Annotated in this window: 225 protein-coding genes, 2 tRNA genes and 2 pseudogenes (1 of these 229 cut by a window edge); 133 read left to right on the top strand and 96 right to left on the bottom strand. The window is 63.2% G+C overall.

What is annotated here, in order from left to right:
* From LB559_RS16680 to LB559_RS16615, 14 genes are all read left to right on the top strand, one after another.
* Positions 1-33 carry the final stretch of a hypothetical protein gene (locus tag LB559_RS16680; RefSeq protein ID WP_024501678.1) on the top strand. Its footprint begins 174 nt before the window's first position, so the window shows 33 of its 207 coding nt (coding positions 175-207); its start codon lies beyond the left edge, outside the window; it ends in the stop codon at positions 31-33.
* 245 nt (positions 34-278) lie between these two features.
* Entirely contained in the window at positions 279-1,550 is a 1,272-nt protein-coding gene (locus LB559_RS16675) for an efflux RND transporter periplasmic adaptor subunit (RefSeq protein ID WP_063168601.1), read from the top strand.
* 3 nt (positions 1,551-1,553) lie between these two features.
* Complete coding sequence (locus LB559_RS16670; protein WP_224674528.1) at positions 1,554-4,697, top strand: efflux RND transporter permease subunit; 3,144 nt, start codon at positions 1,554-1,556, stop codon at positions 4,695-4,697.
* A gap of 11 nt (positions 4,698-4,708) precedes the next feature.
* Positions 4,709-6,199: an efflux transporter outer membrane subunit gene (locus tag LB559_RS16665; protein ID WP_127369601.1), complete on the top strand. Its 1,491-nt coding sequence runs from the start codon at positions 4,709-4,711 to the stop codon at positions 6,197-6,199.
* A gap of 143 nt (positions 6,200-6,342) precedes the next feature.
* A complete protein-coding gene (locus tag LB559_RS16660; RefSeq protein ID WP_127366291.1) occupies positions 6,343-7,428 on the top strand; it encodes a sensor histidine kinase in 1,086 nt (361 codons plus the stop codon).
* 226 nt (positions 7,429-7,654) lie between these two features.
* Positions 7,655-8,785 (top strand): ROK family transcriptional regulator, encoded by a 1,131-nt coding sequence (locus LB559_RS16655; RefSeq protein ID WP_027160785.1) that lies wholly within the window; start codon positions 7,655-7,657, stop codon positions 8,783-8,785.
* Positions 8,782-9,585 carry an ABC transporter permease gene (locus LB559_RS16650; protein WP_224674527.1) on the top strand — a complete coding sequence of 268 codons (804 nt, stop codon included), beginning with the start codon at positions 8,782-8,784 and terminating at the stop codon, positions 9,583-9,585. Before LB559_RS16655 ends, LB559_RS16650 begins: the two co-directional genes overlap by 4 nt.
* Positions 9,585-10,343, top strand: coding sequence for an ABC transporter ATP-binding protein (locus LB559_RS16645; protein WP_064994068.1), 759 nt, complete (start codon positions 9,585-9,587; stop codon positions 10,341-10,343). The genes LB559_RS16650 and LB559_RS16645 overlap by 1 nt, the downstream gene beginning before the upstream one ends.
* Positions 10,344-10,370: 27 nt before the next feature.
* Entirely contained in the window at positions 10,371-11,339 is a 969-nt protein-coding gene (locus LB559_RS16640) for an aliphatic sulfonate ABC transporter substrate-binding protein (protein WP_411970062.1), read from the top strand.
* Positions 11,340-11,430: 91 nt separating this feature from the next.
* Positions 11,431-12,927, top strand: a complete 1,497-nt coding sequence (locus LB559_RS16635; RefSeq protein WP_224674525.1) for a sulfatase — start codon at positions 11,431-11,433, stop codon at positions 12,925-12,927.
* A 126-nt stretch (positions 12,928-13,053) separates the two neighbouring features.
* Positions 13,054-13,935, top strand: a complete 882-nt coding sequence (locus LB559_RS16630) for an EamA family transporter (RefSeq protein WP_127370727.1) — start codon at positions 13,054-13,056, stop codon at positions 13,933-13,935.
* A 205-nt stretch (positions 13,936-14,140) separates the two neighbouring features.
* Entirely contained in the window at positions 14,141-15,100 is a 960-nt protein-coding gene (locus tag LB559_RS16625) for an AraC family transcriptional regulator (RefSeq protein WP_224674524.1), read from the top strand.
* Positions 15,101-15,316: 216 nt separating this feature from the next.
* Positions 15,317-16,012, top strand: coding sequence for an outer membrane protein (locus LB559_RS16620; protein ID WP_224674523.1), 696 nt, complete (start codon positions 15,317-15,319; stop codon positions 16,010-16,012).
* A 71-nt stretch (positions 16,013-16,083) separates the two neighbouring features.
* Complete coding sequence (locus LB559_RS16615) at positions 16,084-16,800, top strand: outer membrane protein (protein WP_224674522.1); 717 nt, start codon at positions 16,084-16,086, stop codon at positions 16,798-16,800.
* A gap of 69 nt (positions 16,801-16,869) precedes the next feature.
* On the opposite strand, the gene LB559_RS16610 is transcribed toward LB559_RS16615, so the two are convergent.
* The 6 genes from LB559_RS16610 to LB559_RS16585 all read right to left on the bottom strand — a co-directional run bounded on the left by LB559_RS16610 (position 16,870) and on the right by LB559_RS16585 (position 24,654).
* On the bottom strand, positions 16,870-19,167 hold the full coding sequence (locus LB559_RS16610) for a xanthine dehydrogenase family protein molybdopterin-binding subunit (protein ID WP_224674521.1): 2,298 nt from the start codon (positions 19,165-19,167) through the stop codon (positions 16,870-16,872).
* The gene (locus LB559_RS16605; protein WP_063168587.1) at positions 19,164-20,147 is read right to left on the bottom strand and encodes an FAD binding domain-containing protein; all 984 of its coding nucleotides are present in this window, start codon (positions 20,145-20,147) and stop codon (positions 19,164-19,166) included. Before LB559_RS16605 ends, LB559_RS16610 begins: the two co-directional genes overlap by 4 nt.
* Positions 20,144-20,623 (bottom strand): (2Fe-2S)-binding protein, encoded by a 480-nt coding sequence (locus LB559_RS16600; RefSeq protein ID WP_013530702.1) that lies wholly within the window; start codon positions 20,621-20,623, stop codon positions 20,144-20,146. The genes LB559_RS16605 and LB559_RS16600 overlap by 4 nt, the downstream gene beginning before the upstream one ends.
* 230 nt (positions 20,624-20,853) lie before the next feature.
* Positions 20,854-23,112, bottom strand: coding sequence for a xanthine dehydrogenase family protein molybdopterin-binding subunit (locus LB559_RS16595; RefSeq protein WP_224674520.1), 2,259 nt, complete (start codon positions 23,110-23,112; stop codon positions 20,854-20,856).
* Positions 23,102-24,160 (bottom strand): FAD binding domain-containing protein, encoded by a 1,059-nt coding sequence (locus LB559_RS16590; RefSeq protein ID WP_224674519.1) that lies wholly within the window; start codon positions 24,158-24,160, stop codon positions 23,102-23,104. Before LB559_RS16590 ends, LB559_RS16595 begins: the two co-directional genes overlap by 11 nt.
* Positions 24,157-24,654 carry a (2Fe-2S)-binding protein gene (locus LB559_RS16585; protein ID WP_224674518.1) on the bottom strand — a complete coding sequence of 166 codons (498 nt, stop codon included), beginning with the start codon at positions 24,652-24,654 and terminating at the stop codon, positions 24,157-24,159. The genes LB559_RS16590 and LB559_RS16585 overlap by 4 nt, the downstream gene beginning before the upstream one ends.
* 287 nt (positions 24,655-24,941) lie before the next feature.
* Here LB559_RS16585 and LB559_RS16580 point away from each other — a divergent pair, with 287 nt between their 5' ends.
* Positions 24,942-25,562: a TetR/AcrR family transcriptional regulator gene (locus LB559_RS16580; protein WP_024501664.1), complete on the top strand. Its 621-nt coding sequence runs from the start codon at positions 24,942-24,944 to the stop codon at positions 25,560-25,562.
* A gap of 56 nt (positions 25,563-25,618) precedes the next feature.
* Complete coding sequence (locus LB559_RS16575; protein WP_063168584.1) at positions 25,619-26,617, top strand: bestrophin family protein; 999 nt, start codon at positions 25,619-25,621, stop codon at positions 26,615-26,617.
* Positions 26,618-26,679: 62 nt separating this feature from the next.
* Here LB559_RS16575 and LB559_RS33170 read toward each other — a convergent pair.
* From LB559_RS33170 to LB559_RS16560, 3 genes and pseudogenes are all read right to left on the bottom strand, one after another.
* Positions 26,680-27,682: pseudogene (locus LB559_RS33170) on the bottom strand (zinc-dependent alcohol dehydrogenase family protein).
* A 40-nt stretch (positions 27,683-27,722) separates the two neighbouring features.
* Positions 27,723-27,983, bottom strand: a complete 261-nt coding sequence (locus tag LB559_RS16565; RefSeq protein WP_024501661.1) for a hypothetical protein — start codon at positions 27,981-27,983, stop codon at positions 27,723-27,725.
* 83 nt (positions 27,984-28,066) lie between these two features.
* Positions 28,067-28,819, bottom strand: coding sequence for a DUF899 domain-containing protein (locus LB559_RS16560; protein ID WP_013530710.1), 753 nt, complete (start codon positions 28,817-28,819; stop codon positions 28,067-28,069).
* Between the two features lie 300 nt (positions 28,820-29,119).
* On the opposite strand from LB559_RS16560, the gene LB559_RS16555 reads away from it, so the two are divergent.
* The 3 genes from LB559_RS16555 (at position 29,120) to LB559_RS16545 (ending at position 31,998) form a co-directional block, all read left to right on the top strand.
* Entirely contained in the window at positions 29,120-30,340 is a 1,221-nt protein-coding gene (locus LB559_RS16555) for a helix-turn-helix domain-containing protein (RefSeq protein ID WP_224674517.1), read from the top strand.
* A gap of 33 nt (positions 30,341-30,373) precedes the next feature.
* Positions 30,374-31,006, top strand: a complete 633-nt coding sequence (locus tag LB559_RS16550) for a PQQ-binding-like beta-propeller repeat protein (protein ID WP_024501659.1) — start codon at positions 30,374-30,376, stop codon at positions 31,004-31,006.
* A 143-nt stretch (positions 31,007-31,149) separates the two neighbouring features.
* The gene (locus LB559_RS16545; RefSeq protein ID WP_013530713.1) at positions 31,150-31,998 is read left to right on the top strand and encodes an aldo/keto reductase; all 849 of its coding nucleotides are present in this window, start codon (positions 31,150-31,152) and stop codon (positions 31,996-31,998) included.
* Positions 31,999-32,094: 96 nt separating this feature from the next.
* Here the strand turns inward: LB559_RS16545 and LB559_RS16540 are convergent, their stop codons facing one another.
* Positions 32,095-32,400 (bottom strand): hypothetical protein, encoded by a 306-nt coding sequence (locus LB559_RS16540; RefSeq protein WP_013530714.1) that lies wholly within the window; start codon positions 32,398-32,400, stop codon positions 32,095-32,097.
* Positions 32,401-32,607: 207 nt separating this feature from the next.
* On the opposite strand from LB559_RS16540, the gene LB559_RS16535 reads away from it, so the two are divergent.
* Positions 32,608-34,110 carry an ATP-binding protein gene (locus LB559_RS16535; protein ID WP_013530715.1) on the top strand — a complete coding sequence of 501 codons (1,503 nt, stop codon included), beginning with the start codon at positions 32,608-32,610 and terminating at the stop codon, positions 34,108-34,110.
* Positions 34,111-34,243: 133 nt separating this feature from the next.
* Here LB559_RS16535 and LB559_RS16530 read toward each other — a convergent pair whose 3' ends face one another.
* Positions 34,244-35,026 carry an SDR family oxidoreductase gene (locus tag LB559_RS16530; protein WP_224674516.1) on the bottom strand — a complete coding sequence of 261 codons (783 nt, stop codon included), beginning with the start codon at positions 35,024-35,026 and terminating at the stop codon, positions 34,244-34,246.
* Between the two features lie 170 nt (positions 35,027-35,196).
* On the bottom strand, positions 35,197-35,475 hold the full coding sequence (locus LB559_RS16525) for an usg protein (protein WP_084015824.1): 279 nt from the start codon (positions 35,473-35,475) through the stop codon (positions 35,197-35,199).
* Positions 35,476-35,807: 332 nt separating this feature from the next.
* Here LB559_RS16525 and groES point away from each other — a divergent pair, with 332 nt between their 5' ends.
* The 9 genes from groES (at position 35,808) to LB559_RS16480 (ending at position 43,979) form a co-directional block, all read left to right on the top strand.
* Positions 35,808-36,122, top strand: a complete 315-nt coding sequence (gene groES / locus LB559_RS16520; protein WP_013530718.1) for a co-chaperone GroES — start codon at positions 35,808-35,810, stop codon at positions 36,120-36,122.
* Positions 36,123-36,177: 55 nt separating this feature from the next.
* Positions 36,178-37,809, top strand: a complete 1,632-nt coding sequence (groL, locus tag LB559_RS16515; RefSeq protein WP_224674515.1) for a chaperonin GroEL — start codon at positions 36,178-36,180, stop codon at positions 37,807-37,809.
* A 70-nt stretch (positions 37,810-37,879) separates the two neighbouring features.
* The gene (locus LB559_RS16510; RefSeq protein WP_013530720.1) at positions 37,880-38,107 is read left to right on the top strand and encodes a hypothetical protein; all 228 of its coding nucleotides are present in this window, start codon (positions 37,880-37,882) and stop codon (positions 38,105-38,107) included.
* A 98-nt stretch (positions 38,108-38,205) separates the two neighbouring features.
* Positions 38,206-38,499 carry a DUF982 domain-containing protein gene (locus LB559_RS16505; RefSeq protein WP_013530721.1) on the top strand — a complete coding sequence of 98 codons (294 nt, stop codon included), beginning with the start codon at positions 38,206-38,208 and terminating at the stop codon, positions 38,497-38,499.
* Between the two features lie 336 nt (positions 38,500-38,835).
* Positions 38,836-39,720, top strand: a complete 885-nt coding sequence (locus LB559_RS16500) for an AraC family transcriptional regulator (protein WP_013530722.1) — start codon at positions 38,836-38,838, stop codon at positions 39,718-39,720.
* 248 nt (positions 39,721-39,968) lie between these two features.
* Positions 39,969-41,057 carry a sugar ABC transporter substrate-binding protein gene (locus tag LB559_RS16495; RefSeq protein ID WP_013530723.1) on the top strand — a complete coding sequence of 363 codons (1,089 nt, stop codon included), beginning with the start codon at positions 39,969-39,971 and terminating at the stop codon, positions 41,055-41,057.
* A gap of 96 nt (positions 41,058-41,153) precedes the next feature.
* A complete protein-coding gene (locus tag LB559_RS16490) occupies positions 41,154-41,975 on the top strand; it encodes an ATP-binding cassette domain-containing protein (RefSeq protein WP_013530724.1) in 822 nt (273 codons plus the stop codon).
* Positions 41,972-43,228 carry a sugar ABC transporter permease gene (locus LB559_RS16485; RefSeq protein ID WP_224674514.1) on the top strand — a complete coding sequence of 419 codons (1,257 nt, stop codon included), beginning with the start codon at positions 41,972-41,974 and terminating at the stop codon, positions 43,226-43,228. The genes LB559_RS16490 and LB559_RS16485 overlap by 4 nt, the downstream gene beginning before the upstream one ends.
* 22 nt (positions 43,229-43,250) lie before the next feature.
* Positions 43,251-43,979 (top strand): SDR family oxidoreductase, encoded by a 729-nt coding sequence (locus LB559_RS16480; RefSeq protein ID WP_224674513.1) that lies wholly within the window; start codon positions 43,251-43,253, stop codon positions 43,977-43,979.
* A 101-nt stretch (positions 43,980-44,080) separates the two neighbouring features.
* Here LB559_RS16480 and LB559_RS16475 read toward each other — a convergent pair whose 3' ends face one another.
* Both LB559_RS16475 and ykgO read right to left on the bottom strand, forming a co-directional pair.
* A complete protein-coding gene (locus LB559_RS16475; protein ID WP_224674512.1) occupies positions 44,081-44,686 on the bottom strand; it encodes a tetratricopeptide repeat protein in 606 nt (201 codons plus the stop codon).
* A 112-nt stretch (positions 44,687-44,798) separates the two neighbouring features.
* Positions 44,799-44,924, bottom strand: a complete 126-nt coding sequence (gene ykgO, locus LB559_RS16470; protein WP_006203764.1) for a type B 50S ribosomal protein L36 — start codon at positions 44,922-44,924, stop codon at positions 44,799-44,801.
* A 240-nt stretch (positions 44,925-45,164) separates the two neighbouring features.
* Here ykgO and LB559_RS16465 point away from each other — a divergent pair, with 240 nt between their 5' ends.
* On the top strand, positions 45,165-45,587 hold the full coding sequence (locus tag LB559_RS16465) for a lysozyme inhibitor LprI family protein (RefSeq protein WP_224674511.1): 423 nt from the start codon (positions 45,165-45,167) through the stop codon (positions 45,585-45,587).
* Between the two features lie 6 nt (positions 45,588-45,593).
* On the opposite strand, the gene LB559_RS16460 is transcribed toward LB559_RS16465, so the two are convergent.
* From LB559_RS16460 to LB559_RS16420, 9 genes are all read right to left on the bottom strand, one after another.
* Positions 45,594-46,673, bottom strand: coding sequence for a 5-(carboxyamino)imidazole ribonucleotide synthase (locus tag LB559_RS16460; protein ID WP_224674510.1), 1,080 nt, complete (start codon positions 46,671-46,673; stop codon positions 45,594-45,596).
* Positions 46,670-47,167, bottom strand: a complete 498-nt coding sequence (gene purE, locus LB559_RS16455; protein ID WP_063169171.1) for a 5-(carboxyamino)imidazole ribonucleotide mutase — start codon at positions 47,165-47,167, stop codon at positions 46,670-46,672. The genes LB559_RS16460 and purE overlap by 4 nt, the downstream gene beginning before the upstream one ends.
* 102 nt (positions 47,168-47,269) lie before the next feature.
* On the bottom strand, positions 47,270-48,163 hold the full coding sequence (locus tag LB559_RS16450; RefSeq protein WP_224674509.1) for a ribokinase: 894 nt from the start codon (positions 48,161-48,163) through the stop codon (positions 47,270-47,272).
* On the bottom strand, positions 48,160-49,035 hold the full coding sequence (locus LB559_RS16445) for a MurR/RpiR family transcriptional regulator (RefSeq protein WP_013529211.1): 876 nt from the start codon (positions 49,033-49,035) through the stop codon (positions 48,160-48,162). Before LB559_RS16445 ends, LB559_RS16450 begins: the two co-directional genes overlap by 4 nt.
* Positions 49,032-50,000, bottom strand: a complete 969-nt coding sequence (locus LB559_RS16440; protein ID WP_032899090.1) for an ABC transporter permease — start codon at positions 49,998-50,000, stop codon at positions 49,032-49,034. The genes LB559_RS16445 and LB559_RS16440 overlap by 4 nt, the downstream gene beginning before the upstream one ends.
* Before the next feature lie 9 nt (positions 50,001-50,009).
* Positions 50,010-51,524, bottom strand: coding sequence for a sugar ABC transporter ATP-binding protein (locus LB559_RS16435; RefSeq protein ID WP_224674508.1), 1,515 nt, complete (start codon positions 51,522-51,524; stop codon positions 50,010-50,012).
* A 68-nt stretch (positions 51,525-51,592) separates the two neighbouring features.
* A complete protein-coding gene (locus tag LB559_RS16430) occupies positions 51,593-52,645 on the bottom strand; it encodes a substrate-binding domain-containing protein (RefSeq protein WP_024502965.1) in 1,053 nt (350 codons plus the stop codon).
* 41 nt (positions 52,646-52,686) lie between these two features.
* Positions 52,687-53,676 (bottom strand): TIM barrel protein, encoded by a 990-nt coding sequence (locus tag LB559_RS16425; protein ID WP_064993281.1) that lies wholly within the window; start codon positions 53,674-53,676, stop codon positions 52,687-52,689.
* A 392-nt stretch (positions 53,677-54,068) separates the two neighbouring features.
* Positions 54,069-54,272, bottom strand: a complete 204-nt coding sequence (locus LB559_RS16420) for a YdcH family protein (protein WP_013529216.1) — start codon at positions 54,270-54,272, stop codon at positions 54,069-54,071.
* Between the two features lie 239 nt (positions 54,273-54,511).
* Between LB559_RS16420 and LB559_RS16415 the strand changes: the two genes are divergently transcribed.
* The 5 genes from LB559_RS16415 (at position 54,512) to LB559_RS16395 (ending at position 58,829) form a co-directional block, all read left to right on the top strand.
* On the top strand, positions 54,512-54,691 hold the full coding sequence (locus LB559_RS16415; RefSeq protein WP_224674507.1) for a YdcH family protein: 180 nt from the start codon (positions 54,512-54,514) through the stop codon (positions 54,689-54,691).
* Positions 54,692-55,025: 334 nt separating this feature from the next.
* Positions 55,026-56,279 carry a flavodoxin-dependent (E)-4-hydroxy-3-methylbut-2-enyl-diphosphate synthase gene (gene ispG / locus LB559_RS16410; protein ID WP_024502967.1) on the top strand — a complete coding sequence of 418 codons (1,254 nt, stop codon included), beginning with the start codon at positions 55,026-55,028 and terminating at the stop codon, positions 56,277-56,279.
* Between the two features lie 5 nt (positions 56,280-56,284).
* On the top strand, positions 56,285-57,139 hold the full coding sequence (locus LB559_RS16405) for a lytic transglycosylase domain-containing protein (RefSeq protein ID WP_013529219.1): 855 nt from the start codon (positions 56,285-56,287) through the stop codon (positions 57,137-57,139).
* Positions 57,140-57,226: 87 nt separating this feature from the next.
* The gene (locus LB559_RS16400; protein ID WP_224674506.1) at positions 57,227-58,042 is read left to right on the top strand and encodes a Stf0 family sulfotransferase; all 816 of its coding nucleotides are present in this window, start codon (positions 57,227-57,229) and stop codon (positions 58,040-58,042) included.
* Positions 58,043-58,088: 46 nt separating this feature from the next.
* Positions 58,089-58,829, top strand: a complete 741-nt coding sequence (locus LB559_RS16395) for a class I SAM-dependent methyltransferase (protein WP_224620078.1) — start codon at positions 58,089-58,091, stop codon at positions 58,827-58,829.
* 26 nt (positions 58,830-58,855) lie between these two features.
* Here the strand turns inward: LB559_RS16395 and LB559_RS16390 are convergent, their stop codons facing one another.
* The 3 genes from LB559_RS16390 to LB559_RS16380 all read right to left on the bottom strand — a co-directional run bounded on the left by LB559_RS16390 (position 58,856) and on the right by LB559_RS16380 (position 63,180).
* Positions 58,856-61,195 (bottom strand): response regulator, encoded by a 2,340-nt coding sequence (locus LB559_RS16390; RefSeq protein WP_127368894.1) that lies wholly within the window; start codon positions 61,193-61,195, stop codon positions 58,856-58,858.
* Between the two features lie 114 nt (positions 61,196-61,309).
* A complete protein-coding gene (locus LB559_RS16385; protein ID WP_024502972.1) occupies positions 61,310-62,116 on the bottom strand; it encodes a class I SAM-dependent methyltransferase in 807 nt (268 codons plus the stop codon).
* Positions 62,117-62,262: 146 nt separating this feature from the next.
* On the bottom strand, positions 62,263-63,180 hold the full coding sequence (locus LB559_RS16380) for a polyprenyl synthetase family protein (RefSeq protein WP_027162476.1): 918 nt from the start codon (positions 63,178-63,180) through the stop codon (positions 62,263-62,265).
* 222 nt (positions 63,181-63,402) lie between these two features.
* On the opposite strand from LB559_RS16380, the gene LB559_RS16375 reads away from it, so the two are divergent.
* From LB559_RS16375 to LB559_RS16365, 3 genes are all read left to right on the top strand, one after another.
* Positions 63,403-64,164, top strand: coding sequence for a transglycosylase domain-containing protein (locus LB559_RS16375; RefSeq protein WP_224674505.1), 762 nt, complete (start codon positions 63,403-63,405; stop codon positions 64,162-64,164).
* 140 nt (positions 64,165-64,304) lie between these two features.
* Entirely contained in the window at positions 64,305-64,487 is a 183-nt protein-coding gene (gene rpmF / locus LB559_RS16370; RefSeq protein WP_008834724.1) for a 50S ribosomal protein L32, read from the top strand.
* A gap of 233 nt (positions 64,488-64,720) precedes the next feature.
* Positions 64,721-65,122: a hypothetical protein gene (locus LB559_RS16365; protein ID WP_013529226.1), complete on the top strand. Its 402-nt coding sequence runs from the start codon at positions 64,721-64,723 to the stop codon at positions 65,120-65,122.
* A gap of 128 nt (positions 65,123-65,250) precedes the next feature.
* Here LB559_RS16365 and LB559_RS16360 read toward each other — a convergent pair whose 3' ends face one another.
* The 3 genes from LB559_RS16360 to LB559_RS16350 all read right to left on the bottom strand — a co-directional run bounded on the left by LB559_RS16360 (position 65,251) and on the right by LB559_RS16350 (position 66,679).
* Complete coding sequence (locus LB559_RS16360; RefSeq protein WP_024502974.1) at positions 65,251-65,682, bottom strand: GlcG/HbpS family heme-binding protein; 432 nt, start codon at positions 65,680-65,682, stop codon at positions 65,251-65,253.
* A 164-nt stretch (positions 65,683-65,846) separates the two neighbouring features.
* Positions 65,847-66,080, bottom strand: a complete 234-nt coding sequence (locus LB559_RS16355; protein ID WP_013529228.1) for a hypothetical protein — start codon at positions 66,078-66,080, stop codon at positions 65,847-65,849.
* 77 nt (positions 66,081-66,157) lie between these two features.
* Positions 66,158-66,679, bottom strand: a complete 522-nt coding sequence (locus tag LB559_RS16350; protein WP_224674504.1) for a winged helix-turn-helix transcriptional regulator — start codon at positions 66,677-66,679, stop codon at positions 66,158-66,160.
* A 98-nt stretch (positions 66,680-66,777) separates the two neighbouring features.
* Between LB559_RS16350 and LB559_RS16345 the strand changes: the two genes are divergently transcribed.
* Together LB559_RS16345 and LB559_RS16340 are read left to right on the top strand one after the other, a co-directional pair.
* A complete protein-coding gene (locus LB559_RS16345; RefSeq protein WP_224674503.1) occupies positions 66,778-67,614 on the top strand; it encodes an alpha/beta fold hydrolase in 837 nt (278 codons plus the stop codon).
* A 94-nt stretch (positions 67,615-67,708) separates the two neighbouring features.
* Positions 67,709-68,365, top strand: coding sequence for a glutathione S-transferase family protein (locus LB559_RS16340; protein ID WP_064993262.1), 657 nt, complete (start codon positions 67,709-67,711; stop codon positions 68,363-68,365).
* 5 nt (positions 68,366-68,370) lie between these two features.
* Here LB559_RS16340 and LB559_RS16335 read toward each other — a convergent pair whose 3' ends face one another.
* The 3 genes from LB559_RS16335 to LB559_RS16325 all read right to left on the bottom strand — a co-directional run bounded on the left by LB559_RS16335 (position 68,371) and on the right by LB559_RS16325 (position 70,198).
* The gene (locus LB559_RS16335) at positions 68,371-68,634 is read right to left on the bottom strand and encodes an ArsR/SmtB family transcription factor (RefSeq protein ID WP_013529232.1); all 264 of its coding nucleotides are present in this window, start codon (positions 68,632-68,634) and stop codon (positions 68,371-68,373) included.
* 32 nt (positions 68,635-68,666) lie between these two features.
* Positions 68,667-69,914 (bottom strand): MFS transporter, encoded by a 1,248-nt coding sequence (locus LB559_RS16330; RefSeq protein WP_224674502.1) that lies wholly within the window; start codon positions 69,912-69,914, stop codon positions 68,667-68,669.
* An 89-nt stretch (positions 69,915-70,003) separates the two neighbouring features.
* Complete coding sequence (locus LB559_RS16325; RefSeq protein WP_023810953.1) at positions 70,004-70,198, bottom strand: DUF1192 domain-containing protein; 195 nt, start codon at positions 70,196-70,198, stop codon at positions 70,004-70,006.
* 123 nt (positions 70,199-70,321) lie between these two features.
* On the opposite strand from LB559_RS16325, the gene LB559_RS16320 reads away from it, so the two are divergent.
* The 3 genes from LB559_RS16320 (at position 70,322) to LB559_RS16310 (ending at position 72,814) form a co-directional block, all read left to right on the top strand.
* Positions 70,322-71,332, top strand: a complete 1,011-nt coding sequence (locus LB559_RS16320; RefSeq protein WP_224674501.1) for an NAD(P)H-quinone oxidoreductase — start codon at positions 70,322-70,324, stop codon at positions 71,330-71,332.
* A gap of 161 nt (positions 71,333-71,493) precedes the next feature.
* A complete protein-coding gene (locus tag LB559_RS16315; RefSeq protein ID WP_013529236.1) occupies positions 71,494-71,634 on the top strand; it encodes a DUF1127 domain-containing protein in 141 nt (46 codons plus the stop codon).
* Between the two features lie 484 nt (positions 71,635-72,118).
* Positions 72,119-72,814, top strand: a complete 696-nt coding sequence (locus tag LB559_RS16310; protein WP_013529237.1) for a DUF1013 domain-containing protein — start codon at positions 72,119-72,121, stop codon at positions 72,812-72,814.
* Between the two features lie 63 nt (positions 72,815-72,877).
* Here LB559_RS16310 and LB559_RS16305 read toward each other — a convergent pair whose 3' ends face one another.
* From LB559_RS16305 to LB559_RS16290, 4 genes are all read right to left on the bottom strand, one after another.
* The gene (locus tag LB559_RS16305; RefSeq protein WP_013529238.1) at positions 72,878-73,597 is read right to left on the bottom strand and encodes a helix-turn-helix transcriptional regulator; all 720 of its coding nucleotides are present in this window, start codon (positions 73,595-73,597) and stop codon (positions 72,878-72,880) included.
* Between the two features lie 125 nt (positions 73,598-73,722).
* Entirely contained in the window at positions 73,723-74,130 is a 408-nt protein-coding gene (locus tag LB559_RS16300) for a hypothetical protein (protein ID WP_032809267.1), read from the bottom strand.
* A 75-nt stretch (positions 74,131-74,205) separates the two neighbouring features.
* Complete coding sequence (locus LB559_RS16295; protein ID WP_224674500.1) at positions 74,206-74,796, bottom strand: DJ-1/PfpI family protein; 591 nt, start codon at positions 74,794-74,796, stop codon at positions 74,206-74,208.
* 85 nt (positions 74,797-74,881) lie between these two features.
* Complete coding sequence (locus tag LB559_RS16290) at positions 74,882-75,049, bottom strand: hypothetical protein (RefSeq protein WP_013529241.1); 168 nt, start codon at positions 75,047-75,049, stop codon at positions 74,882-74,884.
* A gap of 309 nt (positions 75,050-75,358) precedes the next feature.
* Here LB559_RS16290 and LB559_RS16285 point away from each other — a divergent pair, with 309 nt between their 5' ends.
* Both LB559_RS16285 and LB559_RS16280 read left to right on the top strand, forming a co-directional pair.
* On the top strand, positions 75,359-76,306 hold the full coding sequence (locus LB559_RS16285) for a ring-cleaving dioxygenase (protein ID WP_224674499.1): 948 nt from the start codon (positions 75,359-75,361) through the stop codon (positions 76,304-76,306).
* A gap of 114 nt (positions 76,307-76,420) precedes the next feature.
* A complete protein-coding gene (locus LB559_RS16280) occupies positions 76,421-76,582 on the top strand; it encodes a hypothetical protein (RefSeq protein WP_023810961.1) in 162 nt (53 codons plus the stop codon).
* Positions 76,583-76,603: 21 nt separating this feature from the next.
* On the opposite strand, the gene LB559_RS16275 is transcribed toward LB559_RS16280, so the two are convergent.
* From LB559_RS16275 to tkt, 7 genes are all read right to left on the bottom strand, one after another.
* Positions 76,604-77,317, bottom strand: coding sequence for an SGNH/GDSL hydrolase family protein (locus tag LB559_RS16275; protein ID WP_224674498.1), 714 nt, complete (start codon positions 77,315-77,317; stop codon positions 76,604-76,606).
* Between the two features lie 62 nt (positions 77,318-77,379).
* Positions 77,380-78,123, bottom strand: coding sequence for a DUF899 domain-containing protein (locus LB559_RS16270; protein WP_224674497.1), 744 nt, complete (start codon positions 78,121-78,123; stop codon positions 77,380-77,382).
* A 164-nt stretch (positions 78,124-78,287) separates the two neighbouring features.
* Positions 78,288-79,313 (bottom strand): class I fructose-bisphosphate aldolase, encoded by a 1,026-nt coding sequence (locus LB559_RS16265; protein ID WP_224674496.1) that lies wholly within the window; start codon positions 79,311-79,313, stop codon positions 78,288-78,290.
* Positions 79,314-79,446: 133 nt separating this feature from the next.
* Positions 79,447-80,643, bottom strand: a complete 1,197-nt coding sequence (locus tag LB559_RS16260; protein WP_224674495.1) for a phosphoglycerate kinase — start codon at positions 80,641-80,643, stop codon at positions 79,447-79,449.
* A 145-nt stretch (positions 80,644-80,788) separates the two neighbouring features.
* The gene (locus LB559_RS16255) at positions 80,789-82,678 is read right to left on the bottom strand and encodes a potassium/proton antiporter (RefSeq protein WP_224674494.1); all 1,890 of its coding nucleotides are present in this window, start codon (positions 82,676-82,678) and stop codon (positions 80,789-80,791) included.
* Positions 82,679-82,896: 218 nt separating this feature from the next.
* On the bottom strand, positions 82,897-83,907 hold the full coding sequence (gap, locus tag LB559_RS16250) for a type I glyceraldehyde-3-phosphate dehydrogenase (protein ID WP_013529249.1): 1,011 nt from the start codon (positions 83,905-83,907) through the stop codon (positions 82,897-82,899).
* A 158-nt stretch (positions 83,908-84,065) separates the two neighbouring features.
* Positions 84,066-86,057 (bottom strand): transketolase, encoded by a 1,992-nt coding sequence (tkt, locus tag LB559_RS16245; protein WP_224674493.1) that lies wholly within the window; start codon positions 86,055-86,057, stop codon positions 84,066-84,068.
* Between the two features lie 263 nt (positions 86,058-86,320).
* Between tkt and LB559_RS16240 the strand changes: the two genes are divergently transcribed.
* The 4 genes from LB559_RS16240 to LB559_RS16225 all read left to right on the top strand — a co-directional run bounded on the left by LB559_RS16240 (position 86,321) and on the right by LB559_RS16225 (position 88,870).
* Positions 86,321-86,593, top strand: coding sequence for a DUF4164 domain-containing protein (locus LB559_RS16240; protein WP_013529251.1), 273 nt, complete (start codon positions 86,321-86,323; stop codon positions 86,591-86,593).
* An 11-nt stretch (positions 86,594-86,604) separates the two neighbouring features.
* Positions 86,605-86,970 carry a cell division protein ZapA gene (locus LB559_RS16235; RefSeq protein WP_013529252.1) on the top strand — a complete coding sequence of 122 codons (366 nt, stop codon included), beginning with the start codon at positions 86,605-86,607 and terminating at the stop codon, positions 86,968-86,970.
* A 224-nt stretch (positions 86,971-87,194) separates the two neighbouring features.
* A complete protein-coding gene (locus LB559_RS16230) occupies positions 87,195-87,854 on the top strand; it encodes a peroxiredoxin (RefSeq protein WP_013529253.1) in 660 nt (219 codons plus the stop codon).
* Between the two features lie 143 nt (positions 87,855-87,997).
* Positions 87,998-88,870, top strand: coding sequence for an MBL fold metallo-hydrolase (locus LB559_RS16225; RefSeq protein ID WP_063169154.1), 873 nt, complete (start codon positions 87,998-88,000; stop codon positions 88,868-88,870).
* 139 nt (positions 88,871-89,009) lie between these two features.
* On the opposite strand, the gene rpoH is transcribed toward LB559_RS16225, so the two are convergent.
* Together rpoH and LB559_RS16215 are read right to left on the bottom strand one after the other, a co-directional pair.
* Positions 89,010-89,921, bottom strand: coding sequence for an RNA polymerase sigma factor RpoH (gene rpoH / locus LB559_RS16220; protein WP_013529255.1), 912 nt, complete (start codon positions 89,919-89,921; stop codon positions 89,010-89,012).
* Positions 89,922-90,122: 201 nt separating this feature from the next.
* On the bottom strand, positions 90,123-91,163 hold the full coding sequence (locus LB559_RS16215; protein ID WP_224674492.1) for an RluA family pseudouridine synthase: 1,041 nt from the start codon (positions 91,161-91,163) through the stop codon (positions 90,123-90,125).
* Between the two features lie 27 nt (positions 91,164-91,190).
* Here LB559_RS16215 and LB559_RS16210 point away from each other — a divergent pair, with 27 nt between their 5' ends.
* The 8 genes from LB559_RS16210 (at position 91,191) to LB559_RS16175 (ending at position 97,010) form a co-directional block, all read left to right on the top strand.
* The gene (locus LB559_RS16210) at positions 91,191-91,574 is read left to right on the top strand and encodes a fimbrial protein (protein ID WP_013529257.1); all 384 of its coding nucleotides are present in this window, start codon (positions 91,191-91,193) and stop codon (positions 91,572-91,574) included.
* A gap of 48 nt (positions 91,575-91,622) precedes the next feature.
* On the top strand, positions 91,623-92,030 hold the full coding sequence (locus LB559_RS16205) for a VOC family protein (protein ID WP_063169153.1): 408 nt from the start codon (positions 91,623-91,625) through the stop codon (positions 92,028-92,030).
* Between the two features lie 90 nt (positions 92,031-92,120).
* Positions 92,121-92,195 (top strand) — tRNA-Glu (locus tag LB559_RS16200).
* 360 nt (positions 92,196-92,555) lie between these two features.
* Positions 92,556-92,726 (top strand): helix-turn-helix domain-containing protein, encoded by a 171-nt coding sequence (locus tag LB559_RS16195; RefSeq protein WP_224674569.1) that lies wholly within the window; start codon positions 92,556-92,558, stop codon positions 92,724-92,726.
* A 131-nt stretch (positions 92,727-92,857) separates the two neighbouring features.
* Entirely contained in the window at positions 92,858-93,112 is a 255-nt protein-coding gene (locus LB559_RS16190) for a hypothetical protein (RefSeq protein WP_224674491.1), read from the top strand.
* A gap of 155 nt (positions 93,113-93,267) precedes the next feature.
* Positions 93,268-95,868: an AAA family ATPase gene (locus LB559_RS16185; RefSeq protein ID WP_224674490.1), complete on the top strand. Its 2,601-nt coding sequence runs from the start codon at positions 93,268-93,270 to the stop codon at positions 95,866-95,868.
* A 258-nt stretch (positions 95,869-96,126) separates the two neighbouring features.
* On the top strand, positions 96,127-96,696 hold the full coding sequence (locus LB559_RS16180; RefSeq protein WP_224674489.1) for a hypothetical protein: 570 nt from the start codon (positions 96,127-96,129) through the stop codon (positions 96,694-96,696).
* On the top strand, positions 96,693-97,010 hold the full coding sequence (locus LB559_RS16175; RefSeq protein WP_224674488.1) for a hypothetical protein: 318 nt from the start codon (positions 96,693-96,695) through the stop codon (positions 97,008-97,010). Before LB559_RS16180 ends, LB559_RS16175 begins: the two co-directional genes overlap by 4 nt.
* A 4-nt stretch (positions 97,011-97,014) precedes the next feature.
* On the opposite strand, the gene LB559_RS16170 is transcribed toward LB559_RS16175, so the two are convergent.
* Positions 97,015-98,004, bottom strand: coding sequence for a tyrosine-type recombinase/integrase (locus LB559_RS16170; protein ID WP_224674487.1), 990 nt, complete (start codon positions 98,002-98,004; stop codon positions 97,015-97,017).
* Positions 98,005-98,333: 329 nt separating this feature from the next.
* Here LB559_RS16170 and LB559_RS16165 point away from each other — a divergent pair, with 329 nt between their 5' ends.
* Both LB559_RS16165 and LB559_RS16160 read left to right on the top strand, forming a co-directional pair.
* The gene (locus LB559_RS16165; protein ID WP_224674486.1) at positions 98,334-98,540 is read left to right on the top strand and encodes a hypothetical protein; all 207 of its coding nucleotides are present in this window, start codon (positions 98,334-98,336) and stop codon (positions 98,538-98,540) included.
* Between the two features lie 1,097 nt (positions 98,541-99,637).
* Positions 99,638-101,740: a hypothetical protein gene (locus tag LB559_RS16160; protein WP_224674485.1), complete on the top strand. Its 2,103-nt coding sequence runs from the start codon at positions 99,638-99,640 to the stop codon at positions 101,738-101,740.
* On the opposite strand, the gene LB559_RS16155 is transcribed toward LB559_RS16160, so the two are convergent.
* Positions 101,716-101,880 carry a hypothetical protein gene (locus tag LB559_RS16155; protein ID WP_224674484.1) on the bottom strand — a complete coding sequence of 55 codons (165 nt, stop codon included), beginning with the start codon at positions 101,878-101,880 and terminating at the stop codon, positions 101,716-101,718. The two genes, LB559_RS16160 and LB559_RS16155, sit on opposite strands and share 25 nt — an antisense overlap.
* Before the next feature lie 23 nt (positions 101,881-101,903).
* Positions 101,904-102,305: a hypothetical protein gene (locus LB559_RS16150; RefSeq protein ID WP_224674483.1), complete on the bottom strand. Its 402-nt coding sequence runs from the start codon at positions 102,303-102,305 to the stop codon at positions 101,904-101,906.
* Positions 102,306-102,611: 306 nt separating this feature from the next.
* Here LB559_RS16150 and LB559_RS16145 point away from each other — a divergent pair, with 306 nt between their 5' ends.
* Complete coding sequence (locus LB559_RS16145) at positions 102,612-104,747, top strand: NosD domain-containing protein (RefSeq protein ID WP_224674482.1); 2,136 nt, start codon at positions 102,612-102,614, stop codon at positions 104,745-104,747.
* A 34-nt stretch (positions 104,748-104,781) separates the two neighbouring features.
* Here the strand turns inward: LB559_RS16145 and LB559_RS16140 are convergent, their stop codons facing one another.
* A complete protein-coding gene (locus LB559_RS16140; protein WP_224674481.1) occupies positions 104,782-105,243 on the bottom strand; it encodes a hypothetical protein in 462 nt (153 codons plus the stop codon).
* Positions 105,243-105,452 (bottom strand): hypothetical protein, encoded by a 210-nt coding sequence (locus LB559_RS16135; protein ID WP_224674480.1) that lies wholly within the window; start codon positions 105,450-105,452, stop codon positions 105,243-105,245. The genes LB559_RS16140 and LB559_RS16135 overlap by 1 nt, the downstream gene beginning before the upstream one ends.
* A 113-nt stretch (positions 105,453-105,565) precedes the next feature.
* Here LB559_RS16135 and LB559_RS16130 point away from each other — a divergent pair, with 113 nt between their 5' ends.
* From LB559_RS16130 to LB559_RS32895, 3 genes are read left to right on the top strand one after another with little or no spacing between them, the layout of a single operon-like run.
* Positions 105,566-106,153, top strand: a complete 588-nt coding sequence (locus tag LB559_RS16130) for a hypothetical protein (RefSeq protein ID WP_224674479.1) — start codon at positions 105,566-105,568, stop codon at positions 106,151-106,153.
* A gap of 18 nt (positions 106,154-106,171) precedes the next feature.
* Positions 106,172-106,696, top strand: a complete 525-nt coding sequence (locus LB559_RS16125) for an SOS response-associated peptidase (RefSeq protein ID WP_263499073.1) — start codon at positions 106,172-106,174, stop codon at positions 106,694-106,696.
* Entirely contained in the window at positions 106,644-106,865 is a 222-nt protein-coding gene (locus tag LB559_RS32895) for an SOS response-associated peptidase family protein (RefSeq protein ID WP_263499072.1), read from the top strand. The genes LB559_RS16125 and LB559_RS32895 overlap by 53 nt, the downstream gene beginning before the upstream one ends.
* On the opposite strand, the gene LB559_RS16120 is transcribed toward LB559_RS32895, so the two are convergent.
* Both LB559_RS16120 and LB559_RS16115 read right to left on the bottom strand, forming a co-directional pair.
* Complete coding sequence (locus LB559_RS16120; protein ID WP_224674478.1) at positions 106,866-107,690, bottom strand: Ku protein; 825 nt, start codon at positions 107,688-107,690, stop codon at positions 106,866-106,868. It lies immediately after the preceding gene.
* Between the two features lie 85 nt (positions 107,691-107,775).
* Complete coding sequence (locus tag LB559_RS16115; RefSeq protein ID WP_224674477.1) at positions 107,776-108,636, bottom strand: ATP-dependent DNA ligase; 861 nt, start codon at positions 108,634-108,636, stop codon at positions 107,776-107,778.
* A gap of 84 nt (positions 108,637-108,720) precedes the next feature.
* Between LB559_RS16115 and LB559_RS16110 the strand changes: the two genes are divergently transcribed.
* Positions 108,721-108,945 (top strand): hypothetical protein, encoded by a 225-nt coding sequence (locus LB559_RS16110; protein WP_224674476.1) that lies wholly within the window; start codon positions 108,721-108,723, stop codon positions 108,943-108,945.
* A gap of 34 nt (positions 108,946-108,979) precedes the next feature.
* On the opposite strand, the pseudogene LB559_RS16105 reads toward LB559_RS16110, so the two are convergent.
* Positions 108,980-109,099 (bottom strand): annotated as a pseudogene (locus tag LB559_RS16105) (KTSC domain-containing protein); the annotation flags it as partial.
* Between the two features lie 298 nt (positions 109,100-109,397).
* On the opposite strand from LB559_RS16105, the gene LB559_RS16100 reads away from it, so the two are divergent.
* The 4 genes from LB559_RS16100 (at position 109,398) to LB559_RS16085 (ending at position 111,364) form a co-directional block, all read left to right on the top strand.
* On the top strand, positions 109,398-109,784 hold the full coding sequence (locus LB559_RS16100; RefSeq protein WP_224674475.1) for a hypothetical protein: 387 nt from the start codon (positions 109,398-109,400) through the stop codon (positions 109,782-109,784).
* Between the two features lie 2 nt (positions 109,785-109,786).
* Positions 109,787-110,569 (top strand): thermonuclease family protein, encoded by a 783-nt coding sequence (locus LB559_RS16095; RefSeq protein WP_224674474.1) that lies wholly within the window; start codon positions 109,787-109,789, stop codon positions 110,567-110,569.
* Positions 110,563-110,880 (top strand): hypothetical protein, encoded by a 318-nt coding sequence (locus tag LB559_RS16090; RefSeq protein ID WP_224674473.1) that lies wholly within the window; start codon positions 110,563-110,565, stop codon positions 110,878-110,880. Before LB559_RS16095 ends, LB559_RS16090 begins: the two co-directional genes overlap by 7 nt.
* A gap of 175 nt (positions 110,881-111,055) precedes the next feature.
* Positions 111,056-111,364, top strand: coding sequence for a hypothetical protein (locus tag LB559_RS16085; RefSeq protein WP_224674472.1), 309 nt, complete (start codon positions 111,056-111,058; stop codon positions 111,362-111,364).
* Here LB559_RS16085 and LB559_RS16080 read toward each other — a convergent pair.
* The 4 genes from LB559_RS16080 to LB559_RS16065 form a co-directional block, all read right to left on the bottom strand.
* A complete protein-coding gene (locus tag LB559_RS16080; RefSeq protein ID WP_224674471.1) occupies positions 111,355-111,972 on the bottom strand; it encodes an SAM-dependent methyltransferase in 618 nt (205 codons plus the stop codon). The two genes, LB559_RS16085 and LB559_RS16080, sit on opposite strands and share 10 nt — an antisense overlap.
* 89 nt (positions 111,973-112,061) lie before the next feature.
* Positions 112,062-112,967, bottom strand: a complete 906-nt coding sequence (locus LB559_RS16075) for an Abi family protein (protein WP_224674470.1) — start codon at positions 112,965-112,967, stop codon at positions 112,062-112,064.
* Positions 112,968-113,276: 309 nt separating this feature from the next.
* Positions 113,277-113,465 carry a hypothetical protein gene (locus tag LB559_RS16070; RefSeq protein ID WP_224674469.1) on the bottom strand — a complete coding sequence of 63 codons (189 nt, stop codon included), beginning with the start codon at positions 113,463-113,465 and terminating at the stop codon, positions 113,277-113,279.
* A complete protein-coding gene (locus tag LB559_RS16065) occupies positions 113,465-114,706 on the bottom strand; it encodes a tyrosine-type recombinase/integrase (RefSeq protein ID WP_224674468.1) in 1,242 nt (413 codons plus the stop codon). The genes LB559_RS16070 and LB559_RS16065 overlap by 1 nt, the downstream gene beginning before the upstream one ends.
* Positions 114,707-115,143: 437 nt before the next feature.
* Between LB559_RS16065 and LB559_RS16060 the strand changes: the two genes are divergently transcribed.
* From LB559_RS16060 to LB559_RS16045, 4 genes are all read left to right on the top strand, one after another.
* Complete coding sequence (locus LB559_RS16060; protein WP_013529259.1) at positions 115,144-115,320, top strand: Flp family type IVb pilin; 177 nt, start codon at positions 115,144-115,146, stop codon at positions 115,318-115,320.
* Between the two features lie 274 nt (positions 115,321-115,594).
* On the top strand, positions 115,595-116,176 hold the full coding sequence (locus LB559_RS16055; RefSeq protein WP_013529260.1) for a VOC family protein: 582 nt from the start codon (positions 115,595-115,597) through the stop codon (positions 116,174-116,176).
* A gap of 22 nt (positions 116,177-116,198) precedes the next feature.
* Complete coding sequence (locus LB559_RS16050; protein ID WP_224674467.1) at positions 116,199-117,056, top strand: glutathione S-transferase family protein; 858 nt, start codon at positions 116,199-116,201, stop codon at positions 117,054-117,056.
* A 374-nt stretch (positions 117,057-117,430) separates the two neighbouring features.
* Positions 117,431-117,799: a hypothetical protein gene (locus LB559_RS16045; RefSeq protein WP_013529262.1), complete on the top strand. Its 369-nt coding sequence runs from the start codon at positions 117,431-117,433 to the stop codon at positions 117,797-117,799.
* 15 nt (positions 117,800-117,814) lie between these two features.
* On the opposite strand, the gene LB559_RS16040 is transcribed toward LB559_RS16045, so the two are convergent.
* The gene (locus tag LB559_RS16040) at positions 117,815-118,027 is read right to left on the bottom strand and encodes a hypothetical protein (protein ID WP_013529263.1); all 213 of its coding nucleotides are present in this window, start codon (positions 118,025-118,027) and stop codon (positions 117,815-117,817) included.
* Positions 118,028-118,333: 306 nt separating this feature from the next.
* Between LB559_RS16040 and LB559_RS16035 the strand changes: the two genes are divergently transcribed.
* Positions 118,334-119,248, top strand: coding sequence for a DUF2865 domain-containing protein (locus tag LB559_RS16035; protein WP_224674466.1), 915 nt, complete (start codon positions 118,334-118,336; stop codon positions 119,246-119,248).
* A gap of 122 nt (positions 119,249-119,370) precedes the next feature.
* The gene (locus tag LB559_RS16030; RefSeq protein WP_013529265.1) at positions 119,371-119,607 is read left to right on the top strand and encodes a hypothetical protein; all 237 of its coding nucleotides are present in this window, start codon (positions 119,371-119,373) and stop codon (positions 119,605-119,607) included.
* Between the two features lie 87 nt (positions 119,608-119,694).
* Here LB559_RS16030 and LB559_RS16025 read toward each other — a convergent pair whose 3' ends face one another.
* A complete protein-coding gene (locus LB559_RS16025; RefSeq protein ID WP_013529266.1) occupies positions 119,695-120,045 on the bottom strand; it encodes a hypothetical protein in 351 nt (116 codons plus the stop codon).
* Positions 120,046-120,236: 191 nt separating this feature from the next.
* On the opposite strand from LB559_RS16025, the gene LB559_RS16020 reads away from it, so the two are divergent.
* The 7 genes from LB559_RS16020 to phoB all read left to right on the top strand — a co-directional run bounded on the left by LB559_RS16020 (position 120,237) and on the right by phoB (position 131,497).
* Positions 120,237-124,802 carry a PAS domain-containing protein gene (locus LB559_RS16020; protein ID WP_224674465.1) on the top strand — a complete coding sequence of 1,522 codons (4,566 nt, stop codon included), beginning with the start codon at positions 120,237-120,239 and terminating at the stop codon, positions 124,800-124,802.
* Positions 124,803-125,316: 514 nt separating this feature from the next.
* Positions 125,317-126,345 carry a PstS family phosphate ABC transporter substrate-binding protein gene (locus LB559_RS16015; RefSeq protein ID WP_027163159.1) on the top strand — a complete coding sequence of 343 codons (1,029 nt, stop codon included), beginning with the start codon at positions 125,317-125,319 and terminating at the stop codon, positions 126,343-126,345.
* Between the two features lie 96 nt (positions 126,346-126,441).
* Positions 126,442-127,908 carry a phosphate ABC transporter permease subunit PstC gene (pstC, locus tag LB559_RS16010; protein WP_063173198.1) on the top strand — a complete coding sequence of 489 codons (1,467 nt, stop codon included), beginning with the start codon at positions 126,442-126,444 and terminating at the stop codon, positions 127,906-127,908.
* Positions 127,905-129,221, top strand: coding sequence for a phosphate ABC transporter permease PstA (gene pstA, locus LB559_RS16005; protein ID WP_224674464.1), 1,317 nt, complete (start codon positions 127,905-127,907; stop codon positions 129,219-129,221). The genes pstC and pstA overlap by 4 nt, the downstream gene beginning before the upstream one ends.
* A gap of 17 nt (positions 129,222-129,238) precedes the next feature.
* A complete protein-coding gene (gene pstB / locus LB559_RS16000) occupies positions 129,239-130,057 on the top strand; it encodes a phosphate ABC transporter ATP-binding protein PstB (RefSeq protein ID WP_013529271.1) in 819 nt (272 codons plus the stop codon).
* Positions 130,058-130,083: 26 nt separating this feature from the next.
* The gene (gene phoU / locus LB559_RS15995; protein ID WP_013529272.1) at positions 130,084-130,791 is read left to right on the top strand and encodes a phosphate signaling complex protein PhoU; all 708 of its coding nucleotides are present in this window, start codon (positions 130,084-130,086) and stop codon (positions 130,789-130,791) included.
* 16 nt (positions 130,792-130,807) lie between these two features.
* The gene (gene phoB / locus LB559_RS15990; RefSeq protein WP_010911896.1) at positions 130,808-131,497 is read left to right on the top strand and encodes a phosphate regulon transcriptional regulator PhoB; all 690 of its coding nucleotides are present in this window, start codon (positions 130,808-130,810) and stop codon (positions 131,495-131,497) included.
* A gap of 16 nt (positions 131,498-131,513) precedes the next feature.
* Here phoB and LB559_RS15985 read toward each other — a convergent pair whose 3' ends face one another.
* Positions 131,514-132,761: an ROK family protein gene (locus LB559_RS15985; RefSeq protein WP_224674463.1), complete on the bottom strand. Its 1,248-nt coding sequence runs from the start codon at positions 132,759-132,761 to the stop codon at positions 131,514-131,516.
* A 269-nt stretch (positions 132,762-133,030) separates the two neighbouring features.
* Between LB559_RS15985 and xylF the strand changes: the two genes are divergently transcribed.
* The 4 genes from xylF to LB559_RS15965 all read left to right on the top strand — a co-directional run bounded on the left by xylF (position 133,031) and on the right by LB559_RS15965 (position 138,134).
* Positions 133,031-134,071: a D-xylose ABC transporter substrate-binding protein gene (xylF, locus tag LB559_RS15980; RefSeq protein WP_224674462.1), complete on the top strand. Its 1,041-nt coding sequence runs from the start codon at positions 133,031-133,033 to the stop codon at positions 134,069-134,071.
* Between the two features lie 142 nt (positions 134,072-134,213).
* Positions 134,214-135,566, top strand: a complete 1,353-nt coding sequence (locus tag LB559_RS15975) for a sugar ABC transporter permease (RefSeq protein ID WP_013529275.1) — start codon at positions 134,214-134,216, stop codon at positions 135,564-135,566.
* Between the two features lie 11 nt (positions 135,567-135,577).
* Entirely contained in the window at positions 135,578-136,378 is an 801-nt protein-coding gene (locus LB559_RS15970; RefSeq protein ID WP_224674461.1) for an ATP-binding cassette domain-containing protein, read from the top strand.
* A 127-nt stretch (positions 136,379-136,505) separates the two neighbouring features.
* Positions 136,506-138,134, top strand: coding sequence for a CHASE domain-containing protein (locus LB559_RS15965; RefSeq protein ID WP_224674460.1), 1,629 nt, complete (start codon positions 136,506-136,508; stop codon positions 138,132-138,134).
* Positions 138,135-138,229: 95 nt separating this feature from the next.
* Here LB559_RS15965 and LB559_RS15960 read toward each other — a convergent pair whose 3' ends face one another.
* From LB559_RS15960 to LB559_RS15935, 6 genes are all read right to left on the bottom strand, one after another.
* Complete coding sequence (locus LB559_RS15960) at positions 138,230-138,475, bottom strand: YMGG-like glycine zipper-containing protein (protein ID WP_013529278.1); 246 nt, start codon at positions 138,473-138,475, stop codon at positions 138,230-138,232.
* An 83-nt stretch (positions 138,476-138,558) separates the two neighbouring features.
* On the bottom strand, positions 138,559-138,885 hold the full coding sequence (locus LB559_RS15955; protein WP_013529279.1) for a hypothetical protein: 327 nt from the start codon (positions 138,883-138,885) through the stop codon (positions 138,559-138,561).
* Positions 138,886-139,006: 121 nt separating this feature from the next.
* Entirely contained in the window at positions 139,007-139,186 is a 180-nt protein-coding gene (locus tag LB559_RS15950; RefSeq protein WP_013529280.1) for a hypothetical protein, read from the bottom strand.
* A 123-nt stretch (positions 139,187-139,309) separates the two neighbouring features.
* A complete protein-coding gene (locus LB559_RS15945; RefSeq protein WP_063169141.1) occupies positions 139,310-140,341 on the bottom strand; it encodes a sensor histidine kinase in 1,032 nt (343 codons plus the stop codon).
* 179 nt (positions 140,342-140,520) lie between these two features.
* Positions 140,521-140,688, bottom strand: a complete 168-nt coding sequence (locus tag LB559_RS15940; RefSeq protein ID WP_013529282.1) for a DUF1328 domain-containing protein — start codon at positions 140,686-140,688, stop codon at positions 140,521-140,523.
* 226 nt (positions 140,689-140,914) lie between these two features.
* The gene (locus LB559_RS15935) at positions 140,915-141,709 is read right to left on the bottom strand and encodes a response regulator (protein ID WP_013529283.1); all 795 of its coding nucleotides are present in this window, start codon (positions 141,707-141,709) and stop codon (positions 140,915-140,917) included.
* A gap of 213 nt (positions 141,710-141,922) precedes the next feature.
* Here LB559_RS15935 and LB559_RS15930 point away from each other — a divergent pair, with 213 nt between their 5' ends.
* A complete protein-coding gene (locus LB559_RS15930; protein ID WP_032809255.1) occupies positions 141,923-142,126 on the top strand; it encodes a NepR family anti-sigma factor in 204 nt (67 codons plus the stop codon).
* A 3-nt stretch (positions 142,127-142,129) separates the two neighbouring features.
* Entirely contained in the window at positions 142,130-142,681 is a 552-nt protein-coding gene (locus LB559_RS15925) for an RNA polymerase sigma factor (RefSeq protein WP_013529285.1), read from the top strand.
* A 13-nt stretch (positions 142,682-142,694) separates the two neighbouring features.
* On the opposite strand, the gene LB559_RS15920 is transcribed toward LB559_RS15925, so the two are convergent.
* Complete coding sequence (locus tag LB559_RS15920) at positions 142,695-143,006, bottom strand: response regulator (protein WP_050580453.1); 312 nt, start codon at positions 143,004-143,006, stop codon at positions 142,695-142,697.
* Positions 143,007-143,234: 228 nt separating this feature from the next.
* Here LB559_RS15920 and LB559_RS15915 point away from each other — a divergent pair, with 228 nt between their 5' ends.
* The 3 genes from LB559_RS15915 (at position 143,235) to LB559_RS15905 (ending at position 144,921) form a co-directional block, all read left to right on the top strand.
* Positions 143,235-143,996, top strand: coding sequence for a Crp/Fnr family transcriptional regulator (locus LB559_RS15915; protein WP_063173193.1), 762 nt, complete (start codon positions 143,235-143,237; stop codon positions 143,994-143,996).
* A gap of 128 nt (positions 143,997-144,124) precedes the next feature.
* Entirely contained in the window at positions 144,125-144,451 is a 327-nt protein-coding gene (locus LB559_RS15910; protein ID WP_013529287.1) for a YqjD family protein, read from the top strand.
* 11 nt (positions 144,452-144,462) lie between these two features.
* Positions 144,463-144,921, top strand: a complete 459-nt coding sequence (locus LB559_RS15905; RefSeq protein ID WP_013529288.1) for a hypothetical protein — start codon at positions 144,463-144,465, stop codon at positions 144,919-144,921.
* Between the two features lie 13 nt (positions 144,922-144,934).
* On the opposite strand, the gene LB559_RS15900 is transcribed toward LB559_RS15905, so the two are convergent.
* Positions 144,935-146,410 carry a sensor histidine kinase gene (locus LB559_RS15900; RefSeq protein ID WP_064993277.1) on the bottom strand — a complete coding sequence of 492 codons (1,476 nt, stop codon included), beginning with the start codon at positions 146,408-146,410 and terminating at the stop codon, positions 144,935-144,937.
* A gap of 206 nt (positions 146,411-146,616) precedes the next feature.
* Between LB559_RS15900 and LB559_RS15895 the strand changes: the two genes are divergently transcribed.
* Complete coding sequence (locus LB559_RS15895) at positions 146,617-146,820, top strand: hypothetical protein (protein WP_013529290.1); 204 nt, start codon at positions 146,617-146,619, stop codon at positions 146,818-146,820.
* Between the two features lie 29 nt (positions 146,821-146,849).
* On the opposite strand, the gene LB559_RS15890 is transcribed toward LB559_RS15895, so the two are convergent.
* Positions 146,850-147,770, bottom strand: a complete 921-nt coding sequence (locus tag LB559_RS15890; RefSeq protein ID WP_013529291.1) for a diacylglycerol/lipid kinase family protein — start codon at positions 147,768-147,770, stop codon at positions 146,850-146,852.
* Positions 147,771-148,021: 251 nt separating this feature from the next.
* Here LB559_RS15890 and LB559_RS15885 point away from each other — a divergent pair, with 251 nt between their 5' ends.
* The gene (locus LB559_RS15885; protein WP_063169140.1) at positions 148,022-149,341 is read left to right on the top strand and encodes a PRC-barrel domain-containing protein; all 1,320 of its coding nucleotides are present in this window, start codon (positions 148,022-148,024) and stop codon (positions 149,339-149,341) included.
* 51 nt (positions 149,342-149,392) lie between these two features.
* Here the strand turns inward: LB559_RS15885 and LB559_RS15880 are convergent, their stop codons facing one another.
* Positions 149,393-150,964 carry an alkaline phosphatase family protein gene (locus LB559_RS15880; RefSeq protein WP_224674459.1) on the bottom strand — a complete coding sequence of 524 codons (1,572 nt, stop codon included), beginning with the start codon at positions 150,962-150,964 and terminating at the stop codon, positions 149,393-149,395.
* A 226-nt stretch (positions 150,965-151,190) separates the two neighbouring features.
* Here LB559_RS15880 and LB559_RS15875 point away from each other — a divergent pair, with 226 nt between their 5' ends.
* The 6 genes from LB559_RS15875 to LB559_RS15850 all read left to right on the top strand — a co-directional run bounded on the left by LB559_RS15875 (position 151,191) and on the right by LB559_RS15850 (position 156,279).
* Complete coding sequence (locus LB559_RS15875; protein ID WP_224674458.1) at positions 151,191-152,123, top strand: VOC family protein; 933 nt, start codon at positions 151,191-151,193, stop codon at positions 152,121-152,123.
* A gap of 4 nt (positions 152,124-152,127) precedes the next feature.
* Positions 152,128-152,748, top strand: a complete 621-nt coding sequence (locus LB559_RS15870) for an alpha/beta hydrolase (RefSeq protein WP_027163149.1) — start codon at positions 152,128-152,130, stop codon at positions 152,746-152,748.
* Between the two features lie 2 nt (positions 152,749-152,750).
* Positions 152,751-153,050, top strand: coding sequence for a GNAT family N-acetyltransferase (locus LB559_RS15865; protein WP_013529296.1), 300 nt, complete (start codon positions 152,751-152,753; stop codon positions 153,048-153,050).
* Between the two features lie 140 nt (positions 153,051-153,190).
* Positions 153,191-154,249: a dipeptidase gene (locus LB559_RS15860; RefSeq protein ID WP_224620132.1), complete on the top strand. Its 1,059-nt coding sequence runs from the start codon at positions 153,191-153,193 to the stop codon at positions 154,247-154,249.
* Between the two features lie 98 nt (positions 154,250-154,347).
* Entirely contained in the window at positions 154,348-155,658 is a 1,311-nt protein-coding gene (locus LB559_RS15855) for a flavin monoamine oxidase family protein (protein ID WP_224674457.1), read from the top strand.
* Between the two features lie 210 nt (positions 155,659-155,868).
* Positions 155,869-156,279, top strand: a complete 411-nt coding sequence (locus tag LB559_RS15850) for a hypothetical protein (RefSeq protein WP_063173188.1) — start codon at positions 155,869-155,871, stop codon at positions 156,277-156,279.
* Positions 156,280-156,392: 113 nt separating this feature from the next.
* Here LB559_RS15850 and LB559_RS15845 read toward each other — a convergent pair whose 3' ends face one another.
* Both LB559_RS15845 and LB559_RS15840 read right to left on the bottom strand, forming a co-directional pair.
* Positions 156,393-158,480 (bottom strand): sensor histidine kinase, encoded by a 2,088-nt coding sequence (locus LB559_RS15845; protein ID WP_063173187.1) that lies wholly within the window; start codon positions 158,478-158,480, stop codon positions 156,393-156,395.
* A 67-nt stretch (positions 158,481-158,547) separates the two neighbouring features.
* Entirely contained in the window at positions 158,548-159,321 is a 774-nt protein-coding gene (locus LB559_RS15840; RefSeq protein WP_174299078.1) for a response regulator transcription factor, read from the bottom strand.
* 46 nt (positions 159,322-159,367) lie between these two features.
* On the opposite strand from LB559_RS15840, the gene LB559_RS15835 reads away from it, so the two are divergent.
* Positions 159,368-160,069 carry a response regulator transcription factor gene (locus LB559_RS15835; RefSeq protein WP_013529302.1) on the top strand — a complete coding sequence of 234 codons (702 nt, stop codon included), beginning with the start codon at positions 159,368-159,370 and terminating at the stop codon, positions 160,067-160,069.
* Positions 160,070-160,139: 70 nt separating this feature from the next.
* On the opposite strand, the gene LB559_RS15830 is transcribed toward LB559_RS15835, so the two are convergent.
* Together LB559_RS15830 and LB559_RS15825 are read right to left on the bottom strand one after the other, a co-directional pair.
* Positions 160,140-160,307, bottom strand: a complete 168-nt coding sequence (locus tag LB559_RS15830; protein ID WP_013529303.1) for a hypothetical protein — start codon at positions 160,305-160,307, stop codon at positions 160,140-160,142.
* A gap of 37 nt (positions 160,308-160,344) precedes the next feature.
* Entirely contained in the window at positions 160,345-160,677 is a 333-nt protein-coding gene (locus LB559_RS15825; RefSeq protein ID WP_024503024.1) for a hypothetical protein, read from the bottom strand.
* 354 nt (positions 160,678-161,031) lie between these two features.
* Between LB559_RS15825 and LB559_RS15820 the strand changes: the two genes are divergently transcribed.
* Entirely contained in the window at positions 161,032-161,487 is a 456-nt protein-coding gene (locus tag LB559_RS15820) for a L,D-transpeptidase (protein ID WP_013529305.1), read from the top strand.
* 198 nt (positions 161,488-161,685) lie between these two features.
* On the opposite strand, the gene LB559_RS15815 is transcribed toward LB559_RS15820, so the two are convergent.
* Both LB559_RS15815 and LB559_RS15810 read right to left on the bottom strand, forming a co-directional pair.
* Positions 161,686-164,769 (bottom strand): efflux RND transporter permease subunit, encoded by a 3,084-nt coding sequence (locus tag LB559_RS15815; RefSeq protein ID WP_224674456.1) that lies wholly within the window; start codon positions 164,767-164,769, stop codon positions 161,686-161,688.
* Positions 164,766-166,097: an efflux RND transporter periplasmic adaptor subunit gene (locus LB559_RS15810; protein WP_013529307.1), complete on the bottom strand. Its 1,332-nt coding sequence runs from the start codon at positions 166,095-166,097 to the stop codon at positions 164,766-164,768. Before LB559_RS15810 ends, LB559_RS15815 begins: the two co-directional genes overlap by 4 nt.
* A 145-nt stretch (positions 166,098-166,242) precedes the next feature.
* On the opposite strand from LB559_RS15810, the gene LB559_RS15805 reads away from it, so the two are divergent.
* Both LB559_RS15805 and LB559_RS15800 read left to right on the top strand, forming a co-directional pair.
* Positions 166,243-166,776 carry a TetR/AcrR family transcriptional regulator gene (locus tag LB559_RS15805; protein WP_024503025.1) on the top strand — a complete coding sequence of 178 codons (534 nt, stop codon included), beginning with the start codon at positions 166,243-166,245 and terminating at the stop codon, positions 166,774-166,776.
* 124 nt (positions 166,777-166,900) lie between these two features.
* Positions 166,901-168,502 (top strand): inorganic phosphate transporter, encoded by a 1,602-nt coding sequence (locus tag LB559_RS15800; protein WP_224674455.1) that lies wholly within the window; start codon positions 166,901-166,903, stop codon positions 168,500-168,502.
* A gap of 426 nt (positions 168,503-168,928) precedes the next feature.
* Here LB559_RS15800 and LB559_RS15795 read toward each other — a convergent pair whose 3' ends face one another.
* Both LB559_RS15795 and LB559_RS15790 read right to left on the bottom strand, forming a co-directional pair.
* Positions 168,929-170,089, bottom strand: coding sequence for a patatin-like phospholipase family protein (locus LB559_RS15795; protein WP_024503027.1), 1,161 nt, complete (start codon positions 170,087-170,089; stop codon positions 168,929-168,931).
* 47 nt (positions 170,090-170,136) lie between these two features.
* Positions 170,137-170,883 (bottom strand): acetoacetate decarboxylase, encoded by a 747-nt coding sequence (locus LB559_RS15790; protein WP_224674454.1) that lies wholly within the window; start codon positions 170,881-170,883, stop codon positions 170,137-170,139.
* 223 nt (positions 170,884-171,106) lie between these two features.
* Between LB559_RS15790 and LB559_RS15785 the strand changes: the two genes are divergently transcribed.
* From LB559_RS15785 to LB559_RS15760, 6 genes are all read left to right on the top strand, one after another.
* The gene (locus LB559_RS15785) at positions 171,107-171,895 is read left to right on the top strand and encodes a 3-hydroxybutyrate dehydrogenase (RefSeq protein WP_224674453.1); all 789 of its coding nucleotides are present in this window, start codon (positions 171,107-171,109) and stop codon (positions 171,893-171,895) included.
* Between the two features lie 459 nt (positions 171,896-172,354).
* The gene (locus tag LB559_RS15780; RefSeq protein WP_127371042.1) at positions 172,355-173,683 is read left to right on the top strand and encodes an NAD(P)H-dependent oxidoreductase; all 1,329 of its coding nucleotides are present in this window, start codon (positions 172,355-172,357) and stop codon (positions 173,681-173,683) included.
* A 2-nt stretch (positions 173,684-173,685) separates the two neighbouring features.
* Positions 173,686-174,714, top strand: coding sequence for a thiamine pyrophosphate-dependent dehydrogenase E1 component subunit alpha (locus tag LB559_RS15775; RefSeq protein WP_224674452.1), 1,029 nt, complete (start codon positions 173,686-173,688; stop codon positions 174,712-174,714).
* A complete protein-coding gene (locus LB559_RS15770) occupies positions 174,714-175,712 on the top strand; it encodes an alpha-ketoacid dehydrogenase subunit beta (RefSeq protein WP_027163140.1) in 999 nt (332 codons plus the stop codon). The genes LB559_RS15775 and LB559_RS15770 overlap by 1 nt, the downstream gene beginning before the upstream one ends.
* A 3-nt stretch (positions 175,713-175,715) precedes the next feature.
* A complete protein-coding gene (locus LB559_RS15765; protein WP_224674451.1) occupies positions 175,716-177,110 on the top strand; it encodes a pyruvate dehydrogenase complex dihydrolipoamide acetyltransferase in 1,395 nt (464 codons plus the stop codon).
* A 114-nt stretch (positions 177,111-177,224) separates the two neighbouring features.
* The gene (locus LB559_RS15760; protein ID WP_013529317.1) at positions 177,225-177,593 is read left to right on the top strand and encodes a hypothetical protein; all 369 of its coding nucleotides are present in this window, start codon (positions 177,225-177,227) and stop codon (positions 177,591-177,593) included.
* Here LB559_RS15760 and LB559_RS15755 read toward each other — a convergent pair.
* The gene (locus tag LB559_RS15755) at positions 177,590-178,561 is read right to left on the bottom strand and encodes a sugar-binding transcriptional regulator (RefSeq protein WP_027162947.1); all 972 of its coding nucleotides are present in this window, start codon (positions 178,559-178,561) and stop codon (positions 177,590-177,592) included. The two genes, LB559_RS15760 and LB559_RS15755, sit on opposite strands and share 4 nt — an antisense overlap.
* A 258-nt stretch (positions 178,562-178,819) precedes the next feature.
* Here LB559_RS15755 and LB559_RS15750 point away from each other — a divergent pair, with 258 nt between their 5' ends.
* The 6 genes from LB559_RS15750 (at position 178,820) to LB559_RS15725 (ending at position 185,862) form a co-directional block, all read left to right on the top strand.
* Positions 178,820-179,806 carry an ABC transporter substrate-binding protein gene (locus LB559_RS15750; protein ID WP_224674450.1) on the top strand — a complete coding sequence of 329 codons (987 nt, stop codon included), beginning with the start codon at positions 178,820-178,822 and terminating at the stop codon, positions 179,804-179,806.
* Positions 179,807-179,898: 92 nt separating this feature from the next.
* A complete protein-coding gene (locus LB559_RS15745; protein ID WP_063169128.1) occupies positions 179,899-181,602 on the top strand; it encodes an ABC transporter permease in 1,704 nt (567 codons plus the stop codon).
* A complete protein-coding gene (locus LB559_RS15740) occupies positions 181,590-182,669 on the top strand; it encodes an ABC transporter ATP-binding protein (protein ID WP_224674449.1) in 1,080 nt (359 codons plus the stop codon). The genes LB559_RS15745 and LB559_RS15740 overlap by 13 nt, the downstream gene beginning before the upstream one ends.
* Entirely contained in the window at positions 182,669-183,835 is a 1,167-nt protein-coding gene (locus LB559_RS15735) for an MBL fold metallo-hydrolase (RefSeq protein ID WP_224674567.1), read from the top strand. The genes LB559_RS15740 and LB559_RS15735 overlap by 1 nt, the downstream gene beginning before the upstream one ends.
* Positions 183,832-184,590, top strand: coding sequence for a 5'/3'-nucleotidase SurE (locus LB559_RS15730; RefSeq protein ID WP_027162942.1), 759 nt, complete (start codon positions 183,832-183,834; stop codon positions 184,588-184,590). The genes LB559_RS15735 and LB559_RS15730 overlap by 4 nt, the downstream gene beginning before the upstream one ends.
* Positions 184,591-184,698: 108 nt before the next feature.
* Entirely contained in the window at positions 184,699-185,862 is a 1,164-nt protein-coding gene (locus LB559_RS15725) for a DUF930 domain-containing protein (protein ID WP_224674448.1), read from the top strand.
* On the opposite strand, the gene LB559_RS15720 is transcribed toward LB559_RS15725, so the two are convergent.
* Both LB559_RS15720 and LB559_RS15715 read right to left on the bottom strand, forming a co-directional pair.
* Positions 185,859-186,533: an HAD family hydrolase gene (locus LB559_RS15720; protein ID WP_013529325.1), complete on the bottom strand. Its 675-nt coding sequence runs from the start codon at positions 186,531-186,533 to the stop codon at positions 185,859-185,861. The genes LB559_RS15725 and LB559_RS15720 overlap by 4 nt on opposite strands.
* A gap of 94 nt (positions 186,534-186,627) precedes the next feature.
* Entirely contained in the window at positions 186,628-187,269 is a 642-nt protein-coding gene (locus LB559_RS15715) for a hypothetical protein (RefSeq protein WP_224674447.1), read from the bottom strand.
* 196 nt (positions 187,270-187,465) lie between these two features.
* Here LB559_RS15715 and LB559_RS15710 point away from each other — a divergent pair, with 196 nt between their 5' ends.
* From LB559_RS15710 to ptsP, 5 genes are all read left to right on the top strand, one after another.
* Positions 187,466-187,903, top strand: a complete 438-nt coding sequence (locus LB559_RS15710) for a transcriptional regulator GutM (protein WP_013529327.1) — start codon at positions 187,466-187,468, stop codon at positions 187,901-187,903.
* Between the two features lie 88 nt (positions 187,904-187,991).
* Complete coding sequence (locus LB559_RS15705; RefSeq protein WP_224674446.1) at positions 187,992-188,753, top strand: PTS glucitol/sorbitol transporter subunit IIC; 762 nt, start codon at positions 187,992-187,994, stop codon at positions 188,751-188,753.
* A 16-nt stretch (positions 188,754-188,769) separates the two neighbouring features.
* The gene (locus tag LB559_RS15700) at positions 188,770-189,771 is read left to right on the top strand and encodes a PTS glucitol/sorbitol transporter subunit IIB (RefSeq protein WP_024503717.1); all 1,002 of its coding nucleotides are present in this window, start codon (positions 188,770-188,772) and stop codon (positions 189,769-189,771) included.
* Between the two features lie 108 nt (positions 189,772-189,879).
* Positions 189,880-190,260, top strand: a complete 381-nt coding sequence (locus LB559_RS15695) for a PTS glucitol/sorbitol transporter subunit IIA (RefSeq protein WP_224674445.1) — start codon at positions 189,880-189,882, stop codon at positions 190,258-190,260.
* Between the two features lie 56 nt (positions 190,261-190,316).
* Positions 190,317-192,296, top strand: coding sequence for a phosphoenolpyruvate--protein phosphotransferase (gene ptsP / locus LB559_RS15690; RefSeq protein WP_224674444.1), 1,980 nt, complete (start codon positions 190,317-190,319; stop codon positions 192,294-192,296).
* A gap of 14 nt (positions 192,297-192,310) precedes the next feature.
* On the opposite strand, the gene LB559_RS15685 is transcribed toward ptsP, so the two are convergent.
* The gene (locus LB559_RS15685) at positions 192,311-193,108 is read right to left on the bottom strand and encodes a hypothetical protein (protein ID WP_224674443.1); all 798 of its coding nucleotides are present in this window, start codon (positions 193,106-193,108) and stop codon (positions 192,311-192,313) included.
* 155 nt (positions 193,109-193,263) lie between these two features.
* On the opposite strand from LB559_RS15685, the gene LB559_RS15680 reads away from it, so the two are divergent.
* A complete protein-coding gene (locus LB559_RS15680) occupies positions 193,264-194,274 on the top strand; it encodes a sugar-binding transcriptional regulator (protein ID WP_024503720.1) in 1,011 nt (336 codons plus the stop codon).
* On the opposite strand, the gene LB559_RS15675 is transcribed toward LB559_RS15680, so the two are convergent.
* Genes LB559_RS15675 through LB559_RS15665 form a run of 3 tightly spaced genes read right to left on the bottom strand, consistent with a single transcriptional unit; the run spans position 194,261 to position 197,434 of the window.
* Positions 194,261-195,112, bottom strand: coding sequence for a TIGR01459 family HAD-type hydrolase (locus LB559_RS15675; protein WP_224674442.1), 852 nt, complete (start codon positions 195,110-195,112; stop codon positions 194,261-194,263). The genes LB559_RS15680 and LB559_RS15675 overlap by 14 nt on opposite strands.
* The gene (locus LB559_RS15670; RefSeq protein ID WP_224674566.1) at positions 195,109-196,383 is read right to left on the bottom strand and encodes an FGGY-family carbohydrate kinase; all 1,275 of its coding nucleotides are present in this window, start codon (positions 196,381-196,383) and stop codon (positions 195,109-195,111) included. Before LB559_RS15670 ends, LB559_RS15675 begins: the two co-directional genes overlap by 4 nt.
* Positions 196,384-196,390: 7 nt before the next feature.
* A complete protein-coding gene (locus tag LB559_RS15665) occupies positions 196,391-197,434 on the bottom strand; it encodes a class II aldolase/adducin family protein (protein ID WP_224674441.1) in 1,044 nt (347 codons plus the stop codon).
* Positions 197,435-197,626: 192 nt separating this feature from the next.
* Between LB559_RS15665 and LB559_RS15660 the strand changes: the two genes are divergently transcribed.
* The 8 genes from LB559_RS15660 to LB559_RS15625 all read left to right on the top strand — a co-directional run bounded on the left by LB559_RS15660 (position 197,627) and on the right by LB559_RS15625 (position 206,077).
* Complete coding sequence (locus LB559_RS15660) at positions 197,627-198,403, top strand: DeoR/GlpR family DNA-binding transcription regulator (protein ID WP_013529337.1); 777 nt, start codon at positions 197,627-197,629, stop codon at positions 198,401-198,403.
* The gene (locus LB559_RS15655) at positions 198,400-199,779 is read left to right on the top strand and encodes an FGGY-family carbohydrate kinase (protein WP_224674440.1); all 1,380 of its coding nucleotides are present in this window, start codon (positions 198,400-198,402) and stop codon (positions 199,777-199,779) included. Before LB559_RS15660 ends, LB559_RS15655 begins: the two co-directional genes overlap by 4 nt.
* Entirely contained in the window at positions 199,776-201,320 is a 1,545-nt protein-coding gene (locus LB559_RS15650; RefSeq protein ID WP_024503725.1) for a sugar ABC transporter ATP-binding protein, read from the top strand. The genes LB559_RS15655 and LB559_RS15650 overlap by 4 nt, the downstream gene beginning before the upstream one ends.
* Entirely contained in the window at positions 201,317-202,315 is a 999-nt protein-coding gene (locus tag LB559_RS15645) for an ABC transporter permease subunit (RefSeq protein WP_027162931.1), read from the top strand. The genes LB559_RS15650 and LB559_RS15645 overlap by 4 nt, the downstream gene beginning before the upstream one ends.
* A 76-nt stretch (positions 202,316-202,391) precedes the next feature.
* Positions 202,392-203,330, top strand: a complete 939-nt coding sequence (locus LB559_RS15640) for an ABC transporter substrate-binding protein (RefSeq protein ID WP_013529341.1) — start codon at positions 202,392-202,394, stop codon at positions 203,328-203,330.
* A gap of 64 nt (positions 203,331-203,394) precedes the next feature.
* Positions 203,395-204,288, top strand: a complete 894-nt coding sequence (locus tag LB559_RS15635) for a sugar phosphate isomerase/epimerase family protein (RefSeq protein WP_224620149.1) — start codon at positions 203,395-203,397, stop codon at positions 204,286-204,288.
* A 332-nt stretch (positions 204,289-204,620) separates the two neighbouring features.
* Positions 204,621-204,974 carry a cupin domain-containing protein gene (locus LB559_RS15630; RefSeq protein WP_024503728.1) on the top strand — a complete coding sequence of 118 codons (354 nt, stop codon included), beginning with the start codon at positions 204,621-204,623 and terminating at the stop codon, positions 204,972-204,974.
* A gap of 449 nt (positions 204,975-205,423) precedes the next feature.
* A complete protein-coding gene (locus LB559_RS15625; RefSeq protein ID WP_064993088.1) occupies positions 205,424-206,077 on the top strand; it encodes a hypothetical protein in 654 nt (217 codons plus the stop codon).
* Between the two features lie 151 nt (positions 206,078-206,228).
* Here the strand turns inward: LB559_RS15625 and LB559_RS15620 are convergent, their stop codons facing one another.
* From LB559_RS15620 to LB559_RS15610, 3 genes are all read right to left on the bottom strand, one after another.
* A complete protein-coding gene (locus tag LB559_RS15620) occupies positions 206,229-208,157 on the bottom strand; it encodes a hypothetical protein (RefSeq protein WP_224674439.1) in 1,929 nt (642 codons plus the stop codon).
* Between the two features lie 535 nt (positions 208,158-208,692).
* A tRNA-Arg gene (locus LB559_RS15615) sits at positions 208,693-208,769 on the bottom strand.
* An 83-nt stretch (positions 208,770-208,852) separates the two neighbouring features.
* Positions 208,853-210,016 (bottom strand): M20 aminoacylase family protein, encoded by a 1,164-nt coding sequence (locus tag LB559_RS15610; RefSeq protein WP_013529349.1) that lies wholly within the window; start codon positions 210,014-210,016, stop codon positions 208,853-208,855.
* A gap of 213 nt (positions 210,017-210,229) precedes the next feature.
* On the opposite strand from LB559_RS15610, the gene LB559_RS15605 reads away from it, so the two are divergent.
* The gene (locus LB559_RS15605) at positions 210,230-211,393 is read left to right on the top strand and encodes a D-alanyl-D-alanine carboxypeptidase family protein (protein ID WP_013529350.1); all 1,164 of its coding nucleotides are present in this window, start codon (positions 210,230-210,232) and stop codon (positions 211,391-211,393) included.
* 3 nt (positions 211,394-211,396) lie between these two features.
* On the top strand, positions 211,397-212,506 hold the full coding sequence (locus LB559_RS15600; protein WP_027162928.1) for a CobW family GTP-binding protein: 1,110 nt from the start codon (positions 211,397-211,399) through the stop codon (positions 212,504-212,506).
* 10 nt (positions 212,507-212,516) lie between these two features.
* Here the strand turns inward: LB559_RS15600 and LB559_RS15595 are convergent, their stop codons facing one another.
* The 5 genes from LB559_RS15595 to LB559_RS15575 form a co-directional block, all read right to left on the bottom strand.
* Positions 212,517-212,753: a sulfurtransferase TusA family protein gene (locus LB559_RS15595; protein WP_024503732.1), complete on the bottom strand. Its 237-nt coding sequence runs from the start codon at positions 212,751-212,753 to the stop codon at positions 212,517-212,519.
* An 8-nt stretch (positions 212,754-212,761) separates the two neighbouring features.
* Positions 212,762-214,060 carry a murein L,D-transpeptidase family protein gene (locus tag LB559_RS15590; RefSeq protein WP_024503733.1) on the bottom strand — a complete coding sequence of 433 codons (1,299 nt, stop codon included), beginning with the start codon at positions 214,058-214,060 and terminating at the stop codon, positions 212,762-212,764.
* 217 nt (positions 214,061-214,277) lie between these two features.
* Positions 214,278-215,228, bottom strand: a complete 951-nt coding sequence (locus LB559_RS15585) for an acetyl-CoA carboxylase carboxyltransferase subunit alpha (protein WP_024503734.1) — start codon at positions 215,226-215,228, stop codon at positions 214,278-214,280.
* A 99-nt stretch (positions 215,229-215,327) separates the two neighbouring features.
* Positions 215,328-216,245 (bottom strand): site-specific tyrosine recombinase XerD, encoded by a 918-nt coding sequence (locus LB559_RS15580; protein ID WP_063169115.1) that lies wholly within the window; start codon positions 216,243-216,245, stop codon positions 215,328-215,330.
* Positions 216,246-216,398 carry a hypothetical protein gene (locus tag LB559_RS15575; RefSeq protein ID WP_013529356.1) on the bottom strand — a complete coding sequence of 51 codons (153 nt, stop codon included), beginning with the start codon at positions 216,396-216,398 and terminating at the stop codon, positions 216,246-216,248.
* Positions 216,399-216,608: 210 nt separating this feature from the next.
* Here LB559_RS15575 and LB559_RS15570 point away from each other — a divergent pair, with 210 nt between their 5' ends.
* From LB559_RS15570 to LB559_RS15560, 3 genes are read left to right on the top strand one after another with little or no spacing between them, the layout of a single operon-like run.
* A complete protein-coding gene (locus tag LB559_RS15570) occupies positions 216,609-217,220 on the top strand; it encodes a shikimate kinase (RefSeq protein ID WP_024503735.1) in 612 nt (203 codons plus the stop codon).
* Positions 217,217-218,353, top strand: coding sequence for a 3-dehydroquinate synthase (gene aroB, locus LB559_RS15565; protein WP_224674438.1), 1,137 nt, complete (start codon positions 217,217-217,219; stop codon positions 218,351-218,353). Before LB559_RS15570 ends, aroB begins: the two co-directional genes overlap by 4 nt.
* On the top strand, positions 218,350-219,243 hold the full coding sequence (locus LB559_RS15560; protein ID WP_013529359.1) for an HlyC/CorC family transporter: 894 nt from the start codon (positions 218,350-218,352) through the stop codon (positions 219,241-219,243). The genes aroB and LB559_RS15560 overlap by 4 nt, the downstream gene beginning before the upstream one ends.
* Before the next feature lie 24 nt (positions 219,244-219,267).
* Here the strand turns inward: LB559_RS15560 and LB559_RS15555 are convergent, their stop codons facing one another.
* From LB559_RS15555 to LB559_RS15545, 3 genes are read right to left on the bottom strand one after another with little or no spacing between them, the layout of a single operon-like run.
* Positions 219,268-220,809 carry a SpoVR family protein gene (locus LB559_RS15555; RefSeq protein WP_013529360.1) on the bottom strand — a complete coding sequence of 514 codons (1,542 nt, stop codon included), beginning with the start codon at positions 220,807-220,809 and terminating at the stop codon, positions 219,268-219,270.
* 9 nt (positions 220,810-220,818) lie between these two features.
* Positions 220,819-222,129 carry a YeaH/YhbH family protein gene (locus LB559_RS15550; protein WP_024503738.1) on the bottom strand — a complete coding sequence of 437 codons (1,311 nt, stop codon included), beginning with the start codon at positions 222,127-222,129 and terminating at the stop codon, positions 220,819-220,821.
* Between the two features lie 17 nt (positions 222,130-222,146).
* A complete protein-coding gene (locus tag LB559_RS15545; protein ID WP_013529362.1) occupies positions 222,147-224,096 on the bottom strand; it encodes a PrkA family serine protein kinase in 1,950 nt (649 codons plus the stop codon).
* Positions 224,097-224,268: the final 172 nt, after the last annotated feature.

The raw sequence follows: 224,268 nt of genomic DNA, 5'->3' as shown, positions 1-224,268 counted from the left end.
AACCATGGGCATCATGACCGCAAGATCGCGTGAATTCCGGCAAGGCGCTTGGCATGTCCTCGCTGATCGGCATAATGATGTTGGTGGGCATCGCGGCCGGCTACTCGACCTTCGAGCAGCTCCGGCCGCCGAGAAGGAGCGCGACATGAGCCGCTTCGAAGCATTGCTCGTCGCCGCCCGCAGACCGGCGCGGCCCACCATCAAGATATCGGCCGGCATGCCTCGACCAAGCGGTCGATTGCCCGCGCCCGCAACTCCAGCGAAAGATCATTCAGTCCATGTCTATCCAGCCTAGCCCGTCTTTGCAGCCGGCACGCCGTCTGGCGCCCTGGACCGCGATGTTCGCATCCGCCTTTCTGCTGGCGGCCTGCTCGCAGGAGAGCAGCGCCCCCGCAGGCATGGGCGCGCCCGGCAAACCGGAAGTCGGCGTCGTCACCCTGCATCCGCAATCGGTGGCGATCACCGCCGAACTGTCGGGACGCACGGCGGCCTCGCTGGTTGCCGAAGTGCGCCCGCAGGTGAACGGCATTATCCAGCAGCGCCTGTTCAAGGAGGGCAGCGAGGTGGCGGCTGGACAGCCGCTCTACCTCATCGATCCGGCGAGCTACAAGGCGTCCTACGACAGCGCGGTCGCCGCACAGCAGAAGGCGGAAGCGGCGGTGCCTACGGCGCAGGCCAAGTTCGACCGTTATGCCGGCCTGTTGAAGCAGAACGTTGTTTCCAAACAGGATTATGACGATGCCGCCGCCACGCTGGCGCAGGCGCAAGCCGATGTCGCCTCGGCCAAGGCCAGTGCCGAGACGGCGCGCATCAGCCTCGACCGGACCTCCATCACGGCACCGATCGCCGGGCGCATCGACAAGTCCACGCTGACGCCGGGCGCGCTGGTGACCGCGAACCAGGACACGGTGCTGACCACCATCCGTGCCCTCGATCCGATCAATGTCGACGTCACGCAGTCGAGCACCAACCTGCTCAATCTGCGCCAGGCGATCTCGGAAGGGCGGCTGAAGTTCAGCGGGCCCAATGTCAGCGTGAAGCTGAAGCTCGAGAACGGCACCATCTACACGCAGACCGGCAAGCTGGAATTCGCCGGCGCCAATGTCGACCAGACCACCGGCACCTTTGCGCTCAGGGCCGAGTTCCCCAATCCCGACCGCCTGCTTCTGCCCGGCATGTATGTGCGGGCACTGGTCGAGGAGGGCGTTGCCCAGAACAGTTTCCTGGTGCCGCAGCGTGCCGTCAGCCGCAACACCAAGGGCGAGGCCACCGCCATGGTCATCAATGCGCAGGGCAAGGTCGAGACGCGCGTGCTCGCCGTGCGCAACAGCGTCGGCAACAACTGGCTGGTGGATTCGGGTGTCGGCGACGGCGACCGCGTCATCGTCGAGGGCATGCAACTGGTGCGCCCCGGCGGCGATGCGACGGGTGTCGAAGTGACGATCGACGAGACGACCGGCGAGGTCAAGGACCGCGGGCAGAGCACGTCCGCCGCACCGGCCGCGTCCAATGCGGCGAAACCGGCGCCTGCCGCCGCGACCGGGAACTGAGCGATGTCACTATTCTTCATCAACCGGCCGATCTTCGCCTGGGTGATCGCCATCGTGATCATGCTGGGCGGCCTCCTGGCGCTCACCTCGCTGCCGATCTCGCAATATCCGCAGATTGCGCCGACGACAGTCAACATCAGCGCCACCTATCCGGGCGCCGACGCGCAGACGGTCGAGAACTCGGTGACCAAGGTCATCGAGCAAGGCATGACCGGTATCGACAATCTCGACTACATGACGGCGACGTCGACCTCGACCGGTTCGGCCTCGATCACGCTGACCTTCACCACAGCGGCCGATCCCGATACCGCCCAGGTGCAGACGCAAAACAAGCTGCAGCTGGTGCAGTCGCAGCTGCCGCAGGTGGTGCAGAGCAACGGCATCACCGTCTCCAAATCCTCGACCGGCTTCCTGATGGTCATCGGCTTCGTCTCGACCGACGCCAAGATGAACTCGACCGATCTCGCCGACTATGTCGACGCCACCGTCAACGACACGCTGAAGCGCGTCGAAGGCGTCGGCTCGACGCAGCTGTTCGGCTCCGGCTATGCCATGCGCATCTGGCTCGATCCGGACCAGCTCGCCAAATATGCCCTGATGCCGAGCGATGTGGCGACCGCCATCGAGGCACAGAACACGCAGGTTTCGGCCGGCCAGCTCGGCGGCCTGCCGGCGCGCAAGGGCCAGCAGCTCAATGCCACGGTGACGGCCAAGAGCCGGCTGCAGACCGCCGAACAGTTCCGCAACATCATCCTGAAGAGCCAGACCGACGGCTCGCTGGTCCGCCTCAACGATGTCGCCACCGTCGAACTCGGCGCCGAAAGCTACACGACGCAGGCCAATTACAACGGCAAGCCGGCGGCCGGCGTCGCCGTCAATCTGGCGACCGGCGCCAACGCCATCAACACCGCCGAAGCGGTGCGTTCGACGATCGCCCGGCTGAGCTCGACCTTCCCGCAAGGGGTCGAGGTCGTCTATCCCTACGACACCTCGCCTTTCGTGCGGCTGTCGATCGAGGAGGTGGTCAAGACGCTGGCCGAAGCGATCGTGCTGGTGTTCCTGGTGATGTTCATCTTCCTGCAGAATTTGCGCGCCACCATCATCCCGACGATCGCCGTGCCGGTGGTGCTGCTCGGCACGTTCGGCGTGCTGTCGCTGTTCGGCTATTCCGTCAACACACTGACCATGTTCGCCATGGTGCTGGCCATCGGCCTCTTGGTCGACGACGCCATCGTCGTCGTCGAGAATGTCGAACGCGTGATGCAGGAGGAAGGCCTGTCGCCGAAGGAGGCGACGCGCAAGTCGATGCACGAAATCACCGGCGCGCTGATCGGCATCGCCACGGTGCTTTCGGCCGTGTTCGTGCCGATGGCTTTCTTCGGCGGCTCGACCGGCATCATCTACCGGCAATTCTCGGTGACCATCGTCTCGGCGATGGTGCTGTCCGTGCTGGTCGCCCTTGTGCTGACGCCCGCACTTTGCGCCACCATCCTGCGGCCGCCCAAGGACCATGCGACGCAGACCGGCCCGTTCGGCTGGTTCAACCGTGTCTTCGACCGCGGCACGCTTGCCTACCGCGACGGCTCGCACGGCATCATCAACCGATCCTGGCGCTTCCTCGTCGTGTTCCTGGCCATCGTCGTTGCCGTGGGCTGGATGTTTGCCCGGCTGCCGAGCTCGTTCCTGCCGGAAGAGGACCAGGGCATCCTGATCACCAGCGTGCAGCTGCCGGTCGGCGCGACGCAGGATCGCACGGAGCGCGTGCTGGCAGAAGTGACCGACCATTATCTCAACCAGGAGAAGGACGTCGTCGACGGGGTGTTCACCGCCTCCGGCTTCGGCTTCGGCGGCGCAGGGCAGAATGTCGGCATCGCTTTCGTGCGGCTGAAGGATTTCGACCTGCGCAAATCGCCGGCTTCCGCCGCGCAGGCCATCGCCGGCCGGGCGATGGGCGCGTTTTCGAAGATCAGGGACGCGCAAGTCTTCGCGCTCGCGCCTCCCGCCATCCAGGGCTTCGGCAACACCAACGGCTTCGACTTCTACCTGCAGGACGTCAACGGCGCCGGCCATGACGCGCTGATCCAGACGCGCAACCAGCTTCTGGCCCTGGCCGGGCAGAACAAGATGCTCGCCAACACAAGGCCCAACGGCCAGGAAGACCAGCCGCAATTCTCGGTCGATATCGACCAGGAGAAGGCCAGCGCGCTGGGCGTCAGCCTGGCCGACATCAACAACACGCTTTCCACCGCCTGGGGCAGCGATTACGTCAACGACTTCATCGATCGCGGGCGGGTGAAACCGGTCTATCTGCAGTCGGACCCGAACTTCCGCATGCAGCCGGAAGATTTGGACAAATGGCAGGTCCGCAACGCCAGCGGCGCCATGGTGCCGTTCTCTGCCTTTGCCTCCAGCCACTGGACATTCGGCTCGCCCAGGCTGGAGCGCTACAATGGGTCGGCGGCGGTCGAGATCCAGGGCGCGGCGGCCACGGGCGTCAGCTCGGGTGCCGCCATGGACGAGATCGACAAGCTCGTCGCGCAACTGCCCGCCGGCTATTCGCACGAGTGGACCGGGCTGTCGCACCAGGAGAAGCTTTCCGGCAACCAGGCGCTGTCGCTGTATGCGATTTCGGCACTTGTGGTGTTCCTGTGCCTGGCCGCACTTTATGAGAGCTGGTCGATCCCGTTCGCGGTCATGCTGTCGGTGCCGATCGGCATCTTCGGCGCGCTGCTGGCGGCCAGCCTGTTCGGCCAGTCCAACGACGTTTATTTCAAGGTCGGCCTTTTGACCACGATCGGTCTCGCCGCCAAGAACGCCATCCTCATCGTCGAGTTCGCCATCGAGCGGCAAGCCGCCGGGATGGGGCTGGTCGAGGCGACGCTGGAGGCGGCGCGACAACGGCTGCGGCCGATCCTGATGACGTCGCTGGCCTTCATCCTCGGTGTGCTGCCGCTGGCGATCGCCAGCGGTGCGGGCTCGGGCGCGCAGAACTCGGTCGGCATCGGCGTGATGGGCGGCATGATCGCGGCGACGGTGATCGGCGTCTTCCTGGTGCCGCTATTGTTCGTCACGGTGCGGCGCATCTTCAAGGGCAGGGCGGCCAAACCAGATACGGGCGAGACGCCGGTGACGGCCACCCAGCAATAAGGAAACTTCACATGACAGGTTTGGAACGTGGCTCGGTGGCCGCGAGGCGGCTTCTTGCGCCTATGCTCACCGCTGTCCTGCTCGCGGGATGCGTCGTCGGTCCGGATTATCAGACACCGATAATGGCAATGCCGGCGAATTGGAGCGGCCAGAAGCCGACAAAGCCTGCCCAGCCGGCACGACTGTCAAAATGGTGGCAGCGGCTACGCGATCCCGAGCTGAACACGCTTGTCGAGGAAGCGGTTGCCGGCAATCTCGATGTCGCCACCGCCAAGGCAAAAATCCGCGAGGCGCGCGCCAGCTATCGCCAGAGTGCCGGCACATTGCTGCCTTCGGCCGACGGCTCCGGCTCGGCCTCCCGCAACAAGTCGGCCGAGACCACATCAGGCTCTGACGCCACCTACAGCGAGTACCAGGCCGGCTTCGATGCAAGCTGGGAGCTCGACCTGTTCGGCGCCAACCGGAGGGGCGTAGAGGCCGCGCGCTACGGGCTGAACGCCTCGCAGGAGGAACTGCGCTCGACGCTTCTCACCCTGGTCGGCGATGTCGCTTCCTATTATACTCAGGCGCGCGGCTACCAGGCCCGCATCGCGCTCGCCCGTCGTTCGGCCGCGTCGCAAAGACAGACCGCCGAACTTACCCGCACCATGGCGCAGGCGGGCACGGCGACCGCCGCCGATGTCGCCAAGGCGATGGGGCAGGCAGCGAGCACCGAAGCCGCCGTTCCGACGCTGGAGGCAAGTTATACGCAGGCCGTGCATCGTCTCGCGGTGTTGGCCGGCCGGCCGCCTGCCTCGCTCAACGAGCGGCTGAAGCGGGTCGCGCCCATTCCTGCACCGCGCCTGCCGATGCCCACCGGAATTCCCGCCGACCTCCTGCTATCGCGGCCCGATTTGCGCATGGCGGAGCGCCAATATGCGCAATATACCGCCAAGATCGGCCAGGCCGAAGCCGCCCGCTATCCATCGGTCAGCCTGACGGGAGACATCAGCACGGCGGCGCTGAAGCTTGGCGATCTCGGCAAGAATTCGTCGATCGGCTGGTCGTTCGGGCCGACGCTGAGTGTGCCGCTGTTCAATGCCGGCCAATTGCAGGCGGCCGTCGAGGTCGCCAAGGCGCAACGCGATCAGTATTTCATCGCTTACCGGTCTTCGGTGCTGACGGCGCTCGAGGATGTCGAGAACGCGCTGGTGCTGTTGTCGCAGGAGCGCATCCGGATCGGCAAGCTCGCCTCGTCCGCGAAGTCCTATGGCGAGGCGGCAAGTCTCGAAGGCACGCTCTACAAGGCCGGCGAGACAAGCCTCCTCGACGTGCTCGACGCCCAGCGCTCGCTCTATTCGGCCGAGGACTCGCTGCTGCAAAGCCGCGTCCTGCTGGCGACCAACTACATCGCCCTCAACAAGGCGCTCGGCGGCGGCTGGGATGGCGCGGTCGACAGCGCCAAGCCGGAGATCGTCGACGTCAAGGCCGGTCCACGGCTGGCGTCGAAGCCGGCCTCCTGAGGCGCTCTCAGGCAGCGGCGTCAATTCGGCAGACACGCCGCCATCGCCGATGCGGGGCGTGAAAATGCGGACTCCATGTTTGGCGATGGCGGGGTGATCGCATCGCTGTTATTGATGGTGCCCACACAGCATAGGCGCCGCAGATGACATCCGATACACAGAAGGCCGAAGCGGTCGGGCAGCTGCTCGAAACGCCGGACCTTGCCAGCGCGCTCGAAAGCGAACAGTTCAAGAAGTTCCTCGACCAGGTGCCGATCGCCATTGCCGTCTCGGACCTGGGTTCGAAGGAGCGTGTCGTCTATGCCAATCCGGAATTCGAGAAACTGTCCGGCCTCAAGGCGGCGATGCTCGCTCGCCAACACTGGGCGGCGCTTTCCGGCACCGGCCTGCACAAGCAGAAGGACCGGCCGCTGTTCGAGGCCGTGGTCGAGGACACTGATTTCATCGGCACGTTCCGGCTGGAGCGGAAGGAAGGCCAACCGACTATCGTCGACGTCTATTCCAACGTCATCGAGGACGACAATGGCAAGGCCTGCTTCCGGCTGGTGGCGCTGGTCGACGTTTCGGCCCATGGCGAAACCGAAGATGCGCGATCGATCGACGAGCGCATCCGTGAGAAGGACACGCTGCTGCGCGAACTCCAGCACCGGGTGAAGAACAATCTGCAGATGATCACCGCGCTGATCCGGATGGAGACGCGCAACGCGGCCGAACCGGACCAGAAGCGTTTCGAGAGGCTGGCGGGGCGCGTCGATGCGCTGGCGATCCTCTACCAGACGCTGTCGGGGGACGATGGCAAGGATGAGGTCGATCTTGGTGTCTATCTCAGCCAGATCGCGTCGGCGGTCATGAACTCGCATGCGGTCGAGGGCATCCGCCTCGACATGAAGGTCGACACCTATCCGGTGTCGATCAATGTCGCCATGCCGACCGGGCTGGTGGTGAACGAACTTTTGACCAATGCGCTCAAACATGCCTTCCAGGGGCGCGACGGCGGTACGATCACGCTGCACAGCATCGTTGACGGCGATGGCTGCCGCATCGTGGTCGCCGATGACGGCATTGGCCTGCCGGACGGCGAGAGCTGGCCCAAGCGCGGCAAACTCGGCGCGCTGATCGCCCGCTCGCTGACCGAGAATGCCAAGGCGGAGTTCGACGTGACGTCGAGCGCCGGCGAGGGCACGCGGGTGACCATCCTGTTCAAGCGCTCGGCTGCCACCGCAGCTTAGCGCGCGCGGGAGCCAAGCGGCATAGGTGGCCGTCTCCGCTTGGCTGATCTTCGACCTACTCATGACGGCCTTGCCTTCCCCGCTATCTCCCCTCGCGTCAATGCCCCTACTCCAGCGGCAGGGGAGGGTGAAACCCAGGTGCATCGACGCCAGTCGCAAGCCGCGCTTTGCCGTGCTTGACAGGCTTAATTAATTTATTAACATTAGAAAATAATAGGGAGGAAGAATGGGCGCGCACCACGGAGCGATCCTGCGAATCCTGCGCGACGACGGTCCGCAGTCGCGCGCCGAACTGGCGCGGCGCACCTCGCTGTCACCCACCGCCCTGACCCATCTGACGGCCCATCTCCTGCGGGAAGGCACCGTGGTCGAGCTCAACCAGGCCACTGCCGGCGATGCACCCGTCGGCCGGCCGGCGATCGGCGTCGCGCTGGTGCCCGACGCCCTGTCCGTGGTTGGCGTGCACATTGGCGCGGGAACGATCGACGCGACCATCACCGACCTCAGGGCCGCCTCGAAAGCCATGGCCTCGCAGCATTTCGACACCGCCACCAGCGAACCCGCTGCGGTGATCGGCATGGTGGTGCGGATCGTCGAGCAATTGATCAAGAAGACCGGCGTCGACCGTTCGCGCCTGATCGGCCTGGGGCTCGGCGTGCCGGGACCGGTGGACACCAAGCGCCGCCGCAACCTGCAGTCGGTCAATTACGACTGGAAGGACGTGCCGTTCGCCGACGAGCTCGAAACGGCGCTGCGCATGCCGGTGGTGGTCGAGCACAATGTCAGCGCGATGGCGCTGGCGGAATCGCGCTACGGCATCGGGCGCGACACGACCGCGCTGCTCTACATCTATCTGCGCACCGGGCTCGGCGCCGGCCTGGTGATCAACGGCATGCCGTTCCGTCCCGGCGGCTACGGGGCCGTCGAGCTCGGCCATGTCCAGGTGGTCGAGGATGGCGAGCGTTGCGCCTGCGGCAATGTGGGCTGCCTGGAGACATTCCTGTCCGAACGCGCGCTGGCCCGCGCCGCCCATATCGACACGCCTCATCCCAGGCGCCTGCTGGCCGCGGTGGAGAAATACCCCGACGTCTGGAACGCGGCGCTCCGGCATCTGACGACGGCCATAGCGACGGCGACCAATTTGCTCAATCCCGATCTGATCGTCTTTGGCGGTCACCTGGCCGAAGCCCCGGAAAGCTTCATCGATCATATAAGGCGGGGCGTTCCGCCACGCGTCCTGCCGCCGATGCGCGACGTGCTGCGGGTCGAGCGGTCGAGCCTTGGCCCAGGTGCCGGCGCCATCGGTGCTGCTGCGGCGGCGCTCGACCATTTTTTCTATTCGGGGGTGTCGCGATGAGCGAAGCGTCGAAGACGACACGCTCCGGCGGCGGCTCGAACGAGGATCGGGGTATCGACTATCGCGGTCTCGCGCTCAATCTCTGCGGGCTCGTCGCCGGCATCGCCATCTGGTGGGTGCTGACGGCGGGCGGCGCGGTGGGCCTGCCGCCACCGCCACAGGTTGCGTCCAGGTTTATCGATCTGATTGCAAACGGGCAGCTCGCCACCGACATCATGTCGAGCCTTGCTCGGGTGATGACCGGCTTTCTCCTCGGCGTCATCCTGGCGATCCCGGTCGGCTTCGTCATGGGCTGGTACAAGGTCGCGCGCTCGCTTATCGAGCCGTACCTGCAGTTCTTCCGCATGATCCCGCCGCTGGCCATCATTCCGCTGGCGATCGTAACGATGGGCATCGACGAGACGCCAAAGATCTTCGTCATCTTCCTGGCCTCCTTCCTGGCCAGCGTCGTTGCCACCTATCAGGGCGTCATCAGCGTCGACAAGACGATGATCAACGCCGCGCGCGTGCTCGGCGCCAAGGACATGACCATCTTCCTGCGCGTCATCATTCCCGCATCGACGCCGTTCATCCTGGTCGGCGTGCGCATCGGCCTCGGCTCGGCCTGGGCGACGCTGGTGGCCGCCGAACTGATCGCCGCGCAGGCCGGCCTCGGTTTCCGCATGCAGCAGGCGCAACTCTACTACGACCTGCCGACCATCTTCGTCAGCCTGATCACCATCGGCCTTCTCGGCCTTGCCATGGATCGCATCCTTTTGGTGATCGAGCGCCGGCTGACCGTCTGGCAGGAGCGCGTGTGATGCCGCCCAAGATCGTCTTCGACAAGGTCACGCGCCGGTTCGACCTCAAGGACAATGCCTTCGTCGCGCTTGACCGGCTGTCGCTCGACATCGCCGACGGCGAATTCGTCACCGTCGTCGGTCCGTCCGGCTGCGGTAAGTCGACCGCGCTCAACATCGCGGCCGGCCTGCTGAAGCCGAGCGAGGGCACCGTGCTGGTCGATGGCAAGGCGGTCGAGGGGCCGGGTCCGGAGCGCGGCATGATCTTCCAGCAATACGCGCTGTTTCCCTGGCTCACCGTACGCCAGAACGTCGAGTTCGGGCTGCGCATCAAGGGCGAGGAAGCTTCGCGCCGCCGGCAGATCGCCGAGCGTTTCATCGATCTCGTCGGCCTTGGCGACTTCGCCGACGCGCTGCCGAAGACGCTTTCGGGCGGCATGAAGCAGCGTTGCGCGATCGCCCGGGCCTATGCGGTCGATCCCTCGATCCTTTTGATGGACGAGCCCTTCGGGGCGCTCGACGCACTGACCCGCGTGCAGCTCCAGGACCAGTTGCTCGACACCTGGAGCCGGGAGCGGCGCACCGTGATGTTCATCACCCACGATGTCGACGAGGCGGTCTACCTCGCCAACCGCGTCATCGTCATGGCGGCGCGGCCCGGCAGGCTGAAGGAGATCATCGACGTCGGCCTGCCTTACCCAAGAACCGAGGAAATCCGGCTTTCGGCGGAGTTCATGAGCATCCGCAACCGCGTCTGGCAAGCCGTTTACCACCAGTAACAGTGACAGGAGGAGAGTATGGTGACACTGACAAGACGTAACCTCATCGCATCATCGGCGGCACTTGCCGCGTTCGCTGCCTCTGGCATCCGTGCCGGAGCGGCGGGAACGGCGGCACGCATCGGCTACAACGGCGATTTCTGGGGCGCCAGCGTTGCCGGGGTCGCGGCCGACCAGGGCTTCTATGCCAAGCACGGCGTCGATGCCGATATCAAGGTCTTCACCAACGGCCCCATCCAGGTCCAGGCGCTTGGCGCCAACAGCCTGGAATTCGGCTATCTCGGACCGGGCGCGCTGTGGCTGCCGGCGAGCGGCAAGGCCAAGATCATCGCCGTCAACGATGTCGGCTTCTCGGACCGGGTGATCGCCCAAGCCGGCATCACGTCCATCGCCGGCCTCAAGGGCAAGAAGGTCGCGATCGCGGCCGGCACCTCGGGCGACATGCTGTTGCGGCTGGCGCTGCGCAAGGCCGGTATGGCGATGACCGACCTCGACATCGTGCAGATGGACCCGAGCACCATCGTGGCGGCCTTCGCCTCCAAGCAGGTCGACGCGGCCGGCATCTGGTATCCGTTCGTCGGCATCATCCAGAAGAGCGTTCCCGATCTGATGGAACTGGCCAAGAACGACGACTTCTATCCGCAGACCACATTTCCGAGCGTCTTCATTGCCCGCAACGATTTGGTCGAGGGCAATCCCGATCTCGTCCGCAACGTGGTGCGCGCCATCAAGGACGCGCAGGATTTTCGTGCCGCCAACCAGGACAAGGCGATCGAGATCACCTCCAAGCTGCTCGGCATTCCGGCCGACCAGCTGAAGACGGAGGCCGGCTATGGCCGCTTCATGACCTCGGCCGAACTGATCAAGCTGACCAAGGACGGCACCGTGAACGGCTGGTTCTCGACGATGAACGACCTGTTCAAGACCTTCGGCAAGCTCGAGACCTCGCTCGATCCCAAGGACTATTATCTGGGCGATCAATACATTTCGGCCTGACGGCCATCTTGAAATCGCCCCTTGCAAACCGCAAGCCCCGGCAGCGAACCGGGGCCTGTTTCCTGACAATCACAGCAGCGACGAGCCATCCATGAACGTTCTCTATATCGACATCGACAGCCTCAGGCGCGACCACCTCGGCTGCTACGGCTATCATCGCAACACCTCTCCCGTCATCGACAGCCTTGCCGGCGAGGGCATCCGCTTCGAGAACGTCTATGTGTCCGATGTGCCTTGCCATCCGTCGCGCACGGCGCTGTGGAGCGGCCGCCACGGAATGCGGACCGGCGTGGTCGGCCATGGCGGCACCGCCTGCGAGCCGTTCCGCGAAGGCGCCGAGCGAGCCTGGGCCGGCACCTTCTACGAGGAAGGCTGGATGCGGGCGCTGCGCGATCTCGGCTACCACACCACGACCATCAGCAGTTTTGGCGAACGGCATGGCTGCTGGCATTGGTATGCCGGCTTCAACGAGATCATCAATCCCGGCAAGGCCGGCATGGAGAACGCCGACGAGGTTTCGGGCCTGGCGATCGACTGGCTGAAGCGCAATGGCTCGGCAAAAAAGTGGTTCCTGCATGTCAATGTCTGGGACCCGCACACGCCCTATCGCGCGCCGGACGCTTTCGGCGACCCCTTCGCCGACCAGCCGCTTCCCGACTGGATGACCAGGGCGGTATTCGAGAAGAGCCATGCCGGCTACGGCCCGCACAGCCCGCAGGAACCCTCGGGCTTCGGCGTCGAGCCGGGCGGATCGAAATACCGGCGCATGCCGTCGCCGATCAGCGACATGGACACCGTCAAGGCTTGGTTCGACGGCTACGACACCGGCGTGCTGTATGCCGATTATCATGTCGGTCTCATCGTCGAGGAGTTGAAGCGGCAAGGCCTGTTCGACGACACGATCATCGTCATCGGCGCCGATCATGGCGAAAACCTCGGCGAGCTCAACGTCTGGGGTGATCATCAGACGGCCGACGAATTCACCTGCAACGTGCCGCTGGTCATCCGCTGGCCCGGCGCCGAGGACATGCGCGGCGTCAATGGCGGCCTTCACTATCATTTCGACTGGGCCGCCACGCTGATCGACCGGCTCGGCGGCAACGTTCCGGCGCTTTGGGACGGGCGCTCCTTTGCACCGGCGCTTGCCGCGAAGGAGGAAGGTGGCCGCGATTTCCTGGTGCTGAGCCAGGGTGCGTGGGCGGTACAGCGCGGCGTGCGGTTCCGGCTCGGCGGGGCCGACTGGCTGATGCTGCGCACCTATCATGACGGCTACAAGGATTTCGGCCCGGTCAGCCTGTTCAATCTGAGTGAGGATCCGCATGAGCAGCATGATCTCTCAGGCTCCCGAAGCGATGTGGTCGATCATGCCAGCCGGCTGCTCGAGGACTGGCGCAGCGCCATGGCCATCCGCAGCGACAGCGATGTCGACCCGCTGGTGACGGTGATCCGGGAAGGCGGGCCGTTCCATTGCCTTGGCGAGTTGCCGGCCTATCTCGAAAGACTGCGCCGGACTGGCCGCACCGATGCGGCTGCGGCCCTCGAGCAGCGCCACCCGGCACCGCCGCCACGGCGCAAATCCCTGAACTGACCGGCCGGCGGCACTTGGCCGTGCCCTAGCAGCCAGTTGCCGCTGCCTCACGACAGGCCGGCCGGTTCGCCCTATCTCCATGCCGCCGGTCGGGTTTGGACCCGGCGATATGGAGGATGGGATCACGTGACATCGACGCCGATTGCCCGTCGCGAAGCGGCGCCCTTGCCTGTCGCGGCACTGATGGGCGCCATGGTGTCGATCCAGATCGGCGCCACCTTCGCCAAAGGCCTGTTCCCGCAGATCGGCGCGCAAGGGACGACGACGCTCAGGCTGGTCATCGGTGCGCTGATGCTGATCGCGGTGCTGCGGCCCTGGCAGATGCGGCCCTCGCGTGCCACCATGCCGTGGCTGGTCGCTTATGGGGTGACGCTCGCCGCCCTCAACCTCCTGTTCTACGCAGCGCTGGCCAGGATTCCGCTCGGCATCGCGGTGGCGCTGGAGTTTACCGGCCCGCTTCTGGTGGCGACCTTGACTTCGCGGCGCGCCAGCGACTTTGCCTGGATCGCGCTGGCGGTGGCCGGCATCCTGCTGTTGTCGCCCTTCGTTCGTTCCCTCGCGCCGCTTGATCCGATCGGGGTGATGCTGGCGCTGGCGGCCGGCGGCTTCTGGGCGCTCTACATCGTGCTGGCCCAGAAGGCCGGCGCGGAGCTTGGCACCCGCACCACCGCCTACGGAATGGCCATCGCCGCCGTGCTGGTGCTGCCCTTCGGTGTCGCCCAGGCGGGATCCGCGCTGCTGGCGCCGTCGATCCTGGTCAGCGCGCTGCTGGTCGGCCTGTTTTCCAGCGCGCTGCCATTCTTCCTGGAGATGGTGGCGCTGACCCGCATGCCGGCGCGCATCTACGGCACGCTGACCTGCCTGGAGCCTGGGCTTGGTGCACTGGCCGGCTTCCTGTTCCTGCATGAAAGCCTGACCGCGACGCAACTGGCCGGGATCGCTGCCGTTGTTGTCGCCGCCTTCGGCACGGCGCTGACATCACGGCCGCCGGTTCCATCGCCGGAGTAGGGGAACGATTCGTCGGCACTGGGTATTTTCGAGTAATCCGAAATTCAGTCAGCCAGATCCGCGAAATCAGGCCAATCCTTGTCCAGGACGGCACTGAAATTGTCGCCTGGCGCACAAGTATTTCCGGCTCTGGACAGACCGTGATCTGGTCCAATACGGTGCGTGTCGAAATGAAGACGCGATTGTAGAAAAGGCCGGTCGTCCCTTGCAAAAGAACGTCTTCTCATCGGCGGATCTGCCGCCGCATCTGGATCATCGCGCACGCTTCGCGCTCTGGCAGGACATCCATGTCGCCGAGATATGGTCGGTCGAATACACGATTTCGGAAAGACTGTCGTTCGAAGCCGCGATCGAAGCCACCGCTGTCGGGTCGCTTGTGCTTGGGCAGATGGCCGGGACGATACGTCATGCCAGCCGCAAGGCGGGCAATATCGCCGCCGACGGTCGCGACGGCTATCTGCTGCTGGTCAACAATGGCGATACGGTGCTCAGCGGCACGCAGATTGGCCGCGATTATCACGTCGGCAAAGGCGAGGCCGCCCTGGTCTCGGCTTCGGAAGCGTTGCAGATGACCGGCGGCGACAACAATGTCTGGGCCAATGTGGTGCTTCCCCGTGCCGTGCTGGAAAATGCCTTCGCTCATATAGAGGATCGGCTGGCGTTGACCGTCGGCGCCGACAATGAGGCGCTCGGCATGCTCAAGCGCTATTGCAGCTTCCTGGAAGCAGGCCCGGCCCTGGTCTCGCCCGACCTCATCGGCCACGCCACCGAAACCATCGTCGACCTGATCGGCCTGGCGACCGGCGCCAAGGGCGAAGCGGCCGAACTGGCGGGCCTGCGCGGTCTGCGCGCGGCAAGGCTGCAGGCCATACTGCAGAAGATGCGGGACAATTTCGCCGATCCCGCCATTTCGGCGCAGGGCGTTGCCGGGCAATTGCGGCTCTCGGTCCGCTATGTCCATGACCTGCTGCAGGAAATCGGGGTGAGCTTTGCCGAGCGCATTCTCGAACTGCGCTTGCAGAGGGCGCATCGGATGCTGTCCGACAGGCGCAACGACCGCATGCGGATCAGCGAGATCGCGCTGCTCAGCGGCTTCTCCGACGTGTCCTATTTCAACCGCTGCTTCCGCCGCCGCTTCGGCTCGACGCCGGGCAGCGCCAGATAGTTTCCGACAGCCACCGAATGCACGGCGCGCCGATCGACTGAGGCTGAAAAGCCACACCGACCGGGAAAGCGCCGTGGTGCTTTCCCCGACAATTCGGGTGCGGCCCAGCCCAAGACGCGGCCGGCGGACAATGCAACACCGGATTTCTCGACAACAGCTGGTCCTCCGCTGGCATCCGCGGCGGCGACCACGACAATTTTGGGGCGGCAGACAACAATGAAAATTCTTCTTCTCGCAACGGCATTGATCCTCGCGCCGGGCGGCATGGCGTGCGCCGCAGATATCAGCGAGGCTTCGCCCGTCGCCTCCTCCTACGACTGGTCCGGCCTCTATGCCGGCGCTCACTTCGGCTATGCATCCGGAAAGTCCAATCTGTTCATCGGCGGCGCTGGCCCCGGCGGCACCGACATCAACGCTCCCCTCGATCCGAGCGGTTTTGTTGGCGGCGTGCATATCGGCGTCAACCAGGAATTGGCGAACAGCTTCGTGCTCGGTGCCGAGGCTGACATTGCGTACAGCAATGTAGACGCGGTGGGCACCTTCGCCGGTGCCGGCGCGCTGTTCAAGAGCGAAGTCAAATGGTCGGGCTCGGCGCGGCTGCGGGCTGGTTATGCTTTCGATCGCACCTTGCCTTACATCACAGCAGGCGTGGCGGCTGCCAAATATGAAGTGAGCGTGATGACCACCGGCCCCGGCGGTACAATACCGGTCCATGACGAAACCCATCTTGGCTGGACGGCTGGGGCTGGCGTTGAGCACGCCTTCACCGACAGGTGGATCGCGCGGGTCGAATATCGCTACTCCGACTTCGGCAAAAAGGACGTTTCGGTACCGCTTTTTGGTCTTGGAACGGTTGCGAACTTCGATCTCAAGACTCACGATGTCAGGGTCGGGCTCAGCTACAAGTTCTGACCTAGCGTCGCTGAACAAACCCCCGCGCTTTTTTCGCGCGGGGCGAGGCAATAGTTTCGGGATAGCAAACGATGAAAACCATTCTTCTCGCCACGGCCTTCATCCTCACGCCTGTCGGTATGGCGTCCGCAGCGGACACCAGTGAAGCCTTGCCTGTCGCGGCCACCTACGACTGGTCCGGCGGCTATATTGGCGCGCATGCCGGATATGCCTGGGGGAACGCAAGGGCAGGGCAAGTCTTTGCCCCGGACAGCTTCGACAATTACGGCTGGGGCTACAGTCCGTCCGGTGGTTTCGGCGGTCTTTACGCCGGCTACAACAAGCAGTTCGACGGTGGGCTGGCTCTCGGCATCGAGGGCGACTACAGTTTCGCAAGCGTGAAGGACACGACGCTCTATCGGGCGCTCGGCATCGATGACCCGGCCTTTGGCGGCGAGCTCAAGATGGAGTCAGTTGGCTCCGTGCGCCTGCGGGCCGGCTATGCGATGGATCGCTGGCTTCCCTTTGTCACCGGCGGCCTGGCTGTGGCAAGCTACAAGCACACCACCACCGACATTCCGGGCGGTCCCTATGCCGACGTGAAGGATACCGTAACGGGCTATACGCTGGGCGCCGGCGCCGAATACGCCGTCACCGACAATTGGGTGGTTCGCGGTGAGTACCGGTTCGCCGATTTCGGCCGCCACAACTCCCTGCGTCACGCATTCGTCAACGGCGCTCCCCTCAATCCCGACGAGATTGAACTGACGACGCATGATGTCCGGATCGGCGTCGCCTATAAGTTCTGACCGTTGGAACTGCCGAACTCCTCCAAGCGGGCTCCGAGGGGGAGTTCGGCAGCTTCGGTGCCACCGCCCTTAAATCAGCTTCTCCAGCGTGATCGGCAGATCCCTGATCCTCTTTCCCGTCGCATGGAATACCGCGTTGGCAATCGCCGGCGCCACGCCGACAATGGCCAGTTCGCCAACGCCCTTGCCGCCGAGCACCGAGGAATGCAGGTCGGGGATGCCGACCGAGATCACCTCGATGTCGGGGATGTCGGCATTGGTCGGCACGAGGTAGTCGGCGAGGTTGTCATTGACGATGCGGCCGTGGCGGCGGTCGACGATGCCTTCTTCCAATAGCGCCTGGCCGATGCCCATGATGATGCCGCCCTTCCATTGGCTTTCGGCAAGTTTCGGGTTGTAGAGCCGGCCCGAATCCAGCGCCGACACCACACGCGATACACGCACCGTGCCGAAATCCTCGTCGACGCGCACTTCGATGAAATGCGCGCACCAGGAGTGGCGGGAATAGTCGCCCTCGGTGTGCGGCACCGACATGGCGATGGTGGTGTAGTTCTTGTAGCGATCCTCTGGCGTCGAATTGGCCGGCATGGTGTCGCCGGTGGCTTCGATGTGGTCGCGGCCGACGCTCTTGAGCAGTTCGGCGACGGAGACATCGGGGCCGTCGCCGCGCGGCGAAGCGATACGGCCATTGGCGACGACCAGCGTGTTGGCCTGCAGCGCGTGGAAGGGCGAGCGTGGATCGCTGATGGCGAGGCCCACCAACTGGTCGAGGGCCGAGGTTGCCGCCTTGTAGACCGCACCCGTCATCACGCCGGCCAGCCGCGAACCGCCGGTGACGCCGGCGCGCGGAAAGCGGGAGTCACCGAGCTTCACCACCACGTCGTCAGCTCGCACGCCGAGCGTTTCGGCGGCGGTCTGCGCCAGGATGGTGTAGGTGCCCTGGCCCATGTCGATCGAGGAGCTTTCGACCTCGACCGAACCATCGGCCAGGATGCGCACGAGCGCCTCCCCATAGGCGCGTCGCACCGGATAGGTGCCGGCGGCGACGCCCCAGCCGATCAACTGGTTGCCGTCGCGCATCGAGCGCGGTTCGGGTGTGCGCCTGGACCAGCCGAAGCGTTCGGCGCCTGCAGCAAAAGCCTCGCGCAACTGCCTGGTCGACCAGGCTTTTTTGGCATGTGGATCCTGCTCGGCATAGTTTCGGAGCCGGATCTCCAGCGGATCGATGCCGACCTCGTAGGCAAGCTCGTCGATGGCGCTTTCGATGCCGAAGGCTGAGGGGTTTTCGCCCGGCGCGCGCATGGCGCCTGGCACCACCGAATTGACCCGTACGACATTCTGCTTCGAGGAGAAATTCGGCGTTGTGTACATGATCGAGGTGACCGATCCGAGCGGCTCGACCCACATGCCGTCGATGGATGTTTCATTGACGCCGCGATGCACGATCGACTGGATCTTTCCCTGCACGTCGGCGCCGATCGTCACCGTCTGGCGCGTCGCCGCGCGGCCGCCATAGCCGGTAAAAGTCTGCGGCCGGGTCATCACCAGCCGCACCGGCCGGCCGAGCATTTTGGCCGCACAGGCGGCCACCGCCCCATGGCTGAGCGCCAGCGCCTTGGAGCCGAAGCCGCCGCCAATATAGGGCGACACCAGCCGCACGTTCTCGAACGGCACACCGAACCACTCGGCATAGGTGCGCGCCATGCCGTCCAGCCATTGGCTCGGCTCCCACACGGTGAGCCGGTCGCCCTCCCAGCGGGCGATCAGGCCATGCGGCTCCATCGGCGCCTGGTACTCGCGCGGCGTGTTGTAGGCGGCGCAGATGCGGACCGGCGCCGAGGCGAACGCACCTTGCGCGTCGCCCCACTCCTTGGTCATGGCGTCGATCGCGATGCCATCGCCGGCCTTGCCGTCGCTGAGGTCAACGATGGCAGGCGTTTCCTCATAGCTGACCTTGACCAGTGCCGCCGCCGCGACCGCCCGCTCTAAGGTCTCGGCGACCACGGCGGCGACATGCTGACCCGAAAAGGTGATGTCGCGCGCGAGCGGGCAATACGGCTTGTCGGGCGGCGGCGTGCCGAACCAGTCCGCCGCGGTTTTCAGGCTGATGATGGTGTCCGGCGTCAGCACCTGCAGCACGCCGGGCGCCACCTCGGCGGCAGTGGTGTCGATCGCGCGCACCTTGCCCGATGCAATCGTGCTCTCGACCAGGACGGCGTAGGCGAGGCCTTCGAGCTGCTGCTCGACGGCGTATTTCGCCGCACCGGTGATCTTGGCCGGGCCGTCGATGCGCGACAGCCGGCCGCCGACGGCTTCGGCAAAAGCGCCGTCGGACGCATCCCCATGCCTGATGTTGTGAACGGTCATGCCGTCTCTCCCAATTTGCGGATGGCGCGGGCGACGACGCGCGGCGCCAGTTCGACCTTGTAGTGGTTGGCGCCATGATCGACAGAGCCTTCGACGGCGAGCAGGCTGGCGGCGCGCACAGTGTCCGGCTCCAGCACCTTGCCCTTCAGCGCGTTTTCCACGGCCCGCGCACGCCACGGCTTGGTCGCGACGCCGCCAAGCGCGACGCGCAAATCGCGGATCGTTCGGCCGTCGGGTTCGAACTCTATGCCGACCGCCGCGCTCGCGGCGGCAAACTCATAGGATTGCCGGTCGCGGATCTTGAGATAAGTCGAACGCCGGGCAGGGGCCGAGCCGGGGATCTCGATCGCGGTGATCATCTCGCCCGGTTCGATCGCATGTTCCCGATCCGGCGTGGTGCCGGGCAGCAGGAAAAAGTCGTCGACCGGGATGTGGCGCTCGCCCAGATGCACGATCGCATCGAAGGCGACCAGCGCCACGGCGAGGTCGCCCGGATACATGGCGATGCACGCGTCGCTGATGCCAAGCACCGCATGGCCACGGGTAACGCCGCCGATCGCCGAACAGCCAGAGCCGGGCTCACGCTTGTTGCAGGCTGGGAAATTCGCGGGATCGCGGAAATAAGGGCAGCGCGTGCGCTGCATCAGATTGCCGCCGATGGTCGCCATGTTGCGGATCTGCGCGGAAGCCGCCTGCCACAGGGCTTCGGAAATGGCGGGGAAGCTACTCTTGATGTCGGCATGGTCGGCGACATGGCTCATCCTGGCCAGTGCGCCGATGGTGACGCCGCGCTCGTTCACCTCGATCCTGCCCAACCCCTTGAGATGGGTGATGTCGACCAGCGTCTCGGGCTCGGCGACGCCGCATTTGGCGAGGTCGATCAGCGTGGTGCCGCCGGCCAAGAGCATGGCGCCGGGCAGGGCGGCCGCCTGGCGTGCCGCATCGAGCGAATTGGCGCGCACATACGAAAAATCCCTCATGATGCGGCCTCCAATGCTGCCTGGCGGACAGCGGCGACGATGTGCGGATAGGCGCCGCAGCGGCAGAGGTTGCCGGCCATATACTCGCGGATTTCTTCGTCGGAGCCGGCATGGCCTTCGCGGATGCAGGCGACCGCCGACATGATCTGGCCCGGCGTACAATAGCCGCACTGGAAGGCGTCCTGTTCGAGGAAGGCAGCCTGCACGGGATGCATTTCGCCCTCCCGTGCAAGCCCCTCTATGGTGGTGACGGTGCGGCCCTCGACTTGTGCGGCCAGCGTCAGGCAGGCCAGCACGCGCTCGCCGTCGATATGCACGGTGCAGGCGCCGCACTGGCCGTGGTCGCAGCCCTTCTTGGTTCCGGTCAGGCCGAGGCGATCGCGCAAGGCATCGAGCAGCGTGACGCGCGGCTCGAGTTGCAGATCGTGATCACGGCCGTTGATGTCGAGATGAACTGGGATCGTTGTTTTGGTCATGGGCGTCGGGCTCCAGTTGCTTGACGCGAAGTCGGTTGATTTCATGTTGGGCCGGCGGGCACCTGGCGCCGGCTGTGCGGCCCTTCGCTGCCACTCCCCGCCTTCGGGCGTTCAGCCCCTTAAAAAGGTCCACTGGACCTTTTGGTGCGCCCGAAGGCGGACCGGGCCTTCACCATTCGTCGTTCGGGAAGCCAAGCAATTGGCTTCCCATCCGCTAGGTGGACCACTCCTCACCCCAGCAGGTCCTCGATGCGGACCGGAAAGCGCCGCGGCCGCACGCCGGTCGCATGCCAGACCGCATTGGCGACGGCGCCGGCCGTGCCGGTGATGCCGATTTCGCCGACGCCCTTGATGCCGAGCGCGTTGACGTGAGGGTCGTCCTCGTGGACCAGCAACGCCTCGACCGATGGAACGTCGGCATTCACCGGGACATGATATTCGGCGAGGTTGGCATTCTGGATCCGGCCAGAGCGCCGGTCGGTGATGGCTTCCTCATGCAGCGCGAACGAGACGCCCCAGATCATTCCGCCATAATACTGGCTGCACACCAGCCTGGGATTGATGATCCGTCCGGCGGCGAACGCGCCGACCAGCCTTGTGACACGGATCTGGCCAAAATCCGGATCGACCTTCACCTCGGCAAACACGGCGCCATGCGCGTGCTTGGCATAGGCCTCCTGAGACGCCGGGTCGGGAGCGCCCTTGCCGTGGCCCTCGATCTCGGTGAGGCCCGCGCGCGTGAGGATTTCGGCGTAGCTTTCACCGCGGCTTTCATCGTCGCGCCGATAGAGGCGGCCGCCGCGCGCCAGCACGCCTTCATTGCCGGCGCCGTAGAGCGGCGAGCCCTCGTCGCCGGTGGCGAGATCGGCGAGCCTGGCGATGACGGCGGCGCCCGCATTGTGGATCGCCATGCCGGCCGTCGCCGTGTGGCCGGAGCCGCCGGCAATGCCTGCATTGGGCAGATCGGAGCTGCCGGCTCTGAAATCGACCTGGTCGATATCCAGTCCCAGTCCGTCGGCGGCGATCTGGGCGAAGGCGGTCCAGGCGCCTTGCCCCATGTCCTGAGCGCCGGTCTCCATCACGCCGCTGCCATCGGCTCTCAGCACCGCCCGCGCTTCGGCCTGGAACATGATCGCCGGGAAGGTCGCCGTGCCCATGCCCCAGCCGGTCAGGAAACCGTCGGCGTCGCGCATCAGCCGAGGCTGAATGGGGCGGCTCGCCCAGCCGAACGTCTCGGCCGCTTGCCTGTAGCATTCGCGCAGCGCCTTGGAGGAAAACGGCTTGCCGGTCATCGGCTCGATCTCGGCATAGTTCCGCAGCCGGAATTCCAGCGGGTCCATGCCGCAGGCGTAGGCTGCCTCATCGATAGCGCTCTCCAGCGCGATCGAGCCGGTGGCTTCGCCGGGCGCCCGCATGAACAGCGGCGTACCGGTATCGAGCCGCACCGCATCGTGCGAGGTGGCGATGGCCGGGCTGGCATAGAGTGTGTGCGAGGCATCCGCCGCCGGTTCGAAGAAATCGTCGAACGTGCTCGACGCGGTCTTGGCGTGATGGTCGAGCGCCGTCAGCCGCCCTTCGCCATCCATGCCCATGCGCAGCGTCTGGCGCGTCGGCGCACGGTGGCCGACCGGCCCGTACATCTGCTCACGTCGCAGCACCAGCTTGACCGGACGGCCGACGAGACGCGCCGCCAGGATGCCGAGCACCTGCGGCCCGGAGATCATGCCTTTCGAACCGAAGCCGCCACCCAGGAACGGGCTGCGGATGTGGATGTTCTCCGGCGCGATGCCGAACAGGCCGGCGATGCGGCCCTGCGCCATGGCAAGGCCCTGGCTCGGTGTGTCGATCGACAGTGTGTCGCCTTCCCAGGCGACGACGATCGCATGCGGCTCCATGGCGTTGTGGTACTGGGCCGGCGTCTCGTAGGTGGCTTCGATCCGCGTCTTTGCCGATTTGAGCCCGGCCTCGACATCGCCCTTGTGCTGCACGGCCGGACCGCCGACGCCGACAGCACGCGGCACGATACTTTCGGCGCCGTCGAGGCCAACGCGCGCCGGCATCACTTCATAGCGCGGCGACAGCAGCGCCGCCCCCTCGGTCGCCGCCTCCAGCGTCTCGGCGATCACCACGGCGATGCTCTGATTGGGGTAGCGGACCTGGTCGTTCTGCAAGAGGTCGAGCCGGAACATGAAGGGATGGTCCTTGGCGTCCGGATCGGCGGCGAGCGCTGGCCGGTTCTTGGGCGTCATCACCTCGACCACGCCCTTGTGTGCCTTGGCCGCCTCGACATCCAGCGCAGCGACGCGGCCGCGCGCGATGCTAGAGACAGCGAGCACGGCGTAGAGCATGCCGGGCGGATGGTTGTCGGCGGCATAGCGCGCGGCTCCGGTGACTTTCAGAAAGCCGTCGCGGCGGGTCAGCGGCTGGCCGATGCTGGAGCCTTGCCGGGCATGGGCGGGTTGCTGGTTGAGGCTGAGTTCAAGCGTCATGGCGCGCTCCAGGAATGTTCGAGAACGGGGAGGCAGGAAGGGCCGGCAGACGCTCGGGCGTTCCCGAAAGCGCAGAGATCAGCGCCCTGATCACGATGCGGCGGGCAAGCTCGATCTTGAAGGCATTGTCGCCGGAAGGGCTGGCATCGGCCAAGGCAGCGTCCGCGGCGCTGGCGAAGGTCGCCTCGCTGGCGTCCGCGCCAAGCAGGACGGCTTCCGCCGAGCGTGCCCGCCACGGCTTGGCCGCGACGCCGCCCAGCGCCAGCCTTGCGGCGCGGATCTTGCCGCCGTCGACGACAAGCGCTGCTGCGGCCGATACGACGGCAAAGGCATAGGAGGTGCGCTCGCGGACTTTCAGGTAACGGGCATTGGCGGAGAAGGAGGCAGCCTCCGCCGGAAGGCGCACCGCCACGATCAGGTCGCCGGGCTCCAGCGCATTCTCCCGCTGCGGCGTTTCGCCGGGAAGCCGGTGGAATTCCTCCAGCGAAACATGGCGCCGGCCCTTCTTGCCTTCGATCTCGACCACGGCGTCGAGCGCCACCAGCGGCACGCAGAAATCCGACGGATGGGTGGCGATGCAGGCGTCGCTCCAGCCGAGCACTGCGTGCAGGCGGTTTTCGCCGCCCAGCGCATCGCAGCCGGCGCCTGGCTCGCGCCTGTTGCAGGCGCTGGCGGTGTCGTAGAAATAGCTGCAGCGCGTGCGCTGCAACAGATTGCCGCCGACGGTGGCGGCGTTGCGAAGCTGCGCCGAAGCGCCCGACAGCAGCGCCTCGGCCACCGCCGGATAGGATTTGGCGAACGCCGGATGGTAGGCAAGGTCGGCGTTACGCACCAGCGCACCAATGCGCAGGCCACCATCGTCCAGCCGTTCGATGCGGTTGAGTTCCGGCAGCCGAGAGATGTCGACGATACGCTCGGGACTGGTGATGCCGCCTTTCATCAGGTCGAGCAGATTGGTGCCGCCGGCGAGATAGGCCGAGCCCGGCTCGGCTGCCGCGGCGATGGCGTCGGGAATGGTGGCGGGCCTGATGTAATCGAAGTCTCTCATGCCGCGGTCCTCCGGTCGGCTTTGATAAGCTGTTGCTGGGCTTCCAGGACGGCCTCGACGATGCCGCCATAGGCCGCGCAGCGGCATATGTTGCCGCTCAGCCCCTCGCGGATGCGTTCGGGATCGTCGCCGGCCTGTCCCTCGGCGATCAGGCCGAGCGTGCTCATGATCTGGCCGGGTGTGCAGAACCCGCACTGGAAGCCGTCATGGGCGATGAAGGCGGCCTGCACCGGATGCAGTTCCTCGCCGTTGGCGACGCCTTCGATGGTCAAGACCTGGGCGCCGTCATGGCTGACCGCCAGCGCCAGGCATGAGTTGATGCGCTTGCCGTCGACCAGCACCGTGCAGGCGCCGCATTGGCCGCGATCGCAGCCCTTCTTGGTGCCGGTGAGATCGAGCCGCTCGCGCAGCAGGTCGAGCAGGGTTACGCGTGGATCGACCTCCAGTTGGTGTCGGTGGCCATTGATGGTGAGGGTAATGGGAAGGCTGGTCATGGGCGTCTGGCTCCAGTTGCTTGACGCGGATGGGATTGAACTGGTGCCTTGCCGCAGAAGGGCAAGGTAACCGTTGGGTCAGGTCTTGACGGCGAAAGCGGAGATGGCGGATCTCCCGCGAGGCAGGCGGGCAGGGGAGATGTCGGCTTGCGTGTTCGAAAGACGTGACATACCGGTTCCCCTGATTATATGATAAAGGTGCTCCACTAAAACGGAGGCGCCTCCGTTTATTACGTGGTGGCTGACCCTGCCGGATTCAAGCCCCCTGACACGATGTGGAGAAAAAATTGGCCAGCGAGCCGTCCGCCATTGCTGAACAGAAGGCCGAGGCCGTAGACGCAAAGCCGCTGCGCGCCGATGCGCGGCGCAACCGCGATCGGCTGGTCGAGGTGGCGGTGTCAGTCTTTGCCGAGCGCGGCATCGATGGCTCGCTGGAGGAGATCGCGCGCCGCGCCGGCGTCGGCATCGGCACGCTCTACCGGCATTTCCCGACGCGCGAGCATCTGGTCGAGGTGGTCTATCGTCGTGAGGTGGAGGCGCTGTGCGCGGCCGCCGGCGAGCTTGCCCAAAAACATCCGTCCGATGTCGCGCTGGAACAGTGGATGCAGCGCTTCGTCGACTACATCGCCACCAAGCGCGGCCTGGCGACCAGCCTGCGCATTGTGCTCACCACCAATTCGACGCTGTTTTCCGACACGTTCGGCCGGGTGTCGCAAGCCTTGCGACGCCTGGTCGAGGCGGCGGTGGCCGACGGCACCATCCGCGGCGACGTCGACGCTTCCGACGTGCTGCACGCGCTGGGCGGCATCTATTCAGCGCCCGACACCCCCGAATGGCGCGACCGCTCGCGCCGGCTGGTCAAGCTGTTGATGGACGGGTTGCGGTTCGGGGCTGCAAAGGCACAATGAGGCGACCAGATTCCGGCCGTGCAAAACCAGACCTATCGATGAGTTGAGGGGATACGATGTATGTAGGCCGTTCCTACAAACTGATCGATTTCGCGCTGTGGTCGCGGCGCAGCGTCATCTACATGGTGGTGGTGAGCGGTCTGGCCGTGGCGGCCTACCGTCTTCCAGGCATCGCCGGGTTTTCGGTGCCATGGTCGGTGGTGCTGGTGCTTGGCACCACCGTGTCACTCGTCGCCGGGTTCAAGAATTCGCAGGTGTTCACCCGCAGCAGCGACGCGCTGCAGGCTTTTACGCAAATTACGGCCAGCAGCCGTTTGTGGTCCAATTTCTGCAGGGATTTCCTCGACGCGCCGACGGCCAGACAGCTCATCTATCGCCACATCGCCTGGATGACGGCATTGCGCTTTTCCCTGCGCCGGCCGATGCCATGGGAGTCCATGGCGCGGGCCGCCAATATCGAATACCGGCGGCGCTACCGTATCCATGAGGATGCGAGCTCGGTCGGCGACGAATTGCGTCCGCTGCTCGCCGAACAGGCCGAGGACGTCCTGAAATCGCCCCAGCCGGCGATAGCCCTGCTCGAACTGCAATCTGTCCAGGTCAATGCGCTGTTCAAGGACACAAAGCTCCCTCCTCAGATCTATGGCGAACTGACCAAGCTGATCCGCGACTTCCATGACCAGCAGGCGCGCTGCGATCGCATCAAGAACAATCCCTATCCCCGGCAATACGCCATCGTCAGTTCGATGTTCGTCATGATCTTCTGCACACTGTTGCCGTTCGGGGTCGTTCCCGTCTTTGCCGATATGGGCAAACTGGGTGGCGCGCTCGGGTCGATAGCGATCTGGCTGACGATCCCGTTCAGCACGCTGCTCGGCTGGGCCTACATGTCTCTCGACCAGGTCGGCGAAAGCAGCGCCAACCCGTTCGAGGGCAATGCCAACGACGTTCCGATCTCGCAGATTTGCCGTGACATCGAGATCGAGTTGCGTAGCGGGCTCGGCGAGAGCGACCTTCCCAAGCCCCTGCTGCCGGTCAACGACATCGCGACCTAGGCAGGATCACGACGAGGCGCGGCCCCGGCGGTCCCCTTCATCGTGCTGCTGGCGGAGGACGCTCAAACGTCAAGGCAGACCTTGCCGAAATGCTTTCGGGATTCGTAATGCGCGAAGGCGGTGGCGATGTCCTGCAGCGGAAAATGGCGGTCTATGACGGGCTTCAGCCTGATAGTCTCTATCGCCCGGATCATATCCTCCTGGTCGGCCCGGCTGCCGATGGAAATGCCGCTGATGCGGATCTGGTTGGAAAACAGGGCGGGGATAGACACTTCCGCCGCAAAGCCGGTCAGGACGCCGACCAGCGCGATGTGACCGCCCGTGCGGCAGGCGATAATCGACTGCGCCAGCGTGGCGGGTCCGCCGACCTCGATCACGTGATCGACGCCGCGCCCGCCCGTCAGATCCTTGGCCTTGCGGCCCCAGTCCGGGACGGACTTGTAGTTGATGACGGCGTCGGCTCCGAGGCGCTTGCCTTTCCAGCTTCTGCTCGTCGGATGAGGTGGCGATGACCCGGGCGCCAGCGGCCTTGGCGAATTGCAACGCGAACAACGATACACTGCCCGAACCGAGGACCAGCACTGCGTCGCCCGGCTTCACCTTGCCGCACACAATCAGGCCGCGCCAGGCAGTAACGCCCGTGCAGGTGAGCGACGCCGCCTCGACATGCGTATAGCCTGCCGGTGCCCTGGTGAAAGCATGCGCCGGCATGCAGACATACTCGCTGGCGAAGCCGTCGAAACTGTCTCCCGGAATATCGCGCCGGGTGCAGGGCGTCATGTCACCGCCCAGCCACCAGGGATAGAAGACGCTGACGACGCTGTCTCCGGGCCTGAGTGCATCGACACCGTCGCCGAGGGCAATCACTTCGCCGGCGCCGTCGGAGAGCGGAACGCGGCCGTCGGCGAGAGGCATCTTGCCTTGCACGGCAAAGTCGTCGCGCATGTTCAACGCGCAGGCCCGGATCCTGACCAGCAGCTCGCCCGGCCCTGGTTGGGGCGGATCTTCCTCGACCAGGTCGAGATTGCCCAAGCCGCCCGGCGCTCTCAGCCTGACCAGTCTCATTGTCTTCTCCGATGTGTGGGGTGTCTAGAATTGGAAGGGCCTAGCGGGCCTGCCGGCCGGAGATCACCCGCAGCCAGGGCGCCAGATGAAAGGCGCTCATCAGCAGATACATCGCAGCCATGCCCGTGAGGGGCGAGGCGTCGGTGCCCATGCACTGCATGGCCGCATCGCCGCTGAAGATGCAGGTGAGCAGCGCCATCACGGCGAAGGTCGGTGCCGCGGCAAGGCAAAGCCAGTCGGCCAGCCCGAGGGTGGCGGCTTCTGGGATCGTGCTGCCGGCACCTGTGTGGATATCGCTCATCGCCTTGATCCTTGATGATCATGCCAGTCACGACAGGTTCCTCTCTCCAGGGAGTGGGGAGAGGAACCCAGACTGGACAACCGTTACTGCTCGCCCTTGTCCCTGAACGCGGCCTCGCCGGCAGCAGACACTTCTTCCCATTTCTTGTCGGCCCCGGCGTCGTAATTGTCGTGCCAGTTCCACCAGGAGTAGAGTGGAGTCTGCGGATAGCCTTCGGGCGAATCCTCCCAGATTTCCTGGCGGCCGAGCGGCGTCGCGTCGAGATAGCTCCAGACGGTGCCCATCGCTTCGTCGCCGCGGCTGTTAATCAAGTAGGTGCGGAAGATGCGATCGCCGTCACGGATGAAGACGTTGTGGCCGTGCCATTCGTCGACACCGAAGTCCTTGTCGAAACTGTCAGTGATTGTGTACCAGGGCATCTGCCAGCCCATCCGCTGCTTCAGCCGCGCAATGTCGGCCTGCGGGGCACGCGAAGCGTAGGCAAGCGTGGTGTTGCGGGCGTTGAGATGGGCGAGGTGGCCGACCTGGTCGGCGCCCAGCGAACAGCCGCGGCAGGCGTGATCGGGCCAGCCATGCACGCCGGGCTCGAAGAAGGCGCGGTAGACGATCAGCTGGCGGCGGCCTTCGAACAGATCGAGCAGGCTCGCTCTGCCGTTCGGTCCCTCGAACACATAGGCCTTGTCGACTTCCATCCACGGCATGCGCCGGCGCTCGGCGGCCAATGCGTCCTTGGCGCGCAGTGTTGCCTTTTCCTTCACCAGCATCTGTTCGCGGGCGGCTTCCCAGTCCTGCCTCGAAACGATGGGCGGGGTCTTCATTGCGATGTGCTTGGTCATTGGTCGTCTCCTTTGCCAGTCTGTTGTCGCTTGCTGTCAGCCAGAATAGGGCGGTGAAGCGGGAGGGTGGGAGTTACAAGTGTGACGGGATTTGCAGGAGCCGGCCCGTCGCAGCAGGGGTGGCGCATCCTCACGGTGCCTTCGGCCGGATGGAGAGGAGTGTCGGTTGGCATTGTCGGTTCTCCCTTGGCGTGCCGCGCGTTGCCGATAGTTGCCGATGCGGCTTGCCGGTTGACGGTACGGATTTAAGTTAGGGCGGCGACGCACAAGGGTGGGAGTTACAAGTGTGACGGGATTTGAATGGATTCGCTGATCACCGCGGCTGCGCTGGCACTGGCCGGAGGCGACCCGCTCGGCGCGCTGGATCGCGTCGCCTTGCGCGAAGACCCGCCGGCGCTGGCGCTGCGCGGCATTGCCATGGCGCAGCTCGGCGATCTCGATCGCGCCAAGGCGCTGCTGCGGCGTGCCGCGCGCGGCTTCGGCCCGAAAGAGGCGGTAGCGCGTGCCAGATGCGTCGTTGCCGAGGCCGAGATCGCGCTGGTCTCGCGGGATCTCGGCTGGCCGGCCAAGGCTTTGGATGCGGCGCGGGCGACGCTGGAAAAGCATGGCGACCGGCTGAACGCAGCGCATGCCGGCCACCTCAAGGTGCGGCGCCTGCTATTGATCGGCCGTCTCGACGAGGCCGAAGACGTGCTGGCGGGGCTCGACCCGGCACCGCTTCCGCCGGCCTCGCGCGCCGCCCACGAACTTGCCGTCGCCGGCATCGCAATGCGGCGCCTCAAGACGAAGCCGGCGCGCAGGGCGTTGGAGTGGGCACGCCACGCCGCCCGCCAGGCCGGCATTTCGGGGCTCATCGCTGAGGTCGACCGTGCATTCCTGGCGCTGGACACGCCGGCGGCGCGGCTGATCGCGGCTGGCGAGCAGCGCCCGTTGCTGCTTGAGGACGTCGAGGCGTTGCAGGCGTCGCCGGCGCTGCTGGTCGATAATTTCCGATATGTCGTGCGCCAACAGGAGAAAACGGTCTCGCTGGCCACGCGCCCGGTTCTGTTCGCGCTGGCCCGTACGCTCGCCGAAGCGTGGCCAGGCGATGTGTCCAGGGCGACGCTGATCGCGCAAGCCTTCGGCGGCAGGCACGCCGATGAATCGCATCGGGCGCGGCTGCGGGTCGAGATCGGCCGGCTGCGCACCGAATTGCGGAGCCTGGCCGACATCGGCGCCACCAGCCAGGGCTTCGCGCTGGCGCCGCGCCAGGCACGCGAGGTGCTGGTGCTGGCGCGGCCGATCGAGGAGCGGCACGCGGCGGTGCTGGCTTTCCTTGCCGACGGTGAATCCTGGGCGAGTTCGGCGTTGGCGCTGGCGCTAGGCACCGGGCAGCGCAGCGTGCAGCGGGCGTTGGAGCAGCTTGGCGAGGCCGGCAAGGTGCAGTTTTTCGGTCACGGCCGGGCGCGCCGCTGGATGACGCCTCCACTGGTGGGATTCACGACCACCTTGTTACTCCCCGCCCCGCTGCCGAACGGTTAGGAAGTGACATCGGATCTCAATGAGGACAAGGACATGAAACAGTCAACGGCCGAAATCCTGCGCGAATACGGGCCCTTTGCCGATGTGGAGAGGGTGCATGGGGTGAGCTTTGACGGCAACAATGTCTGGTTTGCCTCGGGCGAGAAGCTGAACGCCTTCGATCCGGAGAGTGGGCAGAACCTGCGCTCGATCGATGTCGCGGCGCATGCCGGCACCGCCTGGGACGGCCAGCATTTCTTCCAGCTTGCCAACGACCTGATACAGAAGATCGACCCTGATACCGGCCAGGTGCTGGCGACCATTCCGGCGCCCGGTGGTGGCGGCGATTCCGGGCTGACCTGGGCCGAAGGAACGCTCTGGGTGGGACAATACCGCGAACGCAAGATCCACCAGGTCGACCCGGAAACCGGTGCGATCCTGCGCACCATCGAATCCAACCGCTTCGTCACCGGGGTGACATGGGTCGAGGGCGAGCTGTGGCACGCCACCTGGGAAGGCGACCAGAGCGACCTGCGCCGCGTCGACCCGAAATCAGGCAAGGTTCTGGAGAAGCTCGACATGCCGGCCGGGATGGGTGTGTCGGGGCTGGAATCCGATGGCGGCGACCGCCTTTATTGCGGCAGCACATCCGCCGGGGTGGTGCGGGCGGTGCGCCGGCCGCGGTGAGGATGCGGCCGACGCCGAAGTCACACTTGCAGGCGCACTTCACACGGCAATTTGTCCGCTGTCGGCTGGCCGTTGCCCCTTGTCGGACCTAGATAGGCTGTGCGCCGGGCGGACGCCCGGCCCAGCTTTGCAAAGGATCCCTCATGCCTGAACAGCCCACCATGCCCGAACAGATTGCATTGAACGACGGCTCCGCCATTCCCCAACTCGGCCTCGGCGTGTGGCAGGTCGACCAGGACATCACCGCCGACGTGGTGGGTTGGGGCATCGAGGCCGGCTATCGCCTGATCGACACCGCCGAAGGCTATCAGAACGAGGAAGGGGTCGGAGAGGCGATCCGCAGTGCCGGCGTGCCGCGGGCTGAGCTGTTCATCACCTCGAAACTGCGCAACGGCGCGCATCAGCGCGATGCCGCGCTGCGGGCCTTCGACGAGACGATGGAGAAGCTCGGCGTCGAACAGATCGACCTGTTCCTGATCCACTGGCCTGTGCCCAGCCAGGACAAATATGTCGAGGCCTGGAAGACGCTGGTCGAACTCAGGCAGGCCGGCCGCATCAAGTCGATCGGCGTTTCGAACTTCAACCAGGACCATCTGGAGCGGATCATCGGCGAGACCGGTGTGACGCCCGTCGTCAACCAGATCGAGCTGCATCCCCAGTTCCAGCAGCGCGGTGTCAGGGACTTTCATGCCAAGCACGACATCCGTATCGAAAGCTGGAGTCCTCTGGGCAGCGGCCGGCTGCTCGGCGATCCGACCATTGCAGGCATCGCCAAAAAACATGGCAAGTCCGTCGCCCAGGCGATCATCCGCTGGCATCTCCAGGAGGGGCTGATCGTCATTCCAAAGTCGATCCGCAGGGATCGCATCGCCGCCAATTTCGATGTCTTCGATTTCGAACTGGATGCGCAGGACCTGCAGACGATCCGCGGCATGGATTCGCCCGAGGGCCGCAACGGACCCAACCCCGCCACGGCCGCGTTCCTGTTCTGAGAGGCAAGTTTTAACGAGCTGGCAACGAAACTGCCAATCTCCCCCACGAGGGGGGAGATTGGCAGCTTTGCGGCTTTCGCCAATTTCTTGCGCCCCTCAAATCCCGGACCCATCCAACTGCTGGGCGTCTTCGCCTTCCCAGGGCGCCGGCATCGACGCGCGGCTGAGGTTGGCGGTGGGCAGCGGCATCCAGCATTTCAGTTCCGGGTCGGCGTATTCGATGACGCGCCCGGGCGAAGAGTCCGACGCGCGCCAGCCTTCCGAGGCGAACTGGTCGGCACGCGACCAATAGGCAAGGTCGACTTCCGCCGGTCCCTGTTCGGACGGACGCACAGTGACCAGGATGCGGCTGCCGTCCTTCGGCGCCGTCGACATGTGGCGCCACCGTTCGGGCTCGTCCATCGCATTCCTCCTCGCACTCGTAGCGTTGGGAGGAGTGTCGCCTCGTGGTCCGAAGGGGTCAACCCAAAGTTTGCGTCAGGCATCGGCTGATGACCCTCCAGACGGTGCCTGCACAGTTGTGCGCAACACGCCGCGGGCGGTCATGCACGCTCGACGGGCCGTGACCCAGTTGATAAGCCCGTCTGCGAAAGGAGCGCCTGAGTCGAGATGACCGTTGCGATCGAGATGGGACAGACGACCGCAGGCGCCCCGGCGAAGCTGGATCTCGAGGAACTGCTCGCGACGCGCCTTTTGGTGCAGGGCAATTCGGGCTCCGGCAAGTCGCATCTGCTGCGGCGCCTGCTGGAGCAGAGCGCGCCCTGGGTGCAGCAGACCATCATCGATCCCGAGGGCGACTTCGTTTCGCTGGGCGACCGTTACGGCCATCTGGTGATCGATGCCGAGCAGCATACCGAGCGCGGCCTGCAGGCGGCAGGCGAGCGGGCGCGCATGCATCGCGTCTCCACCGTGCTCAATCTCGAAGGGCTCGACGCCGAGAACCAGATGCGGCGTGCCGCCGCCTTCCTCGGCGGGCTGTTCGAGGTCGCCCGTGACCACTGGTACCCGATGCTGGTGGTGGTGGACGAGGCGCAGCTGTTCGCGCCGGCGGTGGCCGGCGAGGTTTCCGACGAGGCGCGAAAGCTCTCGCTCGGCGCGATGACCAATTTGATGTGCCGTGGCCGAAAGCGCGGGCTGGCCGGCATCATCGCCACCCAGCGGCTGGCAAAGCTCGCCAAGAACGTCGCCGCCGAGGCGTCCAACTTTCTCATGGGCCGCACCTTCCTCGATATCGACATGGCGCGTGCCGCCGACCTTCTGGGCATGGAGCGGCGCCAGGCGGAGGCGTTTCGCGATCTGGAACGCGGGCAGTTCATGGCGCTCGGCCCGGCGCTGTCGCGCCGTCCGCTGGGCCTGCGCATCGGCCCGACGGATACGAGCCCGCGCAACGGAACGCCGCGGCTGATGGCGATGCCGGAAGCAGCACTCGAGGATGCACGCGCGATCATCCTGGCGGCGCCGCCGCCCGAAACGGTGCGCACGCCGCGCCGCCCGGCGTCGCCGGACCTGCTCGACCAGTTGATGGCGGCGAAGTCGGCGGCCTTGGAAATCCGCCCCGAACCGGCGGAGCCGCAAGTCAGCGCCGAGGATCTGGCCGAGCGCCGCGAGCGCGTGGACCGCGTGCTGCGCGCCATCCTGGCGCAGCCCGACGCCGGTTTTCGCGTAATCGGGGTACTCTATCAGGAGTTCGTGGTCCGCTGCCGCATCGAAGGCCTGGCCTCGGTCGTGCCCGACCTGCCGGAGTTCCGCCGCATGCTGACGCGCGCCCGGGCCGGCCTTGGGTCAGAGACGACGCAGGACGACGCATGGCGGGACGTTTCCGTCCGCGCGTCGCTGCTGCCCGACGACATGCAGGGCGTGTTCATGATGATTGCCCGCGCGGCGAAGGAGGGCTGGCCTTGCCCGAGCGACGCCGCGATCGCCCGCGCCTACGGCTCGCACTCGCTGCGCCGCGCCCGGCGCCTGTTGACCTATATCGAGGAGCAGGGCCTCATCGTCTGCCAGCTCGACGGGACAGGCCGGCGCACCGTGACACTGGTCGAATTGGCCTGGGCCACCGCACCGGGAGATCCGAATGCCGAGGAGGTGGAGCAGGGAAGCCTGGCGCTGTGAGGCGGCGCGGGTGCTTTGAGCGAATGATGCGATAGGCTTTTTCAATCACCGTCATCGCGACAAATTTCTGATGGCAACCGTGAAATCGCCGACGGCGAGATGCGTCATGCAGGCGCTTGCGTTTCGATGGCGCTCACCGGTTCGCCCCAATCACCCACTGTTCCTGATCGACGAGCGTGCCGGTCATCGGCCCGGCAGCATCCGAAAGCAGGAAGACGGCGAGGTTGGCGATATCGCTGGTCGAGAACAGGCGGCCGAAGGGTTGCGAGGCGTTGGCGGCATCGAGCCAGCCCGGCCCGTTGCCCAGCGTGCCGGCTTGCATGACGCGTTCGGCCGGCGTGTCGGTCCAGCCGACATTGATGCCGTTGACGCGGATGCGATCGAAGCGATGGGCGTTGGCGGCGTTTTTGGTCAGCGTGGCCAGCGCGCCCTTGCTTGCGGAATAGACGGCGAGCTCCGGCGAGCCGCAATGGGCGTTGATCGACAGGATGTTGACGATGGCGCCGCGCTCTTCGCGCTTCTTCATGTCGGCGATGGCCGCCTGCATGAGGAAGAACGGCGCCCGCGCGTTGACCGCAAACAGCGAGGCCCAGCCGTCGAGATCGGCATCGAGGAACGAGGCCCGGTCGGTCAGCCCTGCGGCGTTGACCAGCGCATCGATGCGGCCGAAGCGCTCGATGCAGGCTTGCGCCAAAAGGGCAGGGGCTGCCGGGTCGGCGAGGTCGGCGGCGACGAAAACCGTCGGCGTGCCGAGCCGCGAAAGCTCTTCCGCAACGGCATCGCCGCGCGTCTTCTCGCGCCCGGTGACGAGCAGGCCGCCGGCGCCGCAGCGCGCCAGCGTCTCGGCGATGGCGCGGCCAATGCCTTGCGTCGAGCCGGTGACCAGCGCCACCTTGCCGTTGAGTTGGAGCTCCATTCCTCTTCCCCGCCTCGCATCTGATTTCAGGCTAGCGCGGCGCGATCGTTTTACAATACGGAAATTGGAAATCTTGGAGTGGAGGTTGTTGGCTATCGCGCTGCGTGGGGCCGGCGGGAGCCTGCCCCAATATCGTGATTCCCTACGTAGCGGAGGCCGTCGCAAAGACCCTAGTGGACCGTGATTATGCCCTCGACGGCCCGCCATTCCGAAGGCTGGATGAGCCGGTGATGAGCAACGCGAACCGAGTGGAGCGGACCATCGAGTTCGCGCTCCCAATATTGGAGAAAACCCTTGAGTTCGGGAAAGGCTGGAGCGAGATCATAGTCCTGCCAGACATAGAGCTGAAGCAGGCTTGGATGATCGGGCAGGTAATAGTGGATTTCGGCCGTCGTCAGGCCATAACCTTCCATTTGCAGGCGGAATTCGTTGCTGACCGTATCGGCCATGTCTTTCTCCTTCTCCGCTGAGGCATCGAGCCGGCGGCATTTGTGTCGAACCCGCCCAATGCCGGGCCGGGGCGATTGGTTCTGTCCCTCTTTAAACAACGCCGCGAGAAGCTCGCGGGTTCCGAAAATAGCCACGCCATAACAGTGCCTTGGCGCTCTTTCTTGTCGAATATAAAAATTTTTGCGCTGGTCTCTTGAAACCGAAAAAGGGCAAAACTAGCTCGATATGCGCCGCGATGCCTGACGAAGGGTCGCGGCGTTCCGCACCGGTCCGATATTGCCGGTTCGGTGCGGAGGAACCTCAAAACCTGTTTGTCCACGAGGAGAACGACATGGCGTTCCGTCCATTGCATGACCGTATTCTGGTCCGCCGCCTTGAAGCCGAGGAGAAGACCTCCGGCGGCATCATCATCCCCGATACCGCAAAGGAAAAACCGCAGGAAGGCGAAGTGCTCGCCGTCGGTCCCGGCGCCCGCGACGACAGCGGCAAGCTTGTCGAACTCGATGTCAAGGTCGGCGACCGCATCCTGTTCGGCAAATGGTCCGGCACCGAGATCAAACTCGACGGCGAGGACCTGCTCATCATGAAGGAGAGCGACGTGATGGGGATCATCGATGAGATCGCCGAAGTGAAGAAGGCCGCCTGACGGCTTCTTGTATCCAACCAGTCAACGAATGCTGCCTAGATAAAGGAGTGATCCAATGGCTGCCAAAGAAGTGAAATTCCATACCGAAGCGCGCGAGAAGATGCTGCGCGGCGTCGACATCCTTGCCAATGCGGTGAAGGTGACGCTCGGTCCCAAGGGGCGCAATGTGGTCATCGACAAGTCGTTCGGCGCGCCGCGCATCACCAAGGACGGCGTCACCGTCGCCAAGGAGATCGAACTGGAGGACAAGTTCGAGAACATGGGCGCCCAGATGGTGCGTGAGGTGGCCTCCAAGACCAACGACCTTGCCGGCGACGGCACGACGACCGCAACGGTGCTTGCACAGGCGATCGTCAGGGAAGGGGCCAAGGCGGTTGCCTCGGGTATGAACCCGATGGATCTGAAGCGCGGCATCGACAAGGCGGTCGATGCGGTGGTCGCCGAACTGAAGACCAATGCCCGCAAGGTCACTCGAAACGACGAGATCGCGCAGGTCGGGACCATCTCCGCTAATGGCGATGCCGAAATCGGCCGCTTCCTCGCTGAGGCGATGGAGAAGGTCGGCAATGAAGGCGTCATCACGGTGGAGGAGGCCAAGACCGCCGAGACCGAACTCGAAGTCGTGGAAGGCATGCAGTTCGATCGCGGCTACCTCTCGCCCTATTTCATCACCAACCAGGACAAGATGCGCGTCGAACTCGACGAGCCCTATGTGCTGATCCACGAGAAGAAGCTCTCCAATCTGCAAGCGATGCTGCCCGTGCTCGAAGCCGTGGTGCAGTCTGGCAAGCCGCTCCTGATCATCGCCGAGGATGTGGAGGGCGAGGCGCTTGCCACGCTGGTCGTCAACAAGCTGCGCGGCGGCCTCAAGGTCGCGGCCGTCAAGGCGCCGGGCTTCGGCGACCGCCGCAAGGCCATGCTGGAGGACATCGCCATTCTCACCGGCGGCACCGCGATCTCGGAAGATCTCGGCATCAAACTGGAAAATGTAACGCTGCAGATGCTGGGCCGCGCCAAGAAGGTGGTGATCGAGAAGGAAAACACCACCATCGTCGATGGTGTCGGCCGCAAGGAAGAGATCCAGGGCCGTGTCGCACAGATCAAGGCGCAGATCGAGGAGACCACCTCCGACTATGACCGCGAGAAGCTGCAGGAGCGGCTGGCCAAGCTCGCAGGCGGCGTTGCGGTGATCCGGGTCGGCGGCTCGACCGAGGTCGAGGTCAAGGAGCGCAAGGACCGTGTCGACGACGCACTGCATGCAACCCGCGCGGCCGTCGAGGAGGGCGTGCTGCCCGGCGGCGGCGTCGCCTTGCTGCGGGCGGCCAAGGCGCTCGATACCGTGCAGACCGACAATTCGGACCAGAGGACAGGTGTCGACATCGTGCGCCGTGCCATCGAAACGCCGGTCCGGCAGATCGCCGAGAATGCCGGCGCCGAAGGCTCGATCATTGTCGGCAAGCTGCGCGAGAAAAGCGAATTCGGCTGGGGCTGGAACGCCCAGACCAATGAATTCGGCGATCTCTTCGGCCAGGGCGTTATCGACCCGGCCAAGGTGGTGCGCACCGCCCTCCAGGACGCGGCATCGGTCGCCGGCCTGCTGGTGACCACGGAGGCGATGGTGGCCGAGAAGCCGAAGAAGGAAGCCGCCGTCCCGGCAATGCCCGCCGGCGCCGGCATGGACTTCTGAAGTCGCGGCCCAATCCGCCCGCTCCCCTGGCGGGGAGCGGGCGTCAGTCGAAGAGAGAGTGGAGGTAAAGATGGATGCAATGGCTGGCCTCGGATCCGTACCGGCTCCTACGCATCAAGCGAAGGAATTCCTGGCCTATGAAACAGAATGCAGGAACGTGCTGAAGCCGCTGCTGGCAGGGCTGCTCGACATGGCTGAAGCCGCCGGCTGGAACCGGCGAACCGCGGCGTCGGCACTGATGTTCCTCGCAGCACAGCAAGTGTCGGCAACATCCGAGGTATCCGCCGGCAGCGGCTGAACGGAAATCGGCCAGTCCCTTCACCTATCCGCGGCGGGCCGTGCTTCCCGGTGTTCGGCCCGCTGCAGGCCCTGAACAATCGAGAGGAGGCACAAGCCATGAATCGCGGGCAATTCGAGGAACCGGTCACACTTCTGGTCGGAATGGGCTTTCCGAGGAAGATCGACAGCGTGATGGAAGCCTATGCACTGCTGCAGGACTGGCCGAGCGCCGGCCGCAACGGCGCCCATGCCATCGCACTCAACGCTTGCAAGGCGGGCATCGTCGGCGAAATCGATCCGGAGACGGTGCGGGCCACGCTGGTCAGCTTCGCGCGCCGCCACGACATACTGGTGCCTGACATGGTTACGCCGCTCGCGACGGTGGCGGGTGGTGCGCTGCGCACGAGCTGAACTGACGATGACGGCGCTGCAACAGCGCCTGAACACGCTGTTCTTGCGATAGGCCAGGCGCCCACCGGACACGTTGGAATTCCGTTTCGGGCGGTAGTGTTCTCGTTGGTCAGTCGAGCGAACGCGTCAGCAAGACTGACCTGTTCTGCCCGAATAGCGCCTCTGAGCGCGCCCTTCCGGTTAAAAAAGTATCATCCATTGTCTTGAATCGTGGTGGCGCCTGTTGTCATGAGCCGGTACCGTGGCTCTTGAAATGCAGAGCCGAAACCAATTCGGCCGGTTTAGGGAATTGGGCCGAACGCGGCAAATATCCGTGCCGGCCGGGAGGAAACGGACATGGAACCGGACCTGGAAGTTGTCCAGATACGACGCGGGGAGTCCTTCAAGGCGTGGTCGCATGGCTACCCCTTCCATACGGTGCGCTGGCACTTCCATCCAGAATATGAACTGCATCAGGTAATCTTCACCAACGGCCGCTATTTCGTCGGCGACTTCATCGGCGAGTTCGAGCCGGGCAATCTGGTGCTGACGGGGCCGAACCTGCCGCACAACTGGGTCAGCGACATCCCCAAGGACAGCTCGATCCCGCTGCGCGGCCGCATCATTCAGTTTTCCGAAAGTTTCATCGGCGATGCCATGCATGTGCTGCCGGAGCTGGCGGGGCTTGCGGCTCTGCTCGAGGCGTCGCGGCGCGGCGTGCTGTTTTCCAACCGCACCAGCAAGGCGCTGGCGCCATTGATGGAAGAGATGATGCAGGCGCAGGGCGTGCGCCGCATCGAGCTGTTCATGATGATCGCCGGCCTGCTAAGCCGCGCCCAGGAATTCCAGCTGCTGGCCAGCGCCAGCTATCGGCCCGATCCGTCGGGCTACATGACCGCCGGCATGAACAAGGCGCTCGCCTATATCAGGGAGAACCTGACGCAGCTGTTCGACGAGGCGGATCTCGCCGCCATCGCCGGCCAGTCGACCGGGGCCTTCTCGCGCTCGTTTCGCCGCCACACCGGCATGTCGCTGGTGCAGTACGTCAAGCGGCTGCGCATCAATCTCGCCTGCCAGATCTTGATGAGCGATGAGCAGGCGTCGATTACCGACATCTGCTACGAGGTCGGCTTCAACAACCTGTCCAATTTCAACCGGCAGTTCCTGGCGGAGAAGGGCATGCCGCCCTCGCGCTTCAGGCGCCTGCTGGCCGACAACATCAACGCGGGAAAAGCCGCTTAACGGAGGAGCCAGGGAGGAACCAAGGGAGGATTTTTCTTTTGCATGACGGACGTGAGCCGCGTTGAGCGGTTCGCGATGGAGAACGCTTGTCTCGAATTCCTTCGTCGGCGGAGGATGTAGGCGCAGCTCGAAAGTCCAGCGCCGGACCCTGGTTCCCCTGCAGTTGGGGCGAGGGTGGATGGGTGTCTTCAGACCACCAAAGCAGTCAACGACCTTCTTACAACATATCCAGAAACGGAGAAGACCGAATGACCAAACTTTCAATTTCATTGAAGTCCACTGGCAAGTCCGCCGGCATGGCAGCGCTTGCGCTGTCGCTGCTGGCAGGCACCGCCGCTATCGCCAAGGCCGCCGAAGTCACCGACGCCACCGTCGCCTTCCTGATGCCTGACCAGGCCTCGACCCGTTACGAACAGCATGATTATCCCGGCTTCGCCGCCGAGATGAAGAAGCTATGCCCGGGCTGCAAGGTGCTCTACCAGAACGCCGATGCCGACGCCTCGCGCCAGCAGCAGCAGTTCAACTCGGTGATCTCGCAGGGCGCCAAGGCGATTGTGCTCGACCCCGTCGACTCGACCGCCGCCGCCTCGCTGGTCAAGCTGGCGCAGAGCCAGGGCATCAAGGTCATAGCCTATGACCGGCCAATCCCGACAGCGCCGGCCGACTTCTATGTCTCGTTCAACAATGAAGGTATCGGCAAGGCCATCGCCGATTCGCTGGTCGAGCACCTGAAGGCGCTGAAGGTCGATCCGGCCACCGGCGGCGTTTTACAGATCAACGGTTCGCCGACCGACGCGGCGGCCGGCCTGATCAAGAAGGGCATCCATGCCGGCCTCGACAACAGCGGCTACAAGATCCTGGCCGAATACGACACGCCGGAATGGGCGCCGCCGAAGGCGCAGCAATGGGCCGGCGGCCAGATCACCCGCTTCGGCCCGAAAATCCTCGGCGTGGTGGCCGCCAATGACGGCACCGGTGGCGGCGCCATCGCGGCCTTCAAGGCGGCCGGCGTCGATCCGGTGCCGCCGGTGACCGGCAATGACGCGACGATCGCGGCACTGCAGCTGATCATCGCCGGCGACCAGTACAACACCATCTCCAAGCCGAGCGAGATCGTGGCGGCGGCCGCCGCCAACATCGCCATCAAGCTACTTTCTGGCGAGACGCCTAAGGCCGAGATGACGCTGTACGATACGCCCTCGCAGCTGTTCACGCCGGCTGTTGTGACGCAGGAAAACCTGAAGGCCGAGATCATCGACAAGAAGATCAACACCGCGGCCGAGCTCTGCGTCGATCGTTACGCGGAAGGCTGCAAGAAACTGGGCATCGGGAACTGACCGCGACCCTTGCCCGCTCCGCTGCCTGGCCACCCGCGCGGTGGCCAGGCAGCGCTCATGCGAAATTTTTGAACCGGTTTTGAAAGGCTTCCTGGCATGACCGATACCTCGGACGAACCGGTTCCGGCAGGCGAGCTGGTGCTCAGCCTGCGCGGCGTTTCGAAGAATTTCGGCGCCGTTTCGGCGCTCACCGACATCGATCTCGATGTCCATGCAGGCGAAGTGGTGGCGCTGGTCGGCGACAATGGCGCCGGCAAATCGACCCTGGTCAAGATCCTGGCCGGCGTGCATCAGCCGAGCTCAGGCACGATCAGTTTTCGCGGCAAGCCGGTGACGCTTGCCGATCCGAGTGCCGCGCTGACGCTCGGCATCGCCACCGTGTTCCAGGACCTGGCGCTGTGCGAGAACCTCGACATCGTCGCCAACATCTTCCTTGGCCGCGAACTCAGCCCGCTGCGGCTGGACGAGGTGGCGATGGAAGTGCGCGCCTGGACGCTGCTCAACGAGCTTTCGGCGCGCATCCCGAGTGTCCGCGAAGTGGTCGCTTCACTGTCGGGCGGCCAGCGCCAGACGGTGGCGATCGCGCGCTCGCTGCTGCTCGAACCCAAGCTCATCCTGCTCGACGAGCCGACGGCAGCGCTTGGCGTGGCGCAGACCGCGGAAGTGCTCAATTTGATCGAGCGGGTGCGCGACCGCGGCCTCGGCGTCGTCATCATCAGCCACAACATGGAAGACGTGCGCGCCGTCGCCGACCGCATCGTTGTGCTGCGGCTTGGCCGCAACAACGGCATCTTCTCGCCCGATGCCTCGAACCAGGAACTGGTCAGCGCCATCACCGGCGCCTCGAACAATTCGGTGTCGCGGCGCGCCGAGCGCAGGCAGGCTAGGCAAGACCAGACCCAGGAGCCACGCCCATGAGCCGCGAAGCCGAAGCCGCCCCCGTGCCGCCGCAGCTCGACCGCGCCGATGTGCGCGTCAAGCACGAGGCGGGGATTGGCGGCGCCATCCGCCGGTTCTTCGACCGGGTCCGCTCGGGCGATCTCGGCTCGCTGCCAGTGATTGTCGGGCTGGTCATCATCTGGACGGTGTTCGCCAGCATCAACCCGATCTTCCTGTCGAGCAGCAATCTGGTCAATCTGCTGTTCGATTGCTCCACCGTCGGCGTCATCGCGCTCGGCATCGTCTGCGTTTTGATGGTCGGCGAGATCGACCTGTCGGTCGGTTCGATCAGCGGCTTTGCCTCGGCCATGGTCGGCACGCTGTGGGTCAACCAGGGCTGGCCGGTGGCGCTCGCGATTCTGGCCGCTGTTGCCGTCGGCGGTTTCATCGGCGCCCTCTATGCGCTGCTGTTCAACCGGCTCGGCATGCCGAGCTTCGTCTCGACGTTGGCCGGCTTGCTGGCGGTGCTTGGCCTGCAGCTCTACATCCTCGGCTCGACCGGCTCGATCAACCTGCCCTACGGCTCGAACCTGGTGAATTTCGGCCAGTTGCTGATGATGCCCAAACTCGTCTCGTTCGCTCTGGCGGCCGTGCCGGGCATCGTCATGCTGATCACCGGCCTGCGCACCGTCGCGCGCCGCCGCGCAGCGAACCTGTCGGCGCCGTCGACCGGCGGGCTCGCCACGCGCGCGGTGGTGATTACGGTCATTCTCGAGCTCATCGTCTTCTATCTCAATCAGGCGCGCGGCATTCCGTGGATGTTCGGCCTGTTCGTCGGCCTGGTCATATCGATGCACTACGCGCTGACGCGGACCAAATGGGGCCGCTCTATGTCGGCGGTCGGCGGCAACCGCGAGGCGGCGCGGCGCGCCGGCATCAATGTGCGGCTGATCTATTCCAGCGCCTTCGTGCTGTGCTCGATGCTGGCGGCTTTCGGCGGCGTGCTGTCGGCGGCCCGCCTTGCCTCGGCCAGCCAGCAGGCCGGCACGGGCGACGTCAACCTCAACGCCATCGCGGCGGCCGTCATAGGCGGCACCAGCCTGTTCGGCGGCAGGGGCAGCGCCTATTCCGCACTGCTCGGCATCATCGTCATCCAGTCGATCGCCAGCGGCCTGACGCTGCTCGATCTGTCCTCGTCGCTTCGGTACATGATCACCGGCGCCGTGCTTGCCATCGCGGTCATCGTCGACTCGCTGGCACGCCGCTCGCGTGTCTCGCATGGCCGGGCCTGAACCCATCAACAGGAAGCAAGACATGAGCCAAGAACTGTCCGGAAAAGTTGCCGCCGTCACCGGTGCCGCGTCAGGCATCGGCCTCGAATGCGCCAGGCATATGCTGGCGGCCGGCGCCACCGTGGTGCTGGTCGACCGCGCCGAGGCGACGCTGAACAAACTGTGCGCCGAACTCGGCCCCAAAGCGATCCCGCTGGTGATCGATCTGATGCAGCCGGCAAGCGTCGCCACCATGATGCCGCAGATTCTGGAGAAGGCCGGCCAGCTCGACATCTTCCATGCCAATGCCGGCGCCTATGTCGGCGGCGAGGTGGCGACCGGCGATCCCGACGTCTGGGACCATATGCTCAACCTCAACATCAATGCCTGCTTCCGCTCGATCCAGGCAGTGCTGCCGCACATGATCGAACGCAAGACCGGCGACATCATCGTCACCAGTTCGATCGCCGGTCTGGTCCCGGTGGTCTGGGAACCGATCTACACGGCCTCCAAGCACGCCGTGCAGGCCTTCGTCCACACGGTGCGCCGGCAGGTCGCCAAGCACGGCCTGCGCGTCGGCGCCGTGGCGCCCGGCCCGGTAGTGACGGCACTGGTCGACGACTGGCCAAAGGCTAAGCTCGAAGAGGAACTCGCCGCCGGCGGCCTGATGCAGCCACGCGAGGTGGCCGAAGCGGTGATGTTCATGCTGACCCGGCCGCGCAATGTGACGATAAGGGATTTGGTGATTTTGCCGCAGAGCAATGATCTCTAGGGGGAGTAGGGGAGTAGGGGAGTAGGGGAGTAGGGTGTGTTCCGCGGGTGCAATCTGCCCCTACGGTCTTACTGCCCTATTCCCTTACTCCCCTAGAGCAATCAAATGCCTTCACCGGCAAGTTCCTCCGAAATCGTGCCGACCTGGTCCTGGGCGCTGCGCATCATCGGATAGATGGCCAGGACCTTTTGCCAAGCCTCGAGCGCCGATTGCTTGTGGCCGGTCAGCGCCATGATCTGCGCCAGGCCGGACAGCGCACCGAAATGGCGCGGCTCGAGCTGCAGCGTATGGTCGATGTCGGACATCGACTTGCCGTAGTTCTTCATCATGAAATGGACGGTGGCACGCCGGTTCCAGCCCTCGGCATAAGTCGGCTGCAAAGTCACCACCTGGTCGAGGAAATCGAGCGCGACGTCGAACTTCTGGCCCTCGACGGCTTTTTGCGACCATTGCATCATCAGGTCGATCGAGGCGCTGCCGGATTGCGACCACTCGCTCCAGATGTTGCCGGCGATGCGCTCCGCCGCCTTTTCGTTGCGTTCGCGTTTCAAGTCGCTGAACAGCTGATCGAGGCGGGCTTGTTTCGTCGTTGCGGCGGGCGGCGCATCCTGAGTGGACGGCGGCGCGACAGCACCATCCGCCCATGCCGGGCCATAAATGACGCCGGAAACAAGCAGAGATGTCAAAAATGCAAAAAGAATCCGCATCGCCGGACTCTAGTCCCGGGCGAGAGAACGTCAAACTGAATTTGGCGTGAAAAGGCCGGCAGACGGCGACAAGCATCAAATGGGCGGAGGCGACAGCCTCCTGCCCGAAAACTCAGCCCTGACGTGCCTTGTAGCGCGGGGCGGTCTTGTTGATGATGTAGATGCGGCCCTTGCGGCGAACCAGCTGGTTGTCGCGGTGACGCGCCTTCAGCGCCTTGAGCGAATTCTTGATCTTCATGGTCTTGCCTGTCGGTGTGGACCCGGTTGGGTCGAAATTTTAAGGCGCGCCAGAAGACGCGCCTTTGAACTGTGGGTGGCTCATAAACGAGGAGCCTTGTCCCTGTCAACCGCAAGCGTGCTCCATAGCGGCTGTGAATCATCCCTGTCATCAATTATCCGCCATGTCGGCCTTGCGGCATTGCGCGGCCCTGGGCCGGCTGGGATGATGCGGTCGCCGTGAAATGATTTGGGGACGACTATGCGCCGGATGTTCCTGTCCGCCTGCCTTGTCCTGCTGGCGGCAGCTTCGGTTGCGCGCGCGCAGGAATGCGACCGCAGCGACGACAGCCAGCAAATGATGAACATCTGTGCCGGCGAGGATTACCAGGCGGCCGACGCCAGGCTCAACACGGCCTATCAGAACCTCACCAGCTCGGACGATGCCAACGGCAAGAGATTGCTGCAGGTGGCGCAACGCGCCTGGATCACTTTTCGCGATGCCGAGTGCGCGCATTCCACCGCCGCCAGCGAAGGCGGATCGATCCATTCGATGGAAGTTTCGCAATGCCTGACCAGATTGACCAATGACCGCGTCAAGCAGCTTGCTGCCGCGGCCAATTGCGAGGAAGGCGATGGGAGTTGCGCCAATACAGGGCAGGACGAGAGCGACGACGCGCAGTAGGCAACCTTATGAGGCGCGACGTCTGATCCGAGTGAAATGACCCATCTTGCGGCCGGGCCGCGCTTCGGCCTTGCCGTAGAGATGCAGCATCAGATCGGGCTCGGCGAGAAGCTCCGGGACGCGTATCACATCGTCGCCGATCAGGTTTTCCATCACGCAGTCGGAATGGCGGTTCGGGCCGCCGAGCGGCAGGCCGGCGATGGCGCGGATATGCTGCTCGAACTGCGAAACGACACAGGCGGCTTCCGTCCAATGGCCGGAATTGTGCACGCGCGGCGCGATCTCGTTGGCCAGCAGCGAGCCGTTGGCAAGCACGAAGAACTCGACGCCGATGACACCGACATAGTCGAGCGCCGCAAGGATCTTCGATGCCGCCGTTCGGGCCGCTTGCGCCGTCTCCGGCATAATGGCGGCCGGCAAGGTCGATGTGTGGAGAATGCCGTTGCGATGGATATTCTCGGCTGGATCGTAGGCGACAACCGCACCGTCCAGCCCACGCGCCGCGATCACCGATATCTCGCGCTCGAACGGCACGAAGGACTCCAGAATCAGCGGCACATTGCCCATCGCCTCGCATGTACCGGCAAAACCGCCGGCTTCCATGTTGCGGAAGACGCGCTGGCCCTTGCCGTCATATCCCATGCGCCGGGTCTTCAGGATGCCGCTGCCGTCGAATGCTTTCAGCGCCGCCGCCAGCTCGTCATCATTGTCGACGGCGTGGAAATCGGCGGTGGCAATGCCGATGCCGTTGAGGAATGTTTTTTCGTCCACCCGGTCCTGCGCCACTTCCAGCGCACGCGCCGGCGGATAGACCGGAACCTTGGCCGCCAGCGCGCTGGCCGCCGCGACCGGGACGTTCTCGAACTCGTAGGTGATGACGGAACTCGACGCTGCCAGTTCGGCAAGGGCGGCCGGGTCGTCATAGGCGGCTGTTATCTGCCGGTTGGCGACCTGTGCGGCCGGGCAATCCGCTTGCGGCTCCAGCACCACGGTGCGGTAGCCGAGACGGGCGGCAGCAACAGCCAGCATGCGGCCGAGCTGGCCGCCGCCAATGATACCGATGGTCGATCCGGCGGGCAGGCTCACGGCGTATCCGTCGGTTCAGCCGCGACCTTGGCAGTCTGCGCGGCGCGCCAGGCATCCAGACGGACGGCAAGGCTGTCATCGTTCAGGGCCAGCACGGCGGCGGCCAAAAGGGCTGCGTTGGCGGCTCCAGCCTTGCCTATGGCCAGCGTTCCAACGGGAATGCCGGCTGGCATCTGGACGATGGACAGCAGCGAATCCTGCCCGGAAAGCGCTTTCGATTCCACCGGCACGCCGAACACCGGCAATGGCGTCATCGCCGCCGTCATGCCGGGCAGGTGTGCTGCACCGCCGGCGCCGGCGATGATCACCTGGTAACCGGCCGCCTTGGCGCCCTTGGCGAAATCATAGAGCCGGTCCGGTGTGCGGTGCGCGGAGATGATGAGCCGCTTGTGCGGGATGCCAAGTGCTTCCAGCGTTTCGGCGGCATGGCGCATCGTCGCCCAGTCGGACTGGCTGCCCATGATGATGGCGACGTCGGCGCGTTGATCGTCCAAGTCCGTGTTCCCCGGCGACAAAGGCGCGCCTTAGCGGAATTCGCGCGAGGCCGCAAGGATAGGCGGCCGCTGCTGCGGTCTGGCAAGACGGAAACCAGCCGGTCAGATGCCGTCGCGCTCGGCCTCTGGCGTCGAGACCAGCAAGGCCGAAGCCGCGTTGGCGGCGGTGATGGCCGCCCGCATGGTCTGCCCACGGGCAAGTCCCGCGGCCAGCGCGCCAACGAATTCATCGCCGGCGCCATGCGTGCTGGCGACCTTGACCGGGATGGCGGACAGCGCAAAGGCCTCGCCGCTCCGACCGCAACAGGCGACACCTTCGCCGCCCGCCGTGACAATTGCCACCGGATAGAGATCGGCCAATAGCCGTGCGGCTTGCGCGGCCCCGTCGAGTGTCTCGACCACTGCCGTGCCAGCCAGGAATTCCGCCTCGATGGCGTTGACCACCAATATGTCGACCAGGGCGATCAACTCCTCGGAGAGTTTGCGCGCGGGGGCCGCGTTGAGCACGACGCGACCGCCCCGTGCCTTGACTGCGCGTGCGGCGGCAATGTTGGCGGCTTCCGGCACTTCGTTCTGCAGCAGGAGCACCGCCGTCTGTCCCACCACATCGGAAGCAGAGGCACTGTCGGCATGGCCCAGTGTCAGATTGCTGCCCGAGACGATCACCGCGCCATAGTCGCCGCCTTGGTCGAAGATCGCCACGCTCATGCCGGAGCCGGCGCCAGCGGCCACCCGCACGAAGCGGCGGTCGACCTTGGCGCGATCGAGATTGGCCAGCAACGCCCGCCCGAAATCATCGTCGCCGACGGCGCCGATCATCGCCGCATACACACCGGCCCGCGCCGCCGAGACGGCCTGGTTGCCGCCCTTGCCACCGCATTTGGGGTGCCAGGCATGGCCGGTCACCGTCTCGCCCTTGCGCGGGCGGCCGGGGGCGTCGACCATAATGTCGTAATGCAGGCTGCCGAACACGGTCACCAGCGGCGTTGTCGTCATGAGCCCCGGTCTTTTCGTTTCGATGTCACCGCCGACATGGTGCGGCCGAGATTGCGCTCCGCCGCCTGATAGTCGCGCTGCGCCACCGCGACGAACAACGCGTCGAGAATGTTGAGCTGGGCAATGCGGGCCGCTGCGTTCTCGCCCATCAGCGGCGAGCCCTGCGCGGTCGAGCACAGAACGATATCGGCGACGGCGGCCAGGGGCGAGTTGTCGTAATTGGTGATGGCCAGCGTGCGGGCACCGTTCTTGCGGGCCAACTGGATGGCGTCGATAACGGCCGACGTGTTGCCCGAATGCGAGAAGCCGACGGCGATGTCGTCGCCGCCGAGCAGCGAGGCCGACATCAGCATCATGTGCGAATCGTCGTAGACGGATGCGCGGATGCCGATGCGCAGGAATTTGTGCGAAACGTCGCGCGCGATCTGCGCCGAGCCGCCGACGCCATAGAAATCCCGGTTCTTGGCACGGAAGAGCAGCTCGGCGGCGCGGTCGAAATCCTCGATGTCGAGGATCGCCAGCGTCTCCTCCAGCGCCTGGATGGAGGTGCGGAACACTTTTTGCACGATCTCGGCCGAACTGTCGTCGGATGACAGTTCCTGGTGCATCTCGGCGGTCGGCAGGCGACTGTACTCATAGACGGCGGTGCGGAAGTCGCGATAGCCGGAAAAGCCGAGCTTCTTGGCGATCTTGACCACCATCGCCTCGGACACGCCGGATTCCTCGGCGATCTGCTTCAGCGGAATGCTCTCGTCGAAGCCGCGCCGGCCGAAGACGGTTTCCACCACCTTCGCCTCCAGCGGAGTGAGATGCGGCATCATCATGCGGATGCGCGGTCCTACCGCTTTCAGGTCCAGCCCGCTCAAGGTCATCCACGCCCCCTCGTCACGCGATCGATAAGCATCGCGGCGAGGATTATAAGACCAGTTGCCAGAAGCTGATAGAAGGACTGGACGTTCATCAGCGTCAAACCGTTGCGCATGGCGCCGAGGATGACGGCGCCCAGGATGGTGCCGACGACGCTGCCCTTGCCGCCCATCAGCGAGGCGCCGCCGATGGCGGCAGCCGCGATGGCGTCGAGCTCCCAGAGATTGCCGAGGATGGGTTCGGCGGCGCCCAACCGGCCGATCAGGATCTGCGCGGCAAGCGCCGCCAGCAGGCCTGAGATCATGTAGGCGGCGATCTTGGTGCGGGCAATCGGCACGCCGGCGATGTAGGCCGCCTCCTCGTTGCCGCCGACGGCGAGCAGATATTCGCCGAAGGGCGTCTTCTTCAAAACGACCCAGGCGACGACAGCCACGCAGGCGACGATGACGACCGCCAGAGGCAGTCCGAACAGCGAACCGTTGAAGACGGCGCGAAAGCCTGGCGGCAGGCCGAGGACCGGATTGCCGCCGGTGTAGATCAGCGCCAGTGCCCGATAGGTGCTGAGCGTTCCCAACGTGACGATGAAGGGCTGCAGCCCAACATGGGCGACGAGCACGCCGTTGACGAGGCCGCAGGCAAGACCAATGGCGAAGCCGGCGGCGATGGCCAGCGGAAACGGCACGCCGGCGACCATCATAGAGGCCGAGATGACGGCCGAGAGTGCTGCCGTCGGCCCGACCGACAGGTCGATGCCGCCGGAGATGATGACCAGCGTCATGCCCAGCGCCAGACAGGCATTGATGCTCGACTGCTGCAGGATGTTGATCAGGTTGCGCTCGGCGAAAAAGCCGGGCACCAGCGCGCCGAACACGGCCAGGATCACGACAAGCCCGATCAGCGTGCCGGCGTCGCGCATGGAAACACCGCGCAGGAATTCGGCCTGGGACCGCACCAGAGTGGCATCCGACATATCCGTCACCTACTGCCTTGCCGGCTGTGCGGCCGGCGTTTGCGTTTGCGGGATGGCGTGCGCCGCGATCGCCTGTTCTGAGAGATTTGCCCTATCGAGTTCGGCGGCGATGGTGCCGTCGCGCATGACCAACACGCGGTCGGCAAGCCGGATCACCTCGGGCAGTTCGGAGGAGACGACGACCACCGCATGGCCCTCGGCGGCGAGTTCCTCGATCAGATGATAGATCTCCGCCTTGGCGCCGACATCGATGCCGCGCGTCGGCTCGTCGAACAAGAGGATGCGTGTTCCCGCCGCCAGCCAGCGGCCGATGATCGCCTTCTGCTGGTTGCCGCCGCTGAACAGGCGGATCGGCCGGTCGAGCAGGAATGGGCGCAGATTGACGCGGCTCATCTTCTCGGCCGCCACCTGTTTCAACCTGGCGTGATCGATGAGGCCGCGCGGCGCGAACACGGCCATCGAGGCCAGCGCCATATTGCTGGTGATCGAGCGCAGCGGCACGATGCCTTCGCGTTTGCGCTCCTCCGGCACCAGTCCGACGCCGGCGGCAATCGCGTCACGCGGGCTGAAGAACCGTGCCGCCTTGCCGTCGATTGCAATCGTCCCGGCCGTGGCGCGATCGGCGCCGGCCAAGAGCCGCAGCAGTTCAGTGCGGCCGGAACCGACCAGGCCGGCAATGCCCAGCACCTCGCCGCGATGCAGATCGAACGACACGTTGCGCACCTTCGTCGCCGAGGAGAGGCCACGCGCGCTCAGCATGACCTTGTTCATGGCATGGGAATTATGCTGCTCCTGCGCCAGTTCGCGGCCGACCATCATCGCCACGACCGCTTTCTCCGACAGGTCGTTCAGATCGACGGAATCGACGACGACGCCATCGCGCATGATGGTGGCGCGCCGGCAGATGCCGAACACCTCGTCCAGCTTGTGCGAGACATAGACGACGGCGACGCCGTCGCGGGCGAGGCCGGTGATGACTTGCGCCAGCCGTTCGAATTCGCTCGGCGTCAGGCTCGATGTCGGCTCGTCCATGGCAACGATGCGGGCGCGATCGAGCAGCGCGCGGGCGATCTCGACAATCTGCCGCTGCGCCACCTTCAGGGTACCGAGGGGTGCAGCCGGATCGATGGAGGGATCGATGGCCGCAAGAGCCTCCGCAGCACGGCGCTCCTGTTCGCGCCGAGCGACGAAGATGGCGCCGCGCGTCAGCGGATGGCCTAGGAACATGTTCTGGGCGACGCTAAGGCGTGGTACCTGCTGCAATTCCTGATGGATCATGGCGACGCCCGCAGCGCGTGCGGCGACCGGGTTGGCGAGTGTAACCGGCTTGCCGTCGATGAGGACGCTTCCCGCTGTCGGCGTGTGGACGCCAGACAGGATGCGCAGCAGCGTCGACTTGCCGGCGCCATTTTCCCCGAGCAGGCCGTGGATTTCACCGGCACCTACCGAGAACGACACGCCGTCAAGCGCCCGCACGGCCGGAAACAGCTTGGAAATGCCCTGGAATTGCAGCCGGGGTGACATTGGGTTCTATCTCCGGGCAACGGTGCCGGCGGGAGCGAATTGCTCTGGCCGGCACTCGCCGATTGGCCTTACTGGCCCGCAGCCGCGTCCTCGAGCAGTGCCTTGCGCGCGCCGGCGCCGGAATAGCGGTCGGCATTGTCCTTGGTGATCAGTGCCTGGGGCGTGGCGACGACGCGGGGCAGCTTCTGTCCCGCGACGAGACGCAGAGCAGTTTCCAACGCCACTTCGCCGGTCAGCACCGGGAAACTGTCGACCGTGCCGGTCAGTTCGCCGGCCCGTATGGAGGCATAGGCGTCGGAAATGCCGTCGGTGCCGAAGACCGCAACCTTGTCCTGCAGGCCGGCGGCCTTGACTGCCTCGACGATGCCGAGCGCCATGCCGTCATTGTTGGCATAAAAGCCGATCAGGTCGGGGTGCTGCTGCAGGATGTTGGTGGCCGCATCATAGGAGGTCTGGCGGTCCCAGTTGCCGGGAACGCTGGCGACGACCTCGAACTTGCCTGCCTCGGTGATGGTCGACTTGAAGCCGTCGGTGCGCTGCACGGCGGCATAGACGCCAGCCTGGCCTTCGACGATGGCGACCTTGCCGCCATCCGGACGGTTCTTGATGAACCATTTGGCGACGCGCACGCCATTGTCGCGCTGGACATTGCCGACATAATGTTCGGCCTGCGGGATGACGGCGTCATTGACGTTGACCACCGGCACGTTGGCGGCCTTGGCTTGCTCCATGATCGGCTGCAGATTGGCATCCGTCTGCGGCGAGACGAGCAGCACGTTGTAGCCCTGGGTCACCAGGCCTTCGGCAATGGTGAGCTGGCCGAGCTGGTCGCCCTCGCTTTGCGCTGCCTGATAGACGACGGGAACGCCGACCTTGGCGCCGAATGCCGTGTAGCCCTCGCCCAGCGAGCGCCAGTATTCATTGGTCAGCGTCTTGGAGACGGCGCCTGCCTTTGTGCCTTCGGGCAGCTTGGGGAACGCGCCGAATTTGGCCTCGACCTGCGACCAGTCGATGCGGTCCTTTTCCGTGTCGGAATTGAGCGGCGCGAGGTCGGCCGAAAAGGCAGAGCCGATCGACAGCGCCATCAGTGCGGCGGTAGCCGTGGCAAGCAGAAGTTTCATTGTATTCCTCCCTTGTTGAAAACGATAATGGTGCGCATGCCTCAGCTATCCGGCCCGAGCATGATTTCCTGGATGATGGCCTGCGACGTCACCGCATCCTGGCTGTCCATGGCGGCGGACAGGCGATTGTCCTGCCCCAGCCGGTCGACGACGCGCAGCATGCGCTTGACGGTGGCGATGTTGACTTCGCACTCGCGCACCGGATCGAGCCCGGTCATGTCGGGGAACGTGTCGAAATAGATGGCGCCGGCGTAACCGTCGCGGCGAATCTGCCTGAGCAGCTCGATGGTCTGCAGCGTGTGCACCGCGCCGACCATCAGGCCGTCGTCGCGCTTGGCGTAGCCGTCGTTCAGATGCACGCCGAGCAGCTTGCTGTGGCGCGCCACCAGGGCCGCGGCAAAGGCCGGCTGTTCGTCGGCATAGAGCACATGGGCGAAATCGAGGGTGACGCCCAGATTGGGCAGGCCGACATCGCGGATCGCCAGCAAGGTCGTCGCCGCATCCGGCATCAGGCTGTAGGAGCGTGGTTCGTTCGGTTTGTACTCAAGGCTGATCTGACAGTCGGGATCATGCGCGGCTACTTCACGAATCCCATCGATTTCGTGTTGCCAAAGCGTCACATAGTCGGCCTGGAAGGCGTAGTCGAAGCCATCCTGGCCGAGCCACAGCGTCATCAGGCTGGCGCCGGCCTCACGCACGGCATCGATGCCGGCTTTGGTCAGGTCGATGGCCTCGCGGCGCACCGCCGGATCCGGATTGGTGAAGGCGCCGAGCTTGAAGGCGGGGTTGGAGTAGTAGCGCATGGCAAAGCCATTGATAGAAAGCCCGAGATCGCTCAGTTTGAGGGCGATTTCCGCAGGCTTTTCACTGACATGGTCGGGAAAGTTGAGGTCGAGATCGGTAAGCCCGCCGACCTTGGCGGCGCGCGCCGCCATCTGCAGCAGCGACGGCTTGCCGGTAAGATCAGGCCATTCGGCCTGCGGACGCGAGGCAAAGGAATTTAGGCGCGTGGCGAAACGAGTGGCTGTCATGGTCGATCCTTCAATCGTCATGACTTCACATAAATACAAATATTTGTAAAGTTATTGTTTTAAGGATGGGCGGTGAGCTGTGTCGACGGCCGGGCTGAGCCGCGCGAAGGCGCAGGTTTCCCAGCGGCGTCGCCGGACAATCCGTCAGAACGGTGGGATCACTGACCGGGGAGGACCGTCCTCAGCCGCCGTTTTGCGGAAGCGTGCGACGAAGCCGTCGAGTTCGAGGCGCTCCATGTGCGAGATCGCCCGGCAGGACGCGCCGTCGCGGCTAGTGCACCGGCGAAAAAGAGCCCAACGATTGACCGGCCAAAGGCACCGTCACACGACCGCGCAGGGAGATGCAGATCGCCGCTGCCTGGCGCTCGATCAGCGTCAGCACATCACATCGTTCACGCAATGATGTCGGGAATGATCTTGTCTTCCAGCGCCATCAGCCGGTCCTTGAGGAACAGCTTCTTCTTCTTCATGCGCTGGATCTGCAGCGGATCGCAGGCCATGGCGATCATCGCGTTGATGGCTGCATCGAAATCGGCGTGTTCCTGCTTCAGGCGGGAAAATTCGAGGCGAATATCGGCCTGTTCCTGATCGGACATTCTCTACCGTCTGCACGTCTGCGGCGCCCAAAGCTGGGCCTGATTGGGCGGGGCCGGGTGTTTTGTCACCGGCGTGCAGCCCATATCACATTTCACAGTGTCGTGGAATGCTACCACGGATCATTCGACATCGCCCGCGGAAGGTGACACACTGTCACCGTGCCGTCACAGAAGCGAACCTGCGGTGGACGCGCCGTGACGGTTGCAATCGAGGAAAACCATGAAAGGGAGAACCAATCATGTCTCTTGCATCCCATCTTGATGAGTTGCAGCGGAAACACGGCGACATCGAACGTGAAATCGATGACGCGATGAATCATCCATCGGTCGACGACCTCGAAATCGTGAATCTTAAGCGACGCAAGCTGGCACTCAAGGACGAGATTGAAAAACTAAAAGGAAAACCGACCACGCATTGATGCCCTCCTGACATAGCCGCCCGGTATCCGCGGCCTCTTTTCCCGGCGGCTCCCCGCCGCCGGCGTGGAGGGGTTTGATTTCCCAGCACCGGTCTGTCAGCCGAAGCTGGACTTGCACCGGCTTAATATCCGCTTCGGCCGTCGCCCGTTTCGCCAGATCCTCGATTGTTTTTGGTCGTTGGCGGCGTGCCGATTCCGGCCAGTGGCGACCTGTCGCCATTGACAAGCCATCTTTGCTCCTCCACCTCATGCCCGGACCTCAGCGCATCGGCCCGGGGCGTCGTTGTGCGCCCATGCAGGACACAAGATGCTCCAGAGACAAAAGGCTGCCGGCATGACCGGATATTTTTCCTCTCCTTTCCCCCGCCGCACCTCGGTCGGCGTCGATGTCGGCGGCGTGGTCGTCGGCGGCGGCGCGCCTGTTGTCGTCCAATCGATGACCAACACCGACACGGCCGATATCGACCAGACCGTCGCGCAGGTCGCAGCACTGCACCGGGCCGGCTCCGAGATCGTGCGCATCACCGTCGATCGCGACGAGAGTGCCGCCGCCGTACCGCGCATTCATGAGCGGCTTCAGCGGCTTGGCATCAACGTGCCGCTGGTCGGCGATTTCCACTATATCGGCCACAAGCTCTTGGCCGATCACCCGGCCTGCGCCGAGGCGCTGGCCAAATATCGGATCAACCCCGGCAATGTCGGCTTCAAGGACAAGAAGGACCGGCAGTTCGCCGACATCGTCGAGATGGCGATCAGGCATGACAAGCCGGTGCGCATCGGTGTCAACTGGGGCTCGCTCGACCAGGAGCTTTTGACCCGGCTGATGGACGACAACCAGGACAAGGGTTTTCCGCTGACGGCGCAAGAGGTGATGCGCGAGGCGATCGTGCAGTCGGCCATTCTCTCGGCCGAGATGGCGGAAGAGATCGGCCTTGGCCGCGAGAAAATCATCCTGTCGGCCAAGGTCAGCGGCGTGCAGGACCTGATTGCCGTCTATGCCGAGCTCGCCACCCGCTCCAACCATGCGCTGCATCTCGGCCTGACTGAAGCCGGCATGGGCTCGAAAGGCATCGTCGCTTCGTCGGCCGCCATGGGCATCCTGCTGCAGCAAGGCATCGGCGACACCATCCGCATCTCGCTGACGCCGGAGCCGAATGGCGACCGCACGCGCGAGGTGCAGGTTTCGCAGGAATTGCTGCAGACGATGGGGTTCAGGCAGTTCGTGCCGATCGTCGCCGCGTGTCCCGGCTGCGGCCGCACGACCTCGACCGTGTTCCAGGAGCTCGCTCAGAACATCCAGGCAGATCTCAGGAAGAACATGCCGGTGTGGCGCGACAAATATCCCGGCGTCGAGAACCTCAAGGTCGCGGTGATGGGTTGCATCGTCAACGGCCCGGGCGAGTCCAAGCATGCCGATATCGGCATTTCGCTGCCCGGCACCGGCGAGACGCCGACGGCGCCAGTCTTCGTCGACGGCAAGAAGGCGGCGACGCTGCGCGGACCGTCGATCGCGGCGGATTTCGAGAAAATGGTCGCCGACTATATCGAACAGCGGTTCGGTCGCGGCGGCAAGGCCGCGGCAGAGTAGGTCAAATGCAGCGTTTCCTGTGGGCGACGCTGGTCCTGCTGTGTGGGCTAGTCTGGTCGACACTGGCTCAGGCCGATCCGCCGCAATCCGCCAAGCAACGGCTTATCGACAAGGTCTGCAACCTGATCCAGGCGCATGCCGACCAGAATGGTTTGCCCAGGGATTTCTTCGCCCGGCTGATCTGGAAGGAGAGCCGTTTCGATCCCAACGCCGTCAGTCCCGTCGGCGCCGAAGGCATTGCCCAGTTCATGCCGGGAACCGCCAAGATGCGCGGGCTTGCCAATTCCTTCGACATCAATCAGGCGATCCCGGCTTCGGCGAAATATCTCGCCGAAATGAAAACCGGCTACGGCAATCTCGGCCTGGCGGCCGCCGCCTACAATGCCGGCGAGAGCCGGGTGTCGCGCTGGCTCAGTTCCGGCGGTTTCCTGCCGATGGAAACCGAAAGCTATGTCTTCGACATCATGGGCGAACCAGCCGACAAGTTCACCGACCGAGCCTATGCCGGAAGGGTCGAACCGCTCGACGCTAAGGCGGATTTTGCCGTCGCTTGCCGAAAACTGCCGGTGATCATGTCGCGGACCGTGGCGATGGCCTCGATCAACGTAAAGCCGTGGGGCATCCAGGTGGCCGGCAATTTCCGCCGCAGTGCCGCGATCAACCAGTGGCTCAGGGTAAGGAGCCGGTTCCCGGCCCTGCTCAATGGGCACGATCCAGTGGTCAGCCGGGTGCGCACGCCGATCGGCCGGCGGGGTATCTATGCGGTCAGGATCGGTGTCGACCACCGCGCCGATGCAAACGTCATCTGCCAGAAATTGCAAAGCATCGGTGGGGCATGCGTGGTGGTGCGCAACCGGTGATTTGACCCCTGCCGGCAGGGTATTTTGTCTGAGAGAGGCATTTAGAAAGCGACAGCCGTGACGTCGCATCCACCAAGGATTTCAGCTATGGCGGCGGTCATCTTACCAGGAGCGACAGCCCCTGCCTTTGACAAGCCGCGTGGGCACAACATGTTCGATGGGTACATTATCTGCGGCACACCGAGGACCGGAAGCACGCTGCTGTGCAAGCTCCTGGCGTCCACCAAGACGGCCGGCGATCCACATTCGTTTTATCGGCGCCAGGACGTGGTGGAGTGGGCCGAAGAGTGGAAGCTCCCCGATCGCGCCGCGATGAGCGAGCTCGAATTCGATGCCGCTTACCTCAATGCTACGATCGCCGCTGGCAAGGGTGGGACCGGCCTCTTCGGTCTCCGCTTGATGCGCGAAAATCTGGATGAGCTTTCGGCGATCCTCGGCCGGATTTTCCCAAAACTGCCATCCGACAGAGCACGGTTCGAAAGAGCATTCGGCAATGTTCTCTACATACACCTCTCGCGGGAGGACAAGCTTGCGCAGGCTGTCTCCCTGATCAAGGCAGAGCAGACCGGTCTTTGGCATATCGCTCCCGACGGCACCGAGATCGAAAGGGTCGCACCGCCGAAAGAGCCCCAATATGATTTCGAGCGGATCAGGCGTGAGGTCGAGGTACTCGAGACCTATGATGCGGCATGGAACATTTGGTTCGCTGAGCAAGGCATAACCCCGCTTCGGGTTGGCTACGAGCGCCTTTCGAGCAATCCGGCGGCGACATTGCTAGGCATCTGCGAAGTCTTGGGCGTTCAAGCACCAGACGCCGAAGATGTAAGGCCCGGCGTCGCAAAGCTCTCTGACGACACCAGCCTCGACTGGATGCGCCGCTATCGCCTCGACGCGGCCGCCTGACGCATTGATGGGCTGCAGCTGGAAATTTGGAGTATGGGCAGCGACTATGACCGACCCTATCTACAGCGATCCCGACTTCGTCCAGTTCTATGATATCGAGAATCAAAGCGGCCGTGCCGATTTTGATTACTGTATCGGTCTTGCCGTAAATCGCGGCTCGGTCCTCGATCTCGGCTGTGGCACTGGCCAACTGGCTGCCGAACTTGCCGATGGGCATAATGTCACTGGCGTTGATCCGGCATCGGCGATGCTCGACGTGGCGCGGCGCAGGGCCGGCGGCGACAGGGTCGACTGGGTCGAGGCCGACGCGCGAACTGTTCGGCTCGGGCGGCGTTTCGACCTGGTCCTGCTCACCGGGCATGCGTTCCAGGTTTTCCTGACAGGCGAGGATCAGATGGCGGTGCTGGGCACCATCGCCGAGCATCTCGCTCCCGGCGGGCTCTTCATTTTCGACACACGAAATCCCGCCGAGGAGGAATGGCTGGAATGGACACCGCAGCGCTCCGAACGGGCAGTTACGCATCCCGGCCTCGGCACGGTCAAAGCCTGGTATGATGCCGAACACGATGCCGCTACCGGCATCGTCACCTACTCGACCTTCTATGACATTCCGGGCGGTAGACCTGTTCTGGGCGCCGAATCCAAGATCGCGTTCCCCAAGAAGGAAGATCTTGCGGGGATGCTGGACGAGACTGGCCTGTTGGTCGAGCAGTGGCTGGGTGACTGGCAGGGCACACCTTATGGTGTGACCTCGCCGGAAATCATCCCGATCGGCCGGTTGCGCTGATCCGGCCTGACCAATAGGGCCGGCTTTTACGCCGTCTTGGCCACCACGGTCTCGCTGAGCCAGGTGCCGATCTTGGTGCCCAGGCGGTCGGGCGAAACGGGCTTCGGCAGATAGTCGTCCATGCCCGATTCGATGCACTTGTCGCGATCGCCCTTCAGCGCATGCGCGGTGACGCCGATGATCGGTATATGGGTGCCCGTCGAGGTCTCCATGGCCCGGATCGCGCGGGTCGCTTCGTAGCCATTCATCTCTGGCATCGAGACGTCCATCAGGATCAGCTTGGGGCGCAGCGCCCGGTACATCTCGACCGCCGTGCGGCCGTTGCCCGCGATGCGGTAGCTCAAGCCCAACCCATTGAGGATCTGGCCGAACACCAGCTGGTTCACGTCGTTGTCCTCGGCAATCAGGATGTCGATCGGTCCGTTCGGCGTGGTTGTCGATTCCGGTGCTGCCGCGACTGGCAGCGCCGGGCCGCGGATGACGGTAAAGGCGGGCGGCGCTGCCGGGGGAGCCTGGACGATCGGTTCGCGGACAAACTGCGCCTTGCCGACCTGCGAACGGGCCTTCTGCACGACCGAAATAACGGTGCCGAGCAGGACCGCAGAGCGCGCCGGCTTCGTCAAATGCGCGGCAATGCCGAAGTCGATGATCATCTTGCCGAAATCGACCTGGTCGACCGAGGTCAGCAACACCACCGGGATGGAGGACAGCCGGCTGTCGGAAGCAATTGCCCTGGCGACGTCGGCGCCGTTCATGCCGGGCATCTGGTAGTCGAGGATGATGCAGTCGACGGCGGCGCCCAACTGAAAGGCGCGATCGAGGAAGGCCAGGCCGACGGCGCCGCTTTCGGCGGCGGCACAGTCGAAGCTCCAGCTTCTGAGCTGCTCGAGCAGGATTTCGCGGTTGACCGGATTGTCATCGATGACCAGCACGCGCGCGCCGGTGACGTCGACCGGCACGATCTCGTCGCGCGCCGCGGCCTGATGCGCGGGCAGCGGCACCGCGAACCAGAACACCGAGCCGCGGCCGATCTCGCTCTCGACGCCGATCTTGCCTGCCATCAGGTCGACGAGGCGTGCTGCGATGGCCAAGCCCAGCCCCGTGCCCTCGTGACGGCGGGTGGACGAGCCGTCGACCTGCGCGAATTTTTCGAACACGTTCTGCAGTTTCTCGGCCGGTATCCCGATGCCGGTGTCCTCGACGCGGATCTTGAGCTGGACCACGTCGTTGACGATCTCGCCGCCGACGTCGATCAGCACGTGACCCTTCTCGGTGAACTTCACTGCGTTGCCGAGCAGGTTGGTGATGATCTGCCGGAACCGGCCGGCGTCGCCGACGACATGGGCCGGCAGGCGCGGATCGACGCGCACGATCAGTTCGAGGTTCTTTTCGGCGACGCGAGCCGAGACCAGCGTCGCCACGTCCTCGACCGCCTCGGAAAGGCGGAAGGGAGCAGGGTCGAGGGTGAGCTGGCCAGCATTGATCTTGGAGAAATCGAGGATGTCGTTGATGATGGTGAGCAGCGCGTTGCCGGACTTCACGATAACGTCGGTGAAGGTCTTTTGGCGTGGGGTCAGATCGGTCTTGGCCAGCAGTTCGGCCATACCGAGCACACCGTTCATCGGCGTGCGGATTTCGTGGCTCATATTGGCCAGGAATTCCGATTTGGCGCGGTCGGCGGCCTCGGCCTTGAACAGGGATTCGGCGGATTCGGCAAAGGCGCGGCGGATCGCCACTTCCATCGGGCGGAAGATCCAGAAGGCGACGATGGCAAGGGCCGCGAACAGGATGCCGCTGGCCCACAACAACAGCCTGTCGCTGGAGGCATCGGCCAGATGGCGCTCATCATCCATGGCGGTGCGGACGCGAACCAGCATGGGTTGGGCGAACAGGTCATTCTGGTTGCGGATTTCGCGATAGCTCCACTCATCGACCTTCTGCGCCACCGACATCAGGTTGAAATTGCGCACCATGTCGCGCGGCGACCAGAACAGATCGCCGTTAACTGAAGCGGATTGGAGTTCGTCGACGGTCTTGATCGACAGCCGCGGCTTGATCGCCGCAAGCTGGGCGGTCAGCGTCTCGATCTCGCCGGTCAGGCGCTCCGAATGGCCGCGCGCCGATGTGGTCAGGGCATCGCGTGTCTCCGCCCGCCAGGCGGTGCCGGTCGTCTCGGCAAAGTTGGTCGCGTTGCGCAGGTCTCGGGTGAAGATGACGAGATTGCTGCTCAGCGCATCGATGTCGCGGCGAAAGGAATTGACGCGATCAAGCGCAATCACGATGCCGGCGGAAGCCAGCGCGAAGATCAGCAACCCTGAAATATAGCGGATCCGGACCGACCGGATGAAGGACGAATATTCAGGCATGCGCAACCCCAACACATACGCACCATTTTAATGGCCGGGATTACGCTTCATTTACATTAAAATTTCGTTCGTGCGGGCAGGCGAGCCGTGCGAGCCGCCGGATGGACAGCGCGCCTAGGCCGCGTCCACGACGAGGGCGCGGATGCGGCCACTCACCGGGCCTTCCCCGAACCGTTTCCCAAGGGCATTCGCCACGTATCGCGTCACCTCCTCCAGCGAGCCACCGCGCGCCTCGATCTCGGCCCGCAAGGGCGTGCCCTGGCAATAGGCCGTGGCCGCCTCATATGGCGAGGAAGCGGCGCTGACGGCATCCAGCGGCTCTATGGTGATGTTACGGAAGCCGGCGGCATGCAGGTCGGCGCGGATGACGTCCGCATCGTGATAGCCATGCGGTGTCCTTGCCATGAAGCGAGGCGGATCGGCCGGGAAAAAATGGCCGAGCGCCCGCGTCACCTCATCGGCAAACTCGTTCTCTTCGATGGCACCCCAGACGTTGAACAGGAAGTGTCCGCCCAGCCGCATCACGCGCCGAACTTGCCCGTAGGCGCCCACCCGATCGGGGAAGAACATCGCGCCAAACTGACAGGCCACGGCGTCGAACTGTGCGTCCTCGAAGGGCAGCGCCTGAGCATCGGCCTGCTGCCAGGTGATGCGAGGATCGTCCACCATCCGCGTGCGTGCGTGGTCGAGCATGGGCTGGTTGAGGTCGGTGACCACGATGCGCGCTTGCGCCGGCAGCTTTGCTGCGAGCGCACGTGTCACCACACCGGTGCCCGCCGCCACTTCGAGCACCGATTGCGGCCCGAGCTTCGACACCCGCTCCGCCAGATCCCGCGCATATGGCTCGAAGATCAGCGGCACCATCGCCCGGTCGTAGATCTCGGGAATGGAACCGCTGAACAGCTTGTCGGTGGTCGACATGGCATCCTCCAACTCTTATCCGCACCGCGTGCTTGCCGTGCGGATGTCAATCCTCTGCCTCGGCAGGCTTCCGCTCAAGTTCTATTTCAGAACCGGCCGGCGGGGACGTGCGTGCAATCAGCTCGATGTTCCGGCTGGCACCAACCTTAGCTGTTACGCGCCGCCACGAATGTCGCCGCTTCTTTCAGCAACTGGGCATCGTCGCCATAGGGCTCAAGCAGCGCATGCGCCTGCGCGACGAGGCCGTGCAGCTGGCCGCGTGCCCAATTCGCACCATGCAAGGCCACCAGCGTCGCCTTGCCGGCGGCGGCGTCCTTGCCGGTCGCCTTGCCCATCTGGCTGGCGTCGGCGGTCAAATCGAGCAGGTCGTCGGCAAGCTGGAAGGCAAGACCGATCGCCGAGCCGAATTCGGCCAGCCGCTCGCGGTCATCGGCCGGGGCGCCGGCGATGAGGGCACCTGCCTCGCAGGCGAAGCGGATCAGCGCGCCGGTCTTCATCGCCTGCAGCCGGATGATGCCGGCCTCGTCCGGCGGCGTCTGTTCGGCTTCGAGATCGAGCTTCTGGCCGCCGACCATGCCGCCTGCTCCGGCGGCGCGGGCAAGCGCCAGCACCAGGGCTGCCCGCCGCTCCGCCGGCAGCGCGGTCGACTCGCCGGCAATGATGTCGAAGGCCAGCGTCAGCAGGGCGTCGCCGGCCAGGATCGCGGTCGCCTCGTCGAAGGCCTTGTGCACGGTCGGCTGGCCGCGACGCAGGTCGTCGTCGTCCATGGCGGGCAGATCGTCGTGTATCAGCGAATAGCAATGCACGCATTCAAGTGCGGCGGCGACACGCAGTGCCGCCTCGCCGTCGGCGGAAAAAAGGGCGGCACTTTCCATGACCAGGAAGGGCCGCAGGCGCTTGCCGCCGTTCAGCACGCCATGGCGCATCGCCGCCATCAGCCGGTCCGGCCGGGCGATCTCGCCCGAAAGCGCGCGGTCGTCGAGCAGTCGCCGCAGCAGCACCTCGACGGCGGCTGCCCGCCTGATCAGCGCCATTTCGAACGCCATTTGGTCGTCATTCGTCATGGCCGGGACCGGTAGCCGACACTCAGACGTTGCGCAAGAAGGCAAGCGCCATTATGCCGGAGCAGTATGAGCCCGTTCGGAAACTCTACTCCTGCGGTCATCTGAGGGCGTTTTCTGCGCTTCCGGTGCTTGCGTACTCTAATGTACGCTCCGCTCCGGTTCTCGAAAACACCGTCACATGACTCACAGGAGCGCGTTTCAAAACGAGCTCTCTGGCACGGGTTGGGCGGCTTGGCGGAACCGATCGTCGATCATGAAACCGAAAAGCTGGACATGGCGACGAGATCGCGGGGCGTAAACCGCCGTGGTCTCAAGCGCTGGGTCCGGCGCGGCATCGTCGTGGCCGCGGTGCTGGCTTTGATTCCGGTCGTGCTGACATTTCTGTACCTGCCGTTCTTCGTGCATCCTGTCTCGACGCTGATGCTGAAGGACCTGGCGACCTTCTCCGGTTACGACCGCCGCTGGGTGTCGATCGATGACGTGTCGCCGGTGCTGGCCAATTCCGTCATCATGTCGGAGGACGGGCAGTTCTGCTTTCATCGTGGCGTCGATCTCGGCGAGCTGAGAGGCGTCGTCGACGATGCGCTGGCCGGCGAAGCGACGCGCGGCGCCTCGACCATCACCATGCAGACGGTCAAGAACCTGTATCTCTGGTCGCGGCCGCTGGGCTCGGTGCGCAAGGTGGTCGAATTGCCGCTGGCCGTCTATTTCGATGCGGTGATGTCGAAACGGCGCATCATGGAAATCTATCTCAACATCGCCGAGTGGGGGCCGGGCGTCTACGGCATCGAGGCCGCGGCACAGCACCATTTCGGCGTCTCGGCAAAACAGCTGTCGCGACGGCAGGCCGCCCTGCTTGCGGTCTCTTTGCCAAATCCGATCGCCCGCAATCCGGCCAAGCCCGGGCCTGGCCTGAGGCGGCTTGCCAATCTGATCGAGCGGCGAGCCGGCCGCTCGGGCGCCTATGTCGGTTGTCTCCGCTAGCCGATCCAAAAAAATTCGCGCCAGTGCTGGCCAAAACGGCACAGGGCGTGTATAGGCACCCGACTTTCTCAGATTTAGGCCCCGACATGGCCCTTTCACGAGGGCGGGCGGGGCTTTTGACCATGTAGTGGAGCATATCCATGGCCGTTCCGAAACGTAAAACCTCTCCGTCCAAGCGCGGCATGCGCCGCTCGGCCGACGCCCTCAAGGCCCCGACCTATGTCGAGGACAAGAATTCCGGCGAAATGCGCCGTCCGCACCATATCGACCTGAAGACCGGCATGTATCGCGGTCGCCAGGTGTTGACGCCCAAGGAAAGCTGAGACCAGCCTTCCAAAGGTCTGAATTCCAAAAGGACCGGCCGGTGGCCGGTCCTTTTGCGTTTGGGGGGCGGGGTGGCGCGCATCTCGACGCGTGGGCGGCAATCGTTGCAGGCAACCGGCTGACATTGTTGTTGCGTGCGGTCTTCGACCGTGTTCAACGCTGCCATCGAAACATCTTGACGGCGTGCCTGTGGCGCATTCTACAAAGGATTGCCCCCACATGGAGACGCCAGATGTTCGGTGCCATTCCGCTGCTGATCGTGCCTTTCGTGCTCTACAATCTCGGACTGCTGGGAATATTCGGCAGCGGTGACGATCCGTGGGCAAGCGAGGTCTTCTCATTCAGCATGATGTCGGGTGGCGTGTTCTCGATGACGCTTGGCGACCTGATGGTGCTGATCGGGCTGATCTTCCTGTTCCTCGAAATGGCGAAGTCGGTGCGCACCACCAACGCCTCGATCATGGACCATCTTCTGTCGACGCTGGTCTTCGTGGCCTTCCTGGTCGAGTTCCTGCTGGTGAAGGGTGCGGCCCATTCCGTCTTCTTCACGCTGATGGTCATCGCGCTATTCGACGTGCTGGCCGGATTCGCGGTGTCGATGCGGTCGGCCAGCCGGGACATCAATTTGAATTAGGTCCCCGGCGCGGAAGGCGGAAGTTTCTGCTCCGCTGCACTCTACGGCTGATGTTACGGAATGGATCCTCGGGTCTGCGCGACGGAGCCTCGCTCCTGCTCCGCCCGTGGATGACGAAGTTCCCGACCTCACCCCGGATCGGCGGTGAAACCGGCGGCCTCGATGCCGGCGATTGCCGCGGCTTCGTCATTGTCCGACGTGTCGCCTGAAATGCCGACGGCGCCGATGACGGCACCGGCCTTGTCGCGGATCAGCACGCCGCCGACGACCGGCAGCACGCGCCCGCCCGAGACGTCCGAGATGCCGGCGACGAGATGCGGGCGCTCCTTGGCAAAGGCCTCGACTTTGCGCGAGCCCATGCCGATGGCGAGCGCACCATAGGCCTTGCCGGCCGACATTTGCGGACGCAGGAACGAGGCGCCGTCCTGGCGCTGGAAGGCGACCAGATGCCCGCCGGCGTCGAGCACCGAGACGCCGAGCGGCTTGAGCTTGAGATCGGAGCCCTTGGCAAAGGCGGTTTCGATGATTTGCCTGGCTTTTTCGAGCGGCAGTGCGGTCATGGCGGTCTCCTGTTTGAAACGCGTCGATCATCGATCGTCGGCGGGTGAGATAACATCCCGGTTCCGGTTGAAATTGCTTCGCGTGAAAAGGCAGGATGGAAAGCAGCCTTCGCCGGCTCTTCCGGATAAGCGTTGCCGCTTGTATGGCTCCGGACGTGGCTGGGCTACTTCTTCTTGGCGCGGGCCGGTTTCTTGGCGGGTTCCGCCGGCGCGTTGGCGAGGTCTTCCGCTTCCTTGGCGAGACGCAGTGCCCGCAGCTTGTTGGTCTTGGCCTGGCGGGCGTCGCTCTCGGCGGCGTATTCGGCCATCGCCTTCTGGCGGACGGTTGCCGCCTCTTCCTGCTTCTTGAAGCGCAGGTCGGCGCGTGCGCGGGCAGCATCCCGAGAGTTCTCAACCAAGACCTTATCCAATCCCGTGAATTGTGATTTTCCGCTTCTTCTAGCAGAGCCGGCCCCAAAACGGGAAAATAAGTTGGTTACGCGGCCGGGCTGGCGGCGAGGGCCTTGCTGGCAACCACGGCCTCGTAGGCGGCCTGCAAGGTCGCGCGGACAGAAGGGCCAGACATTGTATCGAGCGGCATGCCGAGATGCTCGTGCCGCAACTCGTCCATGAATTTGCCCCACATAGGCTGTCCGCCCTTTTCCAGCAGTTCGGCGCGGATCGACAATTCGTCGCTGACCGGCAGCCAGACGCGGCCCCAGGCGCCGAGATGGGCCAGGATCGGAACCAGCGTGATCGCCATCTCGGTCAGGCTGTAAATCGCCTTCTGCTTGTGCGAGGGATCGTCGGCCTTGGTCAGCATGCCCAGCTCCATCAGGCGCTTCAGCCGGTCGGCGAGGATGTTTGAGGCGATGCCTTCCATCGATCCGTTGAGCAGCTCGCGAAAATGGCGCCTGCCGCCGAAGATCATGTCGCGAAGGATGATCAGGCTCCAGCGGTCGCCGAAGACTTCCAGCGACAGATTGATCGGGCACCCGGACCGGCGATCCATGCTCATGAGATTTTTCTCCAAAACCGGTTGCATTATCGTAGCAGTTTTACTATCGTGCAACCGATTGCAAAATGCAATCAGTTTTGCAGAGAGGAGACTGCGTGATGAGGACCACCGAACGCCCTGAGATTATATCCGAAGTCTTTGGCGATCCGGCGAACCCGCCGCTGTTGCTGATCATGGGAGCGATGGCCTCGATGCTGTGGTGGCCGGAGGCGTTCTGCCGGAAACTGGCCGGTGCCGGCCTGTTCGTGATCCGCTACGACAATCGCGATACCGGCCGTTCGACGAAATACAAGCCGGGAGAGCCGCCCTACACGTTCGATGATATGGCCGACGATGCAATGCATGTTCTGGACGACCACGGCATCGGCAAGGCGCATGTCGTCGGGATGTCGATGGGCGGCATGATCGCGCAGCTTGTGGCGTTGAAACATCCCTCGCGTGTCGTATCTCTGACTGTGATCAGCAGTTCGCCGGTGGGAATCGACACATCCGGCCTTCCCGGGACGACCGAAGCCTACATGGAACACTCGGCCGAGGGCGCCAAAGTCGATTGGTCGGACCGTGGTCAAGTGGTCGATTTCATCGTCAGGGATGCGCGGGCGATCGCCAGCACCACGCATTCATTCGATGCGGCGGGGATACGGGCCTTTGTCGAGCAGGATTACGACCGCTCCGGCGGCTTCCTGAGCGCGACCAACCATTTCATGCTCAAGGGCGGCGCCGCCTGGAAGGGCCGCCTGCACGAGATCGCGGCGCCGCTGCTGGTCATTCACGGCACGGCGGATCCGATCTTTCCGGCCGAACACGGCGAGGCGCTGGCCGAGACGGTCACCGGCGCAAGGCTCATTCGCATCGAAGGTGGCGGCCACGAGCTGCATCCGGACGACTGGGCCGAGATGTCCGCAGCGATCATCGCGCATGTCCAAGCCGGTTGAAGCAGCATAGGCTGGTTTGACGGACAAGGCTAACCGCAACAGGCGTGCCGCATGGTAGCGGCCACCGACAATCCAGGAAACAGACGAGCAAAAAATGTCCCTGACACTTCATTTCCATCCGCTGGCCTCCTTCTGCTGGAAGCCGTTGATCGCGCTGTACGAGAACGCCACGCCGTTCACGCCTGTCATAGTCGACCTTGGCGATGCTGAATCGCGCGCGGCCTTCCTGAAGATCTCGCCGGCCGGCAAGATGCCGGCGCTGCGCGACGATGCGCGTGGCCGTACGGTGCTGGAATCGAGCATCCTCGTCGAATATCTGGCCGCGCACTATCCGGGGCCGGTCGACCTCGTTCCCGCCGAGATCGACATGGCGTTGGCCGTCCGCCAAGCTGACCGTTTCTATGATTTCTATGTGCAGGAGCCGATGCAGAAGATTGTCGGCGACCGGTTGCGTCCCGGCGACAAGACCGACCCGTTCGGCGTCGAGCAGGCTCGCGACCAGTTGCGCAATTCCTACGCCATCATCGAACACGACATGCAGTCGAAGATCTGGGCGATGGGCGACAGCTTCACCATGGCCGATTGCGCAGCCTCCCCCGCGCTGTTCTATGCCAACAAGGTCGAGCCGTTGGGCGACAGGTACCCGGCTGTGAAGCGCTATCACGACCGCCTGCTGCAGCGCCCCGCCTTCGCTCGGGTGATCGGGGAGGCGCAGCCCTACTTCAAGTTCTTCCCCTACAACAACGGTTGATCGGGTCAGGCTTCCCAGAACTGATCGAGCCAGATGTTGAGTTTGAGGAAGCCAGTGCCGCTCACCGTATAGACGCGCCTTGTTCCTTCCGGCTTGGCGTGGACCAGGCCGGCATCGAGCAGCACTTTCAGATGTTGCGACACGGCTGGGCGCGAGACCGGCAAGCCGGCGGCCAGTTCGGTGACGGTTTTCGGGCCGCGGCGAAGTTCTTCCAGAAGATGGCGCCGGTTGGGATCGGCAATCGCCATGAAGGCGTCGGAAAACATCATGCCTGTATTAGTGAGGCAAAGCCTTTCGAATCTCAACCGTCTGCTTCTGCTTTTCTTCTGGGATCAAGCCGCAATGCTTCCGGGGTGACCGAACGGTCGGCCGGCTGCGTCTTGAAGGCGTCACGATCCCCGATCGGCACCGGCGCGCGGCGGCTGATGCGCAGCAGCGTGTAGCCCGCCAGGCAGAGATGCGCGAAGGCGGTCGCCACGAACAGACCTTCCGGGCGCATCCAGCCCATCAGGGCAGCCGCAAGCAAAGGTCCGATCATCGTGCCGAAGCCATAGAGCAGCAACAGCCCGCCAGATACCTTGACGAAATCCTCCGAGCGCGCGTGGTCGTTGGCATGCGCCACGGCGATGGAATAGAGCGTATAGGCGAAGGCGCCATAAGCGGCGGTGAAGACGATGACGAAGACGCCGGACCGTGGCTCGAACAGGAAGATCATGAGCGCGAAGAAGGCCCCGCCGAAAGCCGCCCCCGCCAGCACGAAGCGCCGGTCGGTCTTGTCGGACAGGCGCCCGGCCGGAAGCTGCATGGCGGCACCGGCAACGACCACAAGGCTCATCATCAGGGCGATCTCGGCCGTGGAAATGCCGATGCGCGCACCATAGACTGCGCCAAGCGTGCCCCAGGCGCCGTTGGCGATGCCGATCAGCACGCAAGCGACCGCCGACACCGGCGAATTGGCATAAAGGCCCCTGACATCAAGTGAGACATCCTGCAGCGGCTTGGGGTGGGAGGCGGTCGAGACCGCCGTCGGAATGAGCGACAGGCAAAACAGGATGCCGGTGATCATGAACAGCGACGCGGACTTCACGTCGCCGCCGGCGACGATCATCTGCCCACCCATGATCGAGGCATAAGTCACCATCATGTAGAGGCCGAAGACGGTGCCACGGTTCTCGTTGGTGGCCTTCTCGTTCAACCAGCTTTCGATGACCATGAAGGCGCCGGCCATGGTGAAGCCGGTGAAGGCGCGCAGCAGGATCCAGACATACTCGTCGATGATCAGCCCGGTGAGCAGCGCCACGATGGCGCCGGATGCGGCAAAGGCGCCAAAGGCGCGCACGTGGCCGGCGCGACGCACGATGCGCGGTGCGAAGAAGCAGCCGGTGACGAAGCCGCCGGCCCAGGCCGTGCCCATCAGGCCGAGCGATGCGGTCGAGAAGCCTTCCAACTGACCGCGCAGGGGCAGAAGCAGCCCATGCAAACCAGATGCCGCGAGCAGGAAAGCGGTGCCGCGAAGCAGCGAGAGGATCGGTCGGTAGGTTGCGAACATTGGTTGATCCGGCTCAGGTTTGGCGGGGACGCTGGGTCTGAAGACAGTCGCATTCGGGCTTTTCGGCGGCGGGCTTTACGCCCGAGCGCCTATCCGCGGCGGAACAGTGCTTCGGCCGCGGATTTGGTGGTGTCCTTGGCCTTGAGTTCGGCTTCCAGGCGGGCGATTTCGTCGCGCAGGATGCCGATCCGCTCAGTCAAGTCGCTGACGGAAAGCAATGACAGGTCCTGCCCGATCTCGTGGGGGCGCGCCTTCTTCTTGGGTTCGTCGTCGAAGATCGCCATCGTCGCTCCTCCTCCGCCAAGACCAGATTGGCCATTTGCCTGATTTGGCAATCAGCATACATAGGGCAGGGGCGTCGATGCAAACAGCCGGTCGGACAACGGCGAGGAAAGACGGGAAATCTCATGGCGAGCGGACAGAAAATTCCGGCAAGGATGACGGCCATCGCGATCTCGGAGCCAGGTGGCCCTCGGGTGCTGAAGCCGGAAACACGCGACGTGCCGCAGCCCGGCCCCGGCGAGATCCTGATCAAGGTGCATGCCGCCGGCGTCAACCGGCCCGACGTCCAGCAGCGCAAAGGCGCCTATCCGCCACCGCCCGGCGCATCCGACCTGCCGGGCCTCGAGGCATCGGGTGAAGTGGCGGCCCTTGGCGACGACATATCGCGCTGGCGCATTGGCGACCGCGTCTGTGCGCTGACGCCCGGCGGCGGCTATGCCGAATATGTCAAGGTCCATGCAGGGAGCGTGCTGCCGTTGCCCGCCGGCTTCACCCACACCGAAGCCGCGGCGGTGCCGGAGAATTACTTCACCGTCTGGCACAATGTGTTCGAGCGTGGCGGCCTCAAGAAAGGCGAGACGCTGCTCGTCCATGGCGGCTCGTCCGGCATCGGCACGACGGCGATCCAGCTTGCCTCGGCCTTCGGCGCCTATGTCATCACCACCGCCGGCAGCAAGGAGAAATGCGACGCCTGCCTGAAGCTCGGCGCAGATCGGGCTATCAACTATCGCGAGGCGGATTTCGTCGCCGCGGTGAAGGAGGCAACGGACGGCAAGGGCGCCAACGTCATCCTCGACATGGTCGGCGGCGACTATGTCCAGCGCAATTATGAGGCCGCGGCGGTCGAAGGCCGCATCGTCCAGATCGCCGTTCAGGCCGGCGCTGTCGCAAGCGCGGACTTTTCGAAGATCATGGTCAAGCGGCTTACCCACACAGGTTCGACGCTGAGGCCGCGAACCGTCGAGTTCAAGGCGGCGATCGCGGCGGCGCTGGAAGCGCAGGTGTGGCCGCTGCTCGGCACGCGCAAGGTTGCCCCTGTGATGGACATGATCTTCCCGCTCAGCGAAGCCTGGCGGGCGCATGAGCGCATGGAAGAGGGTGAGCATATCGGCAAGATCGTGCTCGACGTAGGCTGACAGCGCGCGAGGTCAGCGCCTCGCTGCCCACAAGATGAACAGAAGCTTAATGCTGCAATGCAGCATTTGCATCATTGCTATGCAAAATCAGCCATTCAAGTCCTCATCGATGACGCCTATTTGAGCACCATCGAAACGAACATCATTCTGGAGGGACTACCATGAACCCGATCCGCGCTTTCCGTAACTGGCGTATGTACACCGAGACCGTCCGCGAACTGAACCGTCTCAACGCACGTCAGCTCAGCGATCTCGGCATCAACCGCGCCGACATCGAAAAGATCGCCCGCAGGGCTATCTAAAGCCACGTCCTGGTCCGCTCCGGCGGGCCCAAGCCGTGGAAGCCAGAGCCGCACCAGACGAACTTTGTCGCGGTTCCGAGCCCGCTGGACCCAGTCCGGCGGGTTTTGTCGTTTTGGGCGGGAGATCAACGACCGTCCCAACCGATACCGGCCATCGAGCAGGGTTGACCTCAGTTTCCTGCATGGCATCTTGGCTCGGCGCTTTCACAAGGGCGAACCCTGATGGAAGCAGCGGCTCCGGCATGACAGGGGTGCCCCTATCTCAACCGATCTTTGCCAAGACCGGAACTCGCCAGCAAAGCCAGCTTGTCGTTCTGTTCAAGAGCGCGGAACGTTTTCGGTAAGTACTCACGGCTTCCGGTCTTTGCTCCAAAAACGTTGCGAAACGCCCCGAGAGCGGTTATACAGACCGCGAATTTCCCATTTTGGTGGCTCTAAACCACCGCCCGCGCGGGAACGCGGGCGAACGAGAAGGATTTGTAAAATGGCCAATACGCTGCTGATGCCCAAGGCGACCGCCGTCTGGCTGGTCGACAATACCGCACTTTCCTTCGAGCAGATCGCGCAGTTCTGCGGGCTGCATCCGCTCGAGGTCAAGGCAATCGCCGATGGCGAAGCGGCGCAAGGCATCAAGGGCATGGACCCGATCATGACCGGACAGCTGACCCGCGACGAGATCGCCCGTGCCGAGAAGGATCCGAACCAGCGCCTGAAGCTTTCGGACCCCAAGGTGCGGGTGCCCGAATCCAAGCGCAAGGGTCCGCGCTACACGCCGCTGTCGAAGCGCCAGGACCGGCCGAACGCGATTCTGTGGCTGGTGCGCAACCATCCCGAGCTCAAGGACGCGCAGATCTCGCGCCTCGTCGGCACCACCAAGTCGACGATCGAACAGATCCGCGAGCGCAAGCACTGGAACTCAGCCAATCTGCAGCCGATGGACCCGGTGACGCTGGGTCTCGCCTCGCAGATCGACCTCGACATGGAAGTCAACCGCGCCTCGCGCGGCCGCGAACAGGCGCAGCCGGTGGGCGACACGCTGCTGCCGGCGGCCCTGACCGAGCGGCTGGTGCCGGCTCCCGAGAAGCCGAAGGACGAGGACGCCGAACTCGACGCCAACGCCGTGTTCGCCAAGCTCTCGGCCTTGAAGTCGAAGAACACGGACAATGACGACGACGAGTGAGGTTGTCTGATATTCCAAGAAAAAGCCCGCTTCGAGCGGGCTTTTTTGTAGCTGCGCCAGGTCTCAGCTGCGCGCGGCGCGATCCGGCGCCATGCCATAGTCCTCGCTGCGCTCCACTGCGCGGTAGAAGTCGGCAAGTTGCTTGCCGCGCTCCGGCTTGAAGATGCGGCCGGCGATCACCACCGACGCGATGCGATCGATGCGGAAGGCGCGGAAATCGTCGCGCATCTCGCACCAGGCGACCAGCGTCCACACCTTGCCCCAGAACCACAGGCCGAGCGGGCGGATATCGCGGGCGGTGCCGCGGCCGGCCTCGTCGGAATAGTCGATGGTCAGCACCTGGCGCTTTTCGACCGCGCGCTCGATCAGGTCGATCGCCTCGCGGGCGGCGTCGCTGACCACCCACATCGGTGTGTGGATCTCGGTGCGGGCGATGCGGTCCTTTTCGGCATCGGGCAGGACGGCGCCGATCTTGACCAGCGCTTCGTCGGCGGCCCGCGCCATGGCGGCACCGCCAAAGGCACGCACCATGCGGGCGCCGGCGACCAGCGCGACGATCTCGTCACGCGTGAACATCAGCGGCGGAAGGTCGAAACCCTCCCTCATCATGTAGCCAACGCCGGCCTCGCCGTCGATCGGCACTCCGGTCGACTGCAAATCGGCAATGTCGCGATAGATGGTTCGCTCGGAAACTTCGAGCCACGTGCCGAGCTTCTGGGCGGTGACCAATCGGCCACCGCGCAGATGCTGCACGATCTGGAAGAGCCTGTCGGCGCGGCGCATCGTATGGTCCCTCGGCGTTGTCTCTATGCATGCCGCCCGAAACCGGTCCACCTCTGGGTGGCATGCATCGTGTTTTCGCGCATGCCGTTATCCCAAAACCGCAGAACACTTTTGGGCGGCATGCCTCATGGTTTCAGCCCTTCGCGCTTGCGCTGCGCGGCGACGAACTCCGCGCCGAAGGACAATTTCTTCGTCGTCGGCGTTTTCGCATCGAGCACGCGCCAGAACGGTGCCACGTCACTCGGCGTCATGCCGCGCCGGAGGTCCTCGTTGGCGGCTTCGGCAACAGTGCGCAGATGATAGCCTATGGTGACCGGGCATGTCACTTCGGCGCCATGCTCGACGGCAAGTGCTGTACGCAGCGCACGCACATCCATCTCGACGCCTTCGGGAATCGAGCGGATGAAATCATCGACCTGGCGCGCCGTCGGCACCAGCATAGGCTGGCCTTCGACGACATCGGCCATCGTGCGCGGCGTCGGCTTGACGCCGTTGATGCCTGGTGTGCTCAGTCTGTCGTTCCAACTCTTCATCGATCGTCCTTTCGACCGCCGATGCACGGGTGCCCTAAGCTGGCACCATTGCACGGCCCTCCTGACAGCATACTGTCAGGAGGCTTCGGCATACTCCTTGGCAAACAGCGTTCGCATCCGAGCGAGATCGCTGCCTCTTTCGGGGTAGAGCGTCCTCAGAAAGGCGAGCGCGAAGGTGCCCGGCGCCGAGCCTGGCGCGGAAACAATTTTGCCGTCGGTCATGGCATGCGGCACATCCTGATAGAGGTTGTCGCCGGCATAGCCGGCCTCATGACCATTGATCCAGTCGCGGCCATTGCTCGTATGCCTGGCCTTCTCGAACAGGCCGGCGCGGGCTAGCGCCAGCGTGCCGGCGCAGATGCCGCCGACCACGCCGCCGCGCGATGCAACAGCATTGAGCAGATCGGCAACATCGGGCGGTGCCTTGCCGGCCCACTCATCGGAGCCGATGACGGCGATGGCGTCGAGATCGTCATTCTCATCCGCCCCGGCCGATCGATCGGGCGTCAGCCGAAAGCCGCTGATCCCGGCCACTGGGTTGCCATCAGGCGTCAGCGACACGGCACGGGCGCCGAACCATTCGACCGCCGAGGCCGCCAGCAGCCCATACTCCCAGTCGGCAAAACCTTCGATGAAAAGGAAACCGATCGTCTTCTGTTCGGGCATAAGCTCGCTCCCATTCCTCACGCACCGGACCTGTTATCTGGGCGTTGACGCGCCCACATCCAATCGCCGGGTCGAAAAATTGGCTTCAATTGCCGCGAGGGCCACGGTCCGCATACATGTCCGGCCAGCCGATATCCTTGCGAATATCCGCCGGCAGCGAGTTCATGAACCGCTGGGTGCGGATCTCGTTGCGCATCGTGCGGATCTTGCCGACATAGTGCTGCATGCCGCGCAGAATGGTGTAACCGTTCATGGCCAGTCTCCTCTCTCTGTATGGAGGTACTATCGCATACCCCTCCTGACAGCAGTCTGTCAGGAGGATGTCAGGCGCGAGACGATAGTTGCGACCAGTGCGCGCGCCGCAGGCAAGGCATCCCTTTTCGCCGCATAGAACGGTGCCGAAGGCAGGTTCGCGACTTCCGATTGTTCATAGCGAGGACGTGCTCTGGGCGCCGCTGTTCAGTTTCCGGCGACGGACTGTCGGAATACGAGGCCTTCAGCGGGGTGGCCGCAGTTCTGATATGGAGGGAGAAAATTCTTCCCCAACAGCAGGGAGACGACGATGAGCTTGCAACCGACAGGTATCCACCATCTGACCGCCATCACCGCCAATGCGCCTGGCAATCTTCATTTTTACACGAAGGTGCTGGGTCTGCGGCTGGTCAAGAAGACCGTAAACCAGGACGACACCTCGGCCTACCACCTCTTCTATGCCGACGGCGAAGCGACACCGGGCACCGACCTTACCTTCTTCGACTGGCCGGTCGGCCGCGAGCGGCGCGGCACGCACAGCATCGTGCGGACCAGCCTCAGGGTCGGCAGCCAGGAGAGCCTTGCCTGGTGGAAGCAACACTTGACCGACGAAGGCCTGGCAACAGGAGAGATCGCCGACATCGGCGGTTATGCGTCACTGGACTTCGAAGATCCCGAGGGCCAGCGTCTGCGCCTGGTCAGCGATGGCGGCAAGGGCGGCAGCCATCCCTGGGCGCAAAGCCCGGTACCGGCCGAGCACCAGATCCGCGGGCTCGGGCCGATCGTCATCAGTGTTCCCGACATCACCAACACCGAGGCGGTGGTGACCACGGTGATGAACATGCGCAAGGCGCGCGACTATGCCTCGCCGGAGGGCCAGGTTCACGTCTTCGAAATGGGCGAGGGCGGGCCGGCGGCGGAGCTGCATGTCCTGGTGCAGCCGGGACTGGCGCCGGCACGGCAAGGTGCCGGTGCGGTTCACCATGTTGCCTTCAGGGCGCCGGACCAGGAAACGCTGCATCAATGGACGGCGCGGCTGGCCGAGTTCCGGCTGCCGTCGAGCGGCGAGGTCGAGCGCTATTATTTCCGTTCGCTCTACTTCCGCGAGCCGAACGGCATCCTGTTCGAGATCGCAACCGACGGTCCGGGGTTCACCGCCGACGAGCCGCTGGAAACGCTGGGGGAAAGCCTCGCCCTGCCGCCATTCCTCGAACCGAAGCGCGCTTCGATCGAGGCTGGCCTCAAGCCGCTGAAGTAGATCGTTTGCCGGTCAAAGGGCGCCGCGTTCCGGTTCGGGATCTCGGCGTCCGTTCTTTCTCAGGCAATGAACGACGTGCTTTGACAGCCGGGCGCGTTGCTGGTCAAAGGCGGCATGACGAAATTCCTCGCCCTTGTCATCGTCGGTTTCATGGTCATTCAACTGATCAAGCCGCTTGGCTGGCCAGGCCTCAAGCGACGCGGTGATTTCTGGAAGCTGGCACTGCTCGCCATGGCCGCGATTTCACTGGCGGCCGTGCTCGGGCATTTGACGTAGGACGGCACTTGTCGTCGCTGCTCAATTGCCAAGCACCGGGCCGACAAGATGCTCGGCCCAGGCCCGGTAGCCTGCTTCCGAGGCGTGAAAGCCGTCCGAGGCAAAGCCGGCTTCCGGATTGGTGATCGGCAGGCGCGACGCCGGCACCGCGCCGCGCTCCAGGCAAAGGCGTTCGCCCATCCGGTTCATGTCGGTGGCGCGGATCTCAAGGATCTTTCCGAGCAGCGGTGGCATGGCTGGCGCCCGCGTGAACTCCAGCACCGGCGACCACACCACGCGCGCTTCCGGCCATTTGGCGCGCAGGCCGTAGAGCAGGCCACCGAACTCCTTCTTGAAGCGCGGCACGGAGTGAAAATTCTTGGTGTCGTTGGTGCCGATGGCCAGCACGATATGCGTCCACGGATCGGCCGACAGATTGGGCAGCACATGGTCGCGGATCTGGCCGGACGTTGCCGAATTGAAGCCGGCCGCCCGCCAGCGCACGGCGCGGCCGGTGCTTTGTGAAATCAGCACGGCGAGTTGCGCGGCAAGTCCGTCTTCCGAATTGCCGATGCCGACCGAAGCGGCGGAGGAATCGCCCAGCACCAGAAGCGAGATTGCCGGTGCTGTGCCTGATATTTCGTGCATGACCGGCCCTTGCGCCGGCAGCATGCGCGTGGTGCGGCGTCGCACGCCGAGGCCTTGCCAGATATAGACCGGGAAGGCGAGCCAGGTGAGTAGGGCCGGGAAGCGCATGGCAGTACCGTTAAACGATCAGCGGCAGCCTTAGCGCATGTTTTGGCCGACGGGAACGATCTTCAATCGCAGCAGCAACTCGCCTGCCCCGCCTGCTTGCCCTGATATTCGTCGTGCAGCCGCACCCAATCCATCAGGCCGTGATAGGGGCCGTTCTCGTTGCGGCCCTTCGGCGTCATGTCGAGATAGTCGTAGGCGCCGATCTGCGCCTCGCCGCCGCGGGCGCGCGACATGAAGGTGAGGAAGATGTCGCCGGCCTCGTCCCTGTAGAAGACGCTGGTGCCGGGAAGCTCCTTCGATGTCCGTGGACGGGTCTCGAAATTGTAGGTGGTGCAGCCGTCGGCGATCTGCTTGTCGGTGAAGGAGACCTGCATGTCGAAGTTGAAATCCGAGGCATAGGACGACACCCAGTCGAACTTCCAGCCCATGCGCTGCTTGTAAGGCAGAAGTTCCGCCAGGGGAGCGCGCGAAACCACGACCAGCGACACGTCGTGATGCCGCAGATGCTGATTGGCGCCGTCGATATGGTCGGCAAGGAATGAGCAGCCCTCGCAATGATGGGTGCAGCCCGGCCCGAACATGAAGTGATAGACGATCAGCTGGCTGTTAGTGCCAAACAGGTCGGTCAGTCTGTTTGGCCCTTGTTCGGTCTCGAAGACATAGTCTTTCCTGATCTTCAGCCAGGGCAGTTCACGCCGTTCCGCGGCGATCCGCTCGCGGAGCCGCGTCAGTTCCTTCTCGCGCGCCAGATGTGCCTTGTGCGCCTGGAACCAGTCTTCGCGCGAAACGATCTTGTTGCGATGCATGAACCTCTCCCTGAATGTCATCCCAAGGACGTTGGGGATGGGCGCAACCCGACATCGCCGGAGAGGAAATAAGGACGGAGAGGCTCCGCCCCAAGCCCTGCAAGTCACAAGCAAAAAACCCGGGCGCGTCGGCCCGGGTTCGAAGGAGGAAGAAAGGACTGTGATCAGGCGGCCTTTTCCAGGCTCGCCTTCCATTTTCCGAGCGCTGCCAGATGGTTCATGTGGGCGCGATGGGTGAAGGCGGCCTGGCCGGCGGCAACGTTCGAGGCTTTGCCGCTCCAGGCTTTCTGTGGCGCGGCCTGCAGCGCGCGACCATAGGAGAAGGTCAGCTTCCACGGGTGCGGCCCGATGGCGTTGATGGCGTTGAGATTGGCGGTCGCCTCTTCGTCTTCCTGGCCGCCGGAAAGGAAGGCGATGCCCGGCACCGCTGCCGGCACTGTCTCGCGGAACAGTTTTATGGTCTTTTCCGCGACTTCTTCGGGGCTGCTCACCTTGCCCGATTTCCTGCCGGCCAGCACCATGTTCGGTTTCAGGATGGTGCCTTCCAGCATGACGCGCGCCGCATGGAGCTCGTCATAGAGCCTGATCAGCGTTGCCTTCGAAATGTCGTAACAAGTGTCGATGTCGTGGGCGCCGTCCATCAGCACCTCCGGCTCGACGATCGGCACGATGCCGGCTTCCTGGCAGAGGGCGGCATAGCGGGCGAGCGCATGGGCGTTGGAGCCGATCGAGGTCGCCGAAGGGACGCCCTTGGCGATATCGATGTCGATCACTGCGCGCCATTTGGCGAAGCGGGCGCCGAGCTTGTAGTAGTCGGCAAGCCGTTCGCGCAGGCCATCGAGGCCTTCGGTGACGGTGTCGCCGGGAAACCTGGCCAGCGGCTTGGCGCCGGCATCGACCTTGATGCCGGGGATGGCGCCGGCGGCCTTGATGATGTCGACCAGCGGCGTGCCGTCGGCGGCCTTCTGGCGGATCGTCTCGTCATAGAGGATGACACCGGAAATGTAGCGGGTCATCGCCTCCCTGGTGCGGAACATCATCTCGCGGTAGTCGCGGCGGCTGTCGGCGGTCGATTCGACGCCGATGACGTCGAAGCGCTTCTTGATGGTGCCGGAACTTTCGTCGGCGGCCAGCAGGCCCTTGCCATCGGCGACGATCGCAGCGGCAATGTCTTCGAGACGTTCGCTCATTGTTGCTTCTCCTGAAACGGTTGTTCCGCGCTTAACGGAAGTCTACCGCCAAAGGAATGGCATCGGAAAGCTCGAATCGATTGAAGCCTCGGGCGGCCTTGTTCGCTCTCCGAGTGTTGATCGCCTCGGAGCCTCAGCGCTTCAACACATCGACGCCGGGCAGCGGCTTGCCTTCCATCCACTCCAGGAAGGCGCCGCCGGCGGTCGAGACATAGGTGAAGTCGTCGGCGACGCCGGCGTGGTTGAGCGCCGCGACCGTATCGCCACCGCCTGCGACCGAGACCAGCTTGCCTTCCTTGGTGCGCGACGCCGCATGCTTGGCCGCCGTCACCGTCGCATGGTCGAAGGGCGCGATCTCGAAGGCGCCGAGCGGGCCGTTCCAGACCAGTGTCGCGGCGCGGTCGATCCATTCGCCGATGGTCGTCACGGTTTTGGCGCCGACATCGAGGATCATCCCGTCGGCCGGCACATCGGAGATGGCGACGGTCTCGCAGGCCGCGCCCGCCTTGAACTCCCTGGCGACGACGCCGTCGACCGGCAGGATGATGGCGCAGCCGGCCTCGGCCGCCTCGATCATGATCTGCTTGGCGGTTGAGGCGAGATCATGCTCGCACAGCGATTTCCCGACATCGGTGCCGCGCGCGGCGAGGAAGGTGTTGGCCATGCCGCCGCCGATGACCAGCGCGTCGACCTTCTTCACCAGGTTCATCAACAGATCGATCTTGGTCGAGACCTTGGCGCCGCCGACAATGGCGACGACCGGACGAACCGGTTTTCCCAAGCCCTTCTCCAGCGCCTCAAGCTCGGCTTGCATGGTGCGGCCGGCAAAAGCCGGCAACAGATGCGCCAGCCCCTCGGTCGAAGAATGCGCGCGGTGCGCGGCCGAGAAGGCGTCGTTGACGAAGATATCGCCATTGGCGGCGAGTTTTTCGGTGAAGGCCGGGTCATTCTTTTCTTCGGCCTTGTAGAAGCGAGTGTTTTCGAGCAGCAGCACGTCGCCCTTGTTCATGGCGGCGACAGCGCTTCCGGCCGTGTCGCCGACGCAATCCGAGGCGAAACCGACGGGGCGGCCGAGCACTTCTGCCGTGGCTTTGGCGATCGGCTCCAGCGAGAATTCGGGCGAAGGCCCATCCTTGGGTCGGCCGAAATGGGCGAGCAGGATGACCTTGGCGCCCTTGGCCGATAGCTCGGCGATGGTCGGTGCGATGCGTTCGATGCGGGTGGCGTCGGTGACTTTGCCCTCAGTGACAGGCACGTTGAGGTCGACGCGCACCAGCACGCGCTTGCCGCTGATGTTGCCGATATCGTCGAGTGTCTTGAAGGCGGCCATGCGGGTTCCTTTCGCGAAAAACCGGGGGACCATACCCCGCATCGGCGACGATGCAAGGCTTAGGGCGCGCTCGAACCGAAATTTTGAAGTGGGCACGATCTTGCACTGGCGGGCGGATGAATGGCAGCGCTCAATAGCGGGTTTGTCAGCTTTCGGTTGCTGCCTTTTCCGGCGCTGGCTCCGGGGCCGGTTTCTCGTCCGCCCGCGCCTCGTCCGCCTGCGCCTCGGTCGGCTTGCTCCAATTGCGGATGAAGGCGGAAAGACGGTCGCCGATTTCTCCCGCGCTGAGGAAGACCGGCACCCGCGCCACCGGCGCGGTCGGCTCGAACGACAGGCCGAGGCCTATGATCTTCCCCTTGTCGTCGACGTCGCGGACGATCAGTTCTATCGGGCCGAGCAGCACGCGGTCGGCATATTCGGCATGGCCGCCGAGCCGCGCCGTGACCAGCGCGCCAACGGTGAGCTTTTGCTCCGCTTCGGTTAGACCTGGCGTATAGGCTGCTTCCAGTTCGGCGGCGGGGCGCGCTGGATCGACGGCGAAGGCGCCGAAGAAATCGGCATCTTCGGGATCGACCACGGCACGGCTGGCGAACAGTTTGTCTAGCAGGCGCGGATAGCGATCCGGGACGAAAATGTAGACCTGGTCGCCGGCGGCGAGCCGGCCCATGTCCTGGAAGCGCATCGAACGGCCGTCACGTAGCACCAGCGAGGGTCGCGCCCAGCGTGGGATGCGCTCGCCGCGCGCCACCGGGCTGCCGGGTGCGACGCGATAGGCGAGAAGCTCGTGATGGGCCGAACCCGGCAATTCCAGCTCGACCTTGTCCAGCGGTCCGAGCCGCGCCGGCACGATCAAACCGAGGCGGCGCGCCAGCGGTCCGACCGTCCAGCCCTGGATGACCAGCGACACCAGAACGATGATGAAGGCGGTGTTGAAGATGACACGGCCATTTTCCAGCCCGCCGAGCAGCGGGGTGATGGCGAGCAGGATCGACACCGCGCCGCGCAGGCCGACCCACGAGACAAAGGCGACTTCGGGGCGCGGCATGCGGAACGGGATCAGGCAGAGCCAGACGGCGACCGGCCGCGCCACGAACATCAGGAACAGGCCGAGCAGCACCGCCGGCACCATGATCGCCGGGAATTGCGAGGGCGTCGCGAACAGGCCGAGGATGAGGAACATGATGATCTGTGCCAGCCATGACATGCCGTCCTGGAAGCGCTTGAGGATGGTGACGGCGCGGATATCGGAATTGCCCGAGATGAGGCCGGCGATATAGACCGCCAGGAAGCCCGAGCCGCCAATGGCGCCGGCGGCGGCAAAGACCATCAACGACAAGGTCAGCACGAAGATCGGCAGCAGGCCATGGTCGAGATTGAGCCGGTCGACGAGACGCACGATGGCGAGGCCGCCGAGCACGCCGACGACAGCGCCAAGGCCCATGTTGAGGAGGAAGCCGAGGAAAAGGCTGGTGACCAGGACGTTGGTCTCGGGATTGGCATGAGCGGCGATGATCTCGACCAGCGTGATGGTCAGGAAGATGGCGATGGGGTCATTGGTGCCGGATTCCACCTCGAGCGTCGAGCGCACGCGTTCGCGCAGATTGATCTCGCCGGCACGCAGCAGGAAGAACACGGCGGCCGCATCGGTGGAGGCGACTGCGGCGCCGAGCAGGAAGGATTCCAGCCAGGTGAGGTCGAGCAGATAGTGGGCGGCGGCGCCGAACAGGCCGGTGGTCAGAATTACGCCGAAGGTCGCCAGCGACAACGCCGGGCCGGCTGCCTGCCGCAAGGCGTTGAGCGGCGTGCCGAAGCCGGAATCGAACAGGATGACGGCCAGCGCCAGTGAGCCGGCAAAATAGGCGATGCGGGCATTGTCGAACTGGATGCCGAGACCGTCGGTGCCGGTGGCGAGGCCAATGCAGAGGAACAGGAGCAGAAGAGGGGCGCCGAAGCGGAAGGCGATCAGGCTCGAAAACGCGGCGGCGACGACAAGCGCTGTGCCGACCAGCGTGACGAGATAGATCGCATGCTCCATCCTGAAATCAGCCCCTCAAATTCGTCTGTCTCCTGCTTTGCGAGAGAGTGGGGCGAAGACGTGACCAGTGCAAGGCGGCAGGGTGGCTTTTTGGCCTATGCCGCTGATTTTCGGATGTTTTGGCGCCCAGGACACAATTTGGGAAGGCGCAAGCTGCGCTCATGAAAAACGCCCGGGCAAAGCCGGGCGTTCCAAGTCTCGAAAAGAGAGCTTTGTGATCAGGCGATGGTCTTGCCGAAGGCGACCGATGTGTCGCCCATGCGGTTGGAGAAACCCCATTCATTGTCGTACCAGGACAGCACCGATACGAAGTTGCCGTCCATCACCTTGGTCTGGTCGAGCGCCATGATCGAGGAGCGCGGATCGTGGTTGAAGTCGATCGACACGTTCGGGTGATGGGTGACGCCGAGAATGCCCTTGAGCTTGCCGTTGGAGGCGGCGATCACGGCTTCGTTGATCTCCTGCACCGTGGTCGACCGCTTGGCGATGAACTTGAAATCGACGACCGAGACGTTCGGGGTCGGCACGCGGATCGAGATGCCGTCGAGCTTGCCCTTGAGGTCGGGCAGCACCAGGCCGATCGCCTTGGCGGCACCGGTCGAGGTCGGGATCTGCGACAGCGCCGCGGCGCGGGCGCGGTAGAGATCCTTGTGCATGGTGTCCAGCGTCGGCTGGTCGCCGGTGTAGGAGTGGATCGTCGTCATCATGCCTTTTTCGATGCCGACCGTTTCGTGCAGCACGGCTGCCAGCGGCGCCAGGCAGTTGGTGGTGCACGAGGCATTCGAGATGACGATATGATCCTTGGTCAACTGGTCGTGGTTGATGCCGTAGACCACGGTGAGGTCGGCGCCTTCGGCAGGGGCCGAAACGATGACGCGCTTGGCGCCGGCGGTCAGGTGTGCCGCTGCCTTGTCGCGGGCGGTGAAGATGCCGGTGCATTCGAGCGCGATGTCGATGCCGAGTTCCTTCCACGGCAACTGCGTCGGATCCTTGATCGCGGTGACCTTGAACGTCTCCTTGCCGACGGTGATCTGGTCGCCGGATACCGAGACTTCATGCGGGAAGCGGCCGTGCACGCTGTCATAGCGCAAGAGGTGCGCATTGGTCTCGACTGGGCCGAGGTCGTTGACGGCGACGACGTCGATGTCCTTGCGGCCGGATTCATGGATAGCGCGCAGGATGTTGCGGCCGATGCGGCCAAATCCGTTGATGGCAACTCTGACGGTCATAATTCTCTCCCTGGGAGTTGGAGGGCGGACAAGGGGTCTGCAGTTTCATAGCGGCGGAAGCAGAAAGAATCCAGCCGCACTGGCGTGGATTTAAATCGATTAAGTTGAGCCAGCCCGGCGAAGCCGTTTTCGCGGTTTCGCCGAACTGGCCCAGAATTTTACTTGGCGTGCAGGCGGGCTTCCGCCGCCTTGGCCGCGGCCTCGGCGGTAATGCCGAAATGCGGATAGAGTTGCTCGATCGTGCCCGACGCGCCGAAGCCGGTCATGCCGACGAAGATGCCGTCTGAGCCGATCAGATGATCCCATCCCTGGCGGATGCCGGCTTCGATCGCCATCTTGATCGGCGCATTGCCGATCGTCTTCTTGCGGTAGTCGTCGCTCTGCTGGTCGAACAGTTCGAAGCAGGGAACCGAGACGACGCGGGTCGGATGGCCGTGCTTTTCCAACAGCTCGCGCGCGCCAAGTGCGATCTCGACCTCGGAGCCGGTGGCGAAGATGGTTATCGCCGCCTCGCCGCTGGCGGCGGCCAGCTCATAGGCGCCCTGGCTGCTGAGGTTCTTGGCCGTGAATTCGGTGCGCACCGTCGGCAGGTTCTGGCGGGTCAGCGCCAAGGTCGACGGCGTCTTTTCCGACTCCAGGGCGATCTGCCAGCATTCCGCGGTTTCGACAGCGTCGGCCGGGCGGAAGACATTGTGGTTGGGGATCGCGCGCAATGCCGCCAGATGCTCGACCGGCTGGTGGGTCGGGCCGTCTTCGCCCAGACCGATGGAATCATGGGTCATGACGAAGATCGAGCGGATGCCCATCAGCGAAGCCAGACGCATTGACGGACGGGCATAGTCGGAGAAGCACAGGAAGGTACCGCCATAGGCGATGAGGCCGCCATGCAGCGTCAAGCCATTGATGGCGGCCGCCATGCCATGTTCGCGAATGCCGTAGTGGACATAACGCTGGCCGTAATCGTCGGGCGTAATGTTCTTGGTCTGGCTGGTCTTGGTGTTGTTGGAGCCGGTCAGGTCGGCGGAGCCGCTTATGGTTTCCGGCACGGCGCCGTTGATGACCTCCAGCGCCATTTCCGAGGATTTGCGGGTGGCGACCTTCGGCTTGTCGACCGACAGCTTCTTCTTGTAGTCGGCGATGACGGCGTCGAAATTCGACGGCAGCTTGCCGGCGAGGCGGCGTTCGAACTCGGCCTTCAACTTGGGCTCGGCCTTGGCCAGACGTCCCTCCCAGTCGGTGCGCGGCTTGGCGCCGGTTTTACCGGCGGCGCGCCATGCGTCAAGGATGTCGGCCGGAATCTCGAAGGGCGGCGAGGCCCAGTTGAAGAATTTGCGCGCACCGGCGATCTCGTCGGCGCCGAGCGGCGAACCGTGCGCCTTGTTGGTGCCGGCCTTGGTTGGAGCGCCGAAGCCGATGGTCGTCTTGCAGGCGATCATCGTCGGCTTGTCGGAGTGACGAGCGGCTTCGATGGCATAGGCGATGGCTTCCGGATCGGTGCCGTCGATGTGGCTGGCGTTCCAGCCCGAGGCCTGGAAGCGGGCGACCTGGTCGGTGTTGTCGGCAAGCGAGACCGGGCCGTCGATCGAGATGTTGTTGTTGTCCCAGAAGACGATCAGCTTGTTGAGCTTGAGATGGCCGGCAAGCGCGATGGCTTCCTGGGAAACACCTTCCATCAGGCAGCCGTCACCGGCCAGTACGTAGGTGTAATGGTCGACGAGGTCGTTGCCGAAGGCTGCGTTCATGATGCGCTCGCCGAGCGCGAAGCCGACCGAATTGGCCAGACCCTGGCCGAGCGGGCCGGTGGTCGTCTCTATGCCGGTGGCATGGCCGTATTCGGGATGGCCGGCGGTCTTCGAGCCCAACTGGCGGAAATGCTTGATCTGGTCGATCGTCATGTCCTCGTAGCCGGTCAGGTGCAGCAGCGAATAGAGCAGCATCGAACCGTGGCCGGCCGACAGGATGAAGCGATCCCGGTCGGGCCAATGGGGGGCCTTCGGATCATATTTCAGGAACTTCGTGAACAGCACCGTGGCGATGTCGGCGCAGCCCATGGGCAGGCCGGGATGGCCGGAGTTTGCCTTCTCGACGGCGTCCATGGAGAGAAAGCGGATCGCATTGGCCATCCGGTCATGTTGTTCACGCGACGTCATGGTTCCTCCAGAAGTGGGGGTTTGGGGGCTTGGGAGAGCCCTTGAAAAGGGTGCGCGACACATAGCAGGCGCGGGCTTTTAGTCAACAAATCGGGTGCATATTTGCCGGTCTTGTGATGCCGGCGGCGGACCTACATTAGCGTTAGCGGGGGACAGTCGCGAGAGCTTTGTTGACGTTGCCTTCACCCGGTGCCTAATGTTTCAGGGATAACGCGTTCTGAACGTGAACGATTCGGTGATGGGCAGGGCACAGGACGAAGGCCATGACCGGGGAAGCCACACTCAAGGAAGTCATCGCGAGGCTGGGCAAGGCCATCGAGGGGCTGGAAAACGCCGTCGCGGCCAAGCTCGAGCATGAACGCGACTACTCCGAAGCCGAGGCCGAGGTGCAGCGGATGAATGCCGATCGCTCGCGGCTGGCGCAGGAACTCGACAATTCCGAAGCGCGCGCCGAACGGCTGGAAGATGCCAACAAGGAAGTCTCGCGACGTTTGGTGACCGCCATGGAAACCATCCGCGCCGTGTTGGACAGATAGGAGCTGGCCCGATGGCACAGGTCACGGTTTCAATCGACGGCAAGCAGTATCGCATGGCCTGCGACGAGGGCCAGGAAGAGCATCTGATCGATCTTGCCGAACGTTTCGACCGCTATGTTTCACACCTGAAGGACTCGTTCGGCGAGATTGGCGATCAGCGGCTGACCGTGATGGCCGGCATCATGGTGATGGATGAACTCTCGGAGTTGCAGAAACGCGTCAAGGGCATGGAAAGCGAAGTGCTGACCTTGCGCAAGACCCGCGACGAGGCTCTGACCAAGGCCGACAAGAGCGATAGCGTGCTGACCAACGCGCTCAGCGCGCTGGCACAGCGCATGGAAGACCTGACTGTGACAATGGCGGTCAACAAGAGCTGAGGCAGGATCTCTCCTGTCCAGCCCAACAGGCTCTCATCCGCGTGCCGAGCATTCGGCAGCATAAAAATGCTCGCGTGCCGCCGACAAGAGTTTCATATTATCTTGCAGTCACAATTTTTGCGCTAAGATGCAACGATGCCCGGGCGGGGCAGCTCGATGGCGGCATGGGTTGCCGCTTGTCGTTCCTCGCTGCCGACGGGTTCCGTTTACAGGGGAGATGTATCATGAGCCTTCGTATCAACGACATTGCGCCGGATTTTACCGCCGAGACCACGCAAGGGACGATCAAATTCCACGACTGGATCGGGGACGGATGGGCGATCCTATTCAGTCATCCCAAGAATTTCACGCCGGTCTGCACGACCGAGCTTGGCACGATGGCGGGGCTCGAAGGCGAATTCAAGAAGCGCAACGTCAAGATCATCGGCATTTCGGTCGATCCGGTCGAAAGCCACGGCAAGTGGCAGGACGACATCAAGACGGCGACCGGCCATTCGGTGAACTACCCGCTGATCGGCGACAAGGACCTCAAGGTCGCCAAGCTCTACGACATGCTGCCGGGCGGTGCCGGCGAGACGTCGGAAGGCCGCACACCGGCCGACAATGCCACGGTGCGCTCGGTCTATGTCATCGGACCGGACAAGAAGATCAAGCTGGTGCTGACCTACCCGATGACCACGGGCCGCAACTTCGATGAGATCCTGCGTGCGGTCGATTCCATGCAGCTGACTGCCAAGCATCAGGTGGCGACGCCGGCAAACTGGAAGCAGGGCGAGGACGTCATCATCACCGCTGCCGTCTCCAACGAGGACGCGATCAGGCGCTTCGGCGCTTATGAGACCATCCTGCCGTATCTGCGGAAGACCAAGCAGCCCTCTGCCTGACCGCTCCTCGGAACAGTTTTTGGCTTTCCTGTCGCCGCGAGCGAAATGATACTTGACTGGCTCACCCGAGCGGACAACCATGCTCCTCTCGGGTGTCGTCAGAGAAAATCATTCCTGACGACCGAGAGTTGGGGAAGCCAGAATTGGACGTAGCTTTGGCCAGGCCGCAGGTCAGCGGCTTCTACGACAAGCCGACCGGGGCCATCCAGTATGTCGTCGCCGACCAGGCGACGAAACGCTGCGCCATCATCGATCCGATCCTCGATTTCGACGAGAAATCCGGTGCTACGGCAACGACGAATGCCGATATCCTGCTCGACTTCGTCAGCGAGCAGGGGCTGAGCGTCGAATGGATCCTCGACACCCATCCGCACGCCGATCATTTCTCGGCGGCGCACTATCTGAGGGAGAAGACCGGAGCGCCGACAGCGATCGGCGACAGGGTCGTCGACGTCCAGAATTTGTGGAAGGCGATCTACAACTGGCCGGATTTTCCCGCCGACGGTTCGCAGTGGGACAGGCTGTTTGGTGAAGGCGAAACCTTCACGGTCGGCACGCTTCCGGCCAAGGTGCTGTTCTCGCCCGGCCATACGCTGGCGTCGATCACCTATGTGATCGGCGATGCCGCCTTCGTCCACGACACGCTGTTCATGCCCGACAGCGGCACAGCGAGGACGGACTTTCCCGGCGGCAGTGCCGCGCGGCTCTGGCGCTCGATCCAGGACATACTGGCGTTGCCGGACGAGACGCGGGTGTTCGTCGGTCATGACTATCAGGCCGGCGGCCGCGAACCCTTGTGGGAAAGCACGGTCGCCATACAGAAGGCGACCAACACCCATCTTGCCGCCGTCCGCAGCGAGGCCGAGTTCGTCGCCCTGCGCGAAGCGCGCGACAGGACGCTGCCGATGCCGAGGCTGATCCTGCATGCGCTGCAGGTCAACATGAATGGCGGGAGGCTGCCCGAACCCGAAGCGAATGGCCGGCGGTACCTGAAATTTCCGCTGGATGGGCTTTGAGAGATCGCTGCCGGCGAAGCTGCAATCTTCCCCCTTGCGGGGAGATCGGATGTCGCCTCCGCTTTCGCCAACCACACAAGAAAAAAAGCGGCGCCAGTTTCCTGGCGCCGCCTTTAGATCTTGTTGCCTTTAGCCGGCTTTAGGCTGCGGGCTGCGCCTCAATGGTGCGCAGCGCCTGGGTCTGGCGCTTGGCGGCGGCCTTGACCGCATCCTGCACCTTCTCGAAGGCGCGCACCTCGATCTGGCGCACGCGCTCGCGGCTGATGTCGAATTCGGACGAAAGCTCTTCCAGCGTCAGCGGCTCCTCGGCGAGGCGACGGGCCTCGAAGATGCGCCGCTCGCGCTCGTTGAGCACGGCAAGAGCGCCCGACAGCATGCCGCGCCGGTTTTCCAGCTCGTCCTGCTCGATCAGCATCTCTTCCTGGCTTTCGTGGTCGTCGACCAGCCAGTCCTGCCACTCGCCGGACTCACCTTCGCTCGCCCGGATCGGGGCATTGAGCGAGGCATCGCCCGACAGGCGGCGGTTCATCGACACCACTTCGGCTTCGGAAACGTTCAGCCTGGTGGCGATCTCGGCGATCTGGTCGGGCTTCAAGTCGCCGTCGTCGAGCGCCTGGATCTTGCCCTTCACCTTGCGCAGGTTGAAGAACAGGCGCTTCTGGTTGGCGGTCGTGCCCATCTTGACCAGGCTCCACGAGCGCAGGATGTACTCCTGGATCGAGGCCTTGATCCACCACATGGCATAGGTCGCGAGGCGGAAGCCGCGCTCGGGTTCGAATTTCTTGACGGCCTGCATCAGGCCGACATTGCCTTCCGAGATCACTTCGCCGATCGGCAGGCCATAGCCGCGATAGCCCATGGCGATCTTGGCGACGAGCCTGAGGTGGCTGGTGACGAGCTTGTGCGCAGCGGAGGTGTCTTCATGCTCGGCATAACGCTTGGCGAGCATGTACTCTTCCTGCGGCTGCAGCATGGGAAAGCGGCGGATTTCTTCCAGGTAGCGGCTGAGGCCGCCTTCGCCGGAAACGATACTGGGTAGTGACTGGGCCATGATAGCGCCCCCTCTCTATTGGAGTGATGCCCCCGAAACGCGGCGGGCATGTGACGCGAGCACCAAAAGGCTCGCCCGCGACATCGGATCTTATACAGGAACAAAACCAGAAAAGACAGGCATTTGTTCAACACGAAACAGTGTGTCACGGTGAAGTGAACAATGTCAGTCAGGTTTTTTGATGGCTTGTCGGTGACGGGTTCAGAGTTTGCGGAAGCCGCCGACGAGTTCCTCCATGTCCCTCGGTAACGGCGCCTCGAACCTCATCGTTAGATGGGTAGTGGGGTGGCGAAATGCAAGGAGCCAAGCATGCAAAGCTTGCCGGGGAAATGCCTTGACCTGGCTTTTCAGCGGTTCCGGCAGCCGGTTGGCCTTGGTGCGGAAGGCCTGGCCATAATCGGGGTCGCCGATCACCGGATGACCGATATGCGCCATGTGGACACGGATCTGGTGGGTGCGGCCGGTCTCCAGCCGGCATTCGACCATGCTGGCCGTGGCGAACTCCTGTTGGCTCTCGCCGAAGCGCTCCTGCACGGCAAAGTGGGTGACCGCATGGCGGGCGTCGTCGCGTCCTTCCGGCACCACGGCACGGCGCACGCGGTCGGCGGCGCGGCCAAGCGGGGCGTCGACCCTTCCGGTCGGCCTCTGCGGTATGCCCCAGACCAGCGCCAGATAGGCACGTTCGAGATCGCCGGTGAGGCCGTGATCGGCGAAAGCCTCGGAGAGTGACTTGTGGGCGCGGTCAGTCTTGGCGACCACCATGACGCCGCTGGTCTCCTTGTCGAGGCGGTGAACGATGCCTGGCCGCCGCACGCCGCCAATGCCGGAAAGGCTGTCGCCGCAATGATGGATCAGCGCGTTGACCAGCGTACCGGTCCAGTTGCCCGCTCCGGGATGCACGACAAGCCCGGCCGGCTTGTTGATGACAATCAGCTCGTCGTCCTCATAAAGCACATCGAGTGCGATGTTCTCGCCCTGCGGCTCCGCCGGCTCCGGCTCCGGCATGGTAATCGATACGCTTTCGCCCGGCGCCATCTTGCGCTTGGTCTCATCGATCAGCTTGCCGTCGACCCAGACCGCGCCTTGCCTGATCAGCATCTGCACGCGGCTGCGTGACATGTCCGGACCAAGCCTTGCCGCCAGCCACTGGTCGAGGCGCTGACCGGCCGCGTCCGCATCCGCCACCAGCACGGTCGGTACCGCCTCTATCAATTCAGGGGCCTCTTCGTTATGAGCGCTCATTGAAAAACCGTTCCGGAACTGTTTGCCATGGCCAGCCCGATCGCCGAAGAAGACCAGGATAAGCCGCTCGACCCCGAGGTCGAAAAGGTGCGCAGGAAACTCGTCCGCTTCGTCGGGATCAATCTCGGCCTGCTGTTCCTCGCCCTTATGGTGGTGATCGGCGCCCTTGTCTACAAAGCGCGCAATGCACCGCCGGCGAACCCGCCGCTGGCCGGGGATATCCAGACACCCGCCGGCGAACCGGTCAGCGGCGACATCGTGCTGCCGGTTGGGGCCAAGGTGGTCAGCCAGTCGCTGTCCGGCAACCGTGTCTCGATCGACGCCGAGCTTGCCGACGGCAGCCGCACGATCTTCGTCTACGACATCACTGAGCGACGCCTGATCGGCCGCTTTGCGATCCGCAACAAGTGACCGAGCCGCAACGATGAACGGCAGCAGGCCCATGAGCAAGCCTCGGGGATGAGCGGGTTCGCCGAACATCGTCGCGTCGCCACGGTCGCCCTGGTCGTCGCCAATTATGACGAGGCGATTGCCTGGTATGTCGAGAGGCTGGGTTTCCTGCTCGTCGAAAATGTCGATCTCGGCGGCGGCAAGCGCTGGGTCACAGTGGCGCCGGCCAACGGGCAGGGCGCCAGGCTGCTGCTGGCCGAGGCTTCCGACGAGGCGCAAAGCAAAAGTATCGGCGATCAGACCGGCGGCCGTGTCTTCCTGTTCCTGGAAACCGACGACTTTGCCCGCGACCACGCGGCGATGCTGGAGAAGGGCGTCGAATTCCGCGAAGCACCGCGCTTCGAGCCCTACGGCACGGTGGCGGTTTTCGCCGATCTGCATGGCAATCTCTGGGATCTGATCGAACCGAAACGATAGGCTGACGGCCGGCTTTTCCTCGACCGGGGAAAGCGGCCTAACCCCAGTTGCTTTTTCCCAGCGCTCAGCCTATATCGCCGGTTCTTGAACGCGCCCATCGTCTAGCGGTCAGGACACCGCCCTCTCACGGCGGGAACAGGGGTTCGATTCCCCTTGGGCGTACCAACGAAATCAAGCACTTAGAGGAAAACGCGCGGTTTCGTTGCTGAAATCGTTGATCTTCGGTCGCGTGTGCGGCCGTTCACGTTTCCGTGATCAGTGACCTTTGCTCCCCGTCCAACATCCGGTTGAGCCGGAATAATTGCGCATGTGTTCCGCCTGAGCGATAGCCCCCGCCAAGCCGCAACCGGCAAGGGAAAGCAAACAAAACGTATGTCGACAATAAACGACATACGTTATAAGTATTGTATGTCGAAATAGTCGATTTTGTGCCCATATTGCTCCGCCAGCGTCCATCTTGTATTGTGAATCTATCAAATACAGGAGAGACAATTGGCGTCCTCAAAATCAAATGCGAATAGTATTGTGTCTGGCGCGCTCACCATCGATGAAACTGCGGATTACCTCCGCGTCTGCCGGAGCACGTTGTATAAACTCCTGCGGAGTGGGGACCTCAAACATGCGAAGGTCGCGGGGCGAACGGTAATCCGGCGTGTGGACGCGGAAACCTTCCTCGAGAAGTGTCTAGTCGCGTGACGGCCTCATCGATGTCGCGGGCAGAGCGCCGACGAGCGTCACGCACCGGGCGAGTAATCGCACTCGATCGGCCACCGGTATTTTGCGATCTGCGGCCGCTAAGTGTGGCCGAGTTGCGCCCAGGCGAGGCAATGACGCCGGGCATGCAGATGTTCACCGTCAGCGGATTGAAGGATGACGGGACGCCCGGCGAGATGTTCTTTGAATTCGTCGTGCGGCTGCCGGCGCATTTGCGAGAGAACACCGGGCCGAACGTTCGCAGGGTGCTGGAGAGTCTCCGCCGGTCGCCGCGGTTCCGCGCCTTCATGGACCAATACCATTGGTTTGCCCCAAAAGCGGGCGAGCCCGACGAATGCTTGCAGCGGGCAACCGCCCGCACCGGATAGCGCCAGCGGCTCAATCTGACGACCAAAGCGACAAAGGATATTGAAACGGAAAGGCCGGCCGCGTCTGTCAACGCGCACCGGCCAGAAAGAAGTCGCGTGTGTCTATACAGGAAAAGCCCCCGGCTGTCCAATCATCTGGCATCGCGGAAGCGATCTTGAAGATCCGTCCTGCCAAGGTTGTTGATCTATTTCCCGAAGCTGCGGCGCCGCGCCTGCAGCGCGAACTGGCCTTCTCCGTGATGGAAAGCGCCGGAGCCCTCACGAAGTCATTCAGCATCGACGCCGCTGGAAAGCCGATCAGTTCCCGTAGCCCTGGGATGGCAACCGGCATGGTCCGGCGCGTTTCTCTGGCCGGCACTGCGCCGCAGATCGCCGCGGCCTTTACGACGGTCCTAGCCTCTCTGAAGTCGACCGAAGCGCTGGTCTTGGTCCCGCCGCCTGATGGCAAGGAATCAACGATCGTCGTCACGGAAGCAATGCTCCCTGAGGTTCCCGATGCGATCAGCCGTGGCAAGGCCTTCTTTGCGCACCAGGCAACCACGTCGGTGCTCGGGCTCGACTTCGATGTGAAGGACTGGCCTGACGACATCATACAGCGCGTGCGCGATACGCCAGGTGAAATCACCGGCGCGCTTGCCAGCGTGTTTGCCGCTTTCGCCGACGTCTGCACGGTGATGCGGCCATCATCCTCCACCGGTGTTCGCAACAAGGCTGGCGGCCAGTCGACCGGCGCCAATTCGGGGCAGCACCGCTATGTGTTCGTTTTGGACGGTTCCGATATTGCAGCATTTGCCGATCGCTTGTTCGACCGGCTGATTTTGGCAGGGTACGGCTTCCCGTTCATCACCAAGAGCGGTGCAGTGTCGGTGCGAACGCTCATCGACAAGATCGCAACCAAAGGCCCGGAACGGCTGTGGTACGAAGCCGACGCCATTCTCGATGACAGCCGGCTGGCCTACTCGCCGGGCGCGCGGGATCCGAGGATCATCAACCCCGACGGCGGCTTCTGCGATACGCGCCAGCTCCCGCCCTTGTCGGACCTCGAGCAGACGCAACTGGCGGACCGCATCGAAGCTATCAAGCTTTCATGCGCCGACCGGGCCGCCGCGGTCTCTGCCGCGTACCGGAAAACCGAAATCGAGAAGCACACCCAAAAGGGGATGCAGCGGGCAGCAGCCGAACGCATCGTCGCCGCGGCTGTTGAACGATCAGAACTGAAAGGCGGATTCGAAGTTCGGCTCGACGATGGCCGCTGGGTGACGGTCGACGAGATCCTGGCCGACAAGGCGGCGTTTCATCGCAAGACATGCGCGGACCCGATCGAGCCGGAGTATGGCGGCGGACGAAACAAAGCGATCATCTACACCGACGGTTCATACCCCCACATCGCCAGCCAGGCGCACGGCGGCGCCGATTACAAGCTGCTGGAAGACATCGCCGCGAAGTATCACGAGCCGGTGGAGTCGACCGGCCTCCAGGTCGTCACGGGCCTCATCAATCCGAAGTCGCTACCCGTTCGCGAAATGCTGATCGAGCCGCGCTTGCCGATTGGCGATGTCACACAATGCGTGGGTGAACCTGGCATCAGCAAATCGACGTTCGCGATCCGCGACGCACTGATCATCGCCACCGGCCGGCGCGAGTTGCTGCGCGGTGCCAACGGGCACGGTTTTGAAGAGCTTCACCGCACCGGGTCGGTCATCATCTACAATGCCGAGGACAAGCTCGACGAAATGCAGCGGCGGCTTTCCGCCTACCAGCAATATCTTCGGCTCGAGCCTGCGGACATGAAGCACGCAATCATCCTGTGGTCTGGCGTCGATGACGAAACGCTGACGATTATGCACCGGCCGGACACGCGGAAGCCGCTGGTGCGCGCCGACGGCGCCAAGCTGTTGGAAAGCCGGATCAGGGAATATCAGCCGGTGCTGGTCATCCTGGATCCGCAAATCAGCCTGATGGCTGGCGGCGTCGAGAACAGCAACGACGATATGAACGCCCTCCTGCAGGAGATCGCGAACATCGCCGCCCGCAACCGGGTAGCGATCGAGATCATCCATCACACATCGAAGGGCAGCCGAGACCAGCGCGGCGACATGGGCGCCGGCCGCGGCGCGTTCGCGACCGTGGGCAAGGTTCGCAGCGCGTTCACGCTCTGCAACGTCACCGGGACCGACGACGAGAAGGATTGGGGTGTCTCTGCGGCCGACCATATGCTGCGGCTCGACTATGCCAAGGTTAGCCACAGCAAGAAGCCGACAACCCCGATCGTCATGCAGCGCATCGCCGTGCCGGTGAACAACGGCAGCGGGCTCCCGCGTGGCGTAGCCAGCGCTCTTTTCGATGAGGATCCGGCAGAACGTCTGAAAGCTGAAGGGGACTTTGCGCCTGTGCTCGAGCTGGTCGACATCAAAAGCCGGATGAAGGTTACGTCGGCGCGCGAGGTTGACGAAGAGAAGGCCCGCGACATCGCCCGCATTGTCGATGCGATCATGGGCGAATTCGACGAATGCGAACTTCCGGGGATCATCGAGACCGTTGCGGAAAAGTTGCGCCAGGACGGTCTTACGACCGCGAAACATCGCCCCGCGATCACCGGGCTCGTCTCAACATCCCTGCACGGTGACGGCAAGTCGATCGAGCGCGGCGGACAAACTGTCCGTATACGGGCGTTCAAAAAAGCCGGGCACTCGACCGCGCCTTGGTTCTTAAGCCGGGAAATCAGCTTGCCGGTGGTGGAGAGCGAAAATGCTTGACGGGCTTGTCGGTCAGCTTGTCGGCGACAAGCAAAAAACAACGCAGAATCATGGGCTTGCCGTGTATGTCGGTCGAGCTTGTCGGCTTGTCGGCCGGAAACAAGCGACAAGCTCGAAAAAAACCCAATGTTTTCAATGCTTGTCGGCTTGTCGGTCTTGTCGCTACTACGTAGGGGCTGTCGGACCGACAAGCCCGACCCCCAACGTAGACGGCCGGGTTAGTTGGATACCTCACGAACGCCTATTCGGGAAAAGGCCGTGAGAGGCGCCGGCAGCAACAAGCGGCCCGGTGGGTGGCGCGGCAGCGCAGCGCAGATTGCCGTCGGTCGCGCCGCCATCATCAAGTGGAACCGCACACGCCATCTACAGCCGAAGTGCGGGGCCGCGCGCAAAAGCGACTATGCGCCTTGTCAAAACTTGGCCATGGCTAACGGACGCTGCCACAAGCACGGCGGCAAGACGCCGAAGGGGGACAACTGGCATCGACCGCTTTGGCCCCATCGCGACGCCCCCGGCGCCAACACGAAGCTCAACCGCAAACTCAACGATCTGCAGCGGACTGCGGCAAAGCGCGAGAAGCGGGTGGCGCGAATGTCTCCGGAAGAGCGTGCCGCGCATGAGCAGTGGCAGCGAACCCACAAGCCTGGCAGCGCGGCCGAGCGCCAGCGCCAACGCGAGTTCCGGCGACAAGCCAAAGAATCTCGGTTGCTATTGTCGGCCGAACCGCCGCCAGCTCCGACGCCGGAAGCGCAAGAATTGCAAAAGCTGATCGATCAATTGAAAGCCGAACTGCTCGAACTGGAGTTTAGGAAAGGGGTTTTCGCATGAGCAAGAAAGACGAGGAACGAGAAGCCTTCGCGCGTGTGAGCCACAAGCTGAAAACGGTCGGCATCGAAGTCGCGGTCGATTCTTTGATCGCGGTCGCGGGCGATCCGAAGGCCCCAGCTCCGGCTCGCTCGACCGCAGGGACGTCGTTGCTGCGTGCCGCCGGCATGATCTCGACAGGCAGCAAGGACGCCGTTCGAGCCGATAAGTCGCCGGCTGAAATGTCGCCAGAGGAATTGGAAGACGCGCTGACGGCGCTTCGCCAGGATCTCGCAGGCCGGCGATCTGGAGAGGATTCCGACGGCGTTTTCGAGTAACCCGCTATATGTCTAAATCGCCTTCATCAACGCCCTGCTTCCATTCGGTTGAAATCTTCTCGACCGCGTCGAGTAGATCAGCGGCCGTGTGATGCCCGTAAACCCGTTCAATCATCTGGACCGAGTTCCCCAGGATCTTCGCGACCTTCCAAAGGCTCACGCCGTTTCGGACCATGTTCGTTGCGCATGTGTGACGGAAGGTGTGCGGGCCGATCCCCGTCGCCGGGGGCTTGGTGCCAGCGGGCACCGCAGCCGGAGTTCCGATGAACAGCCCTGCTTTCATCGCGATGTGCTGGATCGGCGCCCAAACGCCACCCCCGTTGTCGAGAACCAGGTTGCTAATCCGCTCGCGAAACGCCCTAAGCAGCACACGCCTTAGAAGCGATGATATCGGGACCGCCGCGCGCCGCTTCTTCGTCCTGCGGCGTCCAGGCACATCGAAATAGATGACCCCGATTTTGAAATCGACGCGGTCCCAACTCAAATCCAAAATCGCTTGCTTTCTGGCGCCGGTTTCCAGCGCGACATAGGCGAACCGTTCAACGCGACTTAAGCGAGGCGTGTCGCCGAATTGGCTGGACCGTATCCGGTGCTTGGCCGCAGTGGCGAAGAACGCCTTCAGTTCGTAGTCTCTCAACCATCGTTCGCGCGGCATGCTCGCCGGGGGCAAATCGAAGGCGGGCACATCTTCAGGCGGGATCAGCCTCCGTTTCCGGTTAGCGCAAAATCGAATGGCGGCAAGCAAAAGCGCGAGTTCGCGACGCATAGTTGCGGCGGTCGACGGTTTGCCGATGGCGCCACAGGTACGCGCCGCCACATATTCGTCGACCAGATTTTGGTCGACCTTGCCCACTGGGACGTTGCCGAATTTCTGGCCGAGATTTTTCCAGTTGTAATCCTGGGTTTCAGGGTGAGCGGCGTAAACAGCGGTATGCCTGGCCGTGTAGATCGCCCATGCGTCTGCACAGGTGAATTTCTTCAAAGGGGCGTTCATGTGGGGGCTCCGTTTCACAACGGCGGGCCGAGTGCCACAATAAGACGAGTCTCTGCAATAGGCGTTAAGCGATATAGTTAAAGTACAAAATGACGTTTGACTTTCTTGACCAAAATAATAACACCACAACTGTTGACATTAGTTGTTTAAGTGCTATGTATGGTCACGGTTTGAAACACCGCTTTAACAGCTATCTCCAAAGATAGTCATAGTCCGGGGGTCACGCGCGCATGTCCAAGGCGCGAGCCCAAAGGTGCGTGAAGGCCGAGCTGTCGGTCGTTTCACCCCCGGACGCAGACGCCAGTTGAAACCTGGCAGAAGGACAGCACATGACAAACGAATTCAGGTTACTGGAGGCGAAGGCCTTTTGGATCGCCAGTTCAGCTCTCCGCAAGGCGATTAGGTGCGGGGAAGCAGGCGTCGAAGCGCTCGAGCAGGTGGTCGAAAACCACGCCAGGTATGGCGTGCAGCCTGCGATCAAGGCTCGCGCGAAAGAGCTTCTCAGTGAAAGAAGACGCTCGAGTAAGGCCGGCTGACCATCAAAGCCGTAGAAGACGAAGGGGCGCCAGGGCGCCCCTTTTTCGCGTCTGGAAGGCTGTTTTCGGTCGATTTCGGCTACTTGCTTGCAAGGCGCTACCAAGCGCCACGGCTAAACGCCTGAAAACGTTCGCTTGCTAACTGTGTAAGTAACACTGTGGCCGCACTTCCGCCTGCCTCAAAGGACGATCGACAAACGCCAGGGTGGGGGTGCGCAAGGTCGCCGCGGGCGCGCCATTCAGGCATGGGCGGTGGCCGTTCGTGCCGCGCCGGCGACCGCCGGCAACGACCGACCGCCACCCCGGCAGCACCCCCGCCGGGGCCGAGGCCACCCCCCGGTATAGTCAAACGTGCGCGGCGGAAACCTCGGCGGACGTCTCTAGGAATTTGCGCCGCCGTGGAACTTTTGGACATTCAGCCAGCCACATAGTCGCTGGCGTTTCGATCGGAGTTTTGATAGGTTGGCTAGGCCGGAAAAATAGCGGAACTCGGGCTGCCGCTCCATCGCCGACTGAACAGTCGGTCCCTCTCAACGAACCCTCCCCTCGCGCCGTGATGGCGCTGCGGTTCTTGAAGCTTGGAGCGCCACATGCCAGCCGACGCGAAACAAGATCGCCTCCCCGCCTCCGGACCTTGGACGAAGTATGCCGACGCGATCCCGCCGGGCTTCCGAGTCGTGCAGCCGCCGGCGAACGTGTTCGATCAGTTCGACGCACCAGCGACGGTGCCTGCAACGCAGACGTCTCCGGGCAAGGATCCATGGGCTGCGTTTCCTGACGCGCCACCCACATCGCAGCGGCCGACGGTCCTAGAGATCAATGGCCGTCGAGTAGAGGTTGACGGCAGTTTCTTGTCGATGTCTCCCGAACAACAGAACTCGACGGTCGATGAGATCGCCAAATCGTTGTCGACTGCGGCGCCCGCTGCCGCGCCGACGATCCCGAACGGCTTCAAGGTTGTTGGCAAGACCGGTCAACCTGCCCCGCGGTTCCCAGGCGTGCCAGTCCCGAGGTTCCCAGGCGCGCCAGTCGACCAACCAGGACCGTGGACCAAATACGGCGCCGCTGCGGCTACACCCCCGGAGCCAGCGGGCAATGTGTTCGACCAATTCGACGCGCCGGCCGCGCCCGAACAGCCGATCTCGACCGGGCTGGACGTCGTCGAATCGGCGGCCTCAGGCCTTCCACGCGGTCTGATCGAAACAATCATGTCGCCGGTGACGCTCGCCCGCATGGCCGAAAGCGGCCTTGGCTATGTCGGCGAAAAAGGCGCCGATCTTGGCGCCACGATGGGTATGACGCCACTGACCGACGAGCAGCGCAAGGCCATCCGCGAGCCGTCGTCGCTTACCAAGCCGTTCTACGATTCGCAGGACAAGGTCCGCGACTACATGAACGACAAGCTGCACAAGCCGCAGACGACGCCCGGCAAATTCGCCGGCACGGTCGCTGAATTCGCCACTCCTGGCGGCCTTCCTAGCCGAGCCGCCCGCACAGCGCCGGGGCTCGCAAAAGTGGGCCGGTATGCCGAAGAAGCACTCGGCAATGTCATTTTCCCGGCACTGAGTTCCGAAGGTGCTGGCCAGGCCGCGGAAGGCACCCAATACGAAGGCATGATGCGGTTTCTCGGCGCATTGTTCGGCAACGCCGGTGCTGCCGCCGGTCGAGCGCATAACGCGCCAGAAGCGGTCATTCGCAGGGCGACCGAAGGAACTACCGACGCCGAGTGGCAGGCGGCACGGCGGCTACAAGACAACAATTTTGGTATCGATCTCTCGAGCCCCGAGTCTTTGGCCCAAGCCCGCGGCGGCGCCAGCAAGTTGCGCGACATTCTGCGTGTCGTCGAAGGGTCCACGACCGGCGGAAATATCACGGCGCCTTTCTTTGCAGCCCGGCCCGCACAGGTCGACAGCGCTGTCGGCGGCGTGCTCGACCAGATCGCCCCGCAGAGCGCGAATCCTTCGGTGCTAGGCCCGCGCGCCGCCGAAGCCGGAACGAAAGCTGTTCGCGAAGTCGAGCAGGCGCGCACGGCCGCGGTCGATCCCGTCTATGCAGCGGCCAATACAGACCAAGTGCCGGCCGATCAGGTTCAAGCGCTTCTCGCGCAGATCGACAGCGCGGCAGCGGCCGATAAGACCGGCGTGTTGAGCGGTCCGTTGAAGGAACTCCGGGGCCGGCTGATCGCAACCCCGGCGAAAGCCGGCGTGCCGTCCGTTCGCACGCCCGTCACCGGGCCGGACGGCCAGGTCACGCGGTACACGCAGACCCCCGCCGTCGATCCGGTGCCCGAGGTTCCGATTACCGATATCGAGAACCTGGACCGCACGCGCAAATATTTTCGCGACCGCATGAATTTGCCGCAGATCGGGCAAGACGCGATCACGAAAGAGCAGAACGCCGCGATCACCAACATTCTGACGCAGCTTGATTCCTCGATGGAAGGGGCCAGCCAGAACTTTGCCGCCGGCAAGCAGCGGTACGCGGACATCTCAAAGAACGTCGTCCAGCCGATCGCGGAAGGCCCGGTCGGGCGCGTCGCAGCGGCCCAGGACACGGCCACAGCCGGCAATGCCATTCTGCCGCAGAACCCGCTTGCGGGCTCGGCCGGCGAAGCGGCTGACGCCACGGCGCGGCTTGCCGCCCAAGACCCGGAAACGGCGGCCGCTCTCGTGCGCCAGAACCTTGCCGATCGGTATTCCGCCGCGCAGACCGAGACGCAGGGCGGCAGCCGCGAAGGCGCCGGCGCCAAGTTCCACAAGAGCGTCGCCGGCAACGACCAGCGCCGCGAAGTGCTCGACGCGGTGCTGCGGGCCTTGCCTGGCGGTCAGGTCGCCGCTCAGGCCGTGCCCCAATTGTTGGAAGTGCTTCAGGCGACGATGCGCCGCGACGCCCCAGGCAGCTCCACGGCGGCGAACCAGTTGATACATGGCGATCTAGGCGCCAGGTCGCCCATAGGGGCGGTCATCGATCTCACCAAGTCGCTCGGCGCCAGCTTCCTGACGCAAGCCGGCGATGCGGCGAAGCGGGCGCAATTGCGAGGCAACCTGGCGCATTTGGGCGATATCCTGACGGGGCCGGAGGCGGTTCAGCGCACGCGCGCAGCGCGCGATCGGCGGCCGACGGTCAGCTATCCCGAAGCTGGACTGCGCACGCTCTTCGAAAGCGGGCAGACGCTTCAGGATCCGCGGGGCGCGCGCTGATGTTGCGCCTTGCGCTGTTCGATGCGCTTCAGCCGTCGGCGGTTACGAGCATCTTCCCGCGCGTCTCCAAACATTGAAAACACGACGTTCGCCAGGCCGACACAAATCAGGATGCCAACAATGGCCAGAATGATTTCCATCTTCTCTCCTAGCGAAGCCCCAATCAGGGATAGTTGCGTTTCTTCGGCGCAGGCGGAGGAGGCTTCTGGAACACGATACCACACCCCTTTAGCGTCGACGCGTCTTCGATCGCCTGCATCTCACCTTTGAGCCTGGCAACCTCCGCTGCGGAGGCGCCGTCTCCGCTTGCAAAGAAAAGGGCTGGCCAGAATATGATCACGCCAACCGCAACAACCGCCGCATCCTGACCGGCCTTCTTATTCTGAACTCCGGCCGCTTCCGTCGCGCGCCTGGAAATGTTGGTCGCCTCCAGAGCGAGCTGCTCACACGTGAGGTTTTGATATAGAATTGGCGAAACGTAGCTCGCCTGAATCTTGTCCGGCCGCGTCGCACAGCCAACAAGCAATATTGCTGCGCCAAGCGCAGCCCAATTAAAAGCCCTCATCCCCCAGCCCCTCCCAAAGGCAGGGTGAGATCAAGCACATTCGACTCTGGCGTGCAACCGGAGATACGTCTTGCAGAACCTTGCTGCAGAAGAAATCGTTGGTGCAACAAACAAGCATTTCGGGAAAGTTGCGACTGTGCTATTCTGTTGATCGCCGGAACAGCGCGAAAATCGGGCAGTCGCATCACCCGCCTTGGTCTACCAGGGCTTCGATCAACCAGCTTTCCCTCGATCTCATCATTGTTGAGAAATTGTCGTCCCCAAGCGGATGGCATCGATCGGGTAGCCGTGTTGCGAGTGATGCAGATGCCTTCTCCCGTAAAGCCCATCATCGATTTCAGCTACCTGTATTCCTTTCCGGACGGCGCGCAGCTCGACAATGACCTGGCGGAGCTCGTGCGCGGCATCGACGACACGATCGACGCGCTGGCCGACGTGCGCCGCTCCGACGGAAAGCTGAACAACCAGATCGTGACGCCTGACAGCCTGTCGGCCGCCACGCGGGCGCTGATCACCGGCGAAGGCGCGACAGGCCCCACGGGGCCGACTGGACCGGCGGGAAGCGGGTCCACCGGGGCAACCGGCCCGTCCGGTGCCGTCGGCGCCACAGGGCCGGCAGGCGCCACGGGACCGACGGGGATCACGGGCCCAACGGGGCCGACGGGTGTCGCCGGGCCTACCGGGCCGACAGGCGTCACAGGGTTGACAGGAGCAACCGGCCCAACCGGAACAACGGGCGCAACGGGCGTCGCCGGGCCTAGCGGGGCGACAGGACCGGCCCCGAGCGGGTTTCCAAATATCAGCGCCGACACCATGCTTGTCGCCAGGGCTGATGCCTCGGGTTACGACGCGAAAGCCAAGCCGGACGTGCGTAGCTTCTTGGGCACCGCGCCGAACATCACCAGCCGCACCAATCTTCGCGCCGTCGATACGACAAAAGAGACCGCCGCGTTTTTCGACAGCAGCATATGGCTGTTCACGGCAGGTGACTTCTCGACTCAGGTAGCGGCAGACACGTTCGAGGGCATGTATCTCAAAGCAACGGCGATCGCAGCCACGGTTGGCGCTTGGGTGCGTCAGGACGCGGTGAACGGTCAACCGATCAATCTGCGTTGGTTCCAAGTCGTCAACGATGGCACCGACCAGTATGCCAAGGTGCAGTCAGCGATCAACCTCGCGTCTTCCAACGCCCAAATTTACATGCCCTACGGCTTCACCCACAACACCGCCTTTACGGTCGGTAAGGCGCTGGAATTTCGTGGGGCGGGCATCAAGCAAACTCAGATCATATCTGCGGCCACTATTTCCGGCTTTGTCATCACACCCGACCTGAGCCTGAACGAGACCCGGTTTGCCGACTTCCAGTTGACGCAGAGCGGTGTTCCGAAGACCACCAACACTTTCGGCATCGGCGCTCTCAATACGGCACTCGCGACTGGCTGCGGCTATCTGCAAATCGACAATGTTGCGATCCGTGGGTACGACAAGGACGTTCAGCTAGAGTTTTGCCAACTCTACAAAATCACGCGCTGCAAATTCTCTAATGGAAATAGAGGGCTCTACACGCACCGGTGCGTTAACGGCACCGTTTCGCAGACCATCTGTGAGCTTAATGCCGTATGGGGGATCCACATCAACGGCGACAGCGGCTCCGTATCGTTCTCTTGCGGCCAGCTATTTGAGCAATGCACGATCACCCAAAACGGCTCCGGGTCGGCGTCGGGCGGCAACATTAACGTCACTTACAATGAATATGTGACTGTGCAGAATTGCATGATCGATGTTCCAGCAACTGGCTCGGGCTTCAACGTGCAGTTGGTCGGCGTCTCGCGCGGCAACATTATTGGGAATTGGGTGGGCGCATCCAAAGGGCCAGGGGTGGAGCTTACAACCAGCACCCAAATCAACGTGATCGGCAACGCCATCGTCTCGTCGGCCACCTACGGTCTGACGTTGCAGACGTCGACAAACTGCAACATCGTCGGCAACACGCTGTTCAACAACACGAACATCGACGTTCTATTTTACGGCGGGTCGGCTGGTGCTCGTGGCAACATCGTAACCAACAACCAGCTCCTCTCAACCACCAACAGCGTTAGCATCCAAGAGACGGCGGCCTTCAACACCACCTATTCCAACAACGTCGCAGCCGGCACCGTCGCGCTTGCGGCTGGCAGCACTAGAGACGGCTATCTGCGAGGATCTGCCACTTACGATCCGCCCTCATTGGCGGATGCCGCCGGGACCACAACGACCGTGACAGTTACCGGCGCGGCGCTTGGCGATACGGCGCAGGCGTCGTTCTCACTCGATACCTCTGGCATTACGATTACTGCCTGGGTCAGCGCAACCAACACGGTCTCTGTACGCTTTCAGAACGAGAGCGGCGGCGTGCTGGACATCACCAGCGGCACTCTGCGGTGCTCGGTATTCAAGGCCTGATTTCCCGCTGGTCCTCGTTCGTGGCTATCCTGGATCAATTCCTTGGCAGCTTGTGAATTTCCAGCCTAACTGGCCCGCCTCTGTCGCAACTCGTGCACAGCAACGACCGCTCGACGGAACTGAACAGGGCGTCTTTGCCATGTCTCCGGATGAGAGCCGCGGGCTTCACCTCTGCGTGGTGCGAGCAATTTTTGCACCAAGCGCGGAGCTTATGCCACTCGCGCAAATCGCCTAACGACACGTCCAGGCCAGCGTGAACGCTCCCCTCGACAATCGTCTGCGGCGGTATTCTGACCTCCCCCGGCGTGATGATTTTTTCCATGATGTGGCGACTGTTGTAGTGGATCAGCAGCATGCCCGGCCGGCGCCGAATGGCCGCCTGCCAAGCCGCCTGACTGACCATCGCGTCGGGGGATCGGCATATGGTTTCGAGATGCGTCTTCTCCTCTCGATCCCACACTTCGATCCGGAAGTTATCTTCGGCCGTCTCTGCCATTAGAGGCGCCCCTTATGCCAGCCACGAGAAAATCCGCTCGACACGGCGGCGCGCGACAATGCAAGTTCACGTTCAAGCTCGACGTTCTTGGCAAGGACGTTCAGCAAGGCGACCACGACATCGTCGCCGGCCGCAACGATCGCCTGTTGTGCCAGCATCTCCAATTCGGACATAGCTTCGCCGGCCGGCGCGTTCTGGCGCTTTCCCATAGCCCTTTCCTGCAACGATCATTCAGGAATAAGGAACATATTCCTGTCTCGTCAAGAGGCACTTGACTCCAGCGTTCTCTTTTTGTTCACTGTTGGCAGGAAAGGAGGCAGAAATGGACCTGCTTTTGACAGTACCGGGCGCGTCGCCCGAGGAGATTGTGCGCGGGATAGCCGCGGCGAAGGAGGTATTGGACCGCGCTGGAATTTCAGCCGTTGAGGCCGCTGATGGAATGTTTGCCATTGAAGGCTGGGACGACGCCAGTTTCGCCGACGAGAGCCTGCCAACAGAGGAAGAGAACGAAGCAGCGAGCGCCTGGATAGAAGCGTCGCGGGCAGCCTTAGACGCATGTTGCGCTGACTGGCCCGCCGAAAAGCGCCCGGCTGCCGCCGATCTGCAATTATTGGTGGACCCGGCAACGCAACTGGCTGACCGGCCAACGGCCTTGGCCATGCTCCGCGCTCTGACTGCCGCGCAAGACGGCAACGGCGAATTTATGAATTCGCAAATTGGCATACTGGCGGACAGGTTGGCTGTCGATCTGGACAATCCGCGCGATCTAATCGCGGCGGTGACGGTTGCCTTTACCAGGCTAGAGCTTGCGGGATTTCATCCCGCCGAGCCGATCGAGCCTAAGCGCCAAGCCGTCTACGACGCGATCGATGCCCTTGAAGCTGCGACTGAGATGCCCACATCGCACTGAGGCAATAGAGGCAAAGGCATGTGCGGCCGCTTCACCCGATACCTCACTTGGTCCGAGATCCACCGGCTCTATCGGCTGACGGCGCCGGCGGAGACCGGCCGCAATGATGCCCCTCGCTACAACATCGCGCCAACCGAGGAAGTCCCGTTCGTCACTGCCGGCGAAAACGGCAGTCACAAGCTCCGGGAGGGCCGCTGGTGGCTCGTACCGTTCTGGGCGAAAGAGATGCCCAAGGCGGCGATGTTCAACGCCAGGATCGAAGGCGTCGATACGGCCCCGGCCTTCCGTGACGCGTTCAAGTCGAAGCGCTGTCTAATCCCGGCCGACGGCTTCTACGAATGGACCATCTCGCCAGCCGACGGCAAGAAAGATCCTTGGCATATCTACTTGCCCGGCCACGCGCCGTTCTCGTTTGCCGGCCTGTGGGCCTACAATTCGAACCTAGATATCACCAGTTGCACCATCATCACCGAGCCCCGCCAGCGACCCGATGAAGAACCTGCACGATCGGCAGCCGGTCATCCTCGACCAAACCTACTATGACGCGTGGCTGGATCCGGCGACACCCAAGGACGACTTGAAAGACATTCTCAGTCACGACATCGATGGCCAACTGCAGTTCAATCGCGTCGGCCGCGACGTCAATTCGACGCTAATCAACAAGCAGCCCAATGACCATCCCGCCTTGGTCGGGCCTATCAATCCTCTCTAACTATGCTGATTTGCGGTCCTTCGCCTTTGTCCGGTCTTGGCCGATGCCTTCCTTGGCGAGGCTCTTTCGAAGAACCGAGGCCAAGTCGACCACGTTCTCCTTGGGCTTCGGCGCCGGTTTCGGAGGCTTTTTGCCCTTGCGCTTGGCGTCAATCATGGCGATCAACGCATCCTCGTAGGTGTCCTCGAATTTCGAGGGATCGAACTTCGTCACCTTCTTGTCGATAAGGAGGCCCGCGATTTCGAGCAAATCCGAATCGTACTTGGGGCTTTTCACATCGTCGAAGACAGTGTCTTCCGACGTCATCTCATTGTGGGTGCGCAACTCGGTCAGCAACATCCCCTTACCAAGGGGTTGGATCAACACTTCGCGCCCGCGCTGATAGAGTACGACGCAGGAGCGTGCCGCGACGCGCTTCTTGGCCATCGCGTCGCGCAGGACGGCAAAGGCCTCTAGGGAAGCGCCATCTGCCGGGATCAAGTAGTAAGGCTTTTCGAGATAGCGCGTGTCGATCTCGGCAACCGGAACAAAGGAATCGACATCGAGTGTGTGCTGCGACGTCAGTTTCAGTTTCTTGATCTCGTCCGGCTCGACGTGGATGAAATCGCCCTTGTCCGCTTCATAGCCTTTGATCTGATCCTCGGCTTCGACAACATCGCCGGTCTCTTCGTCGACATAGGCACTCTTCACGGGTAACCCGTCGCTGCGGTTCAAAATCTTGAAGTGGATTTTCGATGCCTCGCTTGTGGCACCCACTATCTTGACCCCGCACGACACGGAACCGACCCTCAGAAAGCCCTTCCAGACCGCGCGTGGCGCCACCATGCCGTTTCTCCTAGACGTCGATGTCCGCACAACGCCAGGCACACGGTTCTGTTCCGCAGAGGGGCAGCCCTCTTCGCCAAGTTAGTCATTCCTCCCGGTAATCCAGCAGCTTCGCATGGCGAAGCTTCTCCTCGCCTTTCAGGAACCGCACGCGACCGACCAGACCAGGCTTGAGCCATTCGGCCTTTTCTTTCTTGAGACCGATCGGCACCGGCCCGCCGACCTTCCCTTGCACGCGATCCCAAAGTCGCTGGCGCTTGTCAGCTTTAAACGCAACGAAAGCGCCGCCGGCATAGCGACCTTTTTCGGCCATGAGCACCATTGCGGGCTTGCCGGCCTCGCGCTGCACGCCAATAATGTCCATTTCCTTTTCGGCATAGCACTTGATCTTGCGCCAGTTCATCGTCGGTCCGCTGCGATAGATGCTGTCCTTGCGCTTCGAGACCATGCCCTCCAGTCCTGCCCTGTCGACCAGGTGATAAACCGCGTCACCGGTGCCGGGCATGGCTTTGCTGACCTGAATGCGGCCGACGGCTGGAATCAGTTCCTGCAGGATCTCGCGGCGGTCTTCCACCGGCATGTTGCGCAAATCATGCCCGTTCAGGTGCAGGAGGTCGAATGCCACCAAATACAGATCGCGCGACGGCTTACGACGGGTGACGGCTGACTGCAGGGCGTGGAAGTCGGACAGGCCGGCCTCGTTGACCGTGATTGTCTCGCCATCGATGATGAAACTGTCCGCCTCGATCGCCTCCGCCTCTCCGGCAAGTTCGATGTAGCGACCGGTCCAATCGTATCCGTTCTTGGTGAACAGCCGGATCCCGTTTTCATCCTTGATAATTTGGGTGCGATACCCGTCGAATTTGATCTCATGGAGCCATTCGTCGCCCTGCGGTGCCGTATCGACCAGCTCGGGCTCCATGGGCTTGATGAACTTCAGAGGCATGCGCTGACTCGCATAGTGCGATTCAATTAGCGCGCGCTAAAATGGTTCCGGAACATTTTAGACGAATGGAATGTTTGATAGCCCATGACGAAATTATCCGATCTTGGACCACCGATCATAGGCAAGCAGCACGGCGGCGAACCTGCCGACGAGCGCGACAATTTCATGACCTGTCCGGTGTGCGGCCAGCCGTTGGACATGCGCGATTTCCGCCAGGTTGCTTGGCACGATCAGCCCCAACATGAGCCGCTGGAGTTGGAGCTTGTGCCACCGGCCGGAACGCAAAATGGTTGCGGATGCGATCATTGAAATAGCGGCCCTTGGCAAAGGCAGATTTGAAATCCGCAAAGGTCTCCGGGGGCACGTCCAGAAATTCATATTGCCTGCCGCTCGCTACAAACCACACTGAAAGAACCCTGGTGTTCGGGTCATATTCGAATTTGCGTATCGAGGTCGACGGCATGGCGCACCAGGATTTGCCGATCGAAGCAGCGAGCGGATAGGCCCGCTACTGGGAAGCAGCGGGCCCGTCCGGTGATCTGCTCGGTGAGGGAAACCAAGCGCCTCCCAAACTTCGATGTTGGAAAAAGGTTCCGTTCTGAGGCTGGTTCGGCAGCCTTCTGTTGGAAGATGAAGGCTTCGCCAGCCGAGGATCGGCATAGAGTCGAAGTCGACGTCGGGGCGAAATCTCGCGCTAATCAGCGGATTCGACAACAAAGCATAATCAGTGCATGGTCGGGTTGGTGTCGGGGGATACCTACATGCGTTGTCATTCGTGTTTTTCTACTGTGCTGGCAGTTCTATTTTCGGGCTGCGCGGCTGACTATTTGAACAACTATGATTCGGTGACGCTCGCGGCCGGCGATGCGAACCACGCCAACATGCTTCTGCAGACCGTCGATCCCTTCAACCCAAACAGCAACAACACCCACATCGAAAGCGACGGGCAGCGGATTGCCGGCGTCGTTCAACAGTATCGCGGTACGACTTTGGCGCCGCCGGCTTCTGGCGGCACGGTCGTGAATGTAGGCGATAGCGGACAACATCCCTGCGATCTCCGAACCCAAACCGACAGCGCGGGAAGGCCATGCGGCGAGCGAGCCGCCGAGGCCAAGCCTGGTGGTCGAACCGGCCATGAGACAGAATAGCGATGGCCCGCATTGAAAAATCCGCAAGACGAAAGAGGACCACCGTGCCGCTGCGGCTGGTCTTAATCACGGTGGCTGCGGCAGCAGCCTTCGCCGCGCAGTTCGCCGTGCAGCACAGCGAGGGCGCCCCCGACCTAAACGTGTCGCATTGGATTGGACGATCGCCGGAGCCGATCGCAGGCATCGCGTCAGTCATCGACGGCGACACGATCGAGATCCATGGGCAGCGTATCCGCTTCAACGGCATCGACGCCCCTGAGTCAGGTCAGCCTTGCGACGACGCTAAGGGCGTTCGCTACCGGTGCGGGGCGAAGGCCGCAGCAGCACTCGACGGGTTCTTGGCTGCCTCGAGGCCGGTCACATGCGCCTTCGTTGCATGGGACCGCTACAACCGCTTTGTAGGCGACTGCCATCGTGCCGATGGCACCAGCGTCGCCGTCTGGATGGTCGAGCACGGGCAGGCGCTCGACTGGCCCAAATACAGCCATGGCGCCTATGCAGCGCAGCAGGCGAAGGCCGAGGCGGCGAAGATCGGGCTGTGGGTTGGAAAGTTCCAAGCGCCGTGGGACTGGCGCGCTGCGCATGGAGACAACGCCCGGCCGGCGGTAAGCCAACCGCTCGGCATCATCAGCCGCCAGGTTGCGCAAAGCTACACATGCCAACCCCGGCGGACGTGTTCGCAAATCGGCTCCTGCGACGAAGCCAACTGGTATCTCAGCAATTGTCCGTGGGGTGGCAAGCTGGACCGCGATGGCGACGGCCTTCCGTGTGAGAGCCTATGCTGAAATATGTCCTGGTGCTTTGTTTAGTCTCGACGCAATGCCTCGCCGGCACGCCTAAAGGCGAGTGTCCAAACCTCTGGAAGATGTACGGACTGTTCATGCGCACGTCGCTGATTTGCAACTTCCCGGAGTCGAACGCGATGAGGAAGACCCTCAGTGTGCTGAAAAAAGATTGCCCTAGATCGACGGAAGCTCAAGCCCGCCGATACATCGCCGACGGGTTTCGTGAATTTGACAAGGAAGTGGCGAGTAAGGGCCACCCTAAGGCTTGCGGTGAGATGTTCATCCTAATGGACACGATGGGCGGCGGCTGAGCCGATCTGCGTCAGTGCGGCGCCCCGCCGGCGACTTCCGGGTTTAGCAGGGGTGCGCGCATCATCACCTCTTAGCGCTGATCGCAGGCGCCAATAAAAGCCCGGCGCGAGCTGACAGCCGAGTTTGACATGAGCACGGTGATGCTGGACAGTCCCGACTCCTTGGGAGGGTAAAATGGCACTGACGCAAAATGATGCTCGGTTGATTGTCGGTATGGCAGCGCGAGGCGATAAGCACCACGACATGGCCGCCTATTTCGGCGAGAACCAGGCGCGAATTGCAGAAGTTCTTTCGGGCGAGATGTTCGGCCACGTTGCAGCTGCGCCGGCCGCAGAATTGCCACCGAAGGGCGCGCCGGGCATTAAAGGGCGCAGGATTTATGCCCACCTCGAAAAGGCTCTCGCCGCATTGGAGGCTGGCAATGCAGACGAGGCGAAGGAAACGCTAGCGGCGGGCGTCAAGCGCTGGAACGTTCACGAATAGTCGCTGTTGCGCTCCAAGGCCTTCCGGCATGGTGGCACCCACATAAGTCGCGGTTCCGCAGAGACGGCCTTTTCCCACACGAACCAAGCATAGCCTGTCGCGGTCGAGGCTTTGCGGTCTAAGCGACCCTTAACCATCGGTACGCGCTCGACGAATTGGGCGAACTTTGTAGGCGGCCGATGCTGGAAAATATCCTGGTAGCGGCCAGCGCTTTCAAGGAAGACGGTGCGCGCCAATATGGCGACGCCAACGCGAGCGACTGTCAAGGCGCGGTCAACGAACTGCTCAGCGAGGCGGAATGGTGGATTGGTGATCACCCAGTCATGTGATCCAGCCTCAAAAGGGTAATTCAGGAAGTCACGGATCGGGCCAAAACCGTACCAGTATGCGTCTGACGACTGAACGTCGCCGAAATACTCCGCGAGCGGCTTGGACATATGCCCTTGACCACACGCCGGCTCAAGACAAGTCATATTTCGCAGATCAGCCACGTTTCCGATGACATGTTCGACCAGGGCGCGGGTCGCCCATGGAGGTGTCGGAAAATTGTCGGTGCTGTCCTTGGCTTCGAAACGCTGCGACATGACCGCGTGCGAGGTGTTCTGCATGTGCCGGCTCCGATGACAGAGCGACCATACCCTGCTTCGCTGGAAAAAGATTCTGTGCAGCCAACTATTTTGACGGGCGAGGTTGCGCGCTAGGCGATTTTCCAAGCCGGCTGGCTTTTCCAGTTCGACGGAAAACCGATGGCACCCGGATTTGCCAAGGGGCAGGAGTCGATCAGCTCGATCAGCTCGGGGCGCCACCGTGAGCCCGGTGCGACCACGCTCATCAAGTATCCCAGCACCGCCAGCGTATTGTAGAGGCGTCTATCCGATGCACGGTTCATCGCGAGCTTAAGCGCGGCCGGCGAATTCGGCATGATCATGGTCACCGTGAACTGCTTGTTCCAGAGCCGGCCATGGTGAGCGCAAATGTTGCGAACGTAGGTCAGGTGGTGTGCGACTGAAACAAGGACCTTCTCGTCAAGGCCATAGTGCTTTGCGATAGCCTGGCGATCGGCGCGCAGCTTCAGATTTCCCAGCCATTTTGAAAGTTGGCCGAGCGATATGACCTCGGCCGTCATCCAGATTGGCGGATGCCGGGGATCATCATATTTGTCCAGGTAGTGCTTGATGAAGGTGTCCTTCGACCGTTCGATCTCTTCGACGAGGTTGTCAAAAGCCTTCTGATAGTGGTCTTCGCGGTCGTAGTTCACCTTGTCCAGGTAGCCGTGAGAGCCATATCTCATCGCCAGAAAATGAGCCCAACTTCCGCGAAGAGAGACTTCGATGCGCTCGACCGCGTCTAACACCAGCAAGCGCAGCCTGCGGTCGAAAACATACAGCGCGAGCACATCGTCGAACGACGTGCCGGGTCTGAACTTGTGCTCACCAGGCGCTGGGACGGCATCCTCAAAAGGAAGCCAATACGCGCGTAGGCGATAGTAGCTGATGTGTTGAAGGCAGTGCGTCGCGTGCTTGTGATCGGGGACCGCCATGCCCCGAGCTTCCAACAGCGCGATCTGTCCTTCGATTGAAACGGCGGGTTTTGCGAATTTCATGCCTGACTAGTAAGCAGATTCGCAACCACTAAAAAGAGAAACCCGCCGGGGTGCGCAGTTCGAAGCCGAAGCTCCGTCCGAGGCGTGGCGGGTCTTATTGGTAGTGGATATGGCGTATTCGTCTTAACAAGGCAATAACCGGTTTGGCCAAAATAGGACGAGAATGGCCAAAATGGCCGGCAACCCGTTGATCCAGAATCACAAAATTTTTCCCTCACGGTGACCGATGTTCTGCACGATCGAGTCGCTCTAGGAAAGTCGCGGATCACGTCGCGCTGGTTGTACACGCTTCCGGCGGCGGCTTTGATTTCATCGGCGTTGCTCATCGGTTAAGCGCTGGTCATAGTTCTGCCAGACGCGTTCATGTTCGGCGCGAGGCACCAGGCCGGCGCGGATGTCGGTCACAGCCATTTCCATGCGCGTCCGATCCTCTGCGCCCCGCGCGGAACGCCAGTCGATCTCATCTCTTGTCACTGATCGTTCCGACAGCGCCAGCATCAAATGTCGGGGGCCAAGCGCCTGATCGTGTCGGCGACATACGACGGCGCCAGGTGGGCGTAGTGCTTCTCCGCCATGCGGGTGTCGCTATGGCCGAGCGCCTGGGCCACGATGATCAGCGGCGCGCCGTTGCGGACCATCGTGCTGGCGTACGTGTGCCGCAGCTCGTGCAAAGTGACTGACTGCACATTCGCGATCTTCAGAACGGCTTTCCACGAGCGATTGTAGGTCGACGGCGCCCAGGCCGCACCGCTCTCCTGCCGAAGCAGGAATTCGCCGGCGCCACGATCGGCCACGAGCCTGGCAAACAAACCCGCCCCGCCGTCTGGCAACGGGACGTGCCGCGGCTTCCCGCTTTTGCTTTCGGCGATGAACACCGACTTGTTCACGACGTCGTAGTCAGCCACGCGTAGCCGCGCCAGTTCACCGAAACGGGCGCCCGTCACCAGCGCGGCCGATATCAAGTCGCGGATAGCCCCGTTGCTGGCGGCCACCAGTGCGCGCTGCTCATCTGGCGACAGAAACCGGATACGCGCCGACGTGGTGCTCCGGTAAGGCTTCACTAGGCGCCATGCCGTGTCGTCGGCCGTCAGATGATTGTTAAAGGCCCAATTGAGCGCCGCCTTCAGTATCGTGAGTGTGCGGTTTGCGGTGTCGCGCCGCCGACGGATTACTTCGGGGTCCGACAGGTCGACGAGGATCTTGTTTGCCTCTTTGGCGCGCTTGGCTGTTCGAAGTCGCTTTTCGGACGTAACCATGCCGTCCCGCCAGGCGCGCACCTTGCCGATCGTCAGGTCGGCGACGCGTAAAGAACCAAGCTTCGGTCGAATGTGGAGCGCCGCGCGCGACCTCGCGTCATCAATGGCCTTCATTCCTTCGGCTGACCGTGCTTCGAAATAACGGTCGAGCGCATCACTGACAGTGAGGGACGGCGAAGCGTCGGTGCCGACCTTCAACCCCTTCACCCAGGCTCGAGCCGCGTCCTTTGCTTGTTCATGGGTCAGCACGGCTTTGCCATCAGCCGGCAGCAAATCGTCGGCCTTGCCCAGCCGCGTCTGCACTCGTTTGTTGTCCGGCGCCCTGGAAGCCGCCAGCCAGTTGCCGCCGCGGCCATAGCTGCCGCGGCCCCGCCGGTAGCCAATGCGAATCCCTGGGCTGATGACTTCCCACTCGGGCGCGTCCGAAGCGGGCAGGGCCGCCCGGCTGGTTTTGCTGGAGAGCACGCTTCGACGTTGGGCCATCGCTTCCACCTTTTCGTTGCCGAATTCGTTGCAACGAACCGGACAGTACAACTATGCACACGGGCGCATTGTAGCGGAAATAGCATATGAAAATCAAACGTGTAGGTGTGTGCGTGGTTGTGCGCCGCTGTCCATGAACTCGCCCTCTCACGGCGGGAACAGGGGTTCGATTCCCCTTGGGCGTACCAAGTTTTTCGACAAATTTGCAGGATGCCGTCGATTTCGTTTCTGAAGTCGCGGAGCCTCGATACTGTGGCGTCCGGGAAACCCGCTCTGCACAGGTAGCCGCAGCCTTAAAAACTCCCAGTGGCACCAACCAACCCGGCCTTTATTTCATTCGTCTGGCAAATGTTAACGGACGCGAAACCGAGAACCTTAACGTCCCCGCAACTCACGGAGAATATTAGTTTTCGCTTTAGTAGCTGTAGGAGGTTGAAATGCAGAAAATAGCTTGTCGTTTCGCTTGGGACGAGTCTGGCGCGACCGCGATCGAGTATGGCTTGATCGCGGCTCTCATCGCGCTCGCGATCATCACCGGCGCCGGGGCGGTTGGCAATTCGCTCAACGGGATCTTCACGACCGTCGGCACTACGGTCAACAGCAGCGGCTCGTAAGTCGGTACATCAATTCGGTCGGCTATCGGCCGGATTCGCCGATCTCAGCCTCCAAAGCGCAGCGCGTACGTGCTTCCGATGCCTGGCATCGGAAGTGCGGACGGCGCACTTTCCATCGGTCGGCTTTATCCGTTGCGTCACCGCGTTCGTCGCTTCTGGCGCCGCGGAGCTGTTTGCATTAGCATCACATCATGGATCCTGGGGTACGGCTCCAGCGGCGCGCAGAACGCCGCGCTGTCCGTAAGGCCAGTTGATCCATGGGGGAGGAAGGCCAATGCAGAAGCTGCAATCGCAGGGCGTCCATCACATCACGCTGGTCGGCGCCGGGCGCCAGACCTCTATCGATTTCTGGGAAGGCGTGCTCGGCATGCCGTTCATCTTCGAACAGCCCAATCTCGACAAGCCGAGGGAAAGCCACCTCTATTTCGATCCCGGCGACGGCCGGCTGATCACTATCTTCACCGACGAGAGCCGGACGCCGGAGAAGCGGCGCACGCCGACCGATCCGGGCTGTGTTCACCACATCGCCTTTTCGGTGTCGCGCGTCACCTTCCTGCAGGCGGTCTCCCGGCTTGACGAGCGCGGCATCAAGCACAGCGGCGTCAAGGATCGCGGTTTCATGGATTCGATCTATTTCGAGGATCCGCTCGGCTTGCTGATCGAGTTGGCGTCCTACCGCTTCGAACCGCCGGCGGGCTTCACCCATGCGGATGTGCTGATGGAAGCGCACAGGCTGCGGGTCGGGCGCGGCGACTACAACATCGCCGAAGTGCATCTCGCCGATGCGATCCAGACGCTCGTAGAGCGTTCCCGTGCCACCCTGTCGGACGATCGGGCGCCGAAGAACCCATACTGAACAGACCAGAGGGAGGAACAAGATGGCCAAGACAGCGACGAAGACTGCCGGGAAATCCGCGGCCAAAGCTGCCGCCAAGCCGGCGGCGAAAGCTGCGGCAACGCCAAAAGCCAAGGCGGCCGCCAAGCCTGCGGTGAAGGCGACGGCAAAAGCCGCGCCCAGGGCCAAGGCCAACCCGGCCAAGAAGCCGGCGCTGAAGCTCAGCATGCTGAAGCCTAGCGTCAACAACATGACCGTGCGGGTGTTTGCGCGCGCGGCGGGTTTCGACCACGCCGAGACCGATGCCTGGGGCCACACCCGTTCGCCGGAGTTCATGGCGCGAAATCCCGCCCATTTGACACCGATGATCGAGGACAAGGGCCTGCCCAGAGGCGTGCTGTGGGAAAGCTGCGCTATCATGCAGTATCTCGCCAACAAGCACGGGTTGGAGAAATTCTATCCGAAGGCGCCGGCCAAGCGGGCGATGGTCGACAGTGCGATGTTCTACCTGATCGGCACGCTCTACCCCTATGTGGCGCGCGCCACCTATCCGGCGCTCGGCTTCCCGCACTATGCCGGCGAGGTCGGCCACAGCGACGCCCATCCCGACAAGAAGTCCGAAGCCCAGAAGGCGGCGATGGCGGCGATTGCCGAGCCGCTGGAGGTCTTCCACTCGTTCTTCAGGGACGGCAAGCCGTTCATCGGCGGCAAGCATCCGTCGATCGCCGATATCCGGCTGGCGGCGACGCTCGAATTTCTGGCCGTCATCGACTATGCCTTGCCCACATGGGCGAAGGACTATGTGGCGGCGATTGAGAAGAAGCTCGGCAAGGCCTATAGCGAGCCGGCCGGCGACGTGCGCGGTTATATCGCCCATGTGAAGTCCCAGGCCAAGGCCTGAGCTTAAGGGTTCGTTAACCAAAGCCCTGTCTACTGCAGGCAATTCGCTTTCGGCCCGCGACCACGGATGTACTGGCGCAGAACGTCGCAGCGATAGGAAAGGTCGGCGCAATGCCGGCCTTTTGCTTTTCGCACGCTTTGTTCGACGCAATTCCCAAGGGAAAAGCGTTATGCGCTTTTCCGGGAAAACCGTTTCACACTTAACCGGCATTGCTTTATCGCCAGGCGCGATCGAGCAGCGATCAGACCGCGCAAGCCCAGTCAGGTGTCGCTTTTTCGGCGTCAAGTTTGCCGAGAGATATTGCCATTGCCGACGTTGGCCCTACCATCCATTGAGCGTCCCAGATGGACCGTGGTCAGGCGTGAGGGCTGGCGATGAAAAGCGTTGCGAGACGGATTGCGGTTGCGGGCGTGATGCTGGCGGGCGCTGTTCATGCGTCAAGTGCAGCTGAACTCAACACGATGGACGATGTCGGGGCCGCGATCCAGGCTTGCTGGACACCGCCGGCGGGAGCGGGAACCGCCAGCGTCACATTGAGCTTCAGCTTCAAGCGGGACGGCACGCTGATCGGCCCACCGAGGCCGACAGCCATCAAGGTGGAAGGCGATGCCAAGGCGAAGAAGTCCTTTGTCGACGCCGCAACGACCGCCTTGCAGAATTGTCTGCCCCTGACCTTCTCAGCGAAACTGGCGCAAGGGATCGCAGGCAACGTGTTCACGTTGCAATTCGCCTCTCCCAAGTAGGCACCCGCCGCCGGCTCAATGGTGACTGCGCCTTGCCGCGGCATGCCGGGCAAGATCGGGCGTTTCGAAGACGTAGTCGTTCCAGGCCGATTCCGGAACCTGACCGGCCAGATAGCATTCCAGCAACAGGCTTTGTTCGGGATTGAGAGGCCTTGGCGCGCGCTGATCCAGCCCCAGCGAGTGAAACAGGTTTCTTGTCAGGTCCGAGACGGTGAAGTGGATCGACATCTGCGTTCTCCCTTTGGTCCTTCAACGCGGAAGACCGGGCAAAGGTTTCGAACGCCTGGCGATAATGGCGGTCCGTTGCGTTGCAGGTCCGCGGCGAGGGTCGGGCTTGCGCTTTCCTTCGAGGTTCGTCTCAATCTTGAAATAAAAATGTAATATCGAATTTACACGAGATGACATAATACAATAGACAAAAGCTTACTCGGGATGAAGTTCTTGAGATAATTAGAGTTTACTCATATAGCTGAAGCTTGTGTAATTTATGGACTGTAATTCCGGGTTCTCCGCAAAAAGGACCGAGTTGTCCCGATGATCCGTTTCTGGCCTTCCATGATGCTCGCATTGATTTCGCTGGCGGCGGTTTTGTTCGGGACGCTTTCGTCCTACGCGGACAGCTGCGGCGCGATCAGAAGCCAGTTGCTTTCGGGTGGCCGCAGCAACGGGACGAACCCGGAGCTTGCTCAACTGCGCCGGCAACTTGCAGCCATCCAGACTATCGAGAGACAGCGCCAGTGCACGGCGAAAAGTTCGCTTGGTGGTCTCTTCAACGCTTGCGCCGATCTCGCCAGGAGCCGCTCGGATGTGCAGCGCCGGATCGCTGCCGCCGGGAATTCAGGCCGCGACACGGCGGGTCTGCAAGCGCGCCTCGTGGCGCTCGGCTGCGCGCCTTCGGCAAAGCAACGGTCTGCGCGCGCCGCGCCCGGCACCCAATCGGCGAGCACCACGTTCGGCGGCAATGCGATGCTGTTTTGCGTGCGTCTGTCGGACGGGTATTTCTTCCCGGCGCCAAAGTCGCAATTCGCCGCCAGCGGTGATCTGAAGGAGACGGCCGATCAATGCCGTTACATCTGCGATGACCCCAGCGTCGACCTCTACACGTTGAGCGATGCCAGCCTCGAAACCGACCAGATGGTCGCGCTCGACACGCGCAAGCCTTATACCGAACTGCCGGCAGCCTTCAGATATCGCGATGATGCGAATTTCAAGGCATGCGACGTCAAGCGATACTACCAGCGGGTCACCGAACTGCGAGCCAGGACTGTGACGCCCGCCAACATGCGCAATGCCATTATTCCGCTGCCGACGGCGAAGCCGGATCTCGGCACGGTTGCGGCCGTCCCTGGAATCGATGCCGAAGCGCCAGGTGCCGCCCAGCACCTTTCGATCGAGGCCGGCAAGCGGTCGGTGCGCGTGGTCGGCCCGGCGTTTTTCCCGGCCGAATGATCGCCGGCTTCCCCAATTGGCGATCACCGGCTGCGGCGTGCCTGCTGCATGCGGTTGCCTGATCCGGCTGGAACAGAGAGGCGCTCACGGCGTTGTGATCGACATCAGCCGGGAGAAACGCCGTGGCTACGTTCCGGGAAATGCGGGTGCTGGAGATCGTCGAAGATGACTCGCTGACCACCGAACAGAAAATCGCCGAACTGCGCGAGATCGAATCCGAGGCGCGTGGGCTGCAGCGGGCTGCCTCGGAGGGTCCGATGGACGACGATGACGGCTGGCAGGAAGATCTGCGTCAGGTTCGTCTCGCACTCGACAAGCTCGGTGCGAAGGAGCCGAAAAAGGGCGCTGCTTCACTGTGAGGCCGGGTCACCGAAGCTATCAGCGGATCGCGTCTTGATCGCATCCCATCCGAAAACCGGGTCCCGCTTTTGGGGACCCGCTCCGATCTAATCGCAGACCATGCGAGCTCTCTTGCCAGGCTCGCTGACGTTCCTGCAGGTCAGCGGTTTCGCTGGCGCCGATAGGGAAGCGGACGCAGGCAACCTCGTCTGGTGCCGTCTCGGTGCGGCATGGCTGACCTTGCGCTCGGAAAAACGCCGGTCCGGCTGCGGCGCCACAGGAAAAGCGCCGTTCTCGACCTCGGATTGCCCATAGTCGACATTCGGTGGCGGCCGATCCCAGAATCGCCGGACATCAAGCGGTCTCGGGATGACGACCGTGCCGTCATAACTGCGCGAGCAACCGCCGCCGAAAAGCAGCGCCAGCCCCATGAAAAAAGGCACAATCCGTCCAAGCATCAGCAATACCCCTGCCGTTGCTTATATAGCGGGTTCGACCCCGCCGACAACCGGGCGGAATGAAGCAGACCGCGCCGCGCAATCCTGTCCAACCGACCGTTAAGGTTAGCGGATCCTTAATGCTTCTCGGGCAGATTCCGCCGACGAACCGCGGAGGAGGGTTCGGCCTTGGTTTTCGGGGTGGGGACGGCATGGCGGAAGCGGACGAAACAATCGGCGCGCGCGGCAAGCGCGGGCCTCGCAGATCCACAGTGCATGGCGACGATGCCTCATCGTCCGCCTCTTGCATGGATTCGAACGATGCGCTTCGCCAACTCGTTGAAGCCGGTTCGGACTGGGTCTGGGAAACGGACGCCGAACTGCGCTTCTCCTGGCTTTCGCAAAATTACCAGGCCGCCACCGGCATCGATCCGGCAAACGTGCTTGGCCGGTTCCGCTTCGACTTCCTCAACCAGGTCCTGAACGGCGATCGCAGTGGCGCGGCGCATCTGGAGGATCTGCAGGCGCACCGGCCTTTTCGCGATTTCGTCTATGAGCTCAAGGCTGGCAGCGCTGACTGTCGCTGGGTTTTGACATCAGGCTTTCCAAAGTTCGACGACGAAGGAAGATTTGCCGGCTATCGCGGCATCGGCCGCAACGTCACGGCTCTGGCCGGCGCCTTCAAAAATCTGGGGCGGGAACCATCGGGTGACGGCGAGCCCGACCAGCATCTGGCCGACCTCGAGCGGACGATGGACGCCATGCATATGGGCGTCGTGCTTCTCGATGCCAGGCTCGACACGCTGATCGTCAACAAGGCCTATCGCGACCTCTCGAGGATTCCGGACGGCGCTGTTGCCGTCGGCGCTCCGTTCAGCCTGTTGATGGAGCTCAACCGCCGCAGCGGCATCTATGGCGACATCGACGAACAGCAATGGCAGCGCTACCTCGCTACTCGCCTCGACGAGATTCGCGCCGGATCCGTCGCGCCGCGCGAATTTGTCCATGCCAACGGCAGGACGATGATGTTTTCGGTGACGGCGTTGTCCGGGGGCAGGCGGCTGCTGACCTACTATGAGGTCACCGAGATCAAGCAGCGCGATGCGGAGATCAAAAACGCCAATGCCAGGAATGCCGAGACCTTCGCCGGTCTCCGCACAATGGTCGACCAGATGCCGATCGGTGTCCTCGTGCTCGACGCCGATATGCACGCCGAGATCATCAACCGTGCTTTCTATGATTTCTGGCAGATCGACGCGCGGCGCGCCGAGATCGGCTGCAGCTTCCGCGATCTGATGGACGCCAGCCGCGACATCGATCCGTTCGGTGCCGACGATGCGTCATGGCAGCGGCATATCGCTGAGCGCGAGGCGGAAATCAGGGCCGGGATCGCTGCTTCACGGCAGTTCCCGCGCAATGACGGCCGCACGCTGATATCGTCGATGGCGCCGCTGGCCGGCGGGAAGCGGCTGATCTCCTATGTCGACGTCACCGACATGAAGGACCGGGAGGCCGAACTTGCCGACGCGCTGGAGAAAGCGCGGCTGGCGGAAGCGGTGATCAACGCCGTCAAGGATCCGATCTTCGTCAAGGACGACCATCTGCGTTTCGTCTTCGTCAACGAGGCGTTCGCCGCTCTGTTTGGCCAGACGCCGCAAGCCATGCTCGGCAAGCCCGGCGGCGATTTCCTCCCAACGAACGCTGTCGCGCTTTTCGAGCAGAGCGAACGTGACGTCCTTGCCACCGGGCGGCCGTACGAAGTGGAAGAGAATTTCGAGGTCGACGGCGCCTGCCGCTCGCGCATCGTCCGGAAGAGCCGCGTCGGCATGGCCAGCGGCCGCAACTACGTTGCCGGCTTCCTGTTCGACATTTCCGACATGAAGCGCCGCGAGACGGAGGCGCAGGACGCACGCAAGCATCTCGCCAGCGTGCTGGAATCCTTGCCGGCCGCCGTGATCATCTACGATCGCGACGACAGGTTCGTTTTCGCCAACCGCAAGATCCAGGATACGCTGCCGGCCTTGAAGCCGGCGTGGCAGCCCGGCTGTACATTCCGCGAAGCACTCGTGCTGGGTCATGCGAACGGCTATTTCCGCAGCAGCGGCGATCCGCAAATCGACCAGCTCTACGACAGCGATCATGACCGCTGGCTGGACGCGATCCTCGCCCGCTACCGCTTGCCCAGTTCCTCCTACGAGCGTCACAATCCCGATGGCCGCTGGTATCAGGTCTACGACATGCGGACCGACGACGGCACCTTCATCGGCGTTCGCGTCGACATCTCCGAGATCAAGAGCCGCGAGGCGGCATTGCGCGATTCCATGCGCCAGATCGACCTGTTCCGGCATGTGATGGACGAGTTGCCGGTGGCCGCCTTCATCAAGGCGCAGGACCTGAGCATCGAATTCGTCAACAAGGCCTGGTGCGCGATCACCGGCTTGGCCAAGGAGGATGTCATCGGCCGCACCGACCGGCAGTTGTTCGGCGCGCAGGACGCGGATGGCTACAGCCATGACGACACGCAAGTCGCCGTGACGGGCGTCGTCAAGGAGGTCGAGGAACCCGTCACCCATCGCGACGGCACGGTTCGGCAGTTGATGACCCGCAAGAGCCGCCTGGTGGCGCTGGACGGGTCGGTGCATCTGGTCGGTTCGAGCACCGACATCACCGACGTCAAGGCACGCGAGCGTGCGCTGGAAGAAAGCATGCGCGAGAACGAGGTGTTCCGCAGCCTGATCGACAATGTACCGGTATCGATCTACGCCAAGCGCTCCGATCTCAGGCAGTTCTATGTCAACAAGGGTTGGTGCGATCTGACGGGCTTCAGCAAGGAAGAGGCCATCGGCAAGACCGACATCGAGATTTTCGGGCCGGATGGCGAGGCCTTCGTCAATGGCGACCTCGCCGTGCTGCGCACCGGCGAAACTCAGGAGGTCGAAGAGACGGTGACGCTGGCCGACGGCAGCGTCAGGCATCAATTCGCCCGCAAGGGCGCGATGATCGCCTCCGACGGTTCGCTCTACCTGATCGGCTCGACCACCGACATCACCGAGCTGAAGATGCGGGAGGCCGAACTGCGCGAGGCGCGTCAGCGCGCCGTGCTCGCCGACCGCGCCAAGTCGGAATTCCTCGCCAATATGAGCCATGAGATACGCACGCCGATGAACGGCGTGCTCGGCATGGCCGAACTGCTGGCCAAATCGGACCTCGACCCGAAGCAGAAGACGTTTACCGACATCATCGTGAAGTCGGGCAATGCGCTGCTCACCATCATCAACGACATACTGGACTTCTCCAAGATCGATGCCGGTCAGCTGGTGCTCGATCCGGCGCCCTTCAATCTTGCCGAGGCGATCGAGGACGTGGCGACGCTGGTGTCGACGCGCGCCAAGGAGAAGGACCTCGAGCTGATCGTACGTGTCGAGCCTCGGCTCGAGAGCCTGTTCATCGGCGATGTCGGCCGCATCAGGCAGATCGTCACCAACCTGCTCGGCAATGCGGTGAAATTCACCGATGAGGGCCATGTGCTGGTCGACGTCACCGGCGAGAGGGTTCCAACCGGAACGAAGCTCACCATTTCGGTCACCGATACGGGCATCGGTATCCCCGAGGAAAAACTGAAACTGGTGTTCGAGAAATTCAGCCAGGTCGACACTTCATCGACGCGGCGGCACGAGGGGACCGGCCTCGGCCTCGCCATCACCTCGCGGCTCGTCGAGCTGATGGGCGGCGACATCGGGGTCGAAAGCGCCGAAGGCAAGGGTTCGACGTTCTGGTTCTCGGTGACGCTGCCGAGGGCCGGACAGCAGAACGGGCAACGCGTCATGCCGATCGACGTGACCGACGCGCGCGTGCTGATCGTCGACGACAATGCCGTCAACAGGGCGATCCTGACCGAGCAGATGACATCATGGACGTTCGATTCCTGCGCGGCCGAAAGCGGCGCCGAAGGCCTCAAGGTGCTGATCGCCGCAGCCGCCTATGGCGTGCCGGTCGATTGCGTCGTGCTCGACTACCAGATGCCTGAAATGAGCGGCGCCGAAATGGCGCGGATCGTGCGCAACACCGCTGGCCTTGCCGGAACGCCGATCATCATGCTGACCTCGGTCGACCAGTCGCTCGCCAACACCAGCTATCGCGATCTCGGCATCGATGCCCAGCTGATCAAACCGGCGCGCTCTTCGGTGCTGCTGGAAACGCTGGTCGCCACCATCCAGCGGCATCGCCACAACACTGGCGGCAGCGACGCGCAGCCGCTCGCGGCCGACGTCGCTGCGAGCAATGTGACGCGGCCGCAGCCCTCGGCACCGTCCGAACAGCGGGCGCTGCTGCAGCCGCCTTCGATTCGCCCCCGGCCACCGGTGGCGGCTGGTGGCAACAGGCTGGACATACTGGTGGCCGAGGACAATGAGGTAAACCAGATGGTGTTCACCCAGATCCTCGGCGAGACCGGTTATGGTTTCGAGATCGTCGGCAATGGCCGCAAGGCGCTCGACACCTTCGGCCGGCTCAACCCGTGCATGATCCTGATGGATGTCTCCATGCCGGAGATGAACGGTCTCGAAGCGACCGCCGCCATTCGCCGGCTGGAGGAAGAAACCGGCACGCATGTGCCGATCGTCGGCGTCACCGCGCATGCGCTGAAGGGCGACCGCGAGCGCTGCCTGGAGGCAGGCATGGACGACTATCTGCCCAAGCCGATCAGTCCCCGGGCGCTGCTCGAGAAGGTCGAGCGCTGGGTCGGCGCCAGCCGGCAGGCTCAGCGCAACGCCGGGTAGGGCCGGTCCTGCCTGTCCGAGTGCCGGAAATACGGCGAAGATTCGCGCCCTGCCAGCGGCCAAAGACTATGGTGCGATCGCACCATATCAAAGGTTGTATCCAGTCGAGACAATGGCGGCGTTCGATTCCTCCCTTTCCAGTTACGGGCGGGAGCAGCGACCGCCGGCATGAGACAGCGTCAACCTACCCCAACGGACCTGTTTTCGGCGATGGCCCGGCCATGACACCGTCTGGCTGAGAGCAACGCGCTCCCGTCCGGCTTTTTTTCGTAAAGGCCGGCTAACCCCAAATCGCCGGCCAATCTCGGCCCCCAAGCGGAGCAAGTCTCTGATTCCGGGGACAAAGCCGGGCTGCGTGGTCAGTGCCGGCCAGGCGGCGTTTTGCTCCTCGCGATGACGCGTTACCGGGGTGACATCAAACTGTCATGCGACTGTTATAATCGAAGGCTATTGGCCTCAGCGGGCGCCGACTGACGAGCGCCGAGAGACCATCTTCCGAACAGGAGCAGGCCACATGAAGAAATTCCTCTATACGGCGTCGGCCGCTGCGCTTGCGCTCGCCGCGTCGTCCGGCTTCGCCGCCGCGCGCGACCAGATCCAGGTCGCCGGATCATCGACCGTGTTACCTTATGCCAAGATCGTTGCCGAGCAGTTCGGCGAAACGTTCACCAACTTCAAGACCCCGGTCGTCGAATCCGGCGGCAGCGGCGCCGGCATCAAGGAATTCTGCAAGGGCGTCGGCGAAGACACGATCGACATCGCCAACTCGTCGCGTCCGATCAAGGCGGACGAACTCAAGTCCTGCGCCGCCGCCGGCGTGAAGGAAGTCCAGGAAGTCCGGATCGGCTATGACGGCATCGTCTTCGCCACCGACATCAAGGGCCCGGACTGGGCCCTGGTTCCCGCCGACATCTACAAGGCGCTCGCGGCCAAGCTGGTCGTCGACGGCAAGCTCGTCGACAATCCGAACACCAAGTGGAGCCAGGTCAATCCGAAGCTGCCCGACTGGGACATCGCCGCCTACATTCCGGGCGAAAAGCACGGCACGCGCGAAGTGTTCGAGACCAAGCTCCTCGATGCCGGCTGTGACAAGGCTGCTCTCAAGGCCGCCGGCATTGCCGACGACAAGGAAATCGGCAAAACCTGCATTGCCATCCGCAAGGACGGCAAGGCCGTCGACATCGATGGCGACTATACCGAGACGCTCGCCCGCATCGACTCCAACAAGACCGGCGTCGGCGTGTTCGGCCTCGCCTTCTATGAGAACAATGCCGACAAGCTGAAGGTCGCCACCGTGGAAGGTATCGTGCCTTCGACCGAGACGATTGCCAGCGGCAAGTATCCCGTCTCGCGCCCGCTGTTCTTCTACGTCAAGAAGGCGCATCTGGGCGTCGTTCCCGGCCTCAAGGAATATGTCGAGTTCTTCCTCGACGACCAGATGGTTGGCCCGGAAAGCCCGCTCGCCGAATACGGCCTCGTTGCTGCTCCGGATGCCGAGCGTCAGGCCCAGCGTGACGCTTTCGCCGCCGGAAAGTCGATGTAATCAAGCTGCCGAACCGGGGTGCGGGTCAAATCCGCGCCCCGGTTTCACCGCAGGCCGCAATGGCGGCTGCGTTAGAATTTCCCTTGGGGTGGGTCCATGTCGTCCTTGCTCGTACTGGCCATCGTCGTTGCCCTCGGCCTGGTTGCCTTTTTCATCGGCCGGCAGCGTGCCGCGGCCCAGGACAATGGCAAGGTCAAGCCGCATTCGCGTGCCCACTATCACGGCTGGTGGGCGTTCCTGCTCGCCGTCCTGCCTGCTCTTTTGCTGCTTGCCGTCTGGGCCGTCGGTTCTTCGGTCTATCTTGACCGGCACATCCACGCTGCCTTGCCCGAGCGTACCGTCGACAGCAAGGTTGCCAGCGAGGCACTGGATGTCAGCCTGGTAAAGAGCCTCGCCAGGGGCCTGCGCAAACTCGATGCTGGCACACTGGCCGCAATGCCTGCCAGCTTTGCCGAGTTGCAGCCGCTGCTCGCCGCCAAGGGCGTGGCACTGGCGAGCGACACACAGGATTACATGATCCCGATCGCTGTCGAGGCGAACAAGGTCCAGGACCGGCTCGGCCTGTTCGGTGCCATTGTCATTCTGGCTTCCTCGATCGCCGGCGCCTTCTATGCGCTCAGGCAGATCGAGCCGCGCGCCAGGGCGCGCAACAATGTCGAGCGGCTGATGCTGTGGGGGCTGCTTGCCGCCTCCACCATCGCCATCCTGACCACCGTCGGCATCGTGCTTTCGATGCTGTTCCAGACGATCACCTTCTTCGAGAGCGTCTCGCCGATGAGTTTCTTCTTCGGCACGGTCTGGGATCCGCGTTTTGCCGCTGCCGGTTCGGGCGGCAGCCAGGGCCAGTTCGGCCTGATCCCGCTTCTTGCCGGCACGCTCTATATCGCCGCCGTCGCGCTGCTGGTTGCGGTGCCGGTCGGGCTGATGTCGGCTGTCTACATGGCCGAATACGCAACGCCCAGGGTGCGCTCGGTGGTCAAGCCGGCGCTTGAACTGCTGGCCGGCATACCGACCATCGTCTACGGCATCTTCGCCGTCGTCACGCTTGGGCCGTTCCTGCGCGACCTGTCCGCGGCGCTGACCGGCGGCTCGCCGTTCATCCAGGGCCAGAGCATCTTCACCGCCGGCCTGGTCATGGGCGTCATGCTGATCCCGGTCGTCTCCTCTCTCTCAGACGACATCATAACCGCGGTGCCGCGCGCCATGCGTGACGGGTCGCTCGGCCTCGGCGCGACCCGCTCGGAGACGATCAAGCGGGTGATCCTGCCGGCTGCACTGCCCGGCATCGTCGGCGCCATCCTGCTGACTGCCTCGCGCGCCATCGGCGAAACGATGATTGTCGTGCTGGCGGCGGGCGTCGCCGCCAACCTCACCATCAACCCGTTCGAGGCGATGACGACCATCACCGTCAAGATCGTCAACCAGCTCACCGGCGACCTCGAGTTCAATTCGCCGCAGACGCTGGTCGCCTTCGCGCTCGGGCTGACGCTGTTCACGCTGACGCTGGTGATGAACATCGTCGCGCTCTACATCGTGCGCAAATATCGGGAGCAGTACGAATGACCGACATTCCCATGGATACGATGGTCAGGCCGGCGGCCCATCCGCGCCGCGACATCGGCCTGAAGGCCCGTTACGCCGCCGAACGCCGTTTCCGCATCTATGGCGTCGTGGCGATTTCCGTAGGCCTGGCGTTCCTGGCAATCATGCTGATCACCATCGTCTCGAAAGGCTACACGGCCTTCTGGCAGACGACGGTATCGCTGCCGATCTCGTTCGACGAGAAAGTGATCGATCCTTCCGGCAAGCGTGCAACCGATCCGAGCGTTCTGATCAAGGCGAATTATCCCAAGCTCGCCGAAAACGCGCTGGTGGCCAAGCTCGGCATCTCTCCTGATGACAAGCCGATGATCCAGAAGCTCAAGGGCTTCCTTTCGGAAGGCGCCCGCGTCCAGTTGCGCGACATCGTTGCCGCCGATCCCTCGGTGATCGGCACGACACGCGACGTCAACATCCTCGCCGCCGCCAATCTCGACTCGGCTTTCAAGGGCCAGATCGACCTCAGTGTCGAGGAAGCGCGACGCAAGGTCTCGGACCAGCAGATCACCTGGATGAACAAGCTCAAGGCCGAGGGAGCGATGGCCGAGCACTTCAACAGCGGCCTGTTCACCTACGGCGCCTCCAGCCGCCCGGAAACCTCGGGCATGGGCGTGGCGATCATCGGCTCGTTTTATATGATGGTGATCGTGCTGCTGCTCGCGCTGCCGATCGGCGTCGCCGCCTCCATCTATCTGGAGGAATTCGCCAAGAAGAACCGTTTCACCGACCTTATCGAGGTCAACATCAACAATCTGGCCGCAGTGCCGTCAATCGTCTTCGGCTTGCTCGGCCTCGCGGTGTTTATCAATTTCCTGGGCATGCCGCGCTCCGCCGCTTTCGTCGGTGGCCTGGTGCTGACGCTGATGACGCTGCCGACGATCATCATCGCGACGCGCGCCGCGCTTGCCGCGGTGCCGCCGTCGATCCGCTCGGCAGCTCTCGGCCTTGGCGCCTCCAAGATGCAGATGGTGTTCCAGCACATCCTGCCGCTTGCCGCACCCGGCATCCTCACCGGCACCATCATCGGTCTTGCGCGCGCGCTCGGCGAAACCGCGCCTCTGCTGTTGATCGGCATGGTCGCCTTCGTCGCCGATCCACCGACGACGCCTTTCGATCCGGCCACCGCGCTGCCGGTGCAGATCTATATGTGGGCGAACGAGGCCGAACGCGCCTTCGTCGAGCGTATGTCCGGCGCCATCATCATCCTGCTCGTCTTCCTCATGGCCATGAACATCACCGCGATCGTGCTTCGGCGTCGGTTCGAGCGGCGCTGGTAGAAAAAAGGCATTTTGGTATGAACATCATGACCGAACAGTCCCTTGAAAACGCAGTGGGCGACAAGATGAAGTCGAACGAAGTGATCAAAATGCGCGGCGACAAGGTCGGCGTGTTCTACGGCGAGAAGCAGGCGCTGTTCGACGTCGATCTCGACGTCCGCCTGAACCAGGTGACGGCGCTGATCGGCCCCTCCGGCTGCGGCAAGTCCACCTTCCTGCGCTGCCTCAATCGCATGAACGACACCATCGATTCAGCACGGGTAACCGGCAAGATAACGCTCGACGAAGAGGACATCTACGACAAGAACATCGATGTCGTCGAACTCAGGGCGCGCGTCGGCATGGTGTTCCAGAAACCCAATCCGTTCCCAAAGTCGATCTACGAGAACGTCGCCTATGGGCCGCGCATCCACGGATTGGCCAAGCGCAAGGCCGACATGGATCAGATCGTCGAGTCCAGCCTGAAGAAGGCGGCGATCTGGAACGAGGTCAAGGACCGTTTGCAGGAACCTGGCACGGGTCTTTCCGGTGGCCAGCAGCAGCGCCTGTGCATTGCACGCGCCATCGCCGTGTCACCCGAGGTGATCCTGATGGACGAACCGTGTTCGGCGCTCGACCCGATCGCCACCGCTCGCGTCGAGGAACTGATCGACGAACTGCGTCAGAACTATACGATCGTCATCGTCACCCATTCGATGCAGCAGGCAGCGCGCGTGTCGCAGCGCACCGCGATGTTCCATCTTGGCTATCTGGTCGAGGAGGGCGCCACCGACAAGATGTTCACCACCCCCGACGACAAACGCACCCAGGACTACATCACCGGCCGGTTCGGCTGATCTCAGGCATATGAGGGACGAAGATCATGGGTGAACATACCGTCGCATCTTTCGATGAGGATCTGGAGCAGATCAGCCAGCTGATCCGCGACATGGGCGATCTCGCCCGCTCGATGGTCGGTGGCTCGACCAGGGCTTTGCTCAATTCGGACAATGCGCTGGCGCAGCGGGTGGTTTCCGATGACGCCATCATGGATGCACGCCAGCGCGAGCTGGACGATCGTGCCATCACGCTGATCGCCAAGCGCCAGCCGATGGCCAACGATCTGCGTGCGGTGGTCGGTTCGATCCGCATGGCCGGCGACCTCGAGCGCATCGGTGACCTTGCCAAGAACATCGCCAAGCGCGTCGGCACTGTCGGGCTGAGCGTCACGCCGCACGACCTTTCGCATTCGATCGACGCGATGGCGCAGCTGGTGCTGATCCAGGTGCAGGGGGTCGTCGACGAGTATGCCGCCGCTGACGCGGCAGCGCTTGCCACGCTCAGAAACAATGATGAACGCATCGACGTCAAATACACATCGGTGTTCCGCGAACTGCTGACCTACATGATGGAAGATCCGCGCAACATCACGGCGTGCACGCACCTGTTGTTTTGCGCCAAGAACCTCGAGCGGATCGGCGACCACGTGACCAACATCGCCGAAAATGCCTATTATGTTTTGACCGGCACGCAGTTGCCAGCCAACCGTCCGAAGCAGGACGAGACGGCAATGTCCGCGCCAGCGGCATGACAGGGGTGACCAGCCGATGATCGCGCCACGCATCATGGTGGTGGAGGATGAGGAGCCGCTAGGCGTGCTGCTCCGCTACAATCTCGAATCCGAAGGTTACCAGGTCGAGGTGGTGACGCGCGGCGACGAGGCCGAAATCCGGCTGCAGGAGAACGTTCCAGACCTTCTGGTGCTCGACTGGATGGTGCCTGCGGTTTCCGGTATCGAACTCTGCCGCCGGCTAAGGATGCGTCCCGAGACCGAGCGGCTGCCGATCATCATGCTGACCGCGCGAGGCGAGGAAAGCGACCGCGTGCGCGGCCTCTCGACCGGTGCCGACGACTATCTGGTCAAGCCTTTCTCGACGCCGGAGTTCATGGCCAGGGTCAAGGCGCTGCTGCGCCGGGCCAAGCCGGAAGTGCTGTCCAGCGTGCTCAAGGTCGGCGATATCGTGCTCGATCGCGAATCGCACCGTGTCTATCGCAAGAAGAGCGAGATCCGGCTCGGGCCGACGGAATTCCGCCTGCTTGAATTCATGATGCGCCATCCAGGCCGCGTGTTCTCGCGCAGCCAACTGCTCGACAATGTCTGGGGCGAGACGATCTACATCGACGAACGCACGGTCGATGTGCATGTCGGACGGCTGCGCAAGGCGGTCAACAACGGCCGCATGCCCGATGTCATTCGCACCATCCGTGGGGCGGGTTACGCCATTCGCGAGGACTGAACTCCCTCGTTTGAACTCACGCCACGTTCTTGCCGCCGAAACCGGATCTCGCCTGCACGCCCGGCGCAAAAATCTCCTGATCGACGAAGATCAGCGCCCGCATGGCGCAGCCTTCGCGGATCAGCGGCAGTTCGTTCGGCTCGGTGTCGAAGGAAATCGACTTGGAATGCTGGCCGCCGGCGGTCTGGGCAATCGCTTGCCGCAATGCCGGCTCGATCAGGTCGAAGGCGGCGGCGCTGACGCCGACCATGGCGACCGGCGCCGGATCGATCAGCGCAAACAGGCTGCCGAGGCCGTAGCCGAGCGCTTCGCCGGCCTTGCGATAGGCTTCCCGTTCGGGCCCGTCCTTTTCGCGGGCGGCAGCAGCCAGGGCGCGCATGTCGGCGTCGCTGACATCGGCGACGGGCTCTGCATCCTCGCCCATCTGCCGCGCGTTGCGCCAGATGGCATAATTGCCGGCATAGGCTTCGACGCAGCCGCGCCGTCCGCAGCGACACAGCGCGCCGTTCGGCCGATGGATCATGTGGCCGAATTCGCCGCCCGAGGAATGGGTGCCGGTGAACAATTCGCCCTTCAGCACCAGCCCCATGCCGATGCCGTGCGACAGGAGGATGGCGATGAAATCGTCGCGGTAACGATCGGGGTCGCGCCAGCGCAGCGCCACCGCCATCATGTTGCAGTCGTTCTCCATAATGGCGGGGATGCCGAACTCCTCTTCGAATATGTCGGCGAAGGCGATGTCGGTGTGCGGCGTGATCGGCGACCACAGCATGGCGCGGGCACGGGTGTCGGTGATGCCCTGGACGGCCAGCGCGATACGAGCGATGCTGCGCACGTCCAGGTCGGGATCTTCCAGGCGGCGCCGCACGATTGCCGTGCACTCACCGATCAGCGAGTCGCGCGACATCGTCAGCGTGTCGAGCCGGCGCTGTTCCTCGGATATTACCTGGCCGGCATAGTCGATGACGGCGACCGAGAGGAAGTTCAGCGACAGCACCACGGTCATTACCGCGGCCGCTTCCGGATTGAGGCTGAGGCCGACCTGCGGACGGCCGCGTTTGAGCGAGCCGGCCTCGCTCGGCTTGCTTTCGGTCAGGATGCCTTCGACGATCAGGTCGGATGAGATCGCCGAGATCGTCGAATGGCTGAGGCTTGTGGTTGCGGCGATCTCGGTGCGCGACGGCTGTCCGGCGCGGCGCACCGCCGCGATCACCATCGCGCGGTTGCGGCGGCGCAAATCGTCGTGGCGGATTCCGACCGACATGCTCTTTCATATCCTCCCGGTCGCCGCGGTTCTTCCTGCCCTGGAACGCTGTCGGTGACGCGGTCAAATACTGGCAGAAGCCGCGCGCCGTGTCATTTATTTATTCCGAGACCCGAAAAAAATTCGAAACGACATCAAAATCCATCAGAATCGATGTTGACAGCGTTCGGGCGTTGGCCCAGTATTTTTTCGAGGCTCGAAAAAATAGGGCCTCTGTGCCGGCCCTCGGGCCAGTTTGGTCGCGCCATACGCGGCGCAGGGAGGATAATATGAAAAGATTCACAGCCGCCATCCTGGCGGGTGCCGCCATGTCGCTGACGCTCGCGTCTGTCGCGCAGGCGAAGGACAAGGTCGTCGGCGTTTCGTGGTCCAATTTCCAGGAGGAACGCTGGAAGACCGACGAGGCCGCCATGAAGACGGCGATCGAGGCCGCCGGCGACAAGTACATCTCCGCCGATGCGCAGTCCAATCCCGGCAAGCAGCTTACCGACGTCGAAAGCCTGATCTCGCAGGGCGCCAATTCCCTGATCATCCTGGCGCAGGATGCTTCGGCCATCGGCCCGGCCGTGCAGAAAGCCCTGGACGAAGGCATTCCGGTCGTCGGCTATGACCGGTTGATCGAGAACAAGGATGTTTTCTATCTGACCTTCGACAACAAGGAAGTCGGCCGCATGCAGGCCCGCGAAGTGTTCAAGGTCAAGCCGGAAGGCAACTACGTCTTCATCAAGGGCTCCGGTGCCGATCCCAATGCCGACTTCCTGTTCTCGGGCTCGATGGAAGTGCTCAAGGAAGCCCTTGACAGCGGCAAGATCAAGAATGTCGGCGAAGCCTACACGGATGGCTGGCTGCCCGCCAACGCCCAGAAGAACATGGAACAGTTCCTGACCGCCAACGACAACAAGGTCGACGCGGTGGTCGCGGCCAATGACGGCACTGCCGGTGGCGTCGTCGCGGCGCTGACGGCTCAAGGCTTGGCCGGCACCGTGCCGGTCTCGGGGCAGGACGGCGACCACGCCGCGCTGAACCGCATCGCCCTGGGCACGCAAACCGTGTCGGTGTGGAAGGACGCGCGCGAGCTCGGCAAGAATGCCGCCGAGATCGCCTCGCAACTGGCCGACGGCAAGAAGACGAGCGACATCGCCGGCGCCAAGGACTTCACGACGCCGGGCGGCAACACCGTCAAGTCGCTGTTCCTGACTCCGGTTGCCATCACCAAGGACAATCTCAACGTCGTCATCGACGCTGGCTGGATCAAGAAGGACGAAGTCTGCGCGGGTGTCGCTGCCGGCACCGTCGCGGCCTGTAACTGATCCGGACCACTTCGAAATATCTGAACGCCGCGGCCCAAAAGCCGCGGCGTTTTCTCAAAGAATTGTGTTTCCGCATCATGCGGATAGCTTCTAGGCTGGGCTCCGGCATGCGCGTCAGACGGCCAGCCGGTGGGAGGAAATCATGACCGACACGACGTCCAACCCGCAGGCCGATACGGCGCGCGCGTCGGAACTCGGCGCCGTCGCCCGGTTCCTGAAGGCGACCGAGATCGACACCCGGATGCTCGGCATGATCGGCGCGCTGCTGGTCATCTGGATTGGGCTGCATGTCATTTCCAGCCTGCGCCTCGGCGTCAACCCGCTCGATTTCGACAGCCGCACCTTTCTCACGCCGCGCAATCTGTGGAACCTGTCGGTGCAGACATCCGCGGTCGCCATCATGGCCTGCGGCATGGTGCTGGTCATCGTCATGCGCAACATCGACCTGTCGGTCGGTTCCGCCGAGGGCCTGATCGGCATGGTGATGGGATTTGCCCAGGTGCATTTCCTGGTGCGTTTTGTCGGGCTCGAACTCGGCAATCCGTGGATCTGGGTCCTGGCGCTGGTCATCGGCCTGGCGCTCGGCCTGTTGATCGGCGCCTTTCAAGGCTTCGTCATCGCCTATCTCGAAGTGCCCGCCTTTATCGTGACGCTGGGCGGCCTGCTGGTCTGGCGCGGTGCTGCCTGGTGGGTCACATCAGGCCAGACCGTGGCGCCGCTTAACGCCACCTTTCAGCTGATGGGCGGCGGGCCGGCGGGATCGATCGGCGCAACCTGGAGCTGGGTTGTCGGGATCGTCGCCTGCCTCGCCGTGGTGTTTGGGCTGTTCAACGGGCGGGTGCAGCGCAAGCGTTTCCGTTTTCCGCTACGTCCGATCTGGGCCGAGGCGCTGCTCGGTGTCGTCACCTGCGGCGCCATCATGGGTGCGGTCTGGCTCGCCAACTCCTACCCCTGGCCGATCGGCATCGTGAACAGATATGCGGCCGCCAACAACATCACCGTTCCCGAAGGCGGCCTGTTCATCGCCCACGGTATCGCCATACCGGTGCTGATGGCGGTCGCCGTCGGGCTGGTCATGACCTTCATCACCAACCGCACCCGTTTCGGCCGCTATGTCTTCGCCATCGGCGGCAATCCCGAGGCGGCCAATCTCGCCGGCATCAACACGCGCTGGATCACCATGAAGGTGTTCATGATCATGGGCGTGCTGGCCACGATTGCCGCGGCGATCTCCTCGGCCCGGCAGAATTCGGCCACCAACGTGCTTGGAACGCTCGACGAGCTGCTCGTCATTGCAGCCGCCGTGATCGGTGGCACGTCGCTAGCCGGCGGGTCGGGAACGATCATCGGCGCCATGCTCGGCGCCCTGCTGATGCAATCGCTGCAGTCCGGCATGGTGCTGCTTGGTGTCGACTCGCCGCTGCAGAGCATCGTCGTCGGCGCCGTACTGGTGATCGCCGTGTGGCTCGACACCGTCTATCGCAAGCGCGTCTAGGAGGGCATGCCATGACTGACAAGACTGCTCCTGCAGCCACCGCGCTGATCGACATGAAGAACATCTCGATCGCGTTTGGCGGCATCCGCGCCGTCGACGACGCCTCGATCGATCTTTTCCCCGGCGAGGTCGTGGCGCTGCTCGGCCATAATGGCGCCGGCAAGTCGACATTGATCAAGATCCTGTCCGGCGCCTACAAGCGCGATTCGGGCCAGATCTTCGTCAACGGCGAGGAGGCATCGATCTCCAACCCGCGCGACGCCAAGAAATACGGCATCGAGACGATCTACCAGACGCTGGCGTTGGCCGACAATGTCGACGCCGCCGCCAATCTGTTCCTCGGCCGCGAGTTGATGACCGCCTGGGGCACGCTCGACGACGTTGCCATGGAGGCCGAGGCGCGCAAGGTGATGGGTCGGCTCAATCCCCGGTTCCAGCGTTTCAAGGAGCCGGTGATCAAGCTGTCGGGCGGCCAGCGGCAATCGGTGGCGATCGCGCGTGCGATCCTGTTCAACGCCCGCATCCTGATCATGGACGAGCCGACGGCCGCACTTGGTCCGCAGGAAACGGCGCAGGTCGGCGAACTGGTCAAGCAGCTGAAGTCCGACGGCATCGGCATCTTCCTGATCAGCCACGACATCCACGATGTGTTCGAGCTTGCCGACCGGGTCTGCGTCATGAAGAACGGCCAGGTGGTCGGCACCGCCCGCACCACTGATGTCACCCAGGACGAGGTGCTGGGCATGATCATTCTGGGCAAATGCCCGCCAGGCGCCATTCCCGGACCGGGCGCGCTGAAGATCGCGGCCTGAGATCAAGCCAGATCGCGGTTGCCGGACACGTGATATGCCAGCCGTAGGGATGGCTTGGCCCTGGCATTGTGTTGGCAGGGCGACTTGCGCATAAAGGTCCGACATTGCTCAGGGACCGCACGATCCGTTGAAGAAGCTTTTCCCGATCATCGCCTTTATCGCCGTCGCGCTGATCAGCATGGTGATGGCAGGTTTTGCCTACTTCGCCACGCAGGAAGCCGCGCGCATCAAGTTCGAGGCGACTGCCGACGATGCGCTCAACCGGATCGAGAGCCGCATCGACCTGCATCTGTCGCTGCTGCGCTCGACGCAGGCCCTGTTCGACGCCCGCAATGGCGGTATTTCTCGCAATGAGTTCAAGGCCTTCTTCACCGCGCTCGATGTCGACAAGAATTTCGCCGGCTTGCGCGGTATCGGCTTCCTCAGGCTGGCAAAGCCGGGCGACGAGGCGACGGTCGAACGCGACATGCTGCACGATTATGGCGTCAGTCATCCAATCTACCCGGACACCACGCAACCCTGGCGCACCCCTATCGTGCTGTTCGAACCGCTGGATCCATCCAATCAGGCCGGCATCGGCTACGACATGTTCAGCGAACCGGTGCGGCGTGTGGCGATCGAAAAGGCGATGTCCGACGACCAGCAGCACGCCAGCGGGCTGGTGCAGCTGGGCCAGGACACGGGCGCCGCGCAGACGTTCACCGGCTTCTTCGTTTTCGTGCGGCTCAATGTCGAAACCGCTCCCGACGTCATCAATGCTTCGAGATCCTCGACATCAGGTTTTCTCTATGCGGCCTTTCGGGCTCGCGATCTGTTCCAGACCGCGCTCAGCCGGTCGCCGCTTTTGCCGGTCAACACCGAAATCTATGATGGCGATGGTGCCGTGAACGGCGACAATCTGTTGTTCCGGTCGGAGACGCCGCCGGCTTCCACTTTCGGGAACAGGCTGCTGGTCACGCGAAAGATCATCGTCGCCGGACAGCCATGGACTGTCCTGTTCCGGCCGACAAGCGCCTTCTCGCAGCCGTCGTCGCGCGCCATTCCGGTGATGCTGGGGCTGTTCGGCCTGCTGTTGGCGGGCGCAATCGCGCTTGTGGCGCGCTATCAGGAGCGGGCCTATGAGGCAGCGTCGCGATTGCACGAAACGACGGAAAAGAGCCTGATCGAAAAAGACCTGATGCTGCAGGAGATGAAGCATCGCATCAAGAATTCGATCACCAGGGTGCTGGCGATCGCGCGTCAGACGGCATCGCGGGCGACCGACGTCAACGAGTTTTCAGCGTCCTTCTCGGCCAGGCTGCAGGCGATGGCGGCCTCCCAGGACATGCTGACGCGCTCACGCTGGCAGAAGGCCGATCTTGGCGATCTCCTGCGCATCGAGCTGGGTCAGGTGTTCGGCAAGGAGCTGCCCGATGAGCTGTTGTCGGGACCACAGGTGCTGCTCGACGAAACCACGACGCAAGCGCTCGGCCTGACCTTCCACGAACTGGCGACGAATGCGCTGAAATACGGCGAGGCCGGCAATTCCGTTGGGGCGCTGAAGGTGGACTGGTCGCTCGAAGGCCGAGGGCGCGACAGGATGCTGGCTCTCAACTGGCGCGAAAACGGGCAGAAGAAACTTGAAGCGCCCGCCGAGACCGGATTCGGCACCAAGCTGATCGACCTCAACGTGACGCGCGAATTGCGCGGTACGATCAAACGGGATTACCAAGCCAATGGGCTGAACGTGGAAATCAAAATTCCACTCGCCAATTGAGCGCGACCGTTGCCGACAAGGGGGAAGCATCCAGACATCAAAAACCCGGAAGCCGGCGGACCGGCCTCCGGATCGACGTTTCGATTATCGCCGAATTAGTTGCAGCGAGCCGTGTAGATCCGGCCGCGATGATCGCGATATTGGCAATAGCCGTTGCGCAGGTTGCGCACCAGCAGGCCGGAACCGGCACCCACGGCCGCGCCGATCAGCGCGCCCTTACCGCCGCCGACCAAGCCGCCGACACCGGCGCCGATCAAGCCGCCGCCAACCACGTCCTTCTCAGTCGAGGTGCAGCCGCTGACCGCGACCACCGCAACCAGGGCAATAATCATCTTCCGCATAGAGTCACTCCTCACTTTGTGTCCTCACTTTAGTAAGCTCCAGCCGCCATTTAGCATGAAATGACGGCCTTTGCTGCTGCAATCTATTGTTGGTGAAGATAGTCTTTTTCTGGGCGTATCGTGTTCGATGCCATTACCAGGCTGGAAATTGCCAAAGACGCGTCAAGCGTACCATCGGCGCGCACATTCCAGACGATCTGATCATAGTCGTCCTCAAGCGCCGGATCGACCGCAAGGCATTTGGCGACGATGTGGTCAGCCTGCCCTTGCACGTCGCCCAAGACGAATGGGCGTTCGGCCACGCATTGCTCGGCCGTCGCGAAAACGCTTACGGGCACCTGGAGTTCACGGCAGTCGGCCATCGTGTTCGAGCAACCGATGACCAGCAACAATGCAGCGATATGTTCCATGGCGAGAAGTCCTCTCGCCATAGTAACGGTCTACATTCGCCAAAGTTCCTGGCTGGCTTGATCGGCCGGGGAAATAAGATGGCGCTACAGCCGATTCGGCCACCGGCCGAAACGACGTGGCCTAGTAGACCAGTTGGTGCAGGGCGACCGCCATGATCACCGCCACCAAGGCCAGCGCAACAAGGCGCAAAGCTCCGTTGGGAACAGGAGCCAGCGGTGGCGCGGAAGCCTCGGAGTCCTCAAACTCGCCCATGGAAATCCGGGCGGCCTGCTCCAGTCTGTTCATGTCGGCAACCGTCAAGGCATTCCTCCCACCATACTGCAAATCCTGCTGCGGAAATGTTCGGTGATGCAACAAGTTCCAGTGGTATCTGGGAAAAACAGCATCTGCTTTTATGGTGAACGGCGGGTTAAGGAAGGTCGCTCAATCCGTCTCGAAATTGCCGTGCGGAACGACAAGGCGGTATTCAAGGCGGCCAGCCGCGATTTCGAGCGTCGCCGTTCCGTTCAGTGACGCCGGCACGACCCGTTCGAGTGCGACGCTGCCGAAGCGCTTCTCGCTACGCCTGACATCACTGGCGCCGATTGCCTCCGCCCATGTCAGGGACAGGGAGGTTCCCGTGTCGTCGGCGGTCAGGTTGGCTGTAACATTGACGTACCCGCCGGGCCGCGACAGGGCGCCGTAGCTCACCGAATTGACGGCGAGTTCATGCATCGCAAGGCCGATATGCAAGGCAGCGTTGGGATTGAGATAGGGGTTTGCCCCCTGAAACCTCAGGCTCCGAACCGGATCGCCGCCATAGCGGCCAACCTGGCCCGACACGAGTTCGCGAAGTGCTGCACCCCGCCAGTTGGAAGAGGTCACGAGATCCTGGGACGAGGCCAGCGATTGCAGCCGGCCGCGAAAGCGTGTCAGGAAATCGCCGATGCTGTCGGAGTAGCGGCCGGTCTGGGTGGCTATGCTCTGGATGATCGCCAGCAGGTTTTTGGAGCGATGGCTCACCTCTCGCAACAGCGTCGTCAGGGTCTGCTCGCGGCGCTTCTGCTCCGTCGTCTCGACCATCGTGGTGACGACGCCTTGCACGGTGCCACCATCGCCGTGATCGGCATCGATCCACACCTCGAACCAGCGGCTGCCATCCTCGACGGGAACGCTGATCTCGAGACGTTGGGGGTTGCCGGATGCAATGACGTCGCGCTTGGCCGCGCCGATGCGGTCGGCCTGCGCCTCCGGCAGGATGCCGATGCTGTCGGCGGTGTCCGAAACCCAGGGCGCACGCATGTTGCGCGCCCATACGGTTTTCATCTCGCGATCCTGGTAGAGAACGGAAATGCCGGCATTGTGCAACGCGTGAAGAAGAGCACGACCGAGCTGCATGCCGCTGTCGGCGGGATGGAGGGCGATGACTTCATCGCTTTGCACGGCGTCTTTCCTGTTTCCGGTCCTGGAACCCATCGGCCAATCTGTCCACCCAATTCAGGCTGAACGGCTCATCGTTGAATGGGTTCCAAACAGGTTTCCGGAAAACCCGCCGCCAAAAACGGTCCGCCGGACGGCGTCCTTTGAGGGACACCGCCCGGCGGTGGCTGGAAACCGTTTGAGGGGTGCGGCTTCCAGTGTTCGGCCGTCCGTCCTTACGAAGCCCGTTTGAACAGGCCCGCAAGAAGCGAAATGACCAGGAAGGCGAGGAAGATGAAAAACAATATCTGCGCTATGCCGGCGGAGGTACCGGCGATGCCGCCGAAACCAAGCGCGCCGGCGATGATGGCAACGACGAGAAATACGAGCGCCCAGTAAAGCATGATCCATCTCCTTCGAATGGTGCGATGAAAACGTGGGTGGTTGCGGTTTGTTCCCACCCTTTGCCGAAAAAGACCGTGCTTGCAAATCGTTCGAGCGGAAGCGTAGGAATTCACCTCGCCGCCCGGGTGCATCAGGCGGCACGAAGTGACGAATTGATCATCTGGAGAGATTCGGGAGCGAGGCTATCGCCTTGGGTTCGTCAATTCCTCCACTCCCAATTCCCGACTATGCGGCGGCTTTCGCCTGCCGGTCAAAGAACAGTGCCTGGCTGATCAGCGCCTTGACCATGTCGGGATTGAACGGCTTGGTGACCAGGAAGGCCGGTTCCGGTCGTTCACCAGTCAACAGGCGCTCGGGGAAGGCGGTGATGAAGATGACCGGCACCGACGTCGATGACAGGATTTCGTTCACGGCCTCGATGCCGGAACTGCCGTCGGCAAGCTGGATGTCGGCCAGCACCATCTTCGGTCGCGTCTTGCCGAACATCATCACTGCCTCGGCATGGGTGCGCGCCGTTCCAACGACGCGGTGCCCGAGGCTCTCGACCATTTCTTCGATATCCATGGCGATCAGCGGTTCATCCTCGATGATCAGAACGTCGGTTGCCACCTGACGGGATATCTCGTTGCTCGCCTGGGCAAGCAACTCTGAAAACTCCTGATCACCGACGTCAAGGATCTCAGCCGCTTCCTCCTCGCTGAAGCCTTCGACCGCCACGAGCAGGAAGGCCTGACGGGGCCGCGGCGCGATCGCATTCAGATTGGCGGCGGTGCGCTGTTCCCACGCCGATTGCGCCTGTTCCTGTGGAACGCGGATGGCGACCGATGTGAAAAGCTTGGCGAAAACCTTGTACAGCGCGATGCGGTCGCTCGATGCTTCGGGAAATATCTCGATATCGGCGATGATGGCTTCAAGCATCGCAGCGACCAGCGCGTCACCACTCTCTTGCGACCCGGAAACAGCCCGCGAGAAGCGGCGCAGGAAGGGCAGATGTGGTGCGATGGTGGCGGATAAGCTCATGGTAAGACGTCTCCCTCAGAATGACGCGATTGCGTAGCAGGTCAAGCTGACTGCAAGCCGTGATAACGCGGATTTTTTGAAAAAGTTCCACCGCGACGGAACAAAAGCCGGGGAGTGGCGTTTGTGGTGGGGATGGGCAACCAGACGAGGGCGCCGCTTGCGTTGTGTTGAGTACGGTAAGAGCGGCTTGAGCGCTGGGAATACAAGGGCAAAATGAAGGATATGACGAAAGATATTCTGACTGGCGCCGAGAGCAGGCGCCGGAACGGTTCTGGTGACGCTCTTGGGCCGAACTCCGAAATCGGACGCAAACTCAAACAATATTACGACGCGCTGGTCTCCGACGATGTGCCGGATCGCTTTTCCCAGTTGCTTAGCCAACTGGAACAGGCTGAACCCGCACAGAAGAAGGACTGAGGCATGGCCGCGGTCTCACAAGGCTTCAAGACTGATCTGCTTGGGGCAATCCCAAGTCTGCGCGCGTTTGCCGTGTCGCTGACGCAAAATGCCGATAAAGCCGACGACCTCGTCCAGGAAACACTCGTCAAGGCTTGGGACAAGCATGAGAGCTTCCAGCCCGGCACCAATCTCAAGGCCTGGCTTTTCACCATCCTGCGCAACGAGTTCTATTCGCAAATGCGCAAGCGCGGGCGCGAAGTGCAGGACAGCGACGGTATCATGACGGCCAGGCTTGCCGTTCATCCGGCCCAGCACGGTCAACTCGACCTGAAGGACTTTCGCGGGGCGCTGGAGCAGTTGCCGGAGGACCAACGCGAAGCCATCATCCTCATCGGCGCATCTGGTTTCTCCTACGAGGAGGCCGCGGAGATCTGCGGCTGCGCGGTGGGGACGATCAAGAGCCGCGTCAGCCGAGCCCGTACCCGCTTGCAGGAGATCCTGAAAATATCAGGTGAGGACGAGTATGGTCCGGACGCGATTTCGGCCCAGGTAACGAGTTCGCCGGCGAGCTGACCGCGATCGCGTCTCAAGCGCGTCCGCAGGCCGCCGCGACCGCTTGCACCAGGTCTTCGCCTGAGTAGGGTTTGCCAACCAGCCTGACGCCCGGAAACGATGCCTTGATTTCATCGGCATCCGAATAGCCGGACGCAAACACGAAAGGTATGCCTGCCGCGCGCAGCCCGGAAGCGAAATCGATCGTCGAGGCGCCGCCCAGCATCAAGTCGACAATGGCTGCATCGAATCGCGTGGCGACTTCCCGGCCATCGACCTCGGTCAGGTCACGGGCGATCACCACCTCATCGGCGCCATGATCGCGGCAAAGTTGCTCGACATCCATGGCGATGAGAAATTCGTCCTCCAAAACGAGAATCCGCAATCCGTCAAGCAATGTGGGCACAGGCAAAGACTCCTTGAAACGCCGGAGTCATGATCGCTAATTGGCTTGCTGTCATTTAAAAAAGACATGTGGCCAGCGGGCGGAACCTCAATCCTTGCAACGCGTTGAAACGCGGCTCTCCAAGAGCGGCTTTCGAAGGGGGTCGAGCGGGCTTTCGAAGGGGGCGAAATGTCAGTCCAGAACAATAACGCTTTCTCCAGCCGCCAATATCCCTGCGAGAACTGCCCATTGCGGCCGTTGCCGGTTTTCCGCGACTTCGAAAAACAGGAGCTGGCGTTCATCAGCAAATTCAAGAAGGGCGAACTCGCGGTCGACAAGGGCGACACGGTGCTGGTGGAGGGAAGCCATAGCGCCCATCTCTACACCGTGCTCTCCGGCTGGGCGTTTCGCTACAAGCTGCTGCGGGACGGCCGTCGCCAGATCCTCAATTATCTCATGCCCGGGGATCTGATCGGCCTGCAAGGCAGTGTGATGGGCGAGATGCAGCATTCCGTCGAGGCACTCTCACCGATGCTGCTGTGTGTTTTCGAGCGCGAATATCTGCACGAACTGTACCGCAATCATCCCGGGCTGGCCTACGACATCACCTGGATCGCATCGCGCGAGGAGCGGATGCTGGACGAGAACCTGCTCAGCCTCGGGCGCCGCAGTGCGATCGAGCGCGCCGCCTATCTCATCGCCTTCATCGGCAGCCGGGCCAAGGTCGTCGGACTGAATGGCAGCCAATCCGTCCAGATACCGATCACGCAGCAGCACATTGCCGATACGCTCGGCCTGTCGCTGGTTCACACCAACAAGACGATCCGCAAGCTGATGGATCGCAAGCTGATCGTCTGGCGCGACGGCGGCTGCGCGGTCTCCGACAATGAAGGGCTCAAGCGGCTCGCCGGCTGGGAAGGACTGGGCGAGGCGCGCCGGCCACTAATCTGAGGAAGCGTCTTTTTGCGAAGCCGGCGGATCGGGTGCGCGCCGATGCGTTTTCGGCTACTTTGTCCGCAGTGCCGGAACCATGAGGCGCGCAGCGCGTTTGAAACCGAGCAATCACAAGGAGTTAAGCCATGGCCACTGCCGCAGGAAAGACCGCAACCGACGCCCGTGCAAATGCTGACCTGGAAGCCGACATCAGGCAGTTGAAGGCCGACATCGACAAGCTCACCAAACAACTGGCCAAGACCGGCGAGCATGGCTATGGCACCGCGCGCCGTGCAGCGACAGAAGGGGTCGAGCAGTTGCGCGCGCAGGGCGAAGCAGCCTTTGACAGCTTGCGCAGCAATGCCAAGGACATCGAAGCGCAGATGATGGCAAGCGTGCGTGAAAAGCCGGTGACGTCACTGGCAATCGCCGCTGGCGTCGGCTTCCTTTTCGCGCTCATCGCGCGTCGCTAGTCGCGCTACAGATGGGAATGTTGGCAACCCTGATCTCGGGCCTCGCCTCGGGGGAAACCGTGGCCGCCGTTCATCGGGCGCGCACGGCGGCAATCGTCTATGTGATCGCCATGGCCGCTGCGCTTTGCGGTCTCGGCTTTCTGGTCGGGGCCGCCTATATCTGGACGGCGATGCGCTACGGGTCGCTTGCCGCCGCGCTGGGGTTTGGCGCCGGTTTCCTGGTGCTCGCCGGACTTATCCTGCTGATCTACCGGATATCCGCAGGTTCGCGCGCCCGGCGCCGGGCGCAGCGCCGCAATGCCGACATGAAGGCGATCGGCGTCACCGCCGCACTCGCCGTGCTGCCGAGCCTGCTCAAGGGAAAAGGCGGTCTCGGCGCCATTCTGGGGCCGGCCGTGGCGCTCGCGGCCTACGCCATCTACCGCGAGAATGTGAAATCCGACGATCCGGATGAGAGCGAGCGGACGTAGAGCTGTTGAGAGATCACTTCGACAGCTCTTCCAGGGGCATCGATATTTCGGCAAACACGCCTTCCGGCCGGAATTCATGGGTCACTTCGCTGGAAATGACCTTGGCCAGGCTGCGGCGAATGAGGATAGAGCCGAAGCCTTGCCGATCCGGCGGAGCGACTTGCGGCCCGCCGCTTTCGCGCCAGGTCAGCACAAGACGCCGGGCATCCTTCCTGCCTTGCGTCCTCCAGCCGAGGTCGACCCTGCCTGACGGCACCGACAGCGAGCCATATTTCAGCGCGTTGCTGGCGAGTTCATGCAGGATCAGGCCAAGCCCGACGGCCTGGTCGGGCGACAGCAGCAGGTCGTCGCCGGAGATCGTCATGCGCGGCTGCTCGGCCGTTTCGAAAGGTCTGACCTCGATCTGGACGAGTTCACTGATGCCGATGCCACGCCACTCGCGGTCCGACAACAGATTGTGGGCGATGCCCAAGGCCTGAAGCCTGGCGCCGAAGGCCTCGAGGAACTGGCTTGGCTGGCGGGCATGGCGCACGGTCTGGGTTGCCAGCGCCTGGACGGTCGCCAGAGTGTTCTTGACGCGATGGTTGAGTTCACGCAGCAGCAGCCGTTGCCGTTCGTCGCCGAGCTTGCGCTCGGAGATGTCGTAATTGACGCCGAAGATCAATGTCGGCTTGCCGTCGCCGTCACGCTCGATGACACGGCCGCGCGTGGCGAGCCAGCGCGGCGGGTGAAAGCCCTTCACCCGGTATTCGCCGAAATAGTCGTCGCTGCCGGTCAAGGCGTCGCGAAAGCGGGTTTCGGTCTGGTAGACGTCGCGCGGATCGATGGCGGTGAGGATGTCGCGTGCGCGCAGCCGGTTGGAGCGCGGCAGGTTGAACAGCTCCGACATCAATGTGTCGCATTCGATGACATCGGTGCGGATATCCCATGCCCAGCTGGCGAGCGAGGCCGCATCGAGTGCGATGGCGCGTCGTTTTTCCTCGCGCGCAAGTGCGGCCTCGGCGATCGCGCCGCTGCGGGTTGCGTCCTTTAGGGTGAACAGGTTGGCGGCGAGGCCGGCGAGCGCCTTCAACTGGTCGAGCTCGGCTCGGGATGGAAAACCATGCGGCTCGCGGTCGAGCACGCACAGCGTGCCGATGCGGGCACCTGCCACGATCATCGGCGCGCCGGCATAGAAGCGGACATGGTGCTTTCCGGTGACCAGCGGGTTGGTCTTGAAACGGGGGTCTGCCGTTGCATCCACGACCACCATCGGCTCGTCGCCTGCGGCAATCGCATGGGCGCAGAAGGAGACGTTGGTCGCGGTTTCGGTCTCGTCCAGGCCGAAGCAGGATTTGAACCAATGTCGTTCAAGGTCGACGAGTGTGACCAGGGCCATCGGCACCTGCATCACCGTTGCGGCAAGGCTGCTGACGCGGTCGAAATCGGGGTCGGCCGCCGTATCCAGCATCTCCAATCCGTGCAGCACGGCCAGCCGGTCGATATCCATGACTGCTAGCGCAACTTCGGCCGGCAGATCGGGTGCTGTTTGCGTCTTGCCAATCACCCCAATTGCCTCGTCCCGGTCTTCGTCGCCGCATGCTTGCGCTGCTGCAAGGCCAGCACGCTTTTCCGGAACCATCCTAGCGAGGAACCGTTACCCGACCATGATTTGCCGGGCGCGCCAGTTGGTGCAGAATGAGACAGGGATCGAGCATGGCCAAGATCATTCCAGAAAACAAGGCGCGGCAGGGGCGATGGGGCTGGCATGGATTTCGGATCCTGATCGCCGCACTGCTTCTGGTGTTTGCTGCATGGGGCATTGCCGAGATCTATGGTGTGTTGATCAAGGCGCCTAACAGCGATGAACAGCATGTCCCCACACCGCCCAACACCACCGAGCAGGCTCCTGCCGGGTAAAGCCGGCCTGTCCGTTGCGTCGCACCTCATCAGGCGGCTCTCGACTGGGCCGCGCTCGCCGGAACCAATACATTCAGTGCGCCAGGCTGGATCTCGATTACCGTTTCACGGTCAAGCCTGACCAGTTCGCCGTCCATGACGGCGCGAAATTTGCGGCTGCCCGAATGGATTTTCAGCACCGTTCTGTTTGTCTGGTGGATTTCGACATGTTCGTTGTCGCGCCATTTGCCGCGCGCCATGTTGAAGAAGAACTTGACCAGTTCGGCGCGCTGCTTCGCCACCGTGACATAGACACCGAGCACGCCGCCCGCAGGATTGTCGGCATAAGGCAGATGGCCTTCACCGAATAAGTTGTTGGTGATGCCGATGCCGGTGATGCGTGCCGCCATTTCGGCATCGCCGATGCTGAGGGTCACATTCATCGCAGGTGGATTGTTGATCGTTGCCCAAGCCGCCTTGGCCGAGGCGCGGATCTTTCCCAACCGCGAACCGAACTCCATCTTCTGGCGCAGTTGCACCATCTTGGCGTGCATGCCGATCGAGAACTGGTGCACGAAAGGTTGGCCATTGGCCGTCGCCACATCGACAGCAATGATTTCGCCGTCGGCGAAGGATTTCAGCGCCCCGTCGAGCGACTGCGGAATGCCCAACCCGCGTGCGAACAGGTTCATGGTGCCGGCTGGCAATATGGCAAGCGCCTTCTTCGTGCCCATCAGTCGGGCGGCCGCGGCGGAAATGGTCCCGTCGCCGCCACCCGCCAGCACGATGTCGACCGAGCGACGCGAAGCGGCGTTGTCCAGCGTCTCCACCACATCCTTGCCGGCGACAATTTCGATGCTGAGCGAGTGGCCTGCCGTTTCCAACGTCTGATGCATCCTGTCGGAGAAAGCAGCGAGGTCGGTGGTGCGCAAAGTGCCGCCGTCCCGGTTCAGCACCGCTGCAAATCTCATGCCCCGCTCCACCAGGTCAGCCAAAAGGCGGCCGGGATATACCCAGCCAACGGCTGAAACGCGGCGTCGACAGAAAGGTTCCCCTTGCCGCGGGGTGACTACCCCAGCGGCTCAATAATTTCCGTGGTTTCGTTCCCGGACCGCAGCGCTTTGTCGGAACAACTGACCCGGTCACGACGTTGTGAACCTGTAGATGCCGCGTTCCCCAAGGAAGACGCGGCGCATGAGATCAGGCACGAGGAGAGACTACCATGATCCGCAATCTTTTAGCCACGACGGCGCTCGCAACCTTTGTCGCGACCGGCGCCTATGCGCAGAACGCAACAAATACGGCGCCTGCCACGCCCGCCGTCCAGGAGCCCGCCGCCGCTCCTGTGGCACGCGCAGAGGGCAGCATCGTCACCAACATCATCGGTGAGTCCGTCTACAACGGCACCGGCGACGATGCCGAAAACATCGGCAAGGTCAGCGACGTCGTGTTCGACAAGGATGGGCAGGCGAAATCCGTTGTCATCGACGTCGGCGGTTTTCTGGGTGTCGGCGCCAAAAGCGTTGCTTTCGATTACGGCAAGCTGCAGTGGGCCGAAAAGAATGGCGACCGCTGGTTGGTGGCCCAGACGACCAAGGACGAACTGACGGCGCAGGCAGAATTCGATAAAAAGCCTTACAGCCCGACCCCAGCACCTGCGGCATCGACCGACGCAACAGCGCCGGCAGCACCCGCGACGACGGACACAGCGCAAAAGCCTGTCGACATGAACGCCGCTTCGGCAGAACCAGTCAAGCGCGCCGACGGCAATCTCGCCACCAACATCATCGGGGAAAACGTCTACAACGGCACCGGCGATGACGCCCAGAACATCGGCGACGTCAACGACATTGTGCTGACCAAGGACGGCAAGGCGCAGTACTTGGTCATCGGCGTCGGCGGTTTCCTAGGCCTTGGCGCCAAGAACGTCACCTATGACTTCTCGAAGGCGCAGTGGGCCGAGAAGAATGGCGACCGCTGGCTGGTCGCCCAGACCACCAAGGAAGAATTGCAGGCGCAGCCGGATTTCAACCGCAAGGCCTATGACCCGGCGCCGGCAACGACGGCTTCGAATGCGCCGGCAGCAGTCGCGCCCGCCGCAGCCCCTGCCGTCGCTCCGTCCGACAAGACGGCACAGGCTCCGGCGCCCACGACCCCCGATGCCTCGGCTCCGGACCAGACAAAGACCGCAGCCATCGACAAGTCGACGCTGACCGAGATGCCGGTTGGTGAGATTCGCGCCGATGACCTCAAGGGCACGACTGTCTATGGCGCCAACGACGCCAAGGTCGGCGAGATCGGCGATGTCGTGCTTGCGCCCGACAAGAAGGCCGATGCGGTGATCGTCGATGTCGGTGGCTTCCTCGGCATTGGCGAGAAGGAAGTCGCGGTCGGCATGGATAATCTCAAATTCATGACCGACAAGGCGGGCAACAAATACCTGTACACGACCTTCACCAAGGAACAGCTCGAGGCACAAACCGCCTATGACAAGGGCAGCTATGCCGAGAAGCGCGATCAGCAGCGCATGATCGTCAGGTAGTTTCCACCCAGTCGGATACAGGCCCGCGCCGGCAACGATGCGGGCCTGTGTTCATGTGTGGCATGGAGGCAGGCCAGCGGCCTGGCCGACGAGGCCGTTCTCGGTCAATTCGGCCAGTGCCAGCGATTGGTCGAGATGTTCGGCTCGCCAGGCGAGCAGCCGTTCGGCGAATTCCAGCCGCACGGCGAGATGACTGGGGTCGGCCGCGAGGTCGTCCAATTCATCCGGATCGTTTTCCAGATCGAACAGCAGCGGCGGCAGGTTGCCGCCGAAATGCACATATTTGAAACGCTCCGTGCGGATAACGGCGAGATTACATTGGCGTGAGGCGATGCCGAAATGGCGTTCGGCCTCGCCCGCGGCAACCGAGCGGAAATCGAACTCCCAATGCGCGGCATCGCGCCACGCCGCAGGGGTTTCCCCGCTCAGGAACGGCTTCAGCGACCTGCCGTCGAGATGCGGCGCGGGCTCTTCGCCGAGCAGGTCGAGAAACGTCGGCAAAATGTCGACCGCTTCCGTGAAGCTGTCTACCTTGCCGCCGGCCGCCTTGCCGTGGCGCGGATCGCGGATGATCAGCGGAATGTGGTAGCTGCCGTCGAAATAGCCGCCCTTGCCCAGCATGAAATGGTCGCCCATCATCTCGGCATGGTCCGAGGTCAGCACGATGATGGTGTCGTCCCACGCGCCGGCCGCCTTGACCGCTTGCCAGATGCGGCCGAGCTGGGCGTCGACCTCGGAAATCATGCCGTAGTAGATCGCGCGGAGGACGCGAAAATCGTCTTCGCTCCAGTCGTGCACCTTGCCGCTGGCTTCGGGGCGAAATTTCATCTGTTTCTGCCGGCCGAGATCATAGGCTAGATAGGGATGGTTTTCCGCCTCCTCCTGCCAGCTTGCCGCGCGCCGGAAGGCCGGGCCGTCAGCCGGATCGTACATTGTGTTGTAGGGCTCCGGCACTATGAAGGGCGGGTGCGGGCTGATGAAGGAAAGATGCGCGAACCACGGCGCGGCGTGCTCCTGTTCGCCAAGCCAACGCGCGAATTCGCCGGTCAGGAAGGCCGCCGGAGTTTGTTGCCCGGAGTAGACGGGCGGCGCGTTGCCGACAGTGGTCCCGACCGCGCCGTCGGCCACCGGGCGATGGATGTCGGGGGATCCGGCGCTGGCGTCGACACCTTGCAGCTCCAGCCAGGATAGCCATTGCTTCTGATGCTCGGGCAGCAACTGGCGCACCGTAAAGCCCGGCAGCACGCCTTCATAGCTTTGCAGCCGCGGATCGCCCGGCGCCAGCAGGCGCGGATCGAGCGACACATCGGTGTAGCCGAACAGCGTCGGATCATAGCCCAGGGCGCGAGCCGAAAGCGCAATGTTGCCGTGGCGAGCGTCGAGCGGCGTGCCATTGCGGCAGACGCGGTTGTTCATCTGGTAGAGGCCGGTGTAGAGGCAGGCGCGGGCGGGCGAGCAGGGCGCCGCGCCGCCATAATGCCGGTTGAACAGCACACCCTCCGCGGCCAAAGCGTCGGCATGCGGCGTCTGCACGACCGGATGACCGGCGGCGGACAGACAATCGCCACGCCACTGGTCGCATGTGATCAGGAGAATGTTAGGCCGCCTGGCTTTTCCAGTCACTCACGATACCTTTGTCCCGGGATGTCGAACGCCGTTTATGGAACCGAATTCTGGCCATGGCGCAAGTCTGACCTGCGAGCCAATTGGTGAACGAACCTTGTTCCATCGTTCACTTTTATGACACAGTCCATTCTGTGTTTGCCGCCTTTGCGGAAACTGCCCTGGTCCTCATATTGGCGTGGACAGCGGCGAGGGCCGCACATGTACCAAAGGAAGGAGCAAGACAATGCTCTACCAGATCAAGGGCCTGCATCACGTCACGTCGATGGCCAGGGATGCCCGCCAGAACAACGATTTCTTCACCAGGAAACTCGGTCAGCGCCGGGTCAAGAAGACCGTCAATTTCGACGCGCCCGATGTTTACCATCTTTACTACGGTGACGAGGCCGGTACGCCGGGTTCGGTGATGACCTATTTCCCCTTCCCCGACATCGGCAAGGGCCGGCATGGGGTCGGGGAAGTCGGAACCACCGTCTACTCGGTGCCGGAAGGCACGCTTGGCTATTGGGAAAAACGCTTTGCCGATGAGGGCGTCACCGGCCTCTCGCGCGAAGAAACCTTCGGTGAGAAGCGCCTGGCTTTTGCCGGACCGGATGGTGACGGCTTCGCGCTGGTCGAGTGCAAGAGCGACAGCAGAGCACCCTGGGCGAAAGGCGGCGTTCCCACGGATGAGGCGATCCGAGGCTTTCATTCCGTGTCGCTCAGGCTGAAGGATGGCGGCGCCACGGAAGAGCTGCTGAAGTTCATGGGCTATGAGGAAGTCGACAAGTCCGGCAATCTCAGGCGGCTGGCGGTGAAGAACGGCAATGGCGCCGATGTCATCGACATCGAATCGCTGCCGAGCACTGCCTTCGCCGATCTCGGCGCCGGCTCCGTCCATCACGTCGCCTTCGCGGTCGAGAACCGCGCCAGGCAGCTGGAAGTGCGCAAGGCGTTGATGGACACCGGCTATGGGGTGACGCCGGTGATCGACCGCGACTACTTCTGGGCGATCTATTTCCGCACACCGGGTGGCGTGCTGTTCGAAGTCGCCACCAACGAGCCGGGTTTCGATCGCGACGAGGATACCGCTCATCTGGGCGAGGCGCTGAAGCTGCCGACGCAGCACCAGCACCTGCGGCCCTATCTCGAACAGCATCTGCAGAAGTTGGAAGGCTGAGGCCATGAGCAAGGACGCTTACATCCACAAGGTGCTGCCCGGTTCGCCGGGCGGTCCATTGCTGTTCGTCTTCCATGGCACGGGAGGCGATGAGAATCAGCTTCTGTCGCTGGGGCGCGATCTCGCGCCCCAGGCAACCATCGTCTCGCCGCGCGGTGATGTGTCGGAACAAGGTGCCGCGCGCTTCTTTCGCCGCGCCGCCGAGGGCATCTACGATATGGACGACCTGGCGCGGGCGACGACCAAGATGGCGGGCTTCGTCAAGGCCCATGTTGAAGCAGCGAAGCCATCGGCCGTGCTGGGTCTCGGCTATTCCAACGGCGCCAATGTCCTGGCCTCGGTGGTGTTCGCGGTTCCAGCGCTGTTCGACGCGTCGGTGCTGATGCATCCGCTGATCCCGTTCGAACCTGAGGTCAAGGGCAGCCTCGCCGGCCGCCATATCCTGGTGACCGCCGGCAAGCGCGATCCGATCTGTCCACCGAACCTGACCACGCGGCTCGAGGCCTATTTGCGTGCCGACGGCGCCGATGTCACAGTGGAATGGCACGATGGCGGGCACGAGGTGCGGCCAAACGAGATCGAGGCGGCACGGCGGTTCTTTGCCGATACTGCCCAAGGAGCATAGCAATGCCTGACCAACTGCCTGAGATCGAACTTGAGGATCGCGGTTCCAAGGGCCGCTACGTCCTGCGTGGACCCGATGGCGCCGAGGCCGAGATGACTTTCACCAAGATCGGTGAGCACCAGATCATCATCGACCACACCGAAGTGCCGGACGTCTTTCGCGGCCAGGGTGCCGGGCTTCGGCTTGTCACCCGCGCCGTCGAGGATGCGCGTGCGGCGGGCAAGAAGATCATCCCGCTCTGCCCGTTCGCCAACGCCCAGTTCCGCCGCCATCAGGAATGGGCCGACGTGCTGAAGCGGTAGGGATTCGTTGCTTGGAAACGGCGCGGCAAGCGGCTGCCATCCCACCGGGGCGGCTTTGGCATTTGCGCGGGTGGCGCATCCTGCCTAAGTAGATAGGATATATCTTAGCCGCGCCGACAAACGAACCGAATGATCCCCCAATGACCGAAACCGATCTCGTTCCCGTCTTCGACGGCCACAACGATACGTTGCTCAGACTCCATCAGTCGAAAGACACGGACGTCGAAAAACTGTTCATCGAAGGGAAATCGGGCGGCCATATCGACCTGCCACGCGCGAAAGCCGGCGGCTTCGCCGGGGGCATGTTCGCCATCTTTCCGCCGCCTGTCGAGAAATCCAGGCGCGGCGCCGTACCCCTGGCGCCGGGCGCCGCAGAACCGCTGCCGCCCGAGGTTCCGCGCGATGAGGCGCTGACCTCGACCATCGCGATGGCCTCGATCCTGTTCAGGCTGGAACGGGCCGGAGCGCTCACCGTCTGCCGCAGCGCCGGCGATGTGCGCAATGCCATGGCGCAAGGGTCGATCGCCGCGGTGTTCCACATCGAAGGGGTCGAGGCGATCGATCCCGAGCTCACCATGCTCGACGTGCTGCATGAAGCCGGCCTGCGCTCGCTCGGCATCGTCTGGAGCCGTCCGAACGCCTTTGGCCACGGCGTGCCGTTCCGCTTCCCGTCTTCGCCCGACACCGGCCCTGGCCTGACCGATGCCGGCAAGGCGCTGGTCAAGGCCTGCAACCAGTTGAAGATCATGATCGACCTGTCGCATCTCAACGAGAAGGGCTTTCGCGATGTCGCCGCACTCAGCGATGCGCCGCTGGTGGCGACCCATTCCAACGTGCACGCGATCTGCGGCCATTCGCGTAACTTGACCGACTGGCAGCTCGGCGCGATCCGCGAAACCGGCGGCATGGTCGGGCTGAACTTCGCAACCGGCTTCCTGCGCGAGGACGGTCGCATGAATGCCGACACCAGCCTCGATATCATGGTGCGCCATATCGATTCGCTGCTGCAGGCGCTGGGTGAGGACGGCGTTGGTCTTGGCTCCGATTTCGACGGCGCCATGATCCCGGCCGTCATCGGCGATGTCGCCGGCCTGCCGAAGCTGATCGATGCATTGGCGGCACGCGGTTTCGGCCGCGCGCTGATCGAAAAAATCGCCTATCGCAACTGGCTCAATATGCTCGAGAAAACGATAGGTTAGAGACAGCCTGCGGCATGGTGTGTTCGGCCCGCCGGCATATGTCGACAAGGACATAGTTCGTCGGTGGAAGCCGGATGCGATTGGGTGGATAGCCGGCAATGCTGAAGACCTTCACGGATGAGGGCGGCGAATTCGAGCGAACCGATGTCGTCATCGTCGGTGCGGGTTTCACCGGCCTGTCGGCGGCGCTTGAGATGAAGAAGGCCGGCATCGATTTCATCCTGCTCGAAGCACGCGACCGCGTCGGCGGACGCGTCGAGTCCCGACTGAACGGACTTGGCGAACGCATCGATAGTGGTGGCCAGTTCCTGTGCGAGGACATGCCGGAATTGATGGCCATGGTCGAGGCGCGCGGCAAGACGCTGGTTGAAACCTATGTCGATGGCGACTTCATCACCCAGCCGACGATGTCCGCACAACGAGCTGAGCGGACCTATCATGCCGCGATGGCGATCCGCGAGCGCATGAACGGGATCGATCCGGACGATGCCTCGATTGCCGGACTGACCGTCGCCGACTGGCTTGCCTGCCAGCACGATTCGGCCGATGCAAGGATGGCTTTCCGTTCGATGATCGAAGGTCTCTGGTGCATGGCGCTGGACCAGATTCCTCTCTGGTATTTGATCGGCAATGACCGGCGGGTCACCAACGAGGTGACGGAACTGCAATATTCTGTGCGCGAAACCATGCATTCGCTGGCCGACGATCTGGCCCGCGACCTTGGCGATCGGTTGCGGCTAAGCGAGCCGGTCACGCGCATCGAGCACAGTTCGCCAGGTGTTCTTGTCGTTTCGGCCGGGGGTGCCGTCGAGGCGCGCACGGTTCTGGTTGCCGTCCCGCCGGCGAAGGTGACGGAGCTCGCCTTTGCCCCCGCTTTGCCGGCCGGACTGGGGCGGGCACTCGGCGCCTGGGAAAGCGGCGCGGCTATCAAGATCCTGGTGCGCTATGCCAAACCGTTTTGGCGGGCGCGGGATTTGAGCGGCATGGTGATGTGGCTCGAGCCGCCGGGGCTGTTTGCCTGCGACGCCGGCAAGGATGCGGAGCATGCGGCGCTCGTCGTGTTCGTCGGCGGCTCGCTCGCGCTGCGTTGGCGCGACCTCGGCGAGGCGGAACTGCGTGCGGAGGTGACCGGCCGGCTGGAGGCAGCCCTTGGTCCGGATGCCGGTGACCTCATCGATTTCAGTTTGCGTGACTGGATAGGAGATCGCTGGAGCGGCGGCGCGTACAGCGATCTTATTGTCGATGTTACAGCGACAGACGCCGAGCGAACGATCCTTGCCGGCGCACCGCCGGTGTATCTCGCTTCTTCAGAACTCTCGCCATCGTTTCCGGGGTATGTCGAGGGCGCCATCATTGCCGGGCGCATCGCCGCGCACAAGATCATTGCCGAGCTTCAAGCTCCGGGCTGAGCCTGATCTTTTCGAAAAACTGTTTGGCAAGATCGGTCAAGTTGCGCCTCAAGCCCTGGCGCCGTCGAAGCCATGCCCGATTTTGCCCGACTTCGCCCGAAATGCTGTTTCGAATTCGTTACAGTGCCAACCCTTCGCCACCCCATCACCGTTACAAAGCGCGGATAAGTTCATTTCACCGCCAAAAGAAACTCAGCGAAGGGGAAGGTAATGCATGCGAAAATCCAGACGATCCGCGGCGAGGGGCGCCTTCAGGCTCCAGAGCGCAATGACCGCCGTCCGAAACTGGCGCTGCGCCAGCGGGCCAGCGACCACCCCATGGCGATGTTCATGGTGCTGGCTGCTTGCGCCTTCGTCGGCATGGCGTTCACGCCGACAATCGGGCCGGCCTTCGCTTCGTTGAATCCGCCGGCCAATCTCATCGACGGCGCGCAGACGACGACCAGGACCGCGCGTCTGCCGGTGCCGGTGACCGACTTCGCCTGCAAGGGCCAGGCCTGGGGTGCCGAGAGCATGGATTGCCTGCGCGCCATCGCCGAACAGTCCGGAACACACAAAAGCCGGGCGATCCGCATGATCGCCAATGCCGCCCCGTTGACCGGCACGCCGAATATTTTCTGATTTCCGTCGAAGCATGATCCCGAAAACCGTTCCCGTTTTGTGGACCATGCTCTGACCTCCCCGAGCGCCCTCCAGTGCGCTCCTTTTGGCTCCCGCCCCCGGGAGCCTCTTTTTTATCCTTTCAAGGCCGCCTGTTCGGCGATGGCGGAGAGCACGCTGCGCACATCCAGCGTGCTGAACGGCTTTTCCAGAATCTGCGGTCGCTGGTGCGCCGGCAAGGCTTCGATTTCGGCTTTGGCACCGATCAGGTCTCCGGTGACCAGCACGAAACGCCGCGCCAAATCGGGCTTTTCGGCGAGCAGCTCACGATAGATCGATATGCCGCTGACGCCGGGCATGCGCAGGTCCGAAAAAACGATGTCCGGCGGCATGTGGCCGCTCAAGGTGGCGGCGCCCGATTCCCAGACCGGCACGATCCGCGACTTGATGCCCATCAGTTCGAGGATGTCCGAGAGCGAGCCGGCGACATCCGGCTCGTCGTCGATGATCAAGGCATGGCGCAGGCCGCTCGATCGCGGCTGGTTGTCGCCGGCGGTGGCGAGGCCGGCCACGATGGCCGGCAGCTGGACGACGAAACGCGCGCCTCTCGGGAGCACTTCCTCGAACCAGACATTGCCATTGTGCCGCTCGATGATCGATTTCGAGATCGACAGGCCGATGCCGGTGCCGACGCCGACCGGCTTGGTGGTGAAATAGGATTCGAAGATGCGGCCGCGGATCGCTTCCGGCACGCCGGGCCCATTGTCCTCGACCGAGAAGCAGGGATGATCCCGGTCGCTGCGGAACGTCCGCACCTTGATCAGCCGGTCGCCGGCAATGCCAGCCAAAGCGTGCTGGCTGTTGATGAGGAAATTGGCCGCCACCTGCGTCACATGGTCGGCGTCGGCCATGGCCAGCAGCGGGCCTGCGGCGAAATCGGTGTCGATGATGATGCCGCTTGAGCGCGCGCCATAGGCGGTCACTTCAAGTGCCGCCCGGATCACCTGGTTGAGGTCGGTCTCGGCTTGTGCCGCGGGATGGAGGCGGACCATCGACAGGAAGCTCTTGACGATGCGGCCGCAGCGCTCGGCGGCCGCGCGGACCTTTTCGGCGCGCACCTTGGTTTGCGGATCGGAGGCGAATTCGTGCAGCAGCGTCGATTGCGCCACAACCACGGCCAGCGGGTTGTTGAGCTCGTGCGACACACCGGCCAGCAACGAACCCATGGCCGCCATCTTCTCGTTCTGGTGCAGCTTCTCGCGTTGCCGGCCGATTTCCTCTTCGGCGCGCAATTTGTCGCGCAGGTCGCGGATGGAGCCGAAGATCAGGCGGCGGTCGGCAACCCGCATCTCGGTGGCCGTCAGCTCGATCGGGAACACTTCGCCGGCGGCATTCTGGGTCACCGTCTCGAGCCGCTGGCCGACCATCGGCGCGCCGCGGCCGGACATGTATTCGGCTCCTGAGGCATAGCCCTTGCGGTAGTAGATCGGCACGATCGTATCGAGCAGGTCCTTGCCGAGGATGTCGCTGCGCTGGAAGCCGAACATCTTCTCGGCGGCCGGATTGAATTCGATGATCGAGCCGGTCTCGTCGATGACGACAATGGCGTCGAGCGAGGCCTGCAGCATGGTGCGGCGAATGACCTCGCTGGCGTGGGCGTCGGAGGGCGAGCGCTCTATGGCGTCGCCGATGGCCAGCGCGATGATGTGCAGCGTCGCCTCTTCCTCGTCGGTCCATGCACGCTCGTTGATGCAGTCATTGACCGCCAGCGTGCCCCAGAGATGGCCGTGCGCGAAGACCGAGACCGAGAGGAACGATTTGATGTTCTGCTTCTCGAAATCGGTCCTCAGGAAGCCTTCGAGGTCGCGCGTATGACCGGCGAAGATCTTGCCTTGCCTCTCGTCCTCGGCCAGCCGCTCCAGCAGCGGGTCGGAATTGACGATCGATTGCATGATGACGGTCGGTGATGCCAGTTCGCCGCCGAAAAGAGGGTCGATCCAGTAGGCGGCGACGGATTGGGCGAAGCCCTGGCCGGGCAGTTCGCGCAAGCGAAACAGGATGCCGCGCTGGCAATCCATGGCCCGGCAGAGCGTTTCCAGTATGCCGTCCATCTCGCGCTGCCAGTCGCCGGCCTCGCGCAGCCGGCGAACGACGCGCACGGCCGCCATCGCCGCGCCCTGCCGGAACCCTTGCATATCGGTGCTTGCTGCTTCAGCGATCATCTTGTGCTGTCATTCCGGAGTCGCGCCAATTCGGCCGGCGAGCAACTACATCCTTCTGGCCCGGTGCTCAGTTGCCGTCGCCGGCCGGCAGCGAGAAGATATAGCCCTCGCCGCGCACCGTGCGCAGGAATTTCGGATTGGCGGGATCGGCCTCGATCTTTTTGCGCAGCCGCATGATGCGAATGTCGACCGCGCGTGACGATTCCGGATCTTCGGTGAAACCGATCGCCTCGGAGATAGCGGCGCGGGTCAGCAGCCGGTTGGCGCGGGTGAGGAAAATCTCCAGCACGTCGAACTCGCTCTTGGCCATGTCGATCACCACGCCATTGGCGCCGGTGACCAGCCTGCCGTCGAGATCGGCCTGGAAGGGGCCGAAGGCAACGGAACGGCGATCCGCCCCGGCCCTCTTGTCCTGCAGCTCTTTGGGCTGGGGAACCCGGCGCAACACGCTGCGCACCCTGGCCAGCACCTCGCGCAATTCGTAAGGCTTGACGATGTAGTCGTCGGCACCGAGTTCCAGCCCGACAATGCGGTCGAGCGCGGTGCCGGCCGCGGTCGCATAGATGATGCCGATCGGCAGTTTCGAACGCAGCCAGCGGCCAAGCGAGAGGCCGTCCTCGCCGGGCATGGCGATGTCGAGAATGGCAAGATGAAACGACTGCGTTTCAACGAGGCTGCGCGCGGCGGCCGCACTTTCAGCTGTGGCCACGTCATATCCGGCGGCGCCAAGGTATTCGGCGACAGCGTCCCTCAGGTCGGGCTCATCCTCGACGATGACAATTCTTGCCCGCACGATGCTTTCGCTCCCACTTTCAGTGGAAAGTAGATTGGGTATAAACATCATGTCCAGTACTCATATCCGGGTTGCCAGGGAACGGTTGGTAAACATGGCCGCACGATCCGTCATTGCGCTCGTTTCGGTAGCCGAAGTGGTCGCGACCGAACTCGCCGACCATCTTGAACGGCGCGGCCATGACGTGCATCAGGCACGCCAGCCCTGGGAAGCCGAATCTCTGCTGTCGGGAAAGGGCATCGACGTCGTCGTCGTCGGCGACAGCCTCAGCCAGGCGGAGGGGCGGGACCTGCTCAGACGTTATGGCGGCCAAGGAGGAGGCGGTGAGGGCGGACCGGATTTCATCCTGATCTGCCGCCCGGCCGATCTTGTCGACAAGGTGCTGGCGCTGGAGCTTGGTGCGGCCGACGTCGTCGAGAGCCCGCTCAATGTCCGTGAACTGGCCGCCCGTGTCGGCGGCCTGCTTTCGCGCCGCGGCAGGGGCACCCAGGAACTGATCGTGCTGGAGAACGCGACCGTCGATCTGAGATCGGCGATGGTCATGCATCGCTCCGGCACGGAGGAACAGCTTTCGCCCGGTCAGGTGGCGCTGCTCAGGCTGTTCCTGGCCAGTCCGCGCAAGGTTTTGACGCGCGACGACATCATCGCCGCGGCGCCTGCCGAAAACGCCGATGCCTTCGATCGCTCGATCGATTCGCGCATCGTGCGGCTGCGCCGCAAACTCGACACCGAAACCATCACCACCATACGCGGCGCCGGCTACCGGTTCGATCCGCCGCGGCAATTCGCGGACTGATTGCCGGGCACTGACGCAGTCTCTGGTTTCGGGCATCGGATTTTCCATCTCCGGCCCCGACGCTTGGCGCTCAGCGTACCAGCAGAAGCGATGGACCCACCGGCATGTCACTGCCCATGGTCAGCTCGCCAGCGTGGGCGCGGTCCCTGAGTAGCACGGTGGCAAGGCCGGCAAAGCCGAGCAGGCCCTGGGCGTAAAGCAGTGCGGAAAGCACCGAAGCGGCAAATTTCGTTTTCATCGTACCAATTCCCCAAAATGGTTTGTTGCGGGTCGCTTCAGGATACCCCCGAAGCGCCCGCGCCGCCCACGGAACCCCCCGTCTCGGCGCGGGCCTTCGGTCCTCTCGGCAGCAAGTTGCCGGAGGCGCCGCGCAAACCCGTCAGCCTAAGGCCGACCCGCCAGAGGGCCTTTAGCCGGGCGATGCGCAGGCTGGAAACAATCCAGACCGTGGCGAAAAACAGTGCGGCGTGCAGGGTCGAAATCTCGCCTGAAGTCATCGCGCCGAGGCTTGTCAGCGGGGTGCCGGCAACCGTGCCGACGCCGCCGATGACCGCTGCCGCGATGCTGATCCTGAAAAGCCAGGACAGCGCGTTCGATTTCGTTCCCATGTTCGTTACCGGCTGTTTTCGTTGCGTCAACTTTGCTTGCGGCCCGTATCCGGATCATGCCGCTTGAAACCTCGCTTTGTTGCAGTTCGGTTTCGAGATCTAGGGCGGTCCTTTCGAATACTGCTAATTCGCACTTTCGTTTGGCGACGGATACCCATGTTCCTCACCTTGGTCTTGCTAGGGGTCTCGCTGGCGGGCCACCGACGGCTCTAATGGGGTTGGCGTTTGTCAACCAGTGGAAACAGATTCGAAACACAAATGAGCATTTTGCGAAATCTCTCCGAAACATGACGTTGGGATAAGCAGCCATCGAATTGGAGCCGGCTGGACCGGCAGAGAGAGGGGATTTTCTTCATGCATACCGCCATTTCCGCCAAGCTCATCAACATCGCCGCCGCCGCACTGACCGGTGCCGCACTGCTGTTCGGCTCGGGCGCCGCGCATGCCGCCAACAAGATCGTGGCGCGCGTTTCGCTTTCGCAGCAGATCATGGAAGTCTCCGTCGACGGCCGGCCGACCTTCGCCTGGAAAGTCTCCACCGGCGACCGGGCCCATGTGACGCCGACCGGCTCGTTCAAGCCGACCCGCATGCATGAAATGTGGTATTCGAAGAAATACGACAACGCCCCGATGCCGCACTCGGTCTTCTTCAGCGGCGGCTATGCGGTGCACGCGACCTATGCGATCAAGCGCCTCGGCCAGCCGGCTTCGCATGGCTGCGTGCGGCTGCACCCCGACAACGCCGCCGATTTCTACCAGCTCGTCGAAACCTTCGGGGCGACCAATACCAGCATCGTCATCGTCAAGTAGCAGGCTGGAAACGGTGGCGTGGCAGCATGCTGCCGCGCCTCTAAGCTCCCTCCGGAAACGCTGCGGTATTGCGTACAGTTCAAACCGGCGGTATCGAGCCCAGCCAAAAAGAAAAGAGGCCGGGAATTTCCCGGCCTCTTTTCTTTTGTTTCCATCGATTTGCCCCGCGCATTTCTGGGCGGGACTCCCTAGACCGTCCTAGCTCGGCAGTGCCGGCATCAGCTTGGGGTCCGGCTTCTCCGCCAGATGAGGCAGGTCCTTGCTGGCGATGAAGGTGTAGAACATGGGCACGACGAAGAGCGTGAACATGGTGCCGACCAGGATGCCGGTGAAGATGACCAGGCCCATCGAATAGCGGGCCGCGGCACCAGCGCCGCTGGACGTGATCAGCGGCACAACGCCGAGCGCCATCGCCGCCGTCGTCATCAGGATCGGCCGCAGGCGCACCTTGGCCGAGGCGACGATGGCATCGCGCCGCCGCATGCCATGCTTTTCACGCTGCTGGTTGGCGAACTCGACCAGCAGGATGCCGTGCTTGGTTATCAGACCGATCAGTGTGATCAGGCCGACCTGCGTGTAGATGTTGAGCGTGCCGAGGCCCAGATTGAGCGGCACGATCGCGCCGAAGATCGACAACGGCACCGCCATCATGATGATCAGCGGGTCACGGAAGCTTTCAAACTGCGCCGCCAGCACCAGATAGATGACGACAACTGCGGCCGCGAAAGCGATCAGGATGGTGTTGCCCTGTTCCTTTTCCTGTCGCGATTGACCGGAATAATCGATGAAGAACGTGTCGGGCAGGCTCTCCTTGGCGATGTCCTCCAGCGCCTTCAGCCCGTCGCCGGTGGTGACGCCGGGCAGCGGAAGCGCCGAAATCGTCGACGAATTCAGCTGGTTGAACTGCTCGATCGCCGCCGGCGCCGCATTGGTCGAAATCTTGACCACCGCCGATAGCGGCACCATCTCGCCGGTCACGCTGCGTACGAAATATTCGCCGAGCTTGTCGGGGTCGTCGCGGAACTCCTGCGGCACCTGCGGGATGATGTCGTAGCTGTTGGAATCGCGGTCGAACTGCGCCACTTCGGCGCCGCCGACCAGCAAGGTCAGCGTGCGGCCGATATCGGCGATCGGCAGGTTCAGCGCGGCGGCGCGGTCGCGGTCGATGGTCACCGTCACCTCCGGTGCGTCATAAGCCATCGAATTCTGCACGACGATGAAGCGGCCGGAGGCCTGCGCCTTGTTCTTGATCTGCTCGGCCACCTCGTACACTTCCGAGGAAGCGCCGGTCGATCGCACCACCATGGAAATGGGCAGGCCGCCGCCGGAGCCCGGCAGCGTCGGCGGTGCGAAGACGAAGGCCTCGACACCGGCCACTTTGGCGATACGGGCCGTAATGTCAGCCTGCAGTTCCTTCGAATTGCGCTTGCGTTCCGCCCAGTCCTTGAAGGCATAGCCGACGAAGGCGCTGTTTGTCGTGCCGCCGAAGGCGACGGCCGAGAACTGCGCCCGTGTTTCGGGAATATCCTTCACCAGGCCGAGGATCTGGTTGACGTATGTCTCGGTGTAATCGGACGTCGCATAACGCGGCGCCGTCACAATCGAGAGCAGAAAGCCCTGGTCCTCTTCCGGCGCAAGTTCGCTCGAGGTCTTGGTGAACATGAAGCCGGTGACGCCGACAAGCGCAAGCACGATGATCAGCGTCAATGGGCGATAGTTCAGCGATCCGGTGACGGTGCGTTCATAGACATGCTCGACGCGCGCGAAGGTGCCGTCGACAATGCGCTGGAAACGGCCCGGCGTGCCGGACTTCAAGAGGCGTGCCGACATCATCGGGGTGATGGTGATGGCGATGACACCCGACAGCACCACCGAGCCGGCGAGCGTGACCGCGAATTCACGGAACAGCGCGCCGGTCAGGCCGCCGGTAAATGCCAGCGGTGCGAACACGGCGGCCAGCGTCATGGTCATGGCAACGATGGCTGATGCGATTTCGCGCATACCGCTGAACGCAGCCTGCATCGGCGACATGTGATCTTCTTCCATGTGACGGTGGATGTTCTCCACCACCACGATGGCGTCGTCGACGACCAGGCCGATCGCCAGCACCATGGCCAGCAGCGACAGAAGGTTGATCGAGTAGCCAACCGCGAACAAAAGGAAGCAGACGCCGATCAGCGACAACGGGATGGTGATGATCGGCATCATCACCGACCGGAAGGAGCCAAGGAACAGAAGGATGACGACGACGACGATGGCAACCGCCTCGCCGATGGTCTTGAACACCTCTTCAATCGAGGCGCTGATCTGCCCGGTCGCGTCGTAGACGACCTCGATCGTCATGCCTTTCGGCAGTGTCTCCTGAATCTGCGGCACCAGCTTGGTGAGCGCAGCCGCCGTGGTCAGCGGATTGGCCGCCGGCGTCGGGAAGATGGCGAGGAAGGTGCCTGGCTTACCGTTGAACGAGACCCTGGTGTCGGTGTTCTCGGCGGCGAGTTCGACGCGAGCCACGTCGCGCAACCGCACCACATTGCCGTCGGTCGAGCGCAGCGGCAGCTCGGCGAATGCCTCCGGCGTCTGCAATGTCGAGCGCACCGTGATCGAGGAGACGACATACTCGTTCTGGGTGTTGCCGGGCGCCGACAGGAAGTTGGAATTGTTGATCGCCGTCAGCAGTTCGGAGGCGGTCACGCCGCGCGCTGCAAGTTTGACCGGATCGATCCAGACGCGCATCGAATATTCCTGGGCGCCGAAGATCTGCACGTCGGCGACGCCTTCGACCGTCGACATGCGCGGTCTGATGACGCGCTCGATATACTCCGTCAGCTGCTCTTTCGTCATGTTCGGATTCTGCATCGAGATGTACATCATCGCGAACTGCTGGCCGGTGCCCTTGACGATGACAGGGTCCTTCGACGCGTCCGGCAAAGTGCCGCGCACGCCCTGGACCTTGGACAGAACTTCGGTCAGCGCGACGTCGGGGTTCGAGCCGAGCTTCATCTGCACCGTCACGGTGCTGGAGGACGGGCGGCTGGACGAGGTGACGTAGTCGATGTTTTCGGTCGACGCGACGGCGCGGGCGATCGGGGCGGAAATGAAGCCCTGGATCAGATCGGCGCTGGCGCCTGGATAGGCCGTGGTGATCGTGATGGCCGTTTCATCGACCTTCGGATACTGCCGGATCGACAGATTGAAGATGCCCTGGAAACCCAGGAGCAGGATCATGCAAGCAAGGACCGTCGAAAGAACAGGCCGGCGAATGAAGAGATCTGAAAAGCTCATTGCTGGTCGGCCTGCTTGTTCGCCGATTTGGTCGGGTCGATGGTGTTGTCCACAACGACGGACATGCCGTTGAAGAGGCGGTTCTGACCGGCGGTGACGACCTCGTCGCCGGCCTTCAGCCCCTCGACGATCTCGACCATGCCTTGATTGCGGCGGCCGGGCTTGACGAACACCTGCGACAGCACGAGCGCGGGCTTGTCACCTTCCGCCGCCGGCTTGGCCCCATCGGCAGCCTTGTCAGTTGGCTTTGCCGCATCGGCGGCAGGCTTGGCTGCATCAGCCGCCGGCTTCATGGCATCGGCCGGCTTGGTGTCCGCAGGCTTGGCGTCAGCCGATTTGTCGGCTGCCGGCGCAGCGGGTTTTTCCTCCGGCTTGGCAGCTGGCGCTGTCTCGGCGGGCTTGGCTGGCTGCACCACGAAGATGTAGTCGCCATAGAGACTTGTCGTCAGCGCCGTCTGCGGCAGGGTCAGCACGTTCTGCTCTTCGGGCAGCTCGACACGCACCTGCACGAACTGGCCGGGGGTCAGCTTGCCATCGGGATTGGCGACTTCCGCCCGGATGTTCACCAGCCGGCTGGACGAGTCGATCTTCGGGTCTATGCCACGAATGGCGCCTGCGAATGGCCTGTCCTCGCCGCCAAAGCCCAATCGAATCGTCTGGCCGATCTTGAGCAAGGCGAGTTGCTGTTCGGGAACCGTGAAATCGACCCGCATCGTGTCGAGGTCCTGCAATGTCACCACGGCGGTGCCGGGCGCCAGATACTGGCCGACATCGATCTTCGGGATACCCACCGTGCCGCCGAAAGGCGCCGTCAGCTGCTTCTGGTCGAGCACGGCCTGCAGCTTGGTGACTTGGGATGCCGAGGCCGAGGCCGCCGCACGCGCCGTGTCCAGCGTCGAGTCGGAGCCAACGCCACGCCTGGTCAGTTCAATGGCGCGGGCAAGTGAGGTCTGGTCTAGCGCGGCCTGCGCCTTCTGTGCGTCGAGGTCGGCGCGCTCGACGGCGTCATCGAGTTGCAGCAGAACCGCATTGTCCGCCACCTTCTGGTTGGCATGGAAAAGGATGTCCTTGACGATACCGGTAGTCTCGACCGTCAGGTCGACACCGCGCACCGCCTTGACCGTGCCGATCGCCTCGACGCCTGGCGTCCAGGCCGAAGGCTTGGCGATGGTCGTCGAAACGGTTGCCGCCGGCGGCTTCATCGATGCGAAGTACTGCTTGATGCCGTTGTCGCGCAGGAAGTTGAAGCCGACGATGCCGCCGACCACGACGACGAGCAGGGCCAGAACCAGAACAATGATAAAGATACGGAGTATGCGCTTGAACAAGGAAGTCCCCTCAGTCGAAATCCGGCGCGAAGCGCGGATATCGGGACACATACCGACTGCGGGTCCCGATTTCAAATAATGGCGGTCTTCCTGTACCGTCTGGACGGTCTTGTCAATTGGGCCTAAGCTTGCGATGGGAGGCACCATGAGAGCCCAAAGACCGAATTCGCGCGAGAAGATTCTCGCCGCGGCGGCTGATGTTGCCCGGGAATCCGGACCAGGCAGCCTGTCGCTGGATGCCGTCGCCAGCCGTGCCGGCGTGTCGAAGGGAGGGCTCCTCTACAATTTCCCGACCAAGGCCAAATTGATGCAAGGTTTGGTCGAAGGCTATCTGCGCGAGTTCGAGCACGCGCTGGAAGCCGCCAGCACAAATGACAAGGACGAAAATCCCCTGGCCGTCTACATCAGGCTGTCGGCCAATGATTGCGAGGAAAAGCAGCCGTCGGCGTCCTGGATCTTCTCGGCCATCGCCGAGGATCCCGATTTCATGATGCCGATAAAGACCTTCAAGCGGCAGCTTTTCGAGCGGCTGAAGGGCGAGACGCCGGATCTCAAATCGCTGTTGATCTGCTATCTCGCCATCGAGGGATTGCGCAGCATGAACCTCTTCGATTCGGATGTCCTGTCGAAAGACGAGCGCCAGTTGTTGGTATCGTCCCTGCTCGAGATTGCCAAATAGGCGCCGCCCACCCGCTTTTCGGCGGGCCTGTTCGTGAACGCGGCGTTCGCCGGCGTCACACAGGGTTCATCGTGCGGACATAGCGTCTTCCCAGTTCTTTGCTGCAATGCATCTGGAGTGGGACATGGTGGACATAGTTTCTAGCGAGGCGGGCATTCCGAGACCGGATCATCCGCTGGATAAATCGGGCAGCGCGAAGTGGTTCCTGCCGGCCTTTGGCGTGCTGGTGCTCGTCGGCATCGCCTATGTCGGCTACGCGCTCAGCCAGGATCTTGCGGTGGCCAAGACCGTGCCGTGGATCCTGCTTGGCATCGCCTTGCTGATCGCGCTCGGCTTCGAGTTCGTCAACGGCTTCCATGACACCGCCAATGCAGTGGCGACGGTTATCTACACGCGCTCGATGCCGGCCGAATTCGCCGTCATGTGGTCGGGCGCCTTCAATTTCCTGGGGGTTCTCACCTCCAGCGGCGCGGTCGCTTTCGGCATCCTGTCGCTGCTGCCGGTCGAGCTGATCCTGCAGGTCGGCTCGTCCTCGGGCTTCGCCATGGTGTTCGCGCTGCTTGTGGCGGCGATCCTGTGGAATCTCGGCACCTGGTTCCTCGGACTGCCGGCGTCGAGCTCGCACACGATGGTCGGTTCGATCATCGGCGTCGGCCTTGCCAACCAGTTCATGGCGCCCGCCGGCAGCGCCACCAGCGGCGTCGACTGGTCGCAGGCGACCAATGTCGGCGTCACCCTGCTGGTGTCGCCGATCATCGGCTTCTTCGCCGCGGCGATCCTGCTCTATGTAATGAAGCTGCTGGTGCGCAATCCGGCGCTCTACGAGGCGCCGAAGGGCAACACGCCGCCGCCATGGTGGATCCGTGGCCTGCTCATCTTCACCTGCACCGGCGTCAGCTTTGCGCATGGCTCCAATGACGGACAGAAGGGCATGGGCCTGATCATGCTGATCCTGATCGGCGTCGTGCCGACGGCCTATGCGCTGAACCGCACCCCCGACATCAACTATCTCGAAGCCTACAAGTCCGCTTCGGTCAGCGTCGAAACGGCACTGGGCAAATATGCCAAGCCCGGCGTCACCGTCACCGATGCCAAGGCAGCCGTCCAGGATGCCGTGCGCACCAGGACATGGAGCGACCAGACGACGGTTGCGCTGCAGACCTACATCCACAACACGACGGCTGGCCTGCAGCCCTATGCCTCGGTCGAGACGGTGCCGACCGATCTGGTCAGCAACGCCCGCAACGACATCTATTTGATCGGCGAAGCGCTCAAGCTGATCGACAAGAAGCAGCTGCTGCCGATGGAGGCGGCCGATCTGAAAGCGGTCACCGACTATCACAAGGCCGTCGACAACGCGACGAAGTTCATCCCGATCTGGGTGAAGGTCGCCGTCGCGCTGGCGCTCGGCCTCGGCACCATGGTCGGCTGGAAACGCATCGTCGTCACGGTCGGCGAGAAGATCGGCAAGAGCCATCTGACCTACGGCCAGGGTGCGGCGGCCGAACTCGTGGCGATGGTGACCATCGGCATGGCCGATCGGCTGGGATTGCCGGTGTCGACGACGCATGTGCTGTCGTCGGGCGTTGCCGGAACGATGGCGGCGAACGGTTCGGGGCTGCAATGGGCGACGGTGCGCAATCTGCTGCTTGCCTGGGTGCTGACGCTGCCGTGCTCGATCACGCTGGCCTTCGTGCTGTTCATCATCTTCCGCCAGGTGTTCTGAGCCGAGCGTAAGCTTCCGAACAAAAGGCAGCGCCGGGTGACTGGCGCTGCCTTTTTTCTTTAAGTGAGCACTGCGTTCAGGGGCGAAGACGTATTCGTTTCTGTTGACGTGGAACATGCCTAGGAAATTGGCCGAAACGCCTTTCGCTTCGTCATCCTATGGCGGGGCAGGGAGCGAAGCGACGCGGCGCAGACCATAGCATCCATGCCGCGACTCCTGAGCGTTGCCGCGGTGCAGAATTCTACTCCGCTGCACTCCGTGGCAAAGGTCACGGCATGGATCCCAGGGTCTCCGCGACGGAGCTTCGCTCCTGCTTCGCCCAGGGATGACGAAGTTTGGAGGCGTCGGCCAATCTCGAGCGTTGGCGATGGCCGTTCAAACGAATCCTGGCCAACAACGCTGAACCGTTGGGCATAACCGGCCTGGCTACGTCGGGTCTTCGCGATGCAGGTCATGGATGGCGACACCGTCGACATTGGTCGGCATCGTCAGCCACTCACGATGGCGCAAGGTGCGCTGCGTGTCCTCCAACCCTGTCTCCCAATGCTCGCGCATCGAGGTGCCTGAGAACTCATAGTCCTTGGCGTGACCCTCATAGCCCTTGTGCTGGTAGATCAGGTGCACGATGTTGACGGTGCCGGCGTCCGAATAGTCCTCGATCAGCGCTTCCTCGGCCGGCGTCCGCAACTCCTTCGGCACCCGTTTCAGTGCATCGAGCAGGCGCATCTTGAGACCGTGGATGCGTTTGAAATTGTCGGTGTTTTGCCGTGTGCGGCTCGAATACATGATGTCCTTGTGGCGCGACAGCACGTCCGGCATGCTGCGCGGCAGGACGCCTCGCGCGCTGAACAGGTCGACCTGGAAAACCAGCGAGGAACGGTCCTCTTCCTGGTCGAGCAGATATTGCAGCGGCGTGTTGGAGACGATGCCGCCGTCCCAGTAATATTCGCCTTCGATGCGGATCGACGGGAACGCCGGCGGCAGCGCGCCGCTGGCCATGATGTGCTCCGGTTCGATGCGGACCTTGTCGGTGTCGAAATAGACGAAGTTGCCGGTCCGGACGTTGACCGCGCCGACGCTCAACCGCTTCTTGCCGTCGTTGAGGATGTCGAAGTCGATCAGGCTTTGCAGCGTCTCCTTCAGCTCGGCCGTGTCGTAGAAGCTGGTGGCGCCCTCGGCGCCGGGCTGCTCCATCCAGGGGTTAGGATTGCGCGGCTTGAAGAAGCCCGGCTGCCCCATGACCATGGTCATCCACGAACTGGTGCGATTGCGGATATCACGGTAGATGTCGCCTTCCGGCGTATAGGCCCAGATCTTGCGACCCGAAATCGTCTGCCAGAATTGCTCGAGGCGCTGCAGCCGGCGGCTCGATTCATTGCCGGCGATGATCGCCGCATTGATGGCGCCGATCGACACGCCGGAAAGCCAGCTCGGCTCGCAGCCGGCCTCTGCCAATGCCTGGTACACCCCAGCCTGGTAGGCGCCGAGCGCGCCGCCTCCCTGAAACACCAGCGCGACGCGGTCATACTGCGCCGAGATCTCCGCGATGGTGGCGGTGGCCTCCTTGTTGCGATTGCGTTCGAGCACGGCTTTGGTCTCCGACTTCTGTTTGGGCTCTGAAAGGCTTGTGCAGCTCAGGTGCGGTCGGCGAGATAATCGTGAACCACTTCGCCCAGCCCAAGCGTCAGGTCGGCGGTGAAGTGGACAGCGGACACGATGTCGAGCACCGGCAGCCGCGCCACGTCGGCCATGACGTGCGGCCGCAAATCGAGTGCGGCGGGCGCGGTCCAGGCTTCCTTCAGCGTGATGTCGGTGAGGTGGTAGCGGACCAGTTCGCAGATGCGCGGCGTGCCGTCGACATGCGGGATGATCTTGATCAGGAAATTGGGCGCGGCCAGCGAAGCGAGGACAGAGCCATGATCGGCTTCCTTGTGCTTGTAGCCCATCGTGCCGGTGGCGCACAGAACGCTGCCATAGTGCAGCGTGCCGACGATGACCTCGCCTTCATGCACGATCTTGGGGTCGGCAAGCTTCTTGGGAAAGCCCCACAGTTCGCGGCCGCCGGCGATCGGCGCGTCGTCGTCGAGATACATCGAATGGACGTAGGCGCCGTGCTGGCCCTTGTAGCGCACCGGGATGACCTGGCCGGTCTCGGTGTAGTCGCCGAAACCGGTCGAGTCAGGCATGCGGATGAATTCGTATTTGACCAGCGGCTCGTCGATTTCCAGCGGCTCCGGCACCACCGCCTGAAGCGCCTCAAGCGTCGTGCGGTAGGTTATGATGACGTATTCGCGGTTGAAGAAACGGTACGGCCCGGGCGGAAAGGAGGGGTTGGTCAGCGGCATCGCATAGGCGCGCTTCACGACATCGGCGATCTGCAAGGCTGTAGCCCCATTTTGGTTCAGGAATGACTGCGCGAATGCGCTCCGGATTATGTTGCACGGCACCATGACAGTGCCGTGTCAGCCGCCTGACAGCCGCCCAAGAGGCCTGTCGACGGCCGTCTCAACCCTGTAATCGCACCGACATATGGCTATGGCACTGTCATGGTGCGGCGCACAAAGGCGGCCCCGTTCGTTCCCTCCCACCTCTTGCGAGATCATCATGGGTTTCCTGTCTTCGAAGAACGCCCTCGTCACCGGCTCGACCAGCGGCATCGGCCTGGCCATCGCCCGCGCCTTTGCCGCCGAAGGCGCCAATGTCACCATCAACGGCCTTGGCGATGCGGCTGCCATCGAGCAGGAGCGCACCGGCATCGAGAGGGATTTCGGCGTCAAGTGCCGCTATTCCGGTGCCAACATGATGGATGGCGCGGCGGTCAGCGCCATGGTGCATGAGGCCGAGGCTGCCTTCGGCAGTCTCGATATCCTGGTCAACAATGCCGGCATCCAGCATGTCGCGCCGATCGAGGAGTTTCCCGATGACAAGTGGGAAGCCATCATCCGCATCAACCTGCTCGCCGCGTTCTACGCCATCAAGGCGGCACTGCCGGGCATGAAGGCGCGCAAATGGGGCCGTATCATCAACACCGCCTCGGCGCATGCGCTGGTCGCCTCGCCGTTCAAGTCGGCCTATGTGTCGGCCAAGCACGGCATTGCGGGCCTCACCAAGACGGTAGCGCTCGAAGCAGCGCTCGACGGCGTCACCGTCAATGCGATCGCGCCGGGCTATGTCTGGACGCCCCTGGTCGAAAGGCAAATCCCAGACACCATGAAGGCGCGCGGCATGACGGAGGAACAGGTCAAGCACGATGTGCTGCTCGCCGCCCAGCCGACCAAGGAATTCGTCACCGTCGACGAGCTCGCCGCGCTGACGCTGTTCCTGTGTTCGGACGCGGCCAGGCAGGTCACCGGCACCACCTTGCCGATGGATGGCGGCTGGACGGCACAGTAGAGGGTAATCCAAGCGTTCCGTTTGCCTGCTGGTGCCGCTGGGCGCTGGCAGAAAAGCACCCGGCTATGCCGTGATCTTAATTGATGCGGATGGCGTGGTCGTGCATTTCCATGATTTTGCGATCGACGCGGCGGGTTGCCCGCCTCCGGCAGGCTTCGCGGGACACTGAGCAGGACTTCCCGCGAGGGCCAAGATGCCGCCAGTCGCATGTGCCGGCCTATTGCACGGCAGCGCAACAGGCTGCGCCGTTGCTGAACTGAACGATCCCAACCGATGCCCATCCGCGCACTGACGGCGACTGCGCGGCATCGGGTTTCCCAGCCTCTTTCTCGTCCCGCCGGACTACGGTGAAAGTGTCCAAAAAGCACGGAAATATGGACATTAGTCTTGACAGAAATACAGATGTTCAATACCCGTCAGGCAATCGAACAAGCCTGCATTATGGGAGGAACGAGCGGTATGGCTTCCAATGTTTCGTTGACGGGTCTTGCCCGCGATCTCGAGGAACGCGCAAAGTCGGGCAAGCCTATCCGCATCGGCCTGATCGGCTCGGGCGAGATGGGAACCGACATCGTCACTCGTGTCGCCCATATGTCGGGCATCGAGATCGGCGCCATTTCCGAACTGAACCTGCCGGCTGCCAGCAAGGCCGTCGATATCGCTTTCCAGGAAACTGGGCATGCGCGCGAAGTGTCGAATGCTTCGGCTATGACGTCGGCGATGGAAGCCGGCAAGGTCGCGGTCACCAACGACGCCGACCTTGTCATCAACAATGATCTGATCGACGTCGTCATCGATGCCACCGGGGTTCCCGCCGTTGGCGCCGAGATCGGGCTGCGCGCCATGGAGCATGGCAAGCATCTGGTGATGATGAATGTCGAGGCCGACGTCACCATCGGCGCCTATCTGAAAAGCGAGGCCGACCGGCTCGGCGTCACCTATTCACTGGGCGCCGGCGATGAGCCGTCCTCCTGCATGGAGCTGATCGAGTTCGTCTCGGCCATGGGTCACCCGATCGTTGCCGCCGGCAAGGGCAAGAACAATCCGCTCAACATCGACGCTATTCCCCCGGACTATGAGGAGGAAGCCAAGCGCCGGCACATGAATGTGCGCATGCTGGTCGAATTCGTCGACGGCTCCAAGACCATGGTCGAGATGGCGGCAATCGCCAATGCCACGGGCCTGGTTCCAGACAAGGCCGGCATGCATGGCCCGGCGGCGACGCTTGGCGAACTGTCCAAGGTGCTGGTGCCGCAGAAGGATGGCGGCGTGCTGTCGAAGGTCGGCGTCGTCGACTATTCGATCGGCAAGGGTGTCGCGCCCGGCGTCTTCGTCGTTGCCGACATGTCGCATCCGCGCATCTCCGAGCGCATGGAAGATCTGAAGATGGGCAAAGGCCCGTATTTCACTTTCCATCGTCCCTATCACCTGACCTCGCTCGAAGTGCCGCTGACCTGCGCGCGCGTCGTGCTCTACGGCAAGGCCGACATGGTGCCGCTGGCCAAGCCGGTGGCCGAAGTCGCCGCCGTGGCCAAGAAGGACATGAAGCCCGGCGAGAAGCTCGATGCGATCGGCGAATATTGCTACCGCGCCTGGATCATGACGACGCCTGAGGCGCGCGCTGCCAAGGCCATTCCCTGCGGCCTGCTGCAGGGCGGCTCGGTCACCGCGCCGATCAAGAAGGGCGAACTCATAACCTACGCGAATGCAGCGCCCGCGGCGGGCTCCAAGATCGCCGAACTGCGCGCTCGCCAGGACAAGCTCGTCTATGGGACCGGGGGAGCGTGATCATGGCCACAGCCAGCAAAGCCGTCACTGACAATCGCGCCAATCTGCCCTTCGTCTACCGCCAGTACAGCGCCGAGCAGCTCAAGCAGGTGCTCCACAAGATGTACCTGATCCGCCGCTTCGAAGAGGGCGCGGAGGAGTGCTACACGCGCGGCCTCATCCATGGCACCATGCATTTGTCGATCGGCCAGGAAGCCAGCGCCATGGGCATCTGCATGCCGCTTGCCGAGGATGACCAGATCACCTCGACGCATCGCGGTCACGGCCACTGCATTGCCAAGGGCGCCGAGGTCAAGCGCATGTTCGCCGAGTTCTTCGGCAAGACCACAGGCTACTGCAAGGGCCGTGGCGGCTCGATGCACATCGCCGATGTCGGCAAGGGCAATCTCGGCGCCAATGGCATCGTCGGTGGCGGTATTCCGATCGCCGTCGGGGCGGCATTGTCCTCCAAGATGATGAAGACCGGCAAGGTCGTGGTCTCCTTCTTCGGCGATGGCGCCAACAATGAAGGCGCTTTCCACGAGGCGCTCAACATGGCGGCGGTCTGGAAGCTGCCTGTCATTTTCGTCTGCGAGAACAATGGCTACGGCATGTCGACATCGACAGCCCGCTCGACCGCGGTCAAGAACATCGCCGAGCGCGCCGCCGCCTATTCGATGCCGGGCGTCATCGTCAACGGCAACATCTTCTCCGAGGTCGCCGAGGCGTCTCATCAGGCTGTTGCCCGAGCCCGCGCCGGCGAGGGGCCGACGCTGATCGAGTCCAAGACCTACCGCCATCGCGGCCATTCCAAGAGCGACCGCAACCGCTATCGCACCAAGGAAGAGATCGAGGACTGGATGTCGAACCGCGATCCGATCACCCTGTTCGAAAGCGAGCTCAGGGAATTCGGCTTCATCGACGACAAGGGCATCGAGGCCATTCGCGATGCCGTGGCGCAAGAGATCGCCGAGGGCATCGAGTTCGCCAAGGCGAGCCCATCGCCCGATATCAGCGAGACGGGAAATTACGTGTATACGGAGCAGGCGTGATGGACGCGATGGTGCGTGAACTGAGCTACGCCCAGGCGATCCAGGAGGCCATGGCGATCGCCATGGACATGGACGAGCGCGTTTTCCTGATGGGCGAGGATATCGGCGTCTATGGCGGCGCCTTCCAGGTCACCGGCGACCTGGTCGAACGTTACGGCGCTGACCGCGTCATCGACACGCCGATTTCGGAACTGGGCGGCGCGGGCGTCGCGGTGGGCGCTGCCCTCACCGGCATGCGGCCGATCTTCGAGTTCCAGTTTTCCGATTTCGCCACGCTTGCCATGGAGCAGATCGTCAACCAGGCGGCCAAGATGCGCTTCATGCTGGGCGGCGAGGTTTCGGTTCCCGTGGTGATGCGCTTTCCCGCCGGTTCCGGCACCGGTGCGGCCGCGCAGCACAGCCAGAGCCTCGAGGCCTGGCTCGGCCATGTGCCGGGTCTGAAAGTCATCCAGCCGGCGACCCCCTATGATGCCAAGGGCATGCTTTTGGCGGCGGTCGCCGATCCCGATCCGGTCATGATCTTCGAGCACAAGCTGCTCTACAAGATGAAGGGCCCGGTGCCCGAAGGCTATTATACCGTGCCGATCGGCAAGGCCGATATCCGCCGCGAGGGCCGGGATCTCACCATCGTCGCCACCTCGATCATGGTGCAGAAGGCGCTCGACGCGGCAGCCGTGCTGGAGAGCGAAGGCATCGACGTCGAAGTCGTCGATCTTCGGACCATCCGGCCGATGGACAAGCAGACCGTCATCGACAGCGTCAAGAAGACGTCGCGGCTGCTATGCGTCTACGAAGCGGTCAAGACGCTGGGCATCGGCGCCGAGGTCAGCGCCATGATCGCCGAGAGCGAAGCGTTCGACTATCTCGACGCGCCGATCGTGCGGCTGGGCGGCGCCGAAACGCCGATCCCCTACAATCCGGAACTCGAGAAGGCGACGGTGCCGCAAATTCCGGACATCATCACCGCCGCGCGCGACCTCGTGAAAGGGGTTCGCTGAGATATGCCGACCGAAGTCATTCTTCCCAAGGTCGACATGGACATGGCGACCGGACAGATCTCGCGCTGGTTTGCCGAGGAGGGCGCGCACGTCAAGAAGGGCGATGTGCTGTTCGAGATCGAGACCGACAAGGCGGCGATGGAAATCGATGCGCCGGCCAGCGGCGTCCTGCGCGATGTCACCGGCAAAGAGGGTGTCGATATTGCGGTCGGCGCTGCCGTGGCGTGGATCTATGCCGACGGTGAGGCCTATGGGGCTGATGCTGCTGCGGCAAAGCAGGACGTCGCGCCAATCTCCACACCCGCGGGGGACATGTCGACGAAGTCGACAGAGGGGGGCGCTGTCGCGCCAACGTCTCATTCTGTCACGCACCCCTCTGCCCTGCCCTCTTTGCCGCCACTTGGCATCTCCCCCACAAGGGCGGAGATCGGCCAGTCGCCATCGGCCGGCCGTGCAACACCGCTTGCCCGGCGCCTGGCCCGTGAGGCCGGCCTGAACCTCTCGACCATATCTGGCACCGGTCCGCATGGCCGGGTGGTGAAGGCGGATGTCGACGCGGCCATTGCCGGTGGCGGCGCCGAGACGGCGCCTGCCGCCAAGGCTCCGGCTGGCGTGCCCGCTGCTGCTCCTGCCACGCCGGTAAAGGCGATGTCGGACGATCAGGTCCTGAAACTGTTCGAACAGGGCTCCTACGACCTTGTCCCGCATGACAATATGCGCAAGACCATTGCCCGCCGCCTGGTCGAGGCCAAGACCACCATTCCGCATTTCTACCTGACGCTCGACTGCGAGCTCGATGCGCTGCTGGCGCTGCGCACGCAGATCAATGCGGCAGCCCCGGTGAAGAAGACCGACAAGGGTGATGCTCCGGCCTATAAGCTGTCGGTCAACGATATGGTCATCAAGGCGATGGCGATGGCGCTGAAGGCAGTGCCCGATGCCAATGCCTCGTGGACTGAAAGCGCCATGGTCAAGCACAGGCACGCCGATGTCGGCGTCGCGGTGTCGATCCCCGGCGGCCTGATCACACCGATCATCCGCAAAGCCGACGAAAAGACGCTGTCCACCATCTCCAACGAGATGAAGGACCTGGCCAGTCGCGCGCGCAGCCGCAAGCTGAAGCCGGAAGAGTATCAGGGCGGCACCACGGCGGTGTCCAATCTCGGCATGTTCGGCATCAAGGATTTTGCCGCGGTCATCAACCCGCCGCACGCGACCATCCTGGCGGTCGGCGCCGGCGAGGAGCGGGCGGTGGTCAAGAATGGCGAGATCAGAATAGCCACCATGATGTCGGTGACGCTGTCGACCGACCACCGCGCCGTCGACGGTGCGCTGGGTGCCGAACTGCTGGTCGCCTTCAAGAACCTCCTTGAAAATCCGATGGGCCTGCTGGTCTGATCCACCAAGCAGAAGCCGGCGCCGACTGATGCGCCGGCTTGCGACAGAAACGACTTGTCAGGCGCTGACCCTTGACCCATGTTCTATCTGGATTGCGATCCAGGGAGGCCAAATATGCCTGCATTCGACCCATCTGACGTCAAAACCCTGTTCGGCAAGGTCATGGGTGCGTCGCCATCCGACATCAAGCTGGTGGCGCAGCGCCTGCACGACCACGCCTTCGAGCCTCGCATGTCGGCGGAGGAGACCAGGCAGCTCGTCGCCAGCCTCGGCTATGACAGTCTGGACGCGTTCTGCGCCGACATCGGTCTGCCCACGCATATCGCCGAGCGGTGGAGCCGTTTTGGTGTTTCCGGCGAGATGAAGCAGGTGTTCACACTGTTGGCGGCGCAGCGCAAGCGGGTGGCCGAGGCGATCGCCGAATTCGAATCCATGACCCATGTCGGCGTCGAGGATTTTTTGCGCGAGCGCGGGCTGATCTAACCGCCCTTGGCAAGCAGCGCCGTGGCGGTATCGCTGTCAGTGATCAGCACATTGGTGTCGACGGCTTTCAGTGCGGCGAGGATCGCCGCGACCTTGCGCTTGCCGCCCGCGGCGAGAACCACATTCGGCACCTTGCCGACCACATCGAGATCGATGGCCATGACACGCCCGTTTACCTCGTGGTCCACCAAACGGCCATTGGCATCGACGAAATAGCACAGCATGTTGGCGACCGCGCCCTTCGCTTTCAACGGAGCGATCAGCGATGACGGAACGATGCCATGCCGGAAGATGGTGGCGTCCGGCGACATGTCGCCGACGGTGAGCAGCGCGATGTCGGCGGCGGCCGCGCGTTGGCGTACATCCTGCAGGGTCGGCTGTGCCCAGAGGAGATCGCGCAGCGAGGAATTGTCGACCGTGACCGGCGCGGTGATCTGGTAGCTGTCGACCTCGAAGACATCGGCTACCTTGGCGGCAACGATGGACGGATTGATCCATTGCGAGTGCGGCAGGCTGCCGACGAGCGCCACCACACAGGCACGCTTCAACTGCCGGCGGGCAAGGAAGCCGAGGCTGGCATGCAGGGTCGCGCCGCCACCGATGGCCAGCGTCATGCCGTCCTGCATCTGCTCGCCGAGATAGGCCGCGACGGCATGGCCGATGGCCTTCTCCAGATGGTCATGCGCCGAAGGCGTCGGGATGACGACGGCGGCATTCAGACCCCAGCGCTTTTCCAGTCCCCGCTCGAGCGCCACCTGCCCGGCGGTCGGCGCGTTGATCATGGTGACGACAATGCCCTCGGCGGTGCAGGAGGCCAGCGTACGCATGACCTTCACCCTGGACACATCGAGCTTTTCGGCGATCTGTTCCTGGGTGAAACCTTCGACATAGTAGAGCCATGCCGTCTTGACGGTAAGGTCCGACGAGACCATCGGCAGGCGAGCCTGTCTGGGTTTTTCTGTGGTCATCGGTTCCTGTCCCTCATGAGCCGTGGCCTGACCGGTGCTCATCAAGGAAATACCGGCCGGATGTCAACTGATGCCGGATCTGCGGCGTGTCGATTGTCGCACATTTCTGTTCATTTGTAATTGACATCGTACATATGAACATATTTTGTGGGTTTCACGCGCTGTGTCATCCACCAGTCATATGCGCCGTGCAGGGAGGAAGAGACGGGGAGCCGGCCAGAGCCGGACCGGTCATGCACAGAAAGACAGGAGGTCTCATTGAAGACGCACTTCATCAAGCTGCTGGCCAGCCAGCTGGCGCTCGCGGCAACTTTGTTTGCCGGCGTGGCAAACGCCGAAACACTGACGCTCTACACGTCCCAGCCGGAAGCCGACGCGGCCAAGACCGTGGATGCCTTCAAGAAGGCCCAGCCGGGTATCGATGTGAATATCTATCGCTCCGGAACGAGCGACATCCTCACCAAGATGGCGGCCGAGTTTGCCGCCGGCAGCCCGCAGCCCGACGTGCTTCTGATCGCCGATGCGGTCTCGATGGAGCTGTTGAAGAAGGACGACCGGCTACTGCCGTATCCCGAGGCAAAGCTCGATGGCATCGAGGCGGATGCCTATGACGCCGACAAGACCTATTTCGGCAGCAAGCTGATCACCACCGGCATCGTTTACAACACCGCCGCGGCCGAGAAGCCGCAGCATTGGGCCGATCTTGCCAAGCCCGCCTATGCCGATGGCCTGGTCATGCCGAGCCCGCTCTATTCGGGTGCCGCCGCCTACCTGCTTTCGGGCTTCGTCGGCGACGCCAATTATGGCTGGGATTTCTTCCAGAAGCTGAAGACCAACAACACCGTCAGCGTGCGCGGCAATGGTGCGGTGCTGAAGTCGGTGGCATCAGGCGAAAAGCCCTATGGCATCCTGGTCGACTTCATGGCGATGAACGCCAAGAAGAAGGGTTCCCCAGTCGAGTTCGTGTTCCCCTCGGAAGGTGTGCCGGCAGTGACCGAACCGGTCGCCATCATGAAGACCGCCAGGAATGTCGACGGCGCCAAGAAGTTCGTCGACTTCATTCTTTCCGATGACGGCCAGAAGCTTGCGCTTTCGATGGGCTATCTGCCGGCGCGCGCCTCGGTCGGCCGCCCCGAATGGCTGCCGGAAGGCGTCAAGGTCAAGGTGATGCCGTTCGACACCAAGGCAATCGTCGCCAAAACCGACGCCGACAAGGCGAAGTTCTCGGAACTGTTCGGCGGCTGAGCCGGCAATCCAGTCAGGGGTGCCGTCCCAGCGGTATCCCTGACGGGCAAAACCCCGATCGCATCGGCTGATCGACCCCAGGAAACGCAATCATGTCAACACGGATCAGGGAAAGCCGGGGCCAGGAAATGGTCCTGACGGCGGCGGTAGCCATCGTCATCGTCCTGCTTTCCCTGCTGCCGATGCTGCGCCTGATCAAGGAGATCGTGGCGCCCGGCGGCACGCTGTCGACCGTCGCGATAAAGGCGGGGCTCGCCAGTCCGGCGACCTGGATCGCCACCTGGCACACACTGGTCGTCGGTATCGGCGGCACCCTGCTTGCGGTGCTGTCTGGAACGCTGGTGGCCGTCCTCGTCACCCTGACCGATATCCGCGCTCGCAGCGCCATGGTGCTCTGTTACGTCATGCCCTTGATGATCGCGCCGCAGGTGACGGCGCTGGCCTGGCTGCAATTGTTCGGCCCGGCAAGCCCGTTCCTCAAGCTGTTTGGGGCGGCACCGCCGCTCGGTACCAGGAACCCGCTCTATTCGACATCGGGCATCATCCTGCTGCTCGGCGTGCAGTATGGCCCGCTGGTTTTCCTGTTGGTGCGCGCCGGGCTGCGCAAGCTGCCGCGCGAGCTGGTCGAAGCCGCGCGGGCGGGCGGCGCCGGCTGGTTCACCGTGCTGGTCACCATCGTGCTGCCCTTGATGACGCCGTCGATCATGGCGGCCGCTGCTCTTGCCTTCGTCTCATGCGTCGGCAATTTCGGCATTCCGGCCTTTCTCGGCATTCCCGCCAACTATCTCGTGCTGCCGACGCTGATCTATCAGAAGCTGGCCGGCGGCGGCCCCGCCGTGCTCGGCGAAACCGCGTTCCTGTCGGTGCTGATCGGCATTATCGCGATGGCGGGTATCCTTGCCCAGGAGATCATGAGCCGCCGCCGCGACTATCGCATCAGCTCCACGTCGCTTTCGGCCGAACCCTATGAGCTCGGTCGCTGGCGGCCTACGGTCCAGGCCGGCATGTGGCTGCTGATCATCGTGGTGCTGTTCCTGCCGCTGTTCGGGCTGGTTCTGACATCGCTGGTGCCGGGCTACGGCATCGCGCTCACCGCCAAGACGGCAACGCTCGACAATTATCGCTTCGTGCTGTTCGAGCATGACGCGGCCAGCCGCGCCTTCTTCAACAGCTTCTGGCTGTCGATCGCGGCGGCCTTCTTCGCGGTCCTGGTCGCAGTGCCGATCGGCTATCTGATCGCATGGGGCAAGCAGCGCTGGGTGCGGCTGCTCAATCTGTCGGTCGAGCTCCCCTATGCTTTGCCCGGCGTGGTGCTGGCGATCGCCTCGCTGCTCATGTTCCTGCGGCCGATCCCGCTGACCGGCATCCAGCTCTACAACACCGTCTGGATCATCCTCTACGCCTATCTCGCCCGCTTCCTGGTGCTGGCGCTGCGGCCAACCATCAGCGGCTATCACCAGATCGACCGGGCGCTGGAGGAGGCGGCGCAAGTGGCCGGCGCCGGGCTGTTCACGCGCATGCGCACGATCATCTTTCCGCTGGTGGCACCGGCGGCCATCGCCGGCGGGCTACTGATCTTCATGACGGCGCTCAGCGAACTCACCGTCTCGGCGCTGCTGTGGTCGTCCGGGTCGGAGACGATCGGTGTCGTGATGTTTTCCTTCGAGCAGGGCGGCGATTCCAACTATGCGGCGGCGATGTCCGTCATCACTGTGGCGGTCACTTTCCTGTTGATGCTGGTGACCAATCTGCTTGCCCCCTACCTTCCGACCGGAGTGCTGCCATGGCGCGATTGAGCCTGGACAATGTGACCAAGAGCTTCGCCAATTTCGATGCCGTCAAGGACGTATCGATCGATGTCGGCGACGGCGAGTTCCTGGCAGTGCTCGGGCCGTCCGGCTGCGGCAAGACCACGCTGCTGCGGCTCGTTGCCGGATTCGAGAAGGTGACGTCAGGCGAGATCCGTATCGGCAGCGAGGTCGTGTCGGGCAAGGGCGGCAGCGTCGCGCCGGAAAAGCGGCGCGTCGGCATCGTCTTCCAGAACTACGCGCTGTGGCCGCACATGACGGTCGCCGAAAACATCGGCTATTCGCTGAAGGTGGCGCAGCTCGACAAGGCCGTCGCCCGCCGGAAGGTTGAAGACGCACTCGCCCTGGTCAATCTGCAAGGGCTGGGCGAGCGTCGGCCGGCCAATCTGTCCGGCGGCCAACGCCAGCGCGTGGCATTGGCGCGCTGCCTTGTCGCCGCGCCCTCGTTGGTTCTGTTCGACGAGCCGCTGGCCAATCTCGACGTGCATCTGAGGGCTTCGATGGAGGACGAGTTCGCGTCCTTCCACAAGCGCACCGGCACGACGATCGTCTACATCACCCATGACCAGGCCGAGGCGATGGCGCTGGCCGATCGGATCGCGGTGATGGATGGCGGGCGTCTTGCCCAGCTGGCGACGCCACGCGAACTCTATCATGAGCCGGCAAATGAAATGGTGGCTTCCTTCATTTCGCAGGGCATTTTGCTGCCTGCGGATGTGTTGAGCGCGGAAGAAAGAGGGCACTGCAAGGTCCGCGTTCTCGGCGCTGAACTGATTGTCCGCTGCCGGCCAGGCGAGCGGCCGCGAACCGGGGCGAAGGTCTGCTGCCGGTCGGCCGATCTCGACGTGTCGCCGGACGGTCCCGGCTTCGATGGCCTGGTCAAGCGGGTGATCTATCAGGGCGGCTCGGCGCGCATCGAATTCACGCCTTCGACCAATCCCGACCTCACCTTGCATTTCGAACAGCCAGATCCGGTCGCGCTGGAGAGCGGAGCCCAGGCACGCCTGCGGATACGCTCCGGCTGGCTGATCCCGGCGGCGGGGGCGGCATCGTGATGATGCTCGACCTGCTCGGCGGCTTTGGCGAAAAGGGCCGCACCAGCCTTGCTGTCAGCAGCGGCAAGGATCGCATCCTGCTCGACGTCGGCATCAAGGTCGGCGCCTCGGGGGCGGACTACTATCCGGCGCTGAACGGCTCGGTCGCCGACATCGATGCGCTGTTCGTCTCGCATGCGCATGAGGATCATGTCGGCGCGCTGAGCTGGCTGCTGTCGCGCGGTTATGCCGGTCCGATCTTCATGACCGCCGAGACCCGAGACGAGGCGCCTGCCACGCTCGCCGGCTATGCTGAGCCCGAGGATTTCAGGCGGTTTCCTTTTCCCGAAGATCGCATCGAATTGTTCGAACCCGGCGATACGCTGAAGAGCGGAAATCTTACGATCCGGACGGGACGCTCCGGACATGTCGTGGGCGGCGTCTGGTTTGCCGTCGACGATGGCGAGAGCCGTGTCGCCTATTCCGCCGATGTGGTGCCGGACAGCAATGTCTTCGTCATGGACACCATCCCGCACTGCGACCTGCTTGTCCTCGATGCTTCCTATGGCGCCGATCCGGTGCCGGGGGCGGCGCGGGCGCTCGAAATCTCGCAATGGGTTGCGAGGCATTCGGACGGGTGTCTTTTGCCGACGCCGCTCTCTGGTCGCTCGCTGGAGCTGATCGCGGCCTTGCCAGGGCCGTTCGCCATCCATGCCGGCATGCGCTCGTCCCTGGAAGCGCAGATCGGCGCCACGGCAGCCCTGTTGCCGGGCGTTTCAACGTTGCTGCGCCGCCGCTTGCAAGACGCAGCCGACTGGACCGATGCCGATCCCCTGCCGTCCATGCCGCTGCTGGCGGATGACGGCATGGGTGAAGCCGGCCCATCGTCGCGCCTCTTGCCGCGTGCCGACCATTCCGGTTTTCCGGTGCTGCTTACCGGGCATCTGCCGTCAGGTTCGCCGGGCGATGTGTTGCACAAGGCCGGTCGGGCGGACTGGGTACGCATGCCGACCCATCCGACGCTGTCGGGCAATGTCGATATCTGGGAGAAGGCCGGCCGTCCCGCGGCACTCGGCCATTCCTGCACGCCGGATCTTCTCGGCGACCTGCAATCCCACATCCCCTCGCTGCGCACGCAATGCCGCACCGGCCAGCGCATAGTGGTGTCGGAGGCAAGAAAACGATGAGAATTCTGATCTGCAACGATGACGGCATCGAAGCGCCGGGGCTTGCCCGTCTGGTCGCGGCCGCCAGCGCGTTGAGCGGCGATGTCTGGGTGGTCGCGCCCGACGGCAAGCGCACCGCCGCCGGCTCGTCATTGACGATTGCCAGGCCGTTGACCATGCGGCGCCTCAAACCGAACTGGTACGCCTGTTCCGGCACCCCGGCCGATTGCGTGGTAAGCGCCATGACCTGGTTGTTCGCCGATACGAAGAAGCCAGATCTGGTGCTGTCGGGTGTCAACGATGGCCGCAACGTTGCCGAGGACCTTGCCTATTCCGGCACGCTCGGCATTGCGCGGGAGGCCACTTTCTGGGGCGTTCCGGCCATTGGCTTCTCACGCGTGAAAAATCCTGATTTCACCGATGGCGACGACCAATGGCTTGGCGCGCTGATCGTGTCCCTGTGGCAATCGCGCGCCGACTGGGCCGCTGAGGGTCATTGGCTGAGCATCAACCTGCCGACCTCGCTGCCGGCCGAAATCCGCCAGCCGCGCATCGGTCGCGACAAGATCGCCCGCAAGGCCGAGATCGTGGAGAGCGACGGCGACCGCACGGTCATCACCGTGCCGCGCGGGCGGGCTCACGACAGCCAGCCGGGCGACGAGAACGACGCGATCGATGCCGGCTTCATCAGCATCAACCGGCTGAACTGGCTTGGCGAGACGCGGCTGGACGAACGGTTTCTGGACGGGATCCCGCGCCAGCGGCAAACTGGCTGACCTGAGGTCTGCGCGTCGTCATCCGATCACCAACCTGTCAGCGGTTAAATCAAGCCAATCCACTACCTATGCTTGAAGCCGCCGCTATTTCATTCCACATCGGTGCGGATGAAGGGCGAAACAGGAGAACGGCGGCGGCATTTGCTGTGGGCTTTGCCCGCATCGCTGATCCTGCATGCGCTCATCGCGGCGTTTCTGATCTATGGCCTGCCGAGACCCGAGCAGCAGCCGGTTCAGCAGGAACAGCCCGTCAATGTCGCGATCGTGCCGCCGCCCGAGAAGCCCAAGCCGAAACCTGCTCCAAAGCCGCCGGAACCGACACCTGAAAAGAAGGCTGAAAAGCCGCCTGAACAAAAGCCGCCGCCGCCGAAACCGCCAGACGACCAGGTTCTGAAGCGCGTTTTCCAGTACGGCCAGAAAGATACCGGGCCGGAGAAATCGCTCGACGGAAGCAGCGCTAAACCCAACACGCCGTCGCCGGCCAAGGATGAGGCTGCAAAGCCGCCTGTCGCGCCGACACCCGCGCCGACGGAGCCCGCCCCGGCTGCAACGCCACAGCAGAAGGCAGACCCCAGCAAGCCTGACGAGAAGCCGGCCACCGTTGCGCCGGACGAAAAGCCCGCGCAAGGCGAGGAAAAGCAGGCGACCGAGGAAACCGACAAACAGCAGCCGGACAAACAAGAACTCGCACCGCAACCTGACGAAAAGCAAGCCGTCGTGACGCCAAAGCCATTGACGGCTGAGACCGGTGACAAGCCGGCGCCTCCAGCTTCGACTGCAAAGGCAAAGTCCAAACCTGCCAAGACAATGACGTTCAAATCCGCAAGAGCTTTCAAAGCGCCGATCGGGAATGCTGGAAGGTCAAATCCCACCAACAACGACGTTGCAGGATCACCAATCTATTCCGGCCTTCCGGGCGTCAGAAAGCTTTACTCGCAAGGGGCAACCGGCAATGCGTTCGCTACAAGCTCCATGGAGAATGTGCCGCGCGGTCAGCGGGTGGCCACCCTTTGCGGCAATGTTCTGAGCCGGGAACTGCAAAGTGCCGACTATACGGTCAAATGGGTGCCAACCATTACGCTGGACAAAGGCAATGTTCTCAATCCTCCGCAGGCCGCTTTCAGCACCAGAAACGCTTGGTACAACCTAAATTTCCGATGCGAAGTCGACGCCGATGCGACGAGGGTCCTGTCCTTCAACTTCCGTGTGGGCTCACTCGTGCCGCCTGGCGAATGGGCCAGCCGTGGATTCACAAAGTATCGTCTAAACTAGGCCGGCACACCAAACCTAGCCAATTGCCGGCTAACTTCTTGCCAGTCAGCGCAGACGAAATCGGCACCGGCAGCCGTCAGCCGCGCGGCGTGCTCGGCATAGGTATGGCCGCCGCCGGTGTAGCCGATCGCCGTCATGCCGGCGGCGATCGCGCCCTGGATGCCGAAGGGCGAGTCCTCGATGACGATGCAGTCAACGGGATTGGCGCCGATCTTGTCCGCCGCGAAGAGGAAGATGTCCGGCGCGGGTTTGCCGTTCTTGACCATCGAGGAACTGTAGATCGCATCGCCGAAGAAACGCGCCAGCCCGGTCACCGCAAGGCTGTGGTTTATGCGCTCGACGGAGGAGGACGAGGCGACACAGCGATCGCCCGCGAGCGCCTCCAGAAACGCAGTGATTCCCGGTGTCGGCTTCAATTCCTGCGAGAACAGCACCTTGGTCTCGGCCCAGATGTCGCCGTCCGCCGCCGCCGGAAACTGGTGGCCGGTCAAATCTTTGATCCTGGCGATGATATCGGACTGCTTCATGCCGATGCATTGAGCGATGATGCTGGTGTTGACGCCGGGCATGCCGTGCTTTTCGTAGACGCGCTCATAGGCGCGGGCGGCCAGAGGCTCGCTGTCGACAAGAACGCCGTCGCAATCGAAAATAATAGGCCTTGGTCGCGCCACGCGTTTCCCTCTCGAGTCAATTTTCGCACATCGCTATCGGCAAAAAGTCAAATGTTCAATAGCACGTGCGGTTTTGGGGGCGCGAAGAGCGGGCTCAAAGCTGGCGCAACGCATCGCTCGCACGGGAAGACCCGAGCGCCCGTTGCATGGCTTGCCGGGACTGCGCGCGATCCGGGGTGATCCAGTTCGGTTCGGCGCCGAGAAAGCGGTCGAGGAAAGCCACCGCATAGGCCGGCATCTCGGTCACATTCTCGCGATAGGACCACCAGGTGCGCAAATCGTCGGCGCATTTGTCGATGCCGGGTGCCGTGCCGAATTCCTGTTCGTGGATTGCCGAAATCACCGAGACGCAGTAGTTGGTGTAGAGGAAACCCTCCGGCCAGAAGCGGACGATTTCCAGCGTGCCGGCGTTCGTTTCCGTCTCGATCAGCTGCGTGAGGCCGGAGATTTCCCTGGCCGGCGCCTGTTTTATCAGCTCACGCAGCACGAGGCCGGCGGCAAAGACGATGAAGTCGGCGCGGTCGATCGCGGCGAAGCGCTTCTGCTCCTCCATGATCTCGACCCAGTCGAGAAAGGCCCTGGTGAGCTTGGCCTCGTCGATCTCGAAGCGCACGCCGAACGTGTCCGAGACCACCTTGGCGCTGCCGCGAAAGGTGGCGCGGAACCAGCGCAACTGCCGCAGCCGATGGCGAAGATCGGGCATCAAGGCCAGTTCGTCCCTGAAGGGCAGGTCCATGTTTCCTCGTATCCTGTTTCCCGGTCAGCCTAGCACAAGGGCGCCGCCGCCGAAATCTGTCAGCGGCCCTGTGGATGACCGCTTCAGAGGCCAATATCATACATATTGACATTCTCGGAAACAAATGTTCTCACTTTGCTGTTGTCACGCGCCGGTCCAAGGTGCGATTCAACTGAGGCTTCGGGAGGAGAACCGAATGGCGATTTGGCAGTGGGGACTGCTTCTGCTGGTTATCGTGTGGGCGCTGCAGTCGCTCGGCGTCTGGCTGCAGATGCGGCATTATTCGGATGTCTTCAGGGGCGTCACCGACCAGTACAAGGACGGCTTCGTCGGAGCCGGCAATTTTCGCGGCCGCTTGGCCAAGGGCACCATCGCGCTCGTCGTGGTGACGCCCGATCTGGTCGTGCGCCGCCTGATGGTGATGAGCGGCCGTTCCGTCTTCACCAAGTTCAAGAGACATGAAGAATTCGAGGGTGTTCCCCTCGATCGACTCCGGTCCAACCCTGCAATCATGGGGGAGGGGGAACCCGGTGTGGCCGAGGCCGTGAAACGGGCGATCGAGCAGATCGACAAGACACGGTCGGAGCCGGGGAAGAAGCCGGGCCTGTCCGGTTTGAACGTAGCAAGGGCTTAGAGCCGGATGATTCCGGGCTCTAAATCAAAGGGATAGAGGACGCCGCACACCGACTGGGATCAACCGGCGGGTGGCATAAGGAGGAGAAATGTCTGTATTTTCGTTGTTGGCGCAGCATGCCGACATGGCCGTGCACAATCTGCATGTCGCAGGTGCCATGGTTTCGGATGCCGCATTGCATGGCAAGCTCGCTGTCGAGCATGCCTCCGACCATCTCGTTGTCCTCGCACAAGCGGACAGCGGACCGATCACCGTCGATCAGTTCAAGGAAAAGCTGAAGGACGTCCAGCAGGAAGAGCAGCTCGGCTGGCTGACTGCCATCGGCAAGTACTTCATCGGCATCTTCCAGAAGGGTGGCGAGGTCTTCGCCGGCTTCGTCACCGGCATCATTCCGACGCTGGTGGTGCTGATGACGGCCTTCTATGCCGTCACCGAACTGGTCGGTGAAGAGCGCGTGCATGGCCTGGCGCGCGGCGCCGGCCGGATCGCGCTGACGCGCTACACGCTTTTGCCGCTGCTGGCGGTGTTCTTCCTCACCAATCCGATGGCCTATACGTTCGGATCGTTCCTGGAAGAAAAGCACAAGCCAGCCTTCTATGACGCGGCCGTGTCCTATGTGCACCCGCCGCTCGGCCTGTTCCCGCACATCAATCCCGGCGAGTATTTCGTCTGGGGCGGCATTCTCGTCGCGCTGCTGGAGCTGGAAAAGAAGGGCGTCGTCGTCGCCGGCTACCACGTCAAGGTGGCGATCTGGTACGCCATCGTCGGCCTCGTCATCATCCTGCTCAAGGGCATGCTGACCGAACGCATCACCGCGATCATGGCACGCCGCCAAGGCGTCGAGCTGTAAGGGCGGGGAGGACATCATGGCCAAGACATATAAAGCCGTAAAGATCTCCCAGGGCAAAACCGGCTGGGGTGGCCCGCTCATCATCGAGCCGACCGAACAGCGCAGCAAGGTGGTTTCCGTGACCGGTGGTGGCATTCACCCGGTGGCGCAGCTGATCGCCGACATGACCGGCGCCGAGGCCGTCGACGGCTTCAGGGCACCGCCGATCGAAAGCGAGATGGCGGTTGTCGTCGTCGATTGCGGCGGCACCGCACGATGCGGCGTCTATCCGCGCAAACGTATCCCGACCGTTAATCTGACGCCGGTCGGTCAATCCGGGCCGCTGGCCCAGTTCATCACCGAGGACATCTACGTTTCGGGCGTGAAGCCGGCCAACATCACAATGGCGGACGGATCCGAAACGATCACGACTGCAGGGGGAGCAGCAGCGATGAGTTCAAGCAACAATGCGACCGCGGCACCACAGCCGCTGCCGAGCGAAGGTGGGCTGATCGGCCTCATCAGCACGATCGGCCGCGTCATGGGACGTATCGTCGGCATCTTCTTCAATGCCGGCCGCCGCACCATCGATCAGGTCATTCGCAACGTGCTGCCGTTCATGGCCTTCGTGACCATGCTCATCGGTCTGATCCTGTATACCGGCATCGGCGATGTGCTGGCGCAGCCCATGGGTCCGCTGGCCAACAACATCGTCGGCCTGCTGATCATCTCGGCGATCTGCGGCCTGCCGTTCCTGTCGCCCATCCTCGGGCCAGGCGCTGTCATCGCGCAGGTCATCGGCGTCGCCATCATCGGCCCGCAGATCGCCAACGGCACGATTTCGCCGGCAATGGCACTGCCGGCGCTGTTTGCCTACAATACCCAGGTGGGCTGCGACTTCGTCCCCGTCGGCCTGGCGCTCGGCGAGGCCAAGCCTAAGACGATCGAAATCGGCGTTCCGGCGGTGCTCATCAGCCGCCAGATCATGGGTCCGGTCTCGGTGCTGATCGCCTGGGTCGTCAGCCTGATCGTGTTCTAAGGCAATTCCGGGAAAAGCGCACAATGCTTTCCCTTGGAAATTGCGTCAAAACAAAGAGATAGAGCGGTTCACCGCTCTAGGGAAAGTTGAGAAAATGAGGTTCGCCATATGACGGTTCTTTTGAGAACACGGGTCACTGCCGTCGGCCCCGAAGTGGCGGACCTTGCCGAAGGGGGCGTGGTCATCCTGTTTGCGGATGGCTCGCCGCCGGAGCTTGCCGAGGTTTCGGTGCTCCACAAGGCGGAGCAGGGACCAAGTGACGGAGCGCCCGCCAAGGGCGCTTCGATCACCCTCGGCCCGGTTGCCGCTGTTATCACAGCGGTCGGCTCCAGCGCGTGGAGCAAGGTGCTGGAAATGGGCCATGTCGTCATTTCGTTCAACGGCGCTACCGAAGCCGAGAGACCGGGCGAGATCTGTGCGTCGCAAGTCGATCCGCAAGCGCTCGTGGCCGCCCTGAAGACCGGCGCGATCATCACCATCGCCGCCTGACAGCATTCGCGCCGCGGCCCATGTTGGGAGCGGCGCCCAAAACCAGAGTATTTGCCATGGAACGCTCGACCATCGTCAGAGTGCATGAAGGTTTGCACGCCCGTCCCGCGACGCGGTTCGTGAAGCTCGCCAAGGGCTTCGAATCCGACGTCGAACTGGTCAAGGACGGCAAGGCGGTCAGCGCCAAGAGTTCGGTCAAGCTGATGCTGCTGGCGGTCAAGGAGAACCAGGAAGTCACGGTGCGGGCGAATGGTGCCGATGCCATCGAGGCGCTTGAGGCGCTGATCGGCTATCTCGAGAATCCGCGGGCCGGCCTCGATGATGAAGCGGAAGCGCAGAGCCCGGCCAACGATGCCGGGCAGGAAGCGGCACCCGCGCCGGGATCCATGCCGGCGGCACCTGGCGGGGCAAACCGCTTGCGTGGCGTGGCCGCCAGCGAAGGTTTCGCCATCGGCCCGGCCTTTGCGCATTTCCCACCCGATATCGCCGGACAGGGCCGCATGTTGCGGGCCGAGGAGATAGAAGGCGAGATCGACAGGTTCCGCACGGCCGTCGGCGCGGTCCAGGCCCGCATGGATCATGCGTTGGCGCAGGACAGCCTGTCGGCTGGAGACCGCGGCATCGTCGCCGCGCTGCGCGATATCGCCGCCGACGACAGCCTGGCTGGTGAGGCCGAGGGCCTGATCAAGGGCGGCAACGACGCGGTTTCCGCCGTCATCACCGCCGCCTCCACCATTGCCGCCGAGTTCAGCGCCGTCGACGATCACTATCTCAACGCGCGGGCGGATGACGTTCATGCGGTCGGGCGGCAGATTTGCCTGGTGTTGCTGGGCCAAGACGATGTCAGCCTCGAAAACATCCCTGAAGGCGCTATCCTGATCGCCGACGACATCGGCGCCTGGGATCTGGCACGCGCGCCGCTGAAGCGTATCGGCGGCGTGGTGTGCGGCCATGGCGGCGCCACCTCGCACATCGCCATCATCGCGCGCTCGCACGGCATTCCGGCCGTGCTCGGCCTCGGCGACCAGGTCAATGCCTTGCGTACCGCGCGAGACGTCGCGCTCGACGGCAATGCCGGCCATGTGATCATCGACCCCGACGAGGCGACCCGTGCCGATTTCGCCGGCCGCGTCGAAGCGGCGGCAAAGGAGCGCGCCGGGCTGACCATCTTCAAGACGGTGACGCCGAAGCTCGCGGACGGCAGGATCATCGAGGTGGCGGCCAACATCGGCTCACTCGAGGAAATCGAAGCGGCGCAAGAGGCTGGTGCCATGGGCATCGGCCTGTTCCGCACCGAGCTTTTGTTCATGCGCCATATGCATCTGCCCTCGGAAGACATGCAGGCCGAGACCTATGCGGCGCTGGCCAAGGCTTTTGCGCCTTATCCGGTCATTGTGCGCACGCTCGACATCGGCGGTGACAAGCCGATTGCCGGCATCGAATTTCCCGACGAGGAGAATCCCTTCCTCGGCTGGCGCGGCATCCGCATGTGTCTCGACCGGCCCGACATCTTCAAGCGCCAACTGCGGGCGCTGCTGCGCGCAGCCGTGCACGGCAACATCAAGGTGATGCTGCCGATGGTGTCCGACATCTCGGAGGTCAGGCAGACGCGCGTGCTGGTTGACGAATGCACGGCCGAGCTGAAAGCCGAAGGCGTGCCGCACGCATCATTCGATCTCGGCGTCATGATCGAAACCCCGGCCGCCGTGCTGATTGCCCCGGCGCTGGCCAAGGAGGTCGCTTTCTTCTCGATCGGTACCAACGATCTGACCCAGTACATCATGGCCGCCGACCGGCTCAATCCGACCGTCGCCAAGCTCAATGACGTCACCAATCCGGCCGTCATGTCGGCGATCGAAATGACGGCAAAAGCCGGCGTCGCCGCCGGTATCATGGTCGGCATGTGCGGTGAGGCGGCCGGCCGTCCGGATCTGATTGCGACTTTCGTGAAGATGGGGCTGACCGAACTCTCGATGAGCCCGGCTTCGATCCAGCGCGCCAAGAAAGCGATCATGGCCATGGCCGCCGAAGGCTAGCCCAGGCCGGCCAACTACGGCAGATGGGCAAGCAAGGTGGCGAAGACCGGTGTCAATTCACTGATCGGGTTTGCCTTGGCGCAAGCCTGAACGATGCGATCGTGGCGAATATCCGCCGCCAGGATCGCGATCTCCAGCATGTCCGGCTCCGGCGCGCTGTCGCTGCCGGTGGTCGCCAGGCCGCAGGCCAAAGCGAGCGGCGCCAGGCAGCTTATGTCGAGCGCCCGGCCGCCCGCCGGCGTTCCCGGCACGGTCTCGGCAAAGCGAACGGGAGGCTGATTGAGGCACTCGACCAGCAGCGCCGAGCAGGTGGCCGCGATTGCCTGCAGTCCGGCACCCGGCGCGGCCAATGCGGCCAGGAGATCGCCATGCCGCTTGCGCATCGTGGCATGGACGGCCGCGAAATCGGCTTCGTGGATGCGGGCATTGTCGATGTTCAGGCCGGCAAGCACCGCCTTGGTCAGATAATACATATCGCGCCGGAACAGGCGCTCGGCGTCCAGTTGGCGATCCTCGTTGCCGACCGGGAAATAGGTGCCGAGGCCCTTCACCGTGGTGCCGTCCACCTTGATCGGGCGCTCATGCGGGACGAAAGCTTCGGCGATCGACAGTGCTTCGTCGACGGCACTCGCGGCATGGCTGAGCAGGCCTTCGATGCCCTTGCCTGGAAACGGCGGCAGATGGCTGGTTGCTTCGCGCAGGATGCTGGCATGGCCGCTGCCGTCATGGCGGCTCTGGCGGATGATTTCGCGGACTTCCCGCAGCCGGTCCTTCAGATTGACGCGGACATCTTCGGAGATTTGTCGGAGCATCGCGGATCGCCTTGAAATTTGCTGCGGATAGCCGACCGGGCAGCCGCCACTCTCTACATTGTTCCTATCGATAGGTAGATCAATAGGCGATACTAGACCAGCATGCAGAATCGGCGGCGGCGCCCTCGTCCGTCGCCGCAGGGGGAGAGACAGACTTGGGCAGACGACGACAGGGCGAAAGCGAAGACGGTCGAGGCGAGGCAACCGAGCTGGTCGCCAGCGAAAGCCGGACGGATCGCCTCAGGATTCGCGCCGCCTGGATGTATTTCGTCGAACAGATGACGCAGAACGAGATCGCCGACGTGCTCGGCGTCGGTCGCGTCACCATCGTGCGCATGCTGGCGGATGCCCGGGCGCGCAACGAAGTGAAGATCACCATCGAGAGCGAATTGTCGGAAATCGTGCGGCTTGAGCGCGCATTGGAGAAGACGTTCGGGCTGCAGCAGGCTCTGGTGGCGCCGCTTTCGGCAGCCGATGCCGATCCCATACCAGCGATCAGCGCCAAAACCGGCAGCTTCCTGTCGGACACGATGAAGTCCGGCATGCGGGTCGGCGTCGGCTGGGGGCAGACGCTGTTCTCGAGCCTGCCTTTCATCAGCGCCAAGTCGCTCACCGACTTCAAGGTGATTTCGCTGCTTGGCGGTGTCGGCGTCGTGCGCCGGGTCAACCCAGCCGAGTTCGCCTGGCGCTTCGCTCAGATATTCCAGGGCGACGGCTATCTGATGCCGACACCAGCCGTGGTCGACAGCGTCGAAACCAAGATCGCCCTGATCGAGCGCTGCGGCCTGCAGGAGATTTTCGAAATGGCCGACGTGCTCGATGCCGTTCTGCTGAGCGTCGGCGGGATCGCCTCGGCCACCACCTTCTCTCGTGGTGGCTTCCTCAAGGAGGCGGATCGGGAGGCCCTGCTTGCGCGTGGCGCCGTGGGCGACCTCCTGTTCCATTTCTTCGACCGCAACGGCGATCTGGTCGACCACCCCGTCAACAGCCACGTGATGTCGGTGGATGTCGACCGTCTGCGCAAGGCACCGATCCGCATCCTCACCTCCGGTGGCGAGGAGAAAACCGAAGCGCTGCTCGGCGCCATGACCCTCATCGCCCCAACCATCCTGATCACCGACGAGGAGAGCGCGCGGCGCATGCTGGAAGCGGTCAGCGGAAGCTGAAGCTGTCCATGATGTAGTCCGGCCAGGCCTGCTGTTCGTCGAAAACAGCGGCGAGATCCGGTGTGTCCGCCAGTATTCCGCTCAGCACCAGCGCGGTGGCGATGCCGGTGCTGTTTCCCCCCGATATGTCGTGTTCGACGCTGTCGCCGACGCAGACCACGGTGCCACGGTCCGGCTCGCCGGCCAGCGCCAGCGCGGCGTCGAAAATCGCCGTGTCGGGCTTGCCGATGCGGGTAACGCTGCCGCCCAGGCTTTCGTAGAGATCGGCCAACCGGCCGGCGCCGAAGCGAGGGCCAACGGCCGTCAGCATGATGATGTCGGGATTGGTGCAGAAACACGGCACCCGCCGCTCCGCCGCCGGCGCGAACAGCCTGCGATAATGGTCAAGGTCAAAGCGGTCACCCTCGCTGGCCGCGATCAGCACCAGCTCGGCCTCATCGCCGGACCCGGTTAGCGCAAATGGCAGGCCTTCGATCGCGGAGCGGTCATTGTCGCGGCTGATCAGCAGGCATTTTGTCCCCGGGCGCAGCTTTCCCGACGCCGCCATCTCCCCAAAGGATCGCCACGCCACCTCGCCGGAAGAGACGAAATGATCCCAGCTTCCCGCTTCGAAGCCGAGTTTTATGAGCCGGCTTTCATTGGGCTGAGCCCGCCTGCCGGAGTTCGAAACCAGCACCACGGTCTTGCCGGCGCGTTTCAGCGCCGATAGCGCTGCCACCGCGCCTGGATAGGGCCGCGTGCCGTCATGCAGCACGCCGAACTGGTCGAGCAGAAACACATTATAGCGCTCCGCCAGCGGCCCGAGGCCGTCGAGACGTTCGATCGTTTTCGCGCTCATAGGAGTCCTGCCCGGCTTGCACCCATCAGCGCCAGCCGCGCCGTGCCGGCGGCGGCCTCGTCGGAAAGCGCGGGCAGGAAATCGACGCCGAGCCTGCGACGCCGGATTGCCGTCCAGGCCGGGTTCGCTGCCCCGCCTCCGACGCTCCTGACCGATATCAGCGTGGGCGCGCCGAGTTCGGCAAGCCTGTCATAGCCGAGCGCTTCGATCGCGGCGATGCCTTCGAACATCGCTTTCAGATAATCGGCGTCGCCCGACGGCCGCGGCGCAAGGCGAGGCGGCAGCGCCGGATCGGCGATCGGAAACCGTTCGCCCGTGGCGGGAAGCGGATAGTAATCGAGGCCGGTGCCCGTCTCCGGGTCGATTGTCGCGCTGAGTTCGATGATACGGGCGAGCGGAAAGTGCTGGGCCAGCACCTTGCCGCCTGAGTTCGAGGCACCGCCCGCCAGCCAGGCGTTGCCGAGCCGGTGGCTGTATATGCCGAAGCGCGGCGCCAAAATCGGCCGGTCGGACAGGATCTTGATGGTCAGCGAGGATCCCAGCGCAGTGACCCCGTCGCCGATCGCGGCGGCACCGGTCGCCAGGAACGAGGCGCAGCCATCCGTGGTGCCGGCGACGACGGCCACATCGCGCGGCAAGCCGAACAGTTCCCCGGCTTCCGCGGTGAGGGCGCCCGTGACCTCGCCCGGCACGATCACGCGCGGCAGCAACTCCATGCGCATTCCGGTCGCCGCGATCCATTCCGGCCAGCGGCGGGCCTCGACATCATAACCTGTCTTCAGGGCATTGTTCTCGTCGCTGACGTCGAAGCGGCCGGAGAAGTTTCCGGCAATCCAGTCGGCCTGATGCAGCACTGCCGCAATGCCCGGTAGATGCTGGAAGCGCAGGGCCTTGGCGAGGCCGGATGTCGCTCCGTGCGCTGCACTTGCAGCCGGCGCGGTGCGGGCGATCGCGGCCAGGATGTCGTCGTCATCGACCTTGTCGTTGTACATCAGCGGTTCGGCCAGCGGCAGCCCGGCGGCGTCGACCGGCAGCAGCGTGCCGGAGGTGCCGTCGACGGCGATGGCGCGGACCGCCGTGCGGTCGATGCCGGAAAGCAGCTCCGTCAGCGCCGCCTTGACCGCTTGCCACCACGCCGTGGGGGCTCGGCCATCGCCGCCAAACCTGTCGAGTGGAACGGCCGAATGCCCGGCTATGGAAAAATCAGGGCGCATGGCGACGGCGCGCGCACCTGATGTGCCAATGTCGATGCCGATGACAAGTGGCATCATGTCCATGCTAGCCGCCACCCGCGTTGAGCTTCTGGCGATATTGCTCGGCGTCCCAGTTGACCAGCTCGTCATTCTCGGAGGCGGTGAGATAGTTCAGCCGCGCGGCGATGTCGACACGCGCCGTCACGTCGGCGAGGCAGCGTTGCATGGCATCGGCGCCGGCACTGGCGTCGCCGCGCATCAGCACGCCTGCGCCGGGAAACAGGATCGCCGCAGGCGACGTGCCCAGTCGTGCAACGACATCGGCCACGGCCTCGCCTGGCTTCGCCACGACGGAGCCCTGGCCGAGGAAGATGACGTGGTCCGGATAGAGGCTGCCGGCCTGCGCCATGCGGCGGCTCTCAGGGTCGAGCGCAACCGCATGCGCTTCGACATCGGCCGGCAATCTGTAGCCGCTGTCGCCGGCAATCGCGGCCAAGGCGTCGAGGTCGGGTGCGGCGGTCGCGCGCGCCGGCCGGGCCAGCAATGACCTGATACGGCGCAGCAGAAGCTCCGCCCCGGCGACGGTTTCGGCAGCGACGACCAGACCGTGATTGCCAAGGATCAGCACGTCGACACCAGGCCGCAGTTTTTCGGCAATGCCGCGTGCAAGCGGCAGGCCGGGCCGGAAATAGGGCACATAGGCCCATTCGATGCCATCGAGCCGCTTGGCGACCTCGGCCTCGCCATCGGCCTGCACGGCAAGCGAGATGGTGTCGACGCAATGGACATGCAGAACGACGCGCTGCGGCATCAAAGCGTGCACCGTGGTCTCGATCGATGGCCGCAGGCCGCGCGGGTTGAGCGCTGCAATGGTGAAACCCTGCGGCTGGTCGGCGGCGCGATCGCGCTGTTCGACGGCTTTCAGCAGCGGCGCCATCGCCACCGGCACCATGATGTCATCGACGAGCGCGTCTTTCAGCCAGGTGCCGGAGGCCTTGATCCACAGCGTGTCGCCGGCTTTCAGCGAGGTGTTGCCGCCTGCCGCCTGGGTGAGATGCGGGCTCCGCCCTATGCTGGCCGAAAGCGCCCGCAAGGCCGCCAGTTCCTGCGCGTCAGCTTGGGTCGCCATGGCGCTTTTCCTCCAACGGCTCGGCCGTGTCCTGCGCGAAATCCCGTTGCCGGGATCGAATTGGCGCTGATATCGCAGAAACGAGTGATCTACGTCAATAGTGATCTACTGTCGTCAAACACGCTTGCAATCCGACTAATGTTGAGTAAGTTACGCCAATTGCCATGGAAAATGGCATCCGGGAGGAAAGAATTGAGCGACTCCGGCCGTCAGCGTCAGATCGTCGAACTGTTGCGGGATCGTCCGTTCGCTTCGGTGCGCGAGTTGCAGGAGCGGCTTGGCGTTTCAGCCGCGACGGTCAGGCGCGATATCGACAGGATCGACGAGGCCGGCGAAGCGCGGAAGGTCTATGGCGGCATCTCGGCGCTCGACGGCGCTTCCCAGGCCGGTGTTGCCTACGCCAGGCCTTACGACGAGAACCGCGACCTTGCGGTCGAGGCCAAGCGGCAGATCGCCGCTCTCGCGGCGACCATGGTGCGCGACGGCGACGCCGTCATCGTGCATGGCGGCTCGACCTGCTTCCATCTGGGCGTCAAGCTGGCCGAGCGCAACATCCGCCTCTACACCAACTCGATGCCGCTGGCGGCCTATCTCAGCGACCACGGCCATTGCAGCCTGACGGTTGCGGGCGGTGATCTGCATCGCGAACCCGGCATCATCCATTCGCTCAGCCAGGCCGTGCCCTTCTATGCCTCCAAATTCTTTCTCGGCGCGCAAGGCCTTGGCCAGGAAGGCGTGATGGAATCGCACCCGCTGCTGGTACGCTCGATCGTCGATCTCAGCCTTTGCGCCGACCAGATCGTGGTGCTGGCCGACAGCCGCAAACTGTCGATCCACGCGCGCAATGTCGCGCTGCCGCTTTCCCGCATCGGCACGCTGGTCACCGACGACGGTCTCTCCGACGCCGATGCGCGCATGCTGGAAGACGCCGGCGTCATGGTGCGGATAGCCTCGGGAGCCATCCAGTGAAGGTGGCTGTCCTCGATTTCGGCAAGACCAATTCGAAGCTGTTCGTCTTCGGCCAGGACGGGCGGATCGTCGACGAGCGCCGGACACAGCCGAAATGGGTGCGCCAAGGCGGCTTCAGCGTGCTCGACGAGGCGGCGCTCCACCATTGGGCGCTCAGCGCCGTTGCCGATGCGGTCGACGGTCATGGTGTGGAAGGGGTCATGGTGTCGGGCCATGGCTGCACCTTTGCCTTGGTCGACGAAGCGGCGCTGACGCATCCGATCCTCGATTACGAGCAAGAGCCGCCGGCCGAGATTGCCGCGCGGATCGATCGCCGCATTCCGGACTTTTCCGAGACCTTTTCGCCGCGGCTGCCGCTCGGCTTCAACTACGGCCGCCACATGCTGTGGCTGCAGGAGGTCGATCCCGACGCGTTCGCTACGTCGAAATCGATCCTCGGCTATCCGCAATACTGGAGCTGGCGCCTTGGCGGGCGGGCGGTCTCGGAAGTGTCCTATCTCGGCTGCCATTCGCATCTGTGGGCGCCGCGGAGCCAGGACTTTTCCTCGCTGGTCGACGCGCAGGGCTGGCGTGGCCGGATGCCTGGCTTCGAGCGCGCCGGCACCGTTATCGGCGAGCACCGCCTCGGCGCTGCGGCGCGACCGATCGCCATCCACAACGGCGTCCATGATTCGAATGCGGCGCTCTATGCCTATCGCCGGCAGGAGCTTGGCCCGGTCACCGTCGTTTCGACCGGCACCTGGGTCGTCGTGCTCAATCCGGATTGCCCGCTCGACGCACTCGACCGGGATCGCGACATGCTGGTCAATGTCGATGTCGGCGGCGGCCCGGTGCCGACCATTCGCTTCATGGGCGGGCGCGAATTCGCAACCATCAGCGGCGGCTGGCAAGGCGAGATCGCCCGTCCGGTGGTGCAGCGGGTGATCGATGCCGGCATCATGGCGCTGCCGAGCTTCGCGCCAGGCGGGCCGATGCCCAGTCAGTCCGGCCGGCTGGTGGGGCGCACGCCCGATGCCGGAGAACGCGCGGCCACCGCGCTGCTCTACGTCGCGCTGATGGTCGATCTGTCGCTCGACCTCATCCATTCGAACAACACGGTGATCGTCGATGGCGGGCTGAACACAGGCGGTGTGTTGGCCGGACTGCTGGCGCAGTTGCGTCCCGGCCAGGCTTTCCTGCAGGGCGCCACGCTGGAGGGCAGCGCCACGGGTGCAGCGGCGCTCGCCTTCGAGAGCGTCGGGCGCGAATTCGCCGCCGAAGTTCCAGAGCCGGTGCACGCGTCGCGTTTCACCGGGTTGGCAGGCTATCGCAGCAACTGGCGTGACGCCACGATGGACCAGGGCGTCGCCGGTGCGGCAGTGGGAGGTGCGCGATGAGTGCGATTGCCCAGGCCGAGACGGCGCGCCAGCCGGTGCTGGAGATGCGGCACATCTCCAAGACGTTCGGCGCGATCCGTGCCTTGCACGATGTCTCGCTCAGCGTCCATGCCGGGGAGCTGCACGCCTTGATGGGCGAGAACGGCGCCGGCAAGTCGACATTGATGAAAGTGCTTTCAGGCGCCTATCGGCCGGATGCCGGCGGCGAGATCCTGATCGACGGCATGCCGGCTGCGACCGGCGATCCGATCAAGGCGCGCGCCAGCGGCGTCGCGGTGATCTATCAGGAGCTGTCGCTGGCGCCCAATCTGACGGTGGCGCAGAACATCTTCCTCGGCAACGAGCCGCGACGCTTCGGCATCGTCGATCGCGACCAATGCACCCGGCGCGCCAGCGAGATCATCAAGCGGCTCGGCGTTTCCTTTTCGGCCCGCGACATGGTCTCCAGCCTGTCGCTCGGCGAGCGCCAGCTGGTCGAGATCGCCCGCGCGCTATCGACCAATGCGCGCATCATCGTCATGGACGAGCCGACCACGTCGCTGACCTCGCGCGAGACCGACCGGCTGTTCGAGGTCATCGCGACGCTGAAATCGCAAGGCATCGCCATCATCTACATCAGCCACCGCATGGAAGAGGTCTACCAGCTTGCCGACCGCGTCAGCGTGCTGCGCGACAGCGGTTATGTCGGCACGCTCGAGCGTGCCGACCTCAGTGCCTCGCGCCTCGTCTCGATGATGGTCGGCCGCGATTTGTCGGCTTTCTACAAGAAGGATCATCGGCCGCCGGATGAAAAGCGCGCGGTGGCGCTCTCGGTGCGCGCCATGTCCGACGGCCGTCTCCTGAAAAACTGTTCGTTCGACCTGCACAAGGGCGAGGTGCTGGCGCTGGCGGGTCTGGTCGGTTCCGGCCGCACAGAGCTTGCGCGGCTGATCTTCGGCGCCGACAGGCACATTTCAGGCACGCTGGAACTCGACGGCAAACCTGTAACCATCGGCTCGCCGCGCGAGGCGCTCGATGCCGGCATCGCCTATCTGACCGAGGACCGCAAGGAACTCGGCCTGTTCCTCGACATGTCGATCTCCGACAATATCAGCATGGGCGTGCTGGCGCGGGATTCGCGCGCCGGCGGCTTGCGCGACTTCGCGGCCGCCGAAAGGCGTGCTTCCAAGGCCGTTGCCGATCTCTCCATCCGCACCAGTTCGGTGCAGGCCAATGCCGGCTCGCTGTCGGGCGGCAACCAGCAGAAGGTGCTGCTCGCCCGCCTGCTCGAGACCGAGCCGAAGGTCGTCATCCTCGACGAGCCGACCCGCGGCGTCGATGTCGGAGCGAAATCGGAAATCTACCGGCTGATCGACAATCTCGCCAAGCAGGGCATCGCCATCCTGATGATCTCCAGCGAACTGCCCGAGGTGATCGGCGTCGCCGATCGCGTGCTGGTGATGCGCGACGGAAAGATATCGGGCGAGGTGACGGCATCGCAAGGCGAACCGCTAAGCCAGGAGGAAATCATGGAACTTGCAACGGGAGCGGCTCAGCAATGACCGACAAGGCGACCGAGATCAGCGCGGGCGGCCAGGCGACCGGCACGAGCCGACGGTTGCGCACGGCTTTCGCTGCCCTTGGCATGCTGCCGGTGCTGATCCTGCTGGCGGCCGGCTTCCAGTTCCTGAACCCGCGCTTCCTGACCGAGACCAACCTGTTGATCGTCACCCAGCAGTCGTCGATCAACATCGTGCTGGCGGCCGGCATGACCTTCGTCATCCTCACCGGCGGTATCGACCTGTCCGTCGGCGCCATCCTCGCCGCATCGGCGATGGTGGCGGTGATCGTATCGCTGGTGCCGGACTGGGGTTTGCTCGGCGTGCCGGCGGCCATTCTGGTCGGCCTCGGCTTCGGCCTCATCAACGGGCTGCTCATCGCCTACATCAAGCTGCCGCCCTTCATCGTCACGCTGGGTTCGCTGACCGCGGTGCGCGGTGTCGCCCGCCTGCTCGGCCAGGACACCACGGTGTTCAATTCGGACCTGCCGTTCGATTTCATCGGCAACGGTTCGCTGTTCGGCATCCCGTGGCTGGTCATCATCGCACTGTCGGTGGTGGTGCTGTCCTGGCTGGTGCTCAAGCGCACCGTGCTCGGCACCTGGATCTACGCCGTCGGCGGCAATGCCGAAGCGGCGCGGCTGACCGGTATCAAGGTGCCGCTGGTGCTGCTCTTCGTCTATGGCGTTTCCGGCCTGCTGGCCGGCCTCGGCGGCGCCATGTCGGCGGCCCGGCTCTACGCCGCCAACGGCTTGCAGCTGGGCCAGTCCTACGAACTCGACGCCATTGCCGCGGTCATTCTCGGCGGCACCAGCTTCGTCGGCGGCGTCGGCTCGATCTGGGGAACGCTGATCGGCGGCCTGATCATCGCGGTGCTCTCCAACGGGCTCATCTTGGCCGGTGTCTCGGACATCTGGCAGTACATCATCAAGGGATTGGTCATCATCGTGGCGGTCGCCCTCGACCGCTACAGGCTCCAGGCAGGAGCAAGAACGTGATTGACCTTAGTCGCCGGCGTCAACGACCGGTTTGTGTAACGCACCGTGAGAGGCGCGGGGCAATCGGAGGAAAGCAATGAAGACCATCGCCAAACTGCTCTGCGGCGTCGCACTCGCGTCGCTCGCCATCGCGCCTGCTTCGGCCAAGGACCTCAACAAGGTCGGTATCTCGGTCGGCCTACTCGGCAATCCCTTCTTCGTCGCCACCATCAAGGGCATCGAGGACGCGGCCAAGAAGATCAACCCGAAAGTCGAGGTGACCTCGGTATCGGCCGACTATGACCTCAACAAGCAGGTCTCGCAGGTCGATTCGTTCATCGCCGCCGGTGTCGACGTGATCATGCTCAATGCCGTCGACGCCAAGGCGATCGCGCCGGCGGTGAAGAAGGCACAGGCCGCGGGTATCGTCGTTGCCGCCTTCGACGTTTCGGCGCCGGGCGCCGACGTCACCGTGATGACCAACAACGTCAAGGCCGGCGAAGAGGCCTGCCAGTACCTGGTCGACCACACCGGCGGCAAGGGCGACTACGTCATCCTCAACGGACCGGCATCGTCGTCGATCCTGGAGCGGGTGAAGGGCTGCAAGAACGTGCTTTCGCAGCATCCCGACATCAAGATCCTCTCCGACGACCAGAATGCCGAAGGCTCGCGCGACGGCGGCCTGAAGGTGTTCCAGTCGCTGCTCACCCGCTTCGACAAGATCGATGCGGTGTTTGCCATCAATGACCCGACGGCGATCGGCGCCCAGCTCGCTGCCAAGCAGCTCAACCGTTCGGAGTTCATCTTCACCGCCGTCGACGGCGCGCCCGATATCGAGAAGGAACTCTCTTCCGGCACCTCGATGATCAAGGCCTCGGCCTCGCAGGATCCCTATGTAATGGCCGGCCAGTCACTGACGATGGCGGCCGAACTGTTGGCCGGCAAGAAGCCGGCGGAGCCGACCGTTCTGCTCGACCCGAAGCTGATCACGGCCGAGAACCTGAAGGACTACAAGGGCTGGACCGCAGCCCGCTAAATTCTTCCCAAGGCCGGTGCGGCCGGGATGACCCGGCCGCACCTTGTCAGCACCGGAGACGATGATGTCGCGTATTGGAATCCATTCTTTCGTCTGGTCGGCGAGCTCGGCTCAGGCCGATCTGGAGCGCACGCTGGCCAACACCAGGGAGGCCGGCTTCGACCTCATCGAATTCTCCTATCTCGACCCCGCCAATGTCGACATCGGCGGGCTCGCGAGGCGCATCGCCGATCTTGGCCTCGGCGTGGCGATCAGCATCGGATTGCCTGTTGACGGCGATATTTCGAGCGCCGACAGGGCGATTGCCGCGCGCGGCGTCGAAATCCTCAACGACACCATCGCGCTGACGCGTGACCTCGGCGGTCGGAAGGTCGCCGGCATTCTCTCGACCAGCCACGGATTGCAGGTCGAGGCGCCGACGCGCGATCAATGGCAGCGCAGTGCCGGCACTCTGGCCAAGGTTGCCGAGACGGCCAAGGCGGCCGGCGTCACGCTCAACCTCGAGATCGTCAACCGCTTCGAAAGCAATCTGCTCAACACCGCCGCGCAAGGACTGGCCTTCATCGAGGACACTGGCTCGGACAACATCTTCCTGCATCTCGACACGTTCCACATGAACATCGAGGAGGCCGATGTCGGGCTGGCCATCCATCAAGCCGCGGACAAGATCGGCTATGTCCATATCGGCGAAAGCCATCGCGGCTTCCTCGGCACCGGCAATATCGATTTCGCCGCGATCTTCGATGCGCTGACGGCGATCGGCTACAGCGACGATCTCAGCTTCGAATCCTTCTCTTCGGAAATCGTCGATGAGCACCTGTCGAAGAAGACCGCCATCTGGCGCAATCTGTGGACGGACAACATGGCGCTGGCCAAGCACGCGCGCGCCTTCATCGGGCTCGGGCTGGAGACGGCAAGGCGCAAGGCGGAACTCGTTTCGGCGCGCCACAAACCCTGACCCGCCCGTCGAGAGGGCGCGGCGTGCGCCGCATGGCAGGGCTCTGACTTCAAATCAACAAACGGCCTTATGGCAGCCAGTGCTGGCAGCTTTTGCGCCGCCAGCTTTTTCGCGATAGGAATTTTTTCTTGACTCGGTGACCTCAGCTATGGTACATTTTTGCCTATGGTGCTGATTTGCGCCAGTGACCCGCCGCACAGGCGGGTTTTTGTTTGATGCACCGTCAGCCAAGGTGCCGGCCGTATGGCGGCGGCATTGCTCGCGGCAGGTGCATCGGTTATCTGACCGGCCAGGCAAACAGCGCCACGCAATCCCCAAACGGAGTTCGGCACATGACACGCGAGACAATCCTCAAATTCGGCACCGTCGAACACGCGGACGCAGGCGATCTGGCTGGCTGGATCGTCGTCGAGGGCAGGCCGACCATGCAAACCGCCGTCCAGCACACGACCGAGGACGGCAAGGTGTTGTCGGGCACCTGGCGGGCGACGCCCGGCACCTATCACGCCACCTATACCGACTATGAGTTCGTGCACATGATCGCCGGCCGCATCATCATCACGCCGGACGGCGGCACGCCGGTCGAGGTCGGCCCCGGCGACGCCTTCGTGGTGGAAGCGGATTTCAAGGGAACCTGGAAGATCATCGAGCCGGTGACGAAGCATTTTGTCGTGCGGGTTGGCTGAAGCGGGGTGATCCGTCTGGCCGCGCCATCGCGGCGAGTGCTCAAGCGAAGCTTTTTCGTGCCTCCGGGGGCCTTTTGGAGGCCATCCCACCCGACATCGCCTGGGTGTCGCCGATGGCTCGGAGGAGGTGCGCTGACCTGGGCGCGGTAAGCGTATTCGCTGATCTCTGCATTCGCCGGGGCCTCGGCCAGGCCACTCCTCGGACTCCGGTCATTGGGTCATGAAGGCGTCTGTGGCGTCATCCAGACGGTCGGCCTCGACATGAATGATACGGCACTCGCCAGCCAAGCGCCCTCTCATCGGTGCTTACCGGCCAAGTATCCTTGATACACCGGATTGATCCCCTAGTTCTTTCGGGGGCGCGGCAATCGCGAGGTTGCCTCGGGGGCAGCGGCGGTTCGCGCCGTTCTGACTGCACGCCGCGGAAAGACGGTTGGACCGACGCATCCATGGAGGTCGTCGTGCGTCAATCGCGTGGATTCACCTGTGCGTATTTCGTCTTAGCTTGCTCGATCGCGGTAGTTTGCGCAGGAGCTGCAACCGGTGGTCAGCAAGGCGGAGGGCATGGCAACGGCGGCCATGGTTCTGGTGGCCATGGTGGCGGTGGAGGTCATGACGCCGGCGGCAACCAGGGCGGCTCGCACAAAGGGACTGGCGACGACCCCGGCGGCTCCAGTTCGTCGGCGGACGACGGCGAGACCAGCACAAGCGGCACTACGACAGCCCCGGGGACGGTAGGTACGGCCACCGCCACTGCTGTTGCGTCCGCAAGGGGCGGACAGTCGCTCGACCTCCCGGCCGCTCTCCAGCCTCCCGGCGACAGCAAAACTCAATCAACAGTCAGCCGAACCGAGGCGCTGCCGGGCGTCCCGGATAAAGTCGTTCGGGCCTGCCATGATGCCATCGAGTCGGCCGCCGCTCCGTTGGGGGCGACCAGCGTGCGCGTCACCAGCGCGGGCTTCGTACATCAGTTGAGTCGGGCGACGATCTCGGCCCCCATCGAGGTCAGCATCGACTATGCGCGGCAAGGCAGCGTGGAAACGCGGCAGGCGGCGATCCAATGCGAATTGGACGCGACAGGCAGCGTGATCGGTCTGACATAGCGCATCGCGCAGAACACTCTCGCTGATGAAGCAGGGTGAATTCGAGAGGCCATTCATCTTTGGCCGAAATGGCAGCAGGCCTCGGGTGCGTTACGAAGGGGTGCGGGGCATCAAAAATGGCCTTCCACGGAAGCGACCGCGCAGTCGGAAATCACTGCGGTGTCACGTGTCTTGGCAAGAGCGAATAAGGAAGTGTGATCGAACGCACCCGGGTCATCCGCGAAGGGTTGCGAACCTTGCCAATCTTCTTGCTGACGGCCTTCACCTGGCTGGCTGCCGCGCGGCCAGAACGCGGCTTCAGGGGCGGTTCGATCTGCGCGCTGCGGCGCTCGGTCCTGAGCCTGTCGTTGTCCCCGCGCGCCGCAGCCAAGTCGCGGGCAAGAGAAACAGTGGCCTCGCGTTGCTCGTCCAGAGCCTCCTGAAGCTTAGCGACACGCACCAAAAGAGCTTGGGCGGCGGCTTCGCGCTCGATGCGTGCTCTGTCGAGATCCTCACGATTCATGACGGCTGTAGTACGTTCCCGTGCCAGGGCCTGTGCCGTCTCGGTTGCGGCCTGCTCGGCACGCTCTTTCGCTGAGACTGCCTTGGCTCGCTCCAGTTCAGCCGCCTGGCGCTCGATGCGAGCTTCTTTCAGCTCCTCAACGGCCGCTGCTGCTGCAGCGCGTTCTCGTGCGAGCGTTCGCTCCGTGTCAGCTGCGGTCCGCTCCACTTGTCGCCTCGCTGTGACCGCGTCGGTCTGTTCCTGCTCAGCCGCAGCCGTACGCTTCATGAGTGCGGCATTGGCCAGTTTCGCTTCGGCGAGATCGCCACGAAGCAGCTCCGTCTTCCGGCGCTCGTCGTCGAGTATGCCGCTCGCCTGCGCCAGTGAAGCCTTGGCCGTGGCGCGATCCTTGGCGGCCTCGGTCTCAAGCTGTTCAATTTGGACGCGCGCTTGCGAGAAATCGTGCGCCCGCCTTTGGGCTTGCTCCTGCTCGAGATGAGCAGCGGGCATCTCCTTAAGGACATAGCTGGCGGCCTCGCTCAGCATCGTGCGGGCCTCTCCCGCAATGCGCCGCAACGCGTCAAGAGTGCGGGCTGCCGCGAGTTCATTGCGCAACCGCTCCTCGCGCGCGTCATCGGCAGCTGCCATGCTTGCCCTCAGCGTGTGGATCTGCTTGCTCGCCTCGAAGAGCGCTCCCTGCAGAGCGGCGCTCCTGGCACGCTCGCCTTCCGCCGCCCGGTGCTCCTGGTCGGCCAATTGTCTTGCAGCGGCAGCCTGAGCACGATCCGTCCCGGCTTGCGCCTGGTTAGCCGTGAGATCCGGGCCAAGCAATTCGGCACTCGCCTGAAGTCCCAGCGGGCGCGAAAGGTCTCGATGGGCCTGATCTTGGGTTTGCGAGATGGCGGAAGCGCTTTCGACCCAGATTTGTCTCGTCATCGCATAGCCAATCGGCGCAGCCAGACAAATGGCGGCGAGACCCAAGCGCGATACAAGAACGATCGGCCTGCGAACGACAGGGTTTGAGGCAGGCGCCATGGCCGGGTCGGGATCTCCCATCTGAGCTGTGAAATTCAAACCGCGATCCGCAGCATAGGCCAACGGAGCAGTTTTTGGCGGTGAAGCCTTATGGCGCAATTGGTTCCATGCCGACCCGCAAATCCGCTTCCCACGTTCCGCGATCGCGCTGATGGATGCTGCAAGCCGGCCAGACTGCACTCTGTTCGGTGCAGGAGCACCGGTCTCGACCACTGACGAGCTCCCGCTGGGTTCGGATGTCGCGGCGAAATGTTCGATTCGCACTCCGAACCGAGAGTAGTTGGTATTTTGAGCCCGAACATTCAGGCCGACCGCATGCAAAGGGTTGGCAGCCTTGGAAGAAGCAGGCCCGGCGACAAGTCCGGCCGGGCTTTCCCATTCCCAAGAAGCCTCGTCGGCGAAACCGGATCTGCCTTCGTCAAACGCTGCAAGGCGGCGCCGTCGCACCGCGGCAAGGATACGCCGGAGCACAAGATAGACGCCCACCGATGCAAGCGTCACCACTGCGCTCAGAATGGCCAGATTTACGTCGTTTGCATACATTTCGGCAAGATAATTTGGCATTGCCGTGCCCGTGCGTTCTGGGTGTATTGCCAAGTTCATAAAGCGATGTCTGGTCATTCGCCTTGGTATTCGCCAAGGCCTTACCGCTCTCGGAGCGTCGCTTTCTTCGGGATCCTTCTGGTCCTTGCGAATTGTTGCGGATGGCGGGGCGCCGGTCGCGTGCCGATAGATCGCCGCAGTTGATATTCCGTAGCGGGCAATGGCCGACCAAGGACGCATGCAGGGCTCTGAAACGCCGGTTTGCGCCTCTGCATAGCAACCTCGCGAGAGTTCGCCGGTGCGGACAATTCGCCATTTCCGGGCTTAGGACTGTCCATCATGAACTTTAAGCTAGGTCACAGCGCACCACGGTCAACCATCAGCTCCTAATGATCCTGCAGGCAGCCTTCGGCCAGACGAAAGGGCCATTGTAGTGCCCGCTCTTCGTAGCGAAGCTGATCGTTCCTTGTTCGGTGATGCATTCCCGCCGAGATTAGAATTCGTCGTACTGTTTCGCGAAAAGTACGACGTCAATTTGCTAAGCTGATGCAAAGCATGGTGATCCCGACAGGAATCGAACCTGTGACCTACAGATTAGGAATCTGCCGCTCTATCCTACTGAGCTACGGGACCACGCGGCCAGACACATAGCCGCTTCGGATCGTTTCGCCAAGAGGCCGGCCGAAGGCAATTCGGCCGGCTTTGCGCTGCCGCTGTCAGGCGGCCAGCGCGGTTTCAGCCAGTTTCACCCAGTAGCTCATGCCGTGCGGGATGACCTCGTCGTTGAAATCGTAGGCCGGGTTGTGGAGGCCGGCGGTATCACCATTGCCGATGAAGATGAAGGCGCCGGGGCGGGCTTCGAGCATGTAGGAGAAATCCTCGCCGCCCATCACCGGCTGGATGCCGCGGTGGACATGGGCGTCGCCAGCGACACTCATCGCGACGTCACCGGCAAACACCGTCTCTTCCGCGTGGTTGAAGGTCACGGGATAATTCGCCTGGTAGTCAACCTCGATCCTGGCCCCGAACGCGGTCGCCAGCCCGTCGCAAATGCTGCGGATGCGCTCTTCGGACTTCTTGGCGATTTCTTTTCGCAAGGTGCGCACGGTGCCGGCGATTTCGGCGGTTTCGGGAATGATGTTGTAGGCATCGCCGGCGTGGAACTTGGTCACCGACACCACCACGGCCTCGACCGGATCGGTGCTGCGCGAGGCGATCGTCTGCAAGGCGCCGACCAGTTGGCTGGTGATGACGATCGGGTCGATCGTGCCGTGCGGCATCGCCGCGTGGCCGCCCTTGCCGCGCACGGTGATGGTGAATTCGGCGGTCGCCGCCATGATCGGGCCCGGGCGAATGGCGAACTGCCCGACAGGCAGGCCCGGCATGTTGTGCATGCCGAACACCCTGGAGATGTCGAAACGCTCCATCATGCCGTCCTTGACCATCTCGTTGCCGCCGCCGCCGCCCTCTTCGGCCGGCTGGAAGATCACCGCCACCGAACCGGTGAAGTTGCGCGTCTCGGCGAGGTATTTGGCCGCACCCAGCAGCATCGCCGTGTGGCCGTCATGGCCGCAGGCATGCATCTTGCCGGGGATGGTCGAGGCGTAGGGCTTTCCTGATATCTCGTTGAGCGGCAGCGCGTCCATGTCGGCGCGCAGGCCGATGGTGGGGCCTTCGCCCTGGCGGCCGCGGATGATGCCGACCACGCCGGTCTTGCCGAGCCCGGTGACCACATCGTCGCAGCCGAAGGCCTTCAGCTTTTCGGTGACGAAGGCGGCGGTCTTGAAGACGTCGAAGTTCAGTTCTGGCGTCTGGTGCAGATGCTGGCGCCAGCCGGCAACTTCGTCCTGCATTTCGGCGGCACGGTTCAGGATTGGCATGATGGTTCCATCTCGCTGTTGGGACGGCGGGTGTTGGCCGCTGCCTTGCAATTGTGATCGCCAGGCACTTTGCCATCTTGGCGTCACATAGAGTAAATAGCACCGCAACAATGGGGTCCGGTTTTTGAGGGTCGGACCATATGCTGGCGATCGCGTAATGAAATCTTACGGAGCCAGGGGCGACTACGGCAAGAGGCGATTTCGGATTTGATCATGCGGTACAGGCATTTCCTCAAACTATTCTCGGCTGGCACAATCGCGCTGTCGGTTGTGGCCGGGCCGGCGCTGGCCAATCCGGTGGTCGTGTTCGACCTCGGCAGCGGCAAGATCCTGCAGCATCAGGATGCGTTCAAGCGCTGGTATCCGGCGTCGCTGAGCAAGCTGATGACCGCTTACGTCACCTTTCGGGCGATCGCGGCCGGCGAGGTACAGCTCGATTCGCCGATCAAGGTGACCAAACACTCCGCCGCCGAGCCGCCAAGCAAGATGGGCTTCAAGCCGGGCTCGGTGATGCGGCTCGACAATGCGCTGAAGATGATGCTGGTCAAATCGGCCAACGACATTGCCATGGCTGTCGGCGAAAATGTCGGCGGTTCGCAGGCGGCCTTTGCCGACCGGATGAACGCCGAGGCGACCCGGCTCGGCATGAACGGCACGCATTTCGTCAATCCGAACGGGCTCTATTCGCCGGATCAGTACACGACGGCGCGCGACCTCGCCGTGCTGGTGATGGCGATCCGCCGCGAATTTCCGCAATATGTGCCGTGGTTCTCGATCGAGGGCCTTGCCGTCGGCAAGAAGGCGATCCCCAACTACAATCTCTTGATCGGCCGCTATCCCGGTGCCGATGGCATGAAGACCGGCTTTGTCTGCCCCTCCGGCTTCAACATGATCGGTTCGGCGACGCGCAACGGGCGCACGCTGGTCGCGGTTGTGCTTGGCGAGAAGTCGGCGGTCACCCGCGCCGAGACGGCGGCAAAACTGCTCGATCAGGGGTTCGACACGCCTGTCGCCGGCTCGGCCACCGTCACCACGCTGGCGCCCTATGGCGACACGGTCTCACCCAACGACATGCAGGACGAGGTCTGCAAGAAGAAGACGCCGCAGGAGCAGTCCGAGGCGCCGCCGGCCGCCGCCAAGAACGTGCCGAAATCACCCTATCAGGAAAAGCTCGACCATGTGCCGACGCTGGTTGCCGTCGGCCTTGGCGGCGCCACCGGTCCGGCGCCGAAGGCCATCCTCGACCAGGGCGCGCAGGAATTTGCCGATGTGCCGATCCCGAGCTGGCGGCCCGACAGGCCGGCACCGGCCGGCACCGGCCCGAAGATTGCCGGCTCCGCCGCGCAGGGCGACCAGCCGGTCAAGGTTGCGAACTAGCCAATGGGCAGCGGCTTCCCGATCCCAGTCTCGGTGCTGACCGGCTTCCTCGGCGCCGGCAAGACGACGCTGCTCAACCGGCTGCTCAAGGATCCGGCGCTGGCCGACACCGCGGTGATCATCAACGAGTTCGGCGAGGTGGCGATCGACCATTTGCTGGTCGAGCAGTCTTCCGACGGCATCATCCAGCTGTCGGACGGCTGCCTGTGCTGCACGGTGCGCGGCGAACTGGTCGATACGCTGGCCGACCTGGTCGACAGACTGCAGACCGGCCGCATTGCCCGGCTCGCCCGCGTCATCGTCGAAACCACCGGCCTTGCCGACCCGGCGCCGGTGCTGCAGTCGATCATGGCGCATCCGGCGCTGATCCAGGCCTTCCGGCTCGACGGCGTCATCACTTTGGTCGATGCCGTCAACGGCAACGCCACGCTCGATGCCCATGTCGAGGCGGTAAAGCAGGTTGCCGTCGCCGACCGCATCGTGCTCAGCAAAGCCGATCTGGCCACCGACCCCAATGAGCTGGAAATGCTGCGGGCGCGCCTGCGGCAGATCAATCCGGGCGCCGAACTGCTCGATGCCGGCGACACGGAGACAGGCGTGGCGGCGCTGTTTGATTGCGGCCTCTACAACCCGGCAACCAAATCCGCCGATGTGCGGCGCTGGCTTGGCGAGGAAGCGGCGCACGATCATCACCATCATGCTGGTCATGATCACGAGCATGGCCATGACCACGGCCATCGTCACGATCAGCGCGTGCGCTCCTATTCGCTGGTGCATGACGGCCCGGTGCCGTTTTCGGCGATCGAGATGTTCCTCGACCTGCTGCGTTCGACCCATGGCGAGCGCCTGCTGCGCATGAAGGGCGTCATCGAGCTCAGGGAAGACCCGTCGCGGCCGCTGGTGATCCATGGCGTGCAGAAGATCCTGCATCCGCCGGTGCAATTGCCGTCCTGGCCGGATGGCCAGCGTGGCACGCGGCTGGTGCTGATCACGCTCGACATGCCGGAAGATTATATCCGCAGGCTGTTCGCCGCCTTCACCGACCGGCCGTCGGTTGACACGCCCGACCGCGCGGCGCTGGAAAACAATCCGCTGGCGATCGCCGGGCGGTAGCCCCCAACGATTACGGCGCGCCGCGCTCGACCAGGAAGCGATGGCCGCCGGAGACCGCGGCCGTTTCAATCAACTGGTGGCCGCTCTCGGAGCAGAATGCCGGAATGTCGATGACGGCGAGCGGGTCGGTGGTCTCCAACCAGAGCCGACTGCCCGGTTGCATCCCCGCCAGGCGCTTCTTGGCCTTGAGCACGGGCAAGGGGCAGTTCAGCCCCTTGAGGTCATAAATAGCGGCGCGATCAGCCACGGGCGATATCAACCGCCGAACATGCCGAGCAGCTTGTTCTTCAGCTTCGTCACGCGACTCTCGTCGGCACTCGCCGCTTGCGTTTCAGCCATTGGCGCCGTTTCCGAAGGAGCCGCGATGGTCGCGGTGGCGACTGGGGCCTCCTTGGCGGCCTTCTCGGCCTCCTTTTCGGCCAGAGCCTGGGCCTTGGCGGCTTCCTTAGCTTGCTTAGCCGCCTCAATGGCAGCCAGCCTCTGCTCCTCGGCCTTCTGCTTGGCAGCTTTTTCCGCGTCAAGAGCCGCCATCTTGCGGCCAGCGGGCGAATCGATGCGGCCCATGCGTGCCGTCTCGGTGACCGAGCCGTCATTGTTGAGCGACGGCGGATCGATCGGTACGCGTTCGCCGCGTGCGCGGCGCTTGGACCAGTCGGAGACGATGCTGGCTTCCTTGATACCGGCGATGGTCGGCTTGGGCGCCGGCACGCTGGCCTTGACCGCGCCGCTGAACGCCGCGTCATAGGTGCTCATGTAGGAATTGTAGGCGCTCTTCAGCGAATCAGGCTGCGTCGTCGCCGGGCAGGCGCCAGTCGGATCGAATGTCTGACCGTCGGCGGCTACCTGGTTGAAGACATAACGCTTCTCGCAGACATCGACCTTCGGCGGCACCTTGGTGATCTCGAAATTGTCGTAGCCGACCTTGAGCATCTTCCAGAAGTCGTAATTCGGGTCGTTGCGGTAGCGCGCCATGTTGGCGGCGGTCATGCGGAACGGAAACGCCTGGATCTGGAACTCGGTCTGGCCGCCCTGGAAGGCGTCGCGGCCGAAGGCATAGATCTGCTCGATCTGCGCATCGGTCATCGAATAGCAGCCCGACGACGAACAGGCGCCGTGCACCATCAAATTGGAGCCGGTGCGGCCGTTGGCGCGGTCATAGGCGTTGGGATAGCCGATGTTGAAGGACAGATGGTAGTTCGAGCGCGGATTCATCTGCGCCGGGCGCACCGTGTAGAAGCCTTCCGGCGCCTGGCGGTCGCCTTCGGTGTATTTCGGCCCGAGCTTGCCCGACCATTTGCAGATGTCGTAGCTGGCAACCATGTCATAGCGGCCGTTGGTCTTGGCCTTCCAGATCTCGAGCTTGCCTTCTTCCTTGAAGATGCGGGCCATCACCGACGAGGTGCGGACCATGCCCTTGGCCCTCATGTCGGCGAGGATCTTGTCGGGCAGCGGCTTGTTGGCCTCCGGGGCAAAATCCTTCATCGACGAATTGTTGCAGCCGGCAACGCCGAGGGCAGCGATCAGGATTCCGGTGCGGGCAAGCTTGACAAACATGGCTACGGATATCGTCTTTTCTCTGGCGCCAGGACGTTTCCTGCCCCGGCTGCTACACTGCGCATCGACGGACCCTAAGCCCGTTAACCCTAATAAATTCCTTACCGCAAGTGCCGACGCATCCCCCTGCGGCAGTCTCATTGAGCCGAATGCAGCGGCATTTTTGTGGCAAAAATGCTCCGCTCCGCCACATTGTTGCGGCCAAGGGTGCCTGTGGTCAGAGACTGCGGCCCATGGCCAGGTATTTTTCGCGGCGCTGTTCGCGGAAATCGGTGTTGGCGCCGGCGAAGTCCTTCATCGTCCTGGCGATGAGGTCTCCGGTCGCGGCGATCACGGTTTCGGCGCCGCGATGCGCACCGCCGAGCGGCTCGGGGATGATGGCGTCGATGATCTTCAGTTCCAGAAGATCCTGCGCGGTGATCTTCATGTTGGTCGCCGCGTCCTTCGATCGTGTCGTGTCGCGCCACAGGATCGAGGCGGCACCTTCCGGCGAAATCACCGAATAGATGGCGTGTTCGAGCATGTAGACGCGGTTGGCGGTGGCGATGGCAATGGCGCCGCCCGAACCGCCTTCGCCGATGACCACCGAGATCGACGGTACTTTCAGGCCGAGACAGGTCGAGGTTGAACGGGCGATAGCCTCCGCCTGGCCGCGCTCCTCGGCGTTGACTCCGGGATAGGCGCCGGCCGTGTCGACCAGCGTCAGGAGCGGGATCTTGAAGCGGTCGGCCAGTTCCATCAGCCGTACCGCCTTGCGGTAGCCCTCCGGCCGAACCGAGCCGAAATTGTGCTTCAGGCGGCTGGCTGTGTCGGAACCTTTTTCCTGGCCGATGATGGCAATGGGTTCGCCGCGGAAACGGGCGAAACCGCCGACGATCGCCTGGTCCTCACCGAAATTGCGGTCGCCGGCCAGCGGCGTGAAATCGGTGAACAGGCCCTTGATGTAGTCGACGCAATGCGGCCTGTCGGGATGGCGCGCCACCTGCACCTTCTGCCAAGGCGTCAGCGCCTTGTAGGCATCGCGCAATGCGTCGCGGGAGCGCTTCTCGAGACGGTTGATCTCGTCGCCGACATCGACCGCCTCGCCATTCTCGGCAAGCTTCTTCAGCTCGAGGATCTTGCCCTCGAGGTCCTGCACCGGCTTTTCGAAATCGAGGTAATTATACATGCGTGAGCGGACCGATACGTCGGAAGGCAGTGGCTGACGGAACCCTTGAATCCAAGGCTCCGGGCGGTGAAATGTCGTCCTCACATAGCGATATGAGGCCTAGTCGGCAAGCGGATGATGATCGTTGACCAGCCGCACCAGCCGCTCTTCCAGCACATGGGTGTAAATCTGTGTCGTCGATATGTCGGCATGGCCAAGCAATTGCTGCACGGCCCGCAGATCGGCGCCGTTCTGCAGGAGATGGCTGGCGAAAGCATGGCGCAGCACGTGCGGCGAGATCTTCGCCGAGGCAATGCCGGCCCTTGCCGCCAGCCCTTTCAGGTCACGCGCGAAGACCTGGCGCGAGAGATAGCCGCTGTCGGAGGCGGCCGGAAACAGGAACGGACTGTCGGCCAAGGCTGGCACCTTGGCGCGGGCGGCAAGCCAGGTCTTCATCGCCGCGCGTGCCTTGGCGGAGAGCGGCACCATGCGCTCCTTGTCGCCCTTGCCGCGCACCATGAAGAAGCGGTCGTCGCGTTGCGCCACCGTCACCGGCAAGCCGACCAGCTCGGAAACGCGCAGGCCGGTGGCGTAAAGCACCTCGACCAGCGCATGCAGGCGCAGTGATGCCAGGCTGTCCCCATCGCCCGACGAGACATCGCCGGCTTCAATTGCTGCACGGTCGATCAGCCGGCCGGTGTCGGCCTCGCTCATCGTCTTGGGCAGCGGGCGGCCCTTTTTCGGGCTGTCCAGCGTGCCGGTCGGGTCATCGCCGCGCAGGCCTTCGGCGTAGAGGAATTTGAAGAACTGGCGGATCGCCGACAGTTTGCGCGCCTGCGACGTGGCGGCAAAGCCGCGGGCGGCAATGTCGTCGAGATAGGCGCGGATATCGGCGGCGGCGGCACCGGCCAGCCCGCCATCGATCGCGCCGGAAGCGTCCTCGAGGTCGCGGCGGTAGGAGGAAAGCGTGTTTTCGGCCGCGCCCCGCTCGGCGCTCATCATTTCCAGAAAGGCTTCGATGCGGGCCGCGCTGTTCATTCAGCTTTTCTTGGGATTGAGCTTTTCCGGAGGGATGCGCACGCTCATTTCCCCCTTCTTTGGCTCGACGAACATCACCAGTGCGAACATCGTACCATAGGCAATGCCAGCCAGAATCGCCGTTACCACGACAAAGCGAAACAGTGTCGGCATCAATTTTCGCCCGTCTTCTTGTTCTGCGTTTCCAAACCCTGTCCCCTTATGGGACGCCAATCCGGCCAATTCAAGGAAGAAGCTGGGGCCTGTTAGCAACTTCTGATGCAGAGCCTGCCGGTCCATATCGGGTTCAAGGCACTTGCCACGCTTGACGCAAACGGGCTTTTCATGTCGATACGCCGGCAAAGAGGGCCTTCGAAACATCCGATGAACGCGCTGCCAGCAAATCCTCCAGACGAGAACCACGCCGCGTTGCTCGGCAGGCTGGGCAGCCGTTCCGTCGTCTTCGTCGGACTGATGGGCGCCGGCAAGACGGCGATCGGCCGCAAGGTGGCGACGATGCTGGCGCTGCCCTTCATAGACAGCGACCAGGAGATCGAAAGCGTCTCGCGCATGACCGTTCCGGAACTGTTCGAGCGCTACGGCGAGACCGAATTCAGGGCGCTGGAGCAGCGCGTCATCCTGCGCGTGCTGGAAAACGGGCCGCAGGTGCTGTCGACCGGCGGCGGCGCCTTCATGAATGCGCAGACGCGCGAGGCGATTGCAGCGCAGGGCGTCTCGGTGTGGCTGAAGGCCGAACTCGACCTTCTGATGGATCGCGTCGCCAAGAAACAGAACCGGCCGCTCCTGAAAAGCGCCGACCCGCGCGCCGTGCTGGAGCGGCTGATGGGCGAGCGCTATCCGGTCTACGCGACATCGGACGTCACAGTGCCGACCCGCGACGACCGCAAGGAAGTCATCGCTACCGAGGTGGTGGACGCGCTGTGCCGGCATTTCGGCATTGATCAGGCGGCTGCGACGGGCGAGGTGGAACAGTGAGCATCGAGGCACCCGTTGTCGTCGAAGTAGGCCTTGGCGACCGGACCTACGAGATTCTGATCGGCTCGGGGTTGTTGGCCCGCGCGGGTGCGGAGATTGCGCGCCGGCTGCCGGGCACACGCGCCGCGGTCGTCACCGACGCCAATGTCGCGGCAGCGCATCTCGATGCGCTGAAGGCAGGCCTCGAAACGGGTGGCATCCAGCCCGCCATCATCACCCTGCCGCCTGGCGAGAAGACCAAGAGTTTTGCCCATCTCGAAGAGGTGGTCGACGGTGTGCTGGCTGCGAAACTGGAGCGCGGCGACATCGTCATCGCCTTCGGCGGCGGTGTTATTGGCGACCTTGCCGGCTTTGCCGCCGGCATCGTGCGGCGCGGCATGAATTTCGTGCAGATTCCGACCTCGCTGCTGGCGCAGGTCGATTCCTCGGTCGGCGGCAAGACCGGCATCAACAGCCCACGCGGCAAGAACCTTGTCGGCGTCTTCCATCAGCCGAAACTGGTGTTGGCCGACACAGGGGTGCTCGACACGCTGCCGATCCGGGAATTCCGCGCCGGCTATGCCGAGCTCGCCAAATACGGGCTCATCGACCGGCCGGAATTTTTCGCCTGGCTGGAAAAGAATTGGGTCCAGGTTTTTGCCGGCGGGCCGGAGAGGGCGCAGGCGATTGCCGAAGCCTGCCGCGCCAAGGCCGACGTGGTTGCGCGTGACGAGTTCGAGAGCGGCGACCGCGCGCTGCTCAATCTCGGCCACACATTCGGCCACGCGCTGGAAGCCGCCACCCAATATGACGGAAGCCGCCTCGTCCATGGCGAAGGGGTCGCCATCGGCATGGCGCTGGCCTACCGGTTCTCGTCGCGGCTCAATCTGGCCAGCCCCGACGATGCCGCGCGCGTCGAGGCGCATCTGCGCGCCGTCGGCCTGCCCTGGCGAATAGCCGACATCCCGGGCGATCTGCCTGACGCCGAGGCGCTGCTTGCCTTCATCACCCAGGACAAGAAGGTGTCGCGCGGCGCGCTGACCTTCATCCTGACGCGCGGCGTCGGCCAGGCTTTCATTGCCAAGGATGTTCCGGCATCGGAAGTGCTGTCGTTTCTGAGGGAGAACCACCCAAAGGAAAGCGACCGGAGATGAACGAGCCCGGCTGGATCGTTGTCGCCGTCCTTGCCATCCTCATCGTGCTGCTCGTTGCCGTGCGCACGCGCCTGCTTGCCATGTTCGGGTACGAGCTTTCGCGCATCGAGCCGCAGCGCTCCAGCCAGGACGAATTGCGCGGCGCGGTCGACGATTTCCGCCGCGACGGCCAGGTGGTGCGCGAGGATCGCGACCGCGTCGGCGGCCTGTTCGATCTCGCCGAGCTCGAAGTCTCCGACATCATGGTCCACCGCACCAACATGCGCTCGGTCAATGCCGACAATGCGCCGGAAGCGGTGGTGCGCGAGATTTTGCAAAGCCCGCACACCCGCATGCCGCTGTGGAAAGGCTCGCTCGACAACATCGTCGGCGTGCTGCATGCAAAGGATCTGCTGCGCGCCTTGAACGAAGTCGGCAACGATTTCTCCAGGATCGACGTGATGAAGATCGCTTCGAAACCCTGGTTCGTGCCCGACACCACGACCTTGCAGGAACAGCTCAACGCCTTCCTTCGCCGCAAGGCGCATTTCGCCGTCGTCGTCGACGAATATGGCGAGGTCGAAGGGCTGGTGACGCTGGAGGACATTATCGAGGAGATCGTCGGCGAGATCGCCGACGAGCACGATGTCGACATACAGGGCGTCAAGCAGGAGGCCGACGGCTCCGTGGTCGTCGACGGTACGGTGCCGATCCGTGACCTCAACCGGGCTCTCGACTGGAACCTGCCGGATGAGGAGGCAACCACCATTGCCGGCCTCGTCATCCACGAGACGCAATCGATCCCCGAGGAGAAGCAGGCTTTTACGTTCCACGGCAAGCGCTTCATCGTCATGAAACGCGACAAGAACCGGATCGCAAGGCTGAGGATCAGGCCAGCCGGCGACGCCTGATGTGCGCCGGGAGACCGGGTGCCGTCATCCCGCGATCTGGCTCGTCGAGCGTTCGTGGATCGTCGCGCCGGTCTCGGCATCCATGGCCGCCAGGCTGACTTCATAACCCCAAAGCCTGCGGATGTGACGAAGCGTGGCGTCGCGGCTGGCATCCTCGAGAAGGATGCCGTCATTGACCTTGTGCTGCAGCCGCAAATGGCGGTCGCCGAGCAGATCGACATCCACCACCTGAATGTCCGGCCGGTTCGCGCCGAGATCATAACTGTTGGCGAGCGCGGCGCGTATCTTGGCGTAGCCGCGCTCATCGTGGATGGACGCGACCAGGCAATGCGGCTGGTCGGCAGCGTCGCCGAGCACAAAAAACCGCCATTTCCGGATCAAGGCCGGGCTGAGGTACTGGCGGATGAAGGATTCGTCGCGATGCTCGGCCCAGGCGTCCAGCAGGACCTCGCGCCAGTTGCCCTGGCCGGCCATGTCGGGGAACCAATCGCGGTCCTCGGCCGTGGGTTTGGTCGAGATGCGCTGAATGTCCTGCATCATGTCGAGGCCGAGAGCATAGGGGTTGATGCCTGAAAAACGCGGATCGTCGAAGGCCGGCTGGAAGACCACGTTGGAATGATTGCGCAGGATTTCGAGCATGGCGCCTTCGCTGATCTGGCCGCGGTCGAACAGCATGTTCATCAGCGTATAGTGCACGAAAGTGGCACAACCTTCGTTCATCACCTGTGTCTGCCGTTGCGGGTAAAAATATTGCGCGATGACACGAACGATCCTGATGATCTCGCGCTGCCAGGGCTCCAGGACTGGGCTGTTCTTTTCCAGGAAATAGAGCAGGTTTTCCTCGGGCAGATTGAGCGATTTCTTCCACTCTGGGTCCTGGCCCTTGTCGTTGGCCGCTTGCTGCGAGGCCGGCAGCGTACGCCACAAGTCGTTGTAGGAGCGCTCCTCGTATTCGAGACGCTCGCGAATTCCTTCGCGTTGCCGTTCCGACGACAACCTCGGCGGCCGGTGATAGCGAAACACGCCCTGATCCATCAGCGCGTGGGCGGAATCGAGAACAGCCTCGACGGCGGCGAGGCCGTGCCGCTCCTCGCAGCGGACTATGTAGCCCTTGGCGAAGTCCAGGTAGCTGAGGATCGCACCCGCATCCGTCCACTGTTTGAACAGCTGATTGTTCTTGAAGAAATGATTGTGCCCGAGCGCTGCGTGGGCCGTCACCAGGGCCTGCAGGGCCATGGTGTTTTCCTCCATCAAATAGACGATGCAGGGATTGGAATTGATGACCAGTTCATAGGCAAGCCCCCGCCCGCCCTTGCGATAGAGCAGATCCTGGTGGAGGAAATGTTTGCCGAAAGACCAGTGACGGTACATCAATGGCATGCCGATGGACGAATAGGCGTCGAGCATCTGCTGCGACGAGATGATCTCCATCTGAACGGGATAGGTGTCCAGATGAAGCTCTTCGACCGCAAGTGCCTCGATAGCGTCATAGGCCCGCGACAATGTTTTGAAATCCCAGTCGGACCCTGAAAAAAGCAGGCTGGATTTGCTCGCTTGTCTGGCCATCGGGAACCCTCATGCCCTCTTGAGGGCGGCCGGTTGCCTGCCGAAGAGCTGGCGAAAAACCGGATAGATATCGGCGGGTGTGGCGATGCGGCTCATCTGGAAGTTCGGCCATTTCTGGTCGATGGAGTTGTAGGCACGCCACAGCGATGTCCCGTTTTCTGTCGAGCCGAAAATATGAGCTTCACGCTCGTCGATGATCTCGACATACGCAAAATACTGGCACAGCCGCATGAGCTCGCCATTGAGCAGCGAAATGCATCGCTCCGAATCGCCGGCGAAATTGTCGCCGTCCGAGGCCTGGGCGGCATAGATGTTCCAGTCATGGGCCGGGTAGCGGCTGGTGATAATACGGTGCATTTCCTCCAGCGCGGTGGAAACGACGGTGCCGCCGCTTTGGGTGTTGTAGAAAAATGTTTCCTCGTCGACCTCCTGAGCCAGGTGCGTGTGGCGGATGAAGACAATCTCGATGCGGTCGTAGCGCCGTTTCAAGAACAGGTGCAGCAAGACGAAGAAGCGCTTGGCCAGATCCTTCTCGCGCTCGCCCATGGACCCGGACACGTCCATAAGACAGAACATGACGGCATTGGCGTTCGGCACCGGCCGGGAATCGAAGCGGTTGAAGCGGATGTCGACCGGATCGACATAGGCAATCCGGCGGCGGCGGCGTTCCAGCCGGTCGAGTTCTTCGCGCAATGCCGCAATACGCTGGCGCGCGTCGGCGCTGGATGGCGTCGACTCGAGCGAGGCGATTTCCTCGAGGATCGCATCCAGTTCGACCTGCTTGGGGCGCCTCAGCGCAATGCGGCGGCCGTGGCTGTTGCGCATTGTGCGGCCAACATTGATGTTGGTCGGCGAACCTGTGGCGGCGAAGCCGGCTCTGCGCGGCTTGAAGGCAAGGATCTCCTTGAGGTTGAGCTTGACCATGTCCGGGAGCTCGAGATCCTCGAAGAAAAGATCGAGCACTTCCTCGCGCGACAGCACGAAACGAAAGTCGTCTTCAGATGCCTTGTTTCCCGGCGACGATGCTCCCCCGCCGCCCCCGCCGGGTTTGGGGATCAGGTCTCCAGCGGAGAAATGCCTGTTGCCCGGCAAGATGTGCTGGCGCCTGCCGCTGTCGCGGGCGTTGTTGAAGCTCGGCTCGCTTGTGCCTCTTTCGGGCATGCGCACGGCATGCTCGGAATCCGCGTCGGCGATCCTGCCGGTGCGGATCTGATCGCGTATGCTGCGTTTCAATTCCTCGCGCGCGCGTCGCAGGAAGCGCTGGCGATTGCCGAGGCTTTTGTCTTTCGGGTTCAGGCGGCGGTCGATGAAGATCGGCATGGAACCATCCGGGTTCTCTAACCCGCCCTGTTCACCCGCATGTACCAGTCCACAAGGCGACGCACCTGCCGCTCGGTGTAGCCGCGCTCGACCATCCGCTGCACGAATTCATTGTGCCGCTTTTCCGTGACACTGTCCTGCTTGGAGCCGAAACTGATCACCGGCAGGAGGTCCTCGACCTGGCCGAACATGCGTTTTTCGATGACTTCCCGCAGCTTTTCGTAACTTGTCCACGCCGGGTTGCGGCCATGGTTTCTTGCACGGGCGCGCAGGGTGAATTTCACCACCTCATTGCGGAAGTCCTTGGGATTGGCGATGCCGGCCGGTTTTTCGACCTGTGAAAGCTCGTTGTCCAAAACCTCGCGGTTGAGGATCTGGCCTGTGTCGGGATCCTTGTAGTCCTGGTCTTCGATCCAAGCGTCGGCATAGGCGATGTAGCGGTCGAAAAGGTTCTGGCCGTACTCGCTGTAGGATTCCAGATAGGCTTTCTGGATCTCATGGCCGATGAATTCGGCATACCGCGCGGCCAGCTCGGACTTGATGAACTCCAGATAGGCGGCTTCCGTCTCCTTCGGAAACTGTTCGCGCTTGATTGCCTCCTCCAGGATGTACATGAGATGCACGGGGTCGGCGGCCACCTCTTCGGTGTCGTAGTTGAAGGTCTGCGACAGGATCTTGAAGGCAAAGCGCGTGCTGACGCCTGCCATGCCCTCATCGACGCCGGCGGCGTCCCGATATTCCTGAACCGACTTTGCCTTGGGGTCGACTTCCTTGAGGTTCTCGCCATCATAGGCGCGCATCTTGGTGTAGAGCGGCGAATTGTCGTGCTCGGCCAAGCGGGTCGAGACGGTAAACCGGCTGAGGATGTCCAGCACCTCTGGAGCGCAGGGACTGGCGGCCAATTCGCTCTCCCGCAGCAGTTTCTCGTAGATCTGCCGCTCTTCGGTTATCCGCAGGCAATACGGCACCTTGACGACGAGGATGCGATCGAGAAAAGCCTCATTGTTCTTGTTGTTCTTGAACTGCAGCCATTCCGACTCGTTGGAATGGGCCACGATGATCCCCTGGTAGGGAAAGGCGCCGAAATTTTCGGTGCCGTTGTAGCTGCCTTCCTGGGTGGCGGTCAGCAGCGGATGCAGGACCTTGATAGGCGCCTTGAACATTTCGACGAATTCAAGCAGGCCCTGGGTGGTCCGGTTCAGTCCGCCACTATAGGAATAGGCGTCCGGATCGGATTGGCTGAAGTTTTCCAATTGCCGGATGTCGACCTTGCCGACCAGGGCCGAAACGTCCTGATTGTTCTCGTCGCCGGGCTCGGTCTTGGCGATGCCGATCTGGCGCAGTCGCGACGGCATCAGCTTGACGACGCTGAACTTGGAAATGTCGCCGGAAAGTTCGTCGAGCCGCTTGGCCGCCCATGGCGAAATGAGCCCGTTCAAGCGGCGCCGGGCAATGCCGTATTTATCCTCCAGCAGGTCGCCCATGCGATCGGGATGGAAAAGGCCAAGCGGCGATTCGAAAACCGGGCTGACCTGGTTGCCGACCTTCAGCGTGTAGATCGGACGCTGTTCCATCAACTTCTTCAGCCGCTCGGCAAGGGAGGATTTGCCGCCGCCCACCGGGCCGAGCAAATAGAGGATTTGCTTGCGCTCCTCGAGCCCCTGGGACGCATAGCGAAAATAGCCGGCGATGCGCTCGATTGTATCCTCCATGCCGTAGAAATCGGCGAAGGAGGGGTACACTTTCAGGGTCCGGTTGGAGAAAATACGGCCGAGCCGCTCATCCTTGCTGGTGTCGACCAGGTTCGGCTCGCCGATCGCCTCGACCATCCGTTCAGGCGCCGAGGCATACATCGACTTGTCCTCGCGGCAGGCAAGGAGATATTGCTGGATGCTGATCTCTTCCTGCGCCGCGTTGGTGTAAATTTCCGAAAAGAGATCGAAGACGTCAGACTGGTTCTCTCGCATGATGCTTTTGCCCTCGGAGCCGCTGTGGCTTCCATTCGGCTCACCACGCATTCAACTGCCGGGGGGCACCGTTTGTTCCCTTCATGTGAAGAGGTGGCCGCGATCTTAAGGATTGAGGCTACTCCGCGAGACCAAAGCGCTCGTTGCGGAGCCGTATTCAGCGCGGGTAGCG

This window comes from Mesorhizobium sp. BR1-1-3 (assembly GCF_020165455.1).
GTDB classification, from domain to species: Bacteria; Pseudomonadota; Alphaproteobacteria; order Rhizobiales; family Rhizobiaceae; genus Mesorhizobium; species Mesorhizobium ciceri.
The sequence above is the reverse complement of the archived record's forward strand: the minus strand, read 5'-3'. Positions and strand labels throughout refer to the sequence as shown.

Excerpts from the sequence above, each read along its gene's own strand:
- LB559_RS16175 (WP_224674488.1), top strand. The coding sequence starts at position 96,693 with ATGAGCAAGAAAGACGAGGAACGAGAAGCCTTCGCGCGTGTGAGCCAC.
- ispG (WP_024502967.1), top strand. The coding sequence starts at position 55,026 with ATGACCGGATATTTTTCCTCTCCTTTCCCCCGCCGCACCTCGGTCGGC.
- LB559_RS15580 (WP_063169115.1), bottom strand. The coding sequence starts at position 216,245 with ATGAACAGCGCGGCCCGCATCGAAGCCTTTCTGGAAATGATGAGCGCC.
- LB559_RS16510 (WP_013530720.1), top strand. The coding sequence starts at position 37,880 with ATGGATGCAATGGCTGGCCTCGGATCCGTACCGGCTCCTACGCATCAA.
- LB559_RS16660 (WP_127366291.1), top strand. The coding sequence starts at position 6,343 with ATGACATCCGATACACAGAAGGCCGAAGCGGTCGGGCAGCTGCTCGAA.
- LB559_RS15930 (WP_032809255.1), top strand. The coding sequence starts at position 141,923 with ATGAAGGATATGACGAAAGATATTCTGACTGGCGCCGAGAGCAGGCGC.
- LB559_RS15785 (WP_224674453.1), top strand. The coding sequence starts at position 171,107 with ATGGGTTTCCTGTCTTCGAAGAACGCCCTCGTCACCGGCTCGACCAGC.
- LB559_RS15585 (WP_024503734.1), bottom strand. The coding sequence starts at position 215,228 with ATGTATAATTACCTCGATTTCGAAAAGCCGGTGCAGGACCTCGAGGGC.
- LB559_RS16260 (WP_224674495.1), bottom strand. The coding sequence starts at position 80,643 with ATGGCCGCCTTCAAGACACTCGACGATATCGGCAACATCAGCGGCAAG.
- LB559_RS15635 (WP_224620149.1), top strand. The coding sequence starts at position 203,395 with ATGTCGCGTATTGGAATCCATTCTTTCGTCTGGTCGGCGAGCTCGGCT.
- LB559_RS16535 (WP_013530715.1), top strand. The coding sequence starts at position 32,608 with ATGACCGTTGCGATCGAGATGGGACAGACGACCGCAGGCGCCCCGGCG.
- LB559_RS16145 (WP_224674482.1), top strand. The coding sequence starts at position 102,612 with ATGCCTTCTCCCGTAAAGCCCATCATCGATTTCAGCTACCTGTATTCC.
- LB559_RS15620 (WP_224674439.1), bottom strand. The coding sequence starts at position 208,157 with ATGCCAAATTATCTTGCCGAAATGTATGCAAACGACGTAAATCTGGCC.
- rpoH (WP_013529255.1), bottom strand. The coding sequence starts at position 89,921 with ATGGCCCAGTCACTACCCAGTATCGTTTCCGGCGAAGGCGGCCTCAGC.
- LB559_RS16025 (WP_013529266.1), bottom strand. The coding sequence starts at position 120,045 with ATGCTTGGACGGATTGTGCCTTTTTTCATGGGGCTGGCGCTGCTTTTC.
- LB559_RS15905 (WP_013529288.1), top strand. The coding sequence starts at position 144,463 with ATGGGAATGTTGGCAACCCTGATCTCGGGCCTCGCCTCGGGGGAAACC.
- LB559_RS16545 (WP_013530713.1), top strand. The coding sequence starts at position 31,150 with ATGCCTGAACAGCCCACCATGCCCGAACAGATTGCATTGAACGACGGC.
- LB559_RS16230 (WP_013529253.1), top strand. The coding sequence starts at position 87,195 with ATGAGCCTTCGTATCAACGACATTGCGCCGGATTTTACCGCCGAGACC.
- LB559_RS15575 (WP_013529356.1), bottom strand. The coding sequence starts at position 216,398 with ATGCCGACACTGTTTCGCTTTGTCGTGGTAACGGCGATTCTGGCTGGC.
- LB559_RS16255 (WP_224674494.1), bottom strand. The coding sequence starts at position 82,678 with ATGGAGCATGCGATCTATCTCGTCACGCTGGTCGGCACAGCGCTTGTC.
- LB559_RS16320 (WP_224674501.1), top strand. The coding sequence starts at position 70,322 with ATGGCGAGCGGACAGAAAATTCCGGCAAGGATGACGGCCATCGCGATC.
- LB559_RS15545 (WP_013529362.1), bottom strand. The coding sequence starts at position 224,096 with ATGCGAGAGAACCAGTCTGACGTCTTCGATCTCTTTTCGGAAATTTAC.
- LB559_RS15890 (WP_013529291.1), bottom strand. The coding sequence starts at position 147,770 with ATGAGATTTGCAGCGGTGCTGAACCGGGACGGCGGCACTTTGCGCACC.
- LB559_RS16405 (WP_013529219.1), top strand. The coding sequence starts at position 56,285 with ATGCAGCGTTTCCTGTGGGCGACGCTGGTCCTGCTGTGTGGGCTAGTC.
- LB559_RS16235 (WP_013529252.1), top strand. The coding sequence starts at position 86,605 with ATGGCACAGGTCACGGTTTCAATCGACGGCAAGCAGTATCGCATGGCC.
- LB559_RS15675 (WP_224674442.1), bottom strand. The coding sequence starts at position 195,112 with ATGAGCGCGAAAACGATCGAACGTCTCGACGGCCTCGGGCCGCTGGCG.
- LB559_RS15815 (WP_224674456.1), bottom strand. The coding sequence starts at position 164,769 with ATGAGCTTTTCAGATCTCTTCATTCGCCGGCCTGTTCTTTCGACGGTC.
- LB559_RS15625 (WP_064993088.1), top strand. The coding sequence starts at position 205,424 with ATGGAGGTCGTCGTGCGTCAATCGCGTGGATTCACCTGTGCGTATTTC.
- LB559_RS15830 (WP_013529303.1), bottom strand. The coding sequence starts at position 160,307 with ATGAAAACGAAATTTGCCGCTTCGGTGCTTTCCGCACTGCTTTACGCC.
- LB559_RS16525 (WP_084015824.1), bottom strand. The coding sequence starts at position 35,475 with ATGGCCGATACGGTCAGCAACGAATTCCGCCTGCAAATGGAAGGTTAT.
- LB559_RS16080 (WP_224674471.1), bottom strand. The coding sequence starts at position 111,972 with ATGCAGAACACCTCGCACGCGGTCATGTCGCAGCGTTTCGAAGCCAAG.
- LB559_RS16150 (WP_224674483.1), bottom strand. The coding sequence starts at position 102,305 with ATGAGGGCTTTTAATTGGGCTGCGCTTGGCGCAGCAATATTGCTTGTT.
- LB559_RS16155 (WP_224674484.1), bottom strand. The coding sequence starts at position 101,880 with ATGGAAATCATTCTGGCCATTGTTGGCATCCTGATTTGTGTCGGCCTG.
- LB559_RS16575 (WP_063168584.1), top strand. The coding sequence starts at position 25,619 with ATGTATGTAGGCCGTTCCTACAAACTGATCGATTTCGCGCTGTGGTCG.
- LB559_RS15985 (WP_224674463.1), bottom strand. The coding sequence starts at position 132,761 with ATGTCGGTCGGAATCCGCCACGACGATTTGCGCCGCCGCAACCGCGCG.
- LB559_RS15860 (WP_224620132.1), top strand. The coding sequence starts at position 153,191 with ATGACCGAAACCGATCTCGTTCCCGTCTTCGACGGCCACAACGATACG.
- LB559_RS16465 (WP_224674511.1), top strand. The coding sequence starts at position 45,165 with ATGCGCCGGATGTTCCTGTCCGCCTGCCTTGTCCTGCTGGCGGCAGCT.
- LB559_RS16600 (WP_013530702.1), bottom strand. The coding sequence starts at position 20,623 with ATGACCAAAACAACGATCCCAGTTCATCTCGACATCAACGGCCGTGAT.
- LB559_RS15910 (WP_013529287.1), top strand. The coding sequence starts at position 144,125 with ATGGCCACTGCCGCAGGAAAGACCGCAACCGACGCCCGTGCAAATGCT.
- LB559_RS16210 (WP_013529257.1), top strand. The coding sequence starts at position 91,191 with ATGGCCAGCCCGATCGCCGAAGAAGACCAGGATAAGCCGCTCGACCCC.
- LB559_RS15665 (WP_224674441.1), bottom strand. The coding sequence starts at position 197,434 with ATGGCGACCCAAGCTGACGCGCAGGAACTGGCGGCCTTGCGGGCGCTT.
- LB559_RS16110 (WP_224674476.1), top strand. The coding sequence starts at position 108,721 with ATGACGAAATTATCCGATCTTGGACCACCGATCATAGGCAAGCAGCAC.
- LB559_RS16635 (WP_224674525.1), top strand. The coding sequence starts at position 11,431 with ATGAACGTTCTCTATATCGACATCGACAGCCTCAGGCGCGACCACCTC.
- LB559_RS16615 (WP_224674522.1), top strand. The coding sequence starts at position 16,084 with ATGAAAACCATTCTTCTCGCCACGGCCTTCATCCTCACGCCTGTCGGT.
- LB559_RS15640 (WP_013529341.1), top strand. The coding sequence starts at position 202,392 with ATGAAGACCATCGCCAAACTGCTCTGCGGCGTCGCACTCGCGTCGCTC.
- LB559_RS15870 (WP_027163149.1), top strand. The coding sequence starts at position 152,128 with ATGAGCAAGGACGCTTACATCCACAAGGTGCTGCCCGGTTCGCCGGGC.
- LB559_RS16440 (WP_032899090.1), bottom strand. The coding sequence starts at position 50,000 with ATGTCGGATGCCACTCTGGTGCGGTCCCAGGCCGAATTCCTGCGCGGT.
- LB559_RS16215 (WP_224674492.1), bottom strand. The coding sequence starts at position 91,163 with ATGAGCGCTCATAACGAAGAGGCCCCTGAATTGATAGAGGCGGTACCG.
- LB559_RS16060 (WP_013529259.1), top strand. The coding sequence starts at position 115,144 with ATGCAGAAAATAGCTTGTCGTTTCGCTTGGGACGAGTCTGGCGCGACC.
- LB559_RS15605 (WP_013529350.1), top strand. The coding sequence starts at position 210,230 with ATGCGGTACAGGCATTTCCTCAAACTATTCTCGGCTGGCACAATCGCG.
- LB559_RS16550 (WP_024501659.1), top strand. The coding sequence starts at position 30,374 with ATGAAACAGTCAACGGCCGAAATCCTGCGCGAATACGGGCCCTTTGCC.
- LB559_RS15935 (WP_013529283.1), bottom strand. The coding sequence starts at position 141,709 with ATGAGCTTATCCGCCACCATCGCACCACATCTGCCCTTCCTGCGCCGC.
- LB559_RS16050 (WP_224674467.1), top strand. The coding sequence starts at position 116,199 with ATGGCCAAGACAGCGACGAAGACTGCCGGGAAATCCGCGGCCAAAGCT.
- LB559_RS16500 (WP_013530722.1), top strand. The coding sequence starts at position 38,836 with ATGGAACCGGACCTGGAAGTTGTCCAGATACGACGCGGGGAGTCCTTC.
- LB559_RS16285 (WP_224674499.1), top strand. The coding sequence starts at position 75,359 with ATGAGCTTGCAACCGACAGGTATCCACCATCTGACCGCCATCACCGCC.
- LB559_RS16040 (WP_013529263.1), bottom strand. The coding sequence starts at position 118,027 with ATGTCGATCCACTTCACCGTCTCGGACCTGACAAGAAACCTGTTTCAC.
- LB559_RS16435 (WP_224674508.1), bottom strand. The coding sequence starts at position 51,524 with ATGTCACCCCGGCTGCAATTCCAGGGCATTTCCAAGCTGTTTCCGGCC.
- LB559_RS16490 (WP_013530724.1), top strand. The coding sequence starts at position 41,154 with ATGACCGATACCTCGGACGAACCGGTTCCGGCAGGCGAGCTGGTGCTC.
- LB559_RS16540 (WP_013530714.1), bottom strand. The coding sequence starts at position 32,400 with ATGGACGAGCCCGAACGGTGGCGCCACATGTCGACGGCGCCGAAGGAC.
- LB559_RS15630 (WP_024503728.1), top strand. The coding sequence starts at position 204,621 with ATGACACGCGAGACAATCCTCAAATTCGGCACCGTCGAACACGCGGAC.
- LB559_RS16070 (WP_224674469.1), bottom strand. The coding sequence starts at position 113,465 with ATGCTGGCGCTGTCGGAACGATCAGTGACAAGAGATGAGATCGACTGG.
- LB559_RS16300 (WP_032809267.1), bottom strand. The coding sequence starts at position 74,130 with ATGAAGAGTTGGAACGACAGACTGAGCACACCAGGCATCAACGGCGTC.
- pstB (WP_013529271.1), top strand. The coding sequence starts at position 129,239 with ATGAACATCATGACCGAACAGTCCCTTGAAAACGCAGTGGGCGACAAG.
- LB559_RS16585 (WP_224674518.1), bottom strand. The coding sequence starts at position 24,654 with ATGACCAGCCTTCCCATTACCCTCACCATCAATGGCCACCGACACCAA.
- LB559_RS16670 (WP_224674528.1), top strand. The coding sequence starts at position 1,554 with ATGTCACTATTCTTCATCAACCGGCCGATCTTCGCCTGGGTGATCGCC.
- LB559_RS15760 (WP_013529317.1), top strand. The coding sequence starts at position 177,225 with ATGCCTGCATTCGACCCATCTGACGTCAAAACCCTGTTCGGCAAGGTC.
- LB559_RS16665 (WP_127369601.1), top strand. The coding sequence starts at position 4,709 with ATGACAGGTTTGGAACGTGGCTCGGTGGCCGCGAGGCGGCTTCTTGCG.
- LB559_RS15775 (WP_224674452.1), top strand. The coding sequence starts at position 173,686 with ATGGCCACAGCCAGCAAAGCCGTCACTGACAATCGCGCCAATCTGCCC.
- LB559_RS16380 (WP_027162476.1), bottom strand. The coding sequence starts at position 63,180 with ATGACGAATGACGACCAAATGGCGTTCGAAATGGCGCTGATCAGGCGG.
- phoB (WP_010911896.1), top strand. The coding sequence starts at position 130,808 with ATGATCGCGCCACGCATCATGGTGGTGGAGGATGAGGAGCCGCTAGGC.
- LB559_RS16420 (WP_013529216.1), bottom strand. The coding sequence starts at position 54,272 with ATGTCCGATCAGGAACAGGCCGATATTCGCCTCGAATTTTCCCGCCTG.
- LB559_RS16610 (WP_224674521.1), bottom strand. The coding sequence starts at position 19,167 with ATGACCGTTCACAACATCAGGCATGGGGATGCGTCCGACGGCGCTTTT.
- LB559_RS16020 (WP_224674465.1), top strand. The coding sequence starts at position 120,237 with ATGGCGGAAGCGGACGAAACAATCGGCGCGCGCGGCAAGCGCGGGCCT.
- tkt (WP_224674493.1), bottom strand. The coding sequence starts at position 86,057 with ATGACGTCGCGTGAACAACATGACCGGATGGCCAATGCGATCCGCTTT.
- LB559_RS16100 (WP_224674475.1), top strand. The coding sequence starts at position 109,398 with ATGCGTTGTCATTCGTGTTTTTCTACTGTGCTGGCAGTTCTATTTTCG.
- LB559_RS15695 (WP_224674445.1), top strand. The coding sequence starts at position 189,880 with ATGACGGTTCTTTTGAGAACACGGGTCACTGCCGTCGGCCCCGAAGTG.
- LB559_RS16240 (WP_013529251.1), top strand. The coding sequence starts at position 86,321 with ATGACCGGGGAAGCCACACTCAAGGAAGTCATCGCGAGGCTGGGCAAG.
- LB559_RS15825 (WP_024503024.1), bottom strand. The coding sequence starts at position 160,677 with ATGGGAACGAAATCGAACGCGCTGTCCTGGCTTTTCAGGATCAGCATC.
- LB559_RS15650 (WP_024503725.1), top strand. The coding sequence starts at position 199,776 with ATGAGTGCGATTGCCCAGGCCGAGACGGCGCGCCAGCCGGTGCTGGAG.
- LB559_RS16645 (WP_064994068.1), top strand. The coding sequence starts at position 9,585 with ATGCCGCCCAAGATCGTCTTCGACAAGGTCACGCGCCGGTTCGACCTC.
- LB559_RS16315 (WP_013529236.1), top strand. The coding sequence starts at position 71,494 with ATGAACCCGATCCGCGCTTTCCGTAACTGGCGTATGTACACCGAGACC.
- LB559_RS15555 (WP_013529360.1), bottom strand. The coding sequence starts at position 220,809 with ATGGCCAGACAAGCGAGCAAATCCAGCCTGCTTTTTTCAGGGTCCGAC.
- LB559_RS15735 (WP_224674567.1), top strand. The coding sequence starts at position 182,669 with ATGATGCTCGACCTGCTCGGCGGCTTTGGCGAAAAGGGCCGCACCAGC.
- LB559_RS16265 (WP_224674496.1), bottom strand. The coding sequence starts at position 79,313 with ATGAGCGAACGTCTCGAAGACATTGCCGCTGCGATCGTCGCCGATGGC.
- LB559_RS15570 (WP_024503735.1), top strand. The coding sequence starts at position 216,609 with ATGAACGCGCTGCCAGCAAATCCTCCAGACGAGAACCACGCCGCGTTG.
- LB559_RS16165 (WP_224674486.1), top strand. The coding sequence starts at position 98,334 with ATGACAAACGAATTCAGGTTACTGGAGGCGAAGGCCTTTTGGATCGCC.
- LB559_RS15765 (WP_224674451.1), top strand. The coding sequence starts at position 175,716 with ATGCCGACCGAAGTCATTCTTCCCAAGGTCGACATGGACATGGCGACC.
- LB559_RS15925 (WP_013529285.1), top strand. The coding sequence starts at position 142,130 with ATGGCCGCGGTCTCACAAGGCTTCAAGACTGATCTGCTTGGGGCAATC.
- LB559_RS15975 (WP_013529275.1), top strand. The coding sequence starts at position 134,214 with ATGACCGACACGACGTCCAACCCGCAGGCCGATACGGCGCGCGCGTCG.
- LB559_RS16170 (WP_224674487.1), bottom strand. The coding sequence starts at position 98,004 with ATGAACGCCCCTTTGAAGAAATTCACCTGTGCAGACGCATGGGCGATC.
- gap (WP_013529249.1), bottom strand. The coding sequence starts at position 83,907 with ATGACCGTCAGAGTTGCCATCAACGGATTTGGCCGCATCGGCCGCAAC.
- LB559_RS15780 (WP_127371042.1), top strand. The coding sequence starts at position 172,355 with ATGGCTTCCAATGTTTCGTTGACGGGTCTTGCCCGCGATCTCGAGGAA.
- LB559_RS15745 (WP_063169128.1), top strand. The coding sequence starts at position 179,899 with ATGTCAACACGGATCAGGGAAAGCCGGGGCCAGGAAATGGTCCTGACG.
- LB559_RS15560 (WP_013529359.1), top strand. The coding sequence starts at position 218,350 with ATGAACGAGCCCGGCTGGATCGTTGTCGCCGTCCTTGCCATCCTCATC.
- LB559_RS16480 (WP_224674513.1), top strand. The coding sequence starts at position 43,251 with ATGAGCCAAGAACTGTCCGGAAAAGTTGCCGCCGTCACCGGTGCCGCG.
- LB559_RS16395 (WP_224620078.1), top strand. The coding sequence starts at position 58,089 with ATGACCGACCCTATCTACAGCGATCCCGACTTCGTCCAGTTCTATGAT.
- LB559_RS15940 (WP_013529282.1), bottom strand. The coding sequence starts at position 140,688 with ATGCTTTACTGGGCGCTCGTATTTCTCGTCGTTGCCATCATCGCCGGC.
- LB559_RS16120 (WP_224674478.1), bottom strand. The coding sequence starts at position 107,690 with ATGGTGGCGCCACGCGCGGTCTGGAAGGGCTTTCTGAGGGTCGGTTCC.
- LB559_RS16205 (WP_063169153.1), top strand. The coding sequence starts at position 91,623 with ATGAGCGGGTTCGCCGAACATCGTCGCGTCGCCACGGTCGCCCTGGTC.
- ptsP (WP_224674444.1), top strand. The coding sequence starts at position 190,317 with ATGGAACGCTCGACCATCGTCAGAGTGCATGAAGGTTTGCACGCCCGT.
- LB559_RS16650 (WP_224674527.1), top strand. The coding sequence starts at position 8,782 with ATGAGCGAAGCGTCGAAGACGACACGCTCCGGCGGCGGCTCGAACGAG.
- LB559_RS15610 (WP_013529349.1), bottom strand. The coding sequence starts at position 210,016 with ATGCCAATCCTGAACCGTGCCGCCGAAATGCAGGACGAAGTTGCCGGC.
- LB559_RS15800 (WP_224674455.1), top strand. The coding sequence starts at position 166,901 with ATGGTGGACATAGTTTCTAGCGAGGCGGGCATTCCGAGACCGGATCAT.
- LB559_RS15955 (WP_013529279.1), bottom strand. The coding sequence starts at position 138,885 with ATGGAACATATCGCTGCATTGTTGCTGGTCATCGGTTGCTCGAACACG.
- LB559_RS15670 (WP_224674566.1), bottom strand. The coding sequence starts at position 196,383 with ATGATGCCACTTGTCATCGGCATCGACATTGGCACATCAGGTGCGCGC.
- LB559_RS16335 (WP_013529232.1), bottom strand. The coding sequence starts at position 68,634 with ATGATGTTTTCCGACGCCTTCATGGCGATTGCCGATCCCAACCGGCGC.
- LB559_RS16125 (WP_263499073.1), top strand. The coding sequence starts at position 106,172 with ATGTGCGGCCGCTTCACCCGATACCTCACTTGGTCCGAGATCCACCGG.
- LB559_RS16035 (WP_224674466.1), top strand. The coding sequence starts at position 118,334 with ATGATCCGTTTCTGGCCTTCCATGATGCTCGCATTGATTTCGCTGGCG.
- LB559_RS16325 (WP_023810953.1), bottom strand. The coding sequence starts at position 70,198 with ATGGCGATCTTCGACGACGAACCCAAGAAGAAGGCGCGCCCCCACGAG.
- LB559_RS16345 (WP_224674503.1), top strand. The coding sequence starts at position 66,778 with ATGAGGACCACCGAACGCCCTGAGATTATATCCGAAGTCTTTGGCGAT.
- LB559_RS15895 (WP_013529290.1), top strand. The coding sequence starts at position 146,617 with ATGGCCAAGATCATTCCAGAAAACAAGGCGCGGCAGGGGCGATGGGGC.
- LB559_RS16495 (WP_013530723.1), top strand. The coding sequence starts at position 39,969 with ATGACCAAACTTTCAATTTCATTGAAGTCCACTGGCAAGTCCGCCGGC.
- LB559_RS16045 (WP_013529262.1), top strand. The coding sequence starts at position 117,431 with ATGAAAAGCGTTGCGAGACGGATTGCGGTTGCGGGCGTGATGCTGGCG.
- LB559_RS15710 (WP_013529327.1), top strand. The coding sequence starts at position 187,466 with ATGGCGATTTGGCAGTGGGGACTGCTTCTGCTGGTTATCGTGTGGGCG.
- LB559_RS16140 (WP_224674481.1), bottom strand. The coding sequence starts at position 105,243 with ATGGCAGAGACGGCCGAAGATAACTTCCGGATCGAAGTGTGGGATCGA.
- LB559_RS15820 (WP_013529305.1), top strand. The coding sequence starts at position 161,032 with ATGCATACCGCCATTTCCGCCAAGCTCATCAACATCGCCGCCGCCGCA.
- LB559_RS16560 (WP_013530710.1), bottom strand. The coding sequence starts at position 28,819 with ATGACCAAGCACATCGCAATGAAGACCCCGCCCATCGTTTCGAGGCAG.
- LB559_RS16095 (WP_224674474.1), top strand. The coding sequence starts at position 109,787 with ATGGCCCGCATTGAAAAATCCGCAAGACGAAAGAGGACCACCGTGCCG.
- LB559_RS16605 (WP_063168587.1), bottom strand. The coding sequence starts at position 20,147 with ATGAGGGATTTTTCGTATGTGCGCGCCAATTCGCTCGATGCGGCACGC.
- LB559_RS15685 (WP_224674443.1), bottom strand. The coding sequence starts at position 193,108 with ATGCTCCGACAAATCTCCGAAGATGTCCGCGTCAATCTGAAGGACCGG.
- LB559_RS16385 (WP_024502972.1), bottom strand. The coding sequence starts at position 62,116 with ATGTCGACCACCGACAAGCTGTTCAGCGGTTCCATTCCCGAGATCTAC.
- LB559_RS15645 (WP_027162931.1), top strand. The coding sequence starts at position 201,317 with ATGACCGACAAGGCGACCGAGATCAGCGCGGGCGGCCAGGCGACCGGC.
- LB559_RS16350 (WP_224674504.1), bottom strand. The coding sequence starts at position 66,679 with ATGAGCATGGATCGCCGGTCCGGGTGCCCGATCAATCTGTCGCTGGAA.
- xylF (WP_224674462.1), top strand. The coding sequence starts at position 133,031 with ATGAAAAGATTCACAGCCGCCATCCTGGCGGGTGCCGCCATGTCGCTG.
- LB559_RS16620 (WP_224674523.1), top strand. The coding sequence starts at position 15,317 with ATGAAAATTCTTCTTCTCGCAACGGCATTGATCCTCGCGCCGGGCGGC.
- LB559_RS16065 (WP_224674468.1), bottom strand. The coding sequence starts at position 114,706 with ATGGCCCAACGTCGAAGCGTGCTCTCCAGCAAAACCAGCCGGGCGGCC.
- LB559_RS16530 (WP_224674516.1), bottom strand. The coding sequence starts at position 35,026 with ATGGAGCTCCAACTCAACGGCAAGGTGGCGCTGGTCACCGGCTCGACG.
- LB559_RS15945 (WP_063169141.1), bottom strand. The coding sequence starts at position 140,341 with ATGGGTTCCAGGACCGGAAACAGGAAAGACGCCGTGCAAAGCGATGAA.
- phoU (WP_013529272.1), top strand. The coding sequence starts at position 130,084 with ATGGGTGAACATACCGTCGCATCTTTCGATGAGGATCTGGAGCAGATC.
- LB559_RS16275 (WP_224674498.1), bottom strand. The coding sequence starts at position 77,317 with ATGCGCTTCCCGGCCCTACTCACCTGGCTCGCCTTCCCGGTCTATATC.
- LB559_RS16340 (WP_064993262.1), top strand. The coding sequence starts at position 67,709 with ATGTCCCTGACACTTCATTTCCATCCGCTGGCCTCCTTCTGCTGGAAG.
- LB559_RS16555 (WP_224674517.1), top strand. The coding sequence starts at position 29,120 with ATGGATTCGCTGATCACCGCGGCTGCGCTGGCACTGGCCGGAGGCGAC.
- LB559_RS15590 (WP_024503733.1), bottom strand. The coding sequence starts at position 214,060 with ATGTTTGTCAAGCTTGCCCGCACCGGAATCCTGATCGCTGCCCTCGGC.
- LB559_RS16115 (WP_224674477.1), bottom strand. The coding sequence starts at position 108,636 with ATGCCTCTGAAGTTCATCAAGCCCATGGAGCCCGAGCTGGTCGATACG.
- LB559_RS15920 (WP_050580453.1), bottom strand. The coding sequence starts at position 143,006 with ATGGATGTCGAGCAACTTTGCCGCGATCATGGCGCCGATGAGGTGGTG.
- LB559_RS15770 (WP_027163140.1), top strand. The coding sequence starts at position 174,714 with ATGGACGCGATGGTGCGTGAACTGAGCTACGCCCAGGCGATCCAGGAG.
- LB559_RS15755 (WP_027162947.1), bottom strand. The coding sequence starts at position 178,561 with ATGACCACAGAAAAACCCAGACAGGCTCGCCTGCCGATGGTCTCGTCG.
- LB559_RS15855 (WP_224674457.1), top strand. The coding sequence starts at position 154,348 with ATGCTGAAGACCTTCACGGATGAGGGCGGCGAATTCGAGCGAACCGAT.
- LB559_RS16505 (WP_013530721.1), top strand. The coding sequence starts at position 38,206 with ATGAATCGCGGGCAATTCGAGGAACCGGTCACACTTCTGGTCGGAATG.
- rpmF (WP_008834724.1), top strand. The coding sequence starts at position 64,305 with ATGGCCGTTCCGAAACGTAAAACCTCTCCGTCCAAGCGCGGCATGCGC.
- LB559_RS15865 (WP_013529296.1), top strand. The coding sequence starts at position 152,751 with ATGCCTGACCAACTGCCTGAGATCGAACTTGAGGATCGCGGTTCCAAG.
- LB559_RS16310 (WP_013529237.1), top strand. The coding sequence starts at position 72,119 with ATGGCCAATACGCTGCTGATGCCCAAGGCGACCGCCGTCTGGCTGGTC.
- LB559_RS15845 (WP_063173187.1), bottom strand. The coding sequence starts at position 158,480 with ATGATCGCTGAAGCAGCAAGCACCGATATGCAAGGGTTCCGGCAGGGC.
- LB559_RS16135 (WP_224674480.1), bottom strand. The coding sequence starts at position 105,452 with ATGGGAAAGCGCCAGAACGCGCCGGCCGGCGAAGCTATGTCCGAATTG.
- LB559_RS16365 (WP_013529226.1), top strand. The coding sequence starts at position 64,721 with ATGTTCGGTGCCATTCCGCTGCTGATCGTGCCTTTCGTGCTCTACAAT.
- LB559_RS15840 (WP_174299078.1), bottom strand. The coding sequence starts at position 159,321 with ATGTTTATACCCAATCTACTTTCCACTGAAAGTGGGAGCGAAAGCATC.
- LB559_RS16565 (WP_024501661.1), bottom strand. The coding sequence starts at position 27,983 with ATGAGCGATATCCACACAGGTGCCGGCAGCACGATCCCAGAAGCCGCC.
- LB559_RS16415 (WP_224674507.1), top strand. The coding sequence starts at position 54,512 with ATGTCTCTTGCATCCCATCTTGATGAGTTGCAGCGGAAACACGGCGAC.
- pstA (WP_224674464.1), top strand. The coding sequence starts at position 127,905 with ATGACCGACATTCCCATGGATACGATGGTCAGGCCGGCGGCCCATCCG.
- LB559_RS15725 (WP_224674448.1), top strand. The coding sequence starts at position 184,699 with ATGAAGGGCGAAACAGGAGAACGGCGGCGGCATTTGCTGTGGGCTTTG.
- LB559_RS16290 (WP_013529241.1), bottom strand. The coding sequence starts at position 75,049 with ATGAACGGTTACACCATTCTGCGCGGCATGCAGCACTATGTCGGCAAG.
- LB559_RS16450 (WP_224674509.1), bottom strand. The coding sequence starts at position 48,163 with ATGACGACAACGCCGCTGGTGACCGTGTTCGGCAGCCTGCATTACGAC.
- LB559_RS16190 (WP_224674491.1), top strand. The coding sequence starts at position 92,858 with ATGACGCCGGGCATGCAGATGTTCACCGTCAGCGGATTGAAGGATGAC.
- LB559_RS15730 (WP_027162942.1), top strand. The coding sequence starts at position 183,832 with ATGAGAATTCTGATCTGCAACGATGACGGCATCGAAGCGCCGGGGCTT.
- LB559_RS16270 (WP_224674497.1), bottom strand. The coding sequence starts at position 78,123 with ATGCATCGCAACAAGATCGTTTCGCGCGAAGACTGGTTCCAGGCGCAC.
- LB559_RS16075 (WP_224674470.1), bottom strand. The coding sequence starts at position 112,967 with ATGAAATTCGCAAAACCCGCCGTTTCAATCGAAGGACAGATCGCGCTG.
- LB559_RS16400 (WP_224674506.1), top strand. The coding sequence starts at position 57,227 with ATGGCGGCGGTCATCTTACCAGGAGCGACAGCCCCTGCCTTTGACAAG.
- LB559_RS16390 (WP_127368894.1), bottom strand. The coding sequence starts at position 61,195 with ATGCCTGAATATTCGTCCTTCATCCGGTCGGTCCGGATCCGCTATATT.
- LB559_RS16280 (WP_023810961.1), top strand. The coding sequence starts at position 76,421 with ATGACGAAATTCCTCGCCCTTGTCATCGTCGGTTTCATGGTCATTCAA.
- LB559_RS15960 (WP_013529278.1), bottom strand. The coding sequence starts at position 138,475 with ATGCGGAAGATGATTATTGCCCTGGTTGCGGTGGTCGCGGTCAGCGGC.
- LB559_RS15715 (WP_224674447.1), bottom strand. The coding sequence starts at position 187,269 with ATGGACCTGCCCTTCAGGGACGAACTGGCCTTGATGCCCGATCTTCGC.
- LB559_RS16085 (WP_224674472.1), top strand. The coding sequence starts at position 111,056 with ATGGCACTGACGCAAAATGATGCTCGGTTGATTGTCGGTATGGCAGCG.
- LB559_RS16475 (WP_224674512.1), bottom strand. The coding sequence starts at position 44,686 with ATGCGGATTCTTTTTGCATTTTTGACATCTCTGCTTGTTTCCGGCGTC.
- LB559_RS15875 (WP_224674458.1), top strand. The coding sequence starts at position 151,191 with ATGCTCTACCAGATCAAGGGCCTGCATCACGTCACGTCGATGGCCAGG.
- LB559_RS15700 (WP_024503717.1), top strand. The coding sequence starts at position 188,770 with ATGGCCAAGACATATAAAGCCGTAAAGATCTCCCAGGGCAAAACCGGC.
- LB559_RS16295 (WP_224674500.1), bottom strand. The coding sequence starts at position 74,796 with ATGCCCGAACAGAAGACGATCGGTTTCCTTTTCATCGAAGGTTTTGCC.
- LB559_RS15805 (WP_024503025.1), top strand. The coding sequence starts at position 166,243 with ATGAGAGCCCAAAGACCGAATTCGCGCGAGAAGATTCTCGCCGCGGCG.
- LB559_RS16655 (WP_027160785.1), top strand. The coding sequence starts at position 7,655 with ATGGGCGCGCACCACGGAGCGATCCTGCGAATCCTGCGCGACGACGGT.
- LB559_RS16595 (WP_224674520.1), bottom strand. The coding sequence starts at position 23,112 with ATGACGCTTGAACTCAGCCTCAACCAGCAACCCGCCCATGCCCGGCAA.
- LB559_RS15835 (WP_013529302.1), top strand. The coding sequence starts at position 159,368 with ATGGCCGCACGATCCGTCATTGCGCTCGTTTCGGTAGCCGAAGTGGTC.
- LB559_RS15550 (WP_024503738.1), bottom strand. The coding sequence starts at position 222,129 with ATGCCGATCTTCATCGACCGCCGCCTGAACCCGAAAGACAAAAGCCTC.
- LB559_RS16090 (WP_224674473.1), top strand. The coding sequence starts at position 110,563 with ATGCTGAAATATGTCCTGGTGCTTTGTTTAGTCTCGACGCAATGCCTC.
- LB559_RS16425 (WP_064993281.1), bottom strand. The coding sequence starts at position 53,676 with ATGACAGCCACTCGTTTCGCCACGCGCCTAAATTCCTTTGCCTCGCGT.
- LB559_RS15970 (WP_224674461.1), top strand. The coding sequence starts at position 135,578 with ATGACTGACAAGACTGCTCCTGCAGCCACCGCGCTGATCGACATGAAG.
- ykgO (WP_006203764.1), bottom strand. The coding sequence starts at position 44,924 with ATGAAGATCAAGAATTCGCTCAAGGCGCTGAAGGCGCGTCACCGCGAC.
- LB559_RS16360 (WP_024502974.1), bottom strand. The coding sequence starts at position 65,682 with ATGACCGCACTGCCGCTCGAAAAAGCCAGGCAAATCATCGAAACCGCC.
- LB559_RS15900 (WP_064993277.1), bottom strand. The coding sequence starts at position 146,410 with ATGGATATCGACCGGCTGGCCGTGCTGCACGGATTGGAGATGCTGGAT.
- LB559_RS32895 (WP_263499072.1), top strand. The coding sequence starts at position 106,644 with ATGAAGAACCTGCACGATCGGCAGCCGGTCATCCTCGACCAAACCTAC.
- LB559_RS16015 (WP_027163159.1), top strand. The coding sequence starts at position 125,317 with ATGAAGAAATTCCTCTATACGGCGTCGGCCGCTGCGCTTGCGCTCGCC.
- LB559_RS16590 (WP_224674519.1), bottom strand. The coding sequence starts at position 24,160 with ATGAGAGACTTCGATTACATCAGGCCCGCCACCATTCCCGACGCCATC.
- LB559_RS16055 (WP_013529260.1), top strand. The coding sequence starts at position 115,595 with ATGCAGAAGCTGCAATCGCAGGGCGTCCATCACATCACGCTGGTCGGC.
- LB559_RS16675 (WP_063168601.1), top strand. The coding sequence starts at position 279 with ATGTCTATCCAGCCTAGCCCGTCTTTGCAGCCGGCACGCCGTCTGGCG.
- LB559_RS16305 (WP_013529238.1), bottom strand. The coding sequence starts at position 73,597 with ATGCGCCGCGCCGACAGGCTCTTCCAGATCGTGCAGCATCTGCGCGGT.
- LB559_RS15850 (WP_063173188.1), top strand. The coding sequence starts at position 155,869 with ATGCATGCGAAAATCCAGACGATCCGCGGCGAGGGGCGCCTTCAGGCT.
- LB559_RS16430 (WP_024502965.1), bottom strand. The coding sequence starts at position 52,645 with ATGAAACTTCTGCTTGCCACGGCTACCGCCGCACTGATGGCGCTGTCG.
- LB559_RS15740 (WP_224674449.1), top strand. The coding sequence starts at position 181,590 with ATGGCGCGATTGAGCCTGGACAATGTGACCAAGAGCTTCGCCAATTTC.
- LB559_RS16445 (WP_013529211.1), bottom strand. The coding sequence starts at position 49,035 with ATGACCTTGAGCGGGCTGGACCTGAAAGCGGTAGGACCGCGCATCCGC.
- groL (WP_224674515.1), top strand. The coding sequence starts at position 36,178 with ATGGCTGCCAAAGAAGTGAAATTCCATACCGAAGCGCGCGAGAAGATG.
- LB559_RS15705 (WP_224674446.1), top strand. The coding sequence starts at position 187,992 with ATGTCTGTATTTTCGTTGTTGGCGCAGCATGCCGACATGGCCGTGCAC.
- LB559_RS16330 (WP_224674502.1), bottom strand. The coding sequence starts at position 69,914 with ATGTTCGCAACCTACCGACCGATCCTCTCGCTGCTTCGCGGCACCGCT.
- LB559_RS16485 (WP_224674514.1), top strand. The coding sequence starts at position 41,972 with ATGAGCCGCGAAGCCGAAGCCGCCCCCGTGCCGCCGCAGCTCGACCGC.
- LB559_RS15600 (WP_027162928.1), top strand. The coding sequence starts at position 211,397 with ATGGGCAGCGGCTTCCCGATCCCAGTCTCGGTGCTGACCGGCTTCCTC.
- groES (WP_013530718.1), top strand. The coding sequence starts at position 35,808 with ATGGCGTTCCGTCCATTGCATGACCGTATTCTGGTCCGCCGCCTTGAA.
- LB559_RS15915 (WP_063173193.1), top strand. The coding sequence starts at position 143,235 with ATGTCAGTCCAGAACAATAACGCTTTCTCCAGCCGCCAATATCCCTGC.
- pstC (WP_063173198.1), top strand. The coding sequence starts at position 126,442 with ATGTCGTCCTTGCTCGTACTGGCCATCGTCGTTGCCCTCGGCCTGGTT.
- LB559_RS15885 (WP_063169140.1), top strand. The coding sequence starts at position 148,022 with ATGATCCGCAATCTTTTAGCCACGACGGCGCTCGCAACCTTTGTCGCG.
- LB559_RS16130 (WP_224674479.1), top strand. The coding sequence starts at position 105,566 with ATGGACCTGCTTTTGACAGTACCGGGCGCGTCGCCCGAGGAGATTGTG.